The sequence below is a fragment of the Bacillus sp. Root920 genome (assembly GCF_001429445.1).
Lineage (GTDB): Bacteria > Bacillota > Bacilli > Bacillales > Bacillaceae > Bacillus > Bacillus safensis.
Genome location: NZ_LMJV01000001.1, coordinates 461,372 through 692,057 on the forward strand (window position 1 = coordinate 461,372; position 230,686 = coordinate 692,057).

The window sequence follows — 230,686 nt, forward strand, 5'->3', positions numbered from 1 at the left end:
AAGATCCACTCGTCGTTTATGCGACAGCTGTTGATTGGAAATGGATCTTTAGTTATCCAGAGGAAAATATTGAGACAGTGAACTACTTAAACATTCCAAAAGATCAGCCGGTTTTATTCAAAATCACTTCCGCTGATACAATGGCATCACTATGGATTCCTCAGCTAGGCGGGGAGAAGTATGCGATGGCTGGAATGGAAATGGAACAATATCTTCAAGCTGATGAAGTAGGCACATACCAAGGAAGAAACGCCAACTTCACAGGCGAGGGCTTTGCTCAGCAAAAATTCAAAGTCAATGCGATGACGCAGTCTGACTATGATAAATGGGTAAACAAAACGAAGAAAGAAGCACCAAAGTTAACGAAGAAAACGTATGACTACTTGATGCTTCCTGATGCTGCAGATGTGCAGACATTCTCATCAACACATTTATCCTTTGCGAAGCACGGAGAAGATTCTGAATATGCACTCCAAGCACGCAAACGTTTAGGTTATCAAGCAGTTTCTCCGCATTCCAAGACAGATCCTTTCGAGAATGTGAAGAACTATAAAAGAAAATTAGAAACAGAATAAACTGACTAAGGAAAGGAGGAGGCCGTTATGCATTTAAAATGGGATGAGTTTTTTGTAACTGGAGACCCATTAATTCTTGGTGCGCAAATTTCTATCGCTCTTACTTCCATTGCCATCGTGTTTGTTTTAACCTACTTTAAAAAGTGGAAATGGCTCTGGAAAGAATGGCTGACATCAGTTGATCATAAAAAGCTTGGTATCATGTATATCCTTGCTGCTGTGATTATGTTCTTCCGCGGTGGGGTAGACGGACTGATGATGCGCGCGCAGCTGGCGCTTCCTAATAATACGTTTTTAGATTCAAACCACTATAATGAAATCTTTACAACGCATGGTACGATCATGATTCTATTCATGGCGATGCCATTTTTAATTGGTTTAATCAACGTCGTTGTTCCTCTTCAAATTGGTGCACGTGACGTTGCATTCCCTTATTTGAACAACCTTAGCTTCTGGACATTTATGGTCGGAGCAATGCTGTTCAACATTTCCTTCGTTATTGGAGGATCACCAAGTGCAGGCTGGACGAGTTACATGCCGCTCGCCGGAAATGATTTCTCACCAGGACCTGGACAGAACTACTACTTGCTCGGGCTCCAAATTGCAGGTATTGGTACACTTATGACAGGTATTAACTTCATGGTGACCATCTTAAAAATGCGTACAAAAGGTATGACACTTATGCGTATGCCAATGTTTACATGGACAACATTGATTACGTCTGTCATCATCGTGTTTGCATTCCCTGTACTAACAGTTGCTTTAGCACTTATGACATTTGATCGTTTATTCGGTTCTGCATTCTTTACACTCGAAGCAGGCGGTATGCCGATGCTTTGGGCGAACCTTTTCTGGATTTGGGGACATCCTGAGGTATATATTGTTATCCTGCCGGCTTTCGGTATTTTCTCAGAAATCTTTGCGACGTTCTCAAGAAAGCAGTTGTTTGGTTACAAAGCGATGGTTGTATCAATTGTGGCAATCTCTGTTCTTAGTTTCCTTGTGTGGGTTCACCACTTCTTTACAATGGGGAACAGTGCAGCGGTTAACTCATTCTTCTCGATTACAACAATGGCGATTTCTGTACCAACAGGTGTGAAAATCTTTAACTGGCTCTTTACGATGTATCGAGGCCGTATCAGCTTTACATCACCAATGCTTTGGGCACTTGGTTTCATCCCGAACTTCGTAATCGGTGGTGTAACTGGGGTTATGCTTGCGATGGCAGCTGCGGATTACCAGTACCATAACACGTACTTCCTTGTATCCCACTTCCACTATGTATTAATCGCAGGTACTGTATTTGCTTGTTTTGCTGGTCTTGTTTTCTGGTATCCAAAAATGTTTGGTTACAAGTTAAACGAAAGAATCGGCAAATGGTTCTTCTGGGTATTCATGATCGGATTTAACATCTGTTTCTTCCCGCAGTACTTCCTAGGGCTGCAAGGAATGCCAAGACGTATTTATACGTATGGACCAGAAGATGGCTGGACTGCACTCAACTTTATTTCAACAATTGGTGCATTTATGATGGGTATCGGATTCATCATCCTTTGCTACAACATTTACTACAGCTGGAGACACTCAAAACGTGAAGTGTCTGGAGACAGCTGGGGAGAAGGACGTACACTTGACTGGGCGACATCTTCTGCAATTCCGCCGCATTATAACTTTGCAGCACTTCCAGAAGTGACAACACCAGATGCATTCCATCATTGGAAGCAAAACAATGTGGACGTTCATCCTGAAAAAGAATTCAAGAAAATTCACATGCCGCATAATTCAGGCAGACCGCTGATCATGTCTGCATTCTTTGGACTTGGTGCATTCGGTCTTGTATTTGAATGGTACTGGATTGGCGTTATTGGCTTAATCGGTGTATTCGCAACGATGATTTTACGTTCATTCGAGTATGACGATGGCTACTATATTCCTGTTGAAGAAGTCATTGAAACAGAGAAAAAGAATAAGGAGGCGCAGAAGTAATGGGACATAATGATAGCAGCTATGCAAATGCACCGCTTGAATATCAGTCTGAAACCGGACGTTTAAACATCCTTGGTTTCTGGATATTCCTTGGCGCGGAAATCGTGTTGTTCTCAACACTTTTTGCGACCTACTTTGTTCTACATGGCAGAACAGCTGGCGGCGTTTTACCAGCTGAGCTGTTTGATATGAAGCTTGTATTGATCATGACATTCCTGCTATTGGTTAGTTCATTTACATGCGGGATTGCTGTTCATGAAATGCGCCGTGGAAGTACAAAAGGGGTTGTCATTTGGACGATTCTCACACTGCTTCTAGGTGCAGGCTTCGTTGGATTTGAGCTTTTCGAGTTCTTCCATTATGTACATGAAGGTGCGAGCATCCATACAAGTGCGTATTGGTCTGCATTCTTTGTACTTTTAGGAACTCACGGACTACACGTATCGATCGGTATCTTCTGGATTACCGGGATCTTGTTCCAAATTAAAAAGCGTGGATTAACTCCACAAACAGCAGCGAAGATTTTCATCTCAAGTCTATACTGGCATTTCCTTGATGTTGTATGGATTTTCATCTTCACAGCTGTTTACTTGATCGGATTAGGGGGGCTTTTGTGATATGGCTGGAAAAACACATTCCTCAGCAGAGCACGAACACTTCCCTTGGAAACACGTAGTTGGCTTTATCCTATCCATTGTGCTGACAGTCTTAGCATTCTGGATTGCGATTGGAGCTGAAATTGGCAGTTCCGCAAAGCTATGGATTATCTTTGGTTTTGCGTTCATTCAAGCATTCTTGCAGCTGTTCATGTTTATGCACATGACAGAGAGCGAGAATGGAACTGTTCAAGTCGGAAATACTTTGTTTGGTCTGTTCTGTGCGATTATCTTCGTCATCGGATCTGTTTGGATCTTTGCGGCTCACTACAGCCACGGAGAGAACAGTAAAGACGGGTATTCACCGTCTGCGCCAAAGCAGTCTGAGCATTCAGAGAAATAATAAAAAAACCACTCATCTCTTGAAGGTGAGTGGTTTTTATCATGATGGTGATAACGCTTCCAATAGTTGGGCGATATCTATCGGCTGCTGAATCTTTTGCGAATGAATGGAAGTCCGTAGATGAGGAACGCTGCAATGTGAGCCAAAATCACGTTAATGGCAAAGAATGCGATCATGAAGGTATGTCCTGCTGGAGATAAACTGCTTGTCATGTAAAGACCGAAGAAAATCCACATAATCATAATGGGTGGAATAGATGCTAATGCAATTTTTCTGTTTTCCAGCCATAAAAACAGGGGTGTAGCCGTTGCAATACATAGGTACGCAAAGAACATATCCATCGTATCCAACTCCTTTGTAAGTTGATATTCAAATCAAATGAGAGGTCAGGATGCAATTGTGTCTGTTTTTAGGAGATATTGTGAACATTTTGTTACAAGTATTATACCACAATTGACTTTGAAGTAAACGTAATAATTGGAAAATGGGCCTTATTCCATACAAAATGGTTTTATTCCTCTTTCCTCAGTGCAGCTTATCTCATCTGATGTTTACTTGTTATATTGCCACATAGGTCATTGAATTTTTCCCTTAAAATCTGTAAAATAAACTTTTTAAAGGACTTGAGATCGATTGAATGAAAAGTGTATAGAGGGATTTTTTCCTATTGTTAGGATGAAAAGTATTTCATTTTTTGAAAATTGAATGGAACCTTTCGGATGTATCTTCCGTCATATTTAAGGTGAGTTGATTTTGTGAAAATTTCAATCTAATATAAATAAGGGCTTTTATGTTTTGTAATAAGGGTGGTTAGTTCATGAACAAGCAGAATACATCTCCTTACTATCAAGGAGATTTGATTTTTATATTTTTAGCCTTCTTTGCCATCAGTATCATTGCGATTTATGCTGCGGGTCAATTTGGGCAGTACGGATCTAATGCGTGGACCAGACAGATCATATACTATATGGTCGGAGTTATATGTATTGTTGCTATTAATTATTTTGACTTAGAGCAATTAGAGAAACTGAGCTTATATATATTTATAGGCGGCATTATGCTGTTAATTCTTCTGAAAATCGCTCCTGCACAAATCGGAGGTCATGATTTTGCCCCAATCAAAAATGGTGCAAAAAGCTGGTTTGTGTTACCTGGAATAGGGACATTTCAGCCCTCTGAGTTCATGAAAATTGGTTTGATTATGATGCTCGCATCTGTTATTGGAAAGTCTTCACCTAGAGGAAAGCGGACATTAGAGGATGATATTTTCCTTCTATTAAAAATTGCCGGTGTGGCAGCTGTACCAGTTGGACTGATCTTCTTGCAGGATGCAGGGACTGCGGCTGTTTGTATGTTTATTGTTGTTGTGATGGTGTTTTTATCAGGGGTGAATTGGAAACTGATTTCTCTCATCGGTTCAGTGGTTGTACTATTGGTTGCCGCTGTGTTAGCCGTCATCATTCTCTTCCCTGATTTTGCGAAAACAATCGGCATTCAGCAGTACCAAATTAACCGGATTACCGCTTGGCTGCCTGATAGTTCTTCGGCAGCCAACCAAGCACAGACGCAGGATGCATCTGGATCTGATAAATATCAAGTAGAGCAGGCGATTATGGCCATTGGTGCAGGGCAGATTTTTGGGAATGGCATTAAAAACTTAAAGGTCTATGTTCCTGAAGCACAAACGGATATGATTTTCTCCATTATAGGTGAAGCCTTTGGCTTTATCGGCTGTGCGTTTGTTGTGATCATGTTCTTCTTCTTGATTTACCGGCTTGTCGTACTGATTGACCGTATCCATCCTTATAGCCGTTTTGCGTCATTCTTCTGCGTAGGATATACAGCATTGATTGTAATCCATACGTTCCAGAACATTGGCATGAACATTGGCGTGATGCCTGTAACAGGGATTCCGCTCTTATTTATCAGCTTTGGAGGAAGCTCTGTCTTGTCTGTTCTCATTGGATTCGGGATCGCCTATAACGCAAGCGTTCAATTAACGAAATATCAAAGTTATTTATTTAAATAAAACGAGTAAGGGCAGTCTAAGTATAGGCTGTCTTTTTTTATGCGAGTTTTAATTTTTGAAAAGCCCTATGTCTTTGCCTTATGATAGAAGAAGTGAAGGAGGTCTTCGAATTGAACAAAACGATAGAAACCATATTAAATCATCGATCCATCCGTTCGTTTACAGACGAGCGTTTGACAGAAGAAGAGGTGCTGACACTGATCAAAAGTGCACAGGCTGCTTCAACATCAAGCTACGTACAGGCGTATAGTATTATTGGGGTGACAGATCAAGAGAAGAAGGCCAAGCTTGCTGAACTGGCTGGGAATCAGCCATACGTTGAGAAGAACGGGCATTTCTTTGTCTTCTGTGCAGACTTGAAACGCCATGATCATATTGCAAAAAAAGCAGGGAAGAATCATCAGGAGGCGCTTGAGAATACGGAAGCCTTTCTCATTAGCGTCATCGATGCGGCATTGGCTGCACAAAATGTCAGTGTTGCTGCAGAATCAATGGGACTTGGGATCTGCTATATTGGCGGACTGCGTAATCAGCTGAGAGAAGTCTCTGAAGTGCTTGAAACGCCATCTTATGTGCTGCCGTTATTCGGTCTGGCTGTTGGCCATCCAGCTAATCAGTCGTCACAAAAGGAACGGCTGCCAGTTGAACTAATCTATCATGAAAATTCATATCAGCAAGATGAAGCGCATGTGGATCGTTATTTAAAAGAATACGACGATCGTATTTCCGCATATTATGAAGCACGAACAAACGGTGAGAGAAAAGATACTTGGTCTGAGCAGATGCTGCGGGGCTTTAGCCAGCCAAAGCGTGCCTTCCTTGGAGAATTTGTGAAAGAGAAGGGATTTAATCGAAAATAAATAAGACATCCCCCTTTCCATTAAGAGAGGGGGATTTCTGTAAGAGGTGCAGCATAATGAAATTAAGTATACTGGATCAATCTCCTTTGATAGGAGGCGCTACGCCTGCTGAAGCACTGAAGCAGACGGTTGAACTGGCGAAGCAGGCGGAGAAGTGGGGTTATCACCGTTTTTGGGTATCAGAGCATCATTTTTCAAACCGGCTTGCAGGATCGAGTCCAGAGGTGCTTCTCGGCCATTTATCAGCCGTTACATCGCACATACGCATTGGCTCTGGCGGCGTTATGCTCCCGCACTACAGCGCCTATAAAGTAGCAGAGAACTTCAGGGTTCTCGAAGCGCTGGCTCCTGGCAGAATCGATCTTGGGATTGGACGTGCCCCTGGTGGTATGCCTATTTCCTCCATTGCCCTTCATCATGGTGAGCGAAAGCGTCTAGGCGACCAGTATCCTGAGCAGGTAGAGGAATTGAAGGTCTATTTACATGATCTAGCGGATGAATTTTACCCGCTGCCTCATTTGACTGCTTCTCCGAAGGTAGAGACCGCGCCAGAAGTATGGATGCTTGGTTCTTCTGGAGGGAGTGCAAGGCTTGCGGCGAAAGCAGGTGCAGGCTACACGTTTGCGCTTTTTATTAATGGTGAAGGCGGAGAAGACTCTGTGGAGCAATATATCAATCGATTTGAACCTTCAGTATTCGGTGATCAGCCGCGTGTCAGTCTGGCAGTCTTTGTTTTATGTGCCGAAACAGAGGAGCAGGCAGAAAAACTGGCTGTCAGCTTAGATTTATCTTTACTTGCCAATGAACAGGGGCTGAATCTTGATGGCTTTCCTTCATATGAAGAGGCACAGTCGTATTCCTACAGTCCTTATGAACAAAAACGAGTGGCTGCCAATCGTCAAAGGATGGTCGTTGGAACACCAGCATCTGTGAAAAAGCAGCTGACCACACTCGCGAAGGCTTATCGGACAGATGAATTGATCGCTGTGACCATCACACATCACATGCAAGACAGGCTCACATCGTATCGTTTATTAAAAGAAGCCTTTGATGCATAACGTATGTGTATTTATCGCCTGCGGAGCCAGTACAAGGGGAAAAGGAGCATCATGGTGAGGAAGAAGGCGGCTGACACCAGCAGGCTGAGCGGATAGATACAGGAAGCATAAACAGTCAGCTCGCATGCTTGATGAAAAGGACGAGGCTGCTTCATATGTAAAAAGGTTAGAAAATAAACCAATGTGATCGTCAGAAAAAAAGCAGTAAAAAAAGAAACGATCCATAGCAATATCAACATGAGTTTCTCTTTCCTCCATATATGATCGAAAAGCCTTGATGAGCTTATCCGCTCATACAAGGCTTTTCTTGTGATTCACATTTATTCAGGGTAAATTTCGAAAGGTTCCTTCGTTTGTACGGTATCTGATTTTCCTTTCAAACTTGCATACGCAAGCATTGTATACTCACCAGCTTCAAGCTTCTGGCCTTGATTGATTGTGCCATTCCATTTTACGCGGTGCTCTCCTTTATCAACATGTTGATAAACACCAGCTTCACCTAAATACTCTCCATCGGTCGAGTAGACAAGGAATGCAAGGTTCTCAGCACCGCCAGGCAGGTAGCTGCTAATGACATAGCTTCCAGCACGATTGTCCGGCTCTACGGAAACAGAAGTGACGCGCGGATAATCAGGCTCTTTCACAATCAATAAAGTAGGGATTTCCGTGACCTTTCTGCCATTTTCGCGAATGGTGATGCTGCCTTGGTACGTCCCTTTTTTGGTTTTTCCGTAATTCACCTGTACTGCGGAAGTAAAGGATCCAGTGGAATTCCCTTTGACGGTGATTTTTTTCGTTCCGTTTGTGCTAATGCCGCTGCCATTGAATTTGTAGTCAATGGTATACGTTTTCGGTGCTTTTGAAAGGTTTTCTACCTTAAATTTCTTCGTTTTGATTTGAACGCCTTTTTCCTTTAAGAAAGTGCCGTATGAATAGCTCGCATCAGAAATGATAGAAGACGCTTGAAGTGATTCCATGATTCGAACGCTGCCTGTTCCTTGTGTGTTATGAGGGAATGGGCTGCCATTTGCGTCAAATAGTTTTTCTGCTGTATTCATCAGCAATGCTTTGATTTGTTCAGTTGAGTACGATGGTTTTGCTTGTTTGATGATCGCTGCAACTCCTGCCACATGCGGAGATGCCATACTTGTTCCTTGCTTAGAACCATATCCGTAAGGCTGAGAAGGATCATGCGTTGGGATCGTACTCACAATGCTGACACCGGGTGCTGATAAATCAGGCTTAATCATCCACGTATCCACAACCGGTCCGCGGGATGAGAAGTCAGCGACTTGCTCACTAAGTTCTTTGACAAATTGAATGGAGAAAGCCGTTGTATCGTTTCCAGCCTCAATGGCTTTGATAAGCGCTGTTCCTTCAGCTTTTGACAGCTTAATTGTAGGAAGTGCGAGACCTGGTACGTCGACTGGAATCTCTCCATCGGTATTGTTATACATCACAACGCCGATTGCACCAGCGGCTTTTGCATTGTCGACTTTATCCACAAAAGCAATGGCACCACGTTCAATTACGGCCACTTTTCCTTTAACATCGATGTCTTCAAATGCCTTTTCGTCACCGATTCCTGCTTGGACGAGTGTGACTTGTTTTTGGTCAAGCGCTTTTAAATCACTCTCTTGGTAGTATCCCATGACTTTTGCAGTAGAATAATTCGGGAATTTCACATTGTAAAGGCTGTACGGAAGCTGAGTTGCCCCGACAGAAATGGCCTCTCTTGACGTGCCGGGAGAACCGACAGTCCAGTTATTAGGACCGCTGTTTCCATTCGAAGTAACAGCTACAACGCCTTCAGACATGGCCCAATCGAGTGCAATGCTCGTTGCATAATCAGGGTTATTGACACTGTTCCCAAGAGAGAGGTTCATGACATCTGCTCCGTCAGTAACAGCCCGGTCGATGCCTGCAAGAACGTTCTCGGTTGTTCCAGATCCACCTGGTCCAAGTACACGGTATGCAAGAAGCGTGGCATCCTTTGCGACCCCTTTAATTTGTCCATTTGCCGCAATCGTTCCTGCAACGTGTGTGCCGTGATCTGTGGATTCGCCTCTAGGATCTCCTTTAGGTGTCTCTTGCGGAGAATAATCATTATCAACAAAATCATAGCCTTTGTATAAACCGAAGTTTCCTTTTAAATCAGGGTGGGTATAGTCTACTCCAGTATCAATGACTGCGACTTTGACCCCTTTTCCAGAATAGCCGGCATCCCATGCTTTTGGTGCACCGATAAATGGAGCGCTCTTATCCATAAGCGGGGAGACATCTTCGTTTGGAAGCTGGATGCTTTCCTTTTTCACTTCATCGGTTTTATATGTAACATCCGGATAAACGGCTTTTACTCCATCAACTGCGAGCAGTTTCGGGATTTCGTTTGCAGGAAGTTTCATAGAGAAACCAGAGAAGACTTTTTCATATTCTTGACGAACACTCGCTTTATCTACCTCTTTGAGTGCTGCGTTCTTTACTTTTGTTCGAGATTTTTTGAGGGAGGCTTTTGTTTGTGATTTGCCTTCTTGCTTGGCTTCAACTAAGGATTTTTCCTTTAATTCAACAATGACAGTGGTTTGTTTTCTCGAGTTGACATTGATTTCACCGAAGATTTCTGCTTTTTCTAGTTCCATCTTTTTGTTAGATGGAGCAGCAGCAGCCTGTTGACCGGTAAAGAATGTGGATAAAATAAAAATAGTGGAGAACAATAGAACAGAAGAACGAGATATGACCTTTTTCATTAATTTTCCCCTTTCTAGCTGTGTTTTTAGGGAGATAGCCTTTCTTTTTGTGGATAAATAGGAAAGATTCACTGCCCGTTATTAAGTATTCAATACGTTGAAAACAATTCCTTTACTAAAATGGTCTTATTTTACATAGTGATAAAGAACTATTTTGTTTATAAAGTCGCACTTATTCACAAATGTCTGTTGATAACTCGATTATTCAGATACATATATGGAAAATAAAAAATTTACATACACAAAATCTAGTAAGAGGGTGTTGATATGTGGATAAATCCTGTTGATAAGGTGTGCTTATCTTTGGGATAGCGTGTGTATAAAATTTTCAATGAAACATCCAGGCACATGATGATCTTCTGCACTTTTCAACAAAACTTCTGAAAACTAGTTGGTTTTTTCACCCAGATTGTGACAAACCTCTCTTTTTTCTCGGGATATGATAGGAGCAGTTGTTTTGCTAGAGCTGCTAGATTCTAAGAAAAGCGGAGGGATGTTCAGTGAAGAAATTAAAAAGCTGGTTGAGCGTATGGTTTGGTTTCATGATGAATGTGCTTGTGAACCCTGGTGTGATGATGAAGAATCAAGGGTTTCAGACGGCCGCGGCGGATGCTGGATTCTTTCAAGTAGTGAAAGAGAGAGAGCTGGAGAAGCTGGCAGAGGAACATAAGAAGAAACGCAAGGCAGAGAAGCGGTTTACTCAAAGTCTGATGATGCTTGAAGAGAAGACGATGCGAGAGGCGCGTGCTGGTCCGCTCTTACCTTTACAGAAAAAGTGAAACAGGGTAAAATCCCACATAAGAAATGTTATCTGCTGGGAGAGGATACCCCTTGAAGATATATAAAATATTGAATAACAACGCAGTGGTTGTGAAGGAGGGCGATCAGGAGAAAATTGTGATGGGACCCGGAATTGCTTTTCAGAAGGGGAAAAATGACGTCGTTCCTCTTCAAAAAATAGAGAAAATCTTTGTTGTGCGTGAAGAAAATGAGAAATTCAAACAAATTCTTGCCACATTGCCAGAAGCGCATATTGAGGTGGCAGAGCATATCATCAGTTATGCAGAGGGGAAACTCATGATGCCGCTCAGTGATCACATTCACATATCACTGACTGATCATTTGTCCTTCGCCATTGAACGCCTTCAAAAAGGCATTGTGCTATATAATAAATTGCTTGGTGAGATCAAAGTCTTATATAAGCAGGAATATGAGATTGGAAAGTATGCCATTCGTTATGTAAAGGAGCGGCTTGGGGTTGAACTGCCGGACGATGAGGCAGGATATGTGGCACTTCATATTCATACGGCCAAAATGAATACGGAGTCCATGAAAAAGACCGTGAAATATACAACGATGATTAAAGAAATGATCGAGCATATTGAAAGCTATTTTCAGCATTCAATTGATGAGGATAGTATTTCCTATCAGCGGCTTGTGACACATTTGAGGTATGCATTAGGCAGGTTGGAATCGAATGAGGCATTTCAAATCATGGACGAAGACATGCTGATTTTTATCCAAACAAAGTATGGTACGGCGTACCGGTGTGCACTTGGACTCGCTGATTTGTTAAAAGATGAATATGGACTTCATCTCCCTGAATCGGAGATCGGCTACATCACGCTGCATGTCCAGCGTCTGCAGGAAGCCGAATTGGTTTAAAATGATCGTGCCTGCATGCAGGCTTTTTTTTATGCACACTACTCTTATTAGTGTATATGGGTCATTGGATTTGAAAAAAGAGGTTGACGCATGTCACAGTCTTATACTATGATGAAAGCGTCATCAAAAATTGATATCGCGGGATTGTGACTGTCAGGCAGGCAAGACCTAAAATTTGCGTAACGAGGGGACGTGTATGTCCTTTACTCGTTGGTGAATTTTAGGTCTTTTTTGCTTTAAAAAAGGAGGAGACATCATGGATTATCAAAAAACAGCTAAAGAATTAATGAAACTGTTAGGCGGCAAAGAAAATGTCATCAGTGCAACGCATTGTGCAACAAGACTCAGATTGGTGGTGAAAAATGAGGATTTGATTGACAAAGAGGCCATTGAAGAACTTGAAGGTGTGAAAGGGGCTTTCTCAAGTTCAGGGCAATTTCAGGTCATTTTTGGAACGGGATCTGTCAACAAAGTGTATGAACCATTTGCTCGTGAGACTGGTCTTGAGACAGGCGACGAGAATCAAAAGCCTGTCAGCCATGATGAAGCAGTGAAACAAAAAATGAATCCACTTGCGCGTTTTGCAAAGACGCTATCGAATATTTTTGTACCGATCATTCCAGCAATTGTGGCAAGCGGTTTGTTAATGGGTCTCTTAGGCATGATGAAAGCCTTCAAATGGGCTGATCCAAGCTCTGCGATCTTTCAAATGCTTGATATGTTCTCAAGTGCAGCCTTTATCATTTTACCGATTTTAATTGGGGTCAGTGCAGCGAAAGAGTTTGGCGGAAATCCGTATTTAGGGGCTGTCATTGGGGGAATTATGGTTCACCCGAATCTGCTTAATCCGTGGGGATTGACGGAAGCAAAACCAGAGTATATGCATTTATTCAATGTTGATATTGCTCTTCTTGGTTACCAAGGGACGGTCATTCCAGTGCTATTGACCGTATATATCATGTGCCTTGTTGAGAAGAATTTAAGAAAAATGGTTCCGAACAGTATTGATTTACTTGTGACCCCATTTGTGACCGTGATTGTCACTGGATTTGTGACGTTTATTGCAGTTGGACCGCTTGGAAGAATGCTTGGTACAGGAATTTCGAGTGCACTGACATTTATTTATGACCATGCAGGGTTCTTAGCAGGACTCATTTTCGGCGGTGCTTACTCTTTAATTGTGCTCACAGGGGTTCATCATAGCTTCCATGCGATTGAGGCAGGATTGCTGAATGATATTGGGCGTAACTATTTGCTGCCGATCTGGGCAATGTCCAATGTCGCGCAAGGCGGAGCAGGATTGGCTGTCTTTTTCTTAGCCAAGCGTGCAAAAACAAAAGAAATTGCCCTTCCTGCTGCCTTCTCTGCTTTTTTAGGAATTACCGAGCCTGTCATATTTGGTGTAAACCTCCGCTATCGTCAACCATTTATTGCGGCGATGATTGGAGGCGCATTGGGCGGGGCATTCGTCGTTTTCACGAAGGTAGCTGCCAATGCTTATGGTTTAACAGGCATTCCGATGATTGCGATTGCAGCACCATTCGGTATTCAGAATGTGGTCAATTATGTGATTGGTATGTTAATCGCTGTTGCTGTTTCATTTATTCTCACTATCATTTTTAAAGTAAAAGAAGTCGAAAAATAATCAAGGAGTGGTCACAGTCATGACAACAACTGACGCAGCACTTCGTCAAAAGATAGCAGACCGTATTCGAAACTATGAGCATTTGGTCAAAAAGGATGTGTACCGGCAGCATTTTCATTTGATGCCGCCAGTCGGTCTTTTAAATGATCCGAATGGGCTGATTCAGTGGAAAGGAATTTACCACGTCTTTTATCAGTGGCAGCCATTCAAAACGGGGCATGGTGCAAAATTCTGGGGGCATTATACATCGACAGATCTAGTCAATTGGCAGCACGAAGAAGCCGCTCTTGCCCCAAGTGATTGGTTTGATCAAAACGGCTGTTATTCTGGCAGTGCATTTATAGAAGGTGGGCAGATGCACGTGATGTACACTGGAAACGTTCGGGATGAACAAGGGAACCGTGAGACGTATCAATGTTTAGCTGTTTCGGAAGATGGTATTCACTTTGAGAAAAAAGGTGTCGTGGCAACGCTCCCTGAAGGGTTCACTGCCCATTTTCGAGATCCGAAGGTATGGAAGCGAAATGGCCGGTGGTACATGGTCCTTGGTGCACAAAGCTTAGACCTGAAAGGACACCTTGTCTTATTTACCTCTGATACGTTAGATAATTGGACGTTTCAAGGCACGATTGCAGGCAGCGGAAAGAATGGTTTAGACAATTTCGGCTATATGTGGGAATGTCCAGATCTGTTTGAATTAGACGGCCGGGATGTATTGATTGTGTCACCGCAAGGACTAGAGCCGGATGGCTTAAAATATCACAACACACATCAATCAGGCTATTTTGTTGGCACATTGGATGATCACTCCTATCAATATACACACGGAGCGTTTGAGGAGCTGGACCGCGGTTTTGACTTCTATGCGCAGCAAACCTTTCTAGATGAATCAGGCAGACGACTTTTAATCGGGTGGATGGGGGTGCCTGATCAAGGAGAAGAGCATCATCCGACGATTTCTTATCAATGGATACACTGCCTCACGATCCCGAGAGAGCTCCGTTTAGATGTTGACGGACATCTGATTCAAAAACCAGTAAGTGAACTTCAATCCATGCGGACCAATGAACAAGAGTATGTTTTTCATATTAAACGTTCTGTTCATTCCATCCCTGTAGAGGATATTACGAGCGCAGAGGTATTCATTGATCAAATTGATACACAAAAAGGGTTTGAATGCTGTATCCGTGCAGCAGCACGCATCATCTATGATAAAGAGGAAGGGAAGCTGACATTAGAGCGGGATCGATTTGAAGATCGATCAAAGGAAGTTCGTGAAGCACTTATAGAGGAATTACACGACCTTCATATCTTTATCGACTCATCGTCAATTGAGATTTTTGTAAACGGAGGCCGAGAAGTTTTTACTGCACGTTACTTTCCTTCCCCGGGAAATAAATCGATCTCCATCAGTGGCAGAAATGAAACAAAGCTGAAACTGAAGACATGGCATTTACAAAGAGAAGCAAATCGATGATCCTTAACCTACAAGTGATGATCAGTATGACGTGAAATTGAAAGTAACAGAAACAGCAAGGCATAAAAAAAGGGCGCTTCAGCACCGTCCGCACGATTGATAGAGAAGGTGCCGATGTAGAATTACATTTCTCTATCAGATAATCGAGGTGCGGGATATTGGGGACCCCAATACCGCATCCTCGTTTTCTTTGTTAAATTCCCCGCCAGTTCCGGCTAAAGTACCTTGTCAAAATTTAACTTCAATCATATCAGCCCGTTTAAATAGTTCTGCTTCTGATCGATCAGTTTTGAAAACTAACCCCGCCTTCCTCAGGATTAATCGATTTTTTGACATTATTAGCTGCTTCAGCCAAAGAAAGTCTTGCATCTTATTCCACTTATGATCAGTGGAATTTTTGGTTTTTTGGATTTTGGACCAATGGCAACCACGACATCTGCATCCCCTCACCATTAATTCCATTATATTTTCTTGATAACTATCAGTTAAAACGATTTTTCTCATTTGCTTCACTGTTCGTTTTACTTCATCATGCTGTTCTTTATAAAAAAGGTTTACTTTATTAATTATGAGTGATAACATACATTTAAATTATTGGTAATGAATATTACTTTCATATAAAATAAAGTAATTTTTATTACATAGGCTAAAGCATATGAACTTTTTTATGATGAGGGGTGCTCTGTCTTTAAAATGAAAGTTGTCAAAAAGCTGGGGGTTGCGTCATTCATTTCATTTTTGAAAGCGCTGTCTTGTTGGTGTATGGCTGGCAGTAAACAGATTAAAAATTCTACTTAGGTGATTGTTTCCACTATCCAAAATGAAGAGGAGTGTATGTTGGTCAGTGATTTAGCACCAGTGGTTGGATGTTATCAAGGCATGTAAAGAAGTTGCTATTGCAAACAATTAAAAAAATTAATCTATTAAATCAATATGAAGTTAAGGGGTGTATTTGCATGGGAGTATGGAATTTTAAAGGCGGTTCTATTTGGTCAGAAAAGGGGTTCATTCCAAATAAGTCTACAAGCATTACAGTTACTCATGAGAATGATAGGGATATTCATTTATCTGAATCTAGCGTAATTGTACCGGGACTAGTAGATTTTCATTGTCATGTATGGGCACCTGGAGCAGAGATTGGTGTAACAGATAAACAATATCTTTCCTCAGGAGTAACTACAGTTGGGGACGCGGGTACTTTTGGCTATGACGGATGGGAGGAAGCAAATCGTTATTGGGAAAACAGCCCGTTAACAGTTCGTTCTTGGTTATCAGCTTTACCAGAAGGGCTAACCAATCACCCCAATCCTAACCCAACCAAGCCAGAAAGTATTTCGTTGGATCGAATTGTTGAAGTTGCATCTTTAGCTGATGATTGTTTATTAGGAATTAAGATTCGCTTAGGTCAGGTGGACAAAACGACTGACCGGTCTTTATTACGCTTAGCAAGAGAAGCAGCCGATCGAACTGATTTACGAATGATGGTTCATTTAACTGAAACTCAACTAGATATTGAAGAGGTAACACAATATTTTAATAAAGGGGACATTCTCACTCATCCATTTCAAGGAAGGGATGGAAACGTGTTAAATACTGCCGGGAAGGTAAAAAAAGAATTTCTAGATGCAGTAGAAAGAGGAATAGTATTAGATATCGGTCACGGTAGAAAACACTTTAATTGGAATGTTTTTTATAAATGCTTAGCTGAGGGAATTAAACCAGATACGATCAGTACAGATTTAACAAGCGCGTCATGGAGAAAATACCCTGTTTATAACATGAGCTACATCATTTCTAAAATGATTGTAGGTGGACTGTCTCTTGATGAAGCTTTTAGAGCAGTTCTGGTAACAGCTCCTAAATTGTTAGGAATTGACGATGTTACTTTTACTCCAAATCACCTTGTGGTTCTAGATTCTACTTCTATTGAGACTGCCTTTCCCGATGTAGATGGAGAAACGGTGTTAGGTAACATTAACTATCAACCGAAACATGTAATTTTTAACGGTAAACCAGACCTTGAGAGCAATTTTAGTTGAAAATAAACGTTTTTGACACGATGAAAGAAAGTTTTCATTTTGTTCGCTGTCTTGAGGAAACAACAGAAGAGTAAATGGAGATACTCTTACACATCTTACCGAACCGTAAGAGTATCTCTTTATTTCCAAATGAATGTAAGCGTTATCAAAATTTCTTTTTAATTATTTTAAAAGGAGGAATTTGAATGGAAAATTCTCAATTGAATTTCGAAAAGAAGACGATTCGAAAGGTGACAAGAAGAATAATCCCGTTACTATTTTTACTCTATATAATTTCTTATCTAGACAGGGCAAATGTGGGATATGCTGCATTGGAAATGAACGAAGCATTAGGACTAACAAGTAAAATGTTTGGTCTTGTGACAGGTATTTTTTTTATTGGTTATTTTCTCTTTGAAGTACCAAGTAATATTTTAATGCAAAAATTTGGGGCAAGAGTTTGGATTACTAGGATTCTCTTTACTTGGGGGATTATTTCTATGGCAACTGGGTTTGCTCAGAATGCTACCCAGCTTTATGTTATTCGATTCCTTCTTGGAATAGCAGAAGCAGGTCTATTTCCTGGCATTATTCTATACCTTACTTATTGGTTCCGAGCTAAAGAAAGAGCAAGTACAATTGCGATGTTTATGACAGCAATCGCAGTTTCTTATATTATTGGAGCTCCCGTTTCTACCTTAATTATTGATCATATTCATTGGATGAATGTACCTGGATGGCGTTGGATGTTTATTATCGAAGGCGCCCCTGCTGTTATTTTAGGGTTTGTTACATATTTCTACTTAACAGACCGGCCAGAACAAGCAAAGTGGTTAACAGCTGAAGAAAAAAATTGGTGATGTCAGAATTAAGAAAGGACGAGGAGCTAAGAGAAAAGCAAGGCCGACAAGCCTCTAGTCATAAGACGGCCTTGATTGATCCTAAACTGTGGTACCTCGCCTTAATTTACTTTGTATATACTGCAGGTACACTGGGCGTTGGTTATTGGATGCCCCAAATTATTAAAGGGTTATCTAGCTATTTATCAAACACCCAGATCGGCTTCATTGCTACAATCCCTTACATTATTGCTTCAATCGTCATGAATTACTGGTCAAGACGCTCAGATCGCACTGGTGAAAGACGTATGCACACAGCTTTACCGTTACTCGTAGCTGGTTTAACGTTACTCAGTGTAGGAATGGTGTCCAATCCATTTATTGCAATGATTTTTATCACTATTTCATTGGCAGCCATGTATTGTTTTAAAGGTCCTTTTTGGTCATTACCTACTATGATATTGAGTCCAGCCACAGTAGCTGTTGGAATTGCAGTCATTAATTCAATTGGGAATCTAGGAGGTTTTGTTGGCCCTTATGCAGTTGGGTGGCTAAAAGATGCTACAGGAAAAATGCAGGCCGGTTTGATTTTCTTAAGTATGATTTTAATAATAGCTTTCCTATTAGTATTAGCTATGAAATTTGAGCAAAGAAGAACTCCCTTAAAGAGTCAGAAGGAAATAGGGGAAATCCGGCTTGAAAAATAAATTCTCTACAATCTAAGCAGATCAATGATCTGCTTTTTTCTAGTGAGATCAGCCTGTATCTTAGAGCCTATAGCGTGTATATACAAGGTTGGCCTAAAGCGGTTTGATGACGTTTTACATATATGATAACAGGTGGAATTATGGTATCATTTTAAAATATATACAGCTGAGGCTGACGTTTATCCAAATGCGGTAGGACAAAAAAAGGGGTTGTTTACTTGAATTCAAAACAGCAGCCGACGACTAGAAAACGCTTGGAGACAATGGCAGATCATGTTGAAGATAAACGTGAAGAATATAAAGAATTGCTCATTCAAGTTCAATCTATTCTCGGTGAACCTTCTTTAGAGCAGGAAGAAGTGAAAGAGAAGCTGTCAGATACGTATAAACAAATGAAAGAATATGCTTTATTTGTTGAATCCATTGAAGCCTTTATTCGAAAAATGGCGAAAGAGTCCGATCAGCAAAAATAGGCATTCATGTATGGATAAAAGAGTGTACCTGCTTGCGGGTACGCTTTTTTGTATTCCGACTGATTATTCAGAAATTTAAATGAAAGCGTTGACATTTATATTGTCATGATCAATAATAAATAAAAAATTCATCTGAGCATGTACAGGAGGAACAATATGAACCATACAACCAAGAAGTGCCTGATCACCTTTATGATTGTCCTATTTTCTATGAGTTTTCTTTTTCCTTCCGTTTCTTCTGCCCGAAATCATACGTCGTATGCTGCATCAACTGCTTCAGTCCCATCTGGTCAATATTATCGTTCACAAGAGGTAGCTCTGCATTCTCACGTTCAAAAAGCTTCTCTTTATTACACAACAGATGGCAGCCAGCCGACAACTCAAAGTCAGTTATACAAAAAGCCCATTCATATCGAAACTGATACGACTTTAAAAGTAAGCGTTTACAAGAAAAGCCGCCGCCTTTCCACGTCTACGTACAATTATCGCTTTGTCACACGAGAGGACATTGCATCATCTTTTTTATCTTTCGAATACCAAGGAATGCCTTATCGGCTGTATATTCCAAAAAACCATAAAAGGGGTAAAGCCTATCCTCTCGTCCTATTCTTACATGGAGGCGGGGAGAGGGGAACAGACAATCAAAAGCAGTTACTTGCGAATGATGGTGCAGTTTTATGGGCTTCTCCTGAAGTCCAAAAGAAACATCCTTCGTACGTACTTGCACCTCAGGCGCGAGATGCTGTCGATGGAGGCTTTGCATTAACAAGAAATTTGCAAAATGAAATCGACCTGACGAACGTGTTTCAATTTTCACCAGATTTACACAAAGCTTATGATGTCCTTCAGCATGTGTTAACTTCTTATCAGATTGATCAGAAAAGAATTTATGCGACGGGTTTATCACAAGGTGGATTTGGCACGTACCAGTTGAACATCACATATCCTCGTTTGTTTGCAGCAATGATTCCTATTGCGGGGGGAGCAGATCCAAGCAAGGCAGGAATTTTAGCAAACAAGCCAATATGGGCATTTCATGCAGAAGATGATTCCATTATCCCTATCAGCTATGCAAGAAATACAATTCAAGCTATTCAAAAAGCTGGCGGCCAGCCGCTTTATACGGAGTATGCAAGTAAGTATGGATATGACCATGCATCATGGACGCCTGCTTATGAGACGCCAGGCTTAACAGATTGGCTGTTTGCACAGAGACGAAGCTTTCGATAAACAAAAACCGATTCACCTCCTAACAAGGCGAATCGGTTTTTTCTGTTTTATTTGTCAAAACGATGAGCAGAATGCTTTGTTGGTCCGATGTATTCGTTTAGCTGGAAAGAGCCTTTAATGGCAGCCGTGATGAATTCTTTTGCTGCATAAATGGCTTCTTTCACGTCTGATCCATTCGCTAGTTCAGCTGTGACTGCTGCTGAGAATGTGCAGCCTGCGCCGTGTGTGTATTCTGTGTCGATTTTATCTGTTTCAAGGCGCTCGAAGGTTTGTCCATCATAAAGTAAATCGATGGCTTTGTCTTCGCTGAGCTTACCGCCTCCAGTGATAACCACATACTTTGCACCAAGTTCGTGAATGCGTTTTGCTGCTTCTTCCATTTGTTCGATCGTTTTAATCTCGCCGATTCCGCTTAATTGACCTGCTTCGAAAAGGTTAGGTGTGATAACGGTTGCCAGTGGCGCGAGCTTTTCACGCAGTGCTTCCGCGTGCTCTGGGTAAAGGACTTCGTTTGCACCCTTACAAACCATGACAGGATCAATGACGACATTTTTAAGGTCGTATGTTTTGATGGTGTCAGCTGCAAGCTCGATCACGTCGACGGTAGGAAGCATACCCGTTTTCAGTGCATCTACACCAATGCCTTCTACAATGGTAGAGAGCTGCGCGCGAATTGTCGCCGTATCAATTGGAAACACCTGATGATCCCAATGATTATGTGGGTCCATTGCAACGACAACGGTTAAAGCTGTCATCCCGTAGACGTTTTTTTCTTGAAACGTTTTTAAATCTGCTTGGATACCTGCACCGCCGCTTGAATCCGAACCTGCGATGGTGAGTGCTTTATTCATAGACATAGTTGCTGAACCTCCAATGTGATGTGTAACAGTTATTGTTCTATCCCTTATTATAATCAGCTTTTCCGTTTATCACAATGAAACGGCATAAAAAAGCGTTCCTCTCTTCGGAACGCCTCTCTTTCTTACCTTTTACAAATCATCAATTTCCCTTTTTTCAGCTCGTCTAAAAGGGTTAAGGCTAACTCTTGATCGGCCCCAGTTGACATCATTTTGGCCATCAGTTCATCATCCCGGGTGCGAATGACATTGGCGACTTGATCCAAAATTCCTTGATCGACCGCTGTCATGCTTTTGGCGTCTGTATGCTCTGTTACGGTATCAGAGCGTTCTGGGTCGTAGGCAAAAACAAAAACAGCGTCCTTTGATGATCCCGATGAATGAATGTGGTCAATGGTCTGTTTTGCTTCTTTACTATTCTCCACCGTGATATATTCCATCATCATCACTCCTTTTCATCAAAAATTCCCATTTTCCCATCAAATCAAACCGCCTTTTATATCATGAGAAGAAAGTCAATTTATGTTTTAATGGAAAAAGACGAATCTATTAAAGGAGTAAGCTGCATATGAAGATTTCCTTATTAATTGTGACACATAACCGGCTCAGCGCACTGTGTGAGCTGCTTGAATCCATTACAAGACAAACCGTACAGCCTTTTGAAATTGTTGTCGTCAATGATGCAGGAGAGCGAGTCGACATCATTCGGGAGCTTTACCCTGAGCTTCCGATCCGCTTGATTCATTTAGATGAGAATGTCCAGCATGTCAATGCCAGAAATGTGGGGGTGCGGGAGCTGACAGGCGACGTCATCATGCTGAGTGACGACGATGATTACTTCACACCTTGTCATATCGAACGCATGAGCAAGGCGCTGGAGGATGCCGATTTTGTCTTTTCTGATGCAGAAATTGTATCATTTGAAGAAAAAGGCGCGACCCGTTTTCCGCTGTCGAGACGTTTGTTTGCTTATACAGCAGATATTGAGGATATGCGTGTCTTTTCTACATATGTTCCTTCGGGCAGTATGTACAAACGCTGTATACACGATGAGATTGGCTATTTTGATCCAGCGATGCATCATTATTGGGACTGGGACTTCTTTTTGCGTGTATCACAGCATGCCCGAGTGAAACGAGTGCCAGCTGCGAGCGTGATCTATGCGTTTTTTGACGGCGGTGGAAATCAGTCTAGTGATCTTGGTGAAACAAGGAAAAACTACTTAGATGATTTAAGTGAAAAGCATGAACTGGGCGATCTGCCGACAGCGAACTTTGCTATATTATTAGAAGAACCGGCGATGAAAAAAAGAGAATCAGAGAGTGAGATTGTGTGGGATGGAAAACCGATGATCTCCAGACTAGCGCAGCAAGTAGAAGGAGGAAAACCACAATGAAGCCATTTTTAAATGATAGCTGGTGGGCTGTGATGAAAAGTGAATTTGAACAGCCGTATTATCAGGAATTACGTGAATGGATGAAGGAAGAATATCGCACGCAGACCGTTTTTCCAAAACCAGATGACGTGTATCGTGCTCTTCATTTGACGTCATATGAAAAGGTCAAAGTGGTGATTTTAGGACAAGACCCTTATCATGGCCCAGGGCAGGCACATGGATTAAGCTTTTCTGTTCAGCCGGGCGTCAAACATCCGCCATCTTTGAGAAATATTTTTCAGGAGCTAAAGGATGATCTTGGCTGTCCTGTTCCAAACCACGGCTCACTTGTCAGCTGGGCAGAGCAGGGTGTGCTGCTGTTAAACACTGTGCTGACTGTGAGAAAAGGCGAGGCGAATTCTCATAAAGGCAAGGGCTGGGAACGTGTGACAGACCGCGTGATTGATGTGCTGAATCAGCGTGAACAGCCCGTCGTTTTTGTGTTATGGGGAAGACATGCTCAAAACAAGAAAAAACGCATTGATCAAAACAAGCATTTCATCATTGAGTCACCTCATCCAAGTCCTTTTTCTGCAAGAAACGGCTTTTTTGGCAGCCGGCCGTTTTCAAAGGTAAACGCGTATTTAAAGCAAATGGGGATTGAAGAAATCAATTGGTGTATCAAGGATATTGAATGAAAATAGGACGAGGGGAGAGACCCTTCGTCCTGTTTATTTTAAAAATTTACGAACCAAGTCGAGTCCGTTTTTCGCATTTGGATAACGGAAGGAAAAATCGAAGCGATTGGTCTGCCGCAGGACGCTTTTTTCATGTGTAAAAGTAAAGAAGCTGTCCTTCCCGTGATATCGCCCCATGCCGCTTTCGCCGACGCCTCCGAATGGCAGGTAAGGTGTAGCGACATGCATAAGCGTGTCATTGATACATCCTCCGCCAAATGAGAGGTTGTCTAGAATATAGGTTTCTGTTTCTTTATTTGTTGTAAATAAGTAAAGCGCAAGCGGCTTTGGCCTTGCTTTGATCATATGAACTGCCTCATGCAGAGAATCAAAGGTCATGACAGGCAGAATCGGTCCGAAAATTTCCTCCTGCATGACGGGATCTTCCCATGTGATGTGGTCTAAAATGGTCGGAGCGATTTTGAGCTCCTGTTCATTGCGCTGTCCACCTGTGACGATCGTTCCATTTGAGAGAAATTGTGTAAGCCTGTCAAAATGACGCTGGCTGACATTTTTTCCAAAGTGCGGATGCGTTTCGGGATGTTCACCATAAAAGTCACGGATACAGGCTGTCATTTCTCGCAAAAGTTCCTCTTTGATGGATTCATGAACGAGCAAATAGTCTGGTGCAATGCAGGTTTGCCCTGCATTGGTGAATTTTCCAAAGGTGATCCGCTTCGCTGCTAACTTGATGTCGGCATCAGGCATGACGATGCTGGGACTTTTTCCGCCAAGCTCAAGTGTGACAGGGGTCAAATGTTTTGCGGCGGCTTCCATGACGACTTTGCCAACTGCCACACTTCCAGTAAAGAAGATATAATCAAAGGGCAGTTTCAGCAGCTCTGTACTGACTTCAACACCGCCCTCTACGACAGCCGCATGGTCTTCTTGAAAGACATGTTTGATGATAGTGCTGATCACTTGTGAGACTGCCGGCGTCAGCTCAGACGGCTTTAAAATCACAGCATTTCCCGCAGAAATCGCGCCGACTAATGGAGAAAGGGCCAATTGGAAAGGATAGTTCCAAGGAGCAATGATGAGCACACTTCCATAGGGTTCCTTGATAATCATGCTTTTTGATCCGATATGAGTCAGCGGTGTTTTCACGCGAGTTGGCTTCGCCCATTTGTGAAGGTGCTTGAGGGTATGATTGATTTCTTCATACACTATCCCGATCTCTGTTGTATAGGCTTCCTGTTCGGATTTATGTAAATCATGGGCTAAGGCCTGTAAAATATCCTTTTCATGCTGTTTGATTGCTGCTTTTAAGTCTTGAAGAATGCGGATGCGTTCTTGAACCGCCGGCTTCTGAAAGACTTTTTGTTTCTGAAATAGAGCAGTGAGCTTGTCCATTATTCAATCCTTTCATAGACGATGTTGTTTCTTTTATTATGTGTGAATGAAGATGACGGGTCAAATAAGAGAGTCGTGAGCGCACTGCTTTGAAAAAATGAACCCATTTGGTTTGTTCATTTGGTAAAATAATGTTGAAAAGAGATTTTTTTAGATTGGAGGGTCTACCCTTGAATATTCATATATCAAGCCTGCTTCAAAAAATGGAGGAAGCGGTTCAAAAAGCAAAACAAAGTGGAAATGATGAAGAGGTGAAACGTCAAGTGGCGGCCATTTCTTCACTATGTGATGTCATTCTCGACGCACCATCACAGGTGCAAATGCCGCAGTCGCCGGTCATTTCACCACCTTCATCGATACATACACCATCAGCACCATCTGTGTCTGCAGATCAAGCCATGCTGGAGAAACTCATGGGCACAAGTGGCGCGAAGAAATTTCAGCAAAATGATGAGGGTCAAAAAGAGAAGGACGGGAATGGCGACTCTATTTTTGATTTTTAATGTCTTGTCACGACAAAGGGAAGGTGATCGGTTTGAAACTATTTTTGGGCGCCATTCAGTGGATGGCATTTTTTATCGCAGCTTCTATTGCCGTACCAATTGCGATTGCACAAGCATTTGAATTGAACCAAGTGCAATCGGCGGAGCTGATTCAAAGTACGTTCTTTTCACTTGGTCTTGTGGCAATGGTGCAGTGTTTATGCGGCCATATGCTGCCGATTAATGAAAGTCCAGCAGGGCTTTGGTGGGGTGTGTATACCCTTTATGCCGGCATGACAGGTACAATCTTTGCGACGTATCCTGAAACCCTGCAAGCATTACAAGGGGCTTTAATTTTTAGTGCTGTTTTCTTTTTTATTTTTAGTCTATTTAAAATCATCAATTGGCTCGCGTCTTTATTTACGCCAGTCGTCACAGGCATTTACCTGCTGCTGCTTGTTGTGCAGCTAAGTCAGCCAATTATGAAAGGGCTGATGGGCATCGGCTATCGGGGAAATCAAGTAGATGGGCTTGTCTTTTGCTTATCGATCTTGATTATTATCCTTACCTTCATGATCAGCCGCTCAAAATGGCATTATTTAAGACAGTTTTCTGTGTTATTCGCACTTGCAGGCGGATGGCTGTTATTCGCTCTACTCGGATTGGCGAAGCCGGTCCGAATTCCAGAACAAATCATCGAGTTTCCGAAGCTGTTTCCATTCGGTATGCCGGTCTTTGACAGTGGATTGCTTGTCACGTCCTTTTTTATAACGATTTTACTCATTGTGAACATGCTGGCAAGTATTCGAATTGTGGAAAGCTCAGTGAAGGCATTTGGTGAACTGCGTGAGCGGAAGAGAGCACGCCCTGCTGGTTTTGTCGCAGCATTTGGTCATTTATTAAGCGGGCTCATCGGGGCGATTGCGCCTGTACCTATTTCGGGGGCAGCCGGATTTATCCAGACAACCAAAATTCCTTCGAGAAAGCCTTTTTTCATAGGAAGTCTGCTTGTTGTTCTCATTAGTTTGTTTCCCCTGCTCATGAGCTTTTTCTCTGCATTGCCATCCCCTGTGGGGCTTGCTGTAAACTTTGTGGTCTTCTCTTCTATGATCGGGATTGCGATGTCGGAGTTTGATCAGTATGAGAAAGAAGAAATTCCGCGGATTCGCTTTGTTCTTGGGATTGCTGTTTTAGCGGGCGTAGGGGCGATGTTTGTGCCTCAGGGGGCCTTGAAAGGGATGCATCCTGTGCTCATTTCATTATTAAGCAACGGTCTTGTTCTAGGTACACTCATTGCGATCGTGGTCGACCAAGTCTTGTTACGAAAGAAAAAGAAATCCGACAATCTCGTGTCAACGTAAAGGGAAAGTTGAATGTCGCCCTTCACCCGCGCTATGATAAATATAATTGACGAGATAAGGAGAATGACGAATGAAACTATTTTTCATTTTAGGTGCCATTAACGCCATGCTTGCTGTTGGACTTGGAGCCTTCGGTGCGCACGGTCTAGAAGGGAAAATATCTGAAAAATATATAGAAATATGGAATAAAGGTGTTCAATATCAGATGTTCCATGCGATAGGACTATTTATTGTCGCCTTTCTTGCAGATAAGCTATCAGGTGTTTCCCTAGTTCCAACCGCTGGCTGGGTGATGCTTGCAGGCATCCTTTTCTTCTCAGGAAGCCTTTATGTGCTGGCATTAACGCAGGTGAAGATTCTAGGTGCCATTACTCCTATTGGCGGAGTAGCATTTATCGCCTCTTGGATCATGCTTGTCATTGCAGCAGCAAAAAATTTATAAGCCAATAAACCGATGCTCTCATAGGGGCATCGGTTTTTTTCTTAACTCCAGTAAGGGGTATAGTTGGGCGGTGCTTGATAATAAGGGACGTAGTGAGATGGAGGGACAGGATGCGTTTGAGACTCTTCCTCCCGGTGGCAAAATGGTCCGATAAACACACTTGGTTTCACAGGCTTTATCGCCTGCTTCCACTGTGTTTCGTTCATGCAATAAGTATGGGCCATGATGTGAGAAGGGGTGAGGGTGAGAAGGTCTGAGCCTAGGATCACTTCAGGTGTAGATGCGTTAAAAATGGCTAACAAATGAGTTCTGTCTTGGAGAGCGACTTCATAGTGCCACCAGCCTTGAGGCACGTTTGCCACCTGTCCAGGTGTGATGGTGTAGGTGTGCAGTTTTTTTGTAAATGGATTCAGCATCGATACGGCAGCAGAACCGGCTATACAATAAACAAGCTCTGCCGCATTTTGATGATAATGAGGCTCTACGACTTTGCTTTTACTCAAATATATATCCAGCAGGGACACTTGATCCAACGAGTTTAATTGTTTTTTTCCTAATACATTAATCAGGTTATGCTGATCGAATTTCACAAGGGGGCTTTGATTCAGATCGTATGAAAATTTGACATTTGGTGATGTATAATCCAGCTCAACAGTCATTGATGTCACCTCTAGGCTTTTGATAAAAACTACTAGGCATCTTATGAGCAGCGCTCTAGAGGTGTGACAAAAACCTAGACAAAAGAAAAAAGCAAGGGCACCTGAGTCCTTGCTTTTGCCATGCTTGACGTTATCTCGGAGAATATGTTGACATCGAATAAGGATAATCATATTGAATTTCTCCATCAAACGTAATGTAATCAAGATAGATTGTTAATAGTAAGTATCGTGTTCCTGTCTTATTATCACTAATGATAATGTGGTCACGCCCTGCAGCTTCTATGACGCCTCTAAAAATCTTCGAATTCCATTCCTTACTCGCCTCAAACGTCATATAAATCGTGGCTACCTTGCCGCGGTTCAATCGTAAAATATTTTCAATATAGGACTGCTCAATAGGTAGCTGTCCTGTGACATTCTGCTGATAAACCGGTCCAGAAGGAATTTGATAGGGCTGACCGCCGCCCTGCGTTCCTTGGCCTCCTTGTGAAGTACCGGTTGACGGCATTGGTGAAAACCCCTGCTGCATTTGACCCTGCGTTTGGGGAGGGACTGAATAACCCATCTGCTGCGCAGGATACGGATTTGCTCCATATTGTTGCTGGCGGAAATCTTGACCTTCGAAACCCGAACCTTGCCCAAATTGATTTTTCAATTTCATAACGTTCCTCCTCTTTCCTCATGGTGTTCTAAACAGAAGGCGCTAAAGCACCTGTTGTTTCCATAGCATTCTTTCTCTCTTTCACACTATGAGACAGGAGGGGAGAATATGTACATTGAACGAAAAAAAGGAACTGCTATGCAATTCCTCAGCGTGAAGACAATCCCTCGTATTCTATCGGTACTCGTCCTTTTTACATGATCCAGTTTATAGCGTGCTGAATATCAAATAAAAGTGTCATGATGAGAAAAAACGCGGCGAGCGGTGTGATCACAATGATGAAGGCTTGCCATAATCTGAGCTTCATCACAGCGACAATGCCTAAAACAGCCATTCCCAATATCCACGTCTTTGCATATGCTTCCGTAAGAGGTAAAAGATCGAGATAATACCATACTTCATAATGCTGATCTAAATATGGTGAGATTTTAACAAACGTATACGGACCTAGCATCCCAACAGTGAAAATCCAAGTAAGTGAAAATAAAGCAGAAGGGAAAAAGACCGTCAGTGTGCACGCTTTGAGTATATCTCGATACGCCGTTTGACAGCCGAAAAAGAGACGTCCCAACCACTTGATGATGAGGACACCGAAAAATAGAATCATATTGCCTGCCAAAATACCATATCCCGCTCCTTGTAACAGAATAAAAGGGAATGGAATATGATTGCCCATATACTCGCTAAAATACCCTTCGTAGATCCAGCCTGTACCGGCGATACTTGCAAGGAGCATCATCAGCCAAATGGGAATATTGGAATGTTGATATGAGCGAATAATCGTTTTTGTCGCGACGAAAATTTTAAAAAATCGAAAAAATCCTTTTACTTCCTCTTCTTGGGAGTGATCATTCTTCATAGCTTCCAATGTTCTTTACCCCTTTAATACACACAAATGATTACTTATATTACCAAAAAGTTCGCGTTTTTCAAAGATAGATCAATAAAAAAATACAATTTTATAAAAAATAGGTCACTCTACAGTCTCTTTTAGAGGAGACACATATGATAAACATAGTTTGAAAGAGACCGAGGTGAAAACTTTGACAAAAGTAACTGTCATTATGACGAGCTATAACAAGGCGGCTTACGTCGGCAGATCGATTGAAGCGGTCTTGAAGCAGACGCTGTCAGACTTTGAACTTTTTATCATGGATGATGGATCAAACGAAAAAACCCTTGCCGTGATTGAGCCCTTTCGCAAAGATCCCCGCGTTCATTTTATCCAAAGCGGTGTTAAAACGCTGGAAGAGAGAACAGCGAAAACTCGCTACGCCGTGCTGATTAATCAAGCATTAGAACTGGCAAAAGGGGAGTATATTTCCTATGCCACAGATGACAATGTCTACGCCCCGGACCGTTTAGAGAAGCTCACTCATTATCTAGATGCCCATCCAGGTAAAGATATTGTCTATTCTAGTTCTAAAGTGATCTATTTAAATAGCAAAAAAGAGCCAGTGAAGGAAACGGTTCGGCCGGCGCAAACAGTGCAATGGAATGCCCCCTGCGCCATAGATCATTGCTCGGTCGTGCATCGTACATCCATTTTATCAAAAATTCATGAGGAATTTGGGTCTTACTGGGACGAGAGTCCGCATTTTTACCGAATAGGGGATGCCCGTTTCTTTTTCCGCTTAAATCATTTTTATCCATTCTATCCCTTTGATGAAATATTAGATACAAATTACATTACAGAACAGTCCATTCATTATCAGCTGGCAGAAGAAGAGAAAAGTGCCTTTATTCAAGCACTTCCCGAGCAGTCCACCTGCTGGGAGCTTCGCAGTATATTAAAACAAAGACATAGGAGGTGACCCGAAGTGTCGCACTATATTCATCATTATTGGCAGGTGTACTTTGAGTATGTGAATCTGATGAAGGATTTGTCCTACAAGCAAATTCCTCTTGGGTTGATCAGTAATTTTTATCAATATATCAGTCCTGAAGTGAGGGAACGCATGGAAGATGAAGCATTCGGTCAAGAACTGACAACCGCTTGTCCATTACCGGAAGAGATTCAGCCATTTTTTGATCAGCATAAACAGCAGATCAAGCGTATTGCTTATCGTCCGGCGAATGGAAAGGTATTGCTTCACTTTGAACACCTGCGTTTTACGGAACAAAATTACACGCGGTTCCATCCAAACCAAACGGTGGTGCTCGCTCGCTGGAAGAAGGCGGATTATTACGGATTACCCGTGATCAGTAAGCCGGAATTAGCCGGAGAGGTTAATAAAGAAGCCCACGCTGAATATATTGAAAAAGCAAATGCTCTCCTTAAACCTTACGCTCACCACCCTGTCTTTGGCAATGTCTTTTTTAGAGAAAAACTGCGGAAGGACATTGTGCAATTTATTGATGTCATTGACCAGATAGAAATGCTATTTCAAATGCAGCCGATTGCAGCTGTTATTGTTGGAACGACAGAGGATGTCTACAGCCGCGTACTCGCTTTGCAAACAGTGAAACGCCAGCTTACGAGTATCTGTCTTCAGCACGGCGCGCTTATGGGAGACGAAGCCTTTTTACCGATTTTTACGACTTGCCATGGGGTGTTTGGAAAATATGAAAAGGATTGGTATGTAGACAAAGGCTGTCAGCCGGAACAGGTGGAAATCACAGGTCATCCGAGGTTTGATTTGGTGAAAGAGCGAACGCCGCTTCAACAGGACCTCATTTTTCGTAAATTGAATTTCAGTCCGGCTAAAAAGACCGTGCTTGTGGCAACGCAGCCGTTTTCTGAAGCCTTTTATGGCGATGTTCTTAAAACGATCGCCAAACGGAAAGACATTCAGCTGATCATGAAGCCGCATCCTTGGGAAATTGCTCGAAATCGATTAAATGACTATGTGTCTATTGAACGAGCGGGAAATCATGTGAAATTGATTAAAAAAGAAATTGACCTGTATGACCTGCTGCCATATGTGGATATCGTGATTACACTCACATCCACAGTGGGTCTTGAAGCGATGCTTTTTGAAAAGAGTGTGCTGATCGGGAAAATGACAGAAGGCAGAAGATACCCATATTACGAGTCGCTTGGCAGTTATCATATGGAAAACCCTGTTGAACTAGCTGAGAAAGCCATTCGTATTTTGTCGGATGAACAAGAGATGAAACTGGCAAAGCAGCAAGGAGCTCAGTTCATTAAACAACATTATCCGCATGCGCGATCTATCGATGTTCTGCTTTCTCTGCTCAAAACAAAAACTGGTGTGGATTTTCAGAGATGAAGATAGGGGTGTGCAAGCGATATGGGAAAAAAGAGAGCACAATTTCTTCCTTATGCTCTGCCTTTCATTGAGCAGGAGGAAATTGATGAAGTCATTGGAACATTAAAGTCCGGCTGGCTGTCAACTGGACCAAAAGTAAGACAGTTTGAAGAAGAATTTCAGCAGCTGACAGGTGCAAAACATGCGATCGCTGTCAATTCATGTACGGCTGCTTTATTTTTAGGCTTAAAGGCAAGAGGGATTGGGGCTGGGGATGAGGTGATTACAACCCCTCTGACATTCTGCGCAACAGCTAATACGATTATCCATACGGGGGCAGCGCCTGTATTTGTCGATATTGATCCAGCGACACTCAACCTGGATGCAGAGAAACTAGAAGAGGCCATTACACCACATACAAAAGCGATTGTTCCTGTTCACTTTGCCGGTCAATCGTGCGATATGGACCGAATTTTAGCGATTGCCAAAAAGTATGATCTATTTGTACTTGAAGATGCTGCCCACGCTCTTTACACAACGTACCACAGTCAGCCCGTTGGATCCATTGGTGATGCGACCGCTTTTAGCTTTTATGCAACGAAAAACCTAGCGACTGGTGAAGGCGGCATGCTGACAACAAATGATGATGCGCTTGCTGCTCGGATTAGAAGACTAGCGCTGCATGGGATGAGCAAGGGAGCGTGGAATCGTTATGGAGAAAAAGGAACGTGGTATTACGAGGTCGAGGAACCAGGCTATAAAATGAACATGTTTGACGTGCAGGCATCGTTAGGGCTTGTTCAGTTAAACCGTCTGGATGACATGCAGGCACGGAGAGAACAGATTGCAAAAGCATACAATCAGGCTTTTCAAAAAGAAGCGGGTCTGATCCTGCCGCCTGTGCATCAAGATGGAAGACATGCATGGCATTTGTATGTACTACAAGTGAATCCAAAAGGAGCATTCATCACGCGGGATGAACTGATTGATCAGCTGCAAAAGGAATATAAAATCGGCACGAGTGTTCACTTTATCCCTGTTCACTTGCATCCATACTATCAACAAACGTATCACTATTCACCGGAGGATTTCCCTGAGTCACTCACATACTACAAGCAGACGCTCTCACTGCCGCTCTATCCGAGTATGACAGATGAAGATGTGCAGGATGTTATCACAGCGGTGTTGTCTATTTTAAAAGAACAGAGGGCATCATCATGAAGGTCGTTCATGCTGTAGATGATCAGGTGCTCGCTGCTTGGCTGGAGAAATACGGTCAACAAGCGGAACAAATGAACGGCTTCAAGCAGTTTGCTCTTGTCAATGGCGCCCAGCTCAAAGCAGTCCTGTTATATGAATGGTCAAAATGGGAAAGCGTCATTTTTGATCAGCATATTTTTCATGTGAAGTTTGTGGAAGCGGAGTCAGCGTCTGCTTTTCAAGAATTGATGGAGCGTTTCATCAATTGGATGAGAACAGAAAAATGCGATTTTTTCTTTTTACGTCTTGAAGCGTCTGATCTTGAAAAAAACCGCATCGTCCAAAGGCTGTCACATGTGTACTATGTGGGCGGTCTCACTCGTCTTGAGGCGCCGCCTGTTCAAATGGAGCTTCCATCAACAGGTGAAGATGTGGTTATTAGTCTGCCGGATGAAAAGGATTACGATGAGGCGGTGTCACTTGCTCATCAGGCGTTTGTGAAAAGCCGGTACGCACTTGATCCTTTTTTAGATCAGAATGTTGTCCAGCATTTCTTTCAGGAATGGATGAGAAACAATTTACTCGGACGTGCAGATATCAATCTCGCGGCAAAGGTAAACGATGAAGTCATTGGTTTGATTCAAGGGGTAACAAAGGGCGATGAACTAGTGCTTGATTTATTGTCCATTAGACCGGATGCACAAGGAAAAGGGATCGGAAAAAAGCTCGTGATGGCGATAATAAAAGCCTCTTATGAGAGAGGGCATCGGTTTATGTCTGCCGGAACTCAGATGCATAACACAACCGCGATTCAGCTGTACGAAAAGCTAGGCTTTAGAACAAAAAATGCCTTCTTGTATTACCATGTGTGGCCGAAAAAAGGAGAGAGGTAAGATGGCGCATTTCTATATCGGAGATCGCAAAGTAGGGGATGGTGCGCCTGTCTTTATCATTGCAGAGGCAGGCATTAACCATGATGGAAAGCTGGATCAGGCGCTTGCTTTAATTGATGTGGCAAAGGAAGCAGGTGCCGATGCGGTGAAGTTTCAAATGTTTCAAGCTGATCGGATGTATCAAAAGGAACCGGGTTTGTACGAAACAGCCAAGGGGGAAGAGGTGTCTATTTTTTCTTTAGTGGAACAAATGGAGCTGCCGCCAGAATGGCTCCCGGTGTTATTGTCACGTTGCGCGGAAAAAGGGCTGATATTTTTAAGCACAGTATGTGACGAAGAATCTGCGGATCTATTGAATCAAACCGATCCGCCGGCTTTCAAACTGGCATCCTATGAAATCAATCATTTGCCTCTTATGCGTCACACGGCATCTTTTCAAAAGCCCATCATATTCTCAACTGCCGGGGCAACCATTTCGGATGTCCATGAAGCATACGAGGCGATTACAAGCGAGCAAAATCAGCAGGTCGCTATCATGCATTGCGTAGCAAAGTATCCAGCACCTAGAGCTTACACGAATCTGCGCGTGGTTCAAACCTTAGCTGCGGCATTTCCCGAGGCAGTCATTGGCTTTTCTGATCATAGTGAGCATCCAACTGAAGCGCCTGTAGCTGCTGTGAAGCTTGGGGCAGCAATCATTGAAAAGCATTTTACAGTCGATAAAACGTTACCTGGGGCTGATCATTCCTTTGCGCTTGATCCTGATGAATTGAAGGAAATGGTTCAGCATATTCGAGCGGCAGAAAAGCAGCGGAATTTAAAAGAAGCTGACATTCATTCAGTGCCAGAAGAGCTCCTTGGCAGTTCTTATAAAACGACAACAGCCATTGAAGGCAAGATTCGTGAATTTGCGTATCGAGGCATTTTTACGACAAAAGGCATTGCGAAGGGCGAGACATTGACCGCAGAAAATCTAGCCGTGTTACGTCCAGGACAAAAAAGCCAAGGTCTGCATCCAAGGTATATGGCGGTTTTACTTGGCGCAAAGGCTGTCAGAGATATCCCAGCCCATACAGGAGTTACATGGAAAGATGTACTCATGCAGGAGACGTCAAATGATCAATGATGTGCTCTTTGTCATACAGGCGAGAATGGGCTCAACAAGGCTGCCAAAAAAGGTGATGAAACCGATCGGCGGTATGGCGCTGATCGACCTGATTGTTGAACGGGTAAAGCAATCAGCTCATTACAATCACAAAACGCAGAACCTCATGATCGCCACAACAGTTGAGGCAGAAGATGATCTGCTGGCTCATTATTGTTTATCAAAGGGCTATAAAGTATTTCGTGGCAGTGAGAAGGATGTACTGCAGCGATTTGCGCAGATTGTCCGTCATTTTGAACCGCAAACCATTGTGCGTTTAACGGGAGATAACCCATTTATAGATCCAGTCCTTTTGTCGAAAATGCTTGAAAAACATAGGCAAGCGAAGGCTGATTACACGTATACGGCTGGGACGCCACTCGGTATTTCCGGGGAAATGATCAACGCACCGATTTTAAGTGAAATCGACAATTTTCCCCTTACGCAGCCAGAGCGTGAGCATGTCACGCTCTATATCAGAAAGCATCCTGAGCAATTTCACCTGCAATTATTCACACCGCCCAAAGAACTTGCATATCCTGCTTATCGATTCACGATTGATACAGAAGAAGATTATGTGTTTGCGACCCGTTTACTAGAGAAAGCTGGCGGCTCCATTGCTGTGCCTACGGCTGAGCTCATCACCATTTGCGAACAAGATCCTGATATTGTTCGGCTGAATCAATTTGTGAAACAGAAGGATGCTGAATGAACAAGAAAATCATGATTGTTGTGTATGGTGGTTTTTTAAGAGGGATGGGTCATGTCGTCAGAATGAAACGGCTGGCAAATCAATTGCTTCAAGAAGGAAACGACATATCTTTCTATACAAATGAACAGATCTGTGTAGAAATGCTCTCAGGTCCAGATTGGCACGTTCATTTGGTGCAGGAGTCGAAGGCATTCCTTCAGATGGAGCAGGACATAAAAGAGCTGAATCCAGATCTTCTGCTGATTGATGTACTTGATTGTGACCTCCAATTTCTTCAATTAGTCAAAGCATCCTCCAGCTCTGCCAGGCTGGTCTTATTCGAAGAAATAAGAGCAGAAGCCTGTCAGCTTGCCGATGCTGTCGTGAACGGCATTTATGGCGGTCTGGACGAAAAGCACATGCAAGTAGATGGGACAGAATATTTTTATGGAACACCTTATTTATTGTTAGATCAAGAGATAAGCCGATTAAAAGACACATATGAGGTTCGAAAAGAATGCAAAAAGGTGGTCATCAGCCTTGGGGGCAGTGACCCGCGCGGATTGTTATCAAAGGCTGTATCAGCACTCCTCGAAGCGGACCACTTACACATCTTAGCGGTTACAGGAAAAGCCTCCCGCATTGAGGAACAAATAGAGGCTGAGCATATTCAATTCATTCGTCATACAGATCAATTACCTGCGCGTCTCTCGGAAGCTGATCTGGCCATAGTTGCTGGCGGGATGACATTATACGAGGCAGTTTGTATCGGAGTGCCCAGTATTGTCCTTTCACAAGTCGACCATCAAGCAGTGACAGCCGCTCGTTTTGCACAAAAGGGAGCGTGCCACCATCTTGGATTAGGTGAATTTGTGGATGAAAAAGATATACGATGTGCTGTGGAAAGACTGTCCAGCAGCTACTTTCTCCGCAGGAGCATCCATCTCAATGGACGGACACTCATTGATGGAAAAGGAACTGAACGAGTGAAAAACATTCTTATACACCTCATGAATCATCACCAAAAAGACTATAAGGATGTGTAGATGTGAAGGGAGTTATTTTAGCAGGAGGAAAGGGATCACGACTGGCGCCTTTAACGAAGATTTTCAATAAACATTTATTGCCGGTTGGTCCATATCCAATGATTTATTGGTCATTGTTCAAATTGAAGGAAGCAGGGATTTTAGATGTGATGGTCATATCACAAGAAGAACAAATCCCGCTGTTTCAAAAGCTGTTTGAAAGCGATCAGGAACTTGGGATGAACATCGTATATCAGGTACAGCCTGAAGCGTCTGGGATATCAGACGGTTTATCCTATGCAAAGCCCTTTGTAGAAGAGGAGAAGTTTGTGCTGATGCTTGGTGATAATGTATTTGAGGATTCGCTAAGCCCTTTTGTTGAAGCCTTTCAGCGGCAAGATAGAGGAGCCAAGGTTTTGTTGAAAGAAGTGACAGATCCAAACCGGTTTGGCATTGCAGAAATTGATGCGGCCCACCAACGGATTTTATCAATAGAGGAAAAACCGGAGCATCCGCGCTCATCTTACTGCGTCACGGGCATCTATTTTTATGATCAAGAAGTCTTTCAATATATTGAGAGAATCTCGCCGTCAGATCGAGGCGAATTAGAGATTACAGACGTGAACAATCTCTATATCTCAAATAGCCAGCTGACCTATGATATGTTAAAAGGGTGGTGGATTGATGCAGGAACACATGAATCTCTCCACGAAGCATCTGTGAAAATGTTTGAAACGATGAAGAAAAAAGAGGGATCCGAATGACAAAGTCTTATTTAATTACAGGCGGAGCGGGTTTTATCGGACTGAATTTTGTGAAGCTGCTGCTTCAGGATACAAATGTCAGGCTCACCGTTTTTGATAAATTAACATATGCCAGTCATCCAGACGAGATGGAAGAATTATTAAAGTTGTCTCATTTTCGGTTTATTCAAGGGGATATTACCCTTCAGCATGAGCTGGATCAAGCATTTGACGAAGTCTATGATGCGATCATTCATTTTGCGGCAGAATCGCATGTTGATCGCAGCATTGAATCGGCAGAGCCTTTTATTCAAACAAATGTCCTCGGAACGTATCGTATGCTTGAAGCGGTCTTAAAAGGAAAGGCGAAAAAGCTCATTCATATTTCAACAGATGAAGTATATGGAGATTTGGAGCCAGATGATCCTGCTTTCACAGAACAAACACCACTTTCACCGAATAATCCTTATTCAGCAAGCAAGGCGAGTTCAGACCTGCTTGTGAAATCCTATATCCACACTCACCAATTACCTGCGATGATTACACGATGCAGCAACAATTACGGACCGTATCAGCATGAGGAAAAATTAATACCGACCATTATTAGAAAAGCAGTCAATGGAGAGAAAATCCCGATTTATGGAGACGGCCGGCAAATTCGCGATTGGCTGTATGTAGAGGACCATGCGAGAGCTGTGAAGAAGGTGCTCGAAAACGGCACAGCCGGGCAGGTATACAATATTGGCGGCGGCAATGAGAAAACAAATCTTGATTTAACCAAAACGATTCTATCGCAGCTCGGAATCAGTCATGATCAAATTGCGTTTATTCAAGATCGAAAAGGACATGACAGACGGTATGCCATTGATGCCAGTAAGCTAAAAGGCGAGCTCGGCTGGACGCAGGAGACGTCATTTGAAGAAGGTATCGAAAAAACGATCAATTGGTATCGAACCAAATACGATCAGAGCGAAGAAGGGTGACGGATGAAAGTTTTAATCACCGGTGCAGGCGGCCAATTAGGGAAAGAATTGAGCAGACAGCTCAAAGAAAAAGACATGACCGTCATTGCCTTAACGAGGAACATGCTCAATATCACAGACCAGCAGGCAGTTAGACATGCGATGAGACACTATCAGCCTGATATTGTTGTCAGTGCAGCAGCCTATACATCTGTTGATCAATGTGAAACAGAAACCGAAAAGGCGTATCTTGTGAATGGCATTGGCGCGTACTATACAGCCCTGGAAGCAAAGCGCGCAGGCGCTGATGTGTTACATGTCAGTACAGATTATGTGTTTGACGGTCAGGCGGACACCCCTTACCAAATCGATGCACAAGCAGATCCTCAAACCATTTATGGAAAGAGTAAGAAGCTTGGTGAGGAATTGATTCAGCTTGTGTCAGACGAAGTGAAAATCATTCGTACCTCGTGGCTTTATGGACATGAGGGGCATAACTTTGTGAATACCATTCTTCGGCTCGCTGAAACGAAGGATCATTTGCGCATTGTGAACGATCAAATAGGGTCTCCTACTTATACAAAGGATGCAGCCGAGGCCTTGATTCATTTGTTTGAACAGAAGGCAGGCGTGTACCATGTCAGTAACCGAGAAAGCTGTTCCTGGTTTGATTTTGCGTCAGAAATTGTGATGAAAAGCGGTCTTTCCGCCACAATTGAGCCGATTTCCACGGAAGAGTACGGCTTCCAAACGCCTCGCCCAGCCTATTCTGTCTTAGATCTTCAAGCGATTGAAGCCACAGGCTGGGAGCCGAGGCATTGGAAGGATGCACTTCACGAATATTTGCAGAAAGAAGGGAGATGGCAACAGCATGATTGATGGTGTTCAAACGAAAAAACTCATGAAACATTGTGATGACCGCGGCTTTTTTGCAGAGCTCATTCGAGATGATGAACCGATGCTGAAACGCTTTGGTCAGGCGTCATGGTCGAAAAGCTTTCCAGGCGTGATCAAAGCCTTTCATTATCATGAAAAACAAGACGACGTTTGGTTCTTCCCGGCAGGTCATGCACAGGTTGTGTTATATGATTTGCGAGAGGACTCTCCCACAAATGGGCAAACCGATGTGTATTATATGGGGGAAGACAATCCGATGCTGCTTCTCATCCCAAAGGGTGTCGCGCATGGCTACCGTGTACTAGGTGAGACGCCGCTGCAAATTGTGTATTTCACAACAGAATCGTATGACCCGAAAAACCCAGATGAAAAGCGAATCGCCTGGAATGACGAAACGATCGGGTTTAATTGGGAAACGACATTTAAATAGAGAACGGGGGGCCTTTCGCAGGAGAAAGGTCTTTTTTTGTTGAAATACATTCTGTATGTGTCATTTTATGTATATGTACTAAGCTGATAAGAAAAGGGATGTGGATGAGTTTGTCTAAAAGAATTGCGTTTGTAACAGGAGCAAGTACAGGGATTGGAAAGGCCATCGCCGTAAAGCTTGCAGCTCAAGACAATGTAAAGGTCATCATCAATTCTAGAAATCAATCCTCGCTAGAAGAAGCGCAGCAGCACATTGGGCGTATGGCAGAAACAAAGGAGCAGGTGGCTCTTTTCTATGGGGACATGTCAGATGAAGGAGTGAGGGCTGAGGCTTTTACGAAAATAGAAAAAGAGTTTGGCAGACTGGATGTGTTGATTAATAACATTCCAGGGGGGAAGCCGGATACCTTTGACTCATGTGACAGCGAGCAGATGATGGCAGCATTTTCTCAAAAAGCCATTGCGTACATTGATACGATGAAGCGTGCGGCAGCGATGATGAAACGACATGAATATGGCCGGATCATTCAAATTGTCGGGAACCTATGGAAGGAACCCGGTGACCAAATGTTTACGAACAGTATGATGAATGCAGCGATTATTAATGCTAGTAAAAATGCTGCCACACAGCTTGCACCTTCAGGGATCACAGTGAATTGTTTAAACCCGGGATTTATTGCTACAGATCGGTATGAACAATTTATCGGAAACATGATGCGTAAACAGGCATTATCGCGGGAAGAAGCTGTACAGGCTGTAGCGTCAGGAATTCCAATGAAAAGAGTGGGGTCAGCGAGTGAAATGGCTTCATTGGCCGCTTTTATTGCATCAGAGGAAGCCTCCTATCTTACAGGACAACAAATATCCGTCGATGGTGGTTCGATGAAAAGTATATAATATTAAAAACCCGCTATATGCGGGTTTTTTGATTAAAGCGAATCGGAAGGATGCGAAGCCGGTCGATAAACAGGGCAAGCTGTTCAATTGGAGCAACCATTGAGATGCGGACATGACGCCTACCATGTGCTCCAAACACACCCCCAGGCGTGACAACAACATCAGTATGTTCGAGTAAATAGTCAGCAAATGCATGAGAATGTTCAAAATCATCAGGGATTGGAGCCCATAAATAAAAGGCACCAGCTGGATGTTCGATGGACCATCCTAGCTGCTTTTCGGCCTGACGGATGAAGAAGTGAATTCGTTCAAGGTAGACCTCTTTTAATGATTGTATGTGACAGTCATCACTTTGCAAGGCGACGGTTGCGGCTTGTTGAAATCCGCCATACATACTGACAAACACATGGTCTTGGAAGGCATTAATGGCTTGGATGATGTCCTCATTACCTACAGCAAAAGCGACTCTCCATCCTGCCATATTAAATGTTTTGGATAGAGAATATAATTCCACTCCTACGCTTTTCCCAAGAGGAGCGTTCAGAAAGCTTACTGGTTTTTGCTCATAATGAAATGAACCATAGGCAAAATCATGAATGACATGTAGTCCGTGAGCCGATGCAAAATCAGCAGCCTCTTCAAAAAATGCATCATTTGCCACAGCACCTGTTGGGTTATTCGGATAATTTAAGAAAAGAACCTTTGCCTTTTTGAGCACCTCCGGATCAATTGAAGAGAGATTTGGCAAATAGCCATTTTTCGATTCAAGTATGATGCAGTAGGGCTTAGCGTCTGCCATCAAGATCCCAGAATGATATTCTGGGTATCCTGGATCGGGGATGAGGGCAACGTCCCCAGGGTCAAGCAGACACTGACTCATGACATAAAGTCCTGTTTTCCCTCCATTGAAAAGAGCAACTTCTTTCTGTGGGTCTATCTCAGTGCCGAACTCCTTTTTGTAGAAATCTGCAATGGCTTGCTTGAAAAAGTCGAAGCCTCTAAAAGGTGCATATTGCTGAAATTGCAAAGTGGCTGCTGCCTCTTGAAGGGCGCTTACGATATGTGCAGGAGTAGGAAGATCGGGATTTCCCTGACCAAGGTTTATGATGTTCGCTCCGTTTTGTGCTTTTTGCGCAATTTTCTCAAATACGGTTCCAAATTTCTGTTCTGGCAGCCGTTTAATCATGTTAGATGGTAAGATCTCCACCACTTTACCCTCTCTTTCTATCCCTTGACTAATTCATCCATTAAATGAATGGCAGCTTGCTTCTGTAAGTTGCGGATGGATACGGCAACATCCTGTGAGGATGACCCTTTTAACTCAAGCGACACGATGCCGTTAAAGGCTTCAAATAAAGATAGATCGACAAAGGTGCCTTTGGACGGGACGGATTTACTGACGATCACAGTATCTCCAACTAAAGCATCCTGCGGAATATGGATATGATCAATGGTGATATGTGTGGCCTCTGCCGGTATGTGTCCGCTTTCTTTGAAATGCTGAGGGTATAAATGGCAGTCTGCTATATAATGCGTATGTCCAGAAAGCAGCTCTTTTGGCAGCTCCGCTTTTTTTCCATCGACTAATACATCGATCAGCAGCTTGGCCATATCCACCCCAAACACTTTTTTGATATTCGGAATCATATTCCAGCCAGCAAATCTAGCTGCGGATTCGATCAGTCCTGTTTCTCGATTTTTCATGAGCTTGATCTCTGTATGGGTCGCACAGTTTTCAAGACCCAGCCCTTCATTTGCCTTCTTAGCTGCTTCAATGATGATTTGCTGGGCTTCATTGTCTAGGATCGAGGGAGTAATATGAGCCGTTTCTGTAAAACCGATTTGAGGGGTCTTGTCATGTATGACAAAAGGGATATATTCTCCCTCCACGACTAACCCTTCTACACTGACATAATCAGAATAGCCATCCTCCTGATACCAATCCTTGTAAGCACCCTCTAAGTACGTTTCAGCGACAAATGGTGCTTCATATGTCACAGCGTTTGGGACGGGAATCGTTTGCAAATAGGATTGTACGTTTAAAAAGAGATCATCACTGCCGGCTCTGTCATGAAAAAGGGTCACACCAATGGAGCTTGCTAAATATGTAGGCTTTAAAATAAGCGGAGTCCCGATATGTTCAATAGCTTGCTGGAAATCAGCTAAAGTCGTGACAGGCTGAGTTTTCACCGCTTTGACACCAGCAGCGTTGAATGCAGCCCTCATTTGGCTTTTATCACGTGCCTTTTCAGCTGCTTTTACCCCAGCGCCGCGCAGCCCCAGCCTCTCAGCAGCTTTTGCCATTGGTGCAATGAATAATTCATTATTGGTGGTGATGGCATCAGCTTTGAAAAAGGAAGCCACACGGACTAGGTCATCTACCACTTCCTCCTCTGATTTCAGATAATCATCATGTGCCCAGTAAATAGAATCAGGGTGTTCAAAAGAAGGGTGTGTCTCAAAATAATCACGATCTTTGATGACGGCAATGGAGTATTTTTCGATTAGTTCAGCGTGACCCTTTGTAATGGCAAAGGGTCTCGGAATATAAGAAACGATATGATAAGATGCCGCCACGCTTTCATAAAACATATGGGGCGGGCATCCTCCTAAGTCAGCAATGACAAGTACGGTTTTTTTACTCAATGAAAGCACTCCTTTTTATCTAGCGGTGTATCCGCCATCTGCTGTGACAACACTTCCGGTCATATAGCTGGATAGATCAGAGGCGAGAAACAGCATCACGCCCGCAATTTCTTCGGGTTTTCCGAGACGAAGCAAGGGATTCACCTTTGCTTTTTCCTTTTTGACAACCTCAAGACTTTCTGAATGATTGTCTAAAAAGGATTTTTCATTTAATGGCGTATCAATGATGCCTGGGGCGATACAATTCACCCTGATTTGATGAGCGGCATAGTCGATCGCCATCGATTTGGTGAGCTGGATGACACCGCCCTTTGTTGCGTTGTATGCAGGAATGTCAGGCCAGCCAACGAGACCTCCGACAGATCCTGTATTAATAATACTTCCGCTTTTCTTCTCAAGCATATGGGGCAATGTATGCTTACTCATAAGAAATACACCAGTCAGGTTGACCTGTAGAATGTGGTTCCAATCCTCCAATGTCATCTCGTGAATAGGTGAGACAATTTCGATGCCTGCATTGTTAATCAAAACATCAATTGTCCCGAATTGGCTCAGCACGGATTGAATGGTTTTTTGACAGTCAGCCTCATTCGTAATATCTGTTTTGAAAAACGCAGCATGTTCATGAGGCAATGATTCAATGAGTTGTTTTCCGCTATCTTCATTGATATCAGCCACTGCTACTTTTGCTCCGTGCTCAAGGAAAAGCTTGACGGCGGCAAGCCCAATCCCAGACGCACCTCCTGTAATCAGGACGACTTTTCCGGCAATGTTCATTTCTTCACCTTAGATGCTTTTGGCTTTAAGCGGTTATAGCGTGGAGGGAAGAAGAGATTAATAGACTTTGATGCTTCTGGCTTTGGATTAATGGCGCCGTGATCTTCTTTTGGATCACAGAAGTAAGTCGTGCCAAATTCCATCTTTTCTGTAAAGCCTTCAATCGTCATATCGTACCCACCGCTAATGCAAATCCCAATTTGTTCATTACGGTGCTTATGAAAAGGCATTTCCCCGCCATTTCCCGGAATGTTGGCAATCATAAGCTCCATCCAGTCCTCCACAAAAAAAGTCACTTCCATGCCAGGAAGTAAATCACGCGTTTTGAAAATATCTAAGAAATAAGTAGGAGGAGCCGTATATTCCTCGCCATCTTTTAATCTCTTAATATCAATGGCGATCACTTCCTCATCTGTCAGATTCGATGCGCTGTGAGGAACGAATGGTGGTGCAATATAGGCTGATTCTAATGGGGTCAGCAATTGGGTCGATTGGCCGACCGTCATTTGAAGCTCGCCTTTTAATACGATGCCGATTTGTGCTTCTGGATGCTCGTGAGGTTCGATGATCGTGTGAGGAGGGACGTATGAAATTAACACTTCCGTATCGCCTCTGACAGTAGAATATTGGATGACACCATTATCCCATTCTCGTTTTTTCGCTTGAGGAAAATATAATTCTTGCACCTTTTGTTCAGTTGTCATGTTACATCTCTCCTTTTCCGAATATAGACCAGCTCATAGGAATGCTTTTAAATGTTCGAATGAAGGTGAGCCCGTATGTAGCTCTTGCCACCTCATTGGTTAAAGCGAAATCAAATTCGCCGTCTCTTACCTTTTGTGCGGCTGTACTTGTAGAATTGACAAGCTCAAATTCAGCATTTTGATGAATAAAATATTGAATCAAATTCACAGGTGCAGGATGAGAAACAATTTTTAAATGGTGAAGCATTTGTTCTTGAAAGGGGAAATCTGGTCTGACAGCCAAACCATACATGGGCGTGTCACATCTGAATATTTGTAAAAGCTGTAGGTCAGGTCTCATGTAGAAGTGTTTGATTCCTTCGTATGCGTGTGGAACGAGAGTGTATTGGAGTGCGTTAGAGAGAGTATGTTCAATGCAAGTTTCGAATGTGTCGTAAAGGGATAGTTTCGTATGGGTGCCGAGTGTAGTGGTGGAATGAGAGATGAAATGTTTTGCTGCATATTCACTGCTTGTCCCCTTAGGGCCTAATGTATTGACTGTAAACATCTTAGGTGAAACGATGGGCTCTTCTTTGAAATGAAAAACATCATTCTTTAAGATCATGTTTACCATCCAATCTTTTTCAAATTTTTACTAGATTATAAAAAAATAAATTGGCAATTGTCAACAAAAATTATAAAAAATGTATTTTATGATGATATTAAAAATTGATCTAAAAAACTGCACATATCGAGATGTGCAGTGAAATGAGCTCACGTTTCAAATGTGTTTTTATGTTTCTGCTGTAAGGTTTTTTCGCGTTTATAGCTGACGAAGCTGATGAGAAAACCAACAAGCGTAATGAGTGCACATACAAGCCCTACCGTATGATAGCCGAAATGGACATAAACAGGTCCCATCAGAGCGGACCCAAGCATAACGGCAAGATTGGAAGCAAGGCTGTAAAAAGCCATCACTTTGCCTCGGTGGGTTTGAGAGCAGTCGCTCAGGACGGTGCTCAAAAGCGTGACAGATAAACTTTGCATGGCACCCCAAATAAATAAAGCGAAAATGAGCAATGTCCATGAAAACGGTGCATAAGGAAGTAAGGCAAGAACGAGCGTAATGCCGCCCAGCACAAAGAAAAGTGAGCGTGTTTTGCCAAACCAATCTGCTAATTTCCCGGTAAATATACTCATGGAAAAACCAACGCCATAAGCCATGATCAGAAGTCCAGCTGTTGATTGCCCCCCTGAAAACAGACTTTGCAGGTAAGCCCCTAAAAATGAGTACATGCCATAAAATCCAAGCATGTTACAAAATGTCACGGTCAAATAGGCTGGGACTCGGTCAATTTTTAAAGCCCCCCATATAGAGCCTGATTTCTCCCTAGCTTGAGATGCCTTCGGATCAGCTGTGGCGACTTGTTTACGAGATTCAAGGATGACGAGCAGCAGGACAACGAGACTCATCATGGCGAAAATCCAAAATGTCCAGCGCCAGTTCAAACTTTGACCAATAAAGGCGCCAATGGGCACACCAAGGACAAGAGAAAGAGACCAGCTCGATACAATGAGTCCCATCACTTTGCCGCGATATTCGTATGGAACTCGGTCGCCCACAAGAGCATAGGCTGTTGGCACAAATACACCAGTCGCCAGCCCAGAAATAGCACGGCCTGCAAAAAACACGGCCAAATTTGGGGCAGCAGCACACATCACTGTGCCAACCAAAAAGAAAGACAGCCCAATAATCAAACACAGCTCTCTTGAATACCGGTCCCCTAAAGGAACGAGCAGCGGAGCTCCAACCAGCACAGCTAACCCATAAATGCTGATGGAAAGAGCGAGAACATCAAGAGAGTGCTGAAAGGAGTTTGATAAATCAGGCAGCAGTGGTGAAATCACCAGCTCTTCCGATCCCGCAGCAAAAACGCCAAGTGTGAGTGCGATGGCAAGTGTGATGGGAAATGTTTTAGAAGCCTGGCTGTCTAAAGATTCTTTCATCAAGTGATCCCTCCATACTTGCTTTTTCATTCAATTCCGTTAAAATAAATTCTACCATTATTTAGTTTTATTTTACATTTCGTATCATAAGTATTATCATAAAATACTTTTCAAATGGAACGATTTTTGGATAGGAGAGGTACGAATGAAAATCACCGATGTAGATGTGCATATTTTAAATGAATTGAGAGAAGATGCCCGCTTATCCATGAGGGAATTGTCCAAACGAGTGAATTTATCAGCACCTGCGGTAGCAGAAAGAGTGCGTAAATTAGAGGATGCAGGGATTATCGAAGGGTATTCTGTTCAGGTCAATTATAAAAAATTAGGGCTTCTGATTGACTGCCTGCTGGAAGTTACGGTGTTAAATGGGGAGTATCAGCGTTTTGTGGCTTTTATGAACGAGCACCCACGCGCCTTTTTTGCTTATCGAGTGGCAGGGCAGTCTTGCTTTTTCATTAAGCTGTCTGTTTCTTCTCTTGAAGAAATTGAAGCCTTTATTCAAGAAGTGTCTGGATTTACAAAAACCGTCTCCCATATTGTCTTGTCAGAGCACTCTTTTTCCCATCCAATTCAGGAACGCTTGAAACAAATAGAAGATCCAGAAATGACCGTGGTGAAATAAAAAAGGACCTGACTCAGGTCCTTTTTGTTCTTCTATCTGACTGATAGCTCATGATTGTAATAATGAGGCCAATAAATGTCACAGCAGCAGCAAATAACGGAACAAGCTGTAAATGTGTGATTTCGATAGCAAGACCGCCAAGCGCTGCACCGCCGGCATTCCCAATATTAAAGGCAGAATGGCTGAGCGTCGATGCGAGTGTCGGTGCTTCATGTGCCATGTTCATCGTGCGGTATTGCAAGGTAGGAACAAGAATAAATGAAATGATTCCCCAAACAAAAATGGTCAGCACGGCAGGCACTTTGAATTCGGAAGTGACTGTAAACAATAACAGGACAGCAATGAGCAGGATCAGTGTCACCATAATACTTGGCATCAGCCTCCAGTCAGCAAGCTTTCCGCCAACTAAATTCCCGATGGTGACCCCAAGTCCAAATAGGACAAGGATGAGCGTCACCCCATTTTCCTGAAAGCCAGTGACTTGCAGCAAGATTGGGCTGATATACGTAAAGGCTGTAAATACACCAGCAAAACCAAAGATGGTCATTGCAAAGGAAACGAGTACTTGTGGTTTTTTCAAAACGGATACTTCATTTCGAATATCGAGTACTTCTTCTTTCGACTGATTTGGGACTAAGCTGATGATACCAATTAAGGAAATGAGACCAATGACGGCAATGACTAGAAAAGACATACGCCAGCCGAATTGATTTCCGATAAAGGTACCGAACGGCACACCGAGTACATTGGCAACTGTCAGTCCTGTAAACATGAAACTGATCGCGCTTGCGCTTTTCTCTTTAGGCACAAGCCGTGCAGCCATAATGGCTCCGACGCCAAAGAAGGTTCCATGAGCAAATGACGTTAAAATACGAGCGGCCATTAATAGACCATAAGAGGTCGAGACAGCGGCAGCAGCATTTCCCGCAACGAAAAGAATCATTAACAGAATGAGGAGACGTTTCCTCGACATTTTTCCAGTCGATAACGTTAAAATAGGTCCGCCAACTGCGACACCAAGTGCATATCCAGTAATCAGCTGTCCTGAAGCAGAAATTGATACATGAAGGTCGTTTGCTACATTTGGTAAAAGTCCCATGATGACAAATTCAGTCATGCCAATCGAAAACGCACCGAGCGTTAACGCAAAAATAGCGATGGGGAAGTTTTTCATGATGTGATCACCTTTCTAAACAAATACATAAAAAAGCTTCGGAGAGATCCGAAGCCTTAAGAGTTTATCATACATGGAAATAAGACGCCAGCTGCTCGTTTGCTAATCGGTTTCCAACAAAGAAGGAACCAAATTCGCCGTAGCGTGCACTGACTTCATCAAAACGCATTTCATAAACCAATTTTTTAAATTGAAGCACATCATCAGAGAAAAGGGTAACGCCCCACTCATAATCATCAAAACCAACAGAACCTGTAATGATCTGTTTTACTTTCCCAGCATAGCTTCGGCCAATTAAACCGTGGCTTCTCATAAGAGATTTACGCTCATTCATGGAAAGCATGTACCAGTTGTCATTGCCAGAACGTCTTTTATCCATTGGATAGAAGCACACGTATTGAGAAGAAGGAAGCTCTGGATATAAGCGAGCACGTACATGCGGGTTCTCGTAAGGATCTCCGCCATCGCCGCCTCCTGCTAAGTAGTTGCTGAGCTCAACAACTGAAACATAAGAATAAGCTGGAATCGTAAACTCTGCTAGTCGTGTCTTGTTGAATTCGAGTTCAATTTCACCTAGTTCTTCCATTGTCGGACGTAAAATCATGAGCATAATATCTGCTTTTTGGCCGACAATACTATAGATTGTTTGGCTTCCAGCTTTATCTTGCTCAGCTGTTTTCCATTTTTCCAATAGACCTGTGAATTCATGAATGATGGCTTGGCGCTCATCACTTGTCAGCAGCTTCCAAGCTGTCCAGTCGATTGTTCTAAAATCATGCAGCGCATACCAGCCATCTAGTGTTTGAGCTGCTTCATTTGTTGTATGTTGTTCGCTCATTTCTTTCACTCCTATTAACAGTTTTCCATCTGTTCCAACTATAACATAGTTTGTCCAAATGGAGATGTGATCAAAACTTGAACGAGGAAAACAGCTTTTCTCAAAATTGATTAAATTAGTTTGAAAAATAAGAATTTAATTTGTAAGCGCTATAATATAAGTTGGTAGTTTGAATTTAGGTAGAAGAAGAGTATGCTTAAAAGAGAACGCTTTTTTTGTAAAATCAAGGAGGGTATTGAAGTGGCAGATATTTTTTCAACAGTTCAGGAAAAGGTTGCAGGTAAAGGAGTAAAGATCGTTTTTCCTGAGGGAATGGACGAACGCATTCTAACAGCCGTTCAAAAACTAGCAGATGGCAAAGTATTGCAGCCAATTGTGGTAGGAAAAAAACAAGAAGTTGAAGCTAAAGCAAAAGAATTAGGTCTTACACTTGCTGGTGTTGACGTGTATGATCCTCATACATATGAAGGTTTTGAAGAGCTTGTACAAGCTTTCGTAGAAAGACGTAAAGGCAAAGCAACAGAAGAGCAAGCAAGAAAAGCATTACTGGATGAAAACTACTTCGGTACAATGCTTGTGTATAAAGGTCTGGCAGACGGACTTGTGAGCGGTGCAGCACACTCAACTGCTGACACAGTGCGTCCAGCACTTCAAATCATTAAAACAAAAGAAGGCGTAAAGAAAACATCTGGCGTCTTCATCATGGCTCGCGGCGAAGAGCAATATGTGTTTGCTGATTGCGCAATCAACATTGCACCAGACAGCCAAGATCTAGCTGAAATTGCGATCGAAAGTGCAAACACAGCCAAAATGTTTGATATCGAACCACGTGTGGCAATGCTTAGCTTCTCTACAAAAGGCTCAGCAAAATCAGACGAAACAGAAAAAGTATCTGAAGCAGTTCGCATTGCAAAAGAAAAGGCACCTGAGCTTGTACTTGATGGAGAATTCCAATTCGATGCAGCTTTCGTTCCTTCAGTAGCAGCGAAAAAAGCGCCAGATTCCGTCATCAAAGGCGACGCCAGCGTATTTGTTTTCCCTAGCCTCGAAGCTGGAAACATTGGCTACAAAATTGCACAGCGCTTAGGTAACTTTGAAGCTGTAGGTCCTATCCTTCAAGGCTTAAACCAGCCAGTAAACGATCTATCAAGAGGCTGTAATGCCGAAGACGTTTACAACCTTGCGCTTATCACAGCAGCTCAAGCACTATAATGATCTCGACAAAGGCAGCCAGTACGATAGATTCGTGCTGGCTGTTTTTTTGATGACAAATGTGTACAATATAGGGGGAAAAGAAAAAATTTTGATCGTAGATAAAGCCGATAGAATGGGCAGGTGCTATAATGGACGATTTAATACATAAGCTTCAGCATAAGGTCGCGGGATTAACCGAGGCACAAAGGAGAATTGCAGATTATATCGTGCAAAATCCAATGGAGGTCGCGTTTTTAACTGTAGATAAATTGGCGTCAAAAGTAGGGACGAGTACAGCGACCATCATGAGATTCTCTGCTGCTGTAGGGTATTCCGGTTTCTCCGAGCTTCAAAAAGAGCTTCAATCAAATATGAAGCATAAAGCTGCTCCTCAAACGAGACTTGAAGCGAACCTCAAGCATTCAAATAAAAGTAAGCTTTTGCATAACCATGTCGAGCTGCAATTTCAAAATATCCAGTATGCTTTAGACAATATCACGGAAGAAACCTTTCAGCATATTGTTGAAAAAATAGCCAGCTCCCGCCAGGTTCTGTGTACAAGTGTCCGAAGTGGAAGACCTGTTGGAGAGTATCTGTCACAAGGAATCAATCGCCTGTTGGGGAACTGTCAATATATTGATGCAGACAAAAGTGACTGGGTCGACGAACTCGTTCATTTTCAATCTGATGATTTCATTATAGCGGTCAGCTATCCTCGCTATGCAAAGCGTATAAAGGATTTGCTGGAGGCAGCGAAGTCATATGGGGTGGAAGTGCTTTTAATTACAGACAGCTACAGCTCTCCACTAACCAAGTATGCACAATATGTATTACCATGTTCCTCAGCAAGTGCGGGCTCTCATAACTCTGTCGTATCTGCTATCTTTATCGTAGATTACATTTTAAGTGCCTTAGCCATTAATGACCCTGAAAGGACAAAACCTCGTTTAGATCAAATCAATCATATGTTAACGAAAATGAGTTATCACACAACACATTAGTCGTGTGGTGACTCATTTTTTTATTTTAAAATTTTATGAAAGCGCTTTACTAAATAAAAATGAGATGGTATGATCTTATCACAAAAGTAATATATATTACTTTATATAATATTAAATGTAATGAATATAACTAAAAGGGGATGAAGGAAACAATGAGTACTGTTCAATTCGTGTCAAATGATCTAATAGATCGGGCAAGAAAGCTTAACTCAACTTTGCTGTCAGACGTGATGGGATGCACCGGTGCGATGGATCATCAAATCAAACCAGTTGCAAGAGGCATGAATGTAGCAGGTACAGCTTTTACCGTTAGCTTACGGCCAGGGGATAATTTATTTCTTCATCAAGCGATCTACTCTGCAAAAGAAGGAGATGTACTGATTGTTGATGGAAAAGACCATAAGGGTCATGCATATTTAGGGGAATTGATGGCAGGTGCTGCAAAGGCTGTAGGAATAGAAGGAATCGTGATTGACGGGCTTGTTCGCGACAAACTCGCTTTAGAGGAACTAGCGTTTCCGATCTACAGTAAAGGGTTTATGCCAAATGGACCTTTTAAAGATGGTCCTGGGGAATTGAATCAAACCATCTCGTGCGGCGGTGTCAAAGTAGCACCAGGTGATTTAGTCATTGCAGACGATGATGGAGTCGTCATCGTTCCAAAGGAAAAGGCGGAACACCTGCTGACACTAGCGGAAGAGAAACAAGCGTATGAAAATCAAAGATTAAAAACGATTCAACAGTATATGAACGAAGGAAAGCAAGACATCAGTCTTTTAGCACCGCCATGGCTGGAAGGCAGAATGAAAAAATATCAGGGATAGGGGAATTTGTGATGATGATAGGCTTTATTGGATATGGAGAAGCTGCATACGAGTTGTCAACGGGATTGAAATCAGAAGGATTAGACCAATTTTATGCGTATGATGTACTTTTACAAAATGAGAAATTGGCTGGAGCGATAAAAGAAAAAGCAGCCCGTACAGGAGTGGAATTGACAAGCAGTATCAGCGAAGTCATTGAGAAATCTGATATTGTGATTGCTGCTGTGCCGGCAAATAAAACCTTAGAAGTGGTCCAATCCGTATCGGGAAGTTTGAAAGAGAATCAAGTATATGTAGATGTATCGGCATCAACCCCAGACATCAAAAAACAAGTGGCAAACGAAATTGAAAAGCAAAAAGCTCTATTCGTAGATGCTGCCATGCTAGGGCCTCTTCCAGTCAACAAACACAAGGTTCCGATCACGGCAAGCGGCAGTGGAACTGACCAATTCATGAAAGTAATGAATGCTTATGGCATGAATATCACAAAAATCAGTGACCAGCCAGGAGATGCTTCGGCCTTGAAGCTGATCAGAAGCGTTTATATGAAGGGGATCGTTGGTCTCATGATTGAATTTTTGGAAATTTCCAAAAAATATAATGTGGAACAACAAGTGATTTCTTCACTAAGCGATACAATGGATAGCAAAAGTTTTGAAGAGACTATGAACCGTCTTGTGACAGGGAGTGCACTTCATGCAAAAAGGCGAGCGATCGAGCTTCTTGGCTCTATTGAAATGCTAGATGAAGCAGAGGTTGATGCCAGTATGTCTCGGGCAGCACAACAAAAGCTTGAGAGATTAGCAGACTTTCAATTCGTTGAACGGTTTAATGGGAAAAAGCCGGCGAGCTGGGAAGAAGTCATTGACGTGATGCAGCAGGGGCAATAAATTGTAAGCGTTTTATTTAACGAAGGGGAGGCGAAAAACGATATGGGTTTTATTGCGTTGATTGTATTCATAGCTGTCATCATTATATGGAATGTCTTCGTGAAACGGAATATGGGAGAAGCCATGCTATTAGGCTTTATTGCAACCACATTATTTGGCGGATTGGATGCATTAAGACTTTTCTGGGATGGATTAAAATTTGCATCCACATATGAGGTGCTCTATGCAGCTGTTGCATTTGTATTCATGGCCTATTTAATCGAAAAGCTGGAATTAATTCATGCACTCTTGCGAATCTTAAATTCGGTTGTAGGAAAACTTCCTGGTGGGGCGGCTTATATGAGTACGTTAGGTTCAGCAGTCTTAGGTGCTCTTTCAGGTTCAAATTCTGCAAACACAGCGGCCACTGGCTCTATCACAGCTTCTTGGATGATTAAATCAGGCTGGAGCCGAACCCATACAGCCACGATTTTAGCAGGGAATGGCGGACTTGGGGCAGCACTGCCTCCGAACTCTTCCATGTTTATCATGCTGGGGTTTGCACCAATTGCAGCCCTTGTATCTGAGGGAGATTTATATATTGCCCTGTTAATAGGAGGACTGTATCAAGTCGTATACCGATTTATTCTTGTGTATATTCTGGTGAAAAAGAATAAAATTCAAGCCATGCCGCCAGATGATATTCTTCCTTTTAGGGAAGCTGTGAAACAAGGGTGGAAGTCGATCTTTATTTTTTTCGGTGCCTTGATTCCTATCATTATCACAATAGGTCCGCTGGCAAACTACTTAAAAAGTAATCCGAACATTGGCCCAGAGGCAATGGATCAAATTTCTTTAATTACGTGGATTCCGATTCTCATGATGTTAATTAGTTTAACAATTGGAAGGAAAAAGGCGTCTGCACTAGATTGGTCTCAGTTTTTCAAGTCGGCCATTCCTAAGTTTACAACGATCGGTGGCTTGATGCTGTTTGCTGTTGCTGCTAGTCAGGTGCTTGCTGAATTAGGATTGGCAGAAGATTTGACGCAAATCACATCAGTACTTACCATTCCGAAGTGGCTTATGGTGCTCATTGTGGGAATTCTTGTCACGCTGGTGGCTGGGCCATTATCTTCTACAGCCACGTTAACAGCTGTTGGACTTGTCTCATTTTCAGCTCTAGTCTCAGTCGGAGTGGACCCAGTTGTGGCTGTTGTCGCCATTCTTGCTTTTTCATCGACAGAAGGTGCTTCCCCGCCGGCATCAGGATCGATTTTCATTGCTTCTGGTCTTGCAGGGGCCAGACCGGAGAAAACATTTATACCACTGATTCTCTACTATATGCTGCCGATCGTAGGAATTGGCTGGCTCATCGGAATGGGAATACTTCCAGTATAGAAAGGAGAAACACATGAGAGCATTGATGGAATTTTTATTTAAAGTGCTGCTTGTCCTGTTCTTAACGTCAGGAGCCCTGTTGGTATTCGGTCAAATACTAGGGATTCTTTTGCAAAAGGGAGATATGATCATTGCAAGTACGAACCTATTCAAAAACCCAACATTGGTGTTAAGTGCCTTTTTCAGTCTTGTCGGTTTCTCTCTCCATTATATTCCTGAAAAGAAAGACACCTCATTTAGCGATCATCCATCAGCAACAGCAGGTGATTCGCTCAAATAAGCAATAAGAAGCTGGATTCAGTAAATGAATCCAGCTTTTTTGTGCGCGAGAAATAGGTATTAAAACCCAATACGTACGATTCATTTTTTGGTAAATTCACTTTCAATCATATGCCTCTTGTGCTAGTAAATGGTAACATAACGGAGGACTATTTAAGGAATAGAGGTGTTTAACCATATCTGGAGCAATCATCGGTTATAAAGCAGCCTTGTATTCGTTAAAGGCAGATATATCTATTAAAAAAGAACAAATCATCGAACTTAATATGTGCCGAAAAGAAATCAAAGAGGCAAAATGGGCCCTGTCAGATGCCAGCAAAAAAATCACTCATCCAGATCTGACATCACATACATGGTTTGGCCATTTGGCAGACACGTTTGATGACATTCGAGATGGAATGGCTTCCGCCAGTCAGGAAATAAAAGGTGTACAGCTGACCAATCTATTAAATCGAATCGATGAGAAAATCAATGATTTCACATCGGAGATCCATTCGTTAGAACATGAAATTCATTCGGTTGAAAGAAAAATAGAGAAAGAAAAGCAGCAACAACTGGAAAAAAGAGGGTAGTCACATGAGCAGAGAAATTAAAATAGATGCCAGTCAGGTCAAACGAGTATTACAGCATGCAAAACAATCAGGCGCTCAAATGAATGCAGCCCTTCCAACAACCGTCAAAGGAAGAAATCAGCTCCTGACGGTAGACACAATAGAAAAGATCAATCAGCAGCTGAACGAATTAAGTACATCCTATATAGGCATTCTTCAGAAACAGCTTGTACAAACAGAACAAGCGGTGAACACCATGATTGAAACGGACAAGGCGCTTGCTTCCAGCAGTAAAAGAAAATAAAGGAGAACGCAATGAAAACCCTTGACGCCTTTGCGCTAATAAATGGAATAGATCAAACGCTGAATGCGTTAAAGCAGCAGTCGCAGCAAATCAGCTCCCTAGAAAAACAAATCAATCACATCATCTCACTCGATGGCGCACTAAAGGGAGAGGCGGGACAAGCCATCCGCGCCTTTTATACAGAATGCCATATTCCCTTCCTGCAATTCTTTCAGGTCGTCATTGAGGAATATAGCGCTGCATTAAAAAACACAAAGCAGGCTCTTCACGCATTAGAATCAAATGAGCACGGATTTATATCACAAGCATTTATCGAACATGATCTTGATCAAGGCTTAAAAAAAGCTGAACGAACGATTTCTGAAATCGTATCAGAGGTAAACCACGCCATTGGCAGAGTTGGTCATATTGTTCATTTACCAAATGTAGACGAATCAGTGTTTCAGCAAAACTATCAAAAGGCATGGCTCGAGACCTCAAGAACCATTGGTCTGCTTCATGCATTTGACCGGGAGCAGACAAGTGCTTTACATGAAACCAAAAGCTCCCTTCAAACAATGAAGCAATACATCGACACCTTAAGTACCATGTTCACCGGCCCAAAAATCGACATCACGAGCTATCAAAAGGGATCTATTTTCAAAGATGGAAAAGAAGAGAAAATAAGCAGCACCATCAGTGGATTAAAAGATAAAATAGACAACCCAAAAGACAACCCATTGATGATTATGCTGAAGAAACTTAGAGAGAAACAACAGGCGAATGTGGAGACGGTTGTTCGAAATGACACCCATAAAAACATCAGTAAACAAGTCACAGCAAACGATCCATCGCTTACGACATTGCAAAGGGAAGCAGTGAACGGGAAAAACAAGATTCATAGAGACATCAGGGTCATAAATGGTAAACTATTCAACGTAAAAGGCATTAAAAAGTTAAAAGAATTCGACATCGCAGATGAAGTCGTCACTGATCCGTCGGATATTGATTTTATTGGCGGACGATACACCGTTTACGCCAATAAACAAATCATCCGAACGTATATCGCAAACGGCGAAATAAGAATAGAAGAAGTCGACAAAATTCCAGAAAGCCGCAGCCGTGGCAACGCTAAACGCATAATAGACGGTGAAGTCGTCTCAACCACCGAAAACATCATCCTAGAATACAGCGGCATCTACGACGGCTACCGAGCCGTTACTGGCAAAGACCCAGAAACCAGCCAAAACATCAGCAGCACAGACCAAGCTCTATCCGCAGCCTCTATCATCCCAATAACGAAAATAGTGAAGGTTGGGAAATATGTTTTTAGGTTGGATCAAGGGAAGAATGTGAAGAGGGTTAAAACACCTACTTATGGTAAACAATCCGTACCAAAAGGACCGTACCGTGAAGTAAATGGTTTCCCTGCAAAAATAAAATCAGGAGCTCAAGAAAAACATATTCCAGAAACACCAAATTATAAGCAAGAAGTAGCAAATGGAAAAAAGAAAAGCATTTTTTACGGAGATAATAAAAAGGCACAAGAATTGCTGGATCAATATGCAGGGACAGGAAAAGAATTGGGTAAGAATAAAGAAAGGATAGACTTTGGCCAAGCGATAGGAAAATACTATAATATTGATACTGGAAAGTATGAAGAGACTACTAAGGGAATGATACATTATGGAAAAGATGGTGCTCACATCGTACCAGCGAGGCCTTAAAATGATAAATCGGAGGTAAAAAATGGGTTATGATTCTTTGATTGGAACATTAATAAAGTATGAAAAAAAAAATATGATTTTGGAATGGAATAGTGGATTGAAAATCTTAGGAAAACTAGATACAGTTTTTGAAACAAGTAATATGTTAGATGAAGATGATATTAATTTTACAGAATATATTGCTGCTGCTTTCCAAGTAAATGATATTCTATCTCATCCTAATGAAAGCAGTGGCAGTGTATACGATTGGTTAATTCAAGAGAAAAGCTCTTTAGTTGAGATATCTCTTTATGATGATCCACCAAATAAGATTTTGGTAGATGGTCAAATAGTATGGGAATTGGCAGATGAGTAACAATTGACAAGCCCTCGGTAAGAGGGCCTTTTTATATTTATGAGTTAGCGAAATATGCTTCAAGTTGATCGTTGGCAAAACCGGTTTCTGTAGGTTCATAACTGGGGCAGTTTGGGCTGAAATATGATAGCGCATGTGTATCATCAAAGCTCAATAAATATTATTAACAGTAAAGTACCATTGAATGATTTAAATAAAACCTTGAAAATAGGAGCGTTCAATGAACAAAAAACAAAAACTAACGAAACAAATCCAAACAGTCATCAACATCCTAGAAAAAGAATATCCACAAGAAATCAATCAAGGTGTTCTCCAATTAATATACAAAAGATATAAAAATGCACAAAGGATCATTCAGAACAATGAAGATCTCCAAAAGATTTTGATCATTGGCGGGGTGAGAGCTTATTTGGATAGTTATAATGACTATCTAAACCCCTTTCTAGATGAATTACATAAAGCAGAGAGTTTGCTTAAAGAAATGCTGTCATAGATAGGACGGTTGTCTGTAGTACTGGAATCAAGTCTTGTATCGGGCAGCAAAACAGAGAAAGGAATGCCTATGGAACATAAACAATACAAAAACAAAAAAACATCCAACTGGCTATTAAGTATCAGTGTTCTGATTGTTATAGGAACAGCTTTGCTGAGAGGAGTTTCTTACTCAGATGCTGATTATCGCGGTTTCCCTATTGATTGGCTAGTTCTGCACGGACATCATACTTTTGAATTTCTAGTGTGGGGTTTTATACTTGACGTGGTCATTTTCTATTTTCTTTTAAAAATGCTCCTTCGTTTGTATAAAAGGGTGATGAAAAAATCAGCGGCTTAACATAGAGGAGGCTCTTAAAAATGATCAATTTACCCCAAATCCCACATTTGCACGTGAACAAACCAGCCAGTGACATACATATCACAGAGGCAGAATCACAGCTAAACATGCTGCTGCCTTGTGCTTATAAGGCTTTGCTGAAACAGACAAATGGATGTTCCATTGGCGGTGAGGTGCTTCTATACGGTACGGAGGACATGGCGGAACGCAATGCAACATGGGAGGTTCAGCAATATGCAAGCGGTTATGTAGCAATTGGCGACGATGGCGGCGGACAAGTATTTCTCATGCGGCTGGCTGATGAGGAGAAAAAGGTGTGGATGGTGGATGCAGGTGTGATGGACCCTCAGCATGCAGAGCTCCTAACCGACAACTTTCTGAAATGGGTGAGTGAGGGCTGTAATATAGAAGCGTAATCCAATAAAGGAGATGATCACATTGCCTTGGAATACATGGATCACTGCTTGTCTCGTAGTTGTGATACCCATCGTTTTAGTTTTCTCTGTATATTTCATCATGAAAAGCAAGAACAAGAAAACCAAATCATCCAACTGAAACGCTCTGTGACGCCAAATGTTATGGAGCTTTTTTGCATTCTCCCCCCATTCATCCCATGTTATAATAAACACAGTTTATGAACGAGAGGATATGCAGGAGATGAAAAATGAACCTATTGAGTTACTGACACAGCCGAAATGGCGGATTATCGATCAGTCGAGTCTTGGTCTTTATGTGGACCCGAAGCAATCCTTTGCGATGGATGATACGCTTTGCGCGTCGGTGGGGAAGGGCCTTTCACCAGCGACAGCCCGTTCTTGGGTGCATCACAATACGATTGTGCTTGGGATTCAGGATACAAGACTTCCATTTCTCCAAGATGGCGTAAAGCTGCTTGAGGAAGAGGGATATCGTGTGATTGTGCGCAACTCAGGCGGTCTTGCTGTGGTGCTGGATGAAGGTGTACTGAATGTGTCTTTAATTTTTGCGGAACAAAAGAAGGGCATTGATATTGACCGCGGGTATGATGCGATGGTGGAATTGATCCGCCGGATGCTGTCTATGTATAATGTGGACATTGAAGCCTATGAAATAGTCGGCTCTTATTGTCCAGGCAGCTACGATTTAAGTATCAATGGAAAGAAATTTGCAGGCATTTCTCAGCGTAGATTACGCGGTGGGGTCGCTGTGCAAATTTATTTGTGTGCAGATGGAAGCGGGCGTGAACGTGCCGACTTGATCCGCCGTTTTTATGACGCTGCCTTAAAGGATAAACAGCAAGAAGTAAAGGCAGTATTTCCTGACATACAGCCGGATACGATGGCATCCTTATCAGAATTAATCGGTGAACCGATTGATTGTACGCTTCTTATGCGTTTATTACTAGAGGAGCTTCAAAAGCTTAGTAATCAGCTGACAGCCTCGGGCCTGAATGCAGAAGAACAGCTGGAATTTGAGAAAAACATGACGCGGATGATTGAGCGGAATGAAAAGGTGTTTTCGTAAACATCAGCCTTTTCATCTTGAAAAGAGTAGAGGTGAAGTGATGGAAACAAAGCTTGAAAAAGCCATTGAACTTCGAAAAAGTGGACATCTTTAAGAATCAAATGAAATGCTGTCTCATCTTGCAAAGGAGTATCCAGACGATGCCTCTATTCATTATCAATGTGTGCCTTGAGTTATGACCTGTTAGGAGAGGAAAGGCAAGCTGTCTTTTTTTATGAAAGGGCCATTGAGTTAGGATTGTCTTCAGAAGAACTAGAAGACGCTTTACTAGGGTTAGGAAGTACATACAGAACTTTAGGAGAATACGAAAAGTCAAAACAGATATTCCTAAAAGGGATGGAAACTTATCCGGACAACAAAGCCATTCAAACGTTCTATGCCATGACTTTGTATAATTTAAAGGAACACAGTAAAGCGATGGAAATATTACTGAACTGTTTAACTGAAACGACAAAAGATCCTGCTATTTTAAGTTATCGAAAAGCGATTGATTTTTATTCAAATCAGTTAGATACATTGTGGAAATAATATATTGATTTGGCTGCTTGAATAGGTTTGGAGGGGCAATCTTATGAAAGAATCCCCTCCTTTGTTATGGAATTTGATATGTGATAGTCATTTATGGCGTAAGAAAGAAGGTAAATTTGTTGTCATTATTCACCACGTATTACCCGCTGTTGATGCTTTGTGTTTTGTCTGTGTTGTATGTGATGTATCGTATTCAGCCGATGGCCTCTACTGTTAAAAAAATCATCATTGTGCTCTGTGTGTTAACAAATGCCGCCTATATTTGCTGGCGTCTCTTCTTTACACTGCCGCATGAAGGTACATTTAATATAATAATGGGCATCTTGCTTGTTGCCTGTGAATGTATTGGATTTTTACAGCTGCTTGTGTTTTATACACTTGTTTGGAAGCCTTCAAATCGGAAACAAGTCACGATCAGTGATCTGGACAGGCTGCCAACAGTTGATATTTTCATAGCTACATATAATGAACCGATTGAAGTGCTGAAACGCACGGTGGCAGGCTGTTTGAATCTGTCTTATCCAAAAGGCAGCGTCCACATTTATTTATGTGATGATGGCAAGAGGGAGTCTGTGGAGCAGCTTGCATCTGAGTTTGGCGTTCATTATCTGACAAGAACAGATAACAAGTTTGCTAAGGCGGGTAATTTAAACCATGCGATGTCTCAAACGAATGGGGAGCTGATTCTCACACTTGATGCTGATATGGTCCCCCTTCCTGCCTTTTTAGAAAAGACAGTGCCTTACTTTCATGATGGAGCGACTGCGTTTGTTCAAGTTCCACAGGCGTTTTATAACGAAGACCCTTTCCAATATAATATGTTCTCGAAGGATCGAATTCCAAATGAACAGGACTTCTTCATGCAAACCCTCCAGGCTGGTAAGGATCGGTTCAATGCGGTGATGTATGTCGGGAGTAATACTGTATTTAGAAGAACGGCCTTAGAGGAAATTGGCGGTTTTGCTACTGGAGTGATTACAGAAGACATGGCGACCGGAATGCTTCTCCAAGGGAAGTTCAAATCTGTGTCTGTCGGAGAAGTATTGGCCGTCGGTCTCGCACCTGAAAGCTGGCTTGACTTGTTAAAGCAGAGAGACCGGTGGTCGAGAGGGAACATTCAGTGCGCCCGTAAGTTTAATCCATTGAAGGTTCGCGGCTTAACGCTTATGCAGCGAGTTCTTTATTTAGATGGCATTGTGTATTGGTTTAACGGTTTGTTTAAAATGATTTACATTCTTACACCAATATTGTTTTTATTATTTGGTATTCAAAGTTTCTGGGCCGATTTCCAGTCCATTTTTATGTTTTGGCTGCCGGCGTTCTTTAGTTCGTATTTAGCGTTTAAACTGGTGTCGAATCAAAAAAGAAGTATGTTTTGGAGTCATATTTACGAAAGCTCTATGGCATTCCACTTGGCTGGTGTAGCTTTAAGTGAGCTGTTTTTGAAGAAGAGGGTTGAATTCCTTGTCACGCCGAAGGGAATTCAAACGGACAAGAGACATTTTCATTTGAAAACGATGATTCCTCATTTGATCTTCTTGCTGCTCTCATTGCTTGTCCTTGTGAAAATAGGATACGATATGAAGGTAAATGGGACGATGAATGCTGATCTCACGTTGATTAATATTTTTTGGGTGCTTTACAACGGTGCAGGTCTATTCATGGCACTGATTGTGGCGTTTGATCGTCCGCGTTATCGAAAATCAGAGCGGTTTGTCATAGAAAAAGAGGGGCAGCTCTGTTCTGATCGTCAAGAAGAATCGATTGCTTGTTTTCTACTAGACATGAGTGATTCAGGTGCGCGTCTATCCATTCCACTTGATCAAGCTTCTTCTTTAAATCAAGGGCAAATGCAATTGTTCTTTTCAGAGGATCAAAGTGTGGCGTGTGATGTGGTTTGGAGCCATCCAGATGGAGACAAGCTGATGGTTGGTGTTGCTTTTACTGATACAGAAAAATCAGAGTACCTATCATTGATCCGTTTCTTATTCACACGAGAGCATGTATCGATAACGGATCGTGAGAAAAAATCCTATGCTGTTCGGACATTTCTCCGCTTTATAAGAGAAACGGAGAAAGTACCAAGGGCCTTGCGGCGCAAATGGGTGAGAAGACCGTTGCAAAGCGTGACAGGCACGCTGTCCTATGAGGGCCGGTTAGAAGAGAAGGTGCCGGTGAACATACATGATATTAGTGTATCTGGGTGCAAAATCGAGTCTGAAGCTTCAATTGAATTACATGAGAAAGTGCTGATCACCATTGACACAGAATCTCTCACTGATCAGCCGGCGATTGCAGTCTGGACATCACAAAAACGCGGCCGCACAATGGCCGGACTCAAGTTTGTTCAGCCTGAAATCAAGCAGATAGAAGAAAGAGAGGGAGTGGTTTCTTGAAATCCAAAAACGGCGGTTACCTCTATTTACTATGGCTTCCTGTCATCATGGGAGCCGGCTACGGCATTTCGCTTTTAGTGCCATTTCTTCAGCCTGTCCTGACACTTGGCATCGCAGGTCTTTATATTTTTATGTTTGGTGATTTTCAGGTAAGGCAGGTCAGATATATTTTTATGTTTGTGTTTTTGATCAATGTCCTTTTTAGTGTGATGCTATTTTTGGGCATTTAAAAAAAGTGCTTCCCGAGGCGGGGAGCACTTTTTGTTATTCTGCCATTTTTTCGAGGTTGCCGTTCCGGTCCATTTTAAAGGTTGGTGCGGCACTATCGTCCTCTTCAAACAAAACTAGTTTTCTTGCACGGTTCATGATTTTCACGAGTGTTTCATAATCTTCTTGAATCGTGAGCTGATCCTTTTCAAGCTTCTTCACTTCAGCTTCTAGCTGCGAGACTTTATGAGAAAGCTCATTGTTTTCTCGTTTTAAGCGGCTGTTTTCCATACGTAAGGCAGTGGATTGCTGACCATCGCCTTCATAACGGCGTAAGAAATCAATGATATCGTCGATGGTTAATTCTTGATGCTGCCTAAATGGATTTGCTTCCGGCTTTTTCTCTGCGGTATTTGGGGCAGGAGCAGCCTGTGACAATAAATGTGATAAACTAGCTAACTCTTCATTGTAGCTTTGATCCACAAACTGAAGCTGTTCAGCAGTTTCAGCTGCTGGTGCAAATGTTTCTTCCTTTGCTGGCTCCAGTTCCTGTGAGAATTCCTCTTGAGTGACCGTTTCTTCTACTTGCGGCTGATAAAGTAATCGTTTTTTCGCTGGCTGTCCATTACCAAGTGCACGCATCCGTTGTTTTCGCTGTTTTTTGGCAAGTGCCAGCGCTTTTTCATATTGATGTCTGACGACAGCGTTCCATCTAAATCCGCATGCCGCTGAGGTGCGGTTCAGCTTGTCTCCAACTTCTTCAAACGCATTTAGTTGCGTGCTGCCCTCTCTGACGTGACGTAAGACGGTTTCTGCCAGGAGGAGATCATTTTCCTCTGACCAAGCATCTTGTCTTTGTTTTGACATGTGTTTAAACCCCCATATGATTTGATGGTATTAGATTAGCCAAGTTCAAGAAGGTTTATACAAGTTTGCTAAAAGGATAGTGGAAAATACTAGCTTTTATGTAAGCGGATGATGGGGGCAGCAAAGCGTCTTGCAAGTCCAGCCGCTTCGATGTACAATGTTGGGTGGTATATTATTCATGATTGGCTGTCCAACTGTTTCATATAGAATGAAGTATCATCATTGAAAGGAAGCGTAAGACCATGGCTAATGAGTTTCGCGTATGTGACGATTGTGATGCGACGAACCTAAAGACGTTATTGCCTCGACTCAAATCGGTTGACCCTGATGCAAAAATTGAGATCGGCTGTCAATCCTATTGTGGTCCAGGACGAAAAAAGGCTTTTGCGTTTGTGAACAATCGCCCATTATCCGCACCAACAGAAGATGAATTACTTGAAAAGGTTCAAAAAAAAGTCAAATAAATGTCACTGAATGTGTTCAGTCGACCTAAAAAGAGGTCCGTCCCTGTCAGGTCGGGCTTTTTACGTCCGTGCAATCTTTGAGAACACATTCATCAGCAAATTCAAGGATGTTTTCGGGAAAAGTTACCCGATATAATAGAAACACGTCTTAAAAAAAGAGGGACGAAACGATGGCGTATCCAAAAGGGAAATTATCTGAGGAAAAGGTATTTAAAGATCCTGTACACCGTTATGTTCACGTAAGGGATGCATTAATATGGGATTTAATAGGAACAAGAGAGTTTCAGCGCCTGAGACGAATTAAACAGCTAGGAACTACTTATTTGACGTTTCATGGTGCAGAACACAGCCGATTCAATCATTCACTCGGTGTATACGAGATTGTGAGACGAATTGTGGATGATGTGTTTAAAGGGCGGCCTGAATGGGATGAAGGGGAGCGCGAGCTTGTACTTAGTGCAGCCTTGCTTCATGACCTCGGACATGGTCCATTTTCTCATTCCTTTGAAAAGGTCTTCCACTTAGACCATGAATCGTTTACAAGAGATATTATTTTAGGGCAGACGGAAGTCAATGAAGTGCTCCGCCGGGTGAGTGATGATTTCCCGAAGCATGTGGCTGAAGTCATTGCCAAAACGTATCAAAACAAACAGGTGGTCAGTTTGATCTCAAGTCAAATTGATGCCGACCGAATGGACTATTTGCAGCGTGATGCCTACTATACAGGCGTCAGCTACGGCCACTTTGATATGGAACGTATTTTACGTGTGATGCGCCCGAGAGAAGATCAGATTGTGATGAAGCAGAGCGGGATGCATGCGGTTGAAGATTATATTATGAGCCGCTATCAAATGTACTGGCAAGTCTATTTCCACCCAGTGACACGCAGTGCGGAAGTCATTTTAACGAAAATCCTTCATCGGGCAAAAGAGCTGCATGAAACGGGTTATATTTTTACACATGCCCCCGTTCACTTTTATTCAATCTTTGAGGGGAATGTCACCACAGAGGACTATATTAAGCTGGATGAATCCATTGTCTTATTTTATTTTCAGGCGTGGGAAGATGAAGAAGATCACGTGCTGGCTGATTTGTGCCGCCGTTTTATGAACCGCCGATTGTTCCAATATACAGAGTTTAATCCAAATGAAGAAATGACGAAATATTTCAAGCTGACCGCCTTGTTCAAGGAGGCAGGAATTGATCCTGACTATTATTTAGTGGTCGATTCTTCCTCTGACTTGCCCTATGACTTCTACAGACCAGGGGAGGAAGAAGAGAGGCTGCCAATCCACCTTTTGACGCAAAGCGGTCATATTAAAGAACTGTCGAGACAGTCAGATATTGTTGACGCCATTTCCGGTAAACGAAGAACCGATCATAAACTTTATTTCCCGATGGACTTAATTGTAGATATGTCGGAAAAAGCTGAAGAAAAAAAGGCGATCATGAAGCTGCTTGGTTTGGGATAAGGAAGTACTGAAAAAGGAGATGTCGGGAATTTGTTGAAAGAGCATGCAAAGTTGATGAAGGTATTCTCTGAATCAGGGGAAATCGTTGGACGGAAGAAGCTGCAAAAGATGATTTACATAGCAAAAAAGCTAGATTTGCCTTTTTACGAGAAATACGATTTTCATTTTTATGGCCCCTATTCAGAGGAGTTGACGCTCAGAATTGAAGAGCTGTGTAACCTTGGATTCTTGGACGAAATGAAGGAAAAAAAGGGCGGATACTATCAATATCGCTATTCGCTGACGGACAATGGGAAAGAGTTTCTCGATCAGTGTGAAGTGGACATGCCTGACCTCAAAGCGCTGACGCAGCAGATGAACGAGCAATCATCCCGTTTCCTAGAGCTTGTCTCAACGATTTTATATTTTGATAACCTGCCAGAAGATGAGGTAAAGGAAAAGGTCTTCACTATTAAAAGCAAGCAGCGCTATACGGACGAAGAATTTGAGGCGGCTCTTGCTTATATTGATCAGTTGAAGGAATTGAACTAGTTGAACAAAAGCCCGACTTTTAGGGCTTTTTTTGTTTTGTAAGACCCGGACCAAAAGCGCTATTTTTCGATGAAATGTGTGCCAAAATATCCGAAAAATTAGTGAAAATGACGTAATTCGACTTTCTTCCTGTGCATCTAATTCCCTGTTTTTGACTGAATAGAAGGAAAATGGTGAATTTTCAGTGAATATATAACCTTGTGAAAAACAAAGGAGGGATAGGAATGAAAAAGCGTTCAGTCTTTTTGTCATTTTTATTGGTAGGTAGTTTGTTACCGGGGGTAAGTTCAGCTTCAGCACCAGTAGCGAGTGCAGGTCATGGGCATGATCATGGTCATGCGCCGTTCGAAACCCATATTAGTGAGGGGTTGCCAAAAGCAAAAGATTTTAAAGATTTGAAGACAGCACCTCCAATTGAACGAGATGTGACAACAAAGGTATTAGATGAGTCTGGTAAGCAGGTAGGCTCGAGAACCTTTAAGGCCAATACAGGAGATTCTATTTCAACAAAAGCAAGTACAGGCAGTCAGAAGGTCACTGTTTATGCGGTCGCTGATGCGCAGTATCGTGCGAAATATAGTGACTGGCAAACACGGATTGTCAGCATCATTGAGCAAGCAGATGTCACGTTTAACCGTGATCATGATGTGGACTTTGTCGTACAAGCAGTAGGATCTTGGACGTCTTCGGGATCAAATGCAGAGCAAATTTTGTCTAACCTTGCGCGCAGCTTTGATGGCAGAGGATATGACTTTGTCACTGGATTTACAGCAAATCCAAACTTTGATGCTGGCGGAATTGCTTATGTTTACAATAGTGCACCAAGCGGAAGTGCATTCGCCGTTAACCTTGATCAAGGAACAGCGAACACTGCAAAAGCGGCTACGCATGAATACGGTCATAACTTTGGCTTACCGCACGACCCTCAAGGAAGCGGTATTGTCTGCTTAATGAATTATGATTATTCTTACACAGTTGACTACTTTGATGCGGCTCATAAAAATCAAGTGAACCGTAATAAAGCTTGGTACAGATAAAATAAGAGACAAAAGGACAAACACCCATGTGTTTGTCCTTTTTTTATGCTTACAGGTCGCTGATGCGCTTTCCTGCTACGGCATAGTGTTCTTTTTTCATTTCTTCAATAATAACAGAGACTTTTTCTGCACCTGCGCCTGTTGTTTCTACAACGGCATCAGTGACTTTCTCCACAAGAGCTCTTTTCTGCTCGTCTGTTCTTCCTTCAAGCATTTGAACGGTGACAATCGGCATGGCGAAAACCTCCTTTTTCCTTTAATGCTACGCTTCCCTTTAGTTTAAGGGACTTCTTATAGTATACTGAATGAAGTAAATCATTGTATAGAAAGAAAGAGGGATTCATGCCTTTGAACCAATTTCTTGTTTATCCATTAGAACTTATTCCATATGTCGCCATTACGCTTGTTGTTGCATTTACGATGCACGAGCTGGCGCATGCATATGTTGCGTACCGATTCGGAGACCCGACGGCTAAGAATCAAGGGAGACTGACGCTCAATCCACTGAAGCATCTCGATGTATTCGGGACGATTTTGATCTTTGTGGCCGGGTTTGGCTGGGCGAGACCGGTACCGGTGAATCGTTACCATTTTAAAAAACCGCGCTTAGCAGGGATTTGTGTTTCCATTGCTGGGCCATTAAGTAACTTGGTGCTGGCGTTTTTGGGCTTTTTTGTGTATGTGCTTCTTCAGAAATTTGGCGGGGAGTGGATCATGCGCTTTGAGCCGGGAGTCGATAATTTCTTTTTAATCTTTATTAACTTAAACGTCATCTTGTTCCTATTTAACTTATTACCACTTCCGCCGCTGGATGGGTATCGGATTATTGAGGACGTCGTCAGCCCCCGTATCCGGGCGAAAATGACGCAATTTGAACAATATGGGATCATTATTTTTCTCATATTCGTGATCACACCGCTGGGACAGTTTGTGTTTGGTCCATTGATCGGAATGCGGGATCAAATCATACACTGGTTTAATCTTATTTTGAAGCCGCTGCTTTAGGAGGTTTAATAAATGGAAGGTAAAAAGAAGAAACCAATTGGTTTTAACATTATTAAAAAAACAGATGCAACCGACGGACATGGAGGCTTTGGGGCAGGTGCCCTCAGCCTTGATAATATCTCGCCAGTCATCATTGATGTAGAGGAAAAGGAAGCTGTCATTGATATTGGTGCCATGCATGCAAGAAGTGCCGTCGAAAAAGGAATTAAATTTTTGAAAACAAAAGAAGAAGTGCCGAACGGAAAACCGTATTGGCTTGTATGGGTGACGATTGACCGCAGAGAAGAAGGGCCTTATTATGCAGGTGTGACGGCTTGTGAAATGACCGTTGACCGTTCGATCCGCCGAGGGTATAAGTCACTTCCAGAGCATGTGAATTTAATGGATAAATCGATGAAGCGAAAAATTGTCGTGAGTCATATGGATGACGTATCCAAAAAGGTGCTGGCTGATTTCTTAAAAGGTCATAACCAAGCGCTATGGGACGCATCAACAGATGAATTAAAAGAAGGATTGGCTGTCCCTGAATAATTGTGAAATTTTTGTGAAGATTGGCGGATGTCTACCAATTCTCTCCGGTTTTTGAGTAAACTGGTGTTAAAGCTAGGACATGGAGAATCCCGAGATGCAGATCTCGGGGTTTTTCATGTCTTTTTTAACGTTTCAGCCACTTTTCCCACCATTTCTTTGGCTTTTGATCTTGAACAGGTTCCTGCTCTGAGGCTTTGTCTTCAGCACCATAGCAGACACCTGTCGGCTCCGTTCCTTCTATAAAATACGTGAATACCTTTGATTCACATCCTGGACCTGCGAGGTCGCCGGTTTTTGGATTAATATATACCCCTTTGACACCGTCTGGCGGCATGAAGGAGGAGGCTGGCTGCTTCGAGAGGGCTGATTCCATAAAGGAAGCCCATATTTTTTTCGCATAGGCTGTTTCTTCGACTGAATCAATGGTGCGGCCTTTATCATAGCCAGTCCATACACCTGTGACGAGCTGGGGAGAGAAGCCGATCATCCAGCTGTCGGCGCCTGTAGTCCCGGACTTTCCTCCGTACGTTCTTGTAAGGTCCTTCATAATAGTGCGGCCAGTGACACTTGTATAGCCGTTTAATTGATCATTGAACATGCCTGACATCATGTCGGTGGTGACAAATGCTGCTTTTTCATCGAGGATTTGTTCTCGTTTTTGTTTCTCTTCAAAAAGCACATTGCCTTTTGCGTCGGTTACTTTCGTAATAAAGGTTGGTTTAACGCGTTTTCCGCCATTGACCAGCATGGCGTAAGCATTGGTCATTTCAATGGGTTTCACAGGAGACGTGCCCAGAGCAAGAGAGGGTACTTGATCTAGTTTCTCCTTGATTCCAAATGTCTTGCCAGCACGTACAAGCTGTTCCATTCCTAAAAATAGATGGGTTTTCACAGCGTAAATATTATCAGACAGTGCTAAAGCTTGAAGCATTGTAATGCCGTCATTGGCGTAATAGCCGTGATAATTGCTTGGTGAATAAGCGGCATCGCTGCCTTGATCATCCAGTTCAAACACCGTTTCCTCACTGCGCATGACGGTTGCGGGTGTAAACCCGTTTTGCAAGGCAATGTAATAAAGAAGGGGTTTCATGGTTGAACCGGGCTGCCTTTTTGCTTGTGTCACCCGATTGAATGGACTTTTCTCATAATCTCTCCCGCCTATGAGGGCAAGTACATGCCCTGTTTGGGGATGGATGGCAGCAAAGCCAATTTGGATTTCTGATTTGGAATTCATCGTGTTTTTTAACGTCTTTTCTGCGATTTTCTGTAATTCTGGATTGAGAGTCGTTTGGATATGAAGCCCATAGGTTTCAATCTGTTCCTCAGTTAACCCCAAACTTTGTTTCAACTCTCGAATCACATCGTCATAAAAATACGGGGCTTGCTTTGCTTGCAGCTGCTTCTTTCGCAAAGGGCGATAGGACAGTTTTTCTTTCGCAGCGTCATCGGCTGCTTTTTTCGTAATCATGCCATCCTCTTGCATTTGCCTCAGAATCATATTCTTTCTTGCGCTGGCTTTCTCCTCATTCACATAAGGGGAATAGAGCGAAGGCCCCTTTGGGATACCGGCAAGCAGGGCAGATTCAGCGAGGGTTAAATTTTTCGCCTTTTTCCCAAAATACAGACGGGACGCTGCTTCCACGCCGTACGCTCCGTGACCATAATAAATGGTGTTCAAGTATCCTTCTAAAATCTCATCTTTTGTATAGTTTTGTTCTAAACGAATCGTGTAAAAGGCTTCATTCCACTTCCGCTTCCACGTTTTATCATGATCTAAATAAAGGTTTCGTGCATATTGCTGGGTGATCGTGCTGGCACCTTGCACTTTTGCCATGGCACGAATATCGGCCACCGCAGCACCTGCCATCCGTTTCACATCAAAGCCATGATGCTCATAAAAGGTTTTATCTTCAACAGCGACAACTGCCTGTCTGATATGAGGAGACATCTCCTTTAATGGCACCCAATATCTCTTTTCTCCAAAGCTGGATTCTCCAAGCTTTGAGCCATCGGCTGCATAAATGGTCGTGGATTGGGGAACTTGAACAGAAGGGGCACCTTGCCATTTAGCTATTAATAGAATCGTCAAAAAGACGGTGCCTGCAAATAGAAACGCGAGCAAGCCGATAAAAAAACAGGCTCGAATCGTTTTCACGGTCATGCGGATTTTTTTATTACTCATGATTGTGTCCATGCAAAGCCCCCATTTTGACGGTTTTTTATCAGTATGGAACAAAGAAAACCGTTTTAAACAAGCGATTGCAGGAGCGCTTTAAAAAATGAAGAGAACTCATGCGGTTCTTTACAATTTGATATGAATCCACTATACTTTTTTCTTGGACAATCGATATAGTCAAAGCCGATAAAAGGCGCTAACAATAGATGTTTGTTTATTATTGGATGAGAGGAAGATGAACAATGAGCGAACTTTGGTATACAGAGAAGCAAACGAAGAATTTTGGTATTACATTGAAGGTGAACAAAACCCTTCACACAGAACAAACAGACTTTCAGCATTTAGAAATGGTGGAAACAGAAGAGTTTGGTAATATGCTGTTTTTAGACGGCATGGTGATGACGTCTGAGAAAGATGAGTTTGTATACCACGAAATGGTGGCACATGTTCCTCTTTTCACTCATCCAAACCCGGAAAATGTTCTTGTTGTAGGCGGAGGAGACGGCGGTGTCATTCGTGAAATCCTCAAACACTCAAGTGTGAAAAAAGCGACACTTGTTGATATTGACGGAAAGGTCATCGAATACTCGAAGAAATTCCTTCCTTCTATCGCTGGAAAACTAGACGATCCTCGTGTAGATGTCAAAGTCGGAGACGGTTTTATGCACATTGCTGAAGCTGACAACGAGTATGATGTCATCATGGTTGACTCTACTGAGCCAGTTGGACCAGCCGTGAACCTGTTCTCTAAAGGATTTTACGCAGGAATTGCAAAAGCACTCAAAGAAGACGGTATTTTCGTTGCACAAACGGACAACCCTTGGTTCACACCTGAGCTGATTACAAATGTACAGCGTGATGTAAAAGAAATTTTCCCAATTACAAAGCTTTACACAGCGAATATTCCAACGTATCCAAGCGGTCTTTGGACATTCACCATCGGTTCTAAAAAATATGATCCACTTGCTGTAGAAGACAGCCGTTTCTTTGATATTGAGACGAAATATTACACAAAAGAATTGCACAAAGCGGCATTCGTTCTGCCGAAATTTGTGAGCGACTTAATCAAATAAATCAAGCGAAATGGACATGCGCAAATGACGGTTTGCGCATTTTTTGAAGCGTAAAAGGAGGAATCTTGCATGAGATTCGATGAGGCTTATTCAGGAAAAGTGTTTATTGGAAGTCATCCGACATGGGAAGAGGCAAAGGTCATTTTATACGGCATGCCGATGGACTGGACAGTCAGTTACCGCCCAGGTTCACGTTTCGGTCCGAACCGCATTCGTGAAGTATCGATCGGTTTAGAGGAATACAGCCCTTATTTAGATCGTGAACTGCACGAGGTGCCATTCTTCGATGCGGGTGACATCCCACTTCCTTTTGGGAATGCACAAAAGAGCTTAGATTTAATTGAAGAGTATGTCGACAGCATTTTAGAAAAAGGAAAGTTTCCATTAGGAATGGGCGGCGAGCATCTCGTGTCTTGGCCGGTTTTCCGTGCGATGTATAAGAAATATCCTGATTTGGCAATTATCCATATGGACGCACATACGGATCTTCGTGAGGAATATGAGGGTGAGCCGCTTTCACATTCAACACCGATTCGTAAAGTTGCAGGACTGATTGGACCTGAAAATGTATTTTCTTTCGGTATCCGTTCTGGAATGAAAGAAGAATTTGAATGGGCAAAAGAAGCGGGTATGCATATTTCTAAATTTGAAGTGCTGGAGCCATTGAAGCAAGTATTGCCAAAGCTAAAAGGGCGTCCAGTATATGTGACGATCGATATTGATGTACTTGACCCAGCTCATGCACCTGGTACAGGAACGGTAGATGCTGGCGGTATTACATCAAAAGAGCTGCTTGCATCCATTCATGCGATTGCAGGATCTGACGTCAAAGTCGTCGGGGCAGACCTAGTCGAGGTAGCACCTGTATATGATCACTCTGACCAAACAGCGAATACAGCGAGTAAGCTTTTACGCGAAATGCTGCTTGGATTTGTGAAATAATCAGTTGATAGAGGAGCTTGTCATCTCATATGGACAAGCTCTTTTTTTACATTGGTCAAAAAATAAAGGAGGCAGCTCATGTTTTCTTCAATATTGATGGTGTTCCTCGCTTTATGTGTGTTAGCGGCAGGCTTTCTCACACTGAAACGAGAGCTCGCAGCTGATCCGCCTGTTTTTGCTTCGAAAAAGGAAGCAAAGGAAGAGATGCTGGGGCTGTTTCACGATCGAGGCTTTTTCTATCTGACGGCCATTGCGTTATTCATGCAGGTAGTATTTAAAAAGGATCAAATCGCACCATTTGATTTTTTTCAGGCATTTTTGGCAAGTTCAGGCATACAGGCTCTTTTTTACTTAATGAAAAGAAAAGACTTAGGTGTAAAGGCTGCACTTGTTGTAGTGGTTAGTTGTATTTTTCTTTTTTTCTAAAGGGATGGCTGAAGATGAAAAACGAAGTTTAATCGCCGTGAAGAAGAGAAATGATGGTATGATAGGCGATCATGATTATGGTATACTATTTTAGTTAAACGGGTCTTAGCAAAGGAAGTGCAAAATGACACAAAACCAAATTTCAATTCATGTAAAGTCAGTGATGAAACCAGAGACGGAGCCGGCTGAAACGATCGAATTCCGCACGACTGGAACGTACCAAGAGAAGAATGACAAAACGTATCTCACTTACCATGAAGAACATGAAATGGGTCAAGTAAAAACCGTTGTGAAAATGAGTGAAAAAGGAATTTTTGTGATGAGATCAGGGGCTATTCAAATGAAGCAGCGCTTTCTCATTGGAGAAACGACCGTCACACATTACACGATGCCATTCGGTACACTTCAGCTAGATGTGCACACACATGGTATTGATCTCGATGTGGACAAGGGACTGCTGCACATTACGTACGATATGCTGACAGGAGAAGATCAAAAGCATTTACATACATTATCGATTTCGTATAAGGAGGATTTACGTTCATGAATATCGCAGAACAGGTCAAAGATGCGTTAAAAGAAGAAATCATAGCGGCAGTCGTCAAAGCTGGACTTGCCGATGAAAGCCAGGTGCCAGATGTCCTTTTAGAAGTGCCGAAAGACAAAACTCACGGTGATTACTCGACCAACATGGCGATGCAGCTTGCTCGCATTGCGAAAAAAGCACCTCGTCAAATCGCAGAAGACATCGTCAATGCGTTTGATAAAGGGAAAGCTTCCATTGAAAAACTGGATATCGCAGGTCCAGGGTTCATTAACTTTTATATGAACAATCAGTATTTAACAAAGCTGATTCCAGCTGTTCTTGAAGCAAAAGAAGCTTATGGTGAAACGAATACAGGCGGCGGTCAAAAGGTGCAAGTCGAATTCGTCTCAGCCAACCCAACAGGTGACCTTCACCTTGGACATGCCCGCGGAGCAGCTGTAGGAGATTCCCTTTGCAACATCCTTGATAAAGCAGGGTTCGATGTGAGCCGTGAATACTATATCAACGATGCAGGGAATCAAATCAATAACCTCGCTTTATCTGTAGAAGTACGTTATTTTGAGGCACTCGGTCTTGAAAAAGAAATGCCTGAAGACGGCTACAGAGGAGAAGACATCAAAGGCATCGGACAAAAGCTTGCGGATGAATTTGGTGACCGTTTCGTGCATGAGCCGGAAGAAGAGCGTATGAAGTTCTTCCGTGAATACGGATTGAAATACGAATTAGAAAAATTACGTGTAGACCTTGAGAATTTCCGTGTGCCATTTGATGTATGGTATTCAGAAACCTCTTTATATGAAAACGGAAAAATCGAACCAGCGCTGGAAACACTTCGCGCTAAAGGCTATGTCTTTGAAGAAGACGGCGCAACATGGCTGCGTTCAACTGATTTTGGTGATGATAAGGACCGTGTGCTGATTAAAAAAGACGGCAGCTTCACTTACCTGCTTCCAGACATTGCATATCATAAAGACAAATTGGACAGAGGCTTTGACCAGCTCATTAACATTTGGGGAGCGGACCATCACGGCTATATTCCTCGGATGAAAGCGGCGATCCAAGCACTTGGATATCCAGCTGACAAACTGGAAGTAGAAATCATTCAGCTTGTGCATCTTTACAAAAACGGCGAAAAGATGAAGATGAGTAAGCGTACAGGAAAAGCCGTCACAATGCGTGATCTGATTGAAGAAGTCGGCTTAGATGCGACTCGTTATTTCTTTGCGATGAGAAGTGCGGCGACACATATGGACTTTGACCTAGACTTAGCGATTTCTACGTCTAACGAAAACCCTGTGTACTATGCACAATATGCGCATGCGAGAATTTGCAGCATGCTGCGTCAAGGAGAAGAAAAAGGCTACGAACCTAACCTTGAAAAAGCCGATTTCTCTCACATTCAATCGGAAAAAGAATACGATCTTCTGAAAATCATTGGCAGCTTCCCAGAAGTTGTAGCAGAAGCAGCTGAAAAGCGTATTCCGCACCGCGTGACGAACTATATTTATGACCTTGCATCAGCCCTTCACAGCTTCTACAATGCCGAGAAGGTCATTGACGCAGAAAACGAAACAAAAACAACAGCACGTCTTTCACTCATGAAAGCAACACAAATCACGCTTGCTAATGCATTAAAACTAATTGGTGTATCGGCACCGGAAAAGATGTAATGAAATGAAAGAAAGCCCCACTCTATTGAATGAGTGGGGCTTTTTCGTATAAAAAACCCGCTATCCTCAAGAGATAGCGGGTTTTGAAAATTATCCAAGCGTATTAATCATGTTAGAAATAGAATCGAATAATTGGCTAAGTACATCAGAAAACATATTTTTGCCTCCTCTCTTTTCTTTTTACATCTACTTAACGAAGGGGATGGAGGGTTGGATCACTTTTTCTAAAAAAATTTCAAAAAAGATGGCGGCATAGAAAAAAGCACCGCCTATTCGGGTGCTTTTTGGCCTTTAGTCATGAATGAATGCGCAGCTTCACGTCTCCATTTGTACACGCTAGCTGAACGTTTCCGCCAATCGGGAGGGTGAAGACGGGCTGTGTATGTCCGATATCGACATCGTAAATCACTGGGATTTGTTTGAGCATTGGGTGCTTATCTAGGATAAATCTTAAATGTTCCTCTGTCATCTTGGATTTCTTCTGAAAGCGTCCGATGATCAATCCTTTGATTGATTGTGCATGCTGCAAGAAGGAGGTAAGGTCTCTCGCGAACATTTCAGGGAACACCAGCTCATCATCCTCGACAAATAAGACCGCATCCTTTACATTCGGCATAAACGAAGTTCCTTGCAGTAAGTTCAGTGTACAAAGGTTTCCGCCAAACAAGGTGCCTTCAGCTGTTCCTTCCTGATATATTTTCCAACTCGTCGGATGAAACTGCCTGTTCGCTTGATCGAGATACCACGCGTCATCACTCCATTTTGTTGAAGGAATCACATCAAACGGTTCGCCTCCGTTCATCAAGCAAGCTTGAAACATAGCGGTCTGCTCCTCCTGTCCCTGCTCCATTTGAAAGCTTGAGAAATGGGGGCCAGAATATGTTACCATATCACATTTCGCTGTAATGGCGCTTGCAAGTGCTGTAATGTCACTATAGCCGCAAAGGACTTTAGGATGCTGTCGGATCAAGTCGTAATCAATATAAGGCAAAAGCTCATTGCAGTTGAAGCCTCCGATGGCTGTCAAAATACCATCGACCTCATCATCTGTGAACGCCTCATGCAGATCAGACAAGCGGTGTTCAATAGACGATGAGGAATGAAGGTCACATTCAAAGACGTGCTGTCCAAAAGAGACAGTGAACCCTAAAGACTCCAGACGTTTTTTCGCTTGAGAAATTCCTTCTTTTGATAAAATGCTGGCACTTCGGCTTGGGGCAATGACACGAATATGGCTGCCTTTTTTTAAAGGTGGGGGTGTATGCATAAACAAATCTTCCTTTCCATCACGTATTTCTCCATTATATCGGATCAAATAGCGCAAGTCTGTAAAGGCTAGGAAAAAGGAATGGGTCGTGCGTTTCATACAAGCTGTGTAAAGGGTATGGAAGAGAAAAAGACAGAATGAGGGCGGAGAATGTGAAAAAGAGAAGACTGGAATTTTTATTTTTATATTTTATGATCTTCGGGGCATATGTGGTGTATTGGTGGACTGTGCCGGCGTGGAGCGTTCAGCTGTACGCAGCGATTTATATCGCCATTATTTTATTTAGTATCATCTCACTCATGCTGGAGAACCGTACATCACAGCACACGCTGTTATGGATATATGTGCTGATTTTTTTCCCGATCATTGGCTATATGTTCTATCTGTTCTCAGGGCAGCTCTATGTAAAGGGTCATTTATTCAAATCAAAGAGAATGTATAACCGCGAGAAATTACGCAGAATCTCTGAGCTTGAGAGTAAGCCGAATGAGTCACGTTTAACCGATAATCAGCGTGCTTTTTTTCATTACACAGAAAAAGCAACAGGCATGCATGTGAATACAAATAGTGATATGGAGATTTTAAAGAATGGGGAGGAGACGTTTCCCCGAATTTTTGAAGAGTTAAAAAAGGCAAAATCGTTCATTCATATTGAATATTACATGTTCAAATCTGATTTCCTTGGCCACCGGATGATGGAGATTTTGATTGAAAAAGTGAAAGAAGGGGTAGAGGTCCGCTTCATATATGATGCGGCAGGCAGCATCCGCTTCTCCCGAAAAGATATTAAACGCTTGAAGCAGGCAGGGGTCAAGGTCGCTCCTTTTCTGCCTTTAAAATATGGATTCTTTAATCAAAAATTCAATTTTCGAAATCACCGAAAAATCGTCATTATTGATGGAGAGACAGGGTTTGTCGGCGGGTTAAATGTCGGCAAGGAATACGTAGGACGGGATGAAAAGATCGGCTTTTGGCGTGATACGCATGCCATGTTAAAGGGTGAGGCTGTTCAGACCCTTCACTCCGTTTTTATGCTGGACTGGGAGTATGTATCAGATGAAGTATTAATTGATGATCCGAAGTATCATACGCCGCATTCTGTGACAGGCGAGGATGTCATTCAGGTTGTACCAACTGGACCTGATATGAAAGAAAGTATGAGTGATTTATATGATGCCCTCATTTCTAATGCGAAACAATTTGTCTGGATTGCCACACCTTACTTTGTACCAAACGAATCGATTCGCACTGCGCTCAAAATCGCTGCCACAAGAGGGGTGGATGTGCGGGTGATGGTACCGGAGATCAATGACGGATTTCTCACGCAATATGCCACACGATCCTATTTTTCTGAGCTTCTAAAAGAGGGCATCAAGGTGTATCACTATCAAAAAGGGTTTATGCATCAAAAGGTGATGATCGCAGATGGAGAACTCGCCTCTGTCGGCACCGCGAATGTCGATATGAGAAGCTTTCAGCTCAATTTTGAGGTCAATGTCTTTACAGCCGCCAAAAAGCCAATTGAGCAATTGATGGCTCACTATGAGGAAGATATGAAGGAATGTGAACAAATGGGTCCTGTTCATTTTTATAAAAGAGGCTTAAAAGAGCGGTTGAAGGAATCATTTGCCCGGTTGTTTTCTGGCGTATTATGAGGATTTCCAGTCAAAGAAATCATTTCCTGATCTAGTATTTTGAAGAGGATTGCTCTATAATTGAAAATGATTATCAATTATAGAGGGAATGAGGTTCTTTTACATATGCTAAAACGCTTTTTCGCCTATTACAGGCCCTATCGCGGTCTGTTCTTTTTAGATTTCTTTTGCGCCGTCGCAGTTGGATTGATGGAACTTGGTTTCCCGCTGATCGTGAACTACTTCATTGATACATTATTACCAACAGGGAATTGGACGGTCATTGCCTGGACCGCACTTGCTCTGTTTATCATTTATGCACTCAGCTCGGTTATGCAGTTTATTGTGTCGTACTGGGGGCACATGTTAGGTATCAATATTGAAACAGATATGAGGAAGAAGCTGTTTGATCATTTTCAGCGTCTCTCATTTAAGTTCTTTGATAACAACAAAACGGGTAAGCTTATGTCTCGGATGACAAATGACCTCATGTACATTGGTGAGGTAGCTCATCACGGACCTGAGGATTTGTTTATTGCGATTATGACGATTCTTGGCGCCTTTGCTGTCATGCTGATGATTAACTGGCAGCTTGCCGTTTTAACCTTCCTGATTATGCCTGTCATCATCTGGCTTGCCCTTCATTTTAATAAGAAAATGACACATGCGATTACGCAGTTAAACAATGACATTGGAGACTTTCATGCAAGGGTAGAAAACAATATTGGCGGCATTCGTCTTGTTCAAGCCTTTGCCAACGAACATTTCGAGAAAAAGCGTTTTGCTGAAAACAACAACCGCTTTCGGAAAGCGAAGCTTCTTTCATATAAAATCATGTCGGTTAACGGCTCAATCAGTTACATTCTCACCCGTCTTGTGACACTGTTTGTCCTTCTAGCAGGGACATGGTTTGTTTTGCAGGGTCAATTAACGGCAGGTGGATTTATCGCGTTTGTTCTAATTACAAACGTCTTATTCAGACCGATTGATAAGATCAACACGGTGATTGAAATGTATCCAAAAGGAATTGCGGGCTTTAAAAGCTATGTCGACTTACTTGAAACAGAGCCAGATGTGAAGGATACAGAAGGAGCTCGTGATGTATTCGGATTGAAAGGTGAAATTGAATATCGAAACGTGACATTTGGCTACGATGAGCACAGCCATGTGTTAAAGGACATCGATCTGAAAATCAAACAAGGAGAAACTGTTGCGTTTGTCGGGCCTTCAGGAGCCGGGAAATCGACGATTTGCAGCCTGCTGCCACGTTTTTATGATGTGGATGAAGGGGAGATTACAATTGATGGTGTGAGTACAAAATCGATGACCCTGTCTTCTTTAAGACAGCAGATCGGCATTGTGCAGCAGGATGTCTTTTTATTCTCAGGCACCATTCGTGAAAACATTGCGTACGGCAACCTAGAAGCCAGCGATGCAGAGATTTGGGAGGCTGTACGTCGTGCGCATTTAGAGGAACTCGTTCAGCGTTTCCCAGAAGGATTAAATACGGTGATAGGCGAGCGCGGCGTCAAATTGTCAGGCGGTCAAAAGCAGCGCTTGTCAATTGCGCGGATGTTCCTAAAAAATCCTTCGATTCTTATTTTAGATGAAGCCACATCAGCACTTGATACAGAAACAGAAAAAGCCATACAAGATGCACTAAGCGAACTGGCTGTCGGCAGGACAACACTCGTCATTGCCCACCGCTTGGCAACAATTAAACACGCCGACCGTATCATCGTCGTGACAGAGGAAGGCATCCAAGAACAAGGCCGCCACCAAGATCTCATTCAAATGGGCGGCGTATACAGCAGACTGCATGAAGCGCAGTTTGGTCATTGATCAGCGCGTAGACAAACCCTCGCATTCGCCCGCAGTTCTGCGTGCCGGTGCTCACGAATGTCAATTCGCTCCGCTCCGGTACTCGTCCTTCCTAGGGCTGCAAAGGTTTTCTATCACGCTGAATGAAAAACAATCTGAGCCCTTTTGATAAAGGGCTTTTTTTGTTAGGATAGAAAAAACGTTTGTAGGAAGGATCTGATGGAATGAAGGGGCTTCGGCGATTACAAAAGGGCGATAAGATCGGTATTTTTTCACCTTCTAGTCCTGCATCAGCGACCTCGCCTCTTAGGTATGAGCGGGCGAAGAAGTGGCTTGAGCAAAAAGGATTCATTGTGGTTCCAGGATCATTAACAGGGAAAGAGGATTACTATCGTTCAGGTACAATTCAAGAACGAGCAGATGAGCTGAATGAGCTGATGGCTAGAGAGGACTTGGCGTGCATCATGTCAATGATTGGCGGGACGAATTCAAATAGTTTGCTGCCTTATCTTAATTTTGACCTGCTGAAACAACATCCGAAAATCATGATCGGTTATTCAGATGCGACAGCGATTCTACTAGCGGCGTACGAAAAAACGGGACTGACTGTTTTCTACGGGCCGGCGCTTGTTCCTTCTTTTGGCGAGTTTGAACCGTTTGTTAATAATACATATCAGTCATTTGAGGACATCCTGATGTCCCAACAAACCATTCCTTATCAGATTGAAAAACCGCCTTTTTGGACAGATGAACGAATCAATTGGGAAGAGAAGACGCGTGACAAAAAACAGCGTCCGAATGATTGGCTGTGCGCCATAGAGGGACAGGCAGAAGGCAGATTGATCGGCGGAAACTTGAATGCGATGTACGGCATATGGGGAAGTGAATTCATGCCAGCGGTGAAAAACGGAGACATCCTTCTCATTGAAGATTGTATGAAAACCGCGTCAGTTGTAGAAAAGAACTTCTCTTTATTGAAAGTAAATGGAGTGTTTGAACGGGTATCAGGGATTCTTTTAGGAAAACATGAGCTGTTTGATGATGAAGGAACGGGCAAAGAACCTTACGAGATTTTACTTGAGGTGCTCGGAGAGACAAAAAGACCACTCATCGCTGATTTTGACTGTGCCCATACGCACCCAATGCTTACGATGCCAATCGGGGCACAAGTGAAAATGGATGCATCCTCCAAACAAGTTTGGTTAACAAAAGAGTGGATATAGCAAAAGAGCAGCCCGCGGCTGCTCTCCCAGCATGTAGACAAACCCTCGCATTCTGTGTCAGGCCTGCGTGCCGGTGCTCACGAATGTCAAATTCGCTCCGCGCCGGTACTCGTCCTTCCTAGGCTGCAAAGGTTTACTATCACGCTGAAAAGAAGACAAAGGGCTAAAATCAACATCATTTTAGCCCTTTGTCAACCAATCTGAAAGAGCAGCCCGTGGCTGCTCTTCTTTATGAAACCTTCTCTTTTTCAAATGGCCTTAGGAGGTCTTGCGCTTTTTTCCCCTCTACGACAATTAAGTAGTCAGACTCTAAATGAGTGAGCCTGAAGGTTTCAAGCTCTACGATGTTCTTAATGCTACACATTGTTTTTTTAGAATACACATATATACGATGCTGAGCCTGCTGGCACTTTTCATAAAGAGAAATAAGCTTATGTAAATTCAACGCTTTCGCAGCGATTCGGATTGAATAGATTTGAGACATCTTCATATCCTCCTGTTAATTACTTTCTCACAATAGCTTTGTTACCCCCATTTGCACAAAGGTAAACCTTTCTTTATGATTTCCACTCAATGGTTCCTCCGCCCGTCCGCCGATTGCCCCTTATCGCAGACAGCTCTTCGACTAGACGGAGCAGAGCCTGATCCTTTAATTTTGCTTCAATCATGAAATCTACATCCAGGCCATACGGTTTTAATGCTTGAAAAAGCGGTAAGACAAAATTCATATCTACTCCATCTGCATGACTGCGTATAGCTTTTTCTGATTTAGGTGAAGACAAATGGATTTTGGGCGGAATGCCAGTGTTTATCCACGTGACGAACATTCTTGGCAGGATGTCATCGAGTGCGGCATCGTCATCTTTATTTGCCACGTGATGATGGTAATCAAAAACAAACGGAATATCATGCTTTTCACATACACTAAGCGTTTCGAGCGACGTATATGTTTTGTCATCGTTCTCAAGTGTCATTCTCGCTTTGATATGAGCTGGAAGCTGTTTGATATTTTCATCAAAGCGTTGAAGAGCCGATTCTTTATCGCCGTACGCCCCGCCTACATGAATGTTCATGTAGCCTTCCTTATCGAGCTTCATCGCCTCAAGCATCTGATAATGGTACGTCATATCGATGACGGCATTTTCTGTAATGGAAGGTTTGGGGCTAGTAAACAAGGTGAATTGATTGGGGTGAAAGCTGACCCGTAAGCCGTGCCGTTTCACCAGCTTGCCGATCTCAAGAAATTCTTTGTGAAAAGGTGTCACAAAGTCCCAGCGCACCTCTGGATGGGTCGCGAGCGGGACGATCGAGCTTGAAAAACGGTAAAGCGGGATATCATGAGCAATGGCGAAATAAAGCGTTCTTAATGTATTCACGAGATTGGCCTTCGTTGTTCGCAATAAAGCCTCTTTTCTTTCTCCCTTAGCCAGCTTGCTGTATCTAGCAAAGGTCAGCGACTTGGCAGGAGAAGCTTCCCACAAGGTGACGGCATTGGATACATAACCAAATCGATAACGCATAGGTCATCTCCTTTATAAAAAATACGAGAACATGGCGGCAACCCACTCAAGCGGCCGAGTGAAAAGCGGGCGCTTTGACAATGTTTCTTCTGTCAAGATCTCAGAAACCTCCATATGCTCCCGAATCTTTTCTTCTACGTGTGCAGTAAAAGCGGGATCATCAATGGCTACATCTACTTCTTCGTTTAAAAACAAGCTGCGTTTATCAAAATTCGCGGTACTGATCATACAGCGGCTGTGATCAATCAAAATGGCTTTCGAATGATAAAACCCTTTATAAAAACGATAAACAAGACATCCAGAGGCAATGAGGTCCTTCAAATAATGAAAGCCAGCCTCTTTGACAAGTGGATGATCCGCTTTCATTGGAATGATGATTTCAACTGTGACGCCCCGCTTTCGTGCATCAAGCAGCGCCTTTAGAAGAGGGGCTGATGGAATAAAATAAGGCGTACAGATGATGATCTGTTTCCTCGCCTGCTGAATATCTTGGAGAAATAAAGCTTCTAAAGAAAAGCCGGCAGTCGCGCGTGTTGTGCATTGTAATGTTCCCGGTTCCAATGCAGGGAAAACCTCATATTGCAGCTGATGAATGCCAGACGAACGGTACAAATCATTCAGAAACACATGCTGGAGATCTGCGACAACCTGTCCGGTCATCCGCAAATGATAATCCTTCCAAATGCCAAACCGGCCTTTCTTCCCAACATATTCATCGCCTATATTAAATCCGCCAATATAGCCAATTTTCCCATCAATCACCGTAATTTTACGGTGATTTCTCATGTTTAGACGGTAAATCAAAAAAGGAAAACGAGGCTTATTTAAAAAGTAAAATTGAATCCCGCTTCTTTCTAGCATGTCAATCGCCTTTTGATCAAACGGATAGGAGCCTAATCGGTCGGTCAGCAAAAAGACGGAAACTCCTTGCTCCGCTTTGGCTTTCAAGGCTTGTAAGACCCTTTGACCAATCTTGTCGTTCTTTACAATAAAGAACATCATATGAATAGAAGAAGAGGCCTGCTGTATATCGGTAAGCAGCTGATCGAAAAATGGTTCGCCATCATGATAAAAGGCGGCATCGCCGCTTGTTTGGTCAAAAGACCGTTCAAATGCGTGAGTAGAAAAATATTTCCTCCCCATATAAAGGTCTAACATCACGAGCAAAACGATGGCAATGAGTACGAGTAGGATGATCAATGCGATCATGAAACTTCCTCCTTTTTTGCATATTTCAATAGTGTACCCAAACGTGTAAAAAATATTGACTGAATACTCATTCATTATTTATGATAGAGGTACAACATGGAAACGGAACAAAGTGGGTTTTGGGGAATGAAAGGGGGAGCAAGATGAATAGCCTTTTAATTATCAACTTGATCGCATTTGCGGCGGTGACCGCTTACGCAGTGTATTTGTTTGTTTATCTCATTCGAACACGAGCGGCGTATATTCGTCTTGGTAAAAAAGAAGAGTTTCAACAAGACATGAAGAAACGCTTAGAGCGTGTTTGGGTCAATGTATTTGGGCAAAAGAAGCTGTTAAAGGACAAGAAGAGCGGTATCATTCATGTGCTGTTTTTCTACGGATTTATCCTCGTACAGTTCGGAGCCCTTGATTTTATTCTGAAGGGGCTTATTCCAGACAGCGGGCTTCCTTTAGGTCCGGTGTACGGCGTCTTTACGTTTTTCCAAGAGGTGGTCACACTTCTCATTTTAGTGGCCGTTGTATGGGCTTTCCATAGAAGATACGTGGAGAAGCTTGTCCGTTTAAAACGCGGCTTCAAATCGGGTCTAGTGCTTTTATTTATTGGCGGCTTAATGCTGACAGTCTTACTTGGGAACGGCATGAACATCATTTGGCATGGACACTCTCTATCACCAACTGAGCCAATCGCTTCTGGTATTGCTTTCTTGCTGGGCGGAATTTCACCTCTTGCGGCTGCGATTGTTTTTTATGCCGCATGGTGGGTGCATCTTCTTATTTTGCTGACATTCTTAGTATATGTTCCGCAGTCAAAGCACGCCCATCTGATTGCAGGGCCTGTGAACGTATTTGTCAGCAGATTAGACCCGCCAGGCAAGCTGCAAAAAATCGATTTTGAAGATGAGGCACAAGAGACCTTCGGTGTGGGGAAAATAGAAGACTTCCGTCAGTCTCAGCTCATCGATCTTTACGCTTGTGTGGAATGCGGGCGCTGCACGAATATGTGCCCGGCAACAGGGACAGGGAAGATGCTGTCTCCGATGGATTTGATATTAAGGTTAAGAGATCATTTAACCAATAAAGGGGCCGCTATTACATCAAAGACACCTTGGGTCCCGCAGCTTGCCTTCAAGCAGACTACAGGAAACCAGCTGGCACTGCAGGCGAGAGGAGCAGGTGCGGAAGAATCGGCTGCCAGCTCTATATATCATCCTTCTCTTATTGGAGAGGTCATTACAGAAGAAGAAATCTGGGCATGTACGACGTGCCGAAACTGTGAAGACCAATGCCCTGTCATGAATGAACACGTTGATAAGATTATTGATATGCGTAGATATCTTGTCTTGACTGAAGGGAAAATGGACGCAGATGCACAGCGTGCCATGACAAGCATTGAGCGCCAAGGGAATCCGTGGGGGCTGAACCGGAAAGAAAGAGAAAATTGGCGTGAACTGAGAGAAGATGTGCATGTGCCGACAGTGAAAGAGCTGAAAAAAGCAGAGCAAACTTTTGATTATTTATTCTGGGTTGGTTCAATGGGGGCTTATGACAATCGAAGCCAAAAGATTGCGCTTGCCTTTGCGAAGCTACTCAATGAAGCTGGGGTCTCCTTTGCGATCTTAGGCAATAAAGAGAAGAACTCAGGTGATACACCAAGAAGACTCGGAAACGAATTTTTATTCCAAGAGCTTGCTGCAAAAAACATTGAAGAATTCCAGAAAAACGGCGTTACAAAGATCGTCACGATTGATCCACACGCCTATAACTTATTTAAAAATGAATATCCAGACTTCGGACTTGAGGCAGAAGTGTATCATCATACAGAATTACTGGCAGAGTTAGTGAAAGAAGGGAAAATAACACCTGTACATGAAGTAAACGAAGTGATTACCTTCCACGACTCTTGCTACCTAGGCAGATATAACGAAGTGTACGACCCACCAAGAGACATTTTAAAAGCCATTCCTGGTGTGACGCTGAAAGAAATGGAGCGCAACCGTGAAACTGGTATGTGCTGCGGAGCAGGCGGGGGCTTAATGTGGATGGAAGAAGAGACGGGTACCCGGATTAACACTGCACGAACGGAGCAGGCGTTACAGGTACAGCCGTCCATCATCAGCTCAGGGTGTCCTTATTGCTTAACGATGCTGGGAGATGGGACGAAGGCGAAGGAAGTAGAGGAGCAGGTAGGCACATTTGATGTCGCCGAACTTCTTGAAAAATCAGTGTTTGGTGAGCCTGGAAAGCAGGTGTCGTAAACATGACAGGCCGATGAATAGGATGTTCATCGGCTTATCCATGGCGCTGTTTCATCAGCTGCCTAAATGATATGTAAGCGGTAACAAACGGGGAGGGGCATATATGAGTACGACGGTCATTGTATCTGGAGCAAGAACACCATTTGGAAAACTAGGCGGTGCTCTCAGTGGTTTGACTGCCGCAGAACTAGGCGGTATAGCGATCAAGGCTGCACTGGAAAGAGTTTCGGGTTCTCATGAAATAGATGAGGTCATCATGGGATGTGTGTTACAAGGAGGGCAAGGGCAGATTCCTTCAAGGCAAGCAACAAGGTATGCTGATCTTCCTTGGTCTGTTCCAACACAAACCATCAATAAAGTCTGTGCATCCGGAATGCGCAGTGTGAGCACGGCAGATCAAATCATTCGAGCCGGAGATGCTGAGGTCATCGCAGCGGGCGGTATGGAATCTATGTCTCACGCTCCTTATCTGCTAAAAAAAGCGCGATGGGGCTACAAAATGGGAGATGGTGCAGTACAAGATGCGATGATTTTAGATGGGTTAACCTGTTCGTTTACAGGCGTTCATATGGGTGAGTATGGAAGTATGGCTGCAAAGGAGCTCGGCATCACGCGCGAAGAGCAGGATCTGTGGGCGCTCAGAAGTCATGAACGGGCCATCGAAGCGCAAAAAAACGGCTTTTTTCAACATGAAATCACCCCCGTCACCGTCAAAATAAAAACGGGAGAACGGCTGATCACAGAAGATGAGTCTCCGCGGCGTGATACGTCATATGAACGGCTGTCTAAGCTCATGCCTGTATTTGATCAGAAGGGGACCATCACCGCTGGAAATGCACCAGGTGTCAATGATGGTGCAAGTGCGCTCCTTTTAATGAAAGACACGTATGCTGCACGGCATGACGTAAAGCCAATGGCAGTTGTTCTCGGTCATGCTCAGGTTGCTGTAGAGGCGAAGGATTTTCCGAAAACACCAGCCTTTGCTATCGAGAAGCTTTTAAAGAAAACAGGAAAGCGCCTAGAGGATATTGATTTGTTTGAAATCAATGAGGCCTTTTCAGCTGTGGCTTTGGCATGTGAAAAAATAACCGGGATCGACCGGCGGAAAATGAATATCAACGGGGGGGCTGTCGCACTCGGTCATCCGATTGGGGCAAGCGGAACACGCGTCATATTGACATTGATTCATGCATTAAGACAAAGAGGCGGAGGCATTGGCATTGCGGCGATTTGCAGCGGAGGCGGTCAAGGAGATGCCATCATGATAAAGGTAGATGAAAAGGGAGGCGTTTATTGATGAGTATAGAAGAGACCGTTATGGTCGTTGGGGCTGGTCAAATGGGATCAGGCATTGCCCAAGTGTTTGCTCAGTCAGGCTATACAGTCCTGCTCCATGATGTATCAGAAAAGCAGATTCATCGAGCGATTTCCTCCATGACCAAACAACTGACGAAGCGGGCAGAAAAAGGAAAGCTGGCACATCAGGCAGTCCGAGATATTACGCAACGGCTTGCCGTTTCCACAGATTTAAAAGACATGCAACAGGCTCATTTAGTCATAGAAGCCGCATCAGAACAAATGAGTGTGAAAAAACAAATCTTTGAAACACTTGATCAATTTGCAGAGGCTGAGGCCATATTTGCGACAAACACGTCTTCCTTGTCGATCACAGAATTAGCAGCTGTGACGAGCAGACCGGAGAAAGTGATTGGCATGCATTTTATGAATCCGGTTCCTGTCATGAAACTGGTTGAAGTCATTCGAGCGCTGCAAACAAGTGATGACACATATCAAGTTGTTTATGAAACAGCGAAGACATTAAACAAAACCCCAATTGAAGTGGAAGATTTCCCAGGGTTTGTATCAAATCGCATATTGATGCCAATGATCAATGAAGCCATTTACACCCTATATGAAGGCGTAGCAGATGCAGAAAGCATTGATGGCGTGATGACACTTGGGATGAATCATCCAATGGGGCCGCTTCGTCTAGCTGATTTCATCGGACTGGATACATGTTTATTTATTATGAATACCCTTCACGAGGGACTTGGAGACAGCAAATATCGACCTTGTCCTCTTTTGAAAAAATACGTGAATGCAGGCTGGCTGGGCAAAAAGACAAAGAGAGGTTTTTACACATACCACGACCACTTATAGGGGGAGTCAAGATGGATGTTTTGCTTACGGATCAACAGCGTCTCTGGAGAGAACAGACAGCAGAATTTGCACGCCAGCGTATATTCCCTGAAGTAGAAGCCATGGAACAAGGCCGGTTTCCAAAAAACCTTTTAAGTGAAATGGGACGGCAAGGCTATCTTGGGATTCCAATACCAGCTTCGTATCAAGGCTTAGGAGCAGATTTTACAACGTATATCATCGCAATCCATGAATTATCGAAAGTGAGTGCGACCATCGGTGTCATTGTGTCCGTTCATACATCTGTTGTGACGATGCCTATTTTGACTTTTGGAACGAAGGAACAAAAAGAAACTTATGTCCCGCCGCTTGCATCCGGGGAGAAGCTGGGCGCCTTTTGTCTGACTGAACCAAAGGCCGGATCAGATGCCTCCAGTATTCAGTTAAGAGCAGAGCGGATGGGCGGCGATTATGTATTAAATGGGACGAAAATCTTTATCACAAGCGGTGGAGAAGCAGAACTATATCTTGTTTTCGCAGTGACCAATCCGGCTTCTGCGAGAAAAAATATATCGGCGTTCATTGTCGAGAAAGATACGCCGGGATTTACGATTGGAAAAGATGAGAAAAAGATGGGACTGCACGGTTCAAAAACAGTCACGCTTCATTTTGATGGCGTGCGGATTCCAAAAGATCAGCTGCTCGGTGCAGAAGGAGAGGGTTTTCAAATTGCCATGTCCAGCCTAAATGCAGGGAGAATCGGAATTGCGGCTCAAAGCCTTGGCATTGCAGAAGCCGCTTTAACCGAGGCAGTGGTCTATTTAAAGCAGCATCCAGCAGGTCTTGAAACGACCATTCGACTGGGCGATTTGGCGGCGAAGCTTGAGGCGGCCAAACTGCTTGTCTATCAAGCGGCTTCTTTCAAAGAGGCAAATCGACCGGTCACAAAGGAAGCATCAATGGCAAAGCTATTTGCGTCAAAAACGGCGGTGGAGATCAGTACAGAAGCGATCCATTTGCTAGGCATGGATGGTTATACGAATCGCTATCAAGCAGAACGTTACTTTCGTGATGCAAAAATTTGTGAAATCTATGAAGGAACAAGTGAAATTCAAAGGCTGGTCATCTGTAAACAGCTAATATGAAACGAGGTGGCTCACGATGCAGTTCCAATTAAGTGATGAACATGAAATGATTCAAAAAATGGTGAGAGACTTTGCGAAAAATGAAGTGGAGCCAACAGCAGCAGAGCGAGACGAAACAGAGACATATGATCCATCTATTTTTCGCAAAATGGCGGAGCTCGGTTTAACGGGGATTCCTTGGCCGGAAGACGTGGGCGGAATTGGCAGTGACTATTTAGCCTACGTCATAGCAGTTGAGGAGCTTTCAAGAGTGTGCGCCTCTACAGGTGTCACTCTGTCCGCTCATACATCTCTTGCTTCATGGCCAATCTATACATTTGGAACAAAGGAACAAAAAGAGAACTACTTAAAGCCGCTTGCAGAAGGGCAGAAGATAGGAGCATATGCGCTCACTGAGAGCGGTTCTGGTTCAGATGCAGGCGGGATGAAGACAACGGCCGTCAAGGCAGGCAGTGAATATGTCCTGAACGGGGCGAAAATTTTTATTACAAATGGAGGCATTGCAGATTATTATATTGTGTTTGCCGTAACAGACCAAGAAGCTTCGTCTCGAAATACAACTGCTTTTATTGTAGAAAAAGAGACACCTGGTTTTTCCGTTGGCAAAAAGGAAAGCAAACTGGGCATACGTTCTTCGCCAACAACTGAAATTCGATTTGAAGATTGCCGAATTAATGAAAGGAACCGGCTCGGTCAAGAAGGAGAAGGGTTCAAAATAGCCATGATGACACTCGATGGCGGCAGAAACGGCATTGCTGCACAGGCGGTTGGGATTGCGCAAGGCGCTCTTGATGCGGCGGTTGATTATGCCAAGGAGCGTAAACAATTTGGCAAACCAATCATTCAGCAGCAAGGGATCGCCTTTAAGCTGGCTGATATGGCAACAGCGATTGAAGCATCAAGGCTGCTTACTTACCAGGCGGCATGGCTCGAAACAAAAGGCCTCCCGTATGGAAAGGAATCAGCCATGTCCAAGCTCTTTGCCGGTGATACAGCGATGAAGGTGACGACAGAAGCGGTTCAAATCTTCGGCGGGTACGGCTACACAAAGGATTACCCGGTCGAACGATACATGCGTGATGCGAAAATCACTCAAATTTATGAAGGAACTCAGGAAATCCAGCGCCTGGTCATCTCAAGGAAACTGCTAGATATGTAGAAAACAAGCAAAGACCGCCTGAACGTAAGGTGGTCTGTTTTCGTTCGTCATGCAGTTTTCAAATGTAAGCGCATTGTCAATGTTCATCCATATCACCATCGTGTTATGTTAAAATTAGGGAAAATTTCAATAAGGAGGTTATGATGATGAACTCAACAATTATGGGCATTTTGGCAATCGTCACGATGGTGATCTGGATCATGGTGTCCGCGGAGCTTTCGAAATCTCCAAAGAAGCAGGAAGAAAAAGAAAACAGCCGCAGAAAACTATTCGTACTCATGTCTGCTGGAATGTTATTCACGATTCCTATCGTTGTCTCATTCATTCAGAACATCCAATTTTAAAACAGACGAGAAAAAACCGAACGACAAAAAGCATGCCGTACACACTCTAGGTGCTCCCCATGAGAAAAATCAAAAATTAACATCAATAAAGGTGGCATAAACTCCCCTAATTTGTTTATAATGAGAGGTATGGTTTGTCGTAAGAATAAGGTATAAATACTTATTATTTCACTGATAAATGGATACATACATGTAATAGAAAGGGAGTGTCTGACCTTGAGTTTGAAAGAATACTCACAGGAACAGCTCAAACAAATGTCTTTAGTTGAACTTGCTTATGAAATTTTCAGAGACAGCAAAACACCAATTACGTTTTCCGAGTTAATAGATGAAATTATCCGTTTGCAAGGAATACAAAAATCCGATCTTGATGATCGACTTGCTCAATTTTATACAGACTTAAATATAGATGGCCGCTTTATTTCGTTAGGTGATCAGAGATGGGGACTTCGCAGCTGGTATCCAGTTGATCAAATCGAAGAAGAAGTTCAGCCAGCAGTGAAAACAAAAGCGAAAAAGAAAAAATCAAAAGCAGCTGTCGTTGAAGACGACTTCGATGAAATCGAAGAGGAAGAAGAAATTGACGAGCTTGAAGAAGACCTTGATCTTGTTGAAGACGACGATGATCTCGACCTAGACGATGATGAAGAAATTGAAGAAGATCTTGAAGACTTCGACGAAGATGACGATGAAGATGATGACGGCTTAACGGAGATTGATGAAGACGATTTAGACGATGATGAGGAAGACAAATAACCCTCTCAAACCGGTCTTCAAAACAGGACAAAACCGTCTTGACTTTCGAGAGCGAACTATGTAGTATGTATTTTGGGCTCTCTAAAAAAGAGTACGTAAAGATACGTTCATTTACGCTCCCTTTCATTTATTTGAAAGGGAGCTTTCTTATTTTTCAAGAGATTTAGGGATACACTCTAAAAAGGATGAAGCTGTGCATGTGTAGACATGCAAGGGTAAAAAAGAGAGGAGCATACGAAATGACAAAGTATATTTTTGTAACAGGAGGAGTTGTTTCCTCACTTGGAAAAGGAATCACGGCTGCATCGTTAGGCCGCCTTCTGAAAAATAGAGGGATGGATGTCACCATTCAAAAATTCGATCCATACATCAACGTAGACCCAGGGACAATGAGTCCATACCAGCACGGTGAGGTTTTTGTCACAGATGATGGCGCTGAAACAGACCTTGACTTAGGTCACTACGAGCGTTTCATTGATATTAACTTAAATAAGTACAGCAACGTCACAACTGGTAAAATCTACTCTACTGTTCTGAAGAAAGAGCGCCGCGGTGATTACTTAGGTGGAACAGTACAGGTCATTCCCCACATTACGAATGAAATCAAAGACCGCGTGTACCGTGCCGGAAAAGAAACGGGTGCAGATGTGGTCATTACAGAAATCGGCGGAACAGTAGGAGATATCGAATCCCTTCCATTCCTTGAAGCCATTCGTCAAATGAAGAGTGACATCGGCCGTGAAAACGTGATGTACATTCATTGTACCCTTGTTCCTTACATCCGTGCAGCGGGTGAATTGAAAACAAAACCAACACAGCATAGTGTAAAAGAACTTCGCAGTCTTGGTATTCAGCCAAACGTCATCGTGGTCAGAACGGAAATGCCAATGACGCAAGATATGAAGGACAAAATTGCGCTATTTTGTGATATTGATACAAAAGCTGTTATCGAATGTCAGGATGCAGACACGCTATACTCCATTCCGCTTGATTTACAAAAACAAGGGCTGGACAAGCTAGTATGTGAACATATGAAACTTGACTGCCAAGATGCGGACATGACGGAGTGGACAGCGCTTGTTGATAAAGTGCAAAACCTTTCGAAACAAGTCACAATTGGTCTTGTAGGGAAGTATGTTGAACTGCAAGATGCTTATATTTCTGTCGTTGAATCACTTCGTCATGCTGGTTATGCGTTTGATGCAGATGTTCAGATTAAATGGATCAATGCAGAAGAAGTGACAGCAGAGAATATCGCTGATTTCGTACAAGATGTTGACGGTATTATTGTTCCGGGAGGCTTCGGAGACCGCGGAGTAGAAGGGAAAATCATTGCTACGCAATATGCCCGTGAAAACAAAGTGCCATTCTTCGGAATCTGTTTAGGAATGCAAGTGGCATCTATCGAATACGCGAGAAACGTATTAGGCCTTAAGGGAGCTCATTCAGCGGAAATTGATCCTGAAACAGCATTCCCAATCATTGACCTTCTTCCAGAACAGAAGGATGTAGATGATCTAGGCGGAACACTTCGTCTCGGTCTATACCCTTGTAAATTAAATGAAGACTCAAAAGCATTTGCTGCATACAATGACGAAGTGGTCTACGAACGCCACCGTCATCGCTACGAGTTTAATAACGAATACAGACAGCAAATGGAAGCAGCAGGCTTTGTCTTCTCAGGTACAAGTCCAGACGGACGTCTTGTTGAAATTATTGAGCTGAAGGATCACCCTTGGTTCCTTGCTTCTCAGTTCCACCCAGAATTTGTTTCAAGACCGACAAGACCACAGCCGTTATTTAGAGATTTCGTTGGTGCTTCACTTCAAGCATCTGAATCAAAATAAAACAAAAAACTGCCGAGAATATCACTTCTCGGCAGTTTTTTTATTCATATTCCTCGACGATTTCCTTCACAGTAAACGATAGAGCGTGGTAGACGTATAAGCAGGTCATTAAAGCAGGATAACCAAACCTTGTCCCATCTTCAGCGGGCACAAGCGGTTTCTTGAGCTGGAAATCAATGTGGACATCACAATACTCTTCAATCGTGGACGGCTCCTTTTGTGCCGGTCCTACACCAACAACGGGCGTCCCTTGTTCGTGCAGTTCTTTGACAAGAGATTGAATTTCTGGATCTTCTGGGTCTGAATAAAATAGCAGCACCCTGTCACTTGGATGAAGTAAGCTGCGCTCCTTTTGATCGAGCGGCAGTACCTTCGCACCGGGAAATGGCTCCTTGCTTTCAGATGCTTCTAGGGCGACAGCAGCCAGTTCATTCTTTCCGTGAAAATAAACGGCATGTCCACTGACCACAGCCTGTGCAAGGAGGCGTGCACCGTCCTCAATCGCTTCAGCCTGCTTTTCTCCAATACGTGAAAAAATACCTGATAACTGGGTCGTAAAAATTTTTAACAAGACTCATTTCCTCCTTCGGTCAGATCATTTTATAATAGAATATAAAGAGAATATTAGGAAAAATGCTCAGAAAATGTCGTAAAGTAAACTATTATAATTAAAGGAAATGTGAAAATCAAACAGAATTATTTAACAACAGCTCTTTTTATGGCGAAAAATGAAAGCAATGGGGTGTAACAGATGAATGAGAAAATTTTAATTGTCGATGATCAGTACGGTATTAGAATATTATTGAATGAAGTGTTTCATAAAGAAGGCTATCAAACCTTTCAAGCTGCCAATGGACTTCAGGCATTAGATATTGTGAAAAACCATAGACCGAACCTTGTCCTGCTTGATATGAAAATTCCCGGAATGGATGGTATCGAAATTTTAAAACGAATGAAATTAATTGATGAAGACATTCGTGTCATCATTATGACAGCCTATGGAGAATTAGATATGATCCAAGAGTCCAAAGAACTCGGTGCATTGACGCACTTCGCTAAGCCTTTTGATATTGATGAAATCCGAGATGCTGTTAAAGAATACCTGCCGCTTGAAACAAATGGCTAGATGGAAATGATTGAATCGAGTCATTCTGTTGCCGATTTGTCGAATAATTGGTATTCTAGAAAAGAAGAAGAAAGCGATCTGACTTTGAAAGTTTACATATGGCGAGAAATTCTGGTCATGCTAGGGTGGAGAGCTTTTTTTAGCAAGCAAATTAGCTACATAGGGAGGATTTTTCATCATGCCTTTAGTTTCAATGACAGAAATGTTGAAAGACGCAAAGGAAAAAGGTTACGCTGTTGGACAGTTTAACTTAAATAACTTAGAATTCACGCAAGCGATTTTACAAGCTGCTGAAGAAGAGAAGTCTCCTGTTATCTTAGGAGTATCTGAAGGAGCAGGACGCTACATGGGCGGCTTCAAAACAGTTGTCGCAATGGTTAAAGCGTTAATCGAAGAATATAATGTAACAGTTCCTGTTGCGATTCATTTAGATCACGGTTCAAGCTTTGAATCTTGTGCAAAAGCGATTCATGCAGGATTTACTTCTGTCATGATCGATGCTTCTCACCATCCATTCGATGAGAATGTGGAAACAACTGCGAAAGTCGTTGAACTTGCACATTTCCATGGTGTGTCTGTAGAAGCTGAACTTGGAACTGTTGGTGGGCAAGAAGATGACGTCATCGCTGAAGGCGTTATTTATGCTGATCCAAAAGAGTGCCAAGAGCTTGTAGAACGCACTGGTATTGACTGCCTTGCACCTGCATTAGGTTCAGTACATGGTCCATACAAAGGTGAACCAAACCTTGGTTTCGCTGAAATGGAAGAAATCGGTAAAACAACTGGTCTTCCACTTGTTCTTCACGGCGGAACAGGTATCCCAACTGCTGACATCAAGCGTGCAATTTCACTTGGTACAGCAAAAATCAATGTAAACACTGAAAACCAAATTGCTTCTGCGAAAGCAGTACGCGAAACACTTGCAGCAAAAACAGAAGAGTATGATCCACGTAAATATCTTGGACCAGCTCGTGACGCAATTAAAGCGACTGTTATCGGCAAAATGCGCGAATTTGGTTCTTCTAACCAAGCATAATTTGATGAGAACCGAAAGCCGCCTGAGTCACAGGCGGTTTTCTCCATATCTTGAGAAAGCGCAATCAAATTTACATTTCAGACAATTTATTGATAGGAGAGTGGCACAGTTATGTTATTTTTCGTAGATACAGCGAATATTGAAGACATCAAAGAGGCGCACGAGCTTGGCATTTTAGCAGGCGTCACAACAAACCCTAGTTTAGTAGCGAAAGAAAAGGACGTCTCATTCCACGACCGCCTTCGCGAAATCACTGACGTGGTATCAGGTTCTGTCAGTGCAGAAGTGATTTCCTTAAAAGCAGAGGAAATGATTGAAGAAGGAAAAGAGCTAGCTGCCATTGCACCGAATATCACAGTCAAAATTCCAATGACTACAGATGGCCTTAAAGCTGTCAAAGCATTAACAGACCTTGGAATTAAAACAAACGTCACATTGATTTTTAGTGCAAACCAGGCACTTCTTGCAGCTAGAGCTGGTGCGACGTATGTTTCTCCATTCCTTGGCCGCTTAGATGACATTGGCCAAAATGGTCTTGATCTCATCAGCGAAGTGAAAACTATTTTTGATGTTCATGGATTAGATACACAAATCATTGCTGCATCTATTCGTCATCCGCAGCATGTGACAGAAGCTGCGCTTAGAGGTGCTCATATCGGCACAATGCCGCTGAAAGTCATCAAGCAGCTGACGAAACACCCATTAACGGATGCAGGCATTGAGCAATTTTTAGCAGACTGGAATAAATAAATGATTGTGGCAGGCGGGATCGTCTCTCGTTTGCCGCAGTTTTCCTTATAAACGCTAAGAAATGTTTTGTGCAAAGAAGAGAACATCACAGCCTCGCAAAGCTTCGATTATTTTTCTTCCGACAAATTTCGTTTAACCTGTATTCTTTCTCTTGATATTGGCTAAATTTTGGACAAGACCTTTTAAAGCGCGACATCCACAAACAGTATAACTCCAACAGTGATCTTCTTTAAGAAGGGAGACAAATATGGAAAAGTTAAACATTGCCGGCGGTGATCCCTTGCGCGGGACCGTACATATTAGTGGTGCGAAAAATAGTGCTGTGGCACTGATTCCTGCCACGATTCTTGCTGATTCTCCAGTAACCATTGAAGGCCTTCCGCATATATCAGATATCGACACATTACGGGATCTGTTAGAAGAAATTGGCGGAAAGGTCACTTTTGAAAAAGGTGAAATGGTTGTGAATCCTGTTTCCATGATCAGTATGCCGCTTCCTAATGGAAAAGTGAAGAAACTGCGTGCATCCTATTATTTAATGGGCGCCATGCTGGGCAGATTTAAGCAGGCTGTCATCGGACTGCCAGGAGGATGCCACTTAGGACCTAGGCCGATCGATCAGCATATCAAAGGCTTTGAAGCACTTGGAGCCGAGGTGACAAACGAGCAGGGTGCGATTTATTTGCGTGCTGAAAAATTAGTCGGAGCCCGGATTTATCTTGATGTTGTCAGTGTAGGTGCGACGATCAACATCATGCTGGCAGCCGTACTGGCTGAAGGAAAAACCGTGATTGAAAATGCTGCAAAGGAACCCGAAATTATTGATGTAGCGACACTGCTTGCAAGCATGGGAGCCAAAATCAAAGGTGCGGGTACCGATGTCATTCGAATCGAAGGTGTAGAATCTCTTCATGGCTGTAAGCATTCAATCATCCCTGACCGCATCGAAGCAGGAACATTTTTAATAGCTGGTGCAGCGATGGGTGATGAAGTTGTACTTGATAATGTGATCCCAACTCATTTAGAATCAATTACGGCGAAACTTAGAGAAATGGGGTTCACCATTGAAACGAGCAACGATCAGATGCTGATCGTTGGCAGAAACGAAGGACTCAAGCCTGTCGATATCAAAACCCTTGTGTATCCGGGCTTTCCGACGGACCTTCAGCAGCCGATGACGGCGCTGTTAACAAAAGCAAAAGGCACGAGTGTGGTCACAGATACGATCTACTCAGCCCGCTTTAAGCACATTGACGAATTGCGTCGAATGGGTGCAAACATGAAGGTCGAAGGAAGATCTGCTATTATTACCGGACAAACACAGCTCCAAGGAGCAAAGGTTAAAGCAAGTGATCTGCGTGCAGGCGCTTGTCTTGTTGTCGCAGGGTTAATGGCAGACGGTGTGACCGAAATCACAGGGCTTGAACATATAGACAGAGGATATAGTTTGCTTGAGAAGAAGCTTGAAGGCTTGGGTGCAACCATCTGGCGTGAAAAGCTGAATGACCAAGAAATAGAAGAACTTCAAAATTCATAAGGCTTTGACTGTGAGAGGAGATTTGGACAAAAATGGAAAGAAGTTTATCGATGGAACTAGTACGGGTGACAGAAGCAGCTGCATTAAAATCTGCCCGTTGGATGGGAAGAGGATTAAAAGACGAAGCGGATGATGCTGCAACAAGTGCAATGCGTGATGTATTTGATACCATTCCGATGAAGGGAACAGTGGTCATTGGCGAAGGAGAAATGGACGAAGCACCAATGCTTTATATTGGGGAAAAGCTTGGGAACGGATATGGACCTCGCGTGGATGTCGCTGTTGATCCATTAGAAGGAACAAACATTGTGGCAAGCGGCGGCTGGAATGCCTTAGCTGTCATTGCAGTTGCAGATCATGGCAACCTGCTGAATGCACCTGATATGTACATGGATAAGATCGCAGTAGGTCCAGAAGCGGTAGGCTGCATCGACATTGAAGCGCCTGTCATTGATAATCTTCGCGCTGTTGCAAAAGCAAAAAACAAAGATATTGAAGATGTGGTTGCAACGATTTTAAACAGAGATCGACATGAGAAAATTATTGCTGAACTGAGAGAAGCAGGAGCAAGAATTAAACTGATCGACGATGGTGACGTTGCAGGAGCCATTAATACAGCATTTGATCACACAGGTGTTGATATTCTATTTGGTTCAGGCGGAGCGCCTGAGGGTGTCCTTTCTGCTGTTGCGTTAAAGGCACTTGGTGGTGAAATTCATGGTAAGCTTCTTCCTCAAAGTGAAGAAGAACTAAGACGCTGTGAGAAAATGGGGCTGGATGTTGGGAAAGTCCTCAGAATGGAAGATCTCGTAAAAGGAGATGACGCCATTTTTGCAGCGACAGGTGTAACGGACGGAGAATTACTTAAAGGTGTTCAATTCAAAGGCTCTGTTGGAACAACACATAGTGTTGTCATGCGTGCGAAATCAGGTACGGTTCGTTTCGTAGACGGCAGACACAGCTTAAAGAAAAAACCGAATCTTGTCATTCGTCCGTAATCTGAAAGCGGGTATTCATTACCCGCTTTTCATATAGGTGTCAAATGTATATCATTTTCTTTTAAAAGTTGAATATTCTCTGCAAATGAGGTAAAACTAAAGAGTGCTGCGAAATTTTCTGCGAATTTACTTCTTTTAAGCTTCAACAAGTTTAAATACTGCCGCATCATGACGATATACTCATTATCCTTCTCTATGTTGACAAAGCTCTATTTCACATTGTTCCTATCTTTCACGATAAAACGAGTGGGAGCGTTACCATCAGAGCGAGGTCATTCCAACAACAACGGAATTAAAAGCTAATCAAATACAATGGTCATGCATTTGTAAAGAAATACATTGACTAGAAAAGTGTGGTGTCCATATTGAAAGATGTATCGATTTCATCTTTGGAAAATATGAAATTAAAAGAGCTGTATGAGTTAGCAAAACGATACAAAATCTCTTATTACAGCAAACTAACAAAAAAAGAATTAATTTTTGCCATCTTAAAGGCGAACGCTGAGCAAGAGGATCTCTTATTTATGGAAGGGGTTCTTGAAATTATTCAGTCTGAGGGATTTGGTTTCTTAAGACCGATTAACTACTCCCCAAGTTCTGAAGACATTTATATTTCAGCTTCACAAATCAGACGCTTTGATTTACGAAATGGAGATAAAGTGTCTGGAAAGGTACGACCTCCAAAAGAGAATGAACGCTACTATGGCCTCCTTCATGTAGAAGCGGTAAATGGGGACGACCCAGAATCAGCAAAGGAACGTGTTCACTTTCCTGCACTCACACCGCTATTTCCTGACCGTCAAATGATTCTTGAAACACAGCCTAATCACCTGTCTACTAGAATTATGGACATGATGGCGCCAGTTGGATTTGGACAGCGTGGTTTAATCGTTGCACCGCCTAAGGCTGGGAAAACCATTTTGCTTAAAGAAATTGCCAACAGCATTTCTGAAAATCACCCAGAGGCAGAGCTGATTGTCCTTTTGATTGACGAACGCCCAGAAGAAGTAACAGATATCGAACGTTCTGTTGCAGGGGATGTTGTTAGTTCAACCTTTGACGAAGTACCGGAAAACCACATTAAAGTAGCAGAGCTTGTCTTAGAGCGTGCTATGCGTCTTGTTGAACATAAGAAAGATGTCATCATCTTAATGGACAGCATCACAAGGCTTGCTCGTGCATACAACCTTGTGATTCCGCCAAGCGGCCGAACGCTTTCAGGTGGTATTGATCCTGCGGCTTTCCATCGTCCAAAACGCTTCTTTGGTGCTGCGCGTAACATTGAAGAAGGCGGAAGCTTGACGATTTTAGCCACTGCACTTGTTGATACAGGATCACGTATGGATGACGTAATTTATGAAGAGTTTAAAGGAACTGGGAACATGGAGCTTCATTTGGACCGTTCTTTGGCCGAAAGAAGAATTTTCCCTGCGATCGACATTCGCCGTTCTGGTACGAGAAAAGAAGAACTGCTTGTGCCAAAAGAGCATCTTGATCGTTTATGGGCTATGAGAAAATCGATGTCAGATACACCTGACTTCGCTGAGAAGTTCATGCGCAAAATGAGAAAAACAAAGACAAACCAAGAATTTTTCGATATTTTAACGCAAGAATGGAAACAAGCCAATATGTCTGCATCAAGAAGATAGCTTCTCTGAAAAAATACATTTGCAATCATAGACTCACACTGTTATAATTTTATCATGTGCGTTTCAGAATTTATTTCTGAGATATTAACTCTGTTTCCGAATTGGATTCAGGGCGGAAGGAGATGACAGTAGATGAAAACAGGAATTCATCCTAACTACAAAAAAGCTACAGTCAAATGCGCTTGTGGAAATGAGTTTGAAACTGGATCAGTAAAAGAAGAGGTACGCATCGAGATTTGCTCTGAGTGCCATCCTTTCTATACAGGCCGTCAAAAATTCGCTTCTGCTGATGGACGTGTTGACCGCTTTAACAAAAAATACGGTCTTAAGTAATAATAGATACAATAAACAGGCAGGAATCCGTTCTTGCCTGTTTTTTTACGTGGATTGATGGAACTTTAAAACGGGGGAGAAGACCTTATGTATGTGATGAAACAAAGCGGTTGGCTTGAAGTCATCTGCGGCAGTATGTTTTCTGGAAAGTCGGAAGAATTGATTCGGAGAGCCAAAAGGGCCACCTTTGCCAAACAAGAAGTAAAAATATTCAAACCATCGATTGATAACCGATATAGTACAAGCTCAGTTGTGTCACATAACGGTTCATCATTAGATGGGATTGCAGTAGCCTCACCAAAAGACATAATAACGCACATATCAGAAAGAACCGATGTCATTGGCATTGATGAGGTGCAATTTTTTGATGAGACAATCATTGACATTGTCACTCAATTGGCTGACCAAGGCTATCGAGTCATTGTTGCAGGCCTGGATCAAGACTTCAGAGGAGAGCCATTTGGTGTTGTTCCGCATTTAATGGCATGTGCAGAGCTTGTAACAAAACTTCAAGCAGTTTGTTCGGTATGCGGCTCCCCAGCGAGTAGAACACAACGCTTGATCGACGGTAAACCCGCATCCTATGATGATCCTATTATTTTAGTAGGTGCGCAGGAATCATACGAAGCACGATGCAGACATCACCATGAAGTACCAAGACTTGATGTTGGTACAACACTTGACAAATAAAAAAATAGCAAATGCCGCTGTGTTTCGTTTTTCGAGATTTTGGCTGAACACCCATCATTTGTACTTAAATAAATTAAATAACACTACGATTAAATTATCTAATTTTCAACGCTTGCGTTTTGTCATAAGCAGGCATAAAATGACTAACTGTAGTGTAAAGCATTTAAACGAAAAGTTCGATTTCTTGTCATAATTTTTTTGATTAAGGATTTTTCTCCTTAATCGTTCTTTGGATTAATAGTTCACTTTATTTATATTTTAGAAAGAGGGTAGTTTTTGATGAACAACGTGAAGAAAACAAAAGAAGGGTACCTCGAAACCACTTTGACAGGTAAAGATGTATTATCGATTCCAACGTTGAACAAAGGCGTTGCTTTCTCTGAAGAAGAAAGACAAGAGCTTGGACTAGAAGGCTTACTTCCTCCAACGGTTCTCACTTTAGAACAGCAAGCGGAAAGAGCGTACAAGCAGTTTCTAGCTCAGCCGGATCGTCTTCGTCAAAACGTATACTTAAGTGATTTGCAAAACCGTAACGAAGTATTGTTCTACAAGCTTCTAACAGAAAAGCTTCGTGAAATGCTTCCAGTTGTGTACACACCAACTGTTGGTGAAGCGATTCAAGAATACAGCCATGAATACAGAAGACCTCATGGTGTCTATCTTTCAATCGACGACATTGACGGAATCGAGAAAGCATTTGAAAACTTGCACGCAACTGCTGGAGATATTGACCTCATCGTTGCAACTGACTCTGAGAGTATTCTTGGAATTGGTGACTGGGGTGTTGGTGGTATCAACATCGCAATCGGTAAATTAGCTGTTTACACGGCTGCAGCAGGTATTGATCCTAGCCGCGTGATTCCAGTTGTATTAGATGTTGGAACAAACAATGAAAAATTATTGAATGATCCATTATACATTGGGAACCATCACAAACGTGTACAAGGTGAAAAATACGAAGAATTCATTGATGCTTATGTGAAGGCAGCACTTAAATTCTTCCCGAAAGCATTGCTTCACTGGGAAGACCTTGGAAACAAAAATGCGCGTAACATCATGAAAAAATACAACGATAACATCTTAACGTTCAACGATGATATTCAAGGTACTGGTGCCATTACTTTAGCGGGTGTTCTTGCAGCTGTCAAGAAAACTGGTACTCAATTAAAAGATCACCGTGTTGTCATCTTCGGAGCTGGATCAGCTGGTATCGGAATTGCAGATCAAATGCGTGACACAATGGTTCTTGAAGGTCTAACAGAAGAAGAAGCAAACAATGCATTCTGGACATTAGACTACAGAGGATTGCTAACAGATCAATTTGAAGATGAAGTGCTTGATTTCCAAAAACCATACCTGCGTACTTCTGATGAAGTAGAAGGCTGGGCACGCGATGAAAAAGGACAAATCTCATTTGCTGAAACTGTTCGCAGGGTGAAGCCGACCATCCTTATTGGTACATCAGGTCAAGGCGGCGCATTCACTGAAGAAATCATTAAAGAAATGGCAGCTCATACAGAGCGTCCAGTGATCATGCCAATGTCTAACCCAACACCGCTTGCTGAAGCTGTGCCAGAGGATCTATTCAAATGGACTGACGGCCGTGCGCTTGTTGCAACAGGAAGCCCGTTCGAAAACGTTGAGTATAACGGAATTGAACATGAAATCGGACAATCAAACAATGCATTCGTTTTCCCTGGACTTGGTCTTGGTTCAATCGTAACAGAATCAAAAATCATCACAAAAGGCATGTTCGTTGCTTCTGCGAATGCAATTGCTGAAATGGTTGATCATGAGAAACCAGGTGCTGGTCTTCTTCCAAGTATTGATAAATTGCAAGAAGTGTCAATTCATGTAGCTGTTGAAGTAGCGAAAGCAGCAATTGAAGATGGTGTCGCAAGAAAAACGCCTGACAACATCGAACAAGCTGTGAAAGACGCAATGTGGATTCCTGAATATAAAAAAATTGTAAGAGCATAATAAAATGTGTAACGCGGCATTGCTTCGGGTAATCTAAGCAATGCCGCAATAAATAAGAAACATGTAAAGGATTTAAGGAGGAAGAGTAAGATGGACTTTTTAAATATTTTGATCCTCCTAGCACCGATTTTTTTCGTTATCGCGCTGGGTTGGTTCGCAGGGAACTTCGGCAGCTATGACGCTAAATCTGCAAAAGGTGTAAGTACACTTGTTACAAAGTATGCTTTACCAGCGCACTTTATCGCCAGTATTCTGTCAACACCAAAAGATAAATTCTATAGTCAAATCCCATTTTTCGTTGCATTGATTTTCGGAATCGTTGGTTTTTATATCATTATCCTTTTAGTTACGAAATTTGCTTTTAAATATGATTTAACAGATTCTTCTGTTTTCTCGTTAAACTCAGCACAACCGACCTTTGCATTTATGGGGATTCCGGTCTTGGGCAGTTTATTTGGAGCTCAAGAGGTTGCAATTCCGATTGCAATTACCGGAATAGTTGTAAATGCACTGCTTGATCCAATTGCAATAATTGTATCAACTGTCGGTGAAAAAACAAAAGGAAAAGCCAAAGAAGGCGAAAGCTTCCTAAAAATGACGACAAAAGCAATTTTGCACGGTTTATCAGAGCCGCTTGCACTTGCACCGTTAGCCAGTATCATTCTTGTTCTTTTAGGATTTAAACTTCCTGCAATCGGACATGAAATGTTAGAGGAAATTGGCAGCGTCACATCAGGTGTGGCATTATTCGCAGTCGGTGTCACTGTTGGTATCCGCAAAATTAAATTAAGCTTGCCAGCCTTTAGTATTGCATTGCTAAAAGTAGCTGTACAACCATTACTTATGTATTTCATTGCCGTTCTTATGGGTCTTTCGGCTGATGAAATTACAAAAGCTGTATTGCTTGTTGCCTTCCCAGGTTCAGCTGTTGCAGCGATGATCGCAACACGATTTGAAAAACAAGAGGCGGAAACTGCATCCGCATTTGTGATCAGTGCCATCATGTCACTCATTACATTACCGATCATTATTGCACTTACCGTATAATATAGTAGAAAGGCTGCCAAACGAGGCAGCCTTTCTTAGCGAAATGAATGAAACAGAGGGAAGAGTACACGCTTTTTTTTGATGTCGGGGTGTGCGATTTCCTTTTTTTCTTCTACTTGTGACGGTTGTTTCAAGGTTGCGGCGAGGCGGTCAAATTTTGTGGATAAGTCTTCAATTTCTCTGCGGTGCTGAAGCAGCTGATACGATACACCTTCATCTGCTTTTTTAGCCAATTTCCGTTCAAGTTCTTGCAGGCGGTCTTCTACATCAGTGACATGTAATTGCTGCTGAATGAGCGCTTTCACTTGTTTTTCTAATGCTTCAATCCGCTGTGTAGAGATATCAGCTTCGGCAGCAGGTGCTGATTGACGAACGGTTTCCTTATGGATTGGCAGTTGAATATCTTGGAGGATCACACCTTCACTCATTTGGTGTTTGACCTCTTTGAGCAGCTGCAGAATATCTTCATGAAATTCATAATGTCCAAGTTCATTCCGGGCGACAGGGATGTTGAGCTGTTTGACCCAGCGCTGAATCGTCTTTGAAGAAACACCAATTTCCTTTGCAACCTCATTTGTATTCAAACCAAATGCCCTCCCTTTTTTCAATTACAAGTACCATTCTCTTTAAGGAGGACCTGTTCCTTCACGTTAGACAAAACAAGTAACCAATCGCCAAAGATCGTGTTTTCTAGCGAAAAATTGCAGGAAATCAATTGTTTTGGAAATTTTTTTGACTGTCATACCCCGCTATACTATAATTAGACTGTTACGCACAAAACAGAGGTGAAGACCATGTTAGACCGTTTAAAATCAATTGAAGAACGCTATGAAAAGCTAAATGAATATTTAAGTGACCCTGAAGTGGTGAACGACCCTAAGAAGCTTCGTGAATATTCGAAAGAACAATCCGATATTCAAGAAACTGTTGAGGTATATAGACAATATCGTGCGGCATACGACCAGCTGAATGATGCGAAAGCAATGCTCGAAGAGAAGCTGGATGCCGAGATGCGCGACATGGTCAAAGAAGAAATTTCAGAGCTCACGGAAGAAACGGAACGTTTAGAAGACGAGCTGAAAATCTTGCTGATCCCGAAAGATCCGAATGACGATAAGAACGTTATTGTGGAGGTTCGTGGTGCAGCGGGTGGAGAAGAGGCTGCTCTTTTTGCGGGAAATCTTTACCGTATGTACAGCCGTTATGCTGAAATGCAAGGCTGGAAAACGGAAGTCATGGAAGCAAGTGTCACTGGCACAGGCGGTTATAAAGAAATCATCTTTATGATCAGCGGGAAAGGCGCATACTCCAAACTAAAGTTTGAAAATGGTGCACACCGCGTGCAGCGTGTTCCGGAAACAGAATCAGGCGGACGGATCCATACATCTACTGCGACAGTCGCTGTATTACCTGAGGCTGAGGAAGTTGAAATTGATATCCATGAAAAAGATATCCGTGTGGATACATTTGCATCAAGCGGACCTGGCGGACAAAGTGTCAATACGACCATGTCTGCTGTTCGATTAACTCACCTTCCAACAGGTGTTGTTGTGTCCTGTCAGGATGAGAAATCACAAATTAAAAACAAAGAAAAAGCCATGAAAGTGCTGCGTGCGAGAATTTATGATAAATTCCAGCGTGAAGCACAGGCTGAATATGATCAAACACGTAAATCTGCGGTTGGAACAGGGGATCGTTCAGAGCGTATCCGTACGTACAACTTCCCGCAAAACCGTGTAACAGACCACCGCATCGGATTGACGATTCAAAAGCTTGATCAAATTTTAGAAGGAAAACTTGACGAGGTCATTGATGCACTAATTATGGAAGACCAAGCAAGAAAGCTTCAAGATGCAAAATAAAGAGCGAACAATCTTCGAAGCCCTTAAATGGGCTTCTTCTTTGTTAACGGAAGCTGGCAGAGACCAAAATGCAGCAGAACTCCTGTTGATGCATGTGCTCGGCTGGAGCAGAAGTGAGCTTCTTGCGCGATTTCATGATGCGCTGCCTGAGGAGCAAGATCAACTGTTCAGCAAATTTGCGACACAGCATAAGGCGGGTGTTCCTGTTCAGCATTTAACGGGTGTTGAATTCTTTTACGGACGTCCTTTCGAGGTGAACAAGCATGTTCTCATCCCTCGTCCTGAAACGGAAGAAGTTGTTTTGGCGGCGCTCCATTTGGTAGGTGACGTTTTCCCGCACGATCAGCGGCTCAAAGCAGTTGACGTTGGCACAGGAAGCGGAGCCATTGCGATTACGCTGGCTCTTGAAAAAAAATCACTATCTGTCACAGCGACTGATATCTCACAAGAAGCGCTTGCGGTAGCAAAACGGAATCAACAAGCGCTCGGTGCAGACGTTCATTTTTTACATGGGGATTTGCTTGAACCGGTTATAGCTCAAGGCATTAAAGTAGATGTATTTATTTCCAATCCACCTTATATTGCGGCGGAAGAAATGGATAGTCTGTCTGAGGTTGTGACGAAGCATGAGCCGGTGAATGCGCTGACGGACGGACGTGATGGCTTGTGGTTTTATCAGCGTCTCGTTCATGATCTTCCCAGCGTGCTGAGTGATCAGGCAGTTGTTGTCTTTGAAATTGGACATACGCAAGGTCAAGATGTCACAGCGCTACTTGAGCAGGCATTTCCTAAAGCGGATGTCTGTATCGTCAAAGATATTAACGGAAAAGATCGAGCTGTTTGCGCACACATTCAAAACGGAAAGTCCGGCTGAAGAAAGCCGGACTATTTTATTATGTAAAGATGAAACTTATGGTAAAAGAGAAACGTATATATAGAAGAATGAACATTCTGATCATGATTTTTTACATAAATTTGTTTTGAAGGAGCGAATGGTGTGAACAAAAGGTATGCGATGGTGTTGGTCATCGTCAGTGTACTATTGATTGTGAGTGCTTGTGGTAAACCGAGCTTTAAAAAAGAGGCAGCAGCATTTGGAGAAAGCTATAAAAAAGCACAATACACAGTGAATCGAACGGATGACCTATCTGACATGAAAGAGAAGCTGAAGGTTTATTTAACCGAACATGAATATCAAGAATATACACAAGACAGCATGTTCCCGAGCATATTAGAAGCGGCGAAGGATCAGGATTGTCAAATTAAGCTGAAGAAAATTATGTTTACGCCTTCAGATGAAAGCGATGACAGAATTGAATTTAACTATGAAATGGTGATCCAATTTATCGATCAAAAAGGGAAAGTCAAAAAAGAAATCGAGAAAAAAGGAGCCATGACTGTCATTAAAACAGAATCTGGTTTAAAAATCAGTCGAGATTGGGATGGGAGACTATACCCTTCTGACTACCAATCCTCACTCAAAAGTCGTTCTTAATGAGAACGGCTTTTTTGTTTTGACTCATAATCTATTAAAAAATTCATATTGACTGTTTATGAAATGAGTTTCCTGGACACAATGTTTGTAGCGAAGAGAAAAAGTGGGGGGAACACACAATGTTGAAAAGTAAAACGATGATTTGTCTTTATATGTTTCTATTATTATGCGGTGCTTTTGCAAACCTTGGCAAGGAGGAGACAGCCGCTGCTTCTGCAAATCAGCCTGTTGTCATACCAGATGAGGCGATTCGATTACGCATTTTAGCAAATAGTGATCGTTCAGCGGATCAGGATGTGAAAAGAAGTATTCGTGACGAGGTCAATGCGAATATGACGGAGTGGGTGAAAGACCTCACATCCATTGAAGAAGCAAGACGTGTCATTCGATCAAAGCTGCCAGAAATCAATCGTATTGCTAAAGCGAAATTGAAGGAACAGCACATTGATCAATCCGTATCGGTCAGTTTTCAAAAAGCTTCATTTCCAACAAAGCTCTATGGAAATTTCGTCTACCCTGCTGGGAAATATGAAGCCATTTTAATTACGCTTGGAGAAGGAGACGGTGCCAACTGGTGGTGTGTGTTATTTCCGCCGCTCTGCTTTATCGATTTTTCAAACGGAGAAGCCATCGCCTCACCAGAAGGGGATGATGATAAACAAGTGACAGCGCAGCAAACGAAAGAGTCTGTTAATGAAGTGGTGAAAGAAGAGGAAGAAGAGACAGGTGAAGTGAAGTTCTTTTTGTTCGAATGGGTCTCTAGTCTTTTCTCTTAAAAAAGGTATAAATCGGTTTTTGCCTCATAGAGTTGAAGTAAGAGATCAAAAAGAGGTGAAAGCATGTATTATCAATTAAGAATAGCCACAGAAGAAGATGTCCCGGCGATCAATGCTTTTCTTGAAAAGGGACAAGTAAAAGGCGGAGTAACACTTGCGGAGCGAACGGCATTTGTAGTGATGGAAGATGCGGATGGTCAGCTGGCAGGCTGCTTAGGTCTTGAACAGCTCAATGAACAAGAGGGATTGCTGCGGTCTCTTGTCATATCAGATAAGCTCGGTCAGGGACACATTGTCTCTTTGTTCCAAAGTGTTCAAACGCTCGGTGAAAAAATGGGTGTGGATACTTTTTATGTCGTCGCAAACCATTCCTCTTCCCATGATTTTTTGGCATTAATGGGTTTCGCGCCTTTAAAGGAAATTCCAGAAAGCATATGGAGCTCTGCACATGCAAAAGAGACATTGGGGAAAGAACAGGCTGTGGTCCTGCAAAAAAAAGGCAGTTAATCACAAAATGATGAACTTATACACATACTTATCCACTACAAAACAAGCGTTATCCACAAATTGTGGACAACGCTTGTTTTATTGATCATCATCTTTTATACTTTCAAAAGGATAATTGAGATATATCAACAGTTTTATCTTTTTTAAAAGGAGTTTGTATGATGTTAAATACAAAAAGGTGGTCTGTGGATTTAGAAAAGGATTTATCCACATACTATCCACAAATTAAACAGGCGGCCGATCTGCTGCAGCAAAATGAAGTGGTTGCTTTCCCGACAGAGACCGTTTACGGACTCGGGGCAAATGCGAAAGAGACAGAAGCCGTTATGAAAATTTATGAAGCGAAAGGGCGTCCGAGTGATAATCCGTTGATTGTTCACATTGCGGAGGTTCAGCAGCTTCACGAATTTGCACAAATAGAAAGCGAAAAAGCGAAGGCGCTGATGGATGCCTTTTGGCCGGGCGCCTTAACCATCGTTCTTCCGTGTAAGCCGGGCACTTTATCAAAGCAGGTTACAGCAGGTTTATCCACAGTAGGTGTGAGAATGCCTGATCATCCCATTGCGCTTGAGCTCATCCGAGCAGCTGGTCTGCCAATTGCTGCACCAAGTGCCAATCGTTCGGGGAAACCTTCACCAACACAAGCTGACCATGTAGCGAGTGATCTCCAAGGGAGAATCGCTGGGATTGTGGATGGCGGTTCAACTGGAATTGGCGTTGAGTCAACGGTTGTATCCTGTATCGGTGAGACCCCAGTGATTTTAAGACCAGGCGGAATTACAAAAGAAGCATTAGAAGAGGTCGTGGGGACGGTGAGTGTGGACCCAGGGCTGACAAAAAAGGACGAAGCGCCTGTATCGCCGGGAATGAAATACACACATTATGCACCTGAAGCCAAGATGTATATCTTTCATGGAAGTGATGAAGACATGCAGCGTCACATACAGAAATACAAAGCTGAAGGGCTAAAAGTCGGAGTGCTGACAACAGAAGAAAAGAAATCGCTGTTTGCGGCAGATGTTGTGTACAGCTGTGGATGGAGAGAAAAACCTGAAACGGTTGCTGCAAACCTTTATCGTGTACTGAGACAATTTGATGAAACAGATGTAGACTTGATCATTTCAGAAGCCTTTTCAGAAGAGGGAGTTGGTTCTGCCATTATGAACCGTCTGCAAAAAGCCGCAGGAGGGCGTACACTCCCTTCGTTCCAATAGTTCTAACCTTTCTTGGACAAACATAGGTTAAAGGAGAATGTGTGTCCAAGGGGGATTTACATGAACGAACTAGCTGGCGAATTGCTGACACTCAGCATCATGGCTTTTGCACTTGGGATGGATGCTTTTTCGGTTGGACTTGGTATGGGGATGATTCAGCTGAGGTTCCGCCAGATCATTTATATTGGACTTGTTATTGGGATATTTCATATGTTTATGCCGCTTTTTGGCATGCTGACAGGTCAGCTCTTATCTGGATGGCTTGGACTTCTTGCCACCTATATTGGCGGGGCGCTGCTTTTGGTGCTGGGACTGCAAATGATTGTTGCTTCTATCCGCAAAGAGGATAAGCCCTTTATTGCACCAGTTGGGGCTGGTCTTGTTCTTTTTGCGACAAGTGTAAGCCTAGACAGCTTCTCCGTTGGTTTAAGCCTCGGGATTTACGGTTCCCAGGTGTGGATGACTATATTATTGTTTGGTTTTTTTAGTATGCTCCTCACATGGCTCGGATTATTACTCGGTAAACAGGTTCGGTCATGGGTTGGTTCATATAGCGGCGCGCTTGGTGGGATCATTTTACTAGCCTTTGGTATCAAATTATTATTTCCGCTCTAGCCAGTCTCCTTACATAACATGTAGAATGAAATGCTATATAATAGAAGAAAAGGAGGGCGAAAGATGAAAATCTTATTTGTTTGTACGGGAAATACATGCAGAAGTCCAATGGCTCAAGCCCTTTTTGCTTCAATTGCAGATGAAAAAGGCTTAGAGGTCACTGTAAAATCAGCGGGCATTTTTGCCTCCGATGAAGGGAAGGCTTCTCCTCAAGCGATCGAAGCATTATTTGAGAAAAGCATTCCACTGAATCACTCATCATCAAAATTGACAGAGGATCTTCTACGCGAAGCTCATTACGTCTTTACGATGACGATGCAGCATAAACAGTTGATTGCAGAGCAATATGCGCATGCAAAAGGCAAGGTCTTCACTTTAAAGGAATTTGCGACAGGAACAGAAGGCGATGTATCCGATCCGTTTGGAGGAAGTCTTTCTGTTTATCAGGAAACTCGAGATGAACTAGAAGCCTTGCTGTATCAGCTCGCTGAGAAGCTGAAAAAAGATCATCATAATAGATAACCTGTAAAACCGTTGCCTCAACGGTTTTTCTGCTATTGTTTGCAAATCACTAGGCAGAGGTTAAAATATAACTGTAAATAAAGAATGAATGTAAGACATAACAGATCAACTCACCCTTAGGAGGAATTGCCCGATGAAAGTAGCCATTGCATCCGATCACGGCGGAACGAATATTCGTGAAGAAATCAAACAACTGATGGATGAATTGAAGATTGAATACATTGATATGGGTTGTGAATGCGGATCAGGTTCTGTAGACTACCCAGATTATGCTTTTCCTGTAGCCAATATGGTGGCAAACGGAGAAGTCGACCGCGGCATTTTAATTTGTGGGACAGGCATCGGCATGAGCATCTCAGCAAATAAAGTAAAAGGAATTCGCTGTGCATTGGCTCATGATACATTTAGTGCGAAAGCAACGAGAGAACATAATGATACGAACGTTCTTGCAATGGGAGAGCGAGTGATTGGACCAGGATTAGCACGTGAGATTGCGCACATTTGGCTGACGACAGAGTTTACAGCAGGACGCCATGCTGTGCGGATTGGCAAAATTGCTGATTACGAAGAAAAGCACCTATAAGGAGCGCTTAACATGAACATTGGTCAAGATTGGCTTGAAATGTTAAAAGAGTTTCATCAAACAGTTGAATTGCGTGCCGGGCAAATCTTAGTCATTGGCTGCAGTACGTCAGAAGTGGCTGGTGAGCATATTGGTACTGCAGGAAGTGAGCAAATTGCTGCCTCTATCTATCAAGAATTGGATCAGTTAAGACGAGAGACCGGCATCGAGCTCGCCTTTCAATGCTGTGAACATCTAAATCGTGCCCTTGTTGTTGAAGAAGAAGTGGCTTTCCGTTTTAACCTGGAGATCGTAGCTGCAGTACCTGTCCGTAAAGCGGGTGGTTCGATGGCGGCTCATGCGTATCAGCAAATGGAACATCCTGTATTGGTCGAATGCATTGAGGCACATGCTGGAATTGATATCGGCGATACGTTAATTGGGATGCACTTAAAGAGAGTCGCAGTACCTGTCCGCCTCAGTCGTCATCGATTAGGACATGCACATGTGACTTTTGCGAAAACGCGTCCGAAGCTGATTGGCGGAGAACGAGCCGTTTATACAAGATCATAGCTTCGATATATTTCTAATATAATGTTGAATGATGAAGACGCTTTACCACTTGAATATTCGGGTTTTCATAAAAAAGAAGTCGATTTTCCAAAAAAAACTTTTACATTTTACTCAAAAACCGTGTACAATGAGATGGTGAAAACATCGAATGGAAATAGATTGGAGAGGATTTCGCTGATGAAACATTTACCTGAGCAAGACGCACAAGTATTCAAAGCAATTCAACTAGAGCGGAAACGCCAGCAGGACAAAATCGAATTAATTGCATCAGAAAACTTCGTAAGCGAAGCAGTCATGGAAGCACAGGGCTCTGTATTAACAAACAAATACGCTGAGGGCTATCCTGGTAAACGCTACTATGGCGGCTGTGAACATGTAGACGTTGTGGAAGATATCGCACGTGACCGCGCAAAAGAAATTTTTGGCGCTGAGTATGTGAACGTACAGCCTCACTCAGGTGCTCAAGCGAACATGGCCGTATACTTTACAATTCTTGAGCATGGCGATACAGTACTTGGCATGAACTTATCACATGGCGGACATTTAACACATGGAAGCCCTGTAAACTTTAGTGGTGTACAGTACAACTTTGTAGAATACGGTGTAGATAAAGAAACTCAGCATATCGACTATCAAGATGTACTTGAAAAAGCACGTGAACATAAGCCGAAACTCATCGTTGCGGGTGCAAGTGCATACCCACGCCAAATTGATTTCAAAAAGTTCCGTGAGATTGCTGATGAAGTCGGTGCTTACTTTATGGTCGACATGGCTCACATTGCTGGTCTTGTTGCAGCAGGTCTTCATCCAAATCCAGTTCCTTACGCAGATTTTGTGACAACAACAACTCACAAAACATTACGCGGACCTCGCGGCGGAATGATCCTATGCCGTGAAGAGTTTGGTAAAAAGATCGACAAATCGATCTTCCCTGGTATTCAAGGTGGACCACTGATGCATGTCATCTCTGCAAAAGCTGTTTCTTTCGGTGAAGTATTGAACGGAGATTTCAAAACATATGCACAAAACGTCATTAATAATGCAAAACAACTAGCTGAAACACTTTTATCTGAAGATATTCAGCTTGTATCTGGCGGAACAGATAACCATCTTGTTCTCATCGACTTGCGTTCTCTTGGCATCACAGGAAAAATTGCAGAAAATGTTCTTGATGAAATCGGTATTACAGTGAACAAAAATGCAATTCCTTATGATCCAGAGAAACCATTTGTCACAAGCGGTGTACGTGTAGGTACAGCAGCAGTAACAAGCCGCGGTTTTGATCAAGAAGCGATGAAAGAAGTCGGTTCCATTATTGCACTTGCGCTAAAACATCATGAAGATGAAGCGAAATTAGAAGAGGCGAAAAAGCGTGTATCTGATCTTACGGCCCGTTTCCCTCTATATAACGAATTAGATTATTAAAAAACAGACCCATTTGCCTATTTTTGGCATGTGGGTTTTTTTTGTAGGATTTGCGAATCATATTGAAAGATGATGTCTTTTTATGTAGAATTGTAGGAAGTGTGCAAAGTTCACCGGAAGATGACAGAAAAGGAGTTGTAGCAAGCAATGGCAAAGGTTTATGTATTTGATCACCCGCTTATTCAGCACAAACTTACATATATTCGTGACGTTCATACAGGAACTAAAGAATTTAGAGAGCTAGTGGATGAAGTCGCAACATTAATGGCATTTGAAATCACAAGAGACTTACCGCTTGAAGAGGTAGATGTAGAAACACCTGTACAAGTAGCCAAATCAAACGTGATCTCAGGGAAGAAACTCGGGGTTGTGCCAATTTTAAGAGCAGGTCTTGGAATGGTAGACGGGATTTTGAAACTCATTCCAGCTGCTAAAGTGGGACATGTTGGTTTATACCGTGATCCGAAAACATTAAAGCCTGTTGAATATTATGTGAAGCTTCCATCTGATGTGGAAGAACGTGAATTTATCGTAGTAGACCCAATGCTTGCAACTGGCGGTTCAGCAGTCGAAGCGTTAAACAGCTTGAAAAAACGCGGTGCGAAAAACATTCGCTTTATGTGTCTGATTGCTGCCCCTGAAGGTGTAGAAGAAATGCAAAAGCATCATCCAGATGTTGATATCTACATTGCAGCATTAGATGAGAAACTAAACGAAAAAGGTTACATCATCCCAGGTCTTGGTGATGCTGGTGACCGTATGTACGGAACGAAATAAGAAAGTCTTAATAAAAGCCCACATGCAAACGTGCATGTGGGCTTTTTGAAATATATGACAAACGGTTGATACCGTTCTTAGAAAAATCAATGTATACTGAACATTGGCTGTTTTTTTCAATGAATGTCACATCTCTCCTAAAGTTTGATGAAATTGTGAACATTTTGTGTGCTCTATCACTATAGAAAAGTTTTTTAACTTTCAACCGATTGACACATCATAGACGCTATTGTATGCTAAACGAGGGTATTATGGTAAGGTTTTCATAGCCTATAGCACTCTACTAATCCTCATTGTGAACCCTTTAATAATCAGGGTTTGTATCAACGAATGAAGCAGCATCCCATAGATCTAAAGATTTCAAGTCTGATTGTGCAATTAGACCGATGGGTGATTGATTTTTTTCGAATAGGACGGCTTATCATCAGCGTCTTCTACGCAGTTTTCATCACCATTTATCACCTTTTTTACAATACTTTTCATCGGGAGTCAGATGAATGAACGATCCAAACGCGATTTTCCGCAGACAGAGTAAATACATGTTCTATCTATTGGCAATTTTTGTGTTTGGCTATGCCATGCCTGGTTTTAAACCACTGTTTCTTGGTTTCATTATCGGCACAATTTTTGCTTTCTTTAATTTATTCCTACTTATACGGAGAATGCACGCTTTTGATCGAGCGGTTAAAAAAGGAAAATCCATTCGTTCAATGGGGAGTACAGCCAGGTGGGCCAACGCGATTCTCGCAGTAGCGATTGCTTGGCGTTACCCTAATGAAGTTCATCTGGCAGGTGTTGTTATAGGATTAATGACAATATATCCTGTCATTATGATAGATTCCTTCATTCAACTTAAACGTTCTACTATGGAAGAGAGGTGAATACTCTTTGGGTCACAGTTCAAAAACTACAGAATTTTTAGGGTTAACGTTCAACTTATCCAATGTTCTCATGATTACGATTGCTAGTATCATCGTTCTTCTCATAGCGGTGCTGACTACTCGTGTTCTGTCTATTCGTCCGACTAAGGCGCAGAACTTCATGGAATGGATCGTTGATTTTGTTCGAAATATCATAGGTAGTTCGATGGACATGAAAACAGGAGCCCCATTTCTAGCGCTTGGCGTTACATTACTCATGTACATATTTGTTTCAAACATGCTTGGACTGCCATTCTCGATTACGGTCGATCACAACTTGTGGTGGAAATCACCAACTGCTGATCCTGCAATCACAATGACACTAGCAATTATGGTCATGGGACTTACACACTTCTACGGTGTCAAGGCAAAAGGAGTCAAGGAATATACGAAAGACTTCTTCAAGCCAATCCCATATTTAGTGCCGCTGAAAATCATTGAAGAATTTGCAAACACGTTAACACTTGGTTTGCGTCTTTATGGAAATATTTTCGCTGGAGAGATTCTTCTTGGGTTACTTGCAGGACTTGCGACCAATTTCTACACGCAAAACATTGCGCTTGGTATCGTTGGTACATTAGGTGCCATCGTGCCGATGATTGTATGGCAGGCATTCAGTTTGTTTGTCGGAACAATCCAGGCATTTATCTTCACCATGCTGACAATGGTGTACATTTCCCATAAAGTCAGCGACGAACACTAAAAAATTGAGAGTCCAAAAAGGACGTTATTTTAAAGGAGGAGCTTTTTAATGAATTTAATAGCAGCAGCAATTGCAATCGGTTTAGGAGCACTAGGAGCAGGTATTGGTAACGGTCTAATCGTATCTAAAACAGTTGAAGGAATCGCTCGTCAGCCAGAAGCTGGTAGAGAACTAAGAACACTTATGTTCATCGGGGTCGCTTTAGTTGAGGCACTTCCAATTATCGCTGTCGTTATCGCATTCTTGGCATTCTTTGGTTAATATGTGAGAAGCGTTCTAATATGAATTTTAATGGCGAAGATCAGATTAGTTCGAAACTTCGCCATTCCTTTATGTTTTGTTTCTTAACATATTATTTAAAGAAGGGAGTTGCCGTACTAAATGTCTCAGTTACCAGTGGTTTTAGGAGCAGGGGGCTTAAGTTTCAACGCCGGTGATATGTTATTCCAGCTTATCGCTATGCTCATCTTGCTTGCACTTTTAAAGAAATTTGCGCTTAAACCTTTATTAGGTATTATGAAGCAGCGTGAAGATTATATAGGAAATGAAATTTCAAGTGCTGAACAAAAGCACGTTCAAGCTGAAAAGCTTCTTGAAGAACAACGTGTCTTATTGAAAGAAGCACGCGAAGAATCACATACACTCATCGAAAATGCGAAAAAGATTGGTGAGAAACAAAAAGAAGAGATCATTCAAGCAGCACGTCAAGAATCAGAGCGCTTGAAAGAGTCTGCTAGAACTGAAATCGTGAAAGAAAAAGAACAAGCTGTGGCTGCACTGCGTGAGCAGGTTGCATCACTATCTGTGCTGATTGCATCTAAAGTGATTGAAAAAGAACTTGATGAGCAGGCACAAGAGAAATTGATTCAAGAGTACCTTAAAGAGGCAGGCGAAAGCCGATGAGCGTAACTATTGTCTCTAAGCGTTACGCTTCTGCTCTTTTTGACATCGTTCTTGCTTCTTCGGCAGTAGACGAAACTGAAAAAGAGCTGAATGAGATCAAAAAAGTTCTAAAGGCTGATCAAGAACTCAATGACTTCCTTGTTCATCCAAAGATTACGGCAGACAAAAAGAAACAGTTGATTGCTGAAGCTTTCAAAGGTGTTTCTACTTATGTATTGCACACAATGTATTTACTGATTGACCGCGGACGCACGAATATTTTCTCTGAAATGACGTCTGAGTTTGTGAAACTTGCAAACCGTGCGAAACAAATAGACGATGCGGTCGTGTATTCAGTGAAACCGCTGAGCGGTGCTGAAATTCAATCTTTATCTGAAGTATTTGCCAAAAAAGCCGGAGTCACATCACTGCGTGTTGAAAATGTGATTGACAAGGATCTAATAGGCGGAGTGAAAATCCGTATCGGAAACCGCATTTATGACGGCAGTGTCAGCGGAAAGCTTTCCCGCATTGAACGTCAGCTTGCAGGCGAAAATCGTTAGAAGGGGTGAAACCTTAGTGAGTATCAAAGCTGAAGAGATTAGCGCGCTGATAAAGCAGCAAATCCAAAACTATCAATCAGAAATTGAAGTAAAAGATGTCGGTACAGTCATTCAAGTAGGGGACGGTATCGCGCGTGTACATGGCCTTGACAACATTATGGCAGGAGAGCTGGTTGAGTTCTCTAACGGTGTAATGGGTATGGCTCAAAACCTTGAGGAGTCTAACGTAGGTATCGTTATTTTAGGACCTTACAAAGATATCCGCGAAGGTGACGACGTAAAACGTACAGGTCGTATCATGGAGGTTCCAGTAGGTGAAGAGTTAATCGGACGTATTGTGAACCCGCTTGGTCAGCCTGTTGATGGACTAGGTCCAATCTTAACAAGCAAAACACGTCCAATCGAAAGTGAAGCACCTGGCGTTATGGATCGTAAATCTGTACATGAGCCACTTCAAACAGGAATTAAAGCAATTGATGCCTTGATTCCAATCGGCCGCGGACAGCGTGAATTGATCATTGGTGACCGTCAAACAGGTAAAACATCTGTTGCAATCGATACGATTCTAAACCAAAAAGATCAAGACATGATCTGTATTTATGTTGCCATCGGACAAAAAGAATCTACGGTTCGTGGTGTTGTTGAAACACTTCGTAAGCATGGTGCGCTTGACTACACAATCGTTGTCACAGCTTCTGCATCACAGCCAGCTCCACTTCTTTACCTTGCTCCTTATGCAGGTGTAACGATGGGTGAGGAATTCATGTATAACGGCAAGCACGTACTTGTTGTCTATGATGACCTTTCTAAACAAGCGGCAGCTTACCGTGAGCTTTCATTATTGCTTCGTCGTCCTCCAGGTCGTGAGGCATTCCCTGGTGATGTTTTCTATCTTCACTCTCGTTTATTAGAACGTGCAGCGAAGCTTAGTGACGAAAAGGGTGGCGGTTCTATCACAGCATTGCCTTTCGTAGAAACGCAGGCTGGCGATATCTCTGCATATATCCCAACAAACGTTATTTCCATCACAGATGGACAGATTTTCTTACAATCTGACCTCTTCTTCTCAGGCGTACGTCCAGCGGTAAACGCAGGATTGTCTGTATCCCGTGTAGGTGGTTCTGCACAAATCAAAGCGATGAAAAAGGTAGCAGGTACACTTCGTCTGGATCTTGCTTCTTATCGTGAGCTTGAAGCATTCGCTCAGTTTGGATCTGATCTAGACCAAGCCACTCAAGCGAAATTAAACCGTGGTGCAAGAACAGTTGAAGTCTTAAAACAAGACTTGAACAAACCGCTTAAAGTTGAAAAACAAGTAGCGATTCTTTACGCACTAACAAGAGGATACTTAGACGATGTAGCCATTGCTGATGTTAAACGTTTTGAAGCTGAGTTATTCTTGTACATTGAAGAAAACCATAAAGGCTTGTTTGACACAATCTCTCAAACAGGAAATATGCCTGCTGATGAAGAGTGGAAGACAGCAATCGAAGGCTTTAAACGTACGTTTGCACCAAGCAACTAATTAGTAATCTTTCCGAGAGAAAAAGATTCTCTTTTTCTCTCTTTTCACGTAAATGAACACGGATTCCTGAAAAAAGGTGGTGAAATCTTTGGCCTCATTACGCGATATAAAGTCAAGGATCACGTCAACGAAAAAATCGAGTCAGATCACAAAAGCGATGCAAATGGTATCAGCTGCGAAACTGAATCGTGCTGAAAACAATGCGAAGTCTTTTGTTCCTTACATGGAGAAAATCCAGGAAGTGGTTGCTGCAATCGCAACTGGAACAAGTGCTAAGCACCCAATGCTTCTTTCAAGACCTGTCAAGAAAACAGGGTATCTCGTCATTACATCTGATCGAGGGCTTGCAGGACCTTTTAACAGCTCGATTTTGCGTGCCGCTTACCAAACCATTCAATCTCGTCATCAATCCGCTGATGAATATGCGGTGATTGTCATTGGTAAAATCGGACGCGACTTCTTCAAAAAGCGTGGTATTCCAGTTATTTCTGAAGTAACAGGGCTTGGAGACGAAGTAGCGTTTGCTGATATTAAAGAATTAGCAAGCAGTACAGTTCAAATGTTCTCTGATGAAGCGTTTGACGAACTTTACATGTTCTACAACCACTTTGTCAGTGCGATTTCACAAGAAGTAACAGAGAAGAAATTATTGCCGCTAACGGACCTTTCGGCCGCAGCGACACCAAATAAACGTTCCGCATCTTATGAGTTTGAGCCTTCTGAAGAAGAAATTCTTGAAGTTCTCCTTCCTCAATATGCAGAGAGTTTGATTTTCGGTGCGCTTCTTGACAGCAAAGCAAGTGAACATGCTGCAAGAATGACAGCAATGAAGAGTGCAACAGACAACGCAAAAGAATTGATCGACAGCCTGACACTCTCTTACAACCGTGCTCGTCAAGCAGCGATTACACAAGAGATTACAGAAATTGTCGGCGGAGCAGCTGCCTTAGAATAGAAATAATTGTCAGGAGGGAATGCAATGAAAACAGGACGCATCAGTCAGATCATGGGACCAGTCGTAGACGTTCGTTTTGAAGACGGTCACTTGCCTGAGATTTATAATGCGATCAAAGTTTCGCATAAAGCGGAAAGCGAAAGTGAAGTTGATATCGACTTAACTTTAGAAGTAGCACTACATTTAGGTGACGATACAGTGAGAACCATCGCAATGGCATCAACAGACGGTGTGAAGCGCGGTATGGAAGCTGTAGACCTTGGAAAACCAATTTCAGTACCAGTTGGTAACGTAACACTTGGACGTGTATTCAACGTACTGGGAGATAACATTGACTTAGATGAGCCACTTGGTGTGGAAGCTCAAAGAGATCCAATCCACAGACAAGCGCCTTCTTTTGATCAACTTTCTACAGAAGTTGAAATTCTTGAAACAGGTATCAAAGTTGTTGACCTGCTTGCTCCTTACATCAAAGGTGGAAAGATCGGTCTATTCGGTGGAGCTGGTGTAGGTAAAACCGTTCTGATTCAAGAATTGATCAACAACATCGCACAAGAACACGGCGGTATTTCTGTATTCGCTGGTGTTGGAGAGCGTACACGTGAAGGAAACGACCTTTACTACGAAATGAAAGATTCTGGCGTTATCGAGAAAACAGCCATGGTCTTCGGTCAAATGAACGAGCCACCAGGTGCACGTATGCGTGTTGCCCTAACTGGTTTGACAATGGCAGAGCATTTCCGTGATGAACAAGGTCAAGACGTATTGTTCTTCATCGATAATATCTATCGCTTTACACAAGCAGGTTCTGAAGTATCAGCCCTTCTTGGACGTATGCCTTCAGCGGTAGGTTATCAGCCGACACTTGCAACAGAAATGGGTCAGCTCCAAGAGCGTATCACGTCTACAAACGTAGGATCGGTTACATCGATTCAAGCGATCTATGTACCTGCGGATGACTATACAGATCCAGCTCCTGCAACGACGTTCGCTCACCTTGATGCAACGACAAACCTTGAGCGTAAGCTGACTGAAATGGGTATTTACCCAGCGGTTGATCCTCTTGCTTCAACATCTCGTGCACTTGCACCTGAGATCGTTGGTGAAGAGCATTATGCGATTGCGCGTGAAGTGCAGCAAACATTACAGCGTTATAAAGAGCTGCAAGATATTATTGCCATTTTAGGTATGGATGAATTATCTGAGGACGATAAGCTTGTGGTACACAGAGCGCGTCGTGTTCAATTCTTCCTATCTCAAAACTTCCACGTAGCAGAGCAGTTCACTGGCCAAAAGGGTTCTTATGTGCCATTGAAAGAAACTGTTAAAGGCTTCAAGGAAATCTTATCTGGTAAATACGATCACCTCCCAGAAGATGCATTCCGCTTAGTTGGACGCATTGAAGAAGTGGTTGAAAAAGCCAAAGAGATGGGTGTAGAGGCCTAATCTGGTCCTTAGGAGGGTAAAAGCATGAAGACCGTTCAAGTCAATATCGTTACTCCCGACGGCCCAGTGTATCAAGCGGATGTGGAAATGGTCAGTGTAAGAGCAGAAAGCGGTGAGCTTGGTATTTTAGCTGGCCACGTTCCAATGGTTGCTCCGCTAAAAATCGGTGCAGTTCGCTTAAAACATAGTGGATCAACTGAATTGGTTGCAGTAAGTGGCGGATTTGTTGAAGTCCGCCCTGAACAAGTAACCATTCTGGCTCAGGCCGCTGAAACATCAGATAAAGTTGATGTCGATCGTGCTAAATCAGCGAAGCAGCGTGCTGAAGAGCATTTGAACCACCCGAATGAAAGTGATGTACGCCGGGCGGAACTCGCATTAAAACGGGCGTTAAACCGTTTAAATGTAGCAGGGAAATAAAACAGAAAAACCTTCTTATCACAATGATAAGAAGGTTTTTTTTAGAATGACATGAGAGATTGATACATGGACACATAAGGGTGCGAATCCTGTTTTTCAAGATATAAGTGCTCGCAAAACTGCGTACTATGCCACGTTTTATTGTGACGGCGCAAACCAAGCGTATATTGATGCGGAGAATCCATATAAGGCCGCACCACCCAGTCAGCATCTGAATGATGACGGATGACAACCTCTCCTAAATACACACTCATCATCGCTTCTAATGCATCTATCGGCATTTTCCACTCAGCGAACAGCTGCTTGGTCAATGCATCAAAGTATAGTGATTCTAACTGATACAGGCTTTCCTCAGAGTAATCCAAAGAAATGTTATGAAAATGACACAATTGCGCTAATTCTTCTAGCTGTGTCTGTCTATAATCAAAGTAGAAAGCAATGGCCTCCCATTCATAATCAAATGAGGGAACCAATTCTCCGTACAAATCAACAAAGTCAGGAAAAGAATCTTTCAATGTGTTCAGCTCCTTCCACACGCAGTATATCATCTCCTTGGCATCAGGATAAGAGGGGATTCACACTAAATGTAGCTCTTTTTTCCAAATGATTCATCTTTCCGATTTTCGAGGATATAATGAAAGGGAGTTTTCCTTTACAGAAATAAATAAAAGGAGGATTCAATTGTATGGAAGACGTAGGACAACAAGCAATCGTGGGCATTGTGATCCACCTATTTTTTATCGCGGTTACATGGTGGGCACTGCTAGCTGTTAATATTGATCCACTCATTAAAAAAGGGAAAATCGTTCAAGCAAGGCTGCTGATGATGCTCATTACCATTGCCATCGCATCTGCGGTCAGCAATTTCTTCCTTGATTACTTAAATTTCTCCAGACAAATTCCTTATATGTTCTAACATAAAAGGTTTGGTCATGACCTTCTGCGGGAACGTAAAAGGAAGGGTCAAAAGGTTGGCCTTTTGTTGTCTTTTCCACGTATGCATTGACCTCCTTGCGGCAACACTTGTAGCAAGGGGGAATGACAAGTGAGAAAGTATTTGAAAGGTTGGCCATTATTTGCGTTTATTCTTTTTTTTGTTCTGATGATTCAAGGTGTTCGTGCGGAAGAATCTTCCCCGCTCGCTCAAATAGCAGAAGGTCTGAAAAACCAGCAAATTGAAGTCGATGGGTGGACCCTCCATGCCAAGACAAATGTAGATATTTCATCCGAACAATTTTCAAAAAAAGTGAAACGTTTGAAAGACGAACTACGACAGTATGAGTGGACCGAAAAAAAAGAGCAACATGTCACCAAAGTCACAGGAATTTACAAAGATGAAAAAAATGATACAGAATCGAAAATTTTACTCGTGAAGACCGACACAAAATCCAATCAAAAGTCGTATTTATTATATGAGCAAAAAGGTGCTCGCCCACTGAATACCTGGGAGCATACATATGATCAGTTCGTACGTCATGCAAAAAGCATATTACAAGAGAAAATTGTAATTTTTACTTGTCTCGATGGTCATGTAAATGGTATGATGGATGTTGTTTTGCAAAAAAAAGCTGAAATGTTAGCAAATGAATTTCAAGCAAAACCAGTTGAGTATCTCGTTGAGTCTAATTTTGTGTCGCTTTCCGCTTACACAGATAAGTGGGAACAGTTCATTATGACTTCAAATGATAAAATGAATGTTCAAATTGCCATCAGAAGTTCGGAAATGAACGAAAATCATACGATTACGGTTGGCACACCAATCGTAACGACTGAATATTAATATAGAGAATTTGGGACGCGGAGGGGAAGACCTTGGAAAAAATCATCGTCCGCGGCGGTCAAAAGTTAAACGGCACAGTTAAAGTAGAAGGCGCAAAAAATGCCGTTTTACCAGTTATCGCTGCATCTTTGTTAGCAAGTACAGAAAAAAGCGTAATTTGTGATGTACCTACGCTCTCCGATGTATATACAATCAATGAAGTGTTACGTCATTTAGGAGCAGAAGTACATTTTGAAAATAACGAAGTATCAGTTGATGCATCTCATGCACTAGAAACTGAGGCTCCGTTTGAGTATGTCCGTAAAATGCGAGCATCCGTGCTTGTCATGGGACCACTTTTAGCAAGAACAGGTCATGCAAGAGTTGCATTACCTGGAGGCTGTGCGATTGGTTCAAGACCAATTGATCAGCATTTAAAAGGCTTTGAGGCAATGGGTGCTAAAATTCAAGTAGGTAATGGTTTCATCGAGGCTGAAGTAAAAGGCCGTTTAAAAGGTGCAAAAATCTATTTGGATTTCCCAAGTGTAGGGGCAACTGAAAACATCATCATGGCAGCAGCATTAGCTGAAGGAACAACGATTTTAGAAAACGTAGCAAAAGAACCTGAAATTGTTGATTTAGCAAACTACATCAATGCCATGGGCGGTAAGGTTCGCGGTGCTGGTACTGGTACAATCAAAATCGAAGGTGTGGAAACACTTCACGGTGCAAAACACAACATCATCCCTGACAGAATTGAAGCAGGTACTTTCATGGTGGCAGCAGCCATTACAGAAGGAAATGTTCTTGTAAAAGGCGCAGTGCCAGAGCACATGACATCACTTGTGGCAAAAATGGAAGAAATGGGTATTCAGATCATTGAAGAAGAAGAAGGTTTAAGAGTCATTGGACCATCTGAGCTCAAGCCAATCGATCTAAAAACAATGCCGCATCCTGGGTTCCCAACGGATATGCAATCTCAGATGATGGCGCTATTGCTTCGTGCGAACGGAACAAGCATGATCACAGAAACGGTGTTTGAAAACCGCTTTATGCATGCTGAAGAATTCCGCCGCATGAATGGCGATATTAAAATTGAGGGTCGCTCTGTCATTATCAATGGGCCGGTTCAACTTCAAGGTGCTGAAGTGGCAGCGACTGATTTAAGAGCAGGAGCAGCACTTGTACTTGCTGGATTAGTGGCAGAAGGTCATACACGTGTCACTGAGTTGAAGCATATTGACCGTGGTTATGTGAACTTCCACCAAAAGCTTGCAGCAATCGGTGCAGATATTGAAAGAGTTAACGATGAATCAGCAGATGTGACACAAGAACAAGTTGTATCAGATCTGAACGCTTAATCATGAAAGAAATCAGTGTGTCCATTGGGGCATGCTGATTTTTTATTAGAATCATAGAATGCCTCATTTCACGAAGCTTATCATTAGTGTATCCAACCATCTTAAATTTTATTCATACAGACGAACAGTAAAATCCATTCTAAGAACAGGCCCATACTTTTCATAAAAGACTTGTCCACTAAATGAAAGAAGCTGTCATATTAGCTTGTCCCTGCCCATAGGATAAAAGAGATTCAATGACAAATGGGGGCAGCCAAATATGAAACCAATGATATGGACAATCGCAGGAATATGCATCATTATTTTAATGATTCCAACATTACTTGTGTTGCCGACGTTCCAAGGGAAACCGGCGGCAAGCCAGCACGTAGCAGCAGAACCATCAGTTAAAAAAGAAGTGAAGGGTTCAGTCAAATTGAAGCAATCACCCGTCGCTATCCCCGTCTATCGCTCAGCTCATCAGCAGGTAGAAAACATCCCCTTAGAAGAGTATGTGATCGGTGTCGTAGCATCTGAAATGCCAGCTGATTTTGAAATGGAAGCACTCAAAGCACAGGCGCTCGCAGCAAGAACGTATATCGTCAGACAAATGATCAGTGATAAGACTGTCAAATCACCTAAGGGATCTCTTGTAGATGATACCCAAATGTTCCAAGTTTACAAAAACAAACAGGAACTCAAGAAAATTTGGGGGAAAGCGTACAATTGGAAATTAAAAAAGGTCACGGAAGCTGTCGCCAGCACACAAGGAAAAGTGCTGACTTATGACGAGAAACCAATTGATGCTTCATTCTTTTCAACAAGTAACGGAAAAACGGAAAATGCCGAAGCCTATTGGAAAAACGAAATCCCTTATTTGAAAAGTGTCTCAAGTAAATGGGACGAAAAATCGCCAAAATTTCAAAATAAGAAAACCATCTCAGTCAGTGAATTTCAGCAAAAATTAGGTGTGACACTCACTCAGCAGGCTCAGGTCGGACAGATTGTAGAACGGACACCAGGAAACCAAGTAGCGAAAGCCGTGATCAACGGTAAAACACTGTCAGGCCGAGACATTCGAGAATCACTAGGCCTTCATTCAGCGGACTTTACATGGGAACGCAAGGGCCAGCAGATTGTCATTACAACAAAAGGATATGGTCATGGTGTAGGCATGAGTCAATATGGTGCGCATTATATGGCGCAGGCAGGCAAAAAAGTAGATGCCATCGTGAAACATTATTATAAAGGAATTCAAATCGAATCAGCCGATCGTTTTCTCAACACGTATATGGCTAAAAAATAAAGCAAAGGTGTCTCAGAAATGAGGCATTTTTTTTGTGTGTTCAAAGAGATTTGAACAGAATGTGTCAAATCGCGACTTAAGACGCAGGTCAGGAAATCTTAAACATTTATGTCCTGACAAGAACCGATGGCCGATACAAAGTCCCTCGAAAGACAGAGAAAACGAGAGGATAATGGGTGTGTTAGGTGAAAATATCTAGACATCTGACAGAATTTTAGTGATTTTGATGAAAGAGAAAAAGGGACCGAGTCCTATACCATTCCAAGACAGAATAATTTACGATTAAGGTGTTTCAATTAAATACATAAGGAGGAAGGAAAATTATGTTGAAAAAAGTATTCTCACTCGTAACCTTAGCTGTATTGACATTATCTATGTCAATCTCTTCACCAGTATTTGCAGAAGCATCTACAGTCAAAAAACATAATAAAGATGTAAGAGTCACAATCTTACTTGATGCAAGCGGAAGTATGGCAAGAAAAGTAGAGGGAGAGCGCAAATTTGATCTCGCTAAACAAGAGGTATTTAAATTTGCTCAGTCACTTCCAAAAGACGCTAAAATTCGTATGAGCTTGTTTGGTTCTGAAGGAAACAACAAAAATTCAGGTAAAGCTCAATCATGTGAAGTCATTAGAGGCGTTTACGGCGTACAGCCTTATGAAAAAGACAGCTTTGAGAACTCTTTAAACGGACTTGGGCCGACTGGTTGGACACCGATTGCACGTGCACTTGAAAATGCAAAGCAAGCGGATGAGCAGCTTACTGAAGGAACAAAGCATATTGTGTACTTAATCACTGATGGTGAAGAAACTTGTGGCGGAGATCCAGTAAAAGTAGCAAAAGAATTGCATAACTCAAAAGGATCAACTGTTGTAAATGTGATCGGGTTAGACTTTAACGATGGCTATGAAGGTCAATTGAAGCAAGTAGCCAAAGCTGGTAAAGGCCATTACTACCAAGCAAGCACAGGTAAAGAAATGGGATCTATCTTTTCAGCAGAATCATTAAAACTACACGAATAACTTGCTGAACAAAAGGGAAACGATTGATTCATGCTTTCGTTTCTCTTTTTCTGTACAAAAGTAAAAAAGGGAGGTCTTTTTTGATGAAAAGAAATATCGTATTAACCATTTTGGCTAGTCTTGTCCTGCTTCTTTCTTCACCAGCTCATGCTGTAACAAAACAGGAGCCGCCTGCTCATGTGGTGATATTACTCGATTTAAGCGGCAGCATGGCACAGTCAGTTGAAGGTGAAAAGAAAATTGAAATCGCCAAACGGTCTATTCAAAGCTTTGCGAGCATTTTATCAGAAGATACACAAGTTCTGCTTCGTGTGTTTGGTCATGAAGGAACCAATAAAAATGCAGGGAAAGCCGTTTCTTGTTCAAGCTCTGAAGCCGTTTACGGATTTGGATCATATGAGCCATCAACATTTCAACAAGCACTGAATGTGTATAAGCCAACTGGCTGGACACCACTTGCAAAAGCATTAACGGATACGAAACAAGATTTTGAAGATCACCAAGCTGAAGGGAAAAATATTGTCTATGTTGTCAGTGATGGTGAAGAAACTTGTGGTGGAAGCCCTTCACAAGCAGCAAAGGAATTACATGAAGACGGAATAGATACAATCGTCAATATCATTGGCTTCGATGTGAATGAAAAGGAAGCAAAAAGTCTTAAATCTGTTGCAAAAGCGGGTGGAGGACAATATCAACCGGCTGCAAATGCCGAAGAATTGAACCATATTCTTCAACAGGAAGCGAGCGCTTTTGGTCGGTAGAGAGTGAATGGCAGCTGGGGAAAACAACCCCAGCTGTTTTTAAGTTGACGATTAATTCAAAGTCGTTTCTAATTCATCAATTCGTTTCTCCACATAATGCTGATCCTTTCTTGCATGGAAGGTTTCGGCTTTTTCTAATATGGCAGCTGTATTATACTCGGGAATCTGTGAGTAGCTCTCATACACACCTTTAGGAATTAAAACGTTCCCTTCCGGCCAATAAACTGCGATATTGCCGCGTCTCAACTCTCCGAATTGAGCCACTCCTTGATAGGATCCATATTGATTAAAGAGAACAACTGGATCACCTTCTTGGATGTAAAGCTCTTTTGCATCTTCTTCATTCATTAGGATAGAATGACGTTTTCCACCATTAAAGGCATCCTTTTCACTGTAGATCATGGAGTTGAATTGCTTTCCTCTTCTTGTCGTGATATTGAAATGTCCTTCGGTTTTTCGATATTGAGGCAGCTGGGCAGGAAGAAGATGTCCCTTGCCGTCTGGTGTTGGACACACGCCATCTTCACAAAGCCATGCACCTCCCCATTGAAAAACGTCTCCCTTGTGACGTAAATGCTGGATGCCATCATAATTTCGGTTGGCGACCGCAATCTCACGACGAATGTCTTCAGCTGTTTCAAAATGTATCAGCTCGGCATCTTCTGGCCGGACTCTTTTCGCAAGATCAACATAAATGTCCCATTCCGCTCTGGCTTCCTCAATACGAGGTCCTTCAATTTCTGGACTGAAATATACCATGCGTTCCGTACTGGTTGATGTGCCGCCGCCTGGTTGTTCATACCTTGTCATAGCAGGCAGCACAATCACCGCCTCTTCAGCGTCTACCAGCGTAGAGGTATTCAAAATGATATCTTGGTGAACACGGAGTTCAAGTTCAGATAATGCTTTTTCGATCGCTTCCGGATTTGGCATCGTTTCTAAAAAGTTTCCGCCACTCGTAAACAGCATTTTGAGTTTTTGTGGATGGTCTTTTGGGAGAGCCATCTTCTCAAAGGATTGCCCAATGGTGTCACCATGCCATTTAGGAATGTCAAACCCCCATATACGTTCGATTCTTTCAATATTCTCTTCATCAAAATCACTACCCGGCAAAACGAATGGATCAGCACCCATTTCACCAGAACCTTGGACGCCGCTATGCCCCCGAATTGGCATGACACCACAATGTTTTCTGCCGATAAATCCGCGCAGCATGGCAAGGTTGGCAACCTGTGATATATTATCAGTTGCAAAGCGGTGCTGAGTAAGGCCCATACTCCAAATAAAAACGCCTGAATTAGCATTGGCAAGCAGTGTCGCAAATTCCTTCATTCTTTCTTTTGATAAACCTGATGATGCTTCTAGGTCCTCCCACTTCAATTGTGCGACATGCTGCTTTAAATCCTGTATGCCCGTTGTATGTTTTTGAATAAATTCGTGATCAAGAGCCGAATGGGGAGCATGCTGCTCCATGTCAAACCAATGCTTGATGACGCCGTTCATAAATGCAATATCTCCGCCTATATTGACTTGGTAAAAATCATCTGCAATTTTTGTACCGAATAAAGCACTCTCTGGAATAGAAGGAACCCAATACTTTTCCATAGCAGGCTCTTTATACGGATTGATGACGATAATTTTTGTTCCCTTCTTTTTAGCAGCGTACATATATTTAGTGGAAACAGGCTGATTGTTTGCTGCAACAGATCCCCAAAAAATTAATACATCCGTTCCAATCCAATCACTGTAATTACAGCTGGAAGCACCGATGCCAAGAGACCGTTTAAGAGCAGTTTTACTTGGTGAATGGCAAATGCGAGAAGCATTATCAATATGATTCGTCCCTATAAATCGAGCCGTTTTTGCAGCCGTATAATAAACTTCATTTGTAATTCCTCTGGCGGTTAAATAGAAAGCAAGCTGCCGTTTATCAATTGATTGGATTTTAGCAGCGATTTGATCTAGTGCATCATCCCAAGAAATACGTGTAAAGGCATTGTCACCTTTTTTTCGGATCAATGGATAAGGAATCCGCCCAAGCTTGCGAAGAGAGGTGCTGTCCATTTGCTTTAGCTGCTGAATATCTTCAAACCATTTTGGATCAATAGCTGGCATTGTGTTAAGACGAAGCACATTTAGTCTTGTGGTGCATATATGAGGTCCTGCGAGCGTTTGATCATACAGTCCTGAGACGCCAAGGGCACAGCCGTCACAAACACCCTGCGTTAAAATACGGTACGCGTAGGGAAGGTTATCTTTGTTCTCCCATGCCACTTTCATCGTATCTCGAATGTGTTTCGGTTTCACTTTGCCAAGCCCCATTGGTACAAAAGAGGCCCATAGCTTTGGTGAGGGTTTTTTATTGAGTTTAACAGGCCCCTTATGTTTTGTTTTCCCCATGAGATCATCACCCTCCTATTACTTTGTAAAGCGTTTTCATATCTAAAAATTACCTTTAGATTGTGATTCTGTCAAATTCAAATTAAGATCGGGCTGAGACAGAGGAAGCAGCAGATAGGTTTTTTTCTCTTAGCTGCTGAATATCCTTTCGAATGAGAAGTGATATGATAAAAGCAATGAAAAATAAGCCAGAGAACACCATAAGGCTTTGTGTGTAATTACCTGTTATATCTCGGATGAAGGATGAAAATAGTGGTCCTGCTAATCCCGCAGCGGCCCAAGCAGTCAAAATATAACCGTGTATGGCACCAAGCTGCTTTGTACCAAACAAATCCCCAATATAGGCTGGAATTGAAGCAAATCCTCCTCCATAGCACGTATAAATGATCGCCATAACGATTGAAAAGATGAGCGGTTCTTTTAAATAGGGGAGTAATGGAAAAGCAATGAGCTGGATACTGAAAAAAATCGTATACGTATTCGGTCTTCCTATATAATCTGAAAACGATGCCCAGCCAATGCGTCCTAAACCATTAAAAGCACCTAAAATGCCCACAAGAGTAGCTGCAGCACCTGCAGTGAACCCAACACTTTCTTGAGCAAGAGGTGACGCTACTGAAATAATAGCGATTCCGCATGTGATATTAATAAAAAGCATAAGCCACAAATAATAAAAACGTCTTGTTTTGATCGCTTCATTTGCTGTAAGCTGTGATAAATCTTGAGGGATTTTTCTTTTCTTTGTTTTGAATACGTCAAATTGTTTGACGTCATCAGGCGTTGGTGGTGATAAATAAAGAGATGAGATCACCATGATGATAAAATAGGAGATTCCAAGAATATAAAAAGTATTTGCGATATTCACTTTTTCAATGAGATATTGAATAATTGGGCTGCAAATAAGAGAAGCAAACCCAAACCCCATAATGGCTAAGCCGGTTGCAAGACCTCTTCGATCCGGAAACCATTTGACTAGAGTTGATACAGGTGCAATGTAGCCTACCCCTAAACCAATTCCAGCGAGTACACCATAAAATAAATAGAGGAGAGGCAGTGAGGACATGTGGACAGCGAATCCTGAACCAGTCATTCCGATGCCGAAGAAAATAGCTGAGAAGAGCCCCGATGCCCTTGGACCATACCTTTCAACGAAATGTCCCATAAAAGCAGCAGATAAACCTAAAAATAAAATAGCAATACTGAATGTGAGACTTATTTCTGTTAATGACCACTGAAAGGCTTCATGTAAAGGATTTGTAAAAACACTCCAAGCATAAACAGACCCAATAGATAAATGAATTCCTACAGCACTTGCTGCGATGAGCCAGCGATTTTTCGATTTGTTCATTTTGTTCCCCCCATATAAAGCAATCAAGAAGTTTGATAAGATAGAAATATGTTACATTTTTATGACTTTTTAAAATAATATCACAATTTGATTGGATCATATAACTAAATTTGCATTGAAAGGAAGATCATACAATGAATTCATCTGTTAAAAAGAAACGAGTCATACACCAATACCGTGAAGGCCAGTTTACCTGCAAAACTGATGAAATTGTAGAAGAATATCCTTTAACTGTGATGGTGAATGGAGAAGAATTTGTGACACTTGTTTGTTCCCCAGAGCACCTGAAAGAATTGGTTATCGGCTTTTTGGCTTCAGAAGGGGTCATTCGATTTGAAAATGAGATTAAAAGGTTTACAATAGATGAAAGTATGGGTTTTGCCTATGTTGATTTAGTTCACTCAAGTGGATTTGATTCATCAGATTTTACAAAACGAGTGATTGGTTCATGCTGCGGGAAAGGAAGACACTTTTATTTCCTTCAAGATGTGAAGACGGCAAAAACGGCCATTGATCGAATCAGTATTTCTGCTGATACCTGTATGCATCTCATGAAGTGTTTGCAAGAAGAAAGCCAATTATTTCAACATACTGGTGGAGTGCATAATGCTGGTCTGTGTGACACAGAGAAGCTATTCATCACTAGAACTGATATAGGAAGACATAATGCTTTAGATAAAATTTATGGATATTGTTTACTTCAGCGAATTCCACTTAGAGATAAAATCCTTGTTTTCAGCGGCCGGATATCGTCAGAAGTTCTATTGAAGGCAGCAAAACTAGGAGTGTCTATCGTCATTTCAAAATCAGCACCTACTGAGCTGGCGCTTAAAATGGCAGAAGAATTAAATATTACGACAGTTGGATTCGTCAGAGGGAAATCCTTTAACATTTACACGCACCCTCAGCGTATTACAGAATAGGAGGCAAAGTATGGTCAGTATTTTAGATAAAAGACATCGACCATTGCGCGATTTAAGAATATCAGTAACTGATCGTTGTAACTTTAGATGTACGTACTGTATGCCTGCTGAAATTTTTGGACCGGATTATCCTTTCTTGAAAAAAGAAGAACTGCTTAGTTTCGAAGAAATAGAACGACTTGCTACCCTTTTTGTAAAGAACCTAGGTGTGGTAAAAATACGCATCACGGGCGGAGAACCTTTAATGCGGAAGGATCTGCCTGTCTTAATAGAAAAGCTCGCAAACATTCCAGGGATTGAAGACATTGCGATGACAACCAATGGAACGCTTTTACCTTTATATGCTGATCAGTTGAAGAGAGCTGGTCTTAATAGAGTCACCATTAGTTTAGATTCATTAAATCCCGACCGTTTTAAGCAAATGAACGGAAGGCATATTTCTATCCAAAAAGTGTTTGATGGTATTGAGGCTGCAAAAAAGGCTGGACTTGCTATCAAGATTAATATGGTTGTTCAAAAAGGTGTGAATGATCAGGATGTCTTACCAATGGCAGGTTACTTCAAAAAAGAAGGACACGTTCTCAGATTTATTGAATTTATGGATGTCGGTAATACGAATAAATGGAATCTAGAACATGTCATGACAAAGAAAGAAATAATTGAATTAATTGATTCAACATATCCTATCAAACCAGAACCTCCTCAATATACAGGTGAAGTAGCCAAACGATTTTTTTACAAAGATGGTTCAGGAGAGATAGGCATTATTTCTTCCGTTTCAGATGCTTTTTGTGGAACATGTAACAGAGCAAGGCTGTCTGCACGGGGGGAATTATTTACATGTCTGTTTGCATCATCGGGTTTTGATCTGAAACAGATGATTCGTACGACAAAAGATAATGAAGAATTAACGAACAGGTTAAAGGAATTATGGTCGAATAGACATGACCAATATTCAGCCGAGAGAGAGCAGAAAAAAGATCAGAAAAAGGTTGAGATGTCATACATCGGTGGGTAATGACAATAAAGTATCATGATCATGTATTTTTGAAAAGAAGAGAAAATGTCATAATCGTGGTTGAAAATCCTTTTTTGAAAACAGGTCTTTTTATCTTATGAACTCAGTCACTATAAAAAACCAGCAGAATTTCTGCTGGTTTTTAAATTGCTATTTTGCACCTCAAAAAGATTGAGATAAGATTGGAAAATAGATTTTCCCTCATTGTGTGCGGCTTTACTTTTACGAGTGCTGTGATAAGATCAAATCATTCTTTACCAGCTCGATTTTTTCACTCCAGGGATATGACCCTTATAGGCAAGCTCACGAAAAGCAATCCTAGACATTTTGAATTTTCGTAAATAACCTCTGGGACGGCCCGTTAATTCACAGCGGTTTTTTAAGCGGGTAGGGGAAGAGTCTCTAGGTAATTTTCGTAAAGCTTCATAGTCACCTTTTTCTTTTAACTCTTTCCTTAATTCTGCATATTTCAATACAAGGTGCTGTCGTTTTTTTTCTTTAGCAATCTTAGATTTCTTTGCCAATTAAAACCCTCCTGGCCTAATTTTGTATTTTCCATTGAAAAGGGTCCTCAAATGTAGTCCAATCTTGATCAAATTCCTCAGGTGTGAGCAAGCATTGATCAAGAGTACGAATGATTTCTGCTTTAGGCAAATCTACACCGATAAACACAAGTTTTGTATGGCGATCACCAAACTCTGCGTCCCACTCATCTAGAAGCTCTGGTTCCTGATTTAATAACCGTGCTTTTTCTTGTTCAGGCAAAGCAGCAATCCAGTATGCAATTGGTTCAATCGCAACAGATTTCCCAGCTTGTGAAATTAAAATGGTTAAATCATGATGTGTGGCAAGCCAAGTAAAACCTTTCGCACGAACGATCTGCTCAGGCATTTGATCTAACCAAGCATTCAGTCTGCCGGTATGAAAAGGGAGTCTTCTTTCGTAAACAAAAGATGAAATTTGGTATTCCTCTGTTTCCGGTGTATGCTGACCATGTCCTGCGTTGATTTCTTTGATCCACCCAGCAGAGGCACTTGATTTTTCAAAGTCGAATAAACCAGTATTCAAAATGTCATCTGGCTGTACTATACCTTTTGAGGTTTTGATGATAGATGCTTCTGGTTGTAGTTTGTTCAGCACATGCTCAAGTCGATCTAATTCAGAGGGAGATACTAGATCACATTTATTGATAATAAGCACGTCACAAAATTCAATTTGATCAATGAGTAAATCGGAAATTTCTCGCTCGTCGTCATCGGAAACCGCTTCTTTACGATCTAATAAACTCTCTCCTGACTGGAAATCAGTCCAGAAACGATTTGCATCTACTACCGTGACCATCGTATCTAGACGGCAAAAGCGGGTCAAATCTATACCCATTTCTTCATCAATATAAGAAAACGTTTGAGCGACGGGAATTGGTTCACTAATTCCGGTTGATTCAATGACAATATAATCAATATTACCCGCTTTACAAAGGCGTTCTACTTCGATTAACAAGTCTTCTCTCAAAGTGCAGCAAATACAGCCGTTAGATAATTCAACGAGTTTCTCATCTGAACGAGAAAGCTCGCCGCCTTGTTTGACTAGTTCTGCATCAATATTAATTTCGCTCATGTCATTGACGATCACAGCCACTTTTAATCCTTTGCGATTTTGAAGAACATGATTTAATATCGTTGTTTTTCCTGCTCCTAAAAAGCCGCTTAATACTGTAACAGGTATACGCTTATTCATTTGTTTTTGTCCTTTTTGAAAACGATCATTTTGTTTTCCGCCTCACTTAAAAAGTAATCATTACGATTTATAATCTAAAAAATTTATTTTGTTTCTCTATGAAGGGTATATTTCTTTAATCGAGGAGAATATTTTTTTAACTCCAATCGGTCAGGATTCGTTCTTTTATTTTTTGTTGTGATGTAGTTTCTGTCACCTGTTTCAGTACAGGCCAACGTAATATTCACGCGCATAAGTAATAGGATCCTCCTTTAATTCGTAATAGTTACGATTTGTATTTTAAAATGATCAAGACTGAATGTCAAGCATAGGAGAATGATTCAAGTCAAATGATAAAAACAAAAGGGGTATCGAATGACTATTGATACCCCTCTCCATTAATAAAAGTCACCGAGTTCTTGTTCGTAATCACCTTCATACTGCTGGACATCATAAGGAATTTCTTGAAGGAAGGCTAACCCGCCTAGTATAAGTATCAAAACGATAGCAATGAATGAAAGAATAACTGCGGCAATACTTGAAATGGCAAACAGTGTTTGCATTTTCATCATCTTAGCGTACTGTTCTAATAATTCTTCGTAAGAAGTATCTGGAGCCTGAATCAAGTGTTCAGCTGCTTTTACAGATTTTTGTACATGAATTCCCATCATAATGAGGAAGACGCCAAGGGCTGCAGGAAGAACAAGCCAAAAACCAATAAGAATAGCCAGACCGCCTGAAATATAGAGAAAGATACTACCAACCTTTCCCCACTTTACGATTGAATGAAGAGATTGAATGATTTTCTCAGTTTGTTGCAATGGTGTTCACTCCTTTATGTATTCACTCTTTATCATACTTGAGTAAGTAGTGCTTTAGGAAGAGTGAATGTTGATTGATTATATTGTTTCTCTCTTTACTACACTTTTTACAGCTGTGACTTGCGTCATAAAAAAAGCGTCTCTTTTTCAGGAAGACGCTCGTTTTATAATTCTTTTCCTAGGATATCTAAATCGTATCTGCTGCCGTCCATTTCTGCGATGCGTGGCAGGTGGCCCCATGTCTCAAAGCCGTGCTTTTTAAATAGTCGAATGCTGGCTTCGTTGTGCCCGAAAATAAAGGCAAGTAACGTTCGAATGCCTAATGAGGGTGCTAAATCAATGGCTTCTTGCAAGAAAAGTGATCCTAAGCCTTTTCCTCGATAGTCTTGGTTTAAATAGATACTCATTTCAACGGTCCCGTTGTATGCAGGCCTTCCATAAAACGTTTCAAAGCTGAGCCAGCCGTATATATTTCCATCCTCATCTGTTTTCACATAGAGAGGCCTTTTCTCGGAATGATTCAAAAACCATTGCCGGCGGTCGTCGACAGAAACTGGTTCTGTATCAGCGGTCACTTCTCTTGAAGCAATGGTTGAATTGTAGATATCAACGATGGCTTTGAGGTCATCTTCTGTTGCTATACGGTTGAAAGTTTTCACAATTAAGTCCCCCATCTTTTTTTCATTTATCATACATATTATTGATGCGATTGCGCAAAATAAAAAGAAAAATGATTTCGTGTGTATATATTTTTTGAAAAGTGTTCAGAATGTTGCTGAGGTGATGAAAAATGAGAGAGGAAGAAAAGAAACGTACTTCCAAAATCACAAAAGTTCAGCAATTTTTCCGTAAGCGCTGGGTATTCCCTGCTATTTACTTGGTCAGCGCAGCGGTCGTGTTAACAGCCGTTCTTTGGTATCAAGCTGTATCAAAAGATGTGAAAGACCAACTATCTGATGGAAATCAAACAGGGCAAGAACAGCGCGATGATGCCGTTGAAGTTGGAAAGCCAATTGAAAATGTCGCAATGCCGGTCCAGAATTCTGATAATGTTTCTGTCGTGAAAAAGTTCTATGAAGCAGATGCTGACCAAAAAGAAAAAGAAGCAGCACTTGTAAACTATAATAACACCTATACCTTGAGCAAAGGTATTGATCTTGCAGATAAAGATGGCAAAGTGTTTGATGTCACAGCTGCTCTTAGTGGAACAGTGGTTCAAGCGAAAAAAGATCCAGTTCTTGGTCACGTTGTTGAAATTGAACATGAAGATGGATTATCGACTGTTTATCAATCGTTGTCACAAGTAAGTGTCAAAGAAGGCGATGAAGTCAAGCAGAATGATGTCATTGGTGCTTCTGGTAAAAATCTATATGGTGCTGAAAGCGGCAACCATGTGCATTTTGAAATTCGTATGGAAGGTTTAGCGCTTAATCCGCTTAGCTTCATTGACAAGCCTGTTTCTACAATTGAAAAAGCAGCGCAAGAAGTGACGGAACAAGCAAAAGAACCTGCTCAGCCAAAGACTGAGGAAAAAACGAAGGAACCTGCTGCTGAAGATAAAGCCAAAGAGCCAGCTGGAGAAAAATCTGAAGAAAAGTCTGACGAGAAGGGGAAATCCTCTGATCAAGAAAAGTCTTCTGATTCCTCTAAAGACAGCAGTCAGTCAGAAGAAACAAAACAATCTTAATGTCTTACAAGGTCCTCTGTGTATATGAATATGCAGAGGTTTTTTTCTGCTTAAAAAGATCCTCCGCCACTCGGCGGAGGATAAACTATAGGGCGGCAGGTCCTTCTTCACCTGTCCGAATGTTGATTGTATTCGCTACCTCATATATAAAAATTTTCCCATCCCCTGGTTCGCCTGTACGAAGTACCTTTTGAGCTGTTTCAACGACCTGTTCGACAGGTACTTTGCTTAGGACGATTTCGATCTTTAATCGTTCGTACACGTTGCTTTCTTTTTTGACGCCGCGGTATAGCTCTGTATGTCCCTTTTGTAAGCCGCAGCCGTGTACATTTGAAAAGGTAATCGAGGTGACACCAATCTTTCCAAGCTCCACCTTTAATGTTTCAAAATTAGCTGGACGTGTGACAATCTCCACTTTATACATTTTGCTCATAGAGACACCCCTTTTTCTTTAATCTTGATAAGCTTTTTCACCGTGCATGGTTAAATCAAGACCCACTGATTCTTCTTCTTCGGTTGCACGAATTTTGAAGAAGACATTGACCACTTTGATGATCACGTATGTCACAACGGCAACAAAAGCGTACGTGGCAACAATCGCGACCACTTGCTTCCAAAGTAAGCTGGGATCTCCGTAAAATAAGCCATTGGCTCCACCGTCGTTGACAGAAGTTGTGGCGAAAAGTCCTGTTGCAATTCCTCCCCAAGTACCGCCAATTCCGTGAAGGCCGAATGCATCTAGTGCGTCATCGTAGCCAAATTTGGCTTTGAGTGAAAAGACTCCCCAGAAACAGACGATCCCGCCAATGATTCCTATTATAATAGAAGCAAACGGTGTAACAAAGCCTGCGGCAGGTGTAATGGCGACAAGACCTGCGATGGCTCCAGAGATTGCGCCGAGCATGGTTGGTTTTTTGTTGATCATCCACTCTACTAACAGCCAGCCGATGATTCCTGCAGCAGCAGCTGTATTGGTGTTAATAAAGGCAAACATGGCCACGCTGTCTAATGTAAGAGCACTACCCACGTTAAAACCAAACCAGCCAAACCAGATGACAGCTCCGCCAAGAAGGGTGTAGATCAAGTTATGCGGAGAAGAGCTTGCCGCTTCTTTGCGCTTCCCGAGCACAATCGCCACGACAAGACCCGCAACACCGGATGAGATGTGAACCACGTTTCCGCCTGCGAAGTCAAGCGCACCCATCTCGCCAATCCAACCGCCGCCCCATACCCAGTGTGCGACTGGAGCATATACAAATGTGACCCAAAGAAGTGTAAATACAACGACTGCTGAGTAGCGAATCCTTTCAGCAAAGGCCCCTGAGATGATGGCTGTTGTTAAGACGGCAAAGGTCATTTGAAACATCATGAACAATGAATGTGGAATGGTCTCACTATAGGAACCAGGCTCAAAGCCTACGCCTTTCAGGCCCACCCAGTCTAATCCTCCGATCCATGCATTGCCTGGTGCAAAAGCGAAGGAATAACCGAATACGATCCATACGATTGAAACGATCGCTAGTGACGTTAAGCTGTGCATGGTTGTGCTTAACACGTTTTTACTTCTTACGAGCCCTCCGTAGAATAAAGCTAAACCCGGTGTCATTAACCACACGAGTAGTGCGCAGAAGAACATAAATACTGTATCACCCATTTGCATGCTGCATTCCCCCGAATCATTCAGAATTATTGTTTTCTTAATTCTTCATTATAGAGAGAAAAGTCATATATAACATATACATGTAAGTTTATCTGACATGGTTTTTTGGTTAAGATCAATATAAATGGATGAAAAGTTCGTAAAAAATGAGCAAAAACGTAAGTTAAGCACTAAAAATGAAGGGCGTTTGACCTATAAAATGGAGCTTAGAAACAGTTTTGTACGTTCCTCCCTAGGAGAATCAAACAATTCCGAAGGGACACCTTCTTCGACGATGCGGCCTTCGTGCATGTAGACGACACGATCGGCAACTTCTTTCGCAAAGCCCATTTCATGTGTGACGATGACCATGGTCATGCCTTCTTTTGCGAGGCTTTTCATCGTTTGCAGCACCTCGCCTACAAGCTCTGGATCAAGGGCAGACGTAGGTTCGTCAAATAACATGACATCAGGCTTCATGGCGAGGGATCTGGCTATGGCTACACGCTGTTTTTGGCCGCCTGATAGTTTAGAAGGATAAACGTTGGCTTTATCCGCAAGTCCGACTTTTTCTAGCAAGGCGCTGGCTTCAGCGATGGCTTGCGCTTTCTTTGTTTTTTTTACCATAACAGGCGCTTCGATGATATTTTCAAGCACAGTTTTGTGCGGGAAAAGATTAAAATGCTGAAACACCATCCCTATTTTTTGTCTCATTTCGTTTAATTGATCGCGCTTTGGATGAACAGGACTGCCATCGATGATGATGTCTCCATCATTTTTTATTTCTAAAAAGTTCATACAGCGGAGCAAGGTGCTTTTTCCAGAACCGCTTGCGCCAATTAAGACGACCACATCATTTTCATAAACAGTGAGATCGATATCTTTTAAAACATGAAGCTCTCCAAAGTATTTATTGAGTTTTTCAACACGAATGATTTCCTTTGATTCTGTCATGCTTCTCCTCCTATTGGTCACTGGCTGATAGTTTCTTTTCAAAGGTTTGGACAGCGAATGTTAACAGCAGGACAAGAACTAAGTAATAGACGGCTACAACAAGTAAATACGTCATATTATCAAAACTGTTGGAGCCTTGCGTGGTGGCGACATTAAATAGTTCATTGACACTGATAAAGGCGGCGAGTGATGAGTCTTTTAAGCCGATAATGAACTGGTTGCCAAGAGGGGGAAGAGCACGCCGCATCGCTTGAGGGAGAATGATGCGTCTCATTGTTAAAAAACGACCCATGCCAAGAGATCGTCCTGCCTCTTTTTGCCCCTGATCGATGGATTGGATGGCGCCTCTGAATATTTCGGCTATATAGGCGCCATTATGAAAGGCAAGCGCAATGGAAGCAGCCCAGAAGTCGGGTATATTCAATTCTGTGAGGCCAAAATATAGGATGAAAATTTGAACAATCAGTGGTGTTCCGCGTACAAGAAAGATATAAGCATTGGCGATATAACCGAAAACGGCTATGCGGGATATTTTCAATAAAGCAAAGAAAAGCCCGATGAACATACCGATGAAGATGCTGATCACCGTCAGCTGTAAGGTGATCAGCATTCCTTCTAAGAAAATACCTCTTGAATCAATCAGTGTCTGAAAAAAGTGTGATAGGGTAGGCAAAACAATCATCTCCATTTGAAGAAAGTGCGCCTATAATAAGGGCGCACAATCGTGGTTTTAATCTTGTTTGACCGTGATGTCTTCATCAAAGTACTTTTCGCTAATTTGTTTTAATGTTCCGTCTTTTTTTAGTGCGTCAATCGCATCGTTGATCTCTTCTATGAGCTGTTCATTTTCTTTTGATACAGCAATTGCCTGCTCACTTTGTCCGAGTCTTTCCTGCGCTGTGATGTTCAATTTTTTCTTCATCGCTTCTGCACCTGTGGCGAAGTCTGTCACGACTGCATCGTGTTTTCCGTTGGCCAGAGCTTCTAAGGCGACGACATCACTATCATAATATTTTGGTTCTTGCCCGCTATGTTCCTTAGCAATATCAGCGTAGGACGATCCTTTTGATACAGCAATTTCTTTGTCTTTTAAGTCATCAGCATGCTGAATGTCTGATCCGGGTCTTGTGAAAATTTGCGGACCAGAGTAGTAATAGGGCTTAGAAAAAAGGACGTGTTTTTTTCGTTCCTCATTGATGGTATGACTTGCAACTGCCGCATCAAATTTACCTGCTTTCACGCCTTCGACGATGCCTGCGAATTTATATTTTTTCTGTATAGGTTCGAGACCTAGTTTGTCACTAATCGCATTGCCTACGTCAATATCAAAGCCGGACATCTGATTTCCATCCATGTAACTAAACGGATGAAATTCACCTGATGCTGCAAAAATAAATTTTCCATCCTCCAAAATTGGCGACCCTTTCGCTGTAGAATTACGTTTATCTCCGTTCCCATTTGTTTCATTTGAACCACACGAAGACAGAAGTAATACTGCAACCGAGAAAAGGGCTGGGACCCAAAACCGTCTTTTTTTAATAATAAGCTTCTCCTCCTTTTCAGCCGTTCTCCATATAAGGAGAAAGTAGGCTTTTAAATATGTGTAGCATCTTACCATTTGTTCCTCATATTCTCAATTTTATATGTGTTATTCCAACAATCGTCCTTTTTAGAATGTATGTCTTGCTTTTCTAAGAGAGAACTTGAATTGATTAGGGTAAAAAAGGGAAATGAATCTCATAATAACGAAAGGGTTGCAAAAAGGAGGTCAGTGTATGAACAAGTGGAGAGACAATCGAAAAGTTTTTTTAACCGCTATTGCCTTTGGAACGATGTTGAATCCGCTGAATTCATCAATGATTTCTTTGGCCTTGCATCAAATACAGCATGAATTCGGTTTGTCGTTTACGACCGTATCTTGGCTTATCTCTTCTTTTTATTTAGCCAGTGCAGTAACACAGCCAGTGAGCGGCCGGATTGGGGATCATGTGATGAGCCGGAGAACCTTATTTTTATTCGGTCTGGTTCTTGTCGCACTCTCAGCCATTTGCGCACCGTTTGCCCCAACGTTTGCGGTGCTGATTGTGATCCGTTTGTTACAGGCGATTGGAAGCAGTGCCATTTATCCTTCTGGGGTCGGACTCATTCGGGATCATATTCAAGAAAGACAGGCTTCGGCGTTAGCGGTATTATCCATTTTTGCTTCAGCGATGACGACGCTTGGACCGACGCTTGGCGGATTTCTGATGACCATTGGCGGCTGGCCGGCTATCTTCCTAGTGAATCTGCCGTTTATTTTGATTAGTTTCTTTCTCGGTCTATTGTTGTTTCCGAAGGAGCAGAAGAAGAGAAAGCTGCGCATAGGCGAAACTGTGCGAACACTCGATTTACCAGGGATGCTTCTTTTTACCGTCTGCATTGTTCTCCTGCTTTCATTTTTATTATCACTGGGTGATGGCATTCAATATGTTCAAGGCATTCTTTGTCTCCTGAGTGCAGGCGCTTTTATCTGGTGGGAGTATCAGGTGGATGAACCGTTTATTCAAATACGGATGTTCAGAGAAGAGCAGCGGCTGTCACTTGTGTATGTGCAATTTATCATTTTAAATATCTTTTTCTATTGTCTCTTTTTTGGTTTGCCGAGTTATTTTCAGGATGAGTTAGGCTGGCGTGTGGAGATGACGGGTCTTTTTATGCTGTGTATGTCAGGGGTGAGCATTATTGTGTCGCCGCTGACAGGAAAGTGGGTGGATCGCGGGGATGAACGCCATCCAGTTTTAGCGAGTGCAGTATTGATGCTGGCTGGAGCGTCTGCCATGACTTTCTTTTTTATTCCTGCGCCATTATGGGGGAAAGGATTGGTTATGGCGCTGCTTGGGCTCAGTTATGGGATTGGGAATGTCGCGCTTCAAGCTGCGATGCTCAAGGCAAGTCCTCAGCAAATGATTGGCACATCCTCTGGACTTTTTCAAACATGCCGCTACCTTGGTTCTATTCTGTCGTCTGCTGTGCTTGGTATGCTGTTTGGGGATGAAATTGCTGGTGCTCATTTTGCACAATTAGGCTGGACATTGATCATCATTTCTCTTATTGGCATTGGCGTCAGTCTTTATTTTTCAAGTATGGTTAGAGGGAGACAGCCAATAAAAAAAGCGGCGCGATAAGTGAGAGAAGAATCTTCATCACGTTATCGCAAGGCCGCTTAAGAGTTGGACAGGTCTGAGCCCTGATCCTTTGTCTTCCTTCTGAAAATTTTCCCTACAATTGTCTCGTAAAATGTTACGATGCGATCAATTGGAGAGTCAAAGAACTTCCATAATTTATTCATGATAAAGACAACCACAATCGATACGACCAAGCTGCCTAAAACATCAAATGGATAATGATGACCGACCCAGATGCGGGAGAATCCTGTAAGTAATCCAAAGACGAGCAAGATGTTGCCGAGCTTTTTATTACGGGATCGAATGGCTAGTGAAAGAGCCAATGCACCTGTTGTATGGTCACTTGGGAAGGAAGCGTCTGCTGAGTGCGGGATGAGTGTGTCGACTTTATGCGCCACAAACGGCCGCTCTTCATAATGAAACAATGTAATGGCAAAGTTGACGATAAGTGCTACAATGCCTGTTACACCGGAAAAGAAGACATGCTTCTTAAATTTGTGATTCCCTAAAAACCAGCAAATCAATAAGACAAGGGCGTACACAAGAATGGCCTTTTTCGTAATAAAGATCATGGCCTGATCTAAAAACTCAGAATGGTGAGCCATCCCGTGTATGACTTTAAACAATTCGTAATTCAAAACATCACCTATACTTTCGCTTAATGCCAACTATTTTTCAAAAAAAGCCGGTATGCTCTATTTGAAATATCCTATATTTTAGCATGTTTCCGGCGAAGTTTAAAATAGTATCCTTTTATTCTGAAAGGGAGACCTTTTGTGCATTTGCTTCCTGGGGTTTTCGTTCGCTCCAATAAAAAACGCCCATACTCAGTAAGACCACAATACCCGCAATGAGGTACACATTTGAAAAGTCTGTGAAACTGACAAGGAGTCCAAAGACAAATGAGCCGGCAGCAATACCTGTATCATACAGGGTGAAGAAAGTAGCCGTGGCATATCCCGTACGATGAGCTGGTGAGTGCTGAATCGCAAGTGTTTGTAAACATGGCACGAGCGATCCGTAGCCAAGTCCAATCACAGCGCCTGATAGAAGAAGCATTGTAGCGGAATGTGTCGCTGTCAGCATCCATAAACCAATGGCAAAAAGGGCAATCGAAGGATAGATCACAACGTGAGCTCCAACCCGGTCAAAAAGTCTGCCTGTAAATGGACGTGATCCAAGCATTGCAGCCGCAAACACAATAAAGAAATAACTGCTTGCACCCATCAAATGAAGTGAATTGGCATAAACTGAAATAAATGAAATAATCGGCGAATAACAGAAGGAAATAATAATGCCGACGGCCGCTGTTTTTAATGCGCCTTTTTCAAACAGATGCGAAAACGTGAATCGGAAGACAATGCTTCCACCGTTTTCAGGCTCTGGCTGTCTAATCAGCATCGTAAAAGCAGCTCCGATCGTCACGATAATGGAAAAGAGAAGAAATAAGGAATGAAATCCTATTTTTCCTACTTGATTCAGTGCGATAAACGGACCGATGACGACAGCGAGGTTCATAGACATCACAAAGTATCCGAGTCCTTCCCCGCGTTTATGTTTCGGGATCATATCAGCCGCAATGGCACTGGCAACTGTCGTCAAAATACTAAAAAAGATCCCTTGTACAAAACGCAGCACAAGGAGCGTTTGGAATTGATCAATCGGAATGTATAAATAAGTGAGTAAGGCAAAGGCTGTAGAAGAGAAAATCGCCATCCGTTTTTTGCCGAATTTCTCAATAATGGCGCCAGAAAACGGTCTTGTCACAATAGCAGATAATAAGAAGACCGTCACAAGGAGACCTCCCTGTGATTCTGTTCCATTTAGTTCATCCATTGTGTAAATGGGCAGTAATGTCAAAAGGGCATAAAAAGAGGTGAACGTAAATAAATTCACCAGGACAATCATGATAAAATCTTTTGTCCATATGCGTTCGTTCATGATGTATGTCACTTCCTATTCAGTAGATAATTTGTGTAAAAGTGTATGGAGGAGTTGTTTTTCTTCGTAGGTAAAATCTGAAAGACATTCTTCTTCAAATTGTTCCATCGTGCGTTTGATTTCTTCAAATCGGGCTTTTGCATCATCTGTCATCACGATCAGATTCTCACGTTTGTCTTTGCCTTGTACACGTTTCACCCAGCCGTTTGCTTCTAAACGGGTGACGGTTCTGGTGATGGTCGGTGCTTCGACGTTCAAATATGTCCAGATGTCTTTTTGGGTTTTTGGGCCGAATGTATCCAAACAAAAAAGCACAGTCCACTGGGACATGTACAAGTCATAAGCGGCAAGCGCTTCGTTCGCCTTTTTAGACAGCAGCCGTGCGCCTTGATGTATTTGATGTAAACACTCTCTATTTAACGTATCCATATGCTCACCTTTTTTAAATATTTAGCTAGGTAAATAAATTCACCTTTTCTATTTTACGTGCTGAACCCTTTCTTGTAAAGTGGAAATTTTCGCGCCCCGAAATGATTTTTTGTTTTGCCTTTTCTGATAAATCCCTTGTCCCATCTTCATTTTTAGCATATTCCCTATTCAATGCTAATACACTGTTACAAACCTGACAAAGAGAGTGTTTGAGGTGAGGGATCGTGTTTGGCATTTACTACCTAATGGATGAGAAATTACGACGAACAAGCGCCGCTGAAAATGGATAATCTTCATACGGATCTCATTTCACACTTCTCACATCCATTTTAGGGAGGTCGAGTGGTGTGCACGATTACATCAAAGAGCGAACAATCAAGATAGGAAAGTATATCGTGGAGACAAAGAAAACCGTTCGTGTTATTGCGAAAGAATTTGGAGTCTCTAAAAGTACTGTACACAAGGATCTAACAGAAAGACTGCCAGAAATTAATCCAGATCTGGCTAATGAAGTAAAGGAGATACTGGATTATCATAAATCAATCCGCCACTTGCGAGGAGGAGAAGCCACCAAGTTAAAGTATAAAAAAGAAGAAATTTTAGAAGGCGAGCCTGTGAAACAGTAAGCTTAGTTCTTTGTTCATAAACATGATATATATATCTTCCTCATATCGGTAGTTTCTAACCACAAATTTTGTAAAGACTTTTGTAAAGAAATATCTTTTTTTCTGCAAATTATGATAGAATATATAATTAGGGCAGAATGTGGTATTTGCTATGGAAACAGATTTTCAAGGAGGATATATATAGATGTTTGCTAGGGATATTGGAATTGATCTTGGTACTGCAAATGTACTGATTCATGTCAAAGGAAAAGGAATTGTGTTAAATGAACCATCTGTGGTAGCTCTTGACAAAAACAGCGGGAAAGTTTTGGCTGTTGGAGAAGAGGCTAGACGAATGGTTGGACGTACGCCTGGGAATATTGTTGCGATTCGTCCATTAAAAGACGGCGTAATCGCTGATTTTGAAGTAACTGAAGCGATGCTCAAGCATTTTATTAACAAATTAAATGTGAAAGGGCTGTTCTCTAAGCCGCGTATGCTCATCTGCTGCCCGACAAATATTACATCTGTTGAGCAGAAGGCGATCAAAGAAGCTGCTGAAAAAAGCGGTGGTAAGCATGTATTTCTTGAAGAAGAGCCAAAAGTAGCAGCGATTGGTGCTGGTATGGATATTTTTCAGCCAAGTGGAAACATGGTCGTAGATATTGGAGGCGGAACGACAGATATCGCTGTCATCTCAATGGGTGACATTGTAACCGCCTCTTCTATTAAAATGGCTGGAGACAAATTTGATCTGGAAATTCTAAACTACATTAAAAAAGAGTACAAGCTGTTGATCGGTGAGCGCACGGCTGAGGATATTAAGATCCAAGTTGCAACGGTATTCCCAGACGCACGTCACGAAGAGATTTCGATTCGTGGACGAGACATGGTGACAGGATTACCAAGAACGATTACCGTCACAAGCAAAGAAGTAGAAGAAGCATTGCGTGAATCTGTATCTGCGATTGTTCAGGCTGCGAAACAAGTTCTTGAAAGAACACCGCCTGAATTATCAGCTGATATTATCGATCGCGGCGTCATCATTACAGGTGGCGGAGCTCTTCTAAACGGGCTTGATCAATTGCTTGCAGAAGAGCTGAAAGTACCAGTTTTCGTTGCTGAAAATCCAATGGACTGTGTAGCAGTTGGTACGGGTGTGATGCTTGATAATATGGACAAGCTGCCAAAGCGTAAACTCAGCTAATGATTTCCCTCATTCTTTTTAGAAAGAATGGGGGATTTTTATTAAAGAACCCTGCTAATCAGCCGATATATTTCATAGAAGATTGTGTTTAGGTCATGTGAAAGAATTTGAATGAGGTGAGCACGTGTTAAAAGGACTATACACCGCAACATCTGCCATGATCGCTCAAGAGCGGCGGACAGAAATGCTTTCAAATAATATCGCAAATGCGAATACCCCAGGCTATAAAGCGGATGAAGGGGCAATGCGTGCATTTCCAGAAATGCTGCTGAGCCGAATGGAATCAGGACGTTTCCAAACATCTTCAGGCAAAGGCTTTAGTGTTCCACTGCAATCGCCGATTGGCGGAATCAATACTGGGACATATATGCAGGAATTAATCCCTCAATTTACACAGGGAACTTTAAAAACAACAGATCAAACAACAGATTTAGCACTAGTTGAAAATAATGTGCCGATCAATCCGGAGACCAATCAGAAATCGGCGCTATTTTATGCGGTCAACACACCAGAAGGCGTTCGTTATACGAAAAGCAGCTCCATTACATTGAACGCACAAAATCAGCTGACGATTAATGGACGCGCTCTTCTTTCCGTGACAGGTCAGCCGATTACGGTTCAGAGTGAGAATTTCAAAGTGAATGCAGATGGTACTGTGTCTGAAAATGGCCAAAATCTTGGTCAAATCGATGTACGTGTTGCGATGGATACAAGAAACCTAGCGCGTGAAGGAAATGATTTATACCGTACAGCTGATAACCAGCCACTGCCAAGTGCAGTCAATAACGGTCAAATGTCCTATACGTTAAGCCAAGGCGTATCGGAGCTGTCGAACGTGGATGTGACGAAATCATATACAGATATGACAACGGCCTACCGAGCATTTGAAACAAATCAAAAAGTGGTTCAGGCGTATGATAAAAGCTTAGAAAAAGCAGTGAATGAAATTGGCAGAGTGTACTAATCAAGAAATGAAAAAGAAAGGAGGATAATTATGCTTAGAACGATGATAAACGCAGCTGTATCAATGAATGAAGTGCAAAAGCAGCTTGACATCATCAGCAACAACATCGCGAACAGTGAAACAACAGGGTACCGCGCGAAAAACACCCGTTTCTCAGAGCTGATCAGACAGCAGTTTAATCAGGTAGATGAAAAAAATGAGCAGGTGGCAAACAGTCGTCTGACACCTGCTGGGTTAAGGCTTGGAACGGGGACAATGGTCAATGCGTCCATTAACTCGCTGCAAGGCTCGATTAAAGAAACAGGACGTGATCTTGATGTTGCCTTCGGAGCGCCGTCGCAGTATTTGCAGGTCAACGCCGGCGGTAATATCCGTTATACAAGAGATGGTTCACTTTACTTGCAGCCGGGCAATAACCGTAACCAAGTGCAGCTTGTCACGAGCGAAGGCTATCCGATTCTTGATGAAAACGGAAATGCAATCGTCTTAAATGCGAATTTCCGTGATATTTCAATCGATAAAAATGGACGGCTTACGGCGATTTCAAGAGATAATCAACCGAATCAGCAAGTGAATCTAGGCGTTGTACAAGTCAATAATTCGTCAGCACTTGTCTCTGAAGGAGATAATTTGTTCTCGGTCGACGGAACCTATCAAGGCGCATTAACTGCACTAAATGGAGCAAACCGAGAGGCGATTCAGCTTCAGCAAGGTGCACTGGAAACGTCAAATGTGGACATGTCGAAAGAATTAACAGACCTCATGACAACACAGCGTTCCTATCAGATGAATTCAAGAACGATTACGATGGGCGATCAAATGCTGGGATTAATTAATACAATTCGATAATCAGAGGCTGGTATCAGCCTCTCATGATAAAAAAGGCGGCTCGCTCAAAGTCGCCCTTTTTTTTATAAAAATCTGAGACATCAGCAAGCAGATCCTCAAGATCAATCCAGGCTTCTTTTCGTTCAAGACATGTGACGAGAGTGGCGATCTGCTCATCTGCCTTTGGCGTTTGGCTGTAGAGAAGAGATAAGATTTGAAACTTCATTCTTAATATATCAAACTGGGAAGCAACGGCTTCTTTCAGTCCTTTTTGAATATATTTCATCCCTTCATCGGTTAAATTTTCTTTAAAACAGGAACGCACAGTTTCGTATAGGCACGATACATAGGAGTGTGCTGACTTTCGGTATGCTGGAAGACGAAGCGCTTTTTTGAAGTATTCCAGCGCTTCCTTATGACGGTTTTGTCTTGACTGAATAAAGCCAGCATCATAATAAACGATACCGAGCAGCTCTTGATCATCAATCTTTTTCACATAATCAATAATTTCAATGAAAATATCTTCCGCTTCCTTATATTTTTTTTGGTCGCTATAGTTAAGAGCGAGCACAATTTTACACCGATAGATGCTATGGATATCTCCGTGCTTTGCAAAAATATCCATGGCTTTTTGAATATGACGAATCGATAACAACGAGTAACGGTTGTTATAATAAACACCGCTTGTACGGAAATGGAACTCTGCTTCCTCCAGCTCATCGTTAAGTAATGGCAGTCGTTCCTCTGCCTTTTCGAGATAATGAATCGCATCATTTTGATCACTTTTTAAAGATTCATATAATCCGAGAAAGAAATAAAAATAATATTGCAGTTCTTCGTTCATATCATCTTTGTGGGGCAGCAGTTCATGTTTGAGTTTTTCTAAGTCCTCTGTCTGATTCATCCAGAGCTGATGACGGAAAAGCATCAGCTGATAATGGAAATAGAGTTCCTGTTTTTTTGATAATTTGCGTTTATATTTTAGCAGTGTTTTTTTGATTTCTTCAGCCTTCGAAAAATGTCGATGCTTTAGCATTGTATACCAGGAATGGAGAAGTTTTTTTATGGATTTATCGCTCATAAAATTCATTTTTACCCTCTTATTCAATCAATGATGTAATATATATTACCATATTTGTGAAAAAACAATGAGTGTAGTGTGGATTATATTTGATGACAATTGGTAATGATAGATTCTATTTTTTACCATATGCATAAGGCGAATATTGAAAAATGCCAGCATTCATAATATACTTCTATAGGAATCAAATGAAGATCAGCGATATAGAAAAGAAGGAGAGATCAAGATATGCTTGATGCTCAGCAAATTCAAGACATTATTCCACACCGTTATCCATTTTTATTGGTTGACCGTATTTTAGAGGTTGAGGGAGAAAAAAGAGCGGTTGGAATTAAAAATGTCACAGTGAATGAAGAATTTTTTAATGGCCATTTCCCTGGTTACCCAGTCATGCCAGGTGTGCTTATAGTAGAAGCACTCGCACAGGTTTTTGGTGTGATTATGTTAGGCAAGGAAGAAAACAAAGGAAAGATTGGTTTGTTTGCAGGGATTGACGGATGCCGCTTCAAAAGACAGGTCAAGCCTGGTGACCAGCTTCGTTTAGAGGTTGAAGTGACGCGCCTCCGCGGGCCGGTTGCAAAAGGAAAAGCAGTAGCGACAGTAGATGGCGAAATTGCATGTGAAGCAGAACTGACATTTTCTATCGGTCCTAAAGTATCATGATTTTCCTGGCGGTTCATTAAGCATGAATCGCTTTTTTATTTAGGAACGTTCAGTTAGAACGGATAAGGACTTGCAATTTTGACAAAAAAACGTCATATTAGACAAAAAAAGATGAAGGTGATAAAGGATGCTGAAAGAGTTTAGAGAGTTTGCCGTCAAGGGCAATGTCATTGACTTGGCTGTAGGTGTCATCATTGGGGGAGCATTTGGCAAAATTGTCACTTCTCTTGTGAATGATTTAATTATGCCGCTTGTCGGTATTATTATTGGAGGGCATGATTTTAGCGGTTTATCCATTAAAATCGGAGCTGCTCAAATTTTATATGGGAACTTTATTCAAACAGTGGTTGATTTCTTAATTATCTCGTTTTCCATTTTTATCTTTATTCGTTATTTGAATAAGTTAAAACGGAAAAAGGTTGAGGAAGAAGAGGTTGTGGAAACGCCGGATCAAACGGAAGTTTTGCTAACTGAAATCAGAGATTTATTGAAAAATCAAAGCCAGTCTAAAGATGTGCAATAGAAAAAGAGCGGCTGATCCCGTCTCAGTGCGCGGACAAACCTTCGCATTCGGTGTCAGGTCTGCGCTCCGGTACTCACGAATGTTAAATTCGCTACGTTCCAGTGCTCGCCCTTCCTAGACTTCAAAGGTTTTCAAACACGCTGAAAAGAAGACAAAGGGCTAAAATCAAGTTCATTTTAGCCCTTTGTCAACAATCTAAGAGCGGCTGATCCCGCTCTTTTTTATGTGTTTTGTTTAAAAGCATCCAGTAGTTTTTCTCCTGACAGCCCCTCTTTGACGAGGTCTTTTAATACTTCTTCAGTTTCTGTTCTGTAACGATTTGTAATCATTTTACCATCGAGTAACACAGAAATGTTTTCTTCTAAGGCAACGATGTTTTTGACTTGGACAGATAGATGAACAGGGCGGTTGTTTTCTTTAGTGATCGTTACAAGAATCTTCACTTCTGTGTGCTGCTGAAAGAGTACCTCAAACACCTGTCTATGTTTCTTTGGAATGAGTGCCTCGATCATCCAGTGATTTTCACCGTCTTCTTTATTAATGATTAAACCGTCACGAAGGGGAATACTGGACATTTTATCTTGCTGTGGATCAAGTTCAATTTTTAAATCAATCAGCCTAAAGGTTTTCATATTTATCACCTCACAAGCGTTCATTATTCGTAAGTATTATTATAGCATACAACATCTGTATAAATGAAACCGCTGCCTGCTTAGAACTAGCTGCACATGAGTGAAAGGAGATGTTTTATGGAGTCCTATCAATTGAGAAACATTCATATTGGCGACGACAAGGCAAAGAGTGATATACGTGTTTATTCGTGGGGAGACATTCTTTCATTTTGTGATGTGTATATGGAAGAAGGAGAGTCACTCACGTTTCAATATGTCACCGAGGATCAAATGGACTGTTTTGAGTTTCAGCTGTCGGTTCATGATGGCCGGCTTTGTTTTTATTGGTTTGCGTGGGACGGATCTGATTATATTCACATGCCTTCTAGTAATTGGATTCATTCAGATATTTTTTATCAATTTATGAAAAATAAGTATTTCATCAAACAAAACAAGATGATGTTTTATACGCAAGCGGTAAAAAACAGAAATGAATGAGGATATAGAGAATTTGAAGGCCTATTTTGCTATTTTCCTGTTTTGTCACATACGGCCTTTCTCCGTAGACTAGGGGTAGCTGAAAGGAAAGGAGGCAAGTCACGAATCAAAAGGTAACGTCTATCATCTGACAGCCCCCCTCTAGCTAAAGCTGATAGATGCTGCCTTGTTCATATGAACACTGCGTAATATAGAACCAATGCTTCTTTGTATAGGTCGTGTGTCCCCTTGTGAATCCCCTTTGTGTGTATCCGGTCATATTTGCGTGGCCGGATACCCTTTTATTCACTGTTTAACCGATCAGCTCTTGCAAATAGTGGATACTCATTTCATAATGATGATGGATTTTGTTAACGGTATGTCGGTTGAAAATAGAGACAAAAAGGAGAGAACGATGACAAACATTCAATTAATCGCAACGGATTTAGATGGAACTTTATTGAACAGTGAACACAAAGTGAGTCAGGAAAACGAGCAGGCATTAAAGGAAGCAGCTGCGAATGGAATTGAGGTTGTCGTGTCAACAGGGAGAGCTTATTTTGATGTAAGGTCTATTTTTGACCAGCTTGGTATGAATACATGGGTGATTAGTGCCAATGGAGCTGTAATTCATGATCCAACTGGACTAGTGTACCATTCAGCTGCTTTACAAGAAGAAAAGGCTAAACACATACTGTCATGGCTTGAAGAACGTGATTATTATTATGAAGTCTTTACAAACGAAGCCATTTTCACGCCAAATCGCGGCAGAGAGCTTCTTGCGATTGAAATGGACCGTTTAAAAAGTGCCAATCCAGAAACGGATCAAAATGTCTTAAAACAAGCGGCAGAAGTTCAATACAGCCAGTCGGGTTTTTCTTATATTGATACATATAAAGAATTGTTTCGTGAGGATCGAAAGCTTTCATTTTACAATATCTTAGGTTTTTCTTTTTTTCAAGACAGATTGAAAGCCGGATGGGATATGTTTGGTGATGATTCAGATGTAACATTGGTCAGTTCGGCTGATCATAACTTTGAAATTGGTTCAAAGGACGCGTCTAAAGGGCAGGCATTAACAAGGCTGGCAGAAAGACTAGGTATTCCTTTAAGTAGGGCAGCGGCTGTAGGAGACAGTTTAAATGATGAATCAATGCTTCGAGCTGCTGGTGTTGGGGTTGCAATGGGGAATGCGAGACAGGATATAAAAGAAATCGCTGATCACGTGACGTTATCTAATGATGAACACGGTGTCGCGCATATGATCCGGCACCTTTTGAAATAGATGAATCAGATGTCGTGGTATAAATCACATAGGATGAAGCGCATTCTACAAAAGAGGAATTCAGAACCACTTCTATTTACACATGATGTGGAACATCATATAATTTAATTATGAATATAACCCGCTTGTAAGGAAAATAAGGAGAGTAAACGAATGGCGCTGGAATCTTATAAGTCCGAAAATCTGCATTTAATCAAGGAAGCCTTGGACTATACTCAGGTTGGCCTGACGGTGACGGACCCGTCTTTACCTGATAATCCTTTAATATATGTGAACAAGGGCTTTTTAGATATGACAGGCTATCAAGAAACTGAAGTATTGGGGAGGAATTGTCGTTTCCTTCAGGGAGATGAAACTGAACAAATCGCTCTCAAGCAAATTAGAACAGCCATTGAGAACAAAGAGGCTGTCACGGTTCAGCTGAAAAATTATAAAAAAACTGGACAAATGTTTTGGAACGAGTTAAGTGTCGCTCCTCTTTGGATTGACGAAAAGGAAGGAAAACGTCTTTATTTTGTTGGTCTGCAAAAGGATGTCACGAAAGAGAAGGAACAGCAGGAGCTTCTTGAGCAATCAATTGATGAAGTGCTGAATATTTCTGTTCCAATCGTTCCGGTGAAAGATGGTATCTCTGTGTTACCGATCATTGGTACGTTAACAGCGCCAAGATTTGATAAGATCATTTCAACGGTCTCCACCTATATCTCTCAGTCCAAGGATGATTATTTTATTGTCGATCTGTCCGGATTATTAGAAGTGGATTCATTTGTGGCAGATGCGATCTTTAAGCTGAACGATTTGATTTTAATGACGGGTACTGAACTCATTGTGACAGGAATTAAACCGAATCTTGCAATGAAGATGGGAGAAATGAGAGAGGACTTCCGTGAATTAAATACGTATATGAATGTGAAATCTGCATTGAAAAAACTGAACATTTAGCTTACGTTTATATCAAATAAAAAAGAGGACTTTTCATGAAACTTGAGAAAAGTCCTCTTTTTGCTGTGATTAAGATGATTGAGCGGCGGCACTTAAGGTAAATAAGTCTTCTAGTTCGTTTGTCGATAGCTCTGTAATCCAGCTTTCGCTTTGGATAATTTGATCATTTAATGTTTGTTTTGTTTCGAGCATTTGATCGATTTTTTCCTCGATTGTGCCCGTTGTGATCATCTTATGGACGTGAACAAATCGTTTTTGTCCAATCCGATAAGCTCGGTCTGTCGCTTGGTTTTCCACAGCAGGATTCCACCATCTATCGTAGTGAATGACATGGTTTGCGGCGGTTAGGTTGAGTCCTGTTCCTCCTGCTTTTAAAGAGAGAATTAAGATGTTGAATTCTTTCTTCTGGAAGCGGTCCACCATTTTGTCCCGCTCCTGTTTTGAGAGACTGCCATTTAAAAATTGGACTGGTTCTCCAAACATCTTTTCTGCCAGCTGCTTGATCATGTTACCCATTTCAATATACTGCGTAAAGATGAGGCAGCTTTCTCCTTGCTCATGTATCGCTTTTAACAGCTCTGCGAGTTTATCCATTTTTAACGAACGTTTCAGCAGTTTCACATCTGTTCCACTCTCTTTTAAATAGAGCGCAGGGTGATCACAAATTTGTTTGAGTCTGCCAAGCATACTTAAAATAATGGCTTTCCGCTGCATCCCTGTTAATGATGCCATATGTTCAAAGGTATCCTTCACGAGCTGTTCATATAAAGACGCCTGCTCAGCAGATAGCGGTATGAATTCTTTTTCTTCGAGTTTTTCAGGCAAGTTTAGGGCAACCTCTTCATCTTGTTTTGTTCGTCTTAATAAAAATGGTTTGATCAGCTGCTGCAGCTGTTCAATTCTTTTTTCTTCACGGTCTTTTTCAATCGGAAGGACGAACTTTTTATGGAAGCTGGTCAGGCTGCCGAGATATCCTTTGTTGACGAAGTCGAATATGGACCAAAGCTCTGTCAAACGGTTTTCCATTGGTGTCCCGCTGAGGGCTATGTGATGCTGTCCTTTGAGCTGTCTAATCGCTCTCGATTGTTTCGTATGGGCGTTCTTGATGTTTTGGGCTTCGTCTAAGCAAATGGTATTCCACTTTGCTGCCGTTAATTCATCACGATCAGAATGTGAGAGTCCATAAGACGTCAGAACAATATCTGTTGACTCGTATGCTTTTGTGAAGTCCTCTCCCTGTGGACGCGATGGGCCATAATGCAGGGCAACCTTCAAATGTGGTGCGAATGTTTCGAGCTCTCGCTGCCAGTTTCCTAAAACAGAAGTCGGCGCTATGATGAGAGATGGAGCGGCATTTTGCTCCTGCTCCTTCAAATACGTGAAATACGCGATCATTTGAATCGTTTTTCCAAGTCCCATATCATCTGCTAAACAAGCCCCAAATCCATGAGATCTTAAAAATAACAGCCAATTCACGCCATGCTGCTGATACGGACGCAGTGTGCCTTTGAAGGACTCACTCATTTCGTAAGAAGGGAGCTCGTGCGAATCGTTTAATTGGTGGACAAGCCCTCTTAATTGCGATGAAAGTTCAAATTGAATATGGGCAAATGCTGAACTGTCTAGTAGTTCTGGAATCGATTCAGAGGATGCTTCTTGATCTGCCAGTTCGCGTGACAAAATATCAGACATGTGAAGTCCTTCATTTTCGGCACGCTCCATCCACTTTTTCATTTGCTGGATGAAGGTCGGGTCTATTTTGATCCATTGTCCTCGAATGTTGACAAGACGTCGTTTGCTTTGGACAAGTTCGTTGAACTCATCTTCTGTCAGCTCAATGCCGTTTGTAGCAAAGCGCCAATTAAAGTCCATTAATGCGTCCATTCCGACATGCGATTCGCCTCGCGGTGTAGAAGAAATCCTTGCTTTTAACATCATCGTGCTGTCTTTGACAATTTGCCACCACGATGGGAGCAGAATCTCAATGCCCATATTGACAAGTGTTTCACTTGCTTCAGATAGGAAGAGCCACGCTTCTTCTTCTGACATAAGTGTGGTGCCAGATGTGAAAGAAAGCCAAGGGACGATTTGACTGAATCGTTCCAGCTCTCTTGAAATTTTATCTTGATACGGATGCCAAGACCTTTTCAATGAACGAATGCCTTCAAAAAAGTGAAGGTCGCTGTTTTTCTTATCACGCAAAAACAATTCGATTTTCCAATCATCTCCGTCAAAATCTGGCTCGTTTAAGCGCAAGCCGACAGTGAACGGCGTTTCGTCATCAATCCAGCCAATCGTCTCCAGGAAATCCTGCTCATCTAGAAAATGTCCTTGGAAGGATGAGAGCGCAGGCGATTGTGCGGTCATGCGGTTCCATTTGTGCTGCAAGGCATCATCATATTGAATGTAATCCTGTACAGCAAAGGAGAACCAATCAGCCGTATAACCATCTAATAGGCCTTCTTTGTCTTTAAACCGAAGTTCGCCTTTTGTCCACGCCTCATAATCGGGAACGAAATCTTCGTCCTCGATGAATTCGTAAATGGTGGAGGCTGTTTTCATCAGTGGTTCCGTTTCATCCGTTAATGTCACATGACTAAACGTATTAAATGAATTTTTTCCCAGCAACTCAACGGTCATCCAAGGGCTTAATAGAAAGGCAGGTGTGCCAATAAAGCTGACATCTTCTAAAAATGTTCCGTAGAAAGAAGATTCGTGCCATTGGAAAAGCTGCCTCTTCATTTCATTAAGCGGAACAGGGTGTCCGTCCTCTGCTTGCGCTGAAATGGTGAAAGAGAAATCTTCAGTTTGTTCTGCATGAATGACAATTTGTTTATGGCGTGTCATCAATCAATTTTCCTTTCTTCATTTCCTCTTGGAACGCACGCAGCCTTTTTGTTGAATCTTGCAGCTGCTTTACATACCTTTCCCAGATCGCGGTTTTTTTCGTTTTATGATAAAGCGTGCGCAGTTTCTTCAGCATTTTCACAGACTCTCGATAAGCACTTCGATTCTTTTGATCGAGAAGCAGTGAGATTTCACGGTGGTACGATGGAATGAGGGCTTCCGGCTCCTCTTTTGCAATCTGCTTGATCAAATCCTTCTCCAGTTCACTAATGGAGAAACCAACAAGGCTGTGAATCTCAATCCATTCCGCATAACGCTGCTGTGCATACAAGAGCTGACTGTATTCTGTAAACGCATAGGGCATACAGATTTGTAGGTAGCGTTCATATAAATGATGATCCTTCGTCTGCTTAAAGTATGCATCTAAATAAAAGAAGAAATCACTGACGGCTCCCCGCAGTTCTCTGTAGGAAAGGTCGAGCTGGCAATATTCCTCTAATATATAGGTGATTTCATGATACCAGAGCTTGAGCCGCTTCCAGTCCTTTCGGTTTGTGAGATCCTTTAGCCAATTGAGCACATTTGGCAGCATATCCGCATTGAGCAGCTGTAATTGCTGAAAGAGGCTTTCGTCTTCTTTCAGTAAATAATCCATGTGCATCAGGCCGATTGTACGTTCAACCGTTTGTTCTTTCTTCTGGGCGTTCTTTAGTAATTCTGTTTCTTTTTTGACCCATTTCCCTCTATTTAATATGGTGCCCCAAATCTCCATAAAGACCGCTACTCGTTCATGCTGGAAAGGTCCACTGATTTGAAGAAGTGTGCGAACGGCAGTTGGTGTGTTTTCAAGAAACGGATCGAGGGAAAAGGAAAGGGCGTATGTCTTCAAATGATCCACTGAATCAAAAATGGTGTTCATGAGCTGTTCTACATAGGGATTCATGGAATAAAAGTCTTTTTCGGCATCAAGCCGGCCGAGGTCGACGAGTTCATGAAGCCTCAGCCATACATCGATCGACGTATGAATCGCATACAAGCTCTTGAATTCAGGTGAAGCAGGTGCGTGTTTTTTTAGGATCGATAAATAGCCGTAATACAAATGCTGCGGCGTTTGCTGGTGCTTCGGTGTCCGTTTCAGCCAGAGGTTAAATTCCTCTTGGAAAAAAGTCAGCCAGCTTTGGAGTGATTGTTCGTCTGGGCGCTTCACTTGGAAGTGCTGGCGAATCAGTTCTTTGCTGCGCTGTAATTCATCTTTTTCTGACCAATTTTCTGTAAATCCGGTCACACTCTCTACTTGAGCGTATAGCGAAAAGAAGACAGCAAGAATGTGTTTACAAAGTCCATCTGCTGGACATGAGCAGCTGCTTCTCACAGGAAACAGCACATGAAGGTGGACCTTTGCTGCCACGACGTCATGTACATAAGCTGACCATTCGGTATCAGACTCTTGCTTGAGCCGATATACGCTGTCCTGTCTATAAGTAATCAATGCTTTTTTGATGAGTTGTTTGTTTTCATCTGTTGCAGGAAGAAGTTCTTTGATCTGTTCGGCAGTTTGTTTGATTTCTTCTTCGTTGATGTTGTGCTGAAGCATTTGATCCGCTCCTAACCAAGTAAAAGATTCCAATTCTTTTATTATAGCTCAATGGGGATTTATAAAAAAGTTTTTCATGAAAATGGTCATAAATTTCAAAAGCTGTCGAATGATGTAATAGAGTATTGCATAAACCAACCTTACAGCATATAATAATGAAATTAGTGGAATCGAAAGGATACAGACATGGATAATAAGGGTTTAAATCAAGAAGAGTTTTTAAAGATTTTGATGTACGCTCATGATATTGGTGAAAATTCAAATGATGTCACAACAAAAGAAATGCTTGAAAATCTGATTGCTCATATTCGAAATGGTCTTGTTTCATAAAAGTGACCCCCTGCTAGTGATGGCAGGGGGTTTTTGTATGCTTTTAAGAATGGAATGAACGCTCCCGGCATACGATGTCATTACAAGCATAAGGAGTATGGGGAGCTGATGGAGTCATGAATATTGCGATTGCAGGCTGTGGGTATGTGGGGCTTGTGACAGGTGTGTGTTTAGCGGAGGCAGGTCATGATGTGGCGTGTATTGATATTGACCGCCGAAAGGTCATGCAGCTGAAACAGGGAACCCCCCCAATGTATGAGCCCGGGTTAAAAGAGTTATTGAAACGCAACCTTGAGCAGGGACGAATTCATTTTCACATAAATGGAGCGGAAGTCTACCCGCGGGCTGATGTGTTAATGATTGCAGTCGGCACCCCGCAGCAGGCAGATGGCCAAGCTGACTTACAGTATGTGTTTCAGGCTGCGAAAGAGATGGGCTTAAAAGCAAAGTCAGGGGCGATTCTTGTGGTGAAAAGTACGGTGCCTGTCGGAACGGGTGATCAAATCGATCAGTTGATCCATCAAGAATTAGGACGGAAGGAGCCGCTAGCGATTGCATCTAACCCAGAATTTTTACGGGAAGGCTCTGCCATTTCAGATACATTAAGGGCGGATCGGCTAGTGATTGGAGCTGAAACAAAAGCCATATTAGACAAGCTAGAGGACATGTATGCTGATTTCCACCTTCCATTGGTGAAAACAGACCGTAAAAGTGCTGAAATGATCAAGTACGCATCAAATGCATTTCTGGCGACAAAAATCAGCTTTATGAATGAGATTGCCTCCATTTGTGAAAAAACAGGGGCTGATGTTGAATGGGTGGCGCAGGGAATGGGGCTTGATCAGCGGATCGGTTCTTCCTTTCTCAGAGCGGGCATTGGCTACGGAGGCTCTTGTTTTCCAAAGGATACAAATGCCCTTGTCCAAATTGCAGGGCATGTGTCCCATGATTTTGAGCTGTTAAAGGCTGTCATCAAAGTAAATAATGAGCAGCGGGCAGGTTTTATCCGCAATATTCAGGAGCGGCTGGGGGCAGCTCTTGAAGGGAAGCGAATTGCGCTTCTTGGTCTGTCCTTTAAACCGAATACAGATGATATGAGGGAGGCGCCATCTATTCCGATCGCTCATGAGCTCCATCAATTAGGTGCGAAGCTTGTGGCATATGATCCTGTTGCTGCCCGGCGTGCAGCTCGCGAGCTGCCGGATCAAGTCTTATTTGCTCAAACGATTGAGGAAGCGATCAAGGATGCCGATGCGGTCTGTCTATTAACAGAGTGGGCGGATATTCAGTCGTTTCCACTCGCTTCCTATAAGAAATGGATGAAGCGGCCGCTTATTTTCGATGGACGAAACTGTCATACACTTGAAGAGGCAGAACAAGCAGGGATCGAGTATCATTCGATTGGGCGCAGATCAATTTCTCCAATTTATATGTAAAAGAAAACCGATAACAGTGAATGTTATCGGTTTTTATGAATGCGGCAGAATGAATCCGCCATATAAGAAAGCAGCCACAATAAGAAAGGCAGGGTGCAGCTTGAATTTGGTCATCAAGAAAAAGGAGATCGCAGCAATGGCGAGCGATTGCGTCCAGCCGATGGCTTTCACAGCATCTCCGCCGATTTCCCATGTTAATAAAAGCATCATCATCGCAATGACAGGCTGAACGGATAAGGTCATGCCTTTTACGACGGGAGATTGACGAAAGCGGTCAATCAGCTTGAGCAATAAAATCAGCCCAACAGCGGATGGCAGGACAGTTGCAAGCAGTGCCACGATAAAGCCTGGCCAGCCCATGACGTCATAGCCGACATATGCTGCAATCTTTGTAGCGATTGGCCCCGGCAGTGCATTGGCTAAAGCCAGCATATTGGAGAATCCTTCGTTCGTCATCCAATGAAAATGATTGACGATTTCTTCATAATTGAGCGGGATGGATGCAGGGCCACCGCCATATCCTAATAGATTGGATAAAAAGAATGCCCAGAATAAAAAGAGAATCAGCATCATGAAGACACTCCTTTCTCTTTATTTGGCCGATTCCAGCGATTTTTCAGTTTAAAATGAAAGGCGCCATAAAGTAAAAAGATCATGACAATAATTCCTGGATGAATGGACAGCACTTGCAGCCCAATAAAGGCAAGAAGAAATAGAACGATCCCGAAGATCATGCCGAAGCCTTTCAGCGCTTTTTGTCCAAACTCATATGCCATGATACCTAACAGAACAGCAATGACAGGGGTCACAGCGCCAATCATATTTTGAATGATTTGTGAGGAGCTTAAAACGCTGACAAGTGTAACAAGGGCTACCATGGCGAGACATGTTGGTAAAATATGAGCAGCTGTGGCGACAATTGCGCCAGATACGCCCTTTAATCGATAGCCGAGGTATGCTGACATTTTCGTAGCGATCGGGCCTGGTAAGGCATTGGCGATGGCGAGTGTTTCTCCGAATTCGTCATCGTTGATCCATTGGTAATTCACCACCGCTTCATGGCGAATAAGCGGTATGACGGAAGGGCCTCCGCCAAAACCGAGAATACCGGTTCGCACCATAGCGATAATGAGTTCGATATATGATTGCAAGTGGTTCAACTCCTGTCTACAATTTCATGCCCATGCGGCTTTTGTATCGTTTAATGAGCATTTGGCAGTCCACACTGACAACGCCTTCTAGCGGGTATAGCTTTTTTGTCAGAAAAGTCTCCATTTCCTGTTCATGTTGAAAAATGCCATGCATATGCAGCTTGCTTGGTCCTGTCATGTGATAAAGGCTTGTGACAGCCGTTTCCTTTTCAAGCTGAAGGGCCACCGCTTCTAAAAATTTCGGCTCTACCTCTACATTAAAGAAGACAGAGACATGAATGCCGACCTTCGCGGGGTTAATTACAGCGGTGAATCGTTCAATGACTCCTGCTTCAATGAGCTGCTGAATGCGGGCTTGTACGGCAACACGTGACAGACCGACCTGTTTGCCAAGATCTGTATAAGACATGCGCCCGTCCTCGTGTAATAGGGATAAAATTTGTTTATCTCTTTCGTCTAATGTTAGGTTTGGAATGCTATAGTCTTTTGACACCGTATAACCACCTTTCTTCTGTTGATATTCTATCATATTTTATTACGAATAGAACGGATGATTTATCATTTACTATCGAAACGAAAACATTGCATGTAAGAAATTATCTTTATGCATAAAAAAACACCCCGATCTCATCGGGGTGTTTTCATTTATTGATCCGGGCTGCTTTCTGCACTGGCAATTTGCTGTGCAAGGTCAGCTCGATCAATGTCTGCTTGGAAGAATTCCTGCGTATTTGGCAGATGTAAATTCATATGGCGTTTTTGAGAAATGCGGATGGTGACTTGATCAACGGTGTAATCAAATACGTGTCCACCAACACTTCGATCTTCATCAATAAAATGAAGATGATATCCACTCACCGCAATGCCGTGTGCATACTGCGGTGTACGGAAGCCTGCGATCGTACCTTGAATATCCTCAAAGTCGAAAATAGGCTGAGACTTGACTGCTTCTACCATCGGAACGTAAGGTTTTTCCTGTTTTTCAACCGTACGTGTTTGAACCTTTTTGAATGATCCATCAATGCGGACCGCATAAAAGATATTTTTACTTGGCAAAATGCGGTCAATTTCTTCTTCCAGCTCTTTGGATGTCATAGGTGCATCAATTCGATGAACGATATCTGTTTCAAAGAATGCTAGAGAGCAGAAAGGTGAATAATCTTGATTGGTGACCGGTGTCGCTGTTCCATCCGAGCGCAGCCGGTAGAATGCGCCGTCAAAGCCGATCAGCTCTCCATCTAATTGATTGAATGTACCGATGCCAAAATCACCGTGTTCAGGAATATGTGCGAGGGAGAAATCTCCATCATATACGGCTTCCAGCAGGGAGGTCATTGTCGATACTTGATAGACCTCTTGCTGTTTGTCATGCTGTCTTGTGTCATTCTGTTGATTCATTGGGTGCATCATACCCATAACCGCTCACTCCTTTAATGTAATGTATCGAAGTCTTATCTGACGTTCATTGCATGTTTTTTGCGAAAGACTTCTGGCCATTTTTGACTGGCGAGGTCAGGGTTGTCTTGATAGTCAATCGGAATATCAATAATCACGGGTCCTTCTATGTTTATACCCTTTTGAAGGACGGTTGAAAGCTCCTCAGGTGAGCTGACCCTTAGTCCAGTCGCTCCAAAGCTTTCCGCATATTTCACTAAATCGATCTGCCCGAATTCAACGCAGGATGTACGGTCATATTTCATTTCCTGCTGGAACGCGACCATGTCGTATGTGCTGTCGTTCCAAACAAGGTGAACGAGGTTTGTTTTCTTCCGGACTGCTGTTTCTAACTCCATTGCGGAGAAGAGAAAACCGCCATCACCTGAGACCGAGATAATCTTTTCATCTGGATTCATGATAGAAGCCGCAATTGCCCATGGTAATGCGACGCCTAATGTTTGCATGCCGTTACTCACCAGGAATGAATTCGGTTCATAGACGCGGAAGTGACGGGACATCCAAATCGCGTGAGATCCGATATCACACGTGACCTTCGTGTCATCAGGAATCAGACGTCTCAATGTATGAATGACATCCAGAGGGTGAGATCGATGACTTTCTCTTTCTGGTGTCTTTTCGATGTCGCTTAATAGTTCCTGTAATTCAGTGACTAATTCTATGTTCTCTTTACTTAGAGAAAGGGGAACACTGTCATGCGCTAGATGTTTGACGGTTTCAGAAATATTGCCTACAAGCTCAAGCGTTGGCTCATAAAAATGGTCAATATCTGCCTGCATGTCATCAACATGGATGATCTGACGCTGCTGCGGCTGAAGATTCCAATGCTTCGGATCATATTCAATTGGATCAAAGCCAATGGTCAAAATGACATCTGCATGTTCAATGAGAAGATCACCCGGCTGATTACGGAATAAGCCGATTCTGCCTACATATTGAGACTCGAGCTCTCTTGAGAGAACGCCGGCTCCTTGGTACGTTTCAACAAATGGGATACCAAGTGTTTTTAATAATGCTCTTGTGGCATTTGCAGCAGCTGGACGACTAGCTTTCATTCCCACAATCGCAATAGGTAAGTGTGCATTTTGAATTTTGGCGATAGCCGAACTGATGAGAGCATCTGGTGCAGGACCTAATTCTGGAGAAGGGTGAGCAGACACTGGTGTTTGTGTGGTGTGTTCTGTCACGACATCTTGTGGAAAGCTGATAAATGCTGCTCCAGCCTGCCCTTTTTGTGCCGCGCGAAAAGCATTCGTTAATGCTTCTGGTATATTATGAACGTCTTGTACTTCAACGCTATATTTTGTGACTGGTTTGAATAATGCCGCATTGTCGAGTGATTGATGTGTTCGTTTCAGACGATCTGCACGAATGACGTTTCCGGCGATTGCGACAACAGGATCACCTTCTGTATTGGCTGTTAATAGACCTGTTGCTAAATTAGATGCACCAGGACCTGATGTGACGAGACAAACACCTGGTTTGCCGGTTAAACGTCCGACAGCAGCTGCCATAAAGGCTGCATTTTGTTCGTGTCTGCATAGGACAAGCTCTGGACCCCTGTCTTTTAATACATCAAATACAGCGTCAATTTTTGCACCTGGAATCGCAAAAACATGGGTCACACCTTGAGCAATCAGCGTATCAACAATCAACTCTGCTCCTCGTCTTGTTAGGGGTTGTGCTTGAGATTTCATTTACCCCGCACTCCTTTCGGCAAGTAAAATTTTTTATGAAAATATATTTTCATGATATGATTTACTATACATTTCATAAAATAAATTTTCCAATATATGTTTAACGTGGTTTTGATATGTTTCACGAATAAGTGTGTGAGGAGTGAAAGGATGGAACTGAGACATTTGCAGTATTTTGTCACAGTAGCGGAGGAGTTGCATTTTGGCAGAGCAGCCGCGCGGTTGAATATGACACAGCCTCCACTTAGTCAGCAAATTAAGCAGTTTGAGGAAGAATTGGGTTTTCCTTTATTTCACCGGTCGAAGCGGGTAGTGGAGCTAACAGCAGCTGGAAAGGTCTTTTTACATGAGATTCGGGGAGTGCTGCAGCAGCTTGATAAAGCCGTTGATCATGCCCGTCATACAGCAAGAGGAGAGCTGGGGAAAATCATCATAGGTTTTGTTGGAACGGCGACGTACGATATTCTGCCGCCCGTTGTACGTGAATTCAGGGAGCTGTATCCTTCTGTCAGTATTGAGCTGCAGCAGCTTTCTGTTCCGCAGCAGCTAGAGGCACTTTTAAATGGTGAGATTGATATCGGTTTTTTACATCCTACACCGCCGCATGAAGAATTAGTGAGTCGTTTGATGAAGCAAAGTGAATGTATTTTTGCGATTCCAAAAAATCATCGTTTGGCTAATAAAGAGACGGTCGCGATTGAAGATATCCGTCATGAACCGATTATTTCTTTATCACAGGAATCATGGCCGTCTCTTTATCAGCACTTTGTCCTGCTATGTGAAAAGTACGGGTTTTCTCCAAATATCGTGCAGGAAGCGGCGGAATATCAAATGATCATTGGCCTCGTCACAGCAGGGATCGGTATTGCAGTGATTCCAAAATCAGCCCGGCGTTTATTTAATCTGGATGTTGTATATCGGGCCATTGAGGATGAACAGCTTCTGGCGGAATGGACGATTTCCTATAGACGGGAAAATCATAATCCTGCTTTATTTCATCTTGTTCACCATATCCTGCATCGCACCGAGCTGGAATAAGAGGTGTAGGGAACAGGTTATGGTATGATGTCGTTACATTAAAAGGAGGCGTACCTGAATTGATTACATTGCAAATGGATCAGCTGTCACGAAAAGAGGCATATAAATTATTATCTGGTTCTATCGTTCCAAGACCGATAGCGTTTATTACAAGTCTGTCTAAAGAAGATGTTGTCAATGCCGCACCATTTAGTTTCTTTAATGTCATCAGCGGACACCCGCCGCTCATTGCGGTTTCTATCGGACGACGTGATGGTCAGATGAAAGATACTGCGCAGCATATCATTGACAGGGAAGAGTTTGTCGTCCATGTGAGTGATGAAGACATGATAGAAGATATTAATGAAACAGCTGCTACATTGCCTCGGGAAGAGAGTGAGCTGGATCGCACCGGACTTCATCAAGTAGAGAGTCATGTCATTTCAGTGCCGGGAATCAAGGAAGCGCGCATTCGTTTTGAATGTCAGCTGGAAAAACATCTGACCTTTCAAAATGATGAAGGGGAGATCACAGTTGATCATATCATTGGCCGGGTTGTATGTGCACATTTAGATGAGGGTGTTTATGATGCAGAAAAAGGCTATGTTTCTACTAATGAACTGAAACCAGTCGCTCGCCTAGCAGGTAATGATTATGCCCATTTAGGCACGTCATTTGTGCTGAAAAGACCACAGTAATAGGAAAACCCCCGAGGGAAATCGGGGGTTTTCTGTTTATTTCTTCTGTTCTAGTTTGAGTGGAGCTGCGATGTTCTTTTGTACCTTTTTCCCTTTTAATACGTCGTTTGCAGCACCGACTGCAAGTTGACCGATCAGCTCAGGCTGCTGCGCGACTGTTGCAGAGAGCTTTCCTGCTTTGATTGAGCTGAGTGCATCTTCGTTTCCATCAAAGCCAACGACAAGAATGTCTTTCCCAGAGCTTTGAATCGCTTCTAGTGCGCCAAGTGCCATTTCATCATTGTGGGCAAAAACGGCTTTGATGTCAGGGTTTCCTTGAAGGAGGTTTTCCATGACATTCAGTCCTTTTGTCCGGTCGAAGTCGGCAGCTTGTTTTGCTGTCACTTTTAGATCTTTATCCGCTATTTGATGGAATCCTTTTCCACGCTCACGTGTAGCGGAAGCGCCTGGTACGCCTTCTAATTCAGCGACTTTTGCTCCTTTGCCAACCTTGTCAATGATAAATTTAGCTGCCATTTCTCCGCCTTTGACGTTATCTGAGGCGACAAGTGCTTCTACCTTTCCACTTTCGGCTGAGCGGTCTAATGTGATGACAGGTATATCAGAAGCGTTTGCTGATTCGACAGCGGTTGATATGGCAGATGAATCGGCTGGGTTGATGAGCAATGCGTCGACGCCTTGCTGAATAAGGTCTTCAACATCACTTGTTTGTTTAGCTGAATCATTTTGTGCATCTGCAATCACGACTTCAATGCCTAGCTTTTTCGCTTCTTTTGTCACACCGTTTTTCAGAGAAACGAAGAATGGGTTATTTAACGTCGAGATCGACAGCCCAATTTTGATGTCCTTTTTCTTGCCATCCTTTGATGACTTGGCCCACTCCGGTGGTTCAAGTGAGCAGGCAGAAAGCATGAACAATGAGAGAGTCAGGATGAGAATAAGATATTTTTTCATAGCGGCTGCCTCCTTAAGCAGATTTCTTTCTGTCTAATAGGACTGCAATCAAGATGACAATCCCTTTCACAACAGATTGATAGAATGATGAAACGCCAAGTAAGTTCATACCATTGTTCAGGACACCGATAATGAGCACCCCGATGAGTGTGCCGACAATTCTTCCTCTTCCGCCGGACAGGCTTGTCCCGCCAAGTACGACGGCAGCAATGGCATCAAGCTCATAGGACGTACCAGCTGTTGGCTGCGCTGAATTTAGGCGAGATGTTAAGATTGCACCTGCTAAGGCAGACATGAAGCCTGCTAATGAATAGATCATAATTTTCACGCGTGGTACTTTGATTCCTGAGATGAGAGCCGCTTTTTCATTCCCGCCGATGGCATATGTTCTTCTGCCGAAAGGTGTTTTATGAAGCAGTACCCAAAGTACGATAAAGGTGAGAAGCATCGTAATCGCTGGAACAGGAATGCCTAAGAAATATCCGCGGCCGAATAACTGAAAGGCATAGTTAGAGCCAAGCCCAGTAATCGGGTTTCCATCTGTATAAACGAGTGTCAAACCTCTGAAAATTGTCATCGTGGCAAGCGTTGCGATAAATGGAGCCATCTTGCCTTTTGTGATTAAAAGACCGTTGATCATCCCAAGAACGGCACCGATGATACAGCCGACGATAATGGCTAAAATCGGATCCATGCCAGAAACGATAAAGCCGGCAGTCAGGGCACTGGATAGTGCAAGAATAGCACCGACTGATAAATCAATACCTCCAGTTAAAATAACAAACGTCATGCCAAAGGCAATGAGGGCATTAATGGAGATTTGTCTCAGTAAGTTTAAGATGTTTAATGGCTCTAAAAAGGCCGGATTTAAAATAGAAACAATGGCGACAAGGATGATGAGTCCTAAGAATGGCCCAAGCTTTTGCATGATGTGATCAAATCGTCCATTTGAAGTAAGTGGTTTCATGTTACTTCCCTCCTGTAGCTAGTGTCATAATTCGTTCCTGCGTTGCTTCTGCTTTGTCTAATTCTCCGCTGATGGTTCCTTCATGAATGACGAGCACTCGATCGCTCATCCCGAGTATCTCTGGGAGCTCAGAGGAGACCATTAAAATGGCAACGCCTCGATCGGTCAGCTCATTCATTAACTGATAGATTTCTCGTTTCGCTCCGACGTCGACTCCTCGTGTCGGTTCATCTAAAATCAAGACCTTCGGCTGTATGCCGATCCATTTGGCAATGACGACTTTTTGCTGATTTCCCCCAGACAGGCTTCGGGCAGAGATGTCAGAGGAAGCCGTTTTAATCGTCAGTCGTTTGATGAGAAGGTCGACAAAATCCTGTTCTGTTTTCTTATCAATCAGTCCCTTTGGAGAGAAGCTTTTTAAGTTTGGCAGACCGATGTTTTCTCGGATGGATGCATCAAGCATCAATCCTTCATCCTTGCGATCCTCTGTGATAAAGCCGATGCCGAGCTTGACGGCATCACTTGGTTTTTTAATAACAGCCTTTTTTCCATGAACCCATATTTCTCCTTGATCAAGAGGATCAAGGCCAAAGAGCGACCGCATCATTTCGGTCCGGCCAGCACCCATTAAGCCTGCAACACCAACGATTTCTCCAGCTTTAACTGAGAAGCTGATATCTTGAAATTGTCCTTTTCTCGTTGCTTGTTTCACCTCAAGGACAATGTCTCCTGTAGAAGGCGTTCGCTCAGGATATCGATCTGTCAATTCACGGCCGACCATTTTTTTGACGACTTCATGGAAATTCGTTTCTGGTATGGCCTTCGTATCGACCGTTTTCCCATCACGCATGATCGTAATCCGGTCACAGATTGCAAAGATTTCCTCCATACGGTGAGAAATATAGACAATGGAAACGCCTTCTTTTTTGAGAGATTCAATGACCTGGAAGAGCTTCTCGATTTCCCGTTCCGTAAGAGCTGCTGTCGGCTCATCCATGATGATGACCTTTGCATCGGTCATTAATGCTTTTGCAATCTCAATCATCTGTTTTTGTCCAACAGAACAGCTGCCTGCCTCTTGTTCAAGTGAGAGATTCACAGACAAACGGTCCAGCTGCGTTTGGGCGAGGGTCTTCATTTTCTTAGTATCTAGCAGTCCGAGTTTCGTATAGATTTCTTTCCCGATGAATAGATTCTCCAAGACGGTCATATCCGGCCATATGTTGAGCTCCTGATGAATGAAGGCGATGCCGTGCTGCTCCGCTTCCTTCGGATTTTTGAAAGCGGTTTCTTTCCCGTCGATTTGTATCGTTCCTTGATCTAAAGAATAAAGACCTGTAAGCAAATTCATTAAAGTTGATTTTCCCGCACCATTTTCACCCATGAGTGCGTGGACTTCACCTGTGACGAGGTCAAAGGAGACCCCGGAGAGAACGGTGTTTTTTCCAAAAGCCTTATGGATGTTATGCATCTCTATGTTCATATCTGGCTCCTCCTTTTAAAAGATGACACCGGCATGAAGAATGCAGTTTGCGTATGGGGTGGCTTCACCCGTTCGAATGACTGCTTTTGCCTGTTTGGTCATGTCTTTGAACGTCTCGTGGTCTACTTCATGTAACGGTTTTGAGAGCGCTTTCTTAAGAAATAAATGATCTCGTTCATTGGCTTCTTTGATTTCACTAGCTACAGTGATGTTTTCAACGGCCATTTCCTGAAGAAGGAGGGAGGTGACCTCCTGAAAGGATGGTGTGCCGATTGATAATGCTAGGTCAATTTTGACTGGACCTTCTGGGATAGGAAGACCACAGTCTGCGATGACGATTGTATCTGTGTGGCCAAGGTCAGCAAGCACCTTGGCGATATGGCTGTTTAGGATGCCGTTTTTTTTCATTTCTTTTTCTCCAATTCTTCTCTTGTTGGCATGCCGCCTTGTGCGCCAAACTTTGTGACGGACATTGATGCTGCAAGGTTGGCAAAGGCAAGTGCGTCATAGAGGGATTTGCCTTCTGTTAGAGCGACAGCCAAGGCTCCGTTAAAGGTATCGCCAGCTCCTGTTGTATCGACTGCTTCGACAGGAACGCCTGGAACCAACACGTCTTTCGTTCCATCAAAGTATCGAACCCCATTTTTTCCTTCTGTGACTAGTAATTTGTTGGGGTATTGACGCAAGACATCTTCAATTGGCAGACCATCAAACATCAGAACAGCTTCATGTTCATTCGGTGTAATGTAAGCAGCCTGATCTAAAACCTGCTTCGATACTTTACGGGCTGGTGCAGGGTTTAAAATGACAGGGATTTCTTTTTCACTGCAAATGGCGCAGACCGCTTCGACCGTTTCTTCAGGTATTTCCTGCTGGATGAGAACCATCCCAATATCATCAATTGTAGAAAGAGCAGTACTTACATAGTCAGGAGTAACCTCGTCATTTGCCCCTTTGACCACTACAATGCTGTTATCACCTTCTGCTAAAATGATATGAGCTGTGCCGCTCTCCATTTCGGTAACCGGTTTCATATATGAGGTACGGACACCTTGTGCTTGTAAATTGCTGAGAATATCATGGCCATAAGCGTCATCACCAACTCGGCCGACCATATATACATCGGCACCTAGTCTGGCGCTTGCGACTGCCTGATTGGCACCTTTCCCGCCTGGGACCGTTTTAAACGATTCGCCTAAAACCGTTTCACCGGCATTTGGCCGTTTATCTGAAGTGACGACTAAATCCATTGAACAGCTTCCTACTACAACAATATGACTCATTGTGAATCCACCTTTCTTGTGGTCTCTCGTTCAATAAAAGAGACGGGCATTTGAATAACTGGTTGATCTATCGGTTGTTTCTGAATCGCTTTGATTAACAGCTGTGCCGCTTCTTTTCCCATCTCATAGGCGGGCTGCCTTATGGTCGATAAGGAAGGGAAGAGCAGCTCACTTTGCGGAATATCATCAAATCCAATGATTTGAACGTCTCCTGGAATCGCTTTTCCGATTCGAAGCGCTTCATGGATGACCGCTGTTGCGACGATATCGTTGCTGGCAATGATCCCATCTGTTTCAGGGTACAGCTGGAAAAGGGCCTTGGCACTTTTTCGAGCTTCTTGAAAGGAAAAGGAAGCATTAGACATCACATGAAAGTCGACACCTGTTTCCGTGAGAACATCGAGTGCGCCTTTGAATCGCTGCCGCGCTGTTTGCAGATGGGCAGGTCCTTTTAACAGTGTGATCTGCTGGCTGCCGCGTCTGATTAATTCCATTGCCGCCATTTTCCCGCCAGCTGCAGCATCTGCAAAAACAGAAGGTGCATGTGGAACCGTTCGATCTAAAAACACAACAGGCAGATCATCATCATTGTATATATCTGACTCAGGTTCATTTGTGACCGCGATGACACCGACCACTTGATTTTGTTTAAAGGTTTGCAAGTATGCCATTTCTTTCTCTCGATCTTCATCACTGTTTCCGAATAATAACCGAAAACCGTGCGCATGAATCTCATCCTCAACGCCTCTAGCAAGCTGAGGAAAGAAGGGGTTTGTGATATCAGGCAAGATTAAGCCGATTAAGCGTGATTCTCTTTTGAAAAGGGATCTAGCCACTTCATTGGGAAAGTAGTTCAACTCCTGCATCGCTTGCGTCACGCGGGTTTTCGTATCTGAATGAACATATCCAGTATCATTGAGCACGCGTGAAACAGTGGCAACAGACACTTGTGCAGCTTTTGCGACATCTTTAATTGTAGCCAATGGAGAGCCTCCCTTCATGAATGTGTAACCGTTTACACACATAGATTATCACGAAAGCATCGAAATGACAATCTAAAAAAAATAAAAAAAGAAAAGAAAGAAGGCTTCTTCCTTTTCTTAACTAATAATACCTGTTTGTGTAATGTTCACTTTCACTTTTGGAATGATTTTCACCTTCGGATAATCGGTGACCCAGTTCATTTTCATATATTCATCATAGTGTTTTACCCTATATTTTCTGCCAAGGCTTAGGACGTCAGAATTTGCTTCTTGCAGGGCCGCAATGACTCTTTCGGCATCTTTAGTCAAAATAGCTGACAGCCTTTTATTTAGCATTTTAATTTTCTTGTCTGTATCTAAATTATCTTTCGGATATTCAATAACAGAGGTATTGAATTCAAACTCAAGAGAGAAGGTTACGTTTCGATGATCAGGATTGACGATTTTAATGTCTCTTTTTGTATCGGTAACTTGAATGCTGATGTAATTGTTCTCCTTTGATTTCATATCACTTCTTACTTTTTTTGTGAAGTTTGCATAACTGCCCATTTTTCCATCCATGATGGTGAGCAGAATGGCATCTTGCGCATAAAGTTCACCTTTCTTTTTCTCATTATCAAATAAGGCGACCCCCCTTACACTCGTTAACTTTTTTGATTTATCGTAGTAGAGTAATGGCAGTGTGAAATCCTCGCCGGTTTGCAGCATTTTGGACCGGATATTTTGAATGTTCTTAGGTGCAACTTGTGAGGAGCGTGATGCAGAAGTGATCAGGTTGTTTAAATAGTCGCTCACAATGAGTTTTTCCTTGAGCAGAGAATTGATTAAGTCCACACAACTCCCGCCTTGCACCACTGCCAAGTTTGCGAGCAAAGGGCTTTTGGGATCGCGATAAAACATATCTAAGTAAGGGAGCAGCCGGTTTTGGGCAAATTCATCACCGATCAGCAGGACCCTCATTTTAGACATATCAATTTTTTGGTCTACACTCCGGCTAAAGTTGCTTCTTGCTTTTCTTAAAGTAGGCGCATCGGTTGTGAGAACAGTGGTTAAATAGCTGCCTGAATTCCCTTGCTGCATACTTTGAGACTGCTGCACCTTTCGATAGGTAATCGAATATCTCGCATTGTCATCCTCTCCTTGATCAACAGCTGAAGTTAATACGAGAGAGATGTCTTTTAATAGGTTTTGATCCCAGCAGCCAGGCATGAAAATGAGGGAAACACAGATAAGCAGTGTCAACATGTACCTATGATGCATGTGATTTCACCTTCTTTTTGCGGTGTTTGATAAAGATGATAACGGCCATCATGATCGGAAGTGTGTATATAAATGAATATTGTGCAGCGGTAGTAAAGTCATTGAAGCGCTGAATTCTAAAGTTATCAGTTGAAAGAAAACAGCTTGCAGCATAAATCAAAATGGCAAAATAGTAGACATATTTTTTGTGATTTTTTTTCTTCAGCATACTGGACACACCATTTGCACAAAAGTACAGATAATTACTCAGTGTGGCTAAAATGACAAAGACCCAAAAGCTTAGAAAAATTAAATCCGTGCGCTCAATGACACCGAATGTAATGGTTTTTAATAGATACAAAACAGGATTCGGGATAACATCAAGCTCAGCTGGGCTGAAAAACATAAAACAAATTAATGTAATAAATAGGTAGTAAAGCGTCGTACATATATTTGAAATGGTCATCACTTTATATCGTTCCTTAATGGTGCCCTTCATCAGTGGAGAGATGATTAAAATCATCTCAAATCCATTCATTGACAGCACCACGTCCTTCAATCCAAGCTGAAATTGAGAAATATCTGTTTGGAAAAAGGGCAGAAGGTAATCAATATTGGTTCCTTTCAATGAATAGAACATCAATAGAGAGAGCATGAGCAAAAAGGGAGTTAAGATAAAATTAAACCTGACAATGGCTGTAATTTGCTCCTTTGAGATATAGATAATGCATATCATCAGTAATAGGTTAATCACCCAGTTTGGTGTGAGCGGGAGCACCCATATGCCAAGAATCCTTGTGAATATAGAAAGGACTACGATGCAGACCGAGGCAAAGTATACCGTATAGAGCACAACCAAGGTGCGTCCAATCCATTTTCCAAAGACCTCAATCAGTGCTTGGAAAAATGACGTTTCTGGATACTTGTAGATGATATAAAGAAAAATGGTATTGATGATTTGGATAAAAAAACACGCGACAATTATTGCCATCCAGCCATCGTGTCCCATGTCTTTCATTAGCAAATGGGGGAGCGCTAAAATACCAACACCAATTTGAGATTGGATGATAAAAAAAACAGCTTGAGGTGGAGATATTTTATTTTTCATTTTTCTTTTTCCACCCTCTCAGTTGTTCAATTTGTTTGTTCTTTTGCGGATTTAAATAAACAGGGCGGTTTTTGTACATCCACATTGGGAGTCGAACCACAGTATCTTTTAAGTCCTGCCAGTTAAATGGAGCAACAGGTGATAAATATGGCACCCCTAGTGATTCTAGGCGGCATAAATTCATGAGAATAATGGCGAGCCCAAATGAAATGCCAATAAATCCAAACATCGATGCCATAAACATGAGCGGGAAACGAAGCATCCTGATGGTGGACGTCATTTCAAACGACGGAAGTACAAATGAAGCGACAGCCGTCACAGCGACTACAATCACTTGGACATTCGAAATAAGTCCTGCTTGTACAACCGCATCCCCAATAACCAAACCTCCTACGATGCCAATGGTCTGCCCGATGGGTTTAGGCAGACGCACCCCAGCCTCACGTATAAGTTCAATTGTGATCTCCATGAGCATAGCCTCAATCAATGGAGGAAAGGGAATGCCAATAATAGAGTTCTTCATCGTAATAGCTAGTTCATCTGGGACAACCTCATAATGAAACGCAATAACAGCAATATAAAAAGATGGCAATATGACTGCGATGATGCAGGCAAGATAACGAAGAATACGAATAAACGTAGCAGGAATCCAGCGGCTGTTATAATCATCCGGCGACTGAAAAAAACTAAAGAACGTGATAGGCAGAATAATGGCCATTGGACTGCCATCCATGAGTACGACTATTCTCCCTTCAAGAATCGCAGATCTTACCTTGTCCGGACGTTCTGTATCAATCAGCTGCGGGAAAATAGAATATGAATCTTCCTCAATTGCCTCAACGATAGAGCCAGGACTTATCAGTGTGTCTACTTTAATAGAAGAAATCCGTCTGTTGACTTCTTCGACCTTTTCTTGATTGGCAATATCAGATATATAAACCGTTGCAAGCTTTGTTTCCGATTTTGTACCGACCTTATGATATTGAATGGCGAGTTTCCGATCATTTAAATGCGAACGCAGTAAGTAGATATTGGTATCAAGACTTTCAACAAACCCGTCATGTGCACCCGCGATAATACTTTCAGAAGACGGTTCAGTAATAGAGCGCAGCGGCGGCTGTCCGACAGCAAACAGCTTGATTTGCGAGGAGTTTTCATCAAGAAAGGCAATACTTCCCGCAATAATACTGTCTGTGATCAGCGTCAAGTCGCCTGTTTCAAGTGTGCTAAGAGACTTTATATAATTCTGCTTTCCAGGAGAGCCTAATAAGTTACCGATAATGAAATCATTTAATTTGCCTTCATCAATTCTTGTTTTAATAAAGAACAGCACAGATTTTGTTTCATTCACCATTAACTCTCGGTATTCAAAATCGCCGCTTTGCTGAAATGTTTTTTTTAGGATACGGATTTTTTCCTCGAAGCTGCCTGATAAAAAATGCAGGCGTGTCTGCTCATTGGTGTTTGGCATCTTTAGCCTCCTCTCACAGATTTTTTACCCATAGTGTAAGCGGAGAAGCGGATTTTATTCGTCTCCTTTGGGGAAAGCATGACATAAGCTGACAACTTTCAACTAAATTCATATTAAAAATGTTAAGAAATGATGAATCTTGATAAAAACAAATGAATAATGTTTCATTGTTTAGGTCATAAGGTGCGAATATCGTAAAGAGAAGGTACACCGAAATGATCAAATATTTACATCTTATCCCAATTTTTTGTGACCTAAAAATAAGCAGATGACTTGATTTTTTTAGAGGTGACCTTTGTCATAGGTCAACACATAGCAATCTGACCAATGAGGATGACTTTCTAACCTGTTCGTTCAAAAATATAAAACATTCCAAAACACGCACTATTCATTTAAAGCGCTGATATGACTGATGTTATAGAGAAGAGCGGGCTTTAAAACATTGATTCAAAATACATCTTAATAATTGTCAAAAAATTTAGGGAGAAAAGGACAAAAGATTTTCGGATCATTGATGGTAACGCTTTCTCATAAATTCAGCAGAAATTCAGATTGATTTTTGTCCGCCTTTTGGCCTTTTCATTTAAAGGATGGGTAGGCAAAAAAGCCTTCTGATTAGAGGAATTTGGCATACGAGGAAGTGAAAGATTATGTTACATAATACCGATTGTGATTTTATGCTGAACAGATATACTGTTGATTGAATTTACATATCACACTCATAAAAAAAGGAGATGTAGATAGCGATGTGGTTAATCGTTATAGCCTGTGTCATCATGTTAGGGATTGGCTTTATTGAAAAGAAGCGTCATCAGAAAAATATCGATGCCCTGCCGGTGCGCGTCAATATTAATGGTATTCGCGGAAAGTCTACCGTCACAAGATTGACAACCGGTATCTTAATGGAGGCAGGTTATAAAACTGTCGGTAAAACAACGGGAACGGATGCAAGAATGATTTATTGGGATACGCCAGAGGAGAAACCGATTAAAAGGAAACCGCAAGGACCGAATATCGGAGAGCAGAAAGAAGTTATGAGAGAAACAGTTGAAAGAGGAGCAAATGCCATCGTCAGTGAATGTATGGCGGTAAATCCAGATTACCAAATTATCTTTCAGGAAGAGCTGCTTCAAGCAAATATTGGCGTGATCGTAAACGTTCTTGAAGACCATATGGACGTTATGGGGCCGACACTTGATGAAATAGCAGAAGCCTTTACAGCGACAATTCCTTACAATGGACACTTGGTTATTACGGATAGTGAATATACAGATTTCTTTAAAGAGATTGCGAAAAAACGCAACACAGAAGTCATTGTTGCGGATAATTCCAAGATTTCCGATGAGTTTTTGCGGAAATTTGAGTACATGGTTTTCCCAGATAATGCTTCACTTGCACTTGGTGTTGCCCAAGCATTAGGGATTGATGAAGATACGGCATTCAGAGGAATGTTAAATGCGCCGCCTGATCCAGGAGCGATGAGAATTCTCCCATTAATGGACGCGAAAACACCTGGACACTTTGTAAATGGATTTGCGGCAAATGACGCAGCATCTACATTGAACATTTGGAAGCGTGTGAAAGAAATTGGATATCCAACAGATGAACCGATTATTATTATGAACTGCCGTGCAGATCGGGTAGATAGAACGATCCAGTTTGCGGAGGATGTACTTCCATATATTGAAGCAAGTGACCTTGTCTTAATTGGTGAAACAACTGATCCAATTGTGAAGGCATATGAGGAAGGGAAAATTCCGGCTGACCACTTACACAACCTTGAATATCAATCTACAGAAGAAATTATGAATATGCTTGAGAAAAAGCTTCATAATCGAGTGGTTTATGGAGTCGGCAATATCCATGGTGCCGCTGAACCGTTAATCGAAAAAATTCAAGAATACAAAATTAAGCAGCTTGTCAGCTAGGAGGAAATATAGAAAATGTTCGGATCAGATCTTTATATCTCGTTAATTTTAGGTGTTCTACTTAGTTTAATCTTTGCAGAAAAAACAGGAATCGTACCAGCTGGACTTGTTGTTCCGGGTTATCTGGCGCTCGTATTTAACCAGCCAGTCTTCATTTTAGTCGTCTTATCTGTCAGCTTGCTTACGTATGTGATCGTTCGCTTTGGCTTATCAAAATTCATGATTTTATACGGACGCAGAAAGTTTGCAGCGATGCTGATTACAGGGATTGCCTTAAAGCTGATATTTGATTTCTTCTATCCAGTGGTCCCATTTGAAATAGCAGAATTCCGCGGAATCGGAATCATCGTCCCTGGATTGATTGCAAATACGATTCAAAAGCAAGGTCTTACGATTACCCTTGGAAGCACGTTACTTCTAAGTGGTGCAACATTTGCCATCATGTATGTTTACTATCTATTTTAAGATAAGGTGTGTCCAATGATGAATAAAAAATTGAGCTTTCAGGAAAAGCTGCTGAAAATCACAAAGAATCAAAAGAAAAAGACGAATAAACACGTACTCATTGCTTTACCGATCGTCATTGCTTGTACATTTCTATTTACGTTTATCGGGAAAGCACAAGTGCCAACTGTACAAAAGAATCCAGAAAACATCCTGACCGCTTCGTTTGTCGGTGACATTATGTTTGGAAGAAACGTAGAGAAAGTAACAGACCGCTATGGAAAAGAGCATCTCTTTCGTTATGCCAAGCCATATTTTGATGTGTCAGATTATGTGACAGGTAACTTTGAACATCCTGTCGCATCAGATAAAGAACAGGCAGCGCAAAAGAATATTCATTTAAAAACTGATGAAGATTCTGTCCAAGCGTTGAAGGATTTAAATTTCTCTGTCTTAAACTTTGCGAATAACCATGCGGCAGACTATGGTGAAAAAGGACTGAACAACACGATCAATGCCTTTGAACAAAATGGAATGGATTATACAGGTGCAGGTCGTAACCTCCAAGATGCGAAGCAGAACATTTCGTACAAAGAAGTAAATGGTGTCAAAATTGCTACACTTGGTTTTACAGATGTGTATGGGAAAGATTTCAAAGCAACGAATCGCCAGGCGGGTATTCTGCCAGCCGATCCATCTATCTTTATTCCGATGATTTCGCAGGCTGCTGAAAAGGCAGATCTCGTCGTTGTTCATGCTCACTGGGGACAGGAGTACAACAATGAAGTAAACGACAGACAAAGAGAATTGGCAAGAGCGATGTCTAAGGCCGGAGCCGATATCATTATCGGTGCTCATCCGCACGTCCTTGAACCAATGGAAGTCTATAACGGAACGGCGATTTTCTATAGCCTAGGAAACTTTATTTTTGACCAAGGCTGGTCAAGAACACGTGATTCTGCACTTGTTCAGTATCATCTGAATGAAGATGGAAAAGCGACATTTGAAGTTGTCCCAATGTACATCAAAGAAGCAACACCTGCTCCAGTAAAAGCAGGATCTCTAGAATCAAAAGCCATTATCCGTATGCTGACCAATGGAACGAATGCGGATTGGAAAGAAAAAGACGGACACATTTTCTTTGAAGTAGATCACGCTGATAAAGTTAAAAACTTAAAAGAAAACGGAGGGAAAGAGAAGAAATGAAATTCCTAAAAGCAAGCTGGCCGTTTGTTGCGTTAATTTTAGTCTTTGTCTTTATGTCTGCTTTTAAATTTAGTGACAGTCTGACAGATCACGAAAAACAAAAGATTTCGGTTGAAATGCAGAAAATTGAACAGCAAAAGCAGTCAAAAGCGGAAGCAGGTAAATAACCTAAAAAGGATAAAGGGCACGCACATCGCGTGCTCTTTTTTTGTCGAAATACGGTGTAAAATGAAAGGTGTCATGACGAAACTATAGAAGAAAGGAGGGAAAGGATCATGAAATGGAAAGGAATGTTGATTGGAGGGTGTGCGCTCGTAGGGCTGATGTTCATGTCTCAATCAGCGGTATCTGCTCAAACACCATCTCTTTTGGAGCAAGCGGAAAAGCTCATTGGAACACCTTATCATAAAGGAGGAACCGATCCAAAAACGGGCTTTGATGCATCTGGGTTGATTCAATATGTGTACAAGACATCCGAAACATTTGATTTGCCGCGGAAGGTAATCGACCAATATCAGATTGGAAAAGAGGTATCATGGGATAAAGCGCAGCCCGGTGACCTTGTGTATTTCCGAAGCCTTGAAGAAACGAAGGATATCCCAACACATGTGGCGTTGTACGCTGGGAACAATCAGGTGATCCACATCACGCTTAGTCAAGGTGTGGTGAAAACAGATGTCAGCAAAAGCAAATATTGGACTGATCGATTTTATGCGGTCAAACGACTGCCTGGCACGCAAGAAATTTCTGATGATCCTCTTGTGAAAGATGCGATAACCTATTTGGGAATTCCTTATGTGTTTGGAGGCGCAGATCCAAAGACTGGATTCGATTGCTCAGGATTTTTACAGTATTTATTTGAAAAATCGCTTGGAATCTATTTACCTCGAAGTGCTGAACAGCAGTGGATCGTTGGAGAAAAAGTGGCATTAGGCGATATCCGCCCTGGGGATTTTGTTTTTTTTAGTAACACATATAAGCCCGGAATTTCTCATGTAGGTATGTATATTGGAGGCGACCGCTTTATTCATGCGAGCCGTTCTGAAAGTGTGACAATTTCTTATTTGTCTGAATCGTATTGGCGCGAAAAATGGACAGGTGCGAAACGATTAACAGATCTGGAGCTTGCGAAAGAGGATCCTATCGTATCAAAAGCCGCTACGTATATCGGCGAAGTCCCTTATGTCAAAGGCGGTACGAACCCAAAGCAAGGATTTGATACAGCAGGGTTCACACAGTACGTGTATCGAGAAGTGCTTGGCATTGAGCTGCCTCGCTATGCATCAGGTCAAGTCAAAGCAGGTACACCTGTGAAACGTTCTGAGCTTAAGCCAGGAGATCTTGTCTTCTTCAGCGGGACATCATTGATGCCGGCGATATATGCAGGATCAAATCAAGTCATTCATGTGACGGTCTCAAACGGTGTTGTTTTAACCAATATGAAAACAAGTACGTACTGGAAGGACAAATATGAAACGGCTGTTAGAATCAAAAAATAAAGAAAAAGCCCGATCAATACTTGTATCGGACTTCTGGACTTCTCTCTAGGCGCTGATCAGACAAGCGTCTTTTTTTCATGGAATTGATTTTGTAAAAGAAGATCAATAAAATAAGCGACACCGTCTTCATGATTTCCTTTTGTGATGAAGGTGCTCTTTTCTTTAATGACATCAACAGCATTCCCCATTGCAATGCGGTGGCCTGCTTCTTCAAACATAGAAAGATCGTTTGGGCTGTCACCAATTGCATAAATATGTGAGCGGTCTACACCATAATGGGCTGCGAGCTTTTTCAGGGCATGTCCTTTTCCAGACTCTTTTGGCAGTACCTCAATAATATGTTTACCAGACGAGGTCAAAGAAAGCTCGGGCATGTCTGCCAGAAGATTTCGTGCTTCGTTCAGTTTGTTCATATCAAACGAGAAGCAGAGTAATTTATAGGTCGGTTCGTTCGACTCAAAAATCTCACGGATATCATCCACTGGTTTGATGCCAAATTGTTTAAATTGCGTCATGGCTCCTTCCCATAGATCAGCGAGATCCTCATTTGGGTTTGCGCTTTTGATCAGATCAAATTCTGCTTTCAGCTTCTCTTTTCCATCAAAAGGAGAGAGGAGAGCATCATCTGTATAGACTTCAAAGTAAATGTTTCGTTCCACTAGTGCCTTTGCAGCCCGCTTGCCCGCTTCTTGGTCCAATGTGATACGGCTGAAGAGCTCGTATCCTTCTGTATGGACAGTCCCGCCGTTTGCCGCAATAATGGGGATGTCTAAATCGCCAAGCAGCTCCTTTACATCAAAAGTTGCCCGCCCTGTACAGATGGTCACAATATATCCAGCTTCCTTTGCACGAATCAATGCCTCACGGTTTTGAGCGGATATTTCACTTTTTGTATTTAAGAGTGTACCGTCTAAATCAATCGCAATCATTTTTTTCATCGCTGTCAAATCCTCCTTCATTCATGCAATAGTCTCTTCAAAGTATGTACGATTTCCTTCATTCTCATAAAAAAGGAAGGTTGATTCCTCACTATCAAGGCTAAACAAAAATGAGTGAATGATCAAGGAAATAAGAAAAAGCGCCCCTTAGGGACGCTTTTATTTATGATAATTCAAGCTGCTTCTTCAATTCAGTTTTCACTTCGTTCAGCTGGTTTTGATCCAATTGGAAATAATAAACGCCGTTTGGCTGGTAATCAGATCCTTTAAGCTGAATGGTATCAACCGATTTTAATGAGGTCAGAAGCGGGAAAAGACCGACTAACTCCTTCATTGAAAGGGTGGTTGACACATTATCACCGAGTGTATCAATGATATTGTCGTATGACGGAATAGATGTTAATGATTTTGATTTATCAAAAATGGCTTTTAACACTTCCATTTGTCGCTGTCCACGCATTAAGTCACTATCTGCTTTTCTCGTTCTCACATATGCGAGCGCTTGATCACCATCTAGTGTATGAGTTCCAGTTTGAAGCACAACCTTGCCTTTTGTATCCTTTTTAATCTGTTTCACAAGATACTCATCCTTGATGTTAATAGGAACACCGTTTAATTCGTTGACGATTTCTTTAAACGCTACGAAATTACTTTGGATGACAAAATCGACCGGAATATCTAGTAAATCTTCAACTGTGCTCACTGTTAAATCTGCACCGCCAAATGCGTGTGCGTGAGTAATTTTATCAAAACCGTGACCTGGAATATTAACGTATGAGTCCCTAGGAATGCTTAATAATTTAACGGTTTTATTTGTGCGGTTAATGGTTGCCAAAACCATTGCGTCACTTCGTGCTTGTTTCACTGTTTCGCCCGGTCTGCTGTCAATTCCAAGCAGCAAGACAGAAAAACTGTCTTTTCCTGGATCGAATGCTTCAATTCGTTTCACAGATTGTGCGCCGCGATCAAGAGATACTTGAGCCTTTTTGGCAGCATTTGTTATTTTATAGTAGGCATAGCCTGTAACTGAAGCAGTTGTCAGTAAAAGAATACTAATGATAAAAAGAGTGACTTTCACCCATGGTTTTAAACGCTTTTTTCCTTTGCGTTTACTTCGTGATTGATCCATATATTTTAAACCCTCGCTATGATTTTATAGTAAAGATGTCCTTCTTTCTGCTTACAAACTAAAACAAATATACCTTAAAACGGGATATAGTGCGACATTTTTTTCACTAACGCTTAATTGACGTTTTCTTCTCGTAAAAAGTTTCAAAGATACACAAATGAAATATATTTGTCATAAAACATCGAAATGTTTGAAATGACAGGAAGTGAGGAAAATGACTTTTCATAAGAGTACAGAGACAAAAGTGGGGTTATGTAAATGAAAAATCGGAATGGATGGCTTTATTTCTTCGGCGCCCTTGGCGGTGCTTTATATGGCTATGATACAGGTGTCATCTCTGGCGCCATCTTATTTATGAAAGAGGATTTAGGTTTAAACGCGTTTACGGAGGGGCTTGTCGTCAGCTCGATTTTAATCGGGGCGATGCTTGGATCCTCTCTTTCTGGAAAGCTGACAGACCAATTTGGGCGGAAAAAAGCCATCATCGCCGCAGCTATTTTGTTTATTATCGGCGGATTTGGTACAGCTCTTGCACCGAATACAGAAGTGATGGTCTTATTCCGAATTGTACTAGGGCTTGCTGTCGGGTGCTCGACAACGATTGTTCCATTATATTTATCTGAACTTGCGCCAAAGGAATCACGAGGGGCACTGTCCTCTTTAAACCAGCTCATGATCACATTTGGTATTCTTCTTGCCTATATTGTGAACTACGCTTTAGCGGATGCAGAGGCATGGCGCTTGATGCTTGGAATTGCGGTTGTTCCTTCTGTTCTATTATTATTCGGGATTTTGTTTATGCCGGAAAGTCCCCGTTGGCTGTTTGTCCACGGACAGGCTGACCGTGCGAAGGAGATATTATCTAAACTCAGAAAAAGTCAGCAAGAAGTGGAAGAAGAAATTTCAGATATTCAAAAGGCGGAAAGTGAAGAGAAAGGCGGTTTTAAAGAATTATTTGAGCCATGGGTACGCCCAGCATTGATTGCCGGTGTCGGCCTTGCCTTTCTGCAGCAGTTTATCGGTACAAATACGATCATTTACTATGCACCAAAAACATTCACAAGTGTTGGCTTTGGGAATTCAGCAGCGATTTTAGGAACTGTCGGAATTGGTGCAGTGAATGTCATCATGACGTTTGTTGCCATTAAAATCATTGACCGTGTAGGGCGTAAAGCGCTGCTCCTATTTGGGAATGCAGGAATGGTCCTTAGTTTAATTGTTCTGTCAGTGGTCAACCGATTTTTTGAAGGATCAACAGCTGCAGGATGGACAACCGTTATTTGTTTAGGTCTCTTTATCGTCATCTTTGCTGTCAGCTGGGGGCCAGTCGTTTGGGTGATGCTCCCAGAGCTGTTCCCAGTACACGTCCGGGGAATCGGTACAGGCGTCTCGACCTTCCTTCTTCATACAGGAAATTTAATCATCTCGCTGACATTCCCAGCTTTATTAAGCGCGATTGGTATCAGTAATCTTTTCCTCATCTATGCGGTCATTGGCGTAGGCGCCTTCTTATTTGTGAAATACTTGGTGACCGAAACGAAGGGGAAAAGTCTTGAAGAAATTGAAGAAGATTTAAAAAAGAGAAATGGTGCCGTCGCAAGTGGCGAAGGAAAAACGGTATGAACAATGGCCAGCTGCCGTGTGCAGCTGGTTTTTCTATGTTAAACAAACGTTTAATCAAGAAAGGACATTCCCTCATCTTCTGAACGTGCTGCCTATCACATACATATGGAACAGGCGGGAGAAAGGTGGAAATGAGATGAAAGGGAAAACAAGCATTGTCATGCTGACGTACAATGAACTGCATTTGACGAAAACATGTATCGATAGCATGAAACAGCAAACGAATAGTGACCAATATGAACTCATCATCGTCGATAATGCGTCAACTGACGGCACGAAGGAATATGTAAGAGAGCTGGATGATGTGATTTTCATTGATAATGAAGAGAATGAAGGTTTTGCAAAGGGATGTAATCAAGGGGCAAAAAAAGCTTCAGGAGACAGCATTCTCTTTTTAAATAATGACACGATCGTGACGGAAAATTGGCTGCCTCCATTAAAAGAGGCGCTATTCGCTTCAGAACGAATTGGGATGGTGGGACCCGTCTCTAATTATGTGAGCGGCCCTCAGATGGTCCAGCCATCGTATACAGATGTGAAGGAGCTCCCAGCCTTTGCTAAGGAGTATACGTCTAAGAGAAAAGGTAAGAGAACTTATGTGCACCGGCTTGTAGGGTTTTGCTTGCTCGTGAAAAGAAAGCTGATCGAGGATGTGGGATTATTTGATGAGCGGTTTGTATATGGATCATTTGAGGATGATGATCTATGTTTGCGTTCATTACTAAAAGGATATCAGCTGCAAATTGTGCATGATTCCTTTGTGCATCATCATGGTCATGCTACCTTTAATGCCAATCAAGAAACAAACATCTCTACACTGTTTACTGAGAATAGACTTCGATTTTTAGATAAGTGGGGCATAGATCTAAATTTGATCACTCCTCATCCGTATTTTGTGGAATTACTCCCTGAGGACGCTGCACACGTGCTGGATGTTGGGTGCGGCGCAGGGGCTACTGGGCTTGAACTAATGAATCGTCAGTCTGTACACATGTACGGGGTAGAGGCGGATACGTTAAAAGCAGCGGTCGCAAAGGCGTATTATGAAGAAGTCATCGAGGCAAATGCAGATGAATACCCATGGTCAGAAAAAGAGGCCTTTTTTGATGCGGTCATTTTTTCGGATGTTTTAGAGCATGTGGCAGATCCTTGGCACATCATTGAGCAAGCGCACGCCTCTTTAAAGCCAGGCGGTGTCATCATTTGCTGCCTGCCTAACATGATGCATGCAGAGGTGCTTCTTCCTTTGATGACAGGTGATTTTACGTATCAAGATGTAGGAATCTTAGACCGAACCCATATACGGTTCTTCACACCAAACACCATGCGTGCGCTTTTCCCAGACAAATTATTTGAACGCGTGATCGAGCAGCGGATCAATGTACAGATTGATCAAAACGTCCAATTGTTTTTTGACGAAGTAGCAAGGATAGGGGCGTCACTTGGATTTGAAACAAAAGCGTTATCTGACCAAGTGACTTTGTATCAGCTTCTCATTGTCGTACGTAAAAAAGGCGGCCTCTCATTGGGATAACCGCCTTTTGGCATTACCATTTGAAGCTTTTTGTTGCGCCTTCTGCTCCAAAGTTCAAGATGCTGACTTTTACATCGTAATCGATGGCTGCTTCTTGGAATAGTCTATCCCACTCGGTACCATGCTGATCCCAATAGTCAGGATATTTCATACGGAACTGTTGGTTAAAAAATATAGGATCAACTCCCACTTCTTTTTGCACATGATGAACCGCTTTTTGAATATGTTCTTTAATTTTATGTGCAAAGATACGCTCAAATCGTTTGATGTACTGCTCATCGAATGAGTTTTCAGGAGGATTTTGATCCTCAGACAATTTTCCATTTGTTTGTACGCTAATTTTAAAGGATACCTTTCCATCTTTCAGATAGGGCTCAACCTTCGTTTTAGCTTTTTTTATTTCATACGTTATCGGATAACCTTTGTAGGTGGCAGGTACGACGCCGCCAGTGATACGGCCCATTACCCAGTTTAAAGATTGGACATCTTTTGCTGGGATAAAACCAATCAGCTTTCGCGTTTTCCCATTTATGATTCCTGCCCCATCATAAATAATTTCACTGTCGATCACATCTACACTTTGCACAAGGAAGCTAACACCCATCTGAAAGTAATCAGACGCCCGGCCAATACGTGTTGGCGGTGCGATCTTTCCGTTAAAGCTTTGGTTTTTGGATGTTTCAAAGATATGCTCAACCGGTACCTTCTGTTGAGACTTTAACTTTTGATTGACCACTTTTGACGCATCATCTCGTGACACGAGGAGATAGCTGCTGCGCCGAACCTCATCATCTCGAATAAAATGATTAAGTGTTCCTTGAATATCGTGATGCTCCGCTTGATTTCTGCCAAACAAGAAGATTTTCAGGTGATCACTATAGATCGGCGGGTCCTTCAAAGCGACATTACTGACAGCCTCAAGCACATTCTTTCCCTTCGAGACAACATTCACATAGCCAGGAGAATCGGCTTCTTGTGTTCCGCTTATTTTTGGTACAAGGTTTTGGTAGGTTAGCTTAACTCCATTCTCATCTTGTTCATCAATGCCAACACCGCGTACAAACGATAGTTTTTCAATATCCTTTAAGTCCCAGCAGCCAGCTGATAGAAGAAAAAGACAGCAGGAAAAAAAGAATAACAGTATACGCCTGGCTTTCATGTAGAACGACCTCCCCATTTTTTGCGTATCATCAGCAGGATAGCTGTAATAAAAGGAATGGCTAATACCGCGAACAATGCGTAGCCGAGTAAAGTAGAGTAGTAAAAGACTTCATTGATATTTTTAGGGAAAAGTGAGAGTGCTGATGTAATTAAAAATAGCAGCCATAGCAGTCTTGTTATATTGGTTGTTTTAAAAACGGTGAAGCAGCCTTTAATCGCAAACTGGAAAAAGCCCAGCATACAAATGAACTGCTGGCACGTCCAAATTGTCAGTAAGAATATATCAAATCGTTCGATAAACACCCCTTCAAGTTCAAGCGCTTGAATGAGGGAAACCGTCGGCCAAGTGAGAGATTTTGTTTCTCCTACTGTCATGGAGCCGATTACAATAAAAAGTGTGAGTGAGTAAACGAGGGTTGTAATGCCAACTCCAATGGCAGCAGCCCATTTCGCCTTCGACCACTTGTCTTTATAAATGAGTGGCACGACAAACAAAATCACTTCAAACCCTGTAAATTGAATAAAGGTTTGAGAGAACAGGTTACTAAAATCTTTAAAACCATGCGCCATCACAGGGCGCAAATAATCAAAATCAAATATTTTTAAACAAAACAGCATGAGCGCTATGTAAATGACCATTGTGATCGGATAAATATAGGTCACCATTTTGACGACTGGAAGGATACCGCTTTTTAAATGATAGATCGCCACAAGTAAAAATATCATCACAATCACGGTCATGGGAGTCGATTGTAGTAGGAAAAACTGAACCACTTCCCCAAGGACACGTGCTTCAAAGCCGACAATGCCAAGTAAATAGGCGATCAGCATTAAATTAAAGATCGTGCCAAAGAATGCCCCTGCTCCTTTTGTATTTGACTCAAAGATGGTGTCTGGTGCATTCTTTTCGGCAATCCACCCCAACAAAAAAGCAACGAAAGCAAAGATGACTCCCTGTATTAATACAATGATCCAGCCATCAGGGAATCCTGAATTGGCAGAACTGCGTGGAATGGTTAAAATTCCAGCGCCTATCATTGTAGAGCTGCACAGAATGGTGACTTGTAACAATGATAGCTTTTCAGGTCTGTACATCGTTTAATCTCCTTGTCTTTTGAGATTTTTTATTTTTGCTGTTTTTGGTCTAGATTTAAATAGCCCGATTGGTAAACGAACGTACGTATCCTTTAAATCTGAAAACGGTGAAGACAACACTGGTGTGAAATAGTCAAAACCAAAAGTCTTTAACTGCATCAAGTGACAAAGCACAAATAAATAACACATGATTAAGCCGTATAATCCAAACAATGCTGAACTAAAAATCGCCATAAACCGCAAAATACGCAGTGGAAAACTAAAGTCATATGACGGTGCTGTGAAATCAGCGAGTGCGGTCAGTGACACAATAATCACCATTAAGGCACTGACGATATTGGCTTGGACAGCTGCCTGACCAATAATTACGCCGCCAATAAGCCCAATTGTCTGTCCGATGGCTCTTGGAAGCCGTAGTCCAGCTTCCCGCAGCAGTTCTATCGTAAAAGACATGAGAATGGCTTCGACAACAGGAGGGAAAGGAACATTCTGCCTGCTGCCTGCGATGGTGAGTGCCATTCTTGTCGGTAATAAACCGGGATGATAAGAGACAAGTGCAATGTAAAGCCCGGGTAAAAAAATCGTGAGCAGCACGGCAATATAACGAAGTAAACGTAAAAGAGTCGCGCTTGTCCACCTCTGATAATAATCCTCCGGAGATTGCATCAAAGCTGTAAGTGTCATAGGTAAAATGAGGGCAAAAGGAGTCCCATCGAGCAAAATGGAGACTTTTCCTTCAAGCACAGATGCAATCACCCGGTCAGGACGTTCTGTGTTTTGAATTTGTGGAAAAATGGAGATGTGACTGTCCTCAATCAGCTGTTCAATATAGCCGGTTTCAGGAATGTCATCCATTTTGATTTCCATCATACGTGATAGCACATCTTCTACTAGTTTAGGATCAGCAATATCACGAACATACACAAGAGCAGCGGATTTTTTATTTCGAGTACCTATACTCACCTTTTGAATCACAAGGTGAGGGTCGTTTGCCCGCTCACGGAGTAAAGCCGTGTTTTTTTCAAGATTCTCAATAAATCCGATCCGTGGTCCTCTTACAAGAACTTCAGATTGCGGCTCTTCTACTTCTCTAAATTGAAAAAGATTCGTATGGAGCGCAAGCGCTTGAGCCGCTCCATCTACAAATAAAATAGCCCTGCCGCTATATAACTGCTCGATGGCAAGGTTCATATCATCCAGCACATCACTTTGAATGCCAAAGAACGTTTTTGAAAGGGAGGAAAGTGTAGTAGAACCAACCTCGGTGATGTCGAGTTCCTTTTGCATAGGTGAAATGATTTGCTTAGAAAGCATCTCAAATTCTGTGAGTCCTTCAACGTACACGAGACATGCAGAAATAGTGGAAGGACCAAATGAAAAAGAGTGGAACACGATATCATCACTTCTTCCGGCAAAGCTTTTGACACGCTTAATGACGGACGCTATATCTTGTTCAATACGACTTTTCATAATACCTCACCCTCATCACATGTTTTTTATAGAGTGACTCGGAAGGTGGAGAATTATACAAATAGAAAAAAGAGAATCCCGGATAGGAATTCTCTCGTTTGTTTATCTTGCAAGCCATCCGCCATCAACAGCTAAAATGTGGCCGTTCATATAATCAGAAGCTGGTGAGCTAAGGAAAACAGCCGCACCGGCTAGATCCTCAGGCTTTCCCCAGCGCCCGGCGGGAATTCGTTTCAGAATCTCTTCATTTCGATTTTCATCGTCACGAATGGCTTGTGTGTTATTGGTCGCAATATACCCAGGCGCAATCGCATTCACTTGAATATGCTGGCTCGCCCATTCGTTGGCAAAAGCTTTCGTCAGCCCTGCGACAGCATGCTTACTTGCTGTATAAGCAGGGACAAAGACGCCGCCTTGAAACGATAGAAGGGAGGCGATATTGACGATTTTCCCTTGCCCATTTTTCAGCATCTGCTGTCCAACCTTTTGCGTGAGGAAAAAGAGACTGTTGATATTCACATCCATGACCGTATGCCAATCTTCCTCTGAATAGTGAGCCGCCTGCTCTCTTTTAATGGTTCCAGCATTATTGATTAAAATATCAATCGTATGCTTCTTTAATATGGCATCGACAGCCTGCTTTGCAGACTGAGGATTAGAAAAGTCAACCTGAACCGCATAAAATGATCGGCCTGCCTGTTCGACAAGCGCCTTTGTTTCTTCAAGCGGTGTGTGATGGTACGTACCGATGATATCTGCACCTGATTTGGCAAGCGCCACGGCAATGCCTTGCCCAATGCCGGTTCCAGGACCTGTCACAAGGGCAGTTTTACCTTCAAGGGAAAAGAGGGACGCTGCATATGAAGTTGTCATCACCCTCGTTACCTCAGCTGATCCATTGGGACAAAGTCCATATCTTTGAATGTATAGTTTTCTCCCGCCATTGCCCAAATAAATGAATAATTCGCTGTACCTGAGCCTGAATGAATGGACCAGGCAGGTGAAATGACTGCTTCCTCATTTGCCACAACAAGATGTCTTGTTTCAGATGGCTCCCCCATAAAATGAAAGACCCGTGCATCCTCTTCGATATCAAGATATAAGTACACTTCCATCCGGCGATCATGAATATGAGCAGGCATCGTGTTCCATGTGTTATTGGTTTCAAGCTGAGTGATGCCCATCATGAGCTGACAGCTTTGGATGCCGTCTGCATGGATGACTTGATACAGGTTTCGTACGTTGGAGGCAGCTGCTTCTCCTAAGTGGTTGGGTGTTAATTCAGCGATGGCTGCTTTTTGCGTAGGGTACGCCCTGTGAGCCGTGGCTGATACTAAATAGAACTTGGCCTGCTCGCCTGATGAACTAGCGAACTGTACATCTTCGTGACCAAGGCCAATATATAAGAAATCTTTATGCTCCAGCACAAAGGCCTCACCATCAACAGTGACCGTTCCTTGTCCGCCGACATTCACAATCCCGATTTCTCGTCTTTCAAGAAAATACTCCGTCCGTAAAAAGTCTCCGGCATCTAGTGTGATGGGCTCTGCTGCCGGCATCGCTCCGCCAATCACCACGCGGTCCTCATGCGAGTAATAGAGCTTTAATTCACCACTGACAAACAGCGTAGGAATATGAAAATGACGACGAAGTTCCTCTGTTGTAAAACGTTTGACCTGCTCAGGATGTACAGCATAACGATTTTCCATTTGGATAAGCCTCCCTTTCCATATGAAACAAATATTGATATTTATTTGGTATCGGTTTCAAGGAAAATTTTAGAGGAAAAAGAGAGCGTCGTCAACCGTTATTTTGAAATCGCTTTCTTTTCCTCTGATTAGACAAATTCTTTCTATCATCATGCAAAAAAATCTTCTGAAATGCGTTCAATTATGATATGCTCTTTTTAAGTTTATTTGAAATCGGTTTCGAACCAAATAAGAAGATCAATTGTGGGAGTTTTTTTGAATGAAAGAGAAAAAGCAAACGAAAGTCACCATTAATGAAGTTGCAGCTTATGCAGGGGTCTCAAAATCAACTGTATCCAGATATATCAATGGCAGAACAAATGAAATTTCTTCAGAAAAGGTAAAAAAAATCAAGAAAGCCATTGAGGAACTCCATTATCGTCCGAGTCAGCTCGCTCAAGGATTGAAAGTCAGAAAAAGCAAGGTCATTGGGTTTATTGTAGCCGACATTACGAATCCATTCTCTGTGGCAACACTTCGCGGAGTCGAAGAGATTTGTGATGAATATGGATACAGCATCATGGTGTGCAACACAGATAATCGTCCAGAAAAAGAACGAGAAATGCTCCTAAAGCTGAATGCACATTATATTGAAGGGCTCATCATCAATACGACAGGACAGAACAATGACATTCTGGAGGATTTTAAGAAAAACGGTGTACCGATTGTTCTTGTAGACCGGAAGCTGCCTGAACTGAAAGTCGACACAGTGACCACGAACAACCGTGATATCACCATCCGGCTACTTCAAAAAATGTATGAGAAAGGCTATGATCACATCGCTTTCTTTACTGAGCCTGTCGGTGGAATCAGCCCTCGTGAAGAACGAAAGGAAGCATATGAACAGACAGCTTTGAGTAAACATAAGAAGCCGATCATTGCAGAAATTGATTTAAAGCAAAAGGAACAAATGCGCGAAGAGATTGTTCGTTTTTTAGAATCAAACGAACAGAAAAAAGCGATTTTAGCCGGTAATGGATTACTCATGCTGAAGCTGATTAGTGAACTTGTAGAGCTTGGGGTGAAGATTCCTAAAGAGATAGGCATTGCAGGGTTTGATGATACAGAATGGTATAAGCTGATTGGACCTGGAATCACAACGGTCGCCCAGCCATCTCATGAAATGGGGAAAGCAGCCATGCAAAAAATCAAGACGCGGCTAGAAGGGGATGAAAGTGCGCCCCAAACGATTCAGCTTGATGGAGAAATCATTATGAGGAAATCTTTATAAATGATAGGCAGAGAAGAGTATACATACGTGCATGCTCTCTCTTTTTCAACTGATTTAAAACCGGTACCAAGAAAGGGGAGAAATGAGTGAAAGCGTTGGATGCGGTCACATTTGGGGAATCAATGGCGATGTTTTATGCAAAAGAAGTTGGAGAGCTTCATCAAGTGCATACATTTCAAAAGGCGCTTGCTGGTGCAGAGAGTAACGTGGCTGTCGGCTTGGCGAGGCTGGGCTTTCATGTGGGCTGGATGAGCAAAGTCGGAGCAGATTCACTTGGCACATTCATTTTAGAAGAGCTTCAAAAAGAAGGGGTCGATACAAGTGCAGTGCTCCGTTCAAATGATGGGTCTCAAACAGGAATCTTACTTAAATCAAAAGTGAAGGAAGGAGACCCTGACGTCACGTATTATCGGAAAGGCTCTGCTGCGAGCACAATGAGCCCAAGCGACTTTCCCGCCGATTATTTCAAACAGGCAGGCCACCTTCATATGACTGGTATTCCGCCTGCCTTATCTAGTGAAATGAGAGCGTTTTCTTTTCGTGCTCTTCAAGAAATGAAAGTATCGGGCAAAACCATTTCATTTGATCCAAACCTTCGACTTCAGCTATGGGAAGAGGAAGAAGATATGATTCAGACGGTGAATCATATCGCCTCACAATCGGATTGGTTTTTTCCAGGGCTTGCAGAAGGGCAAAGGCTCACGGGTTGTCACGAGCCAGAAGAGATTGCAGATGTTTATTTGCAAAAAGGTGTCAAGTTAGTGGTCATTAAGCTAGGGGCAGAAGGTGCCTTTTATAAAAGTGCAGCCGGTCAGGGGATTGTGAATGGATTTTATGTGCAGGATGTCGTAGACACAGTTGGAGCTGGTGATGGATTTGCAGTGGGGGTCATCAGCGGCTTGCTTGACGGCTTATCACATGAAAAATCCGTGACAAGAGGCAATGCGGTTGGGGCACTTGCAGTGATGTCACCTGGCGATAAGGACGGACTGCCTACCCGGAAGGAGCTTCAGGCTTTTATGAAAGAAGCCAAGCGATATCAAAGGCGGGAGTACATGAAAGGGGATGAGAGATATGGAAAAGTCAGCAAGTTTGAGCGTTAAAAAGCAGCTAGCGTCTTGTAAATTAATTGCAGTGGTAAGAGCAGGTAGTGAAGCAGAAGGTATTGAAATGATTGAGCGTTTAAAGAAAAAAGGAGTTCGTGCCATTGAAGTGACGTATACCACGCCAAATGCTGAACGCATCATCGCATCCTTCCAGGAGGAGCAGGACCTCATAGTAGGAGCGGGAACAATTACGACGCTGGAGCAGGCGCAATCAGCCATTGAGGCAGGCTCACAGTTTATCGTTAGTCCAGGATACCTTCCTATGATTGGAGAACATCTTTCATTTTACGACACACTCTATGTACCAGGGGTTCTCACCCCGAGTGAAATCATGCAGGCTAAAGCAGATGGCTATTGCTTGCTCAAACTTTTTCCGAGCGGCTCTTTCGGTTTATCCTATATGAAAAACTTACAAGGTCCATTTCCAGAAATTGAATTTATCCCTACGGGCGGCATTCATCCAGCTGATGTTCCAAAGTGGCTCAAAGCAGGCGCGGTAGCTGTTGGTGTCGGAAGTCAGCTTGAAAGCAGTACAGCAGAGGAATTACAAGCCGTTCTTTCTTCATAAATACTTGTCAAACGAACAAACAACTGGCTCGTTGATGCCGGTTGTTTGTTCGTTTATCTGACATAACAGCAGGTAAACATGTGACTCTTCACGTACAATGAGCGTGAAGGAGTGATGGAAATGTACATTCTACAAGATGAACTCACGGATGGACGAATTGACCAGCTGATTACCGCACATCTAGAAGAAATGAAGGAGCATTCGCCGCCAGAAAGCATTCATGCCCTTCCATTAACTGATTTAAAAAAACAGGATGTCACCGTGTGGAGTGTGCGAGATGGAGAGGAGCTTCTTGGCTGCGGAGCGTTAAAAGAACTGTCAAGTGAACATGGGGAAATCAAATCGATGAGAACCGCAGCCCTCCATATGCGAAAAGGTGTAGCGAGGTATATGCTGAATCATCTTCTCCAAGAGGCAAAACGGCGCGGCTACACACGTGTCAGCTTAGAGACAGGGGCAATGGCTTTCTTTGAACCAGCAAGAAAACTATATGAGAGCGCTGGGTTTCAGTATTGTCCGCCTTTTGGTACATATCAAGAAGATCCAAACAGTTTATTTATGACAAAGGAATTATAGAGGTCAAGAGAGTATGCTTATAAGCAGCTCTTTTTTTTATGCGGAAATAGTGGGAAGGAGGAGGACACGGTGAAATTATCTAAGTGGATCGGAATAAGCGCATTTCTCACATTTTGTGCGGTATCTGTCATCTTTTTAACGTTATTAGGTCAAGATTTATTTAAAATTGAAAGCGCTTCCGATAAAACGGAGTCAACGTATCAATATCATTTTGTTCTTATACCGGAGGAACTTGATAACGAATATTGGCAGCTGGTACAAAAGGGAGCTGCGGATGCGGCAGACGTTCATCACGTGTATCTAGAATATTTGGGCCCAAAGCAAGCGGATGTGGACGATCATCTGAAAACCATTGATATGGCAATCGCTGGACATGTTGATGGCATTATGACGCAGGGACTTGATGCGAAAAAATACAAACCGCTTTTTCAGAAGGCGAGGGAAAAGGGAATTGATGTTGTCACCGTCGATACAGATGCAGAGGGGAGCAAGCGTCAAGTGTATGTAGGAACGGACAATTACTATTCAGGCTTTATCGCAGGACAGGCACTCATCGCAGATACAAAAGGTGAACAGTATGTAGGAATTGTCACAGGCAGGCTGGATGCCATTCATCAAAAGCTGCGCGTCAAAGGCTTTCGAGATGCTGTCTCTGCTGAAAAACGCATTCATATTGCTGGGATAGAAGAATCAGCCATTACGAAGTCAGGTGCTTCAGGTGCCGCTTATAAACTATTAAACGATCATGCGAAGCTCACCGCATTTTATGGTACAAGTGCATTAGATGGTGCAGGCATCATTCAAGCAATCGCACAGTATCGATCAACCACTGATTTTTATGTGCTTGCATTTGACACGTTGCCTGATACGATTCAGGCACTTGAAGATGGAACAATTGATGCCGTGGTCGTACAGCATCCTTATGAAATGGGCTATCAAGCGGTTGAATCGCTTGTTCGTTTGCAGAAAGGTGAAAAAGAAGAACCGCTTCAGTACACGGGAACGAGTGTAATCCGGCGCGGGGATCTGCCTCTTCAGCAAACAGACAGAAAGCAGGGGGTGCAGCCATGAGAAGGATTCGAAGTAAGCTGTTATTGGCATTTTTAATCCTTGTGCTTCTTGGCAACGTAGCTGCTTTTTTTGTCTACTGGAGCAGTTCAAAAATCACATCAGAATATAGCCGGAGCTTCCGTTCTTTTCTGCTGCTCAATGATATATCGACAGAAGCGAAAACGATGTATGAAAAAGTCAATGCCTATGCCATTGAAAAGGATCGGAAGTTTGCCAAAGAATACCTTACGTCAAAACAGAAAATGAAATCCTACGATCAAGCGCTGCGAAAGGATGCCGGGCTTCATGCTGCGATTCCTTCTATTGAAAAATATCAATATATGATACGGACGCTCATCAATGAAAGTGATGCGACCATGACGCATGTAAAAGAAGGGAAAATCGAAGAATATGCTGCAAGTGTGAAGGAAGTGAGAACCGTCTCCTCCTATATACAAGAGCAGACGATGACCCTGCTTGATGATGAATTATCTGAATACCAAGTACTCTATCAATCTCTTCAAAAAAGGCATCATACCTATGCGCTCTTTACCTTGTGCCTGTTTACGTTATCAATCGGGGTCGCCTTATGGATGGCTTATATGATTGCTGGCGGGATCTCAAGACCCATCGTTCATCTGTCCCGAAGCGTAAAAGAAGTATCAGAAGGACATTTTGATGGAGCGAATTTGCATGTCACCTCAAAGGATGAAATCTCTGTTTTAAATGAAGCCTTTCAGCGAATGCGGCAAGAGATGAAAATGATGATTGAAGAGATCAAACAAAAGGCAGCATTGGATCAAAAAATCAAAGATATGAAGCTAAAAACGCTGCAAAACCAAATGAACCCGCATTTTTTATTTAACACATTAAACATCGTTTCACGTATGGCTTACTTAGAATCAGCAGAAGCCACATCGAGGTTGATTCAATCCGTTTCCACGCTGATGCGGTATTCGCTGTCTGCTCTTAGTACATCCGTTACATTGGAACAAGAAGTGAAAGTGGTGAAAGAGTATTTTCATATACAAGAAACGAGATTTGCCGATCGTATTACGTGCAAAACGTCCATCGATGAATCGTGTTTATCTGTGCATATCCCAAGTCTTACCTTACAGCCGCTTGTTGAAAATGCCTTTATTCATGGCGTCGAGCCAAAGGAGGAAGAGGGACTTGTCGAGCTCTCGATCTATCAAGAAGGCGGCTATGTGATGATTCGGATTCGGGACAATGGGATGGGCATCAATGAACAGGAGAAAAGAAGATTGCTGTCAGAAAAAGAAGAGGAAGATCCGAACATACTGAGTAAAGGCCACTCGACAGGAATCGGTCTTCGAAATGTAATGTCAAGACTGCGCTTGTTTTACGGGGTGCAAGATGCCCTTCAAATTGATTCAAAGCCAAACGAAGGCACCACCATACAATTGGCTATTCCGATGAAGGAGGGACCGGCATGCTGAACGTGCTGATTGTCGATGATGAAAAAATAGAACGGCTAGCGATGAGGAAGTTCTTAACCGAATGGCTTCCAGAGTGTCATATAGCAGGAGAAGCGGAAAATGGAAAGAAGGCGGTTGAATTCGTGCGATCTGAGTCCATTCATCTTGTGCTCATGGATATTCAGATGCCTGGCATGGATGGACTGACAGCGATCAAACAGATCAAAGCAATCAGTCCTCATACAAAATTCATTATGCTGACAGCCTACGATACATTCGATTATGCCAAGCAAGCGATGCAGGAAGGGGTGAAACAATACCTCGTCAAACCAGCTGACAAAGATGAAACCATCGCAGCCATTCGATTTGTAGCAGCAGAGATTCAGCAGGAGGCGTCTCTGCGGCAGGCGGCAACGGCCGATCAGCAGTCAAAGTGGCTTGAAGCGCATGTCATGAACGGTCAATCCTATACATCCATGGAGTTTCAACAACTATTCTCCGAATATGAAGCAGGTCTTATCATCGCTGTGCAACGGACAGAAGGAGATCAGCTGTTGATCGATTTACAGAAATCTGCACGATTTCATACGGTGCCTATTCAGATGGGGAGAGAACTGTTTACATGCCTCATTTATAGTCAGCAGGGACCAGGTCAGCTAAAGGCAGAGGTGCTGCAAGCCATTCGAGCTGCCATGACAAACGGTCAGCCTTCACCTGTCGTTGGCATAGGGCATCCAGTCTCAAACCCGCTTCATCTTCAGAAAAGTGCAGCAGAGGCGAAGCTTTCCTATTATCAGCGAAAAAAGAGTGGCGGCGTTGTTCGTTATGGCTTTTACCAAACAGAGGTGAAGCCCGGTCCATTGATTTATCTGCCGGAGCTTGCAGACAGCATGATGCAGGCGCTTGAGGAAGGGAGAAGAGAGGATGCGCTGGCTTTATTTGATGCCTTTCAATTAGAGGGGGCGACGATTTCACAGGTAAAAGAACTGCTGATTCTCTTCAAATCACGCCTCCGTACAGACCTATCGATATTGACAATCAGCACCGCAGCTGAATGCCGCCAATGCTGTGAACACCTATTTGATGTGTATGAAGCGAGAACCCAGACCATCAATGACATCGAGAGGGCAAAACGTTACATTAAAACATATTATTGTGAACAGATCACGCTTGAGCAAACGGCCGCTTATGTTGATTTAAGTCCCACCTATTTCACAAAACGATTTAAAGACGAGACGGGTCTGACATTTAAAGAGTATGTGACAGCCTGCCGGCTGGATAAAATCAAAAAGCTCCTCAAAGACAGCACGCTTAGCTTAAAAGAAATTACCTTTCAGGCAGGATATACAGATCCTAATTACGTCAGCCGTGTGTTTAAGAAGATGGTCGGTTGTTCACCGAAGGAATATCGAAAACAGGCCGTAAAAAAATGAAGAATTTCATAAAAAAGTGAAGAAGTTTGCCTGAAAAAAAGCAAGGATCTGCCATTATACTTATTTTGATAACGCTTACAAAATGGGGATAGGGGGATCAATTATGAAGTTTAAATTAGGCTTTACGCTGCTGGCACTCTGTATGCTTATCGTCACTGCCTGCAGCTCATCGACGAACTCAGAGGCAAAAAAAGAAGGCGGAGCGGAAAAACTCGAAATTTTCTCTTGGTGGACAGGAGCAGGTGAGGAAGACGGGCTGAAGGCACTCATCCAATTGTTTGAAGAGAAGAATAAAGACATTCCAATTGAAAATGCAGCCGTCGCAGGTGGTGCTGGTACGAATGCAAAGGCTGTCCTGACTAGCCGTATGCAGGGAAATGATCCGCCTGCTACGTTTCAAGTGCATGGCGGGGCGGAGCTGAATGAGAGCTGGGTCGCGGCAGGCAAAATGGAGCCTCTGGATGATTTATATGAAAAAGAAGGCTGGAAAGACAAATTTCCAGAATCACTGATTGACCTTGTCAGCAAAGATGGGAAAATCTATTCCGTGCCAGTGAACATTCACAGGGGCAATGTGCTTTGGTATAACAAGAAGGTATTTGATGATGCAGGCTTAGAGCCGCCAACGACATTTGATGAATTTTTCAAAACAGCAGATGCATTAAAGAAAAAAGGAATCACACCACTTGCACTTGGAGATAAGGAGCCTTGGGCAGCGACTCATTTGTTTGAAAGTGTTTTGCTGGGTGTATTAGGGGCAGATGGTTATCAAAAACTTTGGGCTGGCGACATGAAAATGGATGACTCGAAAGTGAAGGAAGCGGCAGACATCTTTGGACGTATGCTCGAATACGTCAATGACGATCACAGTTCACGTAACTGGCAGGATGCCTCACAGCTCGTGGCAAAAGGAGAAGCGGCAATGAATGTCATGGGCGACTGGGCGAAGGGGTACTTTGTGAATGATCTTGATTTGAAGGTGAATCAAGACTTTGGATACGCGGCGACTCCTGGAACTGAAGGAAGCTTTATGGTGATCACCGATACATTTGGACTGCCAAAGGGTGTGAAACAGCCAGAAAACGTGAAGAAATTCTTATCCGTTTTAGGATCTGTGGAAGGACAGGATGCGTTTAATCCGCTAAAAGGATCGATTCCAGCACGTGTGGATGCAGATGTATCAAAATATGATGAATACGGAAAATCGGCGATGAAGGCATTTAAAGAGTCAAAACTGGCGCCGTCTCTTGCTCATGGCTCAGCTGCTGAAGAAGGGTTTGTGACAAAAGCAAATCAAGCCGTCAATATCTTCGTGACACAAAAAGACAGCAGTCAGTTTGTTTCATCTTTAAAAGATGCAATGAAATAAAGACGAAGGAGGCGGCGGCTAGGCACCGCCTCTTTTTTAAAAAGGAGTGTAGCTTCATGCGCATGGACACATCGCCGATGACAAAAACACCTGTGCCCAAAGTTAAACGTATGCGGAAAAAATGGAATGGAGACCAGCTGCTGGCGCTGCTCTTTTTAGCCCCGTCAGCGGTTTTATTATTCATCTTTGTTTACGGTTTTATTGGCTGGACAGGATATGTGTCATTATCAAACTGGACCACGCTTGTTCCTGATTTCTCTTTCGCAGGTCTTCGCAATTATGTCATGCTGTTTCAAGATTTCCGCTTTCAATCAGATCTGCGAAACACGGTCTTTTTCACTTTATTTTTTATTGGAGCGGTCATTGTCTCTGGTCTCGCACTTGCGATTTTACTAGATCAGAAGATCAAGGGGGAATCTCTTTTTCGGAATTTATTCTTCTTTCCGATGGCCCTTTCCTTCGTTGTCACAGGAGTCGTATGGCAATGGATTTTAAACCCGTCTACTGGGGTGAATTTATTTTTGAAAACGCTTGGTATCCAGCCTAAGTGGTATACGGATACGAACATATTGGCCGGATTTGTCTGGGGGAAAATTGAGTTTGGTGTACCTGCGGCCATGATTGCTGTTGTCATTGCAGCTGTTTGGCAAATGACAGGCTTCTCTCTGGCGATGTATTTGGCGGGTCTGCGAGGAATTCCAGAGGAAGTAAGAGAGGCTGCTAGAATGGATGGCGCAACGGAGTGGCAGATTTACTGGAAAATCATTTTCCCTCTTTTAAAACCGATTACTGCAAGTGTTGTCATCATCATGGCTCACATTTCTTTAAAGATCTTCGATTTGATTTACTCGATGACAGGGCCGGGTGCGAACTTTGTCACAGATGTTCCGGGCGTGTATATGTTTGAAATGACCTTTAGAGGAAACCATTATGCAGGCGGTGCCGCCATTGCGGTTGTCATGCTGATCTCTGTTGCGGTCTTTATCGTGCCATATCTCCTGTCGAGCCGGAAGGGGGCTTCATCATGACAGCCAGATGGTTTGTCCGTCCAGTTCTTTATGCTTTATTGATTTTGTGCAGTCTCTTTTTTCTGATGCCTGTTTATGTCATGCTCGTCACAAGCTTGAAGCCATTAGGTGAAGTCACCCTTGAGCGAATGTGGTCACTGCCATCTACTATCGATTTTTCAAGCTATCAAATCGCGTTTGAAAAGCTGGCGCCCAATTTAATGAATTCTCTTTATCTTGTCATTCCCGCTACTTTATTGTCTGCTGTATTAGGTGCAATGAATGGCTATGTATTATCAAAATGGCGCTTCAAAGGATCAGAAGTCGTCTTTACGCTGATGCTGTTTGGGATGTTTATTCCATATCAAAGTATTCTAATTCCACTTATTCAATTTTTGCGTGAAGTCGGATTGTATAATTCAATTCCAGGGCTTGTGCTTGTCCATGTCGTATACGGACTTCCGATCACAACACTCATGTTTCGAAATTTCTATGTGAGCATCCCAGATGAAATGATTGAATCGGCGAAAATGGATGGTGCAGGGTTTATCGGGATTTTCAGACATATGATTCTTCCGCTTTCGATCACAGGATTTGTTGTGGTGGCCATTTGGCAGTTCACAAATGTGTGGAATGAATTCTTATTTGCGGTCACGATGACCACTGCGGAGCATCAGCCGGTGATGGTTGCCTTGCAAAATCTATCAGGCAGTCAAATTGTGCAATGGAACGTCCAAATGGCAGGGGCGATATTGGCTGCGCTGCCGACACTACTCGTCTATATTCTTCTTGGAAAATACTTTGTCAAAGGGCTTCTTGCTGGCTCTGTCAAAGGGTAAAATATTTTTTGTGTTATCGTTTTCATTCGGTGTACTGAAAGGATTGACTTCTCTTTAGATAGCGTCATAATAAAAGTTGAGACTTACTAGTTTTCATCAAGCTAGGTAAGGATTATCAAAGGGTAGCAAAGGGAGGAGTCATCCTGAATGAAGCAGTCACCAATTTTTTTACTGCCTGAATTGAAGGAGAGAATATGGGGAGGTACAGCCTTAAGGGATCAATTTGGCTATGATATTCCTTCTGATCAAACGGGAGAATGCTGGGCAATTTCTGCTCATCCAAACGGACCAAGTGTCGTGCAAGACGGTCCATATAAAGGGAAAACGCTTATCGAACTTTGGGACAATCATAGAGAATTGTTTGGGGGGATAGAAGGCGACCGCTTCCCGCTGTTAACTAAAATATTAGATGCAAACCAAGACTTGTCCGTTCAAGTTCATCCAGATGATGATTATGCGGAAAGACATGAAAATGGCGAGCTTGGAAAAACAGAGTGCTGGTATATCATTGACTGCGAAGAAGGAGCAGAAATGATCTATGGGCACAATGCAAGAACAAGAACTGAGCTTGTCACCATGATGAATAGCGGAGATTGGGAAGGTCTTTTGCGGCGGGTGAAGATTAAGCCTGGTGATTTTTATTATGTGCCAAGCGGTACCATCCATGCGCTTTGCGAAGGAACGCTTGTCCTTGAAACGCAGCAAAGTTCAGATACAACCTATCGCGTATATGATTATGAACGAAAAGACCAAGATGGCAACGAACGTGAACTTCATTTTGCGCAAGCGATTGATGTCACAACAGTTCCTCATGTAGACGGGTATGCAGATGAATCAGTTGAAACACGCCGGGGAGTGACCATTCGTACATTTGTCGAAGCAGAATATTTCTCTGTGTATAAATGGGAAATTGATCAAAAAGTAGAGCTTTCGCAGGATTATCCGTTTTTGCTATGCAGTGTGATTCATGGAGAAGGGTCTTTAGAGCATGACGGACACACATATCCACTGCCAAAGGGCGCTCATTTTATTTTGCCGGCTGAAACAGGAAGCTTCTCAATTGAAGGATCTTGTGAACTGATTGTGTCGCATATATAAGGAAAAGAGGACTTCGAGGGGTCCTCTATTTTTCTATTGCATAAATGACTTGAAAGAGTACTTGTTTTTGTCGATAAAGAGATTAGTAGACTATTATGCAAAGTTAAGAGAGGGACAGGGAACGTGAAAAAAACCATCAAGATTATGTTACTCGCAGCTGCCTTTGGTATGACATTACACACGGGTAAAGAAGCGCAAGCAGCCTCCTATGTCGATCAATCCATTTATACGATGAACACCTCAAAGGTATTTACAACAGAAGCAGAAGTGAAAAAAGCAGTGGAAACACTGAAGAAAGACAAAAAATGGACAGCCACTTATCAAACCTCAGGAAATACGTCGACCTATCAGCTCACTGCTTCAGGATATGAGTCGCAAGCAGCAGCGAATGCAAGTGCAGCTGCATTAAAAAAAGAAGTGGGCATGAGCGGTACGGTGTCTCCAGTAGGTGACCGCCTTCCTTTACAAAAGGTCGTATCTGACCCAGTCAATGATGAAAGTCAGGCGAAAAAGCTCTCACTTGAACTAACGAAAACATCAGGGCTCAATAGCTCCTATGAAGTCATCAATCAAAGCAAACCTTCTTATCAGGTCATATCAGGAACCATTGATTCTGAAACGAAAGTGAAAAATATTCAAACTGAGCTGCAAAAGCAGGCAGGCGTCACCAGTACATACCAAACCGAAACGAAAGCTGGCACTGTGTATCAGCTGATTTCAAGCGGTATTATTGGACAAAGTAAGGCGAATACCATTCTGCAAGGCTTTCAAAAGGCATCTGGTTTAAAACCAGTTCTTCAAACGGTGACAGCAGGTAAGCCGTATTACATCGTCACATCCGCTGCACAAGCGAACCAGTCGAAAGCACAGACGCTCCTTACCCAGCTGCAAAAAGAAGCAAAGATCAGCGGGAAGATTCAAAAGGCTGGTGCCTTAAAAAATGTCTACAGCTTGGAATCAGGCTATTTTAAAGACAACAAACAAGCAGCTTCAGCTGCAGCTCAGATTAAGAAACAAACTGGTGTTGCAGGTACTGTGCAGCGCGTGGGGAAAACAAAAAATTATATCGTGAAGCTCAATCAACTGAACGATACAGCTTACGCCAAAACGGTAGCCTTTTTCAAGAAAAAGAAATGGCGCTACACGTCCAAAAAGATTTCTTCTACACAGCCATATCAAGTCGTGACGGGAAACCTTTTAGGAGATGACCAAGCGAAAAAAGCAGCGGCTTTCTTCCAAAAGAAAAAAGTATCTGCGACAACGAAAAAAACCGGCAAGGTATCAGACAGCACATATCGACTCGTCGTCAATCAAGCAGTGGACCAAGCGAAAGTGAATAAAGGTGCCGCCTACTTAAAAACGCAGAAGCTGACAAGCAGCATCAAAGCAAGTAATGGACAGGCTGTCAGCAAAACGTATAGTCTCAAGACAACACCTGTATATGAACAAAGTAAAGTGAAGCAGGCTCAAGAGATTATCAAGAAAAATGGCGTTGCCAGCAGTACAAAAACGCTGACAGAAGCGGTCAAGCAATACCGTATCACGACAGAGCCGACAGTGAATCAGACAAAATTGAATCAAGCACTCAGCTATTTGACGAAACAAAAAATGAAGGCCGCTGCTCAAAAAACAGGCGCAGCCGATTATGCTCAATATCAGATCAAAACAGGTGTCATCTCAACAGCTGCACTTCGTGACCAAGGCATGGCATTTTTCAAAAAACGGAATGAAACCGCTGCGTATACAACAACAACGAAACCAACTTACAAAATCAACATTACGCAGCAATTTACAGGGTTACCAACTGTAAATGAAGCCATTGCTTTTGTGAAAAGCCAATATGGCTGGACCGCCACAGCCGTAAAAATTAAAAATGGCCCAATGGTCATGCAAACGAACTACAACCTTACTGTCAATGAGATGGTAAACAAACAAATGAAGGTGTCTCCACAGACAGATGGTGCGGCCTATGTCTATGCAGCATATGTAGACCAAGCCACATCGACAGTGAATACGGATGGCTTAAATGTTCGTTCTACACCTGATTCGAGCTCTGCAAGCAACATTGTGGCACAGCTCAATAAAGGAGCAAAAGTGAAACAGCTTGGGAAAGAAGGGAACTGGATCAGGATCAACCTCGGCTGGAGAAATGCAAGTGCAGCAGAGGTGCAAAAATATGTAGATCCAGCTAATATTGCAGAAGGCACGCAATCTTATTTTCAATTTCTGAAACTCTCTGAAGCTGCGAATCTCAATCCAGCAGAGGTCAATTCAAAGATTTTAGCAGGAAAAGGGATTCTTGCGGGTAAAGGACAAGCCTTTATTACAGCAGCAAAAACGTATCATATCAACGAAATTTATCTTATTTCTCATGCGTTGCTTGAAACGGGTAACGGAAGTTCCATTTTAGCGAATGGTACAATGTATAATGGAAAGAAAGTTTATAACATGTATGGCATTGGCGCATATGACAGCAATCCGAATTATCTTGGTGCAAAGTATGCGTATGAACAACAATGGTTCACGCCAGAGGCTGCCATTATTGGCGGAGCAAAATTCATTGGCAACAGCTATATCAATAATGCCACATACAAGCAAGATACAATTTATAAAATGCGCTGGTCGGCTACAGCGACTCATCAATATGCAACAGATATTGGCTGGGCTTCTAAGCAAGTCACTCGCATGTATAGTTTGTATAACCTGCTTGATGACTATACGCTGTATTATGATATCCCGGTGTATAACAAATAAAAAAACGTCCGTGCTTCCTAATGAGAAGCCGGACGTTTTTTGTGTAGGAGCAGCTGCTGTTCAATAAATGAGAGGAGCTGCTGACTGGATTGTCCCTTTGAATATTGGTTCCATTCCTCAGCAAAGGTTTTGATTCGTTCTTTATTGGTTGATCCGTTTAGGTGTAAAAGCTCCTGCAAGAGCACGTCTTGAGTGACGCAAGCCTTACCAGGAATGATATCTTCATACCGATCGACTAAGCCGCGTTTCTCTCGATAAGTGTCTAAGTCATAAGTGAAGAACAACACAGGCTTTTCGAGCAGTGCATACTCAAACACAATGGATGAATAATCTGTCACTAGGACATCACAAGCACAAAGCAATGGATAGAGCGGCTGATCGGACACATCAAATATCCATTTACCGTCTGTTTCTGCTTTCGCTAAATGTTTGACCGCAGGATGAAGCTTGACGAGCAGAATGTAATCGCCGTTCAGATCAGTTTGCAACTGCTCTTTTGAAAAAGGCAGCACAAGACCGTCCATTGCAAAGTCTCGATAGGTCGGTGTATAGAGCAGGATCTTTTTCCCTTTTGGGATATCATTTAGCTTCAAGGAAGGCTGGTGCTGTTCGTAGTACACATCCGTCAGTGGTACACCAGTTGGTAAAAAGCGTTCATCATTGACCCCAAACGAGGTCTTGAAAATCTCACGCATGTGATCTGAGCCTGTCACAATGTAATCGAAAGACGCATAAACACGTTTGAAGCGTTCGATGTCACGGGGACTTCGTTCAGAATTTGAAGCATCATCAAGCCCGAACTTTTTCAAAGCCCCATTGGCATGCCATACTTGAATACAGGTGGTAGAAGACCGTTTTCTTAGCAAACTCGTCATGAGAAAGTAATTATCTGTCAAGACAACCTTGCTTTTAAACATCGTATATATACATTGAATGAGATGGAGAGGATTTTTTTCATGAAAATAGCGAAATGACAGATGAGACCCGTCCTTTTCTATCGCAGAAGCATGCTTCGTATAGAGGATAGTGAGCTTCATTGTCATGTTCGCCTGTTGTTGATAAGTATGAATGAGAGCAGCCGCATTCTCTTGGAATGAAACAAGCAGCGTCACCTGGTTTTCACGAGGCTTCACGCCGCTCATCAGCCATCCAATGAAAGAAATAAAAGCTGCGTAACATGAAATCATCATTGAGCGTATATTCATCATTTATCAGTCTCTCACAGCTGCTTCGTCTGATCCTTTACCTGCTCAGGATAGTAACGTTTTTTTCCTTTGCTTTCCTTTAAGACGGCAAAAGCGTACTTAGGAATATTGAGCATTCGTTTCCATCTCCATGGATTCACAATCAATCTGTACAGCCATTCTGTATTTGTCTTAATCATCCAGCGTGGTGCACGCTTCACCGTTCCGCTAAATACATCAAAGCTTCCGCCTAAACCGATGCAAACAGCCTGCGGGAATAAATGGCGGTATTCGTAAATAAAGTTCTCTTGGTTTGGATAACCTAATGCAACGAACACCATATCAGGTTTCGAGCGCGCGATTTGCTTCGCTACGAAACGTTTATCGGCTTGATAGCCGTCACAGCTTCCTGCGAGGACCACATTTGGATATTCCGTATCAATTCGCTGTTTTACAGCCTCAAGCACTTCTTTTTTGGCACCATATAAAAAGATTCTTTTAGACTGCTTGTTTGCTAGATCAAGCATAGACATGAAGACATCAAAGCCGGCAATTCTAGATTTAAGCGGACTTTGGGTCATGCGGGACATCAATACGACGCCTACGCCATCCGGCAGTACATAATCCGCAGATGAGACGACTTGATGGTACGCATGATCCTTCATGACGGCATAGCCTATCTCTGGATTGACAGTCGCAATCATGGCGCCTCTTCTCTGAGAAATATGATGCTGGTTCATATAGCTGATAAATTCATTTAAGTCGCCGTTTACATAAGAAAGGTTAGAGACCACTTCTGTTTGCATTGTTTAGACCTCCTTTTTAACTTGTTATCTATGAACGTACATTGTAAATTCATTCTTCGCCTACTCATTATTTTATCACAGATGCTCCATGAAATATTAACAATAACTTTACAAACCTTTAAATTTCATGACATTTTCATCATTTCATCTGGACAATCCTTTGTGAAACATTGATTCCTCGGACTTTTCCTCCTATGCCCAATAAATTGGAAATAGTTTGTCTTTACATCCGCTTAACGTTTGGTGGGCGCTGTGATATAATGAGGTTCCGAAGAGCGAATCGAATATCACAGAATTACGGATAAATTACTGCACGAATGCAGTCGAATAAGGATTGAAGAAAGGAGTTTATGTTTGCAATGAAGAAAGTTATTACTTACGGTACATTTGATTTATTACACTGGGGGCACATTAAGCTGCTAGAACGTGCAAAGCAGCTCGGAGATTACTTAGTGGTGGCCATCTCTACAGACGAGTTTAATTTACAAAAATCAAAAAAAGCTTATCACAGCTACGAGCATAGAAAGCTGATTCTTGAAACCATTCGTTATGTAGACGAAGTTATTCCAGAAAACAGCTGGGATCAAAAAGTCCGTGACGTGCAAGAGCACGATATCGATGTGTTTGTCATGGGAGATGACTGGGAAGGTAAATTCGATTTCTTAAAAGAACATTGCGAAGTCGTATACTTGAAGAGAACAGAAGGCATCTCGACAACACAAATTAAGGAAGAAATTGCGGGACTTTAATAGATCGAAAAAAAGTACTTCTTATCTTTTGGTGAGAAGTACTTTTTCATGTAAAATACAATGAGCAAGTCATCATTATTTTTAAGGAGAGCTTCCTTTGTTTCAAAATTGGATGAAGAAAAAAGTTGAAGACACATTGGATCAATCTGAACAACATGAAACAATGGCATCAATGGACGTTCCTGATATGGACTATTACTTTATTATGGGTGATGTGCCAAAACAGGATGAGAGCTTAACGAAGTCTTTAAAGACAAGGATTAAGCCTTTGGCTGATCAACATAAACGTACTGCAATTTTAACTTTAAATTACGATGCAAATGTGAAGGAACGTATTCACAGCTTGGAGGAGACATTTCCTAGCCAAGTGGACATCTTGAATGTATTTGAACACTACATCTTACCGGAAAGCGGAAGTAAAAGACGTTACTCAGAATTTATTGCTGGTGAATCATCGCATCAGATCAATGAAGCTATTTTTCCAGAAGATGCGTCCACAATTCAAGTGACGAGATATGAATTGCCTTCTTCTCCCATTTGTTATATTGATCAATATAATGAAAACCAGCAATTAGTGAAGAGGGAAGAATACAATTGGCAGGGCATTTTGTGCAGAGTACAAAGCTTTGTTCCACATACAGGTGCTCTATACTTAGAGGAATTAATCAATGACGAAGGCAGCATCTATATGGAGATCATTTATCCTGGTGATGCAAAAAAGAATCCAGTCCGGCATATTAATTGGTATAAAAAAACAGGAATTCAAACATTTACAAAGAAGACGGATATTAAACAATTATGGCTATCCAGCATTCAATCACAAAATGACCGTTTGAAACTGATGATCACAGAGGACCGTGATCAGGACCGCCACCTGTTTAAAATCGATCAGCCTGAAACAACCTATTACGCTGCATTTGTGCATCACGCACATTATGAGGAAGATCTGCATCAAGTCAATTCTCAATATGGAGAATTATTTAAACAAATAAGAAAACAGCAAGTGGATGCTGTCTTTTTTGGGGATACTAAACATAAAGAAGATGTCGAAAAACTATTGGGAGAACAAGCCTATTTTTATCTTGTTCCTTCTGACGAAGAGACTGTTTGGAATACGGCGATTCATCATATGCTCGAAAATCGTGAGCATAAAGATGAACTGAGAGGGATCGTTGACAGCATGAAATGGGTCTTGCGTGATATAAGCTCTGAGCATCATGTTCTCCACCTTCAACTCGAGTTAAAAGATGAAATGAGTCATGCGGATCATGTGCAAATTGATTTCGCAGGATATGATCGAGTGAATGGAGCTGAAATCATCTCTCAAACAATCGATGAGAACCATCAAGTCAGCTTCCCAATCGGCCATTTTCAAACAAAGAAAAACATTGAAATCAACCAAACGAAATTTGTGGATTTTTACATTCGTTTTAAAACAGAAGAACTTCAAGAGGTTTTGCAGCGTCTAGAAATAGAAGGTGAGCTGCTTACGAATAAACCATCGTCCATCGATGGATGGTCATATCAAACGAAACAAGGCAACTATTCTTGGAAAGTGAAATAGTGATATAACATAACGGTAAGATTTCTGAACAGAGGAGATTAACGATTAATGATTGAAGAGGGAATTCATAAGAAGAGTGTCGTTGAAGGGTTAAAAAATCACCATGAGAAACTAGAAATGCTGATTCGCATCAACGATGACATGCCATTAACAGATAGAGAATTTTATTTGTTTATGAGGGAGAGAGTTTCGAAACAAGAACTTTTCCTTCCGCTTGTTCATCAAGAAGAGAATCTATTCAAATTGGTATTGAATGAAGCATCGCTGCCGCTTGCGTTAGAGCAAGGCCAGACATATAACTTGTATGTCACGGACTATTTGAGCACAAACAAAGAAGAGGATGAGGACGAGCTTGAGGACTCAGCTTATGATTCTGATTCCGAAGATGAGGAAGAAGAAGTAAAAGAAGCGGATATCAATACAGATATTGAATCTGAAGAGAAAACGTCAAACTATAAACGCCGTTTAAAAATGGAAATAGAAAAGCCTGAGCTGACCTTTTTAGAAAATAAAGACGCCATGCTGTGTATCATTCCATACCGTACAGACAAAGGAAATGCTTCTTTGAAAATCAAGCGTGAGCTAAAGGTTGTGAAATTCAATCATATCGAGCTCAACAAAGGGTGTATGTTATCTTTATCCGGGTATGCAGGCGTATTAAGTGCAGAACATCCGTATGAGATCAAAGAAGCAAAGCTTTTATTGAAGAAAAATGGTGAAGAACCAATTGAACATCGCTTTCCGGTTAATATCACCCATATAAAAGACGAAGTGATCGAATACCGTGATGATCAACATGTACCACAGCTTTATCAATTTTTAGCAGAAGTCCCTTTAGAGGAATTGACCTATTCATTAAACAAACGCTTTGTATATCGTTTCTATCTTGAATTTATCTGCGATGTAAACGGAGTAGAGGAAACATTAACAACCACTTCTTTAGTGCTTGGAGACCGCTCGAACAAACTCAAAGGACTTGTTCAAATTCATAAACGAAACGATGTACCGATTCGATATGAAGTGTACCGAAAGAAAAAAAGACAAACGCTTGGCATCCGTATTAATGATTACACAATGAAAACACGTGCCAAGTATTACGTCAAAAGCAAGTGGAAGAAATTTAAAAAGAAGATCAGTAAAATCAAAAAAGTCCGTAACCGTCTTGTGACAAGAACGTTTAAAACGACCTTTAAACTGGCGAGTAAGCTGTCTGTGAAAAAGAAAACGGTTGTTTTTGAAAGTTTTAACGGAAAACAATTCAGTTGTAACCCGCGTGGGATTTATGAGTATATGAAAGAACATCACCCTGAATATACGCTGATCTGGAGCGTTAAAAAGGGTCATGAAGCACCGTTTAAGGAAAAAGGCATCTACTATATCAATCGTCTGTCATTGAAATGGATCTTTGCGATGGCAAGAGCCGAGTATTGGGTTGTAAACAGCCGTTTGCCGCTATGGGTTCCAAAGCCAGATCACACAACATACTTGCAGACTTGGCACGGTACGCCGTTAAAACGGCTGGCAATGGACATGGACGAGGTGCATATGCCTGGAACAAATACGAAGAAATACAAAAAGAATTTCACAAAAGAAGCATCGAATTGGGATTATCTCATTTCTCCTAATGCCTACTCGACTGAAATCTTTACACGTGCGTTCCAATTCCAAAAGACCATGATTGAGTCAGGATATCCGAGAAATGACTTCCTTCACAATCAAAACAATGAAGAAACGATGAGAGCTCTGAAACAAAAAATGAACCTGCCGCTCGATAAAAAATTGATCTTATACGCACCGACATGGAGAGACGATCAATTTTATAAAAAAGGGCAGTACAAATTTGATTTAGACCTTGATCTGCATGAACTCAGAGCTGCAATCGGAGATGAATATATCATCATTCTGCGTATGCACTATCTAGTTGCTGAAAACTTTGATTTAGGGCCGTATGAAGGCTTTGCCTATGACTTCTCTCATTACGAAGACATTAGAGACCTTTATATGATTTCAGATCTGCTCATCACAGATTACTCCTCTGTGTTCTTTGATTATGCAAATCTCAAACGTCCGATGCTGTTCTATGTGCCAGACATTGAAACATATCGTGACAAGCTCAGAGGCTTCTACTTCGACTTTGAACAAGAAGCACCTGGACCACTTGTGAAAGAGACAGAAAGTGTCATTGACTGGGTGAGAGAAACAGAACAGCCAGACTTTACACTACCAGCTTCATTTGCACCGTTTTATGAGAAATTCTGTTACTTAGAGACTGGAGAATCTTCGAAGCGGGTCGTTGAAGTAGTGTTTGATAAAAAACATAATGCTTAAAATTCTTGCATTATTGTATGAACAAGATTTTGATCAAGAGACAAACACCTTTAAGTTGATTTCACTTAAAGGTGTTTTTTATCTCGATTAGTAAACAAAAAAAGCCAGTCGATTGTCTTGGACTGGCATCTTCAAAAAATAAATATTTAATTAGAAAAGTTTCTTTTGTGTATGTTTCTTTTTAGATGTCTTTTAATTGTCTTAAGAGCTTTGAGCGTTTTTCGAGATTTACTTTTTAACACTTTTACTTTTTTAACACTGATTGTGAAAATATAGTTACGGACTAGTGTTTGAATGGTCGCTATTTTTATATTTTGAAGAGTTTCTTTAGAAACTCTTGTTAAGGAAGCAATGATTGAGAAATCATCATCTTTTAAAGAAGATATTTCATTGAAAATTCTTTCGCAGTTTTTGTTATCAGTATACGTTAGAATTAAATCTCTTCTTTCTTCAACAAATAATTTTTCCCGGAAACCATTATGAATCGTATGAATAATCTCATTAACTAAGCTTGTTTGATCTTCTACAATTTCACCTAGGAAAGTTTCTTCCTTACTTCTTAAAATACCCTTATTGAAAAATTCTTCAAAATCAAAATGGTAATATATAACTGGTTTTTTCATAAAACTCACATCAAATGACACACTAGAATAATCGGTAATAAGGAGAGAGGCTCTCATTAATAATTCTTGAACGTTTACTTCACCCAATTCTAAAATAGACACTACATCACTCTTATATTTGTTGAAATAAGAAATATATGGCTGCATTCGATAATGTGGATAAAATAAGAGTTTCACTCTATGTTTTTTTAATTCTTGAAGCAGTTTTTCATCTTTTAGAATCGAAATATACTTCTCGTAATAATCCGATTTTAAGAAAGTTTCTTCTGTATTGAGCCATTCTCTCCATGTTGGCATGATTAAAATCTCTCTATCACCATTATGATCTGTTGTCTTAGAATTAGCTAAATGATCAAATCTTGATAAGCCAGTCACCTTAACCTCTGATTCTTTGTAACCAAAATGATCCATCATCATTTTCTTTTCATAAACCGAGCTGACACAAACTATATGAAAAGGATATTGATAGAAAAATCGATGATATTCGGCTGATTTTCTTCCCATTACACCGTGTTGAAGAAAGATTCTTTTTGCTTTCTTCGTATGTTGATATTGTGGTATTTTAAATGGAAGGAAATATTCTAGATCATGAGAACCGATAAAGTGTGTAGCTTGCAGTGTTTTTTCAATATGTTCAGCTGAGCCAATGATCAGAACGTTTCCAAGATGTTCGATATTTCGAATATCTTTACTTCCTTCTTCGATAGCATAATAAACTTTCTTATCAGGATGCTTTTCTCTGCAATATTTGAAAAAGTGATAACCAGTATCTTGAGCAGTATCTGGTCTTTCTCCTATAATCCAAACTTCTTCTCTGCTTTCACTAATTTGATCCTCTGAAATAGAAGATTTAAAGGGAAGCACTTCTAGTTTCAAATTTCCCTTAGGTGTCGTTGACGAAAAATTAAAAATCTTATTATTATCGTTGCCTTTATATTTGATAATAGAAAGGTACTTGTCTTTCTTATAAGTATATTTAACAAACCCTAGACGTCTATTAAATGAAAATTTTTCTGTATCGAATCTTATAAAGAAATCCCAAACTCCTTTTTCTTCAGGAAGTATGGATGTATCAAATAACACTTTGAACCCACAGTACGTATAATCTTTCTTGTCCCGTTTATAATGATAAGCAAAAGTTAAGTCTCTTTTATTTTGTACGGGAATGGTTATTTCTTTTAAAGATGCGCGTTCTTTTAGGACTAATGAACGCTTAACAGAATCTGAATGAGGCATTTCTAAGCCTCTTAAGATAGCAGCGCCTTCAACTTTTAAGTAGTGGCCGCGTATTTTTTTGACTTGATAGAGATTTCTTACGGTTCTAGCTTTCCTAACTGTAAAACTCAAGTTTTGACTTGCAGTTCGGTGTAGTCCTACTTCAAAAGGCACTTTCTCAAATATATTCAGAACGTTATTCTCATCAAAAGTCAAAGAGGTATTTGTAACCTTGGCGAAAATAGTCTTCTCGCTTTTCTTATTTGTTAACAAAAAGAGCCAGTCAGATTGTTTCTGACTTCCTTCTTGTAAGGCTTCGATGATGCGTTTAAAAGGTATCTTTAAAATAAAATCTTCATCATTTATACGTTTCATTCTAGTTAACACAGTACTCTCTGTGTCTTTGTTATTTATCATGTGAATTTCAGAAACATGATGATCTATTAAAGCTAATTGTTCACTTGCTATAGATATTTTTGCAGTCATCGTTTGATTTTGAATATAGCTCTCTTTAAAAGAAACGAGTAGACTCTCTTGTTTGACATCTAATATGACTCCACTATTTTTCTTTTTAAATTGACATTGAAAGAGATGATCAGCAGTCTTAAATGAATTTGTAGAAACTAATTTTTTCCTGTCTTTTATAAACGATCCTAGTAACTTACCCTCTACTTCTTCATAAAAATGCATTTGCCAGATACCCTCATATAAATTATGAAGGCCAAGTGAACTTAAATCTGCGTGTGCAGTCCAAATTCCATCTTCTGAAATTGAATCAACAGGAAATAATATTTTATCCTTTGAAGGTACTCTATGAAGTGAAATAAAGAATTTCCTTTGATCTAATGGAGCATCAATGTCTAAAATGTTTGAAACACCATTTATTGTGAGAGTATAATTTTCAAGCATGAAATCAATCAAATTGGTTTTGTATAAGTTTGTTCTTTTTTTAGCATTTAAAATTTCGAATGTTATTTTTGTTTGTAAGTTTTCATTGCTTGTTCTTTTAATTAATACAGCCAATTCTCTATGCAGAATCTTTCTTTGCCATTTGTGATGAGCGGCATATTGCAGCGGAGTGAGTATTCCACCTTGATCTGCTACGAAGATACTGAAAGAAGAACCTTTTAGAGGGAGAATGTCTTTAGCACGTATTTCTGCTACGTAAAAACCATCTTTATTCTGCTGTAGAGGAAAATCAAATGATTGATTATCACGAATGAAATTTATTGTTTTTAGGTCTTTTTTATCATATGAATGTATGAACAAAGATAAGATAGAGTTACTAGTTAAAATACTTTCTAAAGAAACCATAGTCTCTCTCCTTAAAATCTAGTTGATAATCTGCTTTTAATTAGTAAAAATAATACTGAATAACTATAATATGGATATTCAATTAATATGCTCTGATTATATAGTCAAGATAGTTTAACATACATTATTCTGAAATGTAAATATCATCCCAAATTTGCTTATAACCTATGATCAAGCAAATAATTCCTATACTTATGAAGGATAGCATCTTTGTTTTGTCTTTAAAGTGAAAAAATAAACAACATCTGTTACAATTATGAGCGGTGCTTTTAATTTTGGTGCTCAAAACTTTTGTTAAGGAAGATAACAATGAACGCAATGTTGACGATACTAAAGGAGCAAATCAGCTCATTTCCGCTGATTATGCGACTTGCTGTTTATGAAACAAAATCAAAATATCAGATGAATTATTTAGGTGTTTTATGGCAGTTTTTAAATCCATTGATTCAAATGCTGGCTTACTGGTTTGTTTTTGGTATGGGCATTCGCGGAGGACAGCCAATTGTTATTGGCGGTGTGGAGATTCCATTTATCATCTGGATGCTTGCCGGATTAATCCCGTGGTTTTTCATTAGTCCGACCATTCTTGATGGATCAAACAGTGTGTTTAAACGCATTAATATGGTATCGAAGATGAATTTTCCGATTAGTGCGCTGCCGTCTGTGGTGATTATGTCCAACTTGTTTAGCTACTTTGTTATGATGGGTGTCTATCTGATTGTGCTGATTTCTTATGGCATCTATCCTGACGCGCATTGGCTGCAATATATATACTATCTTATTTGTATGATCGCGTTTATGTTTTCGTTTAGTTTGTTTAATTCCACGATTAGTGTACTCGTGAGAGACTATCAATTTCTTTTACAATCTGTGACAAGATTACTTTTCTTTTTGCTGCCGATTTTTTGGAATATTTCAGAGAAGCTCACTGGAGACAAAGCGTGGATTGGGGACATATTAAGATTGAATCCTCTTTTCTACATTATTGATGGTTTTAGAAATAGTTTGTTAAAGGGAGAATGGTTCTTCCATGATGTCAAATACACACTTTATTTTTGGCTGATCACGCTTCTTCTTTTAACAGTCGGTTCATTGCTTCATATGAAATTTAGGGATAAATTTGTCGATTTTCTTTAAAAAGTAAGGAGATTATACGATGAAACTAAAGGTTTCGTTTCGAAACGTATCCAAGCAATACGTACTATATAAAAAACAGTCGGATAAGATTAAAGGACTGTTTTTACCTAATAAAAATGAAAAAGGTTTCTTTGCTGTTCGTGATGTGTCCTTTGATGTATATGAAGGCGAGACCATTGGTTTTGTGGGGATTAACGGATCTGGGAAATCGACAATGTCGAACCTTCTAGCGAAAATCATTCCACCGACAAGTGGTGAAATTGATATGGACGGCCAGCCATCGCTAATTGCCATTGCAGCAGGGCTGAACAACCAATTAAGCGGAAAAGACAACATTCGATTAAAGTGCTTAATGATGGGACTGACGAATAAAGAGATAGATGAGCTTTATGAAAAAATTGTAGAGTTTGCGGATATTGGAGACTTTATTGACCAGCCGGTTAAGAGCTATTCAAGTGGAATGAAATCACGTCTTGGCTTTGCCATTTCAGCGCATATCGATCCAGATATCCTCATTATTGATGAAGCACTGTCTGTTGGAGACCAAACCTTCTATCAAAAATGTGTGGACCGCATTACAGAATTCAAGGAACAAGGAAAGACGATCTTTTTTGTCAGTCACTCCATTAGCCAAATTCAAAAAATCTGTGATCGGGTGGCTTGGATGCATTATGGTGAGCTTCGTATGTTTGATGATACGAAAAAGGTCGTGAAAGAATATAAGGAGTTTGTTGATTGGTTTAACAAGCTTTCCAAGAAAGAGAAACAAAAATACCAAATGGAACATAAAGAAGGTAGAAAAGGCGTACAAAAGACAGAAAAGGTGTCTCGTTATCAAGAGAACGGAAAACGCCGCTCATTGTTCGGACCCGCATTTCAAGTGACAGTGTTAGCAGTCTTAACGTTATTGCTAGCCTTATCGATGTTTTCAGATCGCCCGCTTCGTACATTGGCGACATTTGGTGCAATCCCATCAGATAAGACAGAAGCGCCTCAGTCGAAGAACCCGCAGACCAAAGGAGCGCCTGATATGAAAAAGGTGGATCAACAGGTGATTGTCACGGCTGATCCACTCAAGGTTTACAAGGACCAAGCCATGAAAAAAAAGGCCGATGTCACTTTGTCATTTGGACAAGAAGTACAGGCTGTGGCTGAAAATAAACAAACCGTTCAAATTAAAACAGCGTCAGAAACGTATTTTGTTAAACCTGCTGCGCTTCAAAATGCAGAGGATTTAAAGTCATTATCCATTGGACCAGGACAGTTTAATTCCTATGTATCGCCTGCATCGGCAGGTTCGTATGAGTATTTACTGTCTTTCCTTGGAAAAGAAGAATCTGTGCTGAAACAGAGAATGCAAACGCTGAGTTCAGTGAAAAATGATCAAGGAGATACAATTGAGCGATTGACCACAGAGAAAACCGACTATGTCATTCAAAATAGTCAGGCAAACACGATTGTGTTTCGCGACATTATGCCAATCTCTCCTTCCACACTTGGGCTGACAGAACAAAATGTCTGGATGAATGAGAAACGAACAAAGTTCGCAGTGAAGGGCGAAAACAACCTGTTTGTCATTGATAATGAACAGCATACACTGACTATTTCAGTCATTAAATAAAAAAGCTGCCGATGCCGGCAGCTTTCAGCGTGTAGACAAACCCTCGCATTCGGTGTCAGGTTTGCGCTCCGGTGCTCACGAATGTCCAATTCGCTCCGCTCCGGTACTCGCCCTTCCTAGACTGCAAAGGTTTTCTATCACGCTGAAAAGAAGACAAAGGGCTAAAATCAAGATCATTTTAGCCCTTTGTCAACAATCTGAAAGCTGCCGATGATGGCAGCTTTTTTAATTCACTTCTTCTTTTTCGAGAAGCTGTTTCATAAATGGAATGAGTTTCTTTTTCAATTCTTCATCCTGAAGAGCAAACTCAAGCGTCGTTTCAATGAAGCCTTGCTTCTCGCCGACATCATATCGTTTTCCTTCAAAATCATAGGCGAAGACGCGCTGGATGTCATTTAGCTTTTGAATGGCATCTGTCAGTTGTATTTCTCCGCCTGCACCAATCTCTTGCTGATCGAGGTACATAAAGATCTCTGGCGTGAAAATATAGCGCCCTAAGATGGCTAGGTTCGATGGTGCTGTTCCTTGCGGCGGCTTTTCAACAAAGTTTTTGACTTGATAGCGGCGTCCTTCTTGTGTAAGAGGGTCGATGATCCCATAGCGATGCGTATCGCTGTCCGCTACTTGCTGAACCCCGATGACAGATGAAAGGGTTTTTTCGTATTCATCCATCAGCTGGCGAAGCCCAGGCGTTTCGGCTTGAACAATGTCATCACCTAACAAAACAGCAAAAGGCTCATCACCGATAAAGTTGCGTGCGCACCAAACGGCGTGTCCAAGTCCTTTCGGCTCTTTTTGACGTATGTAATGAATGTCAGCAATGTTAGAGGACTTTCTCACTTTTTCTAAAAGCTCGCTCTTTCCTTTTTCCTCAAGGTTGCGCTCTAACTCTGGTGCAAAATCAAAATGATCCTCAATGGCTCTTTTTCCTTTTCCAGTGACGATAATAATGTCTTCGATTCCTGATTCAACAGCTTCTTCAATAATATATTGAATGGTAGGTTTATCAACGATTGGGAGCATTTCTTTAGGCATTGCTTTTGTTGCAGGGAGGAAACGTGTCCCAAGACCTGCAGCTGGTATAATGGCTTTACGTACTTTTTTCAATGAACTTTGCACCTTCCTTACATATAGAAAAAATGATTTGGCTTCATTTTTCATCTTTCATAAAGTGTAACTTACAAATGATAGAAATGACAAATGATTTACGATAAATGCATGATCTGATTCATTATCTATTGTAAAGAGTTTGTGTAAATTTTTATGTTGAAAAGAGTAAAGGCGATGTAAAAATTGAAAATAGTATGATTAGGATTCGTTCCTATTCTTTTGTATAATACACTTATGATAAATGAGAAGGAAAGAGGCATCGACTATTGAAAACATTACATGTAATGACTGTATTCGGGACGAGGCCTGAAGCGATTAAAATGGCACCCCTTGTCCTTGAACTGAAAAAACATCCGCAAATCAAATCCTCAGTCACTGTGACTGCACAGCATCGGCAAATGCTTGATCAAGTGTTGAAAGCCTTTAACATTCGTCCGGATCATGATTTAAATATTATGAAAGAACGCCAGACATTATCCGAAATCACATCAAATGCACTCTTGAAACTAGATCAACTATTCCGAGAGGAAAAACCTGATATTGTCCTTGTTCATGGAGACACAACAACAACCTTTGCAGGAAGCTTGGCCGCATTCTACCACCAAATTTCGGTTGGTCACGTTGAAGCGGGTTTAAGAACACACAATAAATACTCGCCGTTCCCTGAAGAATTGAACCGACAAATGACAGGCACTATTGCTGATATTCATTTTGCTCCCACAAATGAGGCAAAGCAGAATCTTTTAATTGAAAATAAAAAAGAAGAGACGATTTGTGTGACGGGGAATACTGCGATTGATGCGTTGCAAACAACGGTTACAGAACAGTATGAGCACCCTATTTTAGAGAAGATAGGCACAGATAAAATGATCTTGTTAACGGCTCATCGCAGGGAGAATCTCGGTCAGCCGATGAAAAACATGTTTAAAGCAATTAGACGTATTGTAGAAGAGTTTGAAGATGTTCAGGTTGTCTACCCTGTACATTTAAACCCTGCTGTTCGTGATGCGGCTCAGACAGAATTCAGTGATCTTGATCGTGTGCACTTAATTGAGCCGCTCGAAGTCGTTGATTTCCATAACTTCGCTGCTGCCTCACACTTTATATTAACGGACTCTGGCGGTGTACAAGAGGAGGCGCCTTCTCTAGGGAAGCCAGTATTAGTGCTGCGTGATACAACAGAACGTCCTGAAGGTGTGAAAGCTGGCACGCTTAAGCTCGCGGGTACAGATGAAGAGACCATTTACAACATGGCAAAACAGCTGTTAGTCGATCAGAAAGAGTACGACAACATGTCGAAGGCGTCTAATCCATATGGTGATGGACAAGCATCAAAACGAATTGTCGAAGAGCTTCTCCATCGTTTTGGATTGAGTGAAGAAAAACCAGTTCCATTTCAATCATAAAAAAAGAAGACTACATTTCTGTAGTCTTCTTTTTTACTGCTCCAAACTTTCCTTCAATTCCTTCTTCACATTCGCAAGGCTGCTGTCATCAAGCTGGTAGTAATAAATGTTATTGATACGTGTGCCTGATCCTTTCAACTCGTGCTGCTTCACATGCTGTCTTGCATCACGATAATCATTCATCATCGTCCACATATCATCAAATGACATGTTTGTCTTCATATTATTTTCTACGACTTTGAACATATCGCCGAATTTCGTAATAGATGAAATGTTGGCACCTTTTGCAATGATGCCTTCAATGACCTGACGCTGTCTTTGCTGACGTCCGAAGTCACCTTTTGGATCTTGCTTTCTCATTCTCGTATACGCAAGGGCTTGATCCCCATTCAGGTTAATTTCGCCTGTACCAAATGAATGGCCGTCATAACTAAATGCAAACGTGCTATTTACTGTAATGCCGCCAAGTGTATCAACAATATCCTTGAAGCTTTCCATGTTCACTTTGACAAAGTAATCAACAGGTACATCAAGCAGTTCCTCTACAGTATCTGCTGCCATTTGTGTACCGCCGAATGCATAGGAGTGGTTGATTTTATCCATTGTGCCTCTTCCGACAATCTTCGTATACGTATCACGCGGGATGCTCACCATCTCTGTCGTTTTCGTTTTCGGATTTACTGTCATGTATATTAATGTATCTGCACGGCCTCGGTCATTTTTTCGTTCATCGACACCCATGACTAAAATAGAAATCGGGTCTTTCTTACTTAAATCGACATCTTTGTCACGCTTATCTGACTTCTTTAAATTCTCCTGAATGCCTGCGACTGTCGATGCTGCTGTATTCCAAAGATGATATGCGTACCCGCCAGTTGCTAATACGAATAAGCCAATAATCGATAAAACAATCCAAAGAACCTTTTTCTTCTTTCTTTTTCTTTCAGCTCTCATAATGTCCCTCACCTTTTCTATGATTCTTCCATGATTATAGGTTTACGAATCTTGATAAACAAGTTATTTTTTTACTCTGAACCTAGATATAGACGTTGTAACAAAAAAAAGGTTTCAAAAAACCTTAAATTTACCTTAAAATAATAACTTATAAGACGATACAAAGACATGAGGTGAAAAAAATGAAGAAAATCGTCGTTTTACCGTTCTTAATACTGCTACTAGGTATCGTGCTCACAGCATGTGGAACGGCTGAGCAGTCCTCAGGAGAAAACAAGACAAGCAGTTCAACTCCTCAGGTACTGGAAGAGAAAGCTGAATTTATTGGAATGGCTGATGCACATACAGTCGAAGTGAAAAAAGTGAATACGACCCTAAGCTATGAATTTACGGAAAATTTTAAAGATGTGTTAAATGAATTTAAACCAGGAGACACAGTAGAAATCTCTTACTTTATTAATGACAATGGTCAAAAGGAAATCCAGAAGATTGAAAAACAGAAGTAAAAAAGATGGGCGGGATGAACAAAATTGAAGAAAACAGGCGTTACACTAATCGTTCTCATGATACTGACTCTACTAGTTGCACCCTTTCAGTCTGCCATGGCAAGCTCGGCAATTTCAGTGAAATTGTCTAATTATATCGGAAACAAAACAAGCATGGATATCTCAACAACTGGGGAATACAAGCTATCAGGATCAAATGTTGCTGTGACGAAAAGATATGACGGCAAAAATAGATACGAAGTAGCCAACAGCATCGCATCTGCTGGCTGGAAAAATCCATCAACTGTTGTCATTGTCAGTCGTGATGCATTTGATCATGCAATTTCTGTATCACCGTTAGCATACAAACTGGGCGCACCTATTTTGTATACGAATATTGAAAAACTGACGAAAACAACAGAAAACCAGCTCAAGAAAATGAAGCCGGATAACATTCTGATTGTCGGAAATACGAAAAGCATTTCAACAGCTGCTGAGAAGTCTATTAAAAAGTATGGCAAAGTCAGACGTATTAGTGGAAAAGATAAGTTTGAAATCTCCCAAAAAATCGCTAAAGAAATGGGTAACTATAAGCAAGCTGTCGTTGTCGGCGGGAACTCATTTATGAATGGGATTGCCATTGCATCCTACGCATCGAGAAAGGGATACCCTATCCTGTTAACAAAAAAAGATTCCATTCCGTCTTATAGAATGCCAAGTAAAGTGATCATCATCGGCAGTACGAAAAGTACTGGACAAAAAGTTGAAAATCAAATCAAAAAAACCTCACAGGTGACAAGAATCAGCGGTGCCAATCGCTATGAATTATCTGTGAATATTATAAAGAAATTAAATATTAATGCAGATAAAGTTTATTTGGCAAAAGCCTCTAGCTATATTTATGCGATGCCGCTGTCTCAATTGGCTGCAAAATCTAACAGTACGGTTGTGTATGTAAAGCCCGATTCTGTCACAGCGTCTTTAAAAGCACTGCTGAAGGAAAAAGGTACATATGCTTATCATCTTGCTGGCAGCACAAGTGCAATTAAAGATAGCTTGAAAAACTCATTAGCCAAACAAGTCTATCTGAAAAAAAATCAAAACTACCAATTGAATATTTCTAACGGAAAAATTTCATTAAAAGGCATAAAGACGTATAACACAGTAAGAGTTGTTCCTGAGAAATATTCAACAAAAAATGTCCTTCAAATTGCAGGAAAGCCGTATTTAGGCAGCGTAAACTTTGCAATTGAATCAGGGTATATCAGGCCGACTCTCGAAAATATTCCATTTGAAGACTATTTAAAAGGTGTAGTGCCAAATGAAATGCCTGCAAGCTGGAATGTCGAAGCGTTAAAAGCACAGGCGGTTGCTGCTAGAACGTATTCGGTGAAAAGTATTGGAAAAGTCGTCCCTGATACAACAGCCTTCCAAGTATATGGAGGATATAACTGGTATACAAATTCGACAAAAGCTGTCGATGCCACAAAAGGAAAGGTTCTGAAATATAACAATCAGCTCATTTCAGCAACCTATTACTCTAGCAACGGCGGTTATACAGAGGCAAGTGAAGAAGTATGGGGAAGTGCACTGCCATACTTAGTGGCTAAAAAGGATCCAAAAGATCCAGTCAATCCATGGACACTGAAACTCTCTAAAAAACAACTAGGCACGACATGGACTGCTAGCACAGCAGCATCTGAGTGGTCTAAAGCAAAAGAGACAAATGCAGCTGACCTTGCCGGCTTGAAATCATGGCTGCTCAAAAACAAAGAAACTGCTGCATCTGATATGAAAATCGCATCGATCTCAAGCCTGACGTTCTCAGGGAAAACAAAAGGACAGCGTGCGAAGACGGTATCGATCAAACTGACATACCATCTGAAAAACAAAACAGGCACATATTCGGTAAACAAAAGCACAACGGCAAGTATGAAGATGACCGAGTTTCGATCAGTCATGGGCGCAACAAAGGTGAAAAGCACGTTTGCGTCAGTCAAAAACAACACAAATGACTTCACGATTTCAGGAAAAGGATATGGCCACGGCATTGGTATGAGCCAATACGGAGCCAAAGCGAGAGCAGAATCTGGAAACTCATATTCTTCCATACTCTCGTTCTACTATCCAGGTACAAAACTAACAAACTATTAAAGGGTAAAAGGAGGACATAGAAGATGCGCTCAATGATGAAAACAGCCATCCTCAGCCTCATCGCCATTTTCGTTATCGTTCCAACAGCATTGGCAGACAATTCAGTCTCAAGAATTGATGGCGGGAGCAGATATGCTGTAGCGGCAAACGTAGCGAAAAAAGGATGGGGAACTGCAAGTACAGTCGTTTTAGTTGGGAAAACTGCGTATGCAGATGCAACAGCAGGAATTCCACTTGCATATCAAAAAAATGGACCAGTTCTTTACACAAACAGTAAAAGCCTTTCGGGTGATACAAAGAAAGCCTTAACTTCATTAAAAACAAAGACGGTGATCGTTTTAGGCAGCACATCAAGTGTGTCAAACAACGTGGTCAACCAAGTGAAGAAAATGGGCATCTCCACACAGCGTATTTCAGGAAAAAACCGATATGAGCTATCTGCCAATATCGCGAAAAAAATGAAAAAGCCAGCAGGCGTCGTTGTCGTTGAGGGTTCTTTCTATGCACATGGGATTGCGATTGCACCTGTAGCAGCTCAAAAAGGATTCCCAATTCTATATACAGATAAAAAGGGACTTCGTTCTGAAATCGCTTCTGTTGCAAAAGCAAGCAATGTGAAACAAACCATTGTAGTCGGCGGAGAGAATTACGTCACAAAAGCAGCTTATAACCAATTGAAATCACCAACACGGATCAAAGGCTCGACTCGTTATGATGTCGCGGCAAATATTGTGAAAAAGTACAATATGAGTGTCAATAATACCTATGTAGGAAGAGGATTTGGTTATGCCACTTCATCTTCTGCTGCAGGCATTGCAGCAAAGCAAAACAAAGCATTGCTTCTAACGAATGAAAAGACACTGCCAAAAGTAACAAGAGCAACAGTGAGCAGCAAGAAAATCACCAAATTTACTGTCGTAGGCAGTACAAATACAGTGACACCAACTGTTGTGAACCAGCTGAAAAACCCAGCTGTTGGGAAAAAAGTATTCATTGACCCAGGTCATGGTGCGCATGATTCAGGAGCTGTAGGATACGGATTATATGAAAAGAATTTGAATTTAGATGTAGCAAAGCGTTTAAATACGAAATTAAACAACGCTGGTGCACTTGTGACCATGTCAAGAACATCAGACACATTTGATAGTCTTCAAACACGAGTGAGCAAAGGTGCGTCAGCAAATGCAGATATCTTTATCAGTGTCCATGCGAACTCAAACGATAACAGCAGTGCAAATGGAACAGAAACGTATTATGACAAAACCTATGCGGCTGCAAACAGCCTGAAGCTGGCGCAAAACATCCAGCCTAAAATGGTCAGCGCACTAGGTACAAGAGACCGTGGTGTGAAAACAGCTGGCTTCTACGTCATTAAATATTCTAAGATGCCGAGCGTTCTTTTGGAAACTGGTTTTGTTTCCAGTCCAGTAGATTCAAACATCTTGAAATCTGCTACGTATAAAGATCGATTAGCGTCAGGCATTTCAAACGGTGTGTCAGGTTATTTTAGATAAGAAAACACAAACCTGAGGGGTGCCTCAGATACTCCTCTTAGGCTGCTCGAGAACGTACTCGGCAGCCTTTTTTCAAAAGTCCATGAAGCATCTTTGGTGAAGGGTTCAAACCAAGGAGGTTGACTTCATGCGTTTTGATATCAAATGTATGTTACTGATTGCTATTTCAATATGTTTATATACACCATCCGTTTTTGCTCAGCACACTGTATCGAGAATAGAAGGAAGCAATCGATATGATGTGGCTGTAAATACCGCGAAAAGGGGCTGGAAGGAAGCGCCTGCCGTTGTTCTTGTGGGCGGTGATGCTTATGCAGATGCCCTGAGTGCTGTGCCTTATGCTTACCAGCAAGGGGCCCCAGTCCTGTTAACGAATGCTGGCAGTCTTTCAGGTCCTTTAAAGACAGGGTTGCAGCAGCTCAAAACGAAGCAGGTAACGATTCTTGGAGGGACTGCGAGTATTTCTGAAAACGTCGTGAAGCAGCTAAAAGCAATGAATCTATCTGTTTCCCGTATTCAAGGAAAGAACCGCTATGAATTGGCGGCAAATGTGGCGAAGCACATGAAGAGTGCTAGTGCGGCAGTCGTCGTGAATGGTTCTGCTTATGCTGATGCTGTCGCGATTGCTCCATACGCTGCTAAACAAGGCTATCCTATTTTAGTAACAGATGCGAAAGGACTGCGAGAGGAAACAGCCAATCTATTAAAAAACAAAGCAGTCAAGCGGACCATTGTGATTGGCGGAGAAGCAAGTATCAATAAAATGGCTTTTCAAAAGCTTCCATCACCAGTCAGAATAAGCGGAGCCAATCGGTATGAGGTGGCTGCCCAAATTGCTAAAACGTATCCAATGAAGACAAGCCAAACATTTATAAGTTATGGGTATGCCTATGCAGATGCAGCCGCTGCGGCAAGTATAGCAGCGAAACAGGGCCAAACCCTTCTTCTCACAGACGCTCAAACGGTGCCGGATGCTATCAGAAAAGTCATCGGAGCCAAACAAATGTCAGCTTTTTCTGTGGTAGGCGGAACATCAACCGTTCAAACGAATACCATCACGCAGTTGAAAAATGCGGTGTTAGGTGAAACGATTTTTATTGATCCAGGTCATGGTGCGCAGGATGCTGGAGCGGTAGGGAATGGGCTGCTTGAAAAGAACATCAATTTAGAAGTAGCATTAAAGCTGCGGTCAAGGCTTCACCAAGCGGGTGCCCTTATTGTCATGTCGAGAACTTCTGATACATTTGACTCCTTGCAGACACGTGTCAGTAAAGGAGCCCAGGCAAGTGCTGATATATTCATCAGTATCCACGCCAACGCAAATGATAACAACGGTGCGAATGGAACAGAGACGTATTATGATACGACATATGCAGCTGCTAATAGTATCAAACTGGCACAAAAGGTTCAGCCCCGGATGGTCAGTGCCCTTGGAACGAGGGATCGAGGAGTGAAAACAGCAGGGTTCTACGTCATCAAATATTCTAGAATGCCGAGTATTTTGCTAGAAACCGGCTTTGTAACAAGTCCAATCGATGCGAGTATTTTAAAATCTACCACTGCAAAGGATCGGCTGGCTTCTGGAATTACAACTGGTGTGTCCAATTACTTTGACGCAAAATGAATCATGAGTGGGGTGTCAAGTTAAAAATACATTTCATTTTTGGTTATGTTTGTTATAATTGAAACATAGAAGGTGAATGGTTTACACATAAATCTTCAAACGACAGCAAACCGACAAATCATGAAGAGGTGACGATTTTGAAAAAATTAATCACAATGCCGTTTCTAGTATTGCTTCTAGGAGTATTGCTCACAGCGTGCGGCACAACAAATCAATCAAGCGATAACAAAAAAGAAGACAGCAAAAAAGAAACAACTGAAGCAGCCGATCAAAACAAAGATAAGGCTGCAGACGAAAAATCAGAAGATCAATCATCAAAAAATGAAAAATCAGATGATCAAAGCAAAGAAACAGCTGCTCAAACAGAAGAGCCAGCAAGTCAATCTGATGAAGAGGCAAAAGACAGCTCAAGCAAAGAAATCACAAAAGAAGAACCTGTTAAAGACCAATCAAAAGCTGACTCTAAAGGTGACTCTAAAACAAAGAAAGAATCAACGACTAATAAGAAAAATGAAGTCACCAAAGAAGGCACATATGTCGGTTTGGCTGATGG

At 42.1% G+C, this 230,686-nt stretch carries 227 protein-coding genes and 1 pseudogene (2 of these 228 cut by a window edge); 157 read left to right on the plus strand and 71 right to left on the minus strand.

What is annotated here, in order from left to right; all coding sequences use genetic code 11:
* The 4 genes in view from qoxA to qoxD are tightly spaced (at most 27 nt apart) and all read left to right on the plus strand, a layout consistent with a single transcriptional unit that may run on beyond the window.
* Window positions 1–575, plus strand: partial view of a cytochrome aa3 quinol oxidase subunit II gene (gene qoxA / locus ASE42_RS01995; RefSeq protein ID WP_087977856.1) — the 3' portion only. The gene continues 382 nt to the left of window position 1, outside the view; only the last 575 of its 957 coding nucleotides appear in the window; its start codon lies off the left edge, out of view; its stop codon occupies window positions 573–575.
* A gap of 27 nt (window positions 576–602) precedes the next feature.
* Window positions 603–2,561 carry a cytochrome aa3 quinol oxidase subunit I gene (gene qoxB / locus ASE42_RS02000; RefSeq protein WP_024423835.1) on the plus strand — a complete coding sequence of 653 codons (1,959 nt, stop codon included), beginning with the start codon at window positions 603–605 and terminating at the stop codon, window positions 2,559–2,561.
* Entirely contained in the window at window positions 2,561–3,178 is a 618-nt protein-coding gene (gene qoxC, locus ASE42_RS02005) for a cytochrome aa3 quinol oxidase subunit III (protein ID WP_024423834.1), read from the plus strand. Before qoxB ends, qoxC begins: the two co-directional genes overlap by 1 nt.
* A gap of 1 nt (window position 3,179) precedes the next feature.
* Complete coding sequence (gene qoxD / locus ASE42_RS02010) at window positions 3,180–3,560, plus strand: cytochrome aa3 quinol oxidase subunit IV (RefSeq protein WP_012011667.1); 381 nt, start codon at window positions 3,180–3,182, stop codon at window positions 3,558–3,560.
* 77 nt (window positions 3,561–3,637) lie between these two features.
* On the opposite strand, the gene ASE42_RS02015 is transcribed toward qoxD, so the two are convergent.
* Entirely contained in the window at window positions 3,638–3,901 is a 264-nt protein-coding gene (locus ASE42_RS02015; protein WP_008345491.1) for a spore morphogenesis/germination protein YwcE, read from the minus strand.
* A 476-nt stretch (window positions 3,902–4,377) separates the two neighbouring features.
* On the opposite strand from ASE42_RS02015, the gene ASE42_RS02020 reads away from it, so the two are divergent.
* From ASE42_RS02020 to ASE42_RS02030, 3 genes are all read left to right on the plus strand, one after another.
* Window positions 4,378–5,589: an FtsW/RodA/SpoVE family cell cycle protein gene (locus ASE42_RS02020; protein ID WP_024426424.1), complete on the plus strand. Its 1,212-nt coding sequence runs from the start codon at window positions 4,378–4,380 to the stop codon at window positions 5,587–5,589.
* A gap of 110 nt (window positions 5,590–5,699) precedes the next feature.
* Window positions 5,700–6,449 carry an oxygen-insensitive NADPH nitroreductase gene (nfsA, locus tag ASE42_RS02025; RefSeq protein ID WP_039182366.1) on the plus strand — a complete coding sequence of 250 codons (750 nt, stop codon included), beginning with the start codon at window positions 5,700–5,702 and terminating at the stop codon, window positions 6,447–6,449.
* 56 nt (window positions 6,450–6,505) lie between these two features.
* Complete coding sequence (locus tag ASE42_RS02030; RefSeq protein ID WP_080780785.1) at window positions 6,506–7,507, plus strand: LLM class flavin-dependent oxidoreductase; 1,002 nt, start codon at window positions 6,506–6,508, stop codon at window positions 7,505–7,507.
* Window positions 7,508–7,827: 320 nt separating this feature from the next.
* Here ASE42_RS02030 and ASE42_RS02040 read toward each other — a convergent pair whose 3' ends face one another.
* Window positions 7,828–10,254 carry a S8 family peptidase gene (locus tag ASE42_RS02040; RefSeq protein ID WP_056765448.1) on the minus strand — a complete coding sequence of 809 codons (2,427 nt, stop codon included), beginning with the start codon at window positions 10,252–10,254 and terminating at the stop codon, window positions 7,828–7,830.
* Window positions 10,255–10,754: 500 nt separating this feature from the next.
* Between ASE42_RS02040 and ASE42_RS02045 the strand changes: the two genes are divergently transcribed.
* The 9 genes from ASE42_RS02045 (at window position 10,755) to ASE42_RS02085 (ending at window position 20,308) form a co-directional block, all read left to right on the plus strand.
* On the plus strand, window positions 10,755–11,033 hold the full coding sequence (locus tag ASE42_RS02045; protein WP_056765451.1) for a hypothetical protein: 279 nt from the start codon (window positions 10,755–10,757) through the stop codon (window positions 11,031–11,033).
* A gap of 52 nt (window positions 11,034–11,085) precedes the next feature.
* The gene (locus ASE42_RS02050; protein ID WP_056765454.1) at window positions 11,086–11,919 is read left to right on the plus strand and encodes a PRD domain-containing protein; all 834 of its coding nucleotides are present in this window, start codon (window positions 11,086–11,088) and stop codon (window positions 11,917–11,919) included.
* Window positions 11,920–12,175: 256 nt separating this feature from the next.
* Complete coding sequence (locus ASE42_RS02055) at window positions 12,176–13,564, plus strand: sucrose-specific PTS transporter subunit IIBC (protein WP_056765457.1); 1,389 nt, start codon at window positions 12,176–12,178, stop codon at window positions 13,562–13,564.
* Window positions 13,565–13,583: 19 nt separating this feature from the next.
* Complete coding sequence (locus tag ASE42_RS02060; protein ID WP_056765460.1) at window positions 13,584–15,041, plus strand: sucrose-6-phosphate hydrolase; 1,458 nt, start codon at window positions 13,584–13,586, stop codon at window positions 15,039–15,041.
* 896 nt (window positions 15,042–15,937) lie between these two features.
* Window positions 15,938–17,080 (plus strand): amidohydrolase family protein, encoded by a 1,143-nt coding sequence (locus ASE42_RS02070; RefSeq protein ID WP_162253744.1) that lies wholly within the window; start codon window positions 15,938–15,940, stop codon window positions 17,078–17,080.
* A 185-nt stretch (window positions 17,081–17,265) separates the two neighbouring features.
* On the plus strand, window positions 17,266–17,919 hold the full coding sequence (locus tag ASE42_RS19320; RefSeq protein ID WP_268750491.1) for an MFS transporter: 654 nt from the start codon (window positions 17,266–17,268) through the stop codon (window positions 17,917–17,919).
* Window positions 17,919–18,605 (plus strand): MFS transporter, encoded by a 687-nt coding sequence (locus ASE42_RS19325; RefSeq protein WP_268750492.1) that lies wholly within the window; start codon window positions 17,919–17,921, stop codon window positions 18,603–18,605. Before ASE42_RS19320 ends, ASE42_RS19325 begins: the two co-directional genes overlap by 1 nt.
* Before the next feature lie 218 nt (window positions 18,606–18,823).
* Window positions 18,824–19,078, plus strand: a complete 255-nt coding sequence (locus tag ASE42_RS02080) for a hypothetical protein (RefSeq protein ID WP_024423823.1) — start codon at window positions 18,824–18,826, stop codon at window positions 19,076–19,078.
* Between the two features lie 156 nt (window positions 19,079–19,234).
* The gene (locus ASE42_RS02085) at window positions 19,235–20,308 is read left to right on the plus strand and encodes a chitobiase/beta-hexosaminidase C-terminal domain-containing protein (RefSeq protein WP_056765463.1); all 1,074 of its coding nucleotides are present in this window, start codon (window positions 19,235–19,237) and stop codon (window positions 20,306–20,308) included.
* Window positions 20,309–20,355: 47 nt separating this feature from the next.
* Here the strand turns inward: ASE42_RS02085 and ASE42_RS02090 are convergent, their stop codons facing one another.
* Window positions 20,356–21,165, minus strand: coding sequence for a bifunctional hydroxymethylpyrimidine kinase/phosphomethylpyrimidine kinase (locus tag ASE42_RS02090; protein WP_034621888.1), 810 nt, complete (start codon window positions 21,163–21,165; stop codon window positions 20,356–20,358).
* Window positions 21,166–21,290: 125 nt separating this feature from the next.
* Window positions 21,291–21,605: a general stress protein gene (locus ASE42_RS02095; protein WP_056765464.1), complete on the minus strand. Its 315-nt coding sequence runs from the start codon at window positions 21,603–21,605 to the stop codon at window positions 21,291–21,293.
* A gap of 128 nt (window positions 21,606–21,733) precedes the next feature.
* Between ASE42_RS02095 and ASE42_RS02100 the strand changes: the two genes are divergently transcribed.
* Window positions 21,734–22,561, plus strand: a complete 828-nt coding sequence (locus ASE42_RS02100; RefSeq protein ID WP_024426409.1) for a glycosyltransferase family 2 protein — start codon at window positions 21,734–21,736, stop codon at window positions 22,559–22,561.
* Complete coding sequence (locus tag ASE42_RS02105; RefSeq protein ID WP_056765465.1) at window positions 22,558–23,238, plus strand: uracil-DNA glycosylase; 681 nt, start codon at window positions 22,558–22,560, stop codon at window positions 23,236–23,238. Before ASE42_RS02100 ends, ASE42_RS02105 begins: the two co-directional genes overlap by 4 nt.
* 33 nt (window positions 23,239–23,271) lie before the next feature.
* Here the strand turns inward: ASE42_RS02105 and ASE42_RS02110 are convergent, their stop codons facing one another.
* A complete protein-coding gene (locus tag ASE42_RS02110) occupies window positions 23,272–24,630 on the minus strand; it encodes an aldehyde dehydrogenase (RefSeq protein ID WP_056765466.1) in 1,359 nt (452 codons plus the stop codon).
* Window positions 24,631–24,800: 170 nt separating this feature from the next.
* Between ASE42_RS02110 and ASE42_RS02115 the strand changes: the two genes are divergently transcribed.
* The 3 genes from ASE42_RS02115 (at window position 24,801) to ASE42_RS02125 (ending at window position 26,915) form a co-directional block, all read left to right on the plus strand.
* Window positions 24,801–25,133: a YwdI family protein gene (locus ASE42_RS02115; RefSeq protein WP_024423816.1), complete on the plus strand. Its 333-nt coding sequence runs from the start codon at window positions 24,801–24,803 to the stop codon at window positions 25,131–25,133.
* 32 nt (window positions 25,134–25,165) lie between these two features.
* The gene (locus tag ASE42_RS02120) at window positions 25,166–26,473 is read left to right on the plus strand and encodes a purine/pyrimidine permease (protein WP_024426406.1); all 1,308 of its coding nucleotides are present in this window, start codon (window positions 25,166–25,168) and stop codon (window positions 26,471–26,473) included.
* 70 nt (window positions 26,474–26,543) lie between these two features.
* Window positions 26,544–26,915: a DUF423 domain-containing protein gene (locus tag ASE42_RS02125; protein WP_056765468.1), complete on the plus strand. Its 372-nt coding sequence runs from the start codon at window positions 26,544–26,546 to the stop codon at window positions 26,913–26,915.
* 41 nt (window positions 26,916–26,956) lie between these two features.
* Here the strand turns inward: ASE42_RS02125 and ASE42_RS02130 are convergent, their stop codons facing one another.
* The 3 genes from ASE42_RS02130 to ASE42_RS02140 all read right to left on the minus strand — a co-directional run bounded on the left by ASE42_RS02130 (window position 26,957) and on the right by ASE42_RS02140 (window position 29,103).
* Window positions 26,957–27,574, minus strand: coding sequence for a cupin domain-containing protein (locus ASE42_RS02130; protein WP_024423814.1), 618 nt, complete (start codon window positions 27,572–27,574; stop codon window positions 26,957–26,959).
* 130 nt (window positions 27,575–27,704) lie between these two features.
* Entirely contained in the window at window positions 27,705–28,235 is a 531-nt protein-coding gene (gene gerQ / locus ASE42_RS02135) for a spore coat protein GerQ (RefSeq protein ID WP_024426405.1), read from the minus strand.
* A 193-nt stretch (window positions 28,236–28,428) separates the two neighbouring features.
* A complete protein-coding gene (locus ASE42_RS02140) occupies window positions 28,429–29,103 on the minus strand; it encodes a YIP1 family protein (RefSeq protein ID WP_024423813.1) in 675 nt (224 codons plus the stop codon).
* A 175-nt stretch (window positions 29,104–29,278) separates the two neighbouring features.
* Here ASE42_RS02140 and ASE42_RS02145 point away from each other — a divergent pair, with 175 nt between their 5' ends.
* From ASE42_RS02145 to ASE42_RS02200, 12 genes are all read left to right on the plus strand, one after another.
* Window positions 29,279–30,049: a glycosyltransferase family 2 protein gene (locus ASE42_RS02145; protein WP_056766814.1), complete on the plus strand. Its 771-nt coding sequence runs from the start codon at window positions 29,279–29,281 to the stop codon at window positions 30,047–30,049.
* A gap of 6 nt (window positions 30,050–30,055) precedes the next feature.
* Window positions 30,056–31,468: a CDP-glycerol glycerophosphotransferase family protein gene (locus tag ASE42_RS02150; RefSeq protein WP_034621877.1), complete on the plus strand. Its 1,413-nt coding sequence runs from the start codon at window positions 30,056–30,058 to the stop codon at window positions 31,466–31,468.
* A gap of 21 nt (window positions 31,469–31,489) precedes the next feature.
* Entirely contained in the window at window positions 31,490–32,668 is a 1,179-nt protein-coding gene (locus ASE42_RS02155) for a DegT/DnrJ/EryC1/StrS family aminotransferase (protein WP_056765471.1), read from the plus strand.
* A complete protein-coding gene (locus ASE42_RS02160) occupies window positions 32,665–33,540 on the plus strand; it encodes a GNAT family N-acetyltransferase (protein ID WP_056765472.1) in 876 nt (291 codons plus the stop codon). Before ASE42_RS02155 ends, ASE42_RS02160 begins: the two co-directional genes overlap by 4 nt.
* A gap of 1 nt (window position 33,541) precedes the next feature.
* Window positions 33,542–34,666, plus strand: a complete 1,125-nt coding sequence (locus ASE42_RS02165; RefSeq protein WP_056765474.1) for an N-acetylneuraminate synthase family protein — start codon at window positions 33,542–33,544, stop codon at window positions 34,664–34,666.
* Window positions 34,656–35,396 (plus strand): glycosyltransferase family protein, encoded by a 741-nt coding sequence (locus tag ASE42_RS02170; RefSeq protein WP_056765476.1) that lies wholly within the window; start codon window positions 34,656–34,658, stop codon window positions 35,394–35,396. The genes ASE42_RS02165 and ASE42_RS02170 overlap by 11 nt, the downstream gene beginning before the upstream one ends.
* Window positions 35,393–36,421 (plus strand): PseG/SpsG family protein, encoded by a 1,029-nt coding sequence (locus ASE42_RS02175; RefSeq protein WP_056765478.1) that lies wholly within the window; start codon window positions 35,393–35,395, stop codon window positions 36,419–36,421. Before ASE42_RS02170 ends, ASE42_RS02175 begins: the two co-directional genes overlap by 4 nt.
* A gap of 2 nt (window positions 36,422–36,423) precedes the next feature.
* Complete coding sequence (locus ASE42_RS02180) at window positions 36,424–37,164, plus strand: sugar phosphate nucleotidyltransferase (RefSeq protein WP_056765480.1); 741 nt, start codon at window positions 36,424–36,426, stop codon at window positions 37,162–37,164.
* A complete protein-coding gene (rfbB, locus tag ASE42_RS02185) occupies window positions 37,161–38,126 on the plus strand; it encodes a dTDP-glucose 4,6-dehydratase (RefSeq protein ID WP_041108257.1) in 966 nt (321 codons plus the stop codon). Before ASE42_RS02180 ends, rfbB begins: the two co-directional genes overlap by 4 nt.
* A 3-nt stretch (window positions 38,127–38,129) precedes the next feature.
* The gene (gene rfbD, locus ASE42_RS02190; protein WP_056765482.1) at window positions 38,130–38,984 is read left to right on the plus strand and encodes a dTDP-4-dehydrorhamnose reductase; all 855 of its coding nucleotides are present in this window, start codon (window positions 38,130–38,132) and stop codon (window positions 38,982–38,984) included.
* Complete coding sequence (locus ASE42_RS02195) at window positions 38,977–39,432, plus strand: dTDP-4-dehydrorhamnose 3,5-epimerase family protein (RefSeq protein WP_056765485.1); 456 nt, start codon at window positions 38,977–38,979, stop codon at window positions 39,430–39,432. Before rfbD ends, ASE42_RS02195 begins: the two co-directional genes overlap by 8 nt.
* A 104-nt stretch (window positions 39,433–39,536) precedes the next feature.
* Complete coding sequence (locus ASE42_RS02200; RefSeq protein WP_303621350.1) at window positions 39,537–40,328, plus strand: SDR family oxidoreductase; 792 nt, start codon at window positions 39,537–39,539, stop codon at window positions 40,326–40,328.
* 13 nt (window positions 40,329–40,341) lie between these two features.
* Here ASE42_RS02200 and ASE42_RS02205 read toward each other — a convergent pair whose 3' ends face one another.
* The 6 genes from ASE42_RS02205 to ASE42_RS02230 all read right to left on the minus strand — a co-directional run bounded on the left by ASE42_RS02205 (window position 40,342) and on the right by ASE42_RS02230 (window position 46,441).
* Window positions 40,342–41,535 (minus strand): pyridoxal phosphate-dependent aminotransferase, encoded by a 1,194-nt coding sequence (locus ASE42_RS02205; RefSeq protein WP_056766816.1) that lies wholly within the window; start codon window positions 41,533–41,535, stop codon window positions 40,342–40,344.
* Window positions 41,536–41,552: 17 nt separating this feature from the next.
* Complete coding sequence (locus tag ASE42_RS02210) at window positions 41,553–42,974, minus strand: ATP-grasp domain-containing protein (protein WP_056765488.1); 1,422 nt, start codon at window positions 42,972–42,974, stop codon at window positions 41,553–41,555.
* 15 nt (window positions 42,975–42,989) lie between these two features.
* A complete protein-coding gene (locus tag ASE42_RS02215) occupies window positions 42,990–43,751 on the minus strand; it encodes a glucose 1-dehydrogenase (RefSeq protein ID WP_056765489.1) in 762 nt (253 codons plus the stop codon).
* Window positions 43,748–44,455, minus strand: a complete 708-nt coding sequence (locus ASE42_RS02220; protein WP_056765490.1) for a cupin domain-containing protein — start codon at window positions 44,453–44,455, stop codon at window positions 43,748–43,750. Before ASE42_RS02220 ends, ASE42_RS02215 begins: the two co-directional genes overlap by 4 nt.
* A 1-nt stretch (window position 44,456) precedes the next feature.
* On the minus strand, window positions 44,457–45,059 hold the full coding sequence (locus tag ASE42_RS02225; RefSeq protein WP_024423797.1) for a bacilysin biosynthesis protein BacA: 603 nt from the start codon (window positions 45,057–45,059) through the stop codon (window positions 44,457–44,459).
* A 149-nt stretch (window positions 45,060–45,208) separates the two neighbouring features.
* Complete coding sequence (locus tag ASE42_RS02230; protein WP_056765491.1) at window positions 45,209–46,441, minus strand: MFS transporter; 1,233 nt, start codon at window positions 46,439–46,441, stop codon at window positions 45,209–45,211.
* A gap of 145 nt (window positions 46,442–46,586) precedes the next feature.
* Between ASE42_RS02230 and ASE42_RS02235 the strand changes: the two genes are divergently transcribed.
* On the plus strand, window positions 46,587–47,066 hold the full coding sequence (locus tag ASE42_RS02235) for an Lrp/AsnC family transcriptional regulator (protein WP_056765492.1): 480 nt from the start codon (window positions 46,587–46,589) through the stop codon (window positions 47,064–47,066).
* A gap of 13 nt (window positions 47,067–47,079) precedes the next feature.
* Here the strand turns inward: ASE42_RS02235 and ASE42_RS02240 are convergent, their stop codons facing one another.
* Window positions 47,080–48,240 (minus strand): MFS transporter, encoded by a 1,161-nt coding sequence (locus ASE42_RS02240; protein WP_056765498.1) that lies wholly within the window; start codon window positions 48,238–48,240, stop codon window positions 47,080–47,082.
* Between the two features lie 67 nt (window positions 48,241–48,307).
* Complete coding sequence (gene hemQ, locus ASE42_RS02245; protein WP_056765501.1) at window positions 48,308–49,078, minus strand: hydrogen peroxide-dependent heme synthase; 771 nt, start codon at window positions 49,076–49,078, stop codon at window positions 48,308–48,310.
* A gap of 240 nt (window positions 49,079–49,318) precedes the next feature.
* Between hemQ and pta the strand changes: the two genes are divergently transcribed.
* From pta to ASE42_RS02330, 17 genes and pseudogenes are all read left to right on the plus strand, one after another.
* The gene (gene pta, locus ASE42_RS02250) at window positions 49,319–50,290 is read left to right on the plus strand and encodes a phosphate acetyltransferase (RefSeq protein ID WP_056766819.1); all 972 of its coding nucleotides are present in this window, start codon (window positions 49,319–49,321) and stop codon (window positions 50,288–50,290) included.
* Window positions 50,291–50,421: 131 nt separating this feature from the next.
* On the plus strand, window positions 50,422–51,273 hold the full coding sequence (locus tag ASE42_RS02255) for a MurR/RpiR family transcriptional regulator (RefSeq protein WP_056765504.1): 852 nt from the start codon (window positions 50,422–50,424) through the stop codon (window positions 51,271–51,273).
* A 152-nt stretch (window positions 51,274–51,425) separates the two neighbouring features.
* Window positions 51,426–52,097: an RraA family protein gene (locus tag ASE42_RS02260; RefSeq protein WP_056765506.1), complete on the plus strand. Its 672-nt coding sequence runs from the start codon at window positions 51,426–51,428 to the stop codon at window positions 52,095–52,097.
* Between the two features lie 11 nt (window positions 52,098–52,108).
* Window positions 52,109–52,987, plus strand: coding sequence for a prephenate dehydrogenase/arogenate dehydrogenase family protein (locus ASE42_RS02265; RefSeq protein ID WP_056765507.1), 879 nt, complete (start codon window positions 52,109–52,111; stop codon window positions 52,985–52,987).
* Between the two features lie 42 nt (window positions 52,988–53,029).
* Window positions 53,030–54,364, plus strand: coding sequence for a TRAP transporter large permease subunit (locus ASE42_RS02270; RefSeq protein ID WP_056765508.1), 1,335 nt, complete (start codon window positions 53,030–53,032; stop codon window positions 54,362–54,364).
* Window positions 54,365–54,377: 13 nt separating this feature from the next.
* The gene (locus ASE42_RS02275; protein WP_034281262.1) at window positions 54,378–54,644 is read left to right on the plus strand and encodes a hypothetical protein; all 267 of its coding nucleotides are present in this window, start codon (window positions 54,378–54,380) and stop codon (window positions 54,642–54,644) included.
* Window positions 54,645–54,819: 175 nt separating this feature from the next.
* A complete protein-coding gene (locus tag ASE42_RS02280) occupies window positions 54,820–55,215 on the plus strand; it encodes a YwqH-like family protein (protein WP_056765509.1) in 396 nt (131 codons plus the stop codon).
* Between the two features lie 4 nt (window positions 55,216–55,219).
* Complete coding sequence (locus ASE42_RS02285; RefSeq protein WP_056765510.1) at window positions 55,220–55,498, plus strand: YwqI/YxiC family protein; 279 nt, start codon at window positions 55,220–55,222, stop codon at window positions 55,496–55,498.
* Window positions 55,499–55,509: 11 nt separating this feature from the next.
* Window positions 55,510–57,204, plus strand: a complete 1,695-nt coding sequence (locus ASE42_RS02290) for a T7SS effector LXG polymorphic toxin (protein WP_056765513.1) — start codon at window positions 55,510–55,512, stop codon at window positions 57,202–57,204.
* Window positions 57,205–57,226: 22 nt separating this feature from the next.
* Window positions 57,227–57,559, plus strand: coding sequence for a hypothetical protein (locus tag ASE42_RS02295; RefSeq protein WP_041108221.1), 333 nt, complete (start codon window positions 57,227–57,229; stop codon window positions 57,557–57,559).
* Window positions 57,560–57,779: 220 nt separating this feature from the next.
* The gene (locus ASE42_RS02300; protein ID WP_041108219.1) at window positions 57,780–58,052 is read left to right on the plus strand and encodes a hypothetical protein; all 273 of its coding nucleotides are present in this window, start codon (window positions 57,780–57,782) and stop codon (window positions 58,050–58,052) included.
* A 69-nt stretch (window positions 58,053–58,121) separates the two neighbouring features.
* Window positions 58,122–58,391 carry a hypothetical protein gene (locus tag ASE42_RS02305; RefSeq protein ID WP_041108217.1) on the plus strand — a complete coding sequence of 90 codons (270 nt, stop codon included), beginning with the start codon at window positions 58,122–58,124 and terminating at the stop codon, window positions 58,389–58,391.
* A gap of 20 nt (window positions 58,392–58,411) precedes the next feature.
* A complete protein-coding gene (locus ASE42_RS02310) occupies window positions 58,412–58,807 on the plus strand; it encodes an SMI1/KNR4 family protein (RefSeq protein WP_041108215.1) in 396 nt (131 codons plus the stop codon).
* A 241-nt stretch (window positions 58,808–59,048) separates the two neighbouring features.
* Window positions 59,049–59,894: a biotin/lipoate A/B protein ligase family protein gene (locus tag ASE42_RS02315; RefSeq protein WP_056765516.1), complete on the plus strand. Its 846-nt coding sequence runs from the start codon at window positions 59,049–59,051 to the stop codon at window positions 59,892–59,894.
* 40 nt (window positions 59,895–59,934) lie between these two features.
* Window positions 59,935–60,422, plus strand: a pseudogene (locus ASE42_RS02320) (tetratricopeptide repeat protein).
* A 119-nt stretch (window positions 60,423–60,541) separates the two neighbouring features.
* Window positions 60,542–62,818: a glycosyltransferase gene (locus ASE42_RS02325; RefSeq protein WP_056765519.1), complete on the plus strand. Its 2,277-nt coding sequence runs from the start codon at window positions 60,542–60,544 to the stop codon at window positions 62,816–62,818.
* Window positions 62,815–63,048 (plus strand): DUF5970 family protein, encoded by a 234-nt coding sequence (locus ASE42_RS02330; protein ID WP_024426379.1) that lies wholly within the window; start codon window positions 62,815–62,817, stop codon window positions 63,046–63,048. The genes ASE42_RS02325 and ASE42_RS02330 overlap by 4 nt, the downstream gene beginning before the upstream one ends.
* A 34-nt stretch (window positions 63,049–63,082) precedes the next feature.
* On the opposite strand, the gene ASE42_RS02335 is transcribed toward ASE42_RS02330, so the two are convergent.
* The gene (locus ASE42_RS02335) at window positions 63,083–63,892 is read right to left on the minus strand and encodes an RsfA family transcriptional regulator (RefSeq protein WP_024423774.1); all 810 of its coding nucleotides are present in this window, start codon (window positions 63,890–63,892) and stop codon (window positions 63,083–63,085) included.
* Between the two features lie 242 nt (window positions 63,893–64,134).
* Between ASE42_RS02335 and ASE42_RS02340 the strand changes: the two genes are divergently transcribed.
* The 4 genes from ASE42_RS02340 to ASE42_RS02355 all read left to right on the plus strand — a co-directional run bounded on the left by ASE42_RS02340 (window position 64,135) and on the right by ASE42_RS02355 (window position 67,396).
* Window positions 64,135–64,356, plus strand: coding sequence for a DUF1450 domain-containing protein (locus tag ASE42_RS02340; protein ID WP_003215259.1), 222 nt, complete (start codon window positions 64,135–64,137; stop codon window positions 64,354–64,356).
* Window positions 64,357–64,526: 170 nt separating this feature from the next.
* Window positions 64,527–65,828: an HD domain-containing protein gene (locus ASE42_RS02345; protein ID WP_007497716.1), complete on the plus strand. Its 1,302-nt coding sequence runs from the start codon at window positions 64,527–64,529 to the stop codon at window positions 65,826–65,828.
* A 30-nt stretch (window positions 65,829–65,858) separates the two neighbouring features.
* Window positions 65,859–66,359, plus strand: coding sequence for a YwgA family protein (locus ASE42_RS02350; protein WP_024426378.1), 501 nt, complete (start codon window positions 65,859–65,861; stop codon window positions 66,357–66,359).
* A 224-nt stretch (window positions 66,360–66,583) separates the two neighbouring features.
* Complete coding sequence (locus ASE42_RS02355; RefSeq protein ID WP_024426367.1) at window positions 66,584–67,396, plus strand: zinc-dependent metalloprotease; 813 nt, start codon at window positions 66,584–66,586, stop codon at window positions 67,394–67,396.
* A gap of 49 nt (window positions 67,397–67,445) precedes the next feature.
* On the opposite strand, the gene ASE42_RS02360 is transcribed toward ASE42_RS02355, so the two are convergent.
* Entirely contained in the window at window positions 67,446–67,631 is a 186-nt protein-coding gene (locus ASE42_RS02360; protein WP_012011601.1) for a 2-hydroxymuconate tautomerase, read from the minus strand.
* Window positions 67,632–67,744: 113 nt separating this feature from the next.
* Between ASE42_RS02360 and ASE42_RS02365 the strand changes: the two genes are divergently transcribed.
* Window positions 67,745–68,401, plus strand: a complete 657-nt coding sequence (locus ASE42_RS02365; protein WP_024423770.1) for a site-2 protease family protein — start codon at window positions 67,745–67,747, stop codon at window positions 68,399–68,401.
* A gap of 12 nt (window positions 68,402–68,413) precedes the next feature.
* A complete protein-coding gene (locus tag ASE42_RS02370) occupies window positions 68,414–68,932 on the plus strand; it encodes a YwhD family protein (protein ID WP_024423769.1) in 519 nt (172 codons plus the stop codon).
* 124 nt (window positions 68,933–69,056) lie between these two features.
* Here ASE42_RS02370 and ASE42_RS02375 read toward each other — a convergent pair whose 3' ends face one another.
* Window positions 69,057–71,126, minus strand: coding sequence for a transglycosylase domain-containing protein (locus tag ASE42_RS02375; protein WP_056765528.1), 2,070 nt, complete (start codon window positions 71,124–71,126; stop codon window positions 69,057–69,059).
* Between the two features lie 224 nt (window positions 71,127–71,350).
* Between ASE42_RS02375 and speE the strand changes: the two genes are divergently transcribed.
* The 5 genes from speE to argS all read left to right on the plus strand — a co-directional run bounded on the left by speE (window position 71,351) and on the right by argS (window position 75,766).
* Window positions 71,351–72,181 (plus strand): spermidine synthase, encoded by an 831-nt coding sequence (speE, locus tag ASE42_RS02380; protein WP_056765530.1) that lies wholly within the window; start codon window positions 71,351–71,353, stop codon window positions 72,179–72,181.
* Window positions 72,182–72,250: 69 nt separating this feature from the next.
* Complete coding sequence (gene speB / locus ASE42_RS02385) at window positions 72,251–73,123, plus strand: agmatinase (protein WP_056765532.1); 873 nt, start codon at window positions 72,251–72,253, stop codon at window positions 73,121–73,123.
* Window positions 73,124–73,201: 78 nt separating this feature from the next.
* Window positions 73,202–73,549 carry a hypothetical protein gene (locus ASE42_RS02390; protein ID WP_056765535.1) on the plus strand — a complete coding sequence of 116 codons (348 nt, stop codon included), beginning with the start codon at window positions 73,202–73,204 and terminating at the stop codon, window positions 73,547–73,549.
* Window positions 73,550–73,673: 124 nt separating this feature from the next.
* The gene (locus ASE42_RS02395) at window positions 73,674–74,096 is read left to right on the plus strand and encodes a DUF1934 domain-containing protein (protein WP_056765538.1); all 423 of its coding nucleotides are present in this window, start codon (window positions 73,674–73,676) and stop codon (window positions 74,094–74,096) included.
* On the plus strand, window positions 74,093–75,766 hold the full coding sequence (gene argS / locus ASE42_RS02400) for an arginine--tRNA ligase (RefSeq protein WP_034281247.1): 1,674 nt from the start codon (window positions 74,093–74,095) through the stop codon (window positions 75,764–75,766). Before ASE42_RS02395 ends, argS begins: the two co-directional genes overlap by 4 nt.
* A gap of 295 nt (window positions 75,767–76,061) precedes the next feature.
* On the opposite strand, the gene ASE42_RS02405 is transcribed toward argS, so the two are convergent.
* A complete protein-coding gene (locus tag ASE42_RS02405; RefSeq protein WP_056765541.1) occupies window positions 76,062–77,033 on the minus strand; it encodes a S66 peptidase family protein in 972 nt (323 codons plus the stop codon).
* 137 nt (window positions 77,034–77,170) lie between these two features.
* Here ASE42_RS02405 and cls (ASE42_RS02410) point away from each other — a divergent pair, with 137 nt between their 5' ends.
* From cls (ASE42_RS02410) to ASE42_RS02420, 3 genes are all read left to right on the plus strand, one after another.
* Window positions 77,171–78,688, plus strand: coding sequence for a cardiolipin synthase (gene cls / locus ASE42_RS02410; RefSeq protein WP_414730815.1), 1,518 nt, complete (start codon window positions 77,171–77,173; stop codon window positions 78,686–78,688).
* Window positions 78,689–78,793: 105 nt separating this feature from the next.
* Window positions 78,794–80,509, plus strand: a complete 1,716-nt coding sequence (locus ASE42_RS02415) for an ABC transporter ATP-binding protein (RefSeq protein WP_056766823.1) — start codon at window positions 78,794–78,796, stop codon at window positions 80,507–80,509.
* A gap of 203 nt (window positions 80,510–80,712) precedes the next feature.
* Window positions 80,713–81,711, plus strand: coding sequence for a S66 peptidase family protein (locus ASE42_RS02420; protein WP_056765543.1), 999 nt, complete (start codon window positions 80,713–80,715; stop codon window positions 81,709–81,711).
* A 229-nt stretch (window positions 81,712–81,940) separates the two neighbouring features.
* On the opposite strand, the gene ASE42_RS02425 is transcribed toward ASE42_RS02420, so the two are convergent.
* From ASE42_RS02425 to cls (ASE42_RS02435), 3 genes are all read right to left on the minus strand, one after another.
* A complete protein-coding gene (locus ASE42_RS02425) occupies window positions 81,941–82,195 on the minus strand; it encodes a hypothetical protein (protein WP_056765544.1) in 255 nt (84 codons plus the stop codon).
* 73 nt (window positions 82,196–82,268) lie between these two features.
* Window positions 82,269–83,231 (minus strand): UV DNA damage repair endonuclease UvsE, encoded by a 963-nt coding sequence (uvsE, locus tag ASE42_RS02430; protein ID WP_056765545.1) that lies wholly within the window; start codon window positions 83,229–83,231, stop codon window positions 82,269–82,271.
* A gap of 12 nt (window positions 83,232–83,243) precedes the next feature.
* Window positions 83,244–84,440, minus strand: coding sequence for a cardiolipin synthase (cls, locus tag ASE42_RS02435; RefSeq protein ID WP_024423757.1), 1,197 nt, complete (start codon window positions 84,438–84,440; stop codon window positions 83,244–83,246).
* Between the two features lie 143 nt (window positions 84,441–84,583).
* Between cls (ASE42_RS02435) and ASE42_RS02440 the strand changes: the two genes are divergently transcribed.
* The 8 genes from ASE42_RS02440 (at window position 84,584) to pyrG (ending at window position 94,085) form a co-directional block, all read left to right on the plus strand.
* Window positions 84,584–86,695 (plus strand): heterodisulfide reductase-related iron-sulfur binding cluster, encoded by a 2,112-nt coding sequence (locus ASE42_RS02440; RefSeq protein WP_056765546.1) that lies wholly within the window; start codon window positions 84,584–84,586, stop codon window positions 86,693–86,695.
* 103 nt (window positions 86,696–86,798) lie between these two features.
* Entirely contained in the window at window positions 86,799–87,992 is a 1,194-nt protein-coding gene (locus ASE42_RS02445; protein ID WP_056765548.1) for an acetyl-CoA C-acetyltransferase, read from the plus strand.
* Complete coding sequence (locus tag ASE42_RS02450; RefSeq protein WP_056765551.1) at window positions 87,992–88,855, plus strand: 3-hydroxybutyryl-CoA dehydrogenase; 864 nt, start codon at window positions 87,992–87,994, stop codon at window positions 88,853–88,855. Before ASE42_RS02445 ends, ASE42_RS02450 begins: the two co-directional genes overlap by 1 nt.
* Window positions 88,856–88,866: 11 nt before the next feature.
* Window positions 88,867–89,979: an acyl-CoA dehydrogenase family protein gene (locus tag ASE42_RS02455; protein WP_056765553.1), complete on the plus strand. Its 1,113-nt coding sequence runs from the start codon at window positions 88,867–88,869 to the stop codon at window positions 89,977–89,979.
* Window positions 89,980–89,995: 16 nt separating this feature from the next.
* Window positions 89,996–91,138, plus strand: coding sequence for an acyl-CoA dehydrogenase (locus ASE42_RS02460; protein ID WP_056765555.1), 1,143 nt, complete (start codon window positions 89,996–89,998; stop codon window positions 91,136–91,138).
* A gap of 146 nt (window positions 91,139–91,284) precedes the next feature.
* On the plus strand, window positions 91,285–91,482 hold the full coding sequence (locus ASE42_RS02465; protein ID WP_082580651.1) for a hypothetical protein: 198 nt from the start codon (window positions 91,285–91,287) through the stop codon (window positions 91,480–91,482).
* 216 nt (window positions 91,483–91,698) lie between these two features.
* Window positions 91,699–92,238, plus strand: a complete 540-nt coding sequence (gene rpoE / locus ASE42_RS02470) for a DNA-directed RNA polymerase subunit delta (RefSeq protein WP_034281231.1) — start codon at window positions 91,699–91,701, stop codon at window positions 92,236–92,238.
* 239 nt (window positions 92,239–92,477) lie between these two features.
* Entirely contained in the window at window positions 92,478–94,085 is a 1,608-nt protein-coding gene (pyrG, locus tag ASE42_RS02475; RefSeq protein ID WP_056765557.1) for a glutamine hydrolyzing CTP synthase, read from the plus strand.
* Window positions 94,086–94,125: 40 nt separating this feature from the next.
* Here pyrG and ASE42_RS02480 read toward each other — a convergent pair whose 3' ends face one another.
* The gene (locus ASE42_RS02480) at window positions 94,126–94,656 is read right to left on the minus strand and encodes a DUF2529 domain-containing protein (protein WP_056765558.1); all 531 of its coding nucleotides are present in this window, start codon (window positions 94,654–94,656) and stop codon (window positions 94,126–94,128) included.
* Between the two features lie 180 nt (window positions 94,657–94,836).
* Between ASE42_RS02480 and ASE42_RS02485 the strand changes: the two genes are divergently transcribed.
* The 10 genes from ASE42_RS02485 (at window position 94,837) to ASE42_RS02530 (ending at window position 105,231) form a co-directional block, all read left to right on the plus strand.
* A complete protein-coding gene (locus tag ASE42_RS02485) occupies window positions 94,837–95,211 on the plus strand; it encodes a response regulator (protein ID WP_003214681.1) in 375 nt (124 codons plus the stop codon).
* 178 nt (window positions 95,212–95,389) lie between these two features.
* Window positions 95,390–96,247 carry a class II fructose-bisphosphate aldolase gene (locus ASE42_RS02490; RefSeq protein WP_024423748.1) on the plus strand — a complete coding sequence of 286 codons (858 nt, stop codon included), beginning with the start codon at window positions 95,390–95,392 and terminating at the stop codon, window positions 96,245–96,247.
* Window positions 96,248–96,358: 111 nt separating this feature from the next.
* Window positions 96,359–96,997 carry a fructose-6-phosphate aldolase gene (fsa, locus tag ASE42_RS02495; RefSeq protein ID WP_024426351.1) on the plus strand — a complete coding sequence of 213 codons (639 nt, stop codon included), beginning with the start codon at window positions 96,359–96,361 and terminating at the stop codon, window positions 96,995–96,997.
* Between the two features lie 247 nt (window positions 96,998–97,244).
* Complete coding sequence (locus ASE42_RS02500; RefSeq protein WP_024423746.1) at window positions 97,245–98,534, plus strand: UDP-N-acetylglucosamine 1-carboxyvinyltransferase; 1,290 nt, start codon at window positions 97,245–97,247, stop codon at window positions 98,532–98,534.
* 32 nt (window positions 98,535–98,566) lie between these two features.
* Window positions 98,567–99,532 carry a class II fructose-bisphosphatase gene (gene glpX, locus ASE42_RS02505; protein WP_012011567.1) on the plus strand — a complete coding sequence of 322 codons (966 nt, stop codon included), beginning with the start codon at window positions 98,567–98,569 and terminating at the stop codon, window positions 99,530–99,532.
* A gap of 365 nt (window positions 99,533–99,897) precedes the next feature.
* The gene (gene rho / locus ASE42_RS02510; protein ID WP_008354975.1) at window positions 99,898–101,181 is read left to right on the plus strand and encodes a transcription termination factor Rho; all 1,284 of its coding nucleotides are present in this window, start codon (window positions 99,898–99,900) and stop codon (window positions 101,179–101,181) included.
* A 132-nt stretch (window positions 101,182–101,313) separates the two neighbouring features.
* The gene (rpmE, locus tag ASE42_RS02515) at window positions 101,314–101,514 is read left to right on the plus strand and encodes a 50S ribosomal protein L31 (RefSeq protein WP_003215407.1); all 201 of its coding nucleotides are present in this window, start codon (window positions 101,314–101,316) and stop codon (window positions 101,512–101,514) included.
* Between the two features lie 87 nt (window positions 101,515–101,601).
* On the plus strand, window positions 101,602–102,204 hold the full coding sequence (locus ASE42_RS02520) for a thymidine kinase (protein ID WP_024426350.1): 603 nt from the start codon (window positions 101,602–101,604) through the stop codon (window positions 102,202–102,204).
* A 279-nt stretch (window positions 102,205–102,483) separates the two neighbouring features.
* Window positions 102,484–104,184 carry an oxaloacetate-decarboxylating malate dehydrogenase gene (gene malS / locus ASE42_RS02525; protein ID WP_024423744.1) on the plus strand — a complete coding sequence of 567 codons (1,701 nt, stop codon included), beginning with the start codon at window positions 102,484–102,486 and terminating at the stop codon, window positions 104,182–104,184.
* A 90-nt stretch (window positions 104,185–104,274) separates the two neighbouring features.
* Window positions 104,275–105,231, plus strand: coding sequence for an AEC family transporter (locus ASE42_RS02530; protein ID WP_024423743.1), 957 nt, complete (start codon window positions 104,275–104,277; stop codon window positions 105,229–105,231).
* Between the two features lie 35 nt (window positions 105,232–105,266).
* Here ASE42_RS02530 and racA read toward each other — a convergent pair whose 3' ends face one another.
* Window positions 105,267–105,815 (minus strand): chromosome-anchoring protein RacA, encoded by a 549-nt coding sequence (gene racA / locus ASE42_RS02535; RefSeq protein WP_056765560.1) that lies wholly within the window; start codon window positions 105,813–105,815, stop codon window positions 105,267–105,269.
* A 210-nt stretch (window positions 105,816–106,025) separates the two neighbouring features.
* Here racA and prfA point away from each other — a divergent pair, with 210 nt between their 5' ends.
* The 21 genes from prfA to ASE42_RS02640 all read left to right on the plus strand — a co-directional run bounded on the left by prfA (window position 106,026) and on the right by ASE42_RS02640 (window position 122,973).
* Window positions 106,026–107,093, plus strand: coding sequence for a peptide chain release factor 1 (gene prfA / locus ASE42_RS02540; protein ID WP_024423741.1), 1,068 nt, complete (start codon window positions 106,026–106,028; stop codon window positions 107,091–107,093).
* Window positions 107,083–107,967: a peptide chain release factor N(5)-glutamine methyltransferase gene (prmC, locus tag ASE42_RS02545; RefSeq protein ID WP_056765562.1), complete on the plus strand. Its 885-nt coding sequence runs from the start codon at window positions 107,083–107,085 to the stop codon at window positions 107,965–107,967. Before prfA ends, prmC begins: the two co-directional genes overlap by 11 nt.
* Window positions 107,968–108,108: 141 nt before the next feature.
* Window positions 108,109–108,588, plus strand: coding sequence for a hypothetical protein (locus ASE42_RS02550; protein WP_024423739.1), 480 nt, complete (start codon window positions 108,109–108,111; stop codon window positions 108,586–108,588).
* Window positions 108,589–108,707: 119 nt separating this feature from the next.
* Entirely contained in the window at window positions 108,708–109,364 is a 657-nt protein-coding gene (gene spoIIR, locus ASE42_RS02555) for a stage II sporulation protein R (RefSeq protein WP_034667920.1), read from the plus strand.
* 63 nt (window positions 109,365–109,427) lie between these two features.
* Window positions 109,428–109,871: a GNAT family N-acetyltransferase gene (locus ASE42_RS02560; protein ID WP_056765563.1), complete on the plus strand. Its 444-nt coding sequence runs from the start codon at window positions 109,428–109,430 to the stop codon at window positions 109,869–109,871.
* A gap of 161 nt (window positions 109,872–110,032) precedes the next feature.
* A complete protein-coding gene (locus ASE42_RS02565) occupies window positions 110,033–111,085 on the plus strand; it encodes an L-threonylcarbamoyladenylate synthase (RefSeq protein WP_082580653.1) in 1,053 nt (350 codons plus the stop codon).
* 60 nt (window positions 111,086–111,145) lie between these two features.
* The gene (locus ASE42_RS02570) at window positions 111,146–111,700 is read left to right on the plus strand and encodes a manganese efflux pump MntP family protein (protein ID WP_024423735.1); all 555 of its coding nucleotides are present in this window, start codon (window positions 111,146–111,148) and stop codon (window positions 111,698–111,700) included.
* A 63-nt stretch (window positions 111,701–111,763) separates the two neighbouring features.
* Window positions 111,764–112,222 (plus strand): low molecular weight protein arginine phosphatase, encoded by a 459-nt coding sequence (locus tag ASE42_RS02575; RefSeq protein WP_024423734.1) that lies wholly within the window; start codon window positions 111,764–111,766, stop codon window positions 112,220–112,222.
* 133 nt (window positions 112,223–112,355) lie between these two features.
* A complete protein-coding gene (gene rpiB, locus ASE42_RS02580; RefSeq protein ID WP_003214714.1) occupies window positions 112,356–112,805 on the plus strand; it encodes a ribose 5-phosphate isomerase B in 450 nt (149 codons plus the stop codon).
* Window positions 112,806–112,817: 12 nt separating this feature from the next.
* A complete protein-coding gene (locus ASE42_RS02585; protein WP_024423733.1) occupies window positions 112,818–113,357 on the plus strand; it encodes a TIGR01440 family protein in 540 nt (179 codons plus the stop codon).
* 177 nt (window positions 113,358–113,534) lie between these two features.
* Window positions 113,535–114,782, plus strand: coding sequence for a serine hydroxymethyltransferase (gene glyA, locus ASE42_RS02590; RefSeq protein WP_024423732.1), 1,248 nt, complete (start codon window positions 113,535–113,537; stop codon window positions 114,780–114,782).
* A gap of 147 nt (window positions 114,783–114,929) precedes the next feature.
* On the plus strand, window positions 114,930–115,559 hold the full coding sequence (upp, locus tag ASE42_RS02595; RefSeq protein WP_003214553.1) for a uracil phosphoribosyltransferase: 630 nt from the start codon (window positions 114,930–114,932) through the stop codon (window positions 115,557–115,559).
* Window positions 115,560–116,056: 497 nt separating this feature from the next.
* On the plus strand, window positions 116,057–116,440 hold the full coding sequence (locus ASE42_RS02600; protein ID WP_024423731.1) for an ATP synthase subunit I: 384 nt from the start codon (window positions 116,057–116,059) through the stop codon (window positions 116,438–116,440).
* A 7-nt stretch (window positions 116,441–116,447) separates the two neighbouring features.
* On the plus strand, window positions 116,448–117,182 hold the full coding sequence (atpB, locus tag ASE42_RS02605) for a F0F1 ATP synthase subunit A (RefSeq protein ID WP_024423730.1): 735 nt from the start codon (window positions 116,448–116,450) through the stop codon (window positions 117,180–117,182).
* Window positions 117,183–117,230: 48 nt separating this feature from the next.
* Window positions 117,231–117,443, plus strand: coding sequence for a F0F1 ATP synthase subunit C (gene atpE / locus ASE42_RS02610; RefSeq protein WP_003214968.1), 213 nt, complete (start codon window positions 117,231–117,233; stop codon window positions 117,441–117,443).
* 120 nt (window positions 117,444–117,563) lie between these two features.
* Window positions 117,564–118,085: a F0F1 ATP synthase subunit B gene (gene atpF, locus ASE42_RS02615; protein ID WP_008354935.1), complete on the plus strand. Its 522-nt coding sequence runs from the start codon at window positions 117,564–117,566 to the stop codon at window positions 118,083–118,085.
* Window positions 118,082–118,627 carry a F0F1 ATP synthase subunit delta gene (locus tag ASE42_RS02620; RefSeq protein WP_041115517.1) on the plus strand — a complete coding sequence of 182 codons (546 nt, stop codon included), beginning with the start codon at window positions 118,082–118,084 and terminating at the stop codon, window positions 118,625–118,627. Before atpF ends, ASE42_RS02620 begins: the two co-directional genes overlap by 4 nt.
* Window positions 118,628–118,643: 16 nt before the next feature.
* Complete coding sequence (gene atpA, locus ASE42_RS02625; protein WP_024423728.1) at window positions 118,644–120,152, plus strand: F0F1 ATP synthase subunit alpha; 1,509 nt, start codon at window positions 118,644–118,646, stop codon at window positions 120,150–120,152.
* Window positions 120,153–120,240: 88 nt separating this feature from the next.
* Window positions 120,241–121,107 carry a F0F1 ATP synthase subunit gamma gene (locus ASE42_RS02630; protein WP_024423727.1) on the plus strand — a complete coding sequence of 289 codons (867 nt, stop codon included), beginning with the start codon at window positions 120,241–120,243 and terminating at the stop codon, window positions 121,105–121,107.
* 24 nt (window positions 121,108–121,131) lie between these two features.
* On the plus strand, window positions 121,132–122,553 hold the full coding sequence (gene atpD, locus ASE42_RS02635; protein ID WP_008354929.1) for a F0F1 ATP synthase subunit beta: 1,422 nt from the start codon (window positions 121,132–121,134) through the stop codon (window positions 122,551–122,553).
* Between the two features lie 24 nt (window positions 122,554–122,577).
* Window positions 122,578–122,973 (plus strand): F0F1 ATP synthase subunit epsilon, encoded by a 396-nt coding sequence (locus ASE42_RS02640; RefSeq protein ID WP_003214592.1) that lies wholly within the window; start codon window positions 122,578–122,580, stop codon window positions 122,971–122,973.
* Between the two features lie 41 nt (window positions 122,974–123,014).
* Here ASE42_RS02640 and ASE42_RS02645 read toward each other — a convergent pair whose 3' ends face one another.
* The gene (locus ASE42_RS02645; RefSeq protein WP_235566664.1) at window positions 123,015–123,521 is read right to left on the minus strand and encodes a hypothetical protein; all 507 of its coding nucleotides are present in this window, start codon (window positions 123,519–123,521) and stop codon (window positions 123,015–123,017) included.
* A 137-nt stretch (window positions 123,522–123,658) separates the two neighbouring features.
* Here ASE42_RS02645 and ASE42_RS02650 point away from each other — a divergent pair, with 137 nt between their 5' ends.
* From ASE42_RS02650 to ASE42_RS02675, 6 genes are all read left to right on the plus strand, one after another.
* Complete coding sequence (locus ASE42_RS02650) at window positions 123,659–123,889, plus strand: DUF1146 family protein (RefSeq protein ID WP_024423724.1); 231 nt, start codon at window positions 123,659–123,661, stop codon at window positions 123,887–123,889.
* Between the two features lie 129 nt (window positions 123,890–124,018).
* The gene (locus tag ASE42_RS02655; RefSeq protein ID WP_024423723.1) at window positions 124,019–124,753 is read left to right on the plus strand and encodes a YwmB family TATA-box binding protein; all 735 of its coding nucleotides are present in this window, start codon (window positions 124,019–124,021) and stop codon (window positions 124,751–124,753) included.
* Window positions 124,754–124,785: 32 nt separating this feature from the next.
* Complete coding sequence (murA, locus tag ASE42_RS02660; RefSeq protein WP_024423722.1) at window positions 124,786–126,093, plus strand: UDP-N-acetylglucosamine 1-carboxyvinyltransferase; 1,308 nt, start codon at window positions 124,786–124,788, stop codon at window positions 126,091–126,093.
* Between the two features lie 259 nt (window positions 126,094–126,352).
* The gene (gene spoIID / locus ASE42_RS02665) at window positions 126,353–127,378 is read left to right on the plus strand and encodes a stage II sporulation protein D (protein ID WP_024426338.1); all 1,026 of its coding nucleotides are present in this window, start codon (window positions 126,353–126,355) and stop codon (window positions 127,376–127,378) included.
* Between the two features lie 323 nt (window positions 127,379–127,701).
* Window positions 127,702–128,400: a VWA domain-containing protein gene (locus ASE42_RS02670; protein WP_034622539.1), complete on the plus strand. Its 699-nt coding sequence runs from the start codon at window positions 127,702–127,704 to the stop codon at window positions 128,398–128,400.
* An 83-nt stretch (window positions 128,401–128,483) separates the two neighbouring features.
* Window positions 128,484–129,161, plus strand: a complete 678-nt coding sequence (locus tag ASE42_RS02675; RefSeq protein WP_024423719.1) for a VWA domain-containing protein — start codon at window positions 128,484–128,486, stop codon at window positions 129,159–129,161.
* Between the two features lie 51 nt (window positions 129,162–129,212).
* Here ASE42_RS02675 and ASE42_RS02680 read toward each other — a convergent pair whose 3' ends face one another.
* Together ASE42_RS02680 and ASE42_RS02685 are read right to left on the minus strand one after the other, a co-directional pair.
* Window positions 129,213–131,561 (minus strand): FdhF/YdeP family oxidoreductase, encoded by a 2,349-nt coding sequence (locus ASE42_RS02680; protein WP_056765565.1) that lies wholly within the window; start codon window positions 131,559–131,561, stop codon window positions 129,213–129,215.
* An 82-nt stretch (window positions 131,562–131,643) separates the two neighbouring features.
* Window positions 131,644–132,909: an OFA family MFS transporter gene (locus tag ASE42_RS02685; protein ID WP_024423718.1), complete on the minus strand. Its 1,266-nt coding sequence runs from the start codon at window positions 132,907–132,909 to the stop codon at window positions 131,644–131,646.
* Between the two features lie 134 nt (window positions 132,910–133,043).
* Between ASE42_RS02685 and fdhD the strand changes: the two genes are divergently transcribed.
* Window positions 133,044–133,832, plus strand: coding sequence for a formate dehydrogenase accessory sulfurtransferase FdhD (gene fdhD / locus ASE42_RS02690; protein ID WP_024423717.1), 789 nt, complete (start codon window positions 133,044–133,046; stop codon window positions 133,830–133,832).
* Window positions 133,833–133,842: 10 nt separating this feature from the next.
* Window positions 133,843–134,850 carry a GTP 3',8-cyclase MoaA gene (gene moaA, locus ASE42_RS02695; protein ID WP_056765566.1) on the plus strand — a complete coding sequence of 336 codons (1,008 nt, stop codon included), beginning with the start codon at window positions 133,843–133,845 and terminating at the stop codon, window positions 134,848–134,850.
* 254 nt (window positions 134,851–135,104) lie between these two features.
* On the opposite strand, the gene rpsN is transcribed toward moaA, so the two are convergent.
* The 5 genes from rpsN to ASE42_RS02720 all read right to left on the minus strand — a co-directional run bounded on the left by rpsN (window position 135,105) and on the right by ASE42_RS02720 (window position 138,061).
* Window positions 135,105–135,374, minus strand: coding sequence for a 30S ribosomal protein S14 (gene rpsN / locus ASE42_RS02700; RefSeq protein ID WP_024426333.1), 270 nt, complete (start codon window positions 135,372–135,374; stop codon window positions 135,105–135,107).
* Window positions 135,375–135,390: 16 nt separating this feature from the next.
* Window positions 135,391–136,587 carry a GTP-binding protein gene (locus ASE42_RS02705; protein ID WP_056765572.1) on the minus strand — a complete coding sequence of 399 codons (1,197 nt, stop codon included), beginning with the start codon at window positions 136,585–136,587 and terminating at the stop codon, window positions 135,391–135,393.
* Between the two features lie 83 nt (window positions 136,588–136,670).
* A complete protein-coding gene (rpmG, locus tag ASE42_RS02710) occupies window positions 136,671–136,820 on the minus strand; it encodes a 50S ribosomal protein L33 (RefSeq protein WP_024423713.1) in 150 nt (49 codons plus the stop codon).
* A 144-nt stretch (window positions 136,821–136,964) separates the two neighbouring features.
* Window positions 136,965–137,387 carry a DUF5362 family protein gene (locus ASE42_RS02715; RefSeq protein ID WP_024426331.1) on the minus strand — a complete coding sequence of 141 codons (423 nt, stop codon included), beginning with the start codon at window positions 137,385–137,387 and terminating at the stop codon, window positions 136,965–136,967.
* Between the two features lie 164 nt (window positions 137,388–137,551).
* Complete coding sequence (locus tag ASE42_RS02720) at window positions 137,552–138,061, minus strand: GNAT family N-acetyltransferase (RefSeq protein WP_056765574.1); 510 nt, start codon at window positions 138,059–138,061, stop codon at window positions 137,552–137,554.
* A gap of 116 nt (window positions 138,062–138,177) precedes the next feature.
* Here ASE42_RS02720 and ASE42_RS02725 point away from each other — a divergent pair, with 116 nt between their 5' ends.
* On the plus strand, window positions 138,178–139,074 hold the full coding sequence (locus ASE42_RS02725; protein WP_034281210.1) for a peptidoglycan DD-metalloendopeptidase family protein: 897 nt from the start codon (window positions 138,178–138,180) through the stop codon (window positions 139,072–139,074).
* 85 nt (window positions 139,075–139,159) lie between these two features.
* Here ASE42_RS02725 and ASE42_RS02730 read toward each other — a convergent pair whose 3' ends face one another.
* The 5 genes from ASE42_RS02730 to ASE42_RS02750 form a co-directional block, all read right to left on the minus strand.
* Entirely contained in the window at window positions 139,160–139,507 is a 348-nt protein-coding gene (locus tag ASE42_RS02730) for a P-II family nitrogen regulator (protein ID WP_024423704.1), read from the minus strand.
* A gap of 18 nt (window positions 139,508–139,525) precedes the next feature.
* Window positions 139,526–140,734, minus strand: a complete 1,209-nt coding sequence (locus ASE42_RS02735; protein ID WP_056765576.1) for an ammonium transporter — start codon at window positions 140,732–140,734, stop codon at window positions 139,526–139,528.
* A gap of 192 nt (window positions 140,735–140,926) precedes the next feature.
* Window positions 140,927–141,667, minus strand: coding sequence for an amino acid ABC transporter ATP-binding protein (locus ASE42_RS02740; RefSeq protein ID WP_034622553.1), 741 nt, complete (start codon window positions 141,665–141,667; stop codon window positions 140,927–140,929).
* Between the two features lie 10 nt (window positions 141,668–141,677).
* A complete protein-coding gene (locus ASE42_RS02745) occupies window positions 141,678–142,355 on the minus strand; it encodes an amino acid ABC transporter permease (protein WP_080652918.1) in 678 nt (225 codons plus the stop codon).
* Between the two features lie 42 nt (window positions 142,356–142,397).
* Window positions 142,398–143,285 (minus strand): transporter substrate-binding domain-containing protein, encoded by an 888-nt coding sequence (locus ASE42_RS02750; protein ID WP_056765578.1) that lies wholly within the window; start codon window positions 143,283–143,285, stop codon window positions 142,398–142,400.
* A gap of 157 nt (window positions 143,286–143,442) precedes the next feature.
* On the opposite strand from ASE42_RS02750, the gene ASE42_RS02755 reads away from it, so the two are divergent.
* Window positions 143,443–144,831: an MFS transporter gene (locus ASE42_RS02755; protein WP_056765580.1), complete on the plus strand. Its 1,389-nt coding sequence runs from the start codon at window positions 143,443–143,445 to the stop codon at window positions 144,829–144,831.
* 38 nt (window positions 144,832–144,869) lie between these two features.
* On the opposite strand, the gene ASE42_RS02760 is transcribed toward ASE42_RS02755, so the two are convergent.
* From ASE42_RS02760 to ASE42_RS02770, 3 genes are all read right to left on the minus strand, one after another.
* Complete coding sequence (locus ASE42_RS02760; protein WP_056765582.1) at window positions 144,870–145,469, minus strand: undecaprenyl-diphosphatase; 600 nt, start codon at window positions 145,467–145,469, stop codon at window positions 144,870–144,872.
* Between the two features lie 115 nt (window positions 145,470–145,584).
* Window positions 145,585–146,772, minus strand: a complete 1,188-nt coding sequence (locus ASE42_RS02765) for an MFS transporter (protein ID WP_041108129.1) — start codon at window positions 146,770–146,772, stop codon at window positions 145,585–145,587.
* A 15-nt stretch (window positions 146,773–146,787) separates the two neighbouring features.
* Window positions 146,788–147,201, minus strand: coding sequence for a MarR family winged helix-turn-helix transcriptional regulator (locus ASE42_RS02770; protein ID WP_024423697.1), 414 nt, complete (start codon window positions 147,199–147,201; stop codon window positions 146,788–146,790).
* Window positions 147,202–147,548: 347 nt separating this feature from the next.
* Between ASE42_RS02770 and spoIIID the strand changes: the two genes are divergently transcribed.
* The 4 genes from spoIIID to ASE42_RS02790 all read left to right on the plus strand — a co-directional run bounded on the left by spoIIID (window position 147,549) and on the right by ASE42_RS02790 (window position 150,826).
* Entirely contained in the window at window positions 147,549–147,827 is a 279-nt protein-coding gene (gene spoIIID / locus ASE42_RS02775) for a sporulation transcriptional regulator SpoIIID (protein ID WP_008343327.1), read from the plus strand.
* 184 nt (window positions 147,828–148,011) lie between these two features.
* Window positions 148,012–149,013, plus strand: a complete 1,002-nt coding sequence (mbl, locus tag ASE42_RS02780; protein WP_007497573.1) for a cell shape-determining protein Mbl — start codon at window positions 148,012–148,014, stop codon at window positions 149,011–149,013.
* A 124-nt stretch (window positions 149,014–149,137) separates the two neighbouring features.
* Window positions 149,138–149,977, plus strand: a complete 840-nt coding sequence (locus ASE42_RS02785) for a flagellar hook-basal body protein (protein WP_056765583.1) — start codon at window positions 149,138–149,140, stop codon at window positions 149,975–149,977.
* Window positions 149,978–150,007: 30 nt separating this feature from the next.
* Window positions 150,008–150,826 carry a flagellar hook-basal body protein gene (locus tag ASE42_RS02790; protein ID WP_034281197.1) on the plus strand — a complete coding sequence of 273 codons (819 nt, stop codon included), beginning with the start codon at window positions 150,008–150,010 and terminating at the stop codon, window positions 150,824–150,826.
* A 13-nt stretch (window positions 150,827–150,839) separates the two neighbouring features.
* On the opposite strand, the gene ASE42_RS02795 is transcribed toward ASE42_RS02790, so the two are convergent.
* Complete coding sequence (locus ASE42_RS02795) at window positions 150,840–151,895, minus strand: tetratricopeptide repeat protein (RefSeq protein WP_041108125.1); 1,056 nt, start codon at window positions 151,893–151,895, stop codon at window positions 150,840–150,842.
* 219 nt (window positions 151,896–152,114) lie between these two features.
* Here ASE42_RS02795 and fabZ point away from each other — a divergent pair, with 219 nt between their 5' ends.
* The gene (gene fabZ / locus ASE42_RS02800) at window positions 152,115–152,549 is read left to right on the plus strand and encodes a 3-hydroxyacyl-ACP dehydratase FabZ (RefSeq protein ID WP_056765588.1); all 435 of its coding nucleotides are present in this window, start codon (window positions 152,115–152,117) and stop codon (window positions 152,547–152,549) included.
* A 127-nt stretch (window positions 152,550–152,676) separates the two neighbouring features.
* Complete coding sequence (gene mscL / locus ASE42_RS02805; RefSeq protein WP_024423693.1) at window positions 152,677–153,072, plus strand: large conductance mechanosensitive channel protein MscL; 396 nt, start codon at window positions 152,677–152,679, stop codon at window positions 153,070–153,072.
* Between the two features lie 221 nt (window positions 153,073–153,293).
* Here mscL and ASE42_RS02810 read toward each other — a convergent pair whose 3' ends face one another.
* Window positions 153,294–153,704 (minus strand): YwpF-like family protein, encoded by a 411-nt coding sequence (locus ASE42_RS02810; protein ID WP_024423692.1) that lies wholly within the window; start codon window positions 153,702–153,704, stop codon window positions 153,294–153,296.
* A 117-nt stretch (window positions 153,705–153,821) separates the two neighbouring features.
* On the opposite strand from ASE42_RS02810, the gene ASE42_RS02815 reads away from it, so the two are divergent.
* The 3 genes from ASE42_RS02815 (at window position 153,822) to ASE42_RS02825 (ending at window position 156,387) form a co-directional block, all read left to right on the plus strand.
* A complete protein-coding gene (locus tag ASE42_RS02815; RefSeq protein ID WP_056765590.1) occupies window positions 153,822–154,181 on the plus strand; it encodes a hypothetical protein in 360 nt (119 codons plus the stop codon).
* Between the two features lie 403 nt (window positions 154,182–154,584).
* The gene (locus tag ASE42_RS02820; RefSeq protein WP_216358930.1) at window positions 154,585–155,445 is read left to right on the plus strand and encodes a Cof-type HAD-IIB family hydrolase; all 861 of its coding nucleotides are present in this window, start codon (window positions 154,585–154,587) and stop codon (window positions 155,443–155,445) included.
* A gap of 153 nt (window positions 155,446–155,598) precedes the next feature.
* Window positions 155,599–156,387: a PAS domain-containing protein gene (locus tag ASE42_RS02825; protein WP_056765592.1), complete on the plus strand. Its 789-nt coding sequence runs from the start codon at window positions 155,599–155,601 to the stop codon at window positions 156,385–156,387.
* 69 nt (window positions 156,388–156,456) lie between these two features.
* On the opposite strand, the gene ASE42_RS02830 is transcribed toward ASE42_RS02825, so the two are convergent.
* Window positions 156,457–159,234, minus strand: coding sequence for a DEAD/DEAH box helicase (locus tag ASE42_RS02830; protein WP_056765594.1), 2,778 nt, complete (start codon window positions 159,232–159,234; stop codon window positions 156,457–156,459).
* A complete protein-coding gene (locus tag ASE42_RS02835) occupies window positions 159,221–160,828 on the minus strand; it encodes an SWIM zinc finger family protein (RefSeq protein WP_041108115.1) in 1,608 nt (535 codons plus the stop codon). The genes ASE42_RS02830 and ASE42_RS02835 overlap by 14 nt, the downstream gene beginning before the upstream one ends.
* 186 nt (window positions 160,829–161,014) lie before the next feature.
* Here ASE42_RS02835 and ASE42_RS19015 point away from each other — a divergent pair, with 186 nt between their 5' ends.
* Together ASE42_RS19015 and ASE42_RS02840 are read left to right on the plus strand one after the other, a co-directional pair.
* On the plus strand, window positions 161,015–161,158 hold the full coding sequence (locus ASE42_RS19015; RefSeq protein ID WP_003214884.1) for a hypothetical protein: 144 nt from the start codon (window positions 161,015–161,017) through the stop codon (window positions 161,156–161,158).
* A gap of 116 nt (window positions 161,159–161,274) precedes the next feature.
* Window positions 161,275–162,594, plus strand: a complete 1,320-nt coding sequence (locus ASE42_RS02840) for a UDP-glucose dehydrogenase family protein (protein ID WP_056765595.1) — start codon at window positions 161,275–161,277, stop codon at window positions 162,592–162,594.
* A 33-nt stretch (window positions 162,595–162,627) separates the two neighbouring features.
* Here ASE42_RS02840 and ASE42_RS02845 read toward each other — a convergent pair whose 3' ends face one another.
* The 5 genes from ASE42_RS02845 to alsS form a co-directional block, all read right to left on the minus strand.
* Window positions 162,628–163,164, minus strand: a complete 537-nt coding sequence (locus ASE42_RS02845; RefSeq protein WP_024423686.1) for a chromate transporter — start codon at window positions 163,162–163,164, stop codon at window positions 162,628–162,630.
* Entirely contained in the window at window positions 163,164–163,745 is a 582-nt protein-coding gene (locus ASE42_RS02850) for a chromate transporter (protein WP_082580655.1), read from the minus strand. Before ASE42_RS02850 ends, ASE42_RS02845 begins: the two co-directional genes overlap by 1 nt.
* Window positions 163,746–163,761: 16 nt before the next feature.
* Window positions 163,762–164,238, minus strand: a complete 477-nt coding sequence (locus ASE42_RS02855; protein ID WP_024426311.1) for an Lrp/AsnC family transcriptional regulator — start codon at window positions 164,236–164,238, stop codon at window positions 163,762–163,764.
* A gap of 152 nt (window positions 164,239–164,390) precedes the next feature.
* Window positions 164,391–165,161, minus strand: coding sequence for an acetolactate decarboxylase (gene budA / locus ASE42_RS02860; protein ID WP_024423683.1), 771 nt, complete (start codon window positions 165,159–165,161; stop codon window positions 164,391–164,393).
* Window positions 165,162–165,196: 35 nt separating this feature from the next.
* Window positions 165,197–166,897: an acetolactate synthase AlsS gene (gene alsS / locus ASE42_RS02865; RefSeq protein ID WP_056765596.1), complete on the minus strand. Its 1,701-nt coding sequence runs from the start codon at window positions 166,895–166,897 to the stop codon at window positions 165,197–165,199.
* Window positions 166,898–167,047: 150 nt separating this feature from the next.
* Between alsS and alsR the strand changes: the two genes are divergently transcribed.
* Together alsR and ASE42_RS02875 are read left to right on the plus strand one after the other, a co-directional pair.
* Window positions 167,048–167,935 (plus strand): acetoin biosynthesis transcriptional regulator AlsR, encoded by an 888-nt coding sequence (alsR, locus tag ASE42_RS02870; RefSeq protein WP_056765603.1) that lies wholly within the window; start codon window positions 167,048–167,050, stop codon window positions 167,933–167,935.
* A gap of 59 nt (window positions 167,936–167,994) precedes the next feature.
* Window positions 167,995–168,612: a flavin reductase family protein gene (locus tag ASE42_RS02875; RefSeq protein WP_024423680.1), complete on the plus strand. Its 618-nt coding sequence runs from the start codon at window positions 167,995–167,997 to the stop codon at window positions 168,610–168,612.
* A gap of 36 nt (window positions 168,613–168,648) precedes the next feature.
* On the opposite strand, the gene rbsB is transcribed toward ASE42_RS02875, so the two are convergent.
* The 9 genes from rbsB to ASE42_RS02920 form a co-directional block, all read right to left on the minus strand.
* Entirely contained in the window at window positions 168,649–169,566 is a 918-nt protein-coding gene (gene rbsB / locus ASE42_RS02880; protein ID WP_024423679.1) for a ribose ABC transporter substrate-binding protein RbsB, read from the minus strand.
* Window positions 169,567–169,579: 13 nt separating this feature from the next.
* A complete protein-coding gene (gene rbsC, locus ASE42_RS02885; protein WP_024423678.1) occupies window positions 169,580–170,533 on the minus strand; it encodes a ribose ABC transporter permease RbsC in 954 nt (317 codons plus the stop codon).
* Window position 170,534: 1 nt separating this feature from the next.
* A complete protein-coding gene (locus ASE42_RS02890; protein WP_056765604.1) occupies window positions 170,535–172,016 on the minus strand; it encodes a sugar ABC transporter ATP-binding protein in 1,482 nt (493 codons plus the stop codon).
* Window positions 172,017–172,031: 15 nt separating this feature from the next.
* Window positions 172,032–172,424 carry a D-ribose pyranase gene (gene rbsD, locus ASE42_RS02895; protein ID WP_025093920.1) on the minus strand — a complete coding sequence of 131 codons (393 nt, stop codon included), beginning with the start codon at window positions 172,422–172,424 and terminating at the stop codon, window positions 172,032–172,034.
* A complete protein-coding gene (rbsK, locus tag ASE42_RS02900) occupies window positions 172,421–173,299 on the minus strand; it encodes a ribokinase (RefSeq protein ID WP_056765606.1) in 879 nt (292 codons plus the stop codon). The genes rbsD and rbsK overlap by 4 nt, the downstream gene beginning before the upstream one ends.
* On the minus strand, window positions 173,296–174,282 hold the full coding sequence (locus tag ASE42_RS02905; protein ID WP_056765608.1) for a LacI family DNA-binding transcriptional regulator: 987 nt from the start codon (window positions 174,280–174,282) through the stop codon (window positions 173,296–173,298). The genes rbsK and ASE42_RS02905 overlap by 4 nt, the downstream gene beginning before the upstream one ends.
* Window positions 174,283–174,399: 117 nt before the next feature.
* Window positions 174,400–175,542, minus strand: coding sequence for a Ger(x)C family spore germination protein (locus ASE42_RS02910; RefSeq protein WP_056765610.1), 1,143 nt, complete (start codon window positions 175,540–175,542; stop codon window positions 174,400–174,402).
* Complete coding sequence (locus ASE42_RS02915) at window positions 175,532–176,629, minus strand: GerAB/ArcD/ProY family transporter (protein WP_056765612.1); 1,098 nt, start codon at window positions 176,627–176,629, stop codon at window positions 175,532–175,534. Before ASE42_RS02915 ends, ASE42_RS02910 begins: the two co-directional genes overlap by 11 nt.
* The gene (locus ASE42_RS02920) at window positions 176,619–178,100 is read right to left on the minus strand and encodes a spore germination protein (RefSeq protein ID WP_024426302.1); all 1,482 of its coding nucleotides are present in this window, start codon (window positions 178,098–178,100) and stop codon (window positions 176,619–176,621) included. Before ASE42_RS02920 ends, ASE42_RS02915 begins: the two co-directional genes overlap by 11 nt.
* Before the next feature lie 746 nt (window positions 178,101–178,846).
* On the opposite strand from ASE42_RS02920, the gene pgsB reads away from it, so the two are divergent.
* From pgsB to ASE42_RS02940, 5 genes are all read left to right on the plus strand, one after another.
* Window positions 178,847–180,028: a poly-gamma-glutamate synthase PgsB gene (gene pgsB, locus ASE42_RS02925; RefSeq protein WP_024423670.1), complete on the plus strand. Its 1,182-nt coding sequence runs from the start codon at window positions 178,847–178,849 to the stop codon at window positions 180,026–180,028.
* A 15-nt stretch (window positions 180,029–180,043) separates the two neighbouring features.
* A complete protein-coding gene (gene pgsC / locus ASE42_RS02930; protein ID WP_007497520.1) occupies window positions 180,044–180,493 on the plus strand; it encodes a poly-gamma-glutamate biosynthesis protein PgsC in 450 nt (149 codons plus the stop codon).
* 18 nt (window positions 180,494–180,511) lie between these two features.
* Window positions 180,512–181,678, plus strand: coding sequence for a CapA family protein (locus tag ASE42_RS02935; protein ID WP_024423669.1), 1,167 nt, complete (start codon window positions 180,512–180,514; stop codon window positions 181,676–181,678).
* Window positions 181,675–181,845: a hypothetical protein gene (locus tag ASE42_RS19020; RefSeq protein ID WP_087976066.1), complete on the plus strand. Its 171-nt coding sequence runs from the start codon at window positions 181,675–181,677 to the stop codon at window positions 181,843–181,845. The genes ASE42_RS02935 and ASE42_RS19020 overlap by 4 nt, the downstream gene beginning before the upstream one ends.
* Window positions 181,846–181,953: 108 nt before the next feature.
* A complete protein-coding gene (locus tag ASE42_RS02940; protein ID WP_056765613.1) occupies window positions 181,954–183,177 on the plus strand; it encodes a C40 family peptidase in 1,224 nt (407 codons plus the stop codon).
* Between the two features lie 56 nt (window positions 183,178–183,233).
* On the opposite strand, the gene ASE42_RS02945 is transcribed toward ASE42_RS02940, so the two are convergent.
* Both ASE42_RS02945 and ASE42_RS02950 read right to left on the minus strand, forming a co-directional pair.
* Complete coding sequence (locus ASE42_RS02945) at window positions 183,234–184,115, minus strand: Cof-type HAD-IIB family hydrolase (protein ID WP_025093926.1); 882 nt, start codon at window positions 184,113–184,115, stop codon at window positions 183,234–183,236.
* A 163-nt stretch (window positions 184,116–184,278) separates the two neighbouring features.
* On the minus strand, window positions 184,279–185,244 hold the full coding sequence (locus ASE42_RS02950) for an LCP family protein (protein WP_025093927.1): 966 nt from the start codon (window positions 185,242–185,244) through the stop codon (window positions 184,279–184,281).
* A gap of 258 nt (window positions 185,245–185,502) precedes the next feature.
* Here ASE42_RS02950 and ASE42_RS02955 point away from each other — a divergent pair, with 258 nt between their 5' ends.
* Both ASE42_RS02955 and ASE42_RS02960 read left to right on the plus strand, forming a co-directional pair.
* The gene (locus ASE42_RS02955; protein WP_056765614.1) at window positions 185,503–186,867 is read left to right on the plus strand and encodes a sugar porter family MFS transporter; all 1,365 of its coding nucleotides are present in this window, start codon (window positions 185,503–185,505) and stop codon (window positions 186,865–186,867) included.
* Between the two features lie 136 nt (window positions 186,868–187,003).
* Window positions 187,004–188,401 (plus strand): bifunctional glycosyltransferase family 2 protein/class I SAM-dependent methyltransferase, encoded by a 1,398-nt coding sequence (locus tag ASE42_RS02960; RefSeq protein WP_056765615.1) that lies wholly within the window; start codon window positions 187,004–187,006, stop codon window positions 188,399–188,401.
* Between the two features lie 13 nt (window positions 188,402–188,414).
* Here ASE42_RS02960 and ASE42_RS02965 read toward each other — a convergent pair whose 3' ends face one another.
* From ASE42_RS02965 to kduI, 5 genes are all read right to left on the minus strand, one after another.
* On the minus strand, window positions 188,415–189,560 hold the full coding sequence (locus ASE42_RS02965) for a Ger(x)C family spore germination protein (RefSeq protein WP_041087951.1): 1,146 nt from the start codon (window positions 189,558–189,560) through the stop codon (window positions 188,415–188,417).
* Window positions 189,557–190,657, minus strand: a complete 1,101-nt coding sequence (locus ASE42_RS02970) for a GerAB/ArcD/ProY family transporter (protein ID WP_041087953.1) — start codon at window positions 190,655–190,657, stop codon at window positions 189,557–189,559. The genes ASE42_RS02965 and ASE42_RS02970 overlap by 4 nt, the downstream gene beginning before the upstream one ends.
* A gap of 3 nt (window positions 190,658–190,660) precedes the next feature.
* Entirely contained in the window at window positions 190,661–192,127 is a 1,467-nt protein-coding gene (locus tag ASE42_RS02975) for a spore germination protein (RefSeq protein WP_056765616.1), read from the minus strand.
* A 102-nt stretch (window positions 192,128–192,229) separates the two neighbouring features.
* Window positions 192,230–193,000 (minus strand): 2-dehydro-3-deoxy-D-gluconate 5-dehydrogenase KduD, encoded by a 771-nt coding sequence (gene kduD / locus ASE42_RS02980; protein ID WP_056765617.1) that lies wholly within the window; start codon window positions 192,998–193,000, stop codon window positions 192,230–192,232.
* Window positions 193,001–193,008: 8 nt separating this feature from the next.
* Complete coding sequence (gene kduI, locus ASE42_RS02985; protein WP_041115552.1) at window positions 193,009–193,836, minus strand: 5-dehydro-4-deoxy-D-glucuronate isomerase; 828 nt, start codon at window positions 193,834–193,836, stop codon at window positions 193,009–193,011.
* A gap of 259 nt (window positions 193,837–194,095) precedes the next feature.
* Here kduI and ASE42_RS02990 point away from each other — a divergent pair, with 259 nt between their 5' ends.
* The 12 genes from ASE42_RS02990 (at window position 194,096) to ASE42_RS03045 (ending at window position 208,345) form a co-directional block, all read left to right on the plus strand.
* A complete protein-coding gene (locus ASE42_RS02990; protein ID WP_056765618.1) occupies window positions 194,096–195,106 on the plus strand; it encodes a LacI family DNA-binding transcriptional regulator in 1,011 nt (336 codons plus the stop codon).
* A gap of 86 nt (window positions 195,107–195,192) precedes the next feature.
* Entirely contained in the window at window positions 195,193–196,209 is a 1,017-nt protein-coding gene (locus tag ASE42_RS02995; protein WP_082580659.1) for a sugar kinase, read from the plus strand.
* Entirely contained in the window at window positions 196,181–196,780 is a 600-nt protein-coding gene (locus ASE42_RS03000) for a bifunctional 4-hydroxy-2-oxoglutarate aldolase/2-dehydro-3-deoxy-phosphogluconate aldolase (RefSeq protein WP_056765619.1), read from the plus strand. Before ASE42_RS02995 ends, ASE42_RS03000 begins: the two co-directional genes overlap by 29 nt.
* 120 nt (window positions 196,781–196,900) lie before the next feature.
* Window positions 196,901–197,356 (plus strand): GNAT family N-acetyltransferase, encoded by a 456-nt coding sequence (locus ASE42_RS03005; protein WP_034624591.1) that lies wholly within the window; start codon window positions 196,901–196,903, stop codon window positions 197,354–197,356.
* A 69-nt stretch (window positions 197,357–197,425) separates the two neighbouring features.
* Window positions 197,426–198,427, plus strand: a complete 1,002-nt coding sequence (locus ASE42_RS03010; RefSeq protein ID WP_056765620.1) for a sugar-binding protein — start codon at window positions 197,426–197,428, stop codon at window positions 198,425–198,427.
* A complete protein-coding gene (locus ASE42_RS03015) occupies window positions 198,424–199,866 on the plus strand; it encodes a sensor histidine kinase (protein ID WP_056765622.1) in 1,443 nt (480 codons plus the stop codon). Before ASE42_RS03010 ends, ASE42_RS03015 begins: the two co-directional genes overlap by 4 nt.
* Window positions 199,860–201,278 carry a response regulator gene (locus ASE42_RS03020; RefSeq protein ID WP_056765624.1) on the plus strand — a complete coding sequence of 473 codons (1,419 nt, stop codon included), beginning with the start codon at window positions 199,860–199,862 and terminating at the stop codon, window positions 201,276–201,278. Before ASE42_RS03015 ends, ASE42_RS03020 begins: the two co-directional genes overlap by 7 nt.
* A gap of 103 nt (window positions 201,279–201,381) precedes the next feature.
* On the plus strand, window positions 201,382–202,647 hold the full coding sequence (locus tag ASE42_RS03025) for an ABC transporter substrate-binding protein (protein WP_056765626.1): 1,266 nt from the start codon (window positions 201,382–201,384) through the stop codon (window positions 202,645–202,647).
* A 56-nt stretch (window positions 202,648–202,703) separates the two neighbouring features.
* A complete protein-coding gene (locus ASE42_RS03030) occupies window positions 202,704–203,675 on the plus strand; it encodes a carbohydrate ABC transporter permease (RefSeq protein ID WP_133744493.1) in 972 nt (323 codons plus the stop codon).
* On the plus strand, window positions 203,672–204,493 hold the full coding sequence (locus tag ASE42_RS03035; protein WP_024426281.1) for a carbohydrate ABC transporter permease: 822 nt from the start codon (window positions 203,672–203,674) through the stop codon (window positions 204,491–204,493). Before ASE42_RS03030 ends, ASE42_RS03035 begins: the two co-directional genes overlap by 4 nt.
* Before the next feature lie 147 nt (window positions 204,494–204,640).
* Window positions 204,641–205,591 carry a mannose-6-phosphate isomerase, class I gene (gene manA / locus ASE42_RS03040; protein WP_034624580.1) on the plus strand — a complete coding sequence of 317 codons (951 nt, stop codon included), beginning with the start codon at window positions 204,641–204,643 and terminating at the stop codon, window positions 205,589–205,591.
* 123 nt (window positions 205,592–205,714) lie between these two features.
* The gene (locus tag ASE42_RS03045; protein ID WP_056765628.1) at window positions 205,715–208,345 is read left to right on the plus strand and encodes a glucosaminidase domain-containing protein; all 2,631 of its coding nucleotides are present in this window, start codon (window positions 205,715–205,717) and stop codon (window positions 208,343–208,345) included.
* A gap of 17 nt (window positions 208,346–208,362) precedes the next feature.
* Here ASE42_RS03045 and ASE42_RS03050 read toward each other — a convergent pair whose 3' ends face one another.
* Together ASE42_RS03050 and ASE42_RS03055 are read right to left on the minus strand one after the other, a co-directional pair.
* A complete protein-coding gene (locus ASE42_RS03050) occupies window positions 208,363–209,553 on the minus strand; it encodes a CDP-glycerol glycerophosphotransferase family protein (protein ID WP_082580661.1) in 1,191 nt (396 codons plus the stop codon).
* An 11-nt stretch (window positions 209,554–209,564) separates the two neighbouring features.
* On the minus strand, window positions 209,565–210,335 hold the full coding sequence (locus tag ASE42_RS03055) for a WecB/TagA/CpsF family glycosyltransferase (protein WP_024423648.1): 771 nt from the start codon (window positions 210,333–210,335) through the stop codon (window positions 209,565–209,567).
* A 359-nt stretch (window positions 210,336–210,694) separates the two neighbouring features.
* Between ASE42_RS03055 and tagD the strand changes: the two genes are divergently transcribed.
* The 3 genes from tagD (at window position 210,695) to ASE42_RS03070 (ending at window position 214,976) form a co-directional block, all read left to right on the plus strand.
* Window positions 210,695–211,084, plus strand: coding sequence for a glycerol-3-phosphate cytidylyltransferase (gene tagD / locus ASE42_RS03060; protein WP_008343212.1), 390 nt, complete (start codon window positions 210,695–210,697; stop codon window positions 211,082–211,084).
* Between the two features lie 97 nt (window positions 211,085–211,181).
* Window positions 211,182–212,648: an alpha-glucosyltransferase N-terminal domain-containing protein gene (locus ASE42_RS03065; RefSeq protein WP_056765630.1), complete on the plus strand. Its 1,467-nt coding sequence runs from the start codon at window positions 211,182–211,184 to the stop codon at window positions 212,646–212,648.
* A 48-nt stretch (window positions 212,649–212,696) separates the two neighbouring features.
* Complete coding sequence (locus ASE42_RS03070) at window positions 212,697–214,976, plus strand: CDP-glycerol glycerophosphotransferase family protein (protein ID WP_056765632.1); 2,280 nt, start codon at window positions 212,697–212,699, stop codon at window positions 214,974–214,976.
* A 146-nt stretch (window positions 214,977–215,122) separates the two neighbouring features.
* On the opposite strand, the gene ASE42_RS03075 is transcribed toward ASE42_RS03070, so the two are convergent.
* Window positions 215,123–218,128 carry a CDP-glycerol glycerophosphotransferase family protein gene (locus ASE42_RS03075; protein ID WP_056765634.1) on the minus strand — a complete coding sequence of 1,002 codons (3,006 nt, stop codon included), beginning with the start codon at window positions 218,126–218,128 and terminating at the stop codon, window positions 215,123–215,125.
* 309 nt (window positions 218,129–218,437) lie between these two features.
* Between ASE42_RS03075 and ASE42_RS03080 the strand changes: the two genes are divergently transcribed.
* Together ASE42_RS03080 and tagH are read left to right on the plus strand one after the other, a co-directional pair.
* Complete coding sequence (locus ASE42_RS03080; protein ID WP_041108051.1) at window positions 218,438–219,265, plus strand: ABC transporter permease; 828 nt, start codon at window positions 218,438–218,440, stop codon at window positions 219,263–219,265.
* Between the two features lie 19 nt (window positions 219,266–219,284).
* Window positions 219,285–220,886, plus strand: coding sequence for a teichoic acids export ABC transporter ATP-binding subunit TagH (gene tagH / locus ASE42_RS03085; RefSeq protein ID WP_056765636.1), 1,602 nt, complete (start codon window positions 219,285–219,287; stop codon window positions 220,884–220,886).
* Between the two features lie 225 nt (window positions 220,887–221,111).
* On the opposite strand, the gene galU is transcribed toward tagH, so the two are convergent.
* Window positions 221,112–221,993, minus strand: a complete 882-nt coding sequence (galU, locus tag ASE42_RS03090) for a UTP--glucose-1-phosphate uridylyltransferase GalU (protein ID WP_008343198.1) — start codon at window positions 221,991–221,993, stop codon at window positions 221,112–221,114.
* Between the two features lie 269 nt (window positions 221,994–222,262).
* Here galU and wecB point away from each other — a divergent pair, with 269 nt between their 5' ends.
* On the plus strand, window positions 222,263–223,402 hold the full coding sequence (gene wecB, locus ASE42_RS03095; protein ID WP_056765638.1) for a non-hydrolyzing UDP-N-acetylglucosamine 2-epimerase: 1,140 nt from the start codon (window positions 222,263–222,265) through the stop codon (window positions 223,400–223,402).
* Between the two features lie 33 nt (window positions 223,403–223,435).
* Here wecB and ASE42_RS03100 read toward each other — a convergent pair whose 3' ends face one another.
* Window positions 223,436–224,356 carry a LytR family transcriptional regulator gene (locus ASE42_RS03100; protein ID WP_056765641.1) on the minus strand — a complete coding sequence of 307 codons (921 nt, stop codon included), beginning with the start codon at window positions 224,354–224,356 and terminating at the stop codon, window positions 223,436–223,438.
* A 182-nt stretch (window positions 224,357–224,538) separates the two neighbouring features.
* Between ASE42_RS03100 and ASE42_RS03105 the strand changes: the two genes are divergently transcribed.
* From ASE42_RS03105 to ASE42_RS03125, 5 genes are all read left to right on the plus strand, one after another.
* On the plus strand, window positions 224,539–224,862 hold the full coding sequence (locus tag ASE42_RS03105; protein WP_025093953.1) for a hypothetical protein: 324 nt from the start codon (window positions 224,539–224,541) through the stop codon (window positions 224,860–224,862).
* 24 nt (window positions 224,863–224,886) lie between these two features.
* Window positions 224,887–226,995, plus strand: a complete 2,109-nt coding sequence (locus tag ASE42_RS03110; protein WP_056765642.1) for a SpoIID/LytB domain-containing protein — start codon at window positions 224,887–224,889, stop codon at window positions 226,993–226,995.
* A 23-nt stretch (window positions 226,996–227,018) separates the two neighbouring features.
* Complete coding sequence (locus ASE42_RS03115) at window positions 227,019–228,509, plus strand: N-acetylmuramoyl-L-alanine amidase (RefSeq protein ID WP_056765644.1); 1,491 nt, start codon at window positions 227,019–227,021, stop codon at window positions 228,507–228,509.
* Window positions 228,510–228,636: 127 nt separating this feature from the next.
* A complete protein-coding gene (locus ASE42_RS03120; protein ID WP_056765646.1) occupies window positions 228,637–230,133 on the plus strand; it encodes an N-acetylmuramoyl-L-alanine amidase in 1,497 nt (498 codons plus the stop codon).
* Between the two features lie 137 nt (window positions 230,134–230,270).
* Window positions 230,271–230,686, plus strand: the 5' portion of a protein-coding gene (locus ASE42_RS03125; RefSeq protein WP_056765647.1) for a hypothetical protein. The gene runs 172 nt beyond the window's last position; the window shows 416 of its 588 coding nt (coding positions 1–416); it begins with the start codon at window positions 230,271–230,273; the stop codon falls past the right edge of the window.

Excerpts from the sequence above, each read along its gene's own strand:
- qoxB (WP_024423835.1), top strand. The coding sequence starts at position 603 with ATGCATTTAAAATGGGATGAGTTTTTTGTAACTGGAGACCCATTAATT.
- qoxC (WP_024423834.1), top strand. The coding sequence starts at position 2,561 with ATGGGACATAATGATAGCAGCTATGCAAATGCACCGCTTGAATATCAG.
- qoxD (WP_012011667.1), top strand. The coding sequence starts at position 3,180 with ATGGCTGGAAAAACACATTCCTCAGCAGAGCACGAACACTTCCCTTGG.
- ASE42_RS02015 (WP_008345491.1), bottom strand. The coding sequence starts at position 3,901 with ATGGATATGTTCTTTGCGTACCTATGTATTGCAACGGCTACACCCCTG.
- ASE42_RS02020 (WP_024426424.1), top strand. The coding sequence starts at position 4,378 with ATGAACAAGCAGAATACATCTCCTTACTATCAAGGAGATTTGATTTTT.
- ASE42_RS02030 (WP_080780785.1), top strand. The coding sequence starts at position 6,506 with ATGAAATTAAGTATACTGGATCAATCTCCTTTGATAGGAGGCGCTACG.
- ASE42_RS02040 (WP_056765448.1), bottom strand. The coding sequence starts at position 10,254 with ATGAAAAAGGTCATATCTCGTTCTTCTGTTCTATTGTTCTCCACTATT.
- ASE42_RS02055 (WP_056765457.1), top strand. The coding sequence starts at position 12,176 with ATGGATTATCAAAAAACAGCTAAAGAATTAATGAAACTGTTAGGCGGC.
- ASE42_RS02060 (WP_056765460.1), top strand. The coding sequence starts at position 13,584 with ATGACAACAACTGACGCAGCACTTCGTCAAAAGATAGCAGACCGTATT.
- ASE42_RS19320 (WP_268750491.1), top strand. The coding sequence starts at position 17,266 with ATGGAAAATTCTCAATTGAATTTCGAAAAGAAGACGATTCGAAAGGTG.
- ASE42_RS19325 (WP_268750492.1), top strand. The coding sequence starts at position 17,919 with ATGTCAGAATTAAGAAAGGACGAGGAGCTAAGAGAAAAGCAAGGCCGA.
- ASE42_RS02085 (WP_056765463.1), top strand. The coding sequence starts at position 19,235 with ATGAACCATACAACCAAGAAGTGCCTGATCACCTTTATGATTGTCCTA.
- ASE42_RS02090 (WP_034621888.1), bottom strand. The coding sequence starts at position 21,165 with ATGTCTATGAATAAAGCACTCACCATCGCAGGTTCGGATTCAAGCGGC.
- ASE42_RS02095 (WP_056765464.1), bottom strand. The coding sequence starts at position 21,605 with ATGGAATATATCACGGTGGAGAATAGTAAAGAAGCAAAACAGACCATT.
- ASE42_RS02100 (WP_024426409.1), top strand. The coding sequence starts at position 21,734 with ATGAAGATTTCCTTATTAATTGTGACACATAACCGGCTCAGCGCACTG.
- ASE42_RS02105 (WP_056765465.1), top strand. The coding sequence starts at position 22,558 with ATGAAGCCATTTTTAAATGATAGCTGGTGGGCTGTGATGAAAAGTGAA.
- ASE42_RS02110 (WP_056765466.1), bottom strand. The coding sequence starts at position 24,630 with ATGGACAAGCTCACTGCTCTATTTCAGAAACAAAAAGTCTTTCAGAAG.
- ASE42_RS02125 (WP_056765468.1), top strand. The coding sequence starts at position 26,544 with ATGAAACTATTTTTCATTTTAGGTGCCATTAACGCCATGCTTGCTGTT.
- ASE42_RS02130 (WP_024423814.1), bottom strand. The coding sequence starts at position 27,574 with ATGACTGTTGAGCTGGATTATACATCACCAAATGTCAAATTTTCATAC.
- gerQ (WP_024426405.1), bottom strand. The coding sequence starts at position 28,235 with ATGAAATTGAAAAATCAATTTGGGCAAGGTTCGGGTTTCGAAGGTCAA.
- ASE42_RS02155 (WP_056765471.1), top strand. The coding sequence starts at position 31,490 with ATGGGAAAAAAGAGAGCACAATTTCTTCCTTATGCTCTGCCTTTCATT.
- ASE42_RS02160 (WP_056765472.1), top strand. The coding sequence starts at position 32,665 with ATGAAGGTCGTTCATGCTGTAGATGATCAGGTGCTCGCTGCTTGGCTG.
- ASE42_RS02165 (WP_056765474.1), top strand. The coding sequence starts at position 33,542 with ATGGCGCATTTCTATATCGGAGATCGCAAAGTAGGGGATGGTGCGCCT.
- ASE42_RS02170 (WP_056765476.1), top strand. The coding sequence starts at position 34,656 with ATGATCAATGATGTGCTCTTTGTCATACAGGCGAGAATGGGCTCAACA.
- ASE42_RS02175 (WP_056765478.1), top strand. The coding sequence starts at position 35,393 with ATGAACAAGAAAATCATGATTGTTGTGTATGGTGGTTTTTTAAGAGGG.
- rfbB (WP_041108257.1), top strand. The coding sequence starts at position 37,161 with ATGACAAAGTCTTATTTAATTACAGGCGGAGCGGGTTTTATCGGACTG.
- rfbD (WP_056765482.1), top strand. The coding sequence starts at position 38,130 with ATGAAAGTTTTAATCACCGGTGCAGGCGGCCAATTAGGGAAAGAATTG.
- ASE42_RS02195 (WP_056765485.1), top strand. The coding sequence starts at position 38,977 with ATGATTGATGGTGTTCAAACGAAAAAACTCATGAAACATTGTGATGAC.
- ASE42_RS02200 (WP_303621350.1), top strand. The coding sequence starts at position 39,537 with ATGAGTTTGTCTAAAAGAATTGCGTTTGTAACAGGAGCAAGTACAGGG.
- ASE42_RS02215 (WP_056765489.1), bottom strand. The coding sequence starts at position 43,751 with ATGAACATTGCCGGAAAAGTCGTCCTGATTACAGGAGGTGCGTCTGGG.
- ASE42_RS02220 (WP_056765490.1), bottom strand. The coding sequence starts at position 44,455 with ATGACAACTGAACAAAAGGTGCAAGAATTATATTTTCCTCAAGCGAAA.
- ASE42_RS02225 (WP_024423797.1), bottom strand. The coding sequence starts at position 45,059 with ATGATCTTAAAGAATGATGTTTTTCATTTCAAAGAAGAGCCCATCGTT.
- ASE42_RS02230 (WP_056765491.1), bottom strand. The coding sequence starts at position 46,441 with ATGAAAGAATCTTTAGACAGCCAGGCTTCTAAAACATTTCCCATCACA.
- ASE42_RS02235 (WP_056765492.1), top strand. The coding sequence starts at position 46,587 with ATGAAAATCACCGATGTAGATGTGCATATTTTAAATGAATTGAGAGAA.
- ASE42_RS02240 (WP_056765498.1), bottom strand. The coding sequence starts at position 48,240 with ATGAAAAACTTCCCCATCGCTATTTTTGCGTTAACGCTCGGTGCGTTT.
- hemQ (WP_056765501.1), bottom strand. The coding sequence starts at position 49,078 with ATGAGCGAACAACATACAACAAATGAAGCAGCTCAAACACTAGATGGC.
- ASE42_RS02255 (WP_056765504.1), top strand. The coding sequence starts at position 50,422 with ATGGACGATTTAATACATAAGCTTCAGCATAAGGTCGCGGGATTAACC.
- ASE42_RS02260 (WP_056765506.1), top strand. The coding sequence starts at position 51,426 with ATGAGTACTGTTCAATTCGTGTCAAATGATCTAATAGATCGGGCAAGA.
- ASE42_RS02265 (WP_056765507.1), top strand. The coding sequence starts at position 52,109 with ATGATGATAGGCTTTATTGGATATGGAGAAGCTGCATACGAGTTGTCA.
- ASE42_RS02270 (WP_056765508.1), top strand. The coding sequence starts at position 53,030 with ATGGGTTTTATTGCGTTGATTGTATTCATAGCTGTCATCATTATATGG.
- ASE42_RS02275 (WP_034281262.1), top strand. The coding sequence starts at position 54,378 with ATGAGAGCATTGATGGAATTTTTATTTAAAGTGCTGCTTGTCCTGTTC.
- ASE42_RS02285 (WP_056765510.1), top strand. The coding sequence starts at position 55,220 with ATGAGCAGAGAAATTAAAATAGATGCCAGTCAGGTCAAACGAGTATTA.
- ASE42_RS02290 (WP_056765513.1), top strand. The coding sequence starts at position 55,510 with ATGAAAACCCTTGACGCCTTTGCGCTAATAAATGGAATAGATCAAACG.
- ASE42_RS02295 (WP_041108221.1), top strand. The coding sequence starts at position 57,227 with ATGGGTTATGATTCTTTGATTGGAACATTAATAAAGTATGAAAAAAAA.
- ASE42_RS02300 (WP_041108219.1), top strand. The coding sequence starts at position 57,780 with ATGAACAAAAAACAAAAACTAACGAAACAAATCCAAACAGTCATCAAC.
- ASE42_RS02305 (WP_041108217.1), top strand. The coding sequence starts at position 58,122 with ATGGAACATAAACAATACAAAAACAAAAAAACATCCAACTGGCTATTA.
- ASE42_RS02310 (WP_041108215.1), top strand. The coding sequence starts at position 58,412 with ATGATCAATTTACCCCAAATCCCACATTTGCACGTGAACAAACCAGCC.
- ASE42_RS02315 (WP_056765516.1), top strand. The coding sequence starts at position 59,049 with ATGAAAAATGAACCTATTGAGTTACTGACACAGCCGAAATGGCGGATT.
- ASE42_RS02335 (WP_024423774.1), bottom strand. The coding sequence starts at position 63,892 with ATGTCAAAACAAAGACAAGATGCTTGGTCAGAGGAAAATGATCTCCTC.
- ASE42_RS02340 (WP_003215259.1), top strand. The coding sequence starts at position 64,135 with ATGGCTAATGAGTTTCGCGTATGTGACGATTGTGATGCGACGAACCTA.
- ASE42_RS02345 (WP_007497716.1), top strand. The coding sequence starts at position 64,527 with ATGGCGTATCCAAAAGGGAAATTATCTGAGGAAAAGGTATTTAAAGAT.
- ASE42_RS02355 (WP_024426367.1), top strand. The coding sequence starts at position 66,584 with ATGAAAAAGCGTTCAGTCTTTTTGTCATTTTTATTGGTAGGTAGTTTG.
- ASE42_RS02360 (WP_012011601.1), bottom strand. The coding sequence starts at position 67,631 with ATGCCGATTGTCACCGTTCAAATGCTTGAAGGAAGAACAGACGAGCAG.
- ASE42_RS02370 (WP_024423769.1), top strand. The coding sequence starts at position 68,414 with ATGGAAGGTAAAAAGAAGAAACCAATTGGTTTTAACATTATTAAAAAA.
- ASE42_RS02375 (WP_056765528.1), bottom strand. The coding sequence starts at position 71,126 with ATGGACACAATCATGAGTAATAAAAAAATCCGCATGACCGTGAAAACG.
- speE (WP_056765530.1), top strand. The coding sequence starts at position 71,351 with ATGAGCGAACTTTGGTATACAGAGAAGCAAACGAAGAATTTTGGTATT.
- speB (WP_056765532.1), top strand. The coding sequence starts at position 72,251 with ATGAGATTCGATGAGGCTTATTCAGGAAAAGTGTTTATTGGAAGTCAT.
- ASE42_RS02390 (WP_056765535.1), top strand. The coding sequence starts at position 73,202 with ATGTTTTCTTCAATATTGATGGTGTTCCTCGCTTTATGTGTGTTAGCG.
- ASE42_RS02395 (WP_056765538.1), top strand. The coding sequence starts at position 73,674 with ATGACACAAAACCAAATTTCAATTCATGTAAAGTCAGTGATGAAACCA.
- argS (WP_034281247.1), top strand. The coding sequence starts at position 74,093 with ATGAATATCGCAGAACAGGTCAAAGATGCGTTAAAAGAAGAAATCATA.
- ASE42_RS02405 (WP_056765541.1), bottom strand. The coding sequence starts at position 77,033 with ATGCATACACCCCCACCTTTAAAAAAAGGCAGCCATATTCGTGTCATT.
- cls (WP_414730815.1), top strand. The coding sequence starts at position 77,171 with ATGAGGGCGGAGAATGTGAAAAAGAGAAGACTGGAATTTTTATTTTTA.
- ASE42_RS02415 (WP_056766823.1), top strand. The coding sequence starts at position 78,794 with ATGCTAAAACGCTTTTTCGCCTATTACAGGCCCTATCGCGGTCTGTTC.
- ASE42_RS02420 (WP_056765543.1), top strand. The coding sequence starts at position 80,713 with ATGAAGGGGCTTCGGCGATTACAAAAGGGCGATAAGATCGGTATTTTT.
- ASE42_RS02425 (WP_056765544.1), bottom strand. The coding sequence starts at position 82,195 with ATGTCTCAAATCTATTCAATCCGAATCGCTGCGAAAGCGTTGAATTTA.
- uvsE (WP_056765545.1), bottom strand. The coding sequence starts at position 83,231 with ATGCGTTATCGATTTGGTTATGTATCCAATGCCGTCACCTTGTGGGAA.
- cls (WP_024423757.1), bottom strand. The coding sequence starts at position 84,440 with ATGATCGCATTGATCATCCTACTCGTACTCATTGCCATCGTTTTGCTC.
- ASE42_RS02440 (WP_056765546.1), top strand. The coding sequence starts at position 84,584 with ATGAATAGCCTTTTAATTATCAACTTGATCGCATTTGCGGCGGTGACC.
- ASE42_RS02445 (WP_056765548.1), top strand. The coding sequence starts at position 86,799 with ATGAGTACGACGGTCATTGTATCTGGAGCAAGAACACCATTTGGAAAA.
- ASE42_RS02450 (WP_056765551.1), top strand. The coding sequence starts at position 87,992 with ATGAGTATAGAAGAGACCGTTATGGTCGTTGGGGCTGGTCAAATGGGA.
- ASE42_RS02455 (WP_056765553.1), top strand. The coding sequence starts at position 88,867 with ATGGATGTTTTGCTTACGGATCAACAGCGTCTCTGGAGAGAACAGACA.
- ASE42_RS02460 (WP_056765555.1), top strand. The coding sequence starts at position 89,996 with ATGCAGTTCCAATTAAGTGATGAACATGAAATGATTCAAAAAATGGTG.
- ASE42_RS02465 (WP_082580651.1), top strand. The coding sequence starts at position 91,285 with ATGAACTCAACAATTATGGGCATTTTGGCAATCGTCACGATGGTGATC.
- pyrG (WP_056765557.1), top strand. The coding sequence starts at position 92,478 with ATGACAAAGTATATTTTTGTAACAGGAGGAGTTGTTTCCTCACTTGGA.
- ASE42_RS02485 (WP_003214681.1), top strand. The coding sequence starts at position 94,837 with ATGAATGAGAAAATTTTAATTGTCGATGATCAGTACGGTATTAGAATA.
- ASE42_RS02490 (WP_024423748.1), top strand. The coding sequence starts at position 95,390 with ATGCCTTTAGTTTCAATGACAGAAATGTTGAAAGACGCAAAGGAAAAA.
- fsa (WP_024426351.1), top strand. The coding sequence starts at position 96,359 with ATGTTATTTTTCGTAGATACAGCGAATATTGAAGACATCAAAGAGGCG.
- ASE42_RS02500 (WP_024423746.1), top strand. The coding sequence starts at position 97,245 with ATGGAAAAGTTAAACATTGCCGGCGGTGATCCCTTGCGCGGGACCGTA.
- glpX (WP_012011567.1), top strand. The coding sequence starts at position 98,567 with ATGGAAAGAAGTTTATCGATGGAACTAGTACGGGTGACAGAAGCAGCT.
- rpmE (WP_003215407.1), top strand. The coding sequence starts at position 101,314 with ATGAAAACAGGAATTCATCCTAACTACAAAAAAGCTACAGTCAAATGC.
- ASE42_RS02520 (WP_024426350.1), top strand. The coding sequence starts at position 101,602 with ATGTATGTGATGAAACAAAGCGGTTGGCTTGAAGTCATCTGCGGCAGT.
- malS (WP_024423744.1), top strand. The coding sequence starts at position 102,484 with ATGAACAACGTGAAGAAAACAAAAGAAGGGTACCTCGAAACCACTTTG.
- ASE42_RS02530 (WP_024423743.1), top strand. The coding sequence starts at position 104,275 with ATGGACTTTTTAAATATTTTGATCCTCCTAGCACCGATTTTTTTCGTT.
- prfA (WP_024423741.1), top strand. The coding sequence starts at position 106,026 with ATGTTAGACCGTTTAAAATCAATTGAAGAACGCTATGAAAAGCTAAAT.
- prmC (WP_056765562.1), top strand. The coding sequence starts at position 107,083 with ATGCAAAATAAAGAGCGAACAATCTTCGAAGCCCTTAAATGGGCTTCT.
- ASE42_RS02550 (WP_024423739.1), top strand. The coding sequence starts at position 108,109 with ATGGTGTTGGTCATCGTCAGTGTACTATTGATTGTGAGTGCTTGTGGT.
- spoIIR (WP_034667920.1), top strand. The coding sequence starts at position 108,708 with ATGTTGAAAAGTAAAACGATGATTTGTCTTTATATGTTTCTATTATTA.
- ASE42_RS02560 (WP_056765563.1), top strand. The coding sequence starts at position 109,428 with ATGTATTATCAATTAAGAATAGCCACAGAAGAAGATGTCCCGGCGATC.
- ASE42_RS02565 (WP_082580653.1), top strand. The coding sequence starts at position 110,033 with ATGTTAAATACAAAAAGGTGGTCTGTGGATTTAGAAAAGGATTTATCC.
- ASE42_RS02570 (WP_024423735.1), top strand. The coding sequence starts at position 111,146 with ATGAACGAACTAGCTGGCGAATTGCTGACACTCAGCATCATGGCTTTT.
- ASE42_RS02575 (WP_024423734.1), top strand. The coding sequence starts at position 111,764 with ATGAAAATCTTATTTGTTTGTACGGGAAATACATGCAGAAGTCCAATG.
- rpiB (WP_003214714.1), top strand. The coding sequence starts at position 112,356 with ATGAAAGTAGCCATTGCATCCGATCACGGCGGAACGAATATTCGTGAA.
- ASE42_RS02585 (WP_024423733.1), top strand. The coding sequence starts at position 112,818 with ATGAACATTGGTCAAGATTGGCTTGAAATGTTAAAAGAGTTTCATCAA.
- glyA (WP_024423732.1), top strand. The coding sequence starts at position 113,535 with ATGAAACATTTACCTGAGCAAGACGCACAAGTATTCAAAGCAATTCAA.
- upp (WP_003214553.1), top strand. The coding sequence starts at position 114,930 with ATGGCAAAGGTTTATGTATTTGATCACCCGCTTATTCAGCACAAACTT.
- ASE42_RS02600 (WP_024423731.1), top strand. The coding sequence starts at position 116,057 with ATGAACGATCCAAACGCGATTTTCCGCAGACAGAGTAAATACATGTTC.
- atpE (WP_003214968.1), top strand. The coding sequence starts at position 117,231 with ATGAATTTAATAGCAGCAGCAATTGCAATCGGTTTAGGAGCACTAGGA.
- atpF (WP_008354935.1), top strand. The coding sequence starts at position 117,564 with ATGTCTCAGTTACCAGTGGTTTTAGGAGCAGGGGGCTTAAGTTTCAAC.
- ASE42_RS02620 (WP_041115517.1), top strand. The coding sequence starts at position 118,082 with ATGAGCGTAACTATTGTCTCTAAGCGTTACGCTTCTGCTCTTTTTGAC.
- atpD (WP_008354929.1), top strand. The coding sequence starts at position 121,132 with ATGAAAACAGGACGCATCAGTCAGATCATGGGACCAGTCGTAGACGTT.
- ASE42_RS02640 (WP_003214592.1), top strand. The coding sequence starts at position 122,578 with ATGAAGACCGTTCAAGTCAATATCGTTACTCCCGACGGCCCAGTGTAT.
- ASE42_RS02645 (WP_235566664.1), bottom strand. The coding sequence starts at position 123,521 with ATGATATACTGCGTGTGGAAGGAGCTGAACACATTGAAAGATTCTTTT.
- ASE42_RS02650 (WP_024423724.1), top strand. The coding sequence starts at position 123,659 with ATGGAAGACGTAGGACAACAAGCAATCGTGGGCATTGTGATCCACCTA.
- spoIID (WP_024426338.1), top strand. The coding sequence starts at position 126,353 with ATGAAACCAATGATATGGACAATCGCAGGAATATGCATCATTATTTTA.
- ASE42_RS02670 (WP_034622539.1), top strand. The coding sequence starts at position 127,702 with ATGTTGAAAAAAGTATTCTCACTCGTAACCTTAGCTGTATTGACATTA.
- ASE42_RS02675 (WP_024423719.1), top strand. The coding sequence starts at position 128,484 with ATGAAAAGAAATATCGTATTAACCATTTTGGCTAGTCTTGTCCTGCTT.
- ASE42_RS02680 (WP_056765565.1), bottom strand. The coding sequence starts at position 131,561 with ATGGGGAAAACAAAACATAAGGGGCCTGTTAAACTCAATAAAAAACCC.
- ASE42_RS02685 (WP_024423718.1), bottom strand. The coding sequence starts at position 132,909 with ATGAACAAATCGAAAAATCGCTGGCTCATCGCAGCAAGTGCTGTAGGA.
- fdhD (WP_024423717.1), top strand. The coding sequence starts at position 133,044 with ATGAATTCATCTGTTAAAAAGAAACGAGTCATACACCAATACCGTGAA.
- moaA (WP_056765566.1), top strand. The coding sequence starts at position 133,843 with ATGGTCAGTATTTTAGATAAAAGACATCGACCATTGCGCGATTTAAGA.
- ASE42_RS02705 (WP_056765572.1), bottom strand. The coding sequence starts at position 136,587 with ATGAATAAGCGTATACCTGTTACAGTATTAAGCGGCTTTTTAGGAGCA.
- rpmG (WP_024423713.1), bottom strand. The coding sequence starts at position 136,820 with ATGCGCGTGAATATTACGTTGGCCTGTACTGAAACAGGTGACAGAAAC.
- ASE42_RS02720 (WP_056765574.1), bottom strand. The coding sequence starts at position 138,061 with ATGGGGGACTTAATTGTGAAAACTTTCAACCGTATAGCAACAGAAGAT.
- ASE42_RS02725 (WP_034281210.1), top strand. The coding sequence starts at position 138,178 with ATGAGAGAGGAAGAAAAGAAACGTACTTCCAAAATCACAAAAGTTCAG.
- ASE42_RS02730 (WP_024423704.1), bottom strand. The coding sequence starts at position 139,507 with ATGAGCAAAATGTATAAAGTGGAGATTGTCACACGTCCAGCTAATTTT.
- ASE42_RS02735 (WP_056765576.1), bottom strand. The coding sequence starts at position 140,734 with ATGCAAATGGGTGATACAGTATTTATGTTCTTCTGCGCACTACTCGTG.
- ASE42_RS02740 (WP_034622553.1), bottom strand. The coding sequence starts at position 141,667 with ATGACAGAATCAAAGGAAATCATTCGTGTTGAAAAACTCAATAAATAC.
- ASE42_RS02745 (WP_080652918.1), bottom strand. The coding sequence starts at position 142,355 with ATGGAGATGATTGTTTTGCCTACCCTATCACACTTTTTTCAGACACTG.
- ASE42_RS02750 (WP_056765578.1), bottom strand. The coding sequence starts at position 143,285 with ATGGTAAGATGCTACACATATTTAAAAGCCTACTTTCTCCTTATATGG.
- ASE42_RS02755 (WP_056765580.1), top strand. The coding sequence starts at position 143,443 with ATGAACAAGTGGAGAGACAATCGAAAAGTTTTTTTAACCGCTATTGCC.
- ASE42_RS02765 (WP_041108129.1), bottom strand. The coding sequence starts at position 146,772 with ATGAACGAACGCATATGGACAAAAGATTTTATCATGATTGTCCTGGTG.
- ASE42_RS02770 (WP_024423697.1), bottom strand. The coding sequence starts at position 147,201 with ATGGATACGTTAAATAGAGAGTGTTTACATCAAATACATCAAGGCGCA.
- mbl (WP_007497573.1), top strand. The coding sequence starts at position 148,012 with ATGTTTGCTAGGGATATTGGAATTGATCTTGGTACTGCAAATGTACTG.
- ASE42_RS02790 (WP_034281197.1), top strand. The coding sequence starts at position 150,008 with ATGCTTAGAACGATGATAAACGCAGCTGTATCAATGAATGAAGTGCAA.
- ASE42_RS02795 (WP_041108125.1), bottom strand. The coding sequence starts at position 151,895 with ATGAATTTTATGAGCGATAAATCCATAAAAAAACTTCTCCATTCCTGG.
- fabZ (WP_056765588.1), top strand. The coding sequence starts at position 152,115 with ATGCTTGATGCTCAGCAAATTCAAGACATTATTCCACACCGTTATCCA.
- mscL (WP_024423693.1), top strand. The coding sequence starts at position 152,677 with ATGCTGAAAGAGTTTAGAGAGTTTGCCGTCAAGGGCAATGTCATTGAC.
- ASE42_RS02810 (WP_024423692.1), bottom strand. The coding sequence starts at position 153,704 with ATGAAAACCTTTAGGCTGATTGATTTAAAAATTGAACTTGATCCACAG.
- ASE42_RS02815 (WP_056765590.1), top strand. The coding sequence starts at position 153,822 with ATGGAGTCCTATCAATTGAGAAACATTCATATTGGCGACGACAAGGCA.
- ASE42_RS02825 (WP_056765592.1), top strand. The coding sequence starts at position 155,599 with ATGGCGCTGGAATCTTATAAGTCCGAAAATCTGCATTTAATCAAGGAA.
- ASE42_RS02830 (WP_056765594.1), bottom strand. The coding sequence starts at position 159,234 with ATGACACGCCATAAACAAATTGTCATTCATGCAGAACAAACTGAAGAT.
- ASE42_RS02835 (WP_041108115.1), bottom strand. The coding sequence starts at position 160,828 with ATGCTTCAGCACAACATCAACGAAGAAGAAATCAAACAAACTGCCGAA.
- ASE42_RS19015 (WP_003214884.1), top strand. The coding sequence starts at position 161,015 with ATGGATAATAAGGGTTTAAATCAAGAAGAGTTTTTAAAGATTTTGATG.
- ASE42_RS02840 (WP_056765595.1), top strand. The coding sequence starts at position 161,275 with ATGAATATTGCGATTGCAGGCTGTGGGTATGTGGGGCTTGTGACAGGT.
- ASE42_RS02845 (WP_024423686.1), bottom strand. The coding sequence starts at position 163,164 with ATGCTGATTCTCTTTTTATTCTGGGCATTCTTTTTATCCAATCTATTA.
- budA (WP_024423683.1), bottom strand. The coding sequence starts at position 165,161 with ATGGGTATGATGCACCCAATGAATCAACAGAATGACACAAGACAGCAT.
- alsS (WP_056765596.1), bottom strand. The coding sequence starts at position 166,897 with ATGAAATCTCAAGCACAACCCCTAACAAGACGAGGAGCAGAGTTGATT.
- alsR (WP_056765603.1), top strand. The coding sequence starts at position 167,048 with ATGGAACTGAGACATTTGCAGTATTTTGTCACAGTAGCGGAGGAGTTG.
- rbsB (WP_024423679.1), bottom strand. The coding sequence starts at position 169,566 with ATGAAAAAATATCTTATTCTCATCCTGACTCTCTCATTGTTCATGCTT.
- rbsC (WP_024423678.1), bottom strand. The coding sequence starts at position 170,533 with ATGAAACCACTTACTTCAAATGGACGATTTGATCACATCATGCAAAAG.
- ASE42_RS02890 (WP_056765604.1), bottom strand. The coding sequence starts at position 172,016 with ATGAACATAGAGATGCATAACATCCATAAGGCTTTTGGAAAAAACACC.
- rbsD (WP_025093920.1), bottom strand. The coding sequence starts at position 172,424 with ATGAAAAAAAACGGCATCCTAAACAGCCATATCGCCAAGGTGCTTGCT.
- rbsK (WP_056765606.1), bottom strand. The coding sequence starts at position 173,299 with ATGAGTCATATTGTTGTAGTAGGAAGCTGTTCAATGGATTTAGTCGTC.
- ASE42_RS02910 (WP_056765610.1), bottom strand. The coding sequence starts at position 175,542 with ATGCATCATAGGTACATGTTGACACTGCTTATCTGTGTTTCCCTCATT.
- ASE42_RS02915 (WP_056765612.1), bottom strand. The coding sequence starts at position 176,629 with ATGAAAAATAAAATATCTCCACCTCAAGCTGTTTTTTTTATCATCCAA.
- ASE42_RS02920 (WP_024426302.1), bottom strand. The coding sequence starts at position 178,100 with ATGCCAAACACCAATGAGCAGACACGCCTGCATTTTTTATCAGGCAGC.
- pgsB (WP_024423670.1), top strand. The coding sequence starts at position 178,847 with ATGTGGTTAATCGTTATAGCCTGTGTCATCATGTTAGGGATTGGCTTT.
- pgsC (WP_007497520.1), top strand. The coding sequence starts at position 180,044 with ATGTTCGGATCAGATCTTTATATCTCGTTAATTTTAGGTGTTCTACTT.
- ASE42_RS02935 (WP_024423669.1), top strand. The coding sequence starts at position 180,512 with ATGAATAAAAAATTGAGCTTTCAGGAAAAGCTGCTGAAAATCACAAAG.
- ASE42_RS19020 (WP_087976066.1), top strand. The coding sequence starts at position 181,675 with ATGAAATTCCTAAAAGCAAGCTGGCCGTTTGTTGCGTTAATTTTAGTC.
- ASE42_RS02940 (WP_056765613.1), top strand. The coding sequence starts at position 181,954 with ATGAAATGGAAAGGAATGTTGATTGGAGGGTGTGCGCTCGTAGGGCTG.
- ASE42_RS02945 (WP_025093926.1), bottom strand. The coding sequence starts at position 184,115 with ATGAAAAAAATGATTGCGATTGATTTAGACGGTACACTCTTAAATACA.
- ASE42_RS02950 (WP_025093927.1), bottom strand. The coding sequence starts at position 185,244 with ATGGATCAATCACGAAGTAAACGCAAAGGAAAAAAGCGTTTAAAACCA.
- ASE42_RS02955 (WP_056765614.1), top strand. The coding sequence starts at position 185,503 with ATGAAAAATCGGAATGGATGGCTTTATTTCTTCGGCGCCCTTGGCGGT.
- ASE42_RS02960 (WP_056765615.1), top strand. The coding sequence starts at position 187,004 with ATGAAAGGGAAAACAAGCATTGTCATGCTGACGTACAATGAACTGCAT.
- ASE42_RS02965 (WP_041087951.1), bottom strand. The coding sequence starts at position 189,560 with ATGAAAGCCAGGCGTATACTGTTATTCTTTTTTTCCTGCTGTCTTTTT.
- ASE42_RS02970 (WP_041087953.1), bottom strand. The coding sequence starts at position 190,657 with ATGTACAGACCTGAAAAGCTATCATTGTTACAAGTCACCATTCTGTGC.
- ASE42_RS02975 (WP_056765616.1), bottom strand. The coding sequence starts at position 192,127 with ATGAAAAGTCGTATTGAACAAGATATAGCGTCCGTCATTAAGCGTGTC.
- kduD (WP_056765617.1), bottom strand. The coding sequence starts at position 193,000 with ATGACAACTTCATATGCAGCGTCCCTCTTTTCCCTTGAAGGTAAAACT.
- kduI (WP_041115552.1), bottom strand. The coding sequence starts at position 193,836 with ATGGAAAATCGTTATGCTGTACATCCTGAGCAGGTCAAACGTTTTACA.
- ASE42_RS02990 (WP_056765618.1), top strand. The coding sequence starts at position 194,096 with ATGAAAGAGAAAAAGCAAACGAAAGTCACCATTAATGAAGTTGCAGCT.
- ASE42_RS03000 (WP_056765619.1), top strand. The coding sequence starts at position 196,181 with ATGGAAAAGTCAGCAAGTTTGAGCGTTAAAAAGCAGCTAGCGTCTTGT.
- ASE42_RS03005 (WP_034624591.1), top strand. The coding sequence starts at position 196,901 with ATGTACATTCTACAAGATGAACTCACGGATGGACGAATTGACCAGCTG.
- ASE42_RS03015 (WP_056765622.1), top strand. The coding sequence starts at position 198,424 with ATGAGAAGGATTCGAAGTAAGCTGTTATTGGCATTTTTAATCCTTGTG.
- ASE42_RS03020 (WP_056765624.1), top strand. The coding sequence starts at position 199,860 with ATGCTGAACGTGCTGATTGTCGATGATGAAAAAATAGAACGGCTAGCG.
- ASE42_RS03025 (WP_056765626.1), top strand. The coding sequence starts at position 201,382 with ATGAAGTTTAAATTAGGCTTTACGCTGCTGGCACTCTGTATGCTTATC.
- ASE42_RS03030 (WP_133744493.1), top strand. The coding sequence starts at position 202,704 with ATGCGCATGGACACATCGCCGATGACAAAAACACCTGTGCCCAAAGTT.
- ASE42_RS03035 (WP_024426281.1), top strand. The coding sequence starts at position 203,672 with ATGACAGCCAGATGGTTTGTCCGTCCAGTTCTTTATGCTTTATTGATT.
- manA (WP_034624580.1), top strand. The coding sequence starts at position 204,641 with ATGAAGCAGTCACCAATTTTTTTACTGCCTGAATTGAAGGAGAGAATA.
- ASE42_RS03050 (WP_082580661.1), bottom strand. The coding sequence starts at position 209,553 with ATGATGAATATACGCTCAATGATGATTTCATGTTACGCAGCTTTTATT.
- ASE42_RS03055 (WP_024423648.1), bottom strand. The coding sequence starts at position 210,335 with ATGCAAACAGAAGTGGTCTCTAACCTTTCTTATGTAAACGGCGACTTA.
- tagD (WP_008343212.1), top strand. The coding sequence starts at position 210,695 with ATGAAGAAAGTTATTACTTACGGTACATTTGATTTATTACACTGGGGG.
- ASE42_RS03070 (WP_056765632.1), top strand. The coding sequence starts at position 212,697 with ATGATTGAAGAGGGAATTCATAAGAAGAGTGTCGTTGAAGGGTTAAAA.
- ASE42_RS03075 (WP_056765634.1), bottom strand. The coding sequence starts at position 218,128 with ATGGTTTCTTTAGAAAGTATTTTAACTAGTAACTCTATCTTATCTTTG.
- ASE42_RS03080 (WP_041108051.1), top strand. The coding sequence starts at position 218,438 with ATGAACGCAATGTTGACGATACTAAAGGAGCAAATCAGCTCATTTCCG.
- tagH (WP_056765636.1), top strand. The coding sequence starts at position 219,285 with ATGAAACTAAAGGTTTCGTTTCGAAACGTATCCAAGCAATACGTACTA.
- ASE42_RS03100 (WP_056765641.1), bottom strand. The coding sequence starts at position 224,356 with ATGAGAGCTGAAAGAAAAAGAAAGAAGAAAAAGGTTCTTTGGATTGTT.
- ASE42_RS03105 (WP_025093953.1), top strand. The coding sequence starts at position 224,539 with ATGAAGAAAATCGTCGTTTTACCGTTCTTAATACTGCTACTAGGTATC.
- ASE42_RS03115 (WP_056765644.1), top strand. The coding sequence starts at position 227,019 with ATGCGCTCAATGATGAAAACAGCCATCCTCAGCCTCATCGCCATTTTC.
- ASE42_RS03120 (WP_056765646.1), top strand. The coding sequence starts at position 228,637 with ATGCGTTTTGATATCAAATGTATGTTACTGATTGCTATTTCAATATGT.